Raw genomic sequence first — 230,686 nt, 5'->3', positions numbered from 1 at the left:
GGACCTCACCGGTGGCATCGAGGTGCTGTTCTTCCCGCAGACCTATTCGCTGTTCGGCGCCGAGATCGCCGACGATGTCGTGGTGCTGGTGAAGGCCAAGGTGGCCGCCCGGGACGACCGCATCGCGCTCATCGCTCATGAACTGGTGGTGCCGGACTTCTCCAGCGCCCAGGTCGACCGGCCGCTGGCGGTCAGCCTGCCCACCCGCCAGTGCACGGTCGACAAGGTCAGCGCGCTCAAACAGGTGCTGGCCAATCACCCGGGCACCTCGCAGGTCCATCTGCGGCTGATCAGCGGTGAGCGCATCACCACCCTGGAACTCGACCAGAAGCTGCGCGTCACACCGTCTTCGGCGCTGATGGGCGACCTCAAGGCCCTGCTCGGCCCCGGGTGTCTCGGTGGTTGAGCCGGCGGATCCCGTCGTCTCTCGCCACGTCAGCCTGTGGATCGACGCGGCCCCGGAGGTGGTCTACGACTTCGTCGCCGATCCGCAGACGTGGCCCCGCTGGGCGGCCGGTCTGGCGGCGGGGGAGCTGCGGCGTGGTGCAGAAGGCTGGGAGGCGGATTCGCCGATGGGCAGGGTGCTCGTCGAGTTCTCCCCGCCCAACGCATTCGGGGTGCTCGACCATCTGGTCCGGCTGCCGTCCGGGGAGGCGGTCTACAACCCGTTCCGCATCGTGCCGTCGGGTCCGGGGGAGCAGCGGTGTGAGGTGATGTTCACCGTGCGCCGTCGGCCCGGGATGACGGTCGAGGAGTTCGACGCCGATGCCGCGGCGGTGGCCGCGGATCTGGCGACGCTTCGCCGGCTGGTCGAGGACGGTTAGCGCCGCGCGGCGCAGTACACGGCGAATCCGAACCACGTGACGGTGGCCGCGGCGGCGCCGGACAGGACCGCGACCGACGCGCTCATCGTCAGGACGCCGGCGACGGCGACGACGAGGAACCCCACGAGTAGGGCGTAGAGCTTGTACGCCGGCCAGGGAACGCCGGCGACGCTGACGTCGCACGTCGCGCGGGCGACGTGGGAGCGGAAGTTGCCGGCGGTGGTCACGAGTTTCAGGGTACCTGTCGAGAAAGAGTTCGGCCAGCCGAACTCGCGGATCAGGCCGGAAAAAGGTCGAGCGCCGGTCGTACCCGCCTAAGCTGAATTCATGCCGCTGACCGGAGAATATGAACCGAGTACCTCGGATTGGGCCCGCGAGCAGGCCGAGAAATACATGGAATCGGGCGGGACGGAGGCCACCGAACTCGGCGGCCGCCCGGTCATCCTGCTCACCACCGTCGGCGCCAAGACGGGCAAATTGCGCAAGACGCCGTTGATGCGGGTCGAGCATCAGGGCGAGTACGCCGTGGTGGCATCTCTCGGCGGGGCACCCAAACATCCGGTCTGGTACTTCAACATCAAGCAGAATCCCCGCGTCGAGTTGCAGGACGGCCCCGCGACCGCCGAGTACGACGCGCGTGAGGTGTTCGGCGAGGAGAAAGCGCAGTGGTGGGAACGCGCCGTCGAGGCGTACCCCGACTACGCCGACTACCAGGACAAGACCGACCGCGAGATCCCGGTCTTCGTGCTGACGCCCGTCGGGAACTGATTTTCGCCGTCGCAGGTCGCAGTGGCACCATTGACCGGTGTCCGCCGACCTGAGCCAGCAACCTCGTACCTCGCCGTCGCTGTCCGCGACCGATATCGACGAGGCGGCTGCGCGGATTGCCGGCGTGGTGATCCGGACCCCGCTGCAATACTCCGAGCGGCTCTCCGAAGCCACGGACGCGTCGGTCTACCTCAAGCGCGAGGATCTTCAGGCGGTGCGCTCCTACAAGCTGCGCGGGGCGTTCAACCTGCTCTCGCAGCTCTCCGCCGACGAGCTGGCCGCCGGCGTGGTGTGCTCCTCGGCGGGTAACCATGCGCAGGGCTTCGCCCTGGCTTGCCGCACCATGGGCGTCAAAGGCCGGGTGTACGTGCCCGCCAAGACGCCCAAACAGAAGCGGGACCGCATCCGCTACCACGGCCGCGAGTTCATCGAGCTGATCGCTGTCGGCTCCACCTACGACCTGGCCGCGGCCGCCGCGCTCGACGACGTCGGCCGCACCGGGGCGACGCTGGTACCGCCCTACGACGATGTGCGCACGATGGCCGGTCAGGGCACGATCGCCCCGGAGATCCTCGACGACCTCGGCGCCGAACCCGATCTGGTGGTCGTCCCGGTGGGCGGCGGGGGCTGCATCTCCGGGCTCACCACCTACTTCGCCGAGCGGACGTCGGGCACCTCGATCCTCGGTGTCGAACCGGCCGGCGCGGCGTCCATGCTGGCGGCGCTGACCGCAGGCCGGCCGGTCACCCTCGACCACGTCGACCAGTTCGTCGACGGCGCGGCGGTGGCCCGGGCCGGAGCGAGGCCGTTCGAGGTGCTCAGCGCCGCGGGTGACATGGTGTCGCTGACCGCAGTCGACGAGGGCGCGGTCTGCACCGCGATGCTCGACCTCTACCAGAACGAGGGCATCATCGCCGAACCCGCGGGCGCATTGTCGGTGGCCGGGTTGCTCGAGTCGGCGGTGGCGCCGGGGTCGACGGTGGTCTGCCTGATCTCCGGCGGCAACAACGACGTCTCCCGCTACGGCGAGATTCTCGAACGTTCCCTGGTGCACCTCGGGCTCAAGCACTACTTCCTGGTGGACTTCCCGCAGGAACCGGGCGCGCTGCGCCGCTTCCTGGACGAGGTGCTCGGTCCCAGCGACGACATCACGCTGTTCGAATACGTCAAACGCAACAACCGGGAGACCGGTGAGGCGCTGGTCGGTATCGAGCTGGGCTCGGCCGCCGACTTCGACGGCCTGCTGGCCCGCATGCAGGCCCTCGACATGCACGTCGAGACCCTGGCGCCGGATTCACCGGCCTACCGGTACCTGCTCTAGCCGGTCCGCACCACGGCGAACGACTGTCCGTCGAGCCGCGTGCCGTCGCCCTCGGCGGCGGGCCCACCCCAGGCCAGCAGCACCTCACCGGACACCGGCACCACGACGGATTCGGCGCCGAGGTTGCAGGCCACGGCGATCCTGCCGCGGCGCATCACGATCCAGCGCCGGTCCTCGTCGAAGTCGACGGTCATGTGGTCCAGCCACGGGTCCGCGAGGTCCGGTTCGTTCCGGCGGAGCGCGATCAGGCCGCGGTAGATCTCCAGCAGCCGCCCGTGGTCTCCCTCGGTCACCTCGTCCCACGTGAGCTTGGACCGCAGGAACGTCTCGGGGTCCTGCGGGTCGGGGATCTCGTCGGCGTCCCAGCCGTGCTCGGCGAACTCCTTCTTGCGGCCCTCGGCGGTCGCCCGCGCGAGATCGGGTTCGGGGTGGCTGCTGAAGAATTGGAACGGCGACGACGAGGCCCACTCCTCACCCATGAACAGCATCGCGGTATAGGGCGATCCGAGCGCCAGGGCCGCTTTGACCGCGAGCTGTCCGGTGGTCAGATTCTGCGACGGCCGGTCGCCGACGGCCCGGTTGCCGACCTGATCGTGGGTCAGGGTGTAGGCGAGCAGGCGAGTGGCCGGAATGGTCGCGGTGTCCAGCGGCCTGCCGTGGCGGCGGTGCCGGAACGACGAATACGTGCCGGCGTGGAAGTAGCCGTGTCGCAACGTCTGGGCCAGGGTCTCGATCGAGCCGAAATCTCCGTAGTAACCCTGCCGTTCGCCGGACACCGCGGTGTGGATGGCGTGGTGGATGTCGTCGTCCCACTGCGCGGTCATTCCGTAGCCGCCCCGATCGCGCGGGGTGATGAGCCGCGGATCGTTCTTGTCACTCTCGGCGATCAGTGACAGCGGCCGGCCGAGTTCGGCTGCCAGCGCGTCGGTTTCGGCCGACAGCTCTTCGAGGATGTGGATCGCCGTGGTGTCCACCAGGGCGTGTACCGCATCGAGGCGCAATCCGTCGGCGTGGAAGTCGCGCATCCAGCGCAGCGCGCAGTCGATGATGTAGCGCCGCACCTCGTCGGCGTCGGCGTCGGCGATGTTGATCGACTCACCCCACGGGTTGCTGCCGGTCGACAGATACGGCCCGAACTTCGGCAGATAGTTGCCCGACGGGCCGAGGTGGTTGAACACCGCGTCGATGAGCACGCCGAGTCCGCGGCGGTGGCATGCGTCGATCAGCCGGACCAGCCCGTCGGGGCCGCCGTACGGTTCGTGCACCGCGAACCACAGCACGCCGTCGTAGCCCCAGCCGTGCGTTCCGCCGAAGGCGTTGACCGGCATCAACTCGACGAAGTCGACACCGAGGTCGACCAGGTGGTCGAGCTTGTCGATCGCCGCGTCGAAGGTCCCCTCGGGGGTGAAGGTTCCGGTGTGCAGCTCGTAGATGACTTGACCTCTGCTGGAGCCCTCTATGCCGCGCCCCGCCCAGTCCCCGTCGGACCAGGCGTCCGGGTCGGGCTTCCACAGCTGCGAACGTTCGTGCACCCCGTCGGGCTGGCGGGCCGACCGCGGATCGGGCAGCACCTTCGGGTCGTCGTCGAGCACGAAGCCGTAACGCGCCGTGGCGGGGGCGTCCACCTCGGTGCGCCACCACCCGTCCTCGGCACGGGTCATCGGGTGCAGCTCACCCTCGACGTCGAGCTGCACACGCTGCGGCCGGGGGGCCCAGACGGCGAATTCAGGCATGATCACGCTCCAGGAGCACCACGGGGAGTTCGGCGAACAGATCGGCGGCGGCGACGGATCCGCTCACCCGGCGGCCGGTGATCCGGTCGGTCCAGTCGCCGGTCGGCAGTGTCAATGTCGTGTCGCCCCAGCCGTTCTCGGCCAGTGCGACGGTGTGGCGGCTGGCCGCCGCGATGACGTCCGCGCCGCGCCGGAACGCGATCAGGTGCGCGGCCGCCGCGCCGGCGGCGGGCATCGGGGTATAGCCGCCGTCCAGGAACGTCGCGGGTCGGTCGCGGCGGGTGTGCAGCGCCGCGCGGACCACTCGGATCTTCGGGTGCTGGGAGGCGCGCAGAGCGCTGCGCCGTTCGGCGTAGTCCACGGCGCGCCGGTTGTCGGGGTCGACCAGGCTGTCGTCCCACAGTTCGGTGCCCTGGTAGACGTCGGGTACGCCGGGCGCGACCAGCGCCAGGAGCTTCTGGCCGAGGCTGTCGTTGCGGGCGTGCGGGTCGAGCTGTTCGACCAGGCGGGTCAACTCGACGCCGACCGGCCCGTCGATCACCGCGTCGATCCAGCTGTGTACGCCCGATTCGAACTGTTCGTCGGGGTCGTTCCAGGTGGTGTGCAGCGCGGCTTCACGGATCGCCTTCTCGGCGTAGGCGTGCAGCCGCCCGCGCAGCTCGTCGGAGACCTCGCCGTCGAGCGGCCACACCCCGAAGATGTTCTGCAGCAGGAACAGCGCCGTACCCCGATCGGGCGGCGAGGTGCGCGCGAGCCAGCCCTCGACGTATTGCGCCCACAGCGACGGCACCTGCGACAGCACGCCGATGCGGGCCCGCACGTCCTCGCCGCGTTTGGTGTCGTGGGTGGACAGGGTGGTCATGGCGTGCGACCACAGCTGTGCACGGGCGGCGGCGCGCTGATGGAATTCGGCGGGGCTGACGCCGAACCACTCGGGTTCGCCGCCGACCTCGTTGAGCGTGACCAGCCGCGCGTCGCGGTAGAACAGGCAGTCCTCCATGGCCTTCGCGGTCGCCGCCCCGCACAGCTGCTGGAAGCGCACCGCCGCCTCACCGCGGGCGGCGATCGCGGCCGACACGATGGCCAGCGGCTCCGCGAAATCGGGCTCCTCGGCCAGGGTCTCGGCGATCGCGACCGGCAGCACCGCGGCCAGGTTGAGGTAATCGGAGCGGTACACGCCGAGGTGGCTGATCACCGCGGCGATCGCGGCGGGCAACCGCTCGTGGTCCTGTCCGGTGGCCGCGACGACGGTGCGGCGCAGCCGGGCCAGTTCACTGCCCAGGGTGTCGGTGACGGCCGCGACCTTGAGCCGGCGTGCGGTCTGGCCCATCGTGGCGTAATCCACGCCGGTGGTCTCGTAGAGCGCGGTCAGCGCGTCGGCTCCGGCGGGGTCGACGAACAGCCCGCCGATCTCCCGCAGCGAGTCGTATCCGGTGGTGCCCGCCACCGGCAGCGTCGGATCCAGCGGTTCGTCGACGGCGAGGATCTTCTCGATCACGATCCAGGCCTGTTCCCCGACGAGTTCGCGCAGCCAGACCAGATAGCCGGCGGGGTCGGACAGGCCGTCGGGGTGGTCGATGCGGATGCCGTCGACGAGGTCCTCGGTGAACCATCGCTTGACCTCGGCGTGCGTCGCCTCGAAGACGTCGTGGTCTTCCTGGCGCAGTCCGGCCAGCGAGGTGATCGAGAAGAACCGCCGATATCCGCAGATCCCGTTGCGCCAGCCGATCAGCCGGTAGTGCTGGCGGTCGTGCACCTCCGGTCCGGTGCCGGTACCGGTTCCGGGGGCGACGGGGAAGACGAGGTCGCCGAGCCGCAGCATGTCCCGGTCGACGGTCAGATCGTTGGCGTCGTCGTCGGAGCCCAGCACCGGCAGCAGGATCCGCCCGTCGGGGTCGACGTTCCAGTCGACATCGAAGTACGTCGCGTACTGCGACTCTCGGCCGTGGGTCAGCAGGTCCCACCACCACCGGTTCTGCTGCGGATCGTCGACGCCGACGTGGTTGGGCACGATGTCGACCACGACGCCGAGTCCGCGTGCCCGCGCGGCCGCCGACAGCGACGCGAGCGCCTCGGCGCCGCCGAGTTCGGCGGACACCGTCGTCGGATCCGTCACGTCGTAGCCGTGGGTGGAGCCCGACGTCGCGGTGAGGATGGGGGAGAGATAGACGTGGGAGACACCCAGGTCGTCGAGGTAGTCCAGCAGGGCCTCGGCGTCGGACAGCGTGAACGCCTGTCCGCTCTCGGCTCCGCGCATCTGCAGTCGGTAGGTGGACAGCACGGGTAGAACGCTCATGTCACAACGTCTTTCGCAGGATCAGCAGGGACCGGGGGTGCAGCGACACCGTGTCGCCCGCAGCGACCACCAGGTCAGACCCGCCGGTGGGTTCGGCGGTGTCGACGTCGGCGATCCACTGCTCGGCGTAGTCCCCGTCGGGCAGGACGAAATCCTGCGCGGTGTCGCTGGCGTTGAAGCACAGCAGGAACGAATCGTCGATCACCCGCTCGCCGCGCGCATTGGGCGCGGGGATCGCGTCACCGTTGAGGAACACCGCGACGCACAGCCCGAGGCCGGTGCCCCAGTCCTGGGGCGTCATCTCGGTGCCGCCGGGCGTCAGCCAGGCGATGTCGCGCACCTGATCGCCGCTGCGGATCGGCTTACCCGCGAAGAACCGTCTGCGCCGGAAGACCGGGTGGTTCTTGCGGAACGACACCATCTTGCGGGTGAAGTCGAGGAGTTCGGCGTTGGTCTCGCACAGCGACCAGTCCATCCACGAGATCTCGGAGTCCTGGCAGTAGACGTTGTTGTTCCCGCGCTGGGTCCGACCGATCTCGTCGCCGTGCGCGATCATCGGGGTGCCCTGGCTGACCATCAGCGTGGCCATCATGTTGCGCATCTGCTTGGCGCGCAGTGCGGTGATGGCCGGGTCGTCGGTCGGACCCTCGACGCCGCAGTTCCACGACCGGTTGTGGCTCTCGCCGTCGCGGTTGTCCTCGCCGTTGGCCTGGTTGTGCTTCTCGTTGTAGGACACCAGGTCGTTCATCGTGAAGCCGTCGTGGCAGGTGACGAAGTTGATGCTGGCGCTGGGGCGCCGGCCGGTCGCCTCGTAGAGGTCTGATGATCCCGTCAGGCGGGAGGCGAATTCGCCCAGGGTCGCGGGTTCGCCCCGCCAGTAGTCACGCACAGTGTCGCGATATTGCCCGTTCCATTCGGTCCACAAACCTGGGAAGTTCCCGACCTGGTAGCCGCCCTCGCCGACGTCCCACGGTTCGGCGATCAGCTTCACCTGGCTGATCACCGGATCCTGCTGCACCAGGTCGAAGAACGCGCTCAGCCGGTCGACGTCGTAGAACTCCCGGGCCAGCGTGGACGCCAGATCGAAGCGGAATCCGTCGACGTGCATCTCGAGCACCCAGTACCGCAGCGAATCCATGATCAGCTGCAGGGTGTGTGGGTGGCGGGCGTTGAGACTGTTGCCGGTGCCGGTGAAGTCCTTGTAGTGGCGCAGGTCCCCGTCGAGCAGCCGGTAGTAGGCCGCGTTGTCGATTCCGCGGAAGTTGATGGTCGGCCCGAGGTGGTTGCCTTCGGCGGTGTGGTTGTAGACGACGTCGAGAATGACCTCGATACCGGCTTCGTGGAATGCCCGCACCATGGTCTTGAACTCGGCCACCGCACCGCCGGCGTGCTGGTTGGCGGCGTACTGGTAGTGCGGGGCGAAGAACCCGAAGGTGTTGTATCCCCAGTAGTTTCGTAATCCGAGGTCCAGGAGTCGGTGGTCGTGCATGAACTGGTGCACCGGCATCAGCTCGATCGCGGTGACGTTGAGCGACTTGAGGTGGTCGATGATCACCGGGTGGCTCAGCCCGGCGTAGGTGCCGCGCAGCTCCTCGGGGATCCCGGGATGCGTCTGGGTCATCCCCTTGACGTGGGCCTCGTAGATCACGGTGTCGTGGTAGGGCGTGCGCGGTGCCCGATCGGAACCCCACTGGAAGAACGGGTTGATCACGACGCTGGTCATCGTGTGGCCGAGGGAGTCGATGCGCGGCGGTGTGCCGCCGGACGCGAGGTCCTCGGCGTCGAGGTCGTAGGAGAACAGCGCCTGGCCGAAGTCGAAGTCGCCGTAGAACGATTTCCCGTACGGGTCGAGCAGCAGCTTGCTGGGATCACAGCGCTGCCCGGCCGCGGGGTTCCACGGGCCGTGCACCCGGAAGCCGTAGCGCTGACCGGGGGTGACCGTCGGCAGATAGGCGTGCCAGACGAAGCCGTCGACCTCGTCGAACTCGATGCGTTCCTCGACACCGCGTTTGGAGATCAGGCACAGCTCGACGCGTTCGGCGACCTCGGAGAACACCGAGAAGTTCGTACCCGCACCGTCGTACGTGGCGCCCAGCGGGTAGGCCTCACCGGGCCAGACGGTGTGCTGGGACACCGTCACCACCAGCCGGTGGCAGCGGCGATCTGACGTCCCAGTTCGTTGACCATGGTGCGCATATACGTCGCCGAGATGTGGTGAGCGTCGTGATACAGCAACACATTTCCCTCCACCACGCGGCAGTAGTCCTCGCGACACACCGCATCGCTCATGTCGAGCGGCTTCAGCATCGGAAACCGCCCGACGTAGGCCAGTGTCGGATTGTCGTCGGAGAGTACCTTGGACCGCTCGATGCCGCAGGAGATCGCGTCGCCACCGTCGGCCAGGCAGTCCGCCGGGATGTACGGTTCGCCGTCCCGCACCAGCCACGGCGTGTCGCGCATGGCCAGAACCGGAATGTGATTGCGCGACAATGTCTCCCAGATCCCCACATACGTCCCCGGCATGACGTCGCCGTCCTTGACGTTCCACGGCCGGGTGGAGGTGGTGAACACGAAGTCCGGGTGGTCGGCCAACAGCCGCGGCATGACGCGTTCGTTCCACCGGTGGCATTCGGGATAGGGCCGGTTGTTGCCCATCACCAGCGGCACCGCCTCGGTGGTCAGCGGACAACCCATCTTCAGATAGGTGACCACCTTGAAGTGGTGTGCCTTGCCCAGGACGTCCAGTGCGGTGATCCAGTGTTCGGCATGCGACCCGCCGGCCAGCGCGATGGTCCGGGTGGCGGTCTCGTCGCCGTAGGTGCAGTTGATCACCCCGACGTTGTCGAAGTCGCTGATACAGCCGTCGGTGGTGGTGACCGGAAGGTCCTTCTTGGCTTCGAGCACGGTCGGCCGCATGGGCAGCTTGGGCACCCGCACATGCTCGGTCAGGGCCCGCGCCCCCGGATATTCGGTGGGCGAGAGCGTCGGCAGATCCTTGCCGTTGGCGCGCGCCACGGTGACGTGCTCACGCCAGGTGAACGACGTCGCCGTCAACGCGACGCCCAGCAGTGCGACGGTCGAGCCGAGCACGATCGTCGGCCGGCGCAGCCGGTTGCCCGCCGGTGCGGCGGCCGACGGACGGCGGTAGCGCAGCGGTTCCTCGACGAATCGCATCGTCAACCACGCCAGCGCGGACGAGACGGCCAGCACGGCGGCGCCCTGCCAGAGGTTCACCCGGGTCTGCCCGGTGTAGGCCAGCAGGAAGATCAGCAGCGGCCAGTGCCACAGATACAGCGAATACGCCATCGCACCGAGCCGCACCAGCGGTGTGGTGGCCAGCAGCCGGTTGGGCAGCGGCAGCCGGTCGCCCGAGCCGGTCAGACACGGGTCGGCGCTGCGGTTGGCGGCCGACAGCACGAACAACACGGTCGCCCCGACCGGGACCAGGGTCCACGGGCCGGGGAACTCCTTGACGCCGTCGATGAACCAGCCGCACGACAGGATCGCGGCCAGGGCGACCGTCGCGACCGCGGTGCGCAGCCACATCGGTGCGCGCACGCGGCCGACCAGCGCACCGGCCAGGGCGCCGAGCAGCAGCTCCCACGCGCGGGCGAAGCTGTTGTAGTAGGCGAAAGTCTGGTCGGTGTTGTGCTCGAAGACCGCATAGACGAACGAGGCGATCGTCAGCGCGGTGAGCAACAACACCAGGCCGAAGCGCAGATGCCGACCGAGCGGCCGGCCGAAGGCGGCGGCGAAGCCGAGGATCAGGATCAGGAACGCGAGATAGAACTGCCCCTGCACCGACATCGACCAGATGTGCTGAAGCGGGCTGACCGTCTCGCTGGCCCGCAGATAGTCCGAGGCGGTGAACGCCAGCTCCCAGTTCTGGTAGTAGCCCAGGCTGGCCAGGCTCTGATCGGCGAAGGTCTCCCACCGGGTCTCGGGCTGGATCAGGATGGTGAGCACCGCCGAGGCGGCCAACACCACCACCAGCGCGGGCAGCAGCCGGCGGATCAGCCGGGTCACCTCGGTCACCGGCGACGTCCGGACCCCCGGGGTCAGCGCCGCCCGCAACAGCCGGCCGCCGAAGAAGAAGCCGGACAGGGCGAGGAACACGTCGACGCCGCCGGAGACCCGGCCGAACCAGATGTGGAACACCGCGACCATCAGGATCGCCACCCCGCGTAGACCGTCGAGGTCGTGGCGGTAGAAGCCGGAGTCCCTCGTTCCCATGGCGGCAGGCTGGGTGCCGCCCCGGTCCGTGGGGCGCACCGACCGGGCAGGGGCGAGGCTGATCATGGTTGACGGCTAATTTACCTAACCCGGGGCTACTCTCGTTCTCCGTGCCCGACCGAGCGCCCGCCCTGACACCCGCCCAGATCAGCGCCCTGGACGCCGCGCACGTGTGGCATCCCTACAGCACCATCGGCGCCGAGGCGGTGCCCCCGGTGGTGGCGATCGGGGCGAAGGGCGCCTGGATCACCGTCGTCGAGGACGATCGGCCCGTCGAGGTCCTCGACGCGATGGCGTCCTGGTGGACGGCCATCCACGGTCACGGGCACCCGGCGCTGGACGCGGCGATCCGCGCCCAGCTGGCGACCATGAACCACGTCATGTTCGGCGGGCTCACCCACGAACCGGCGGTGCGGCTGGCGCAACTGCTGGTCGAGATCACCCCGTCCGGCCTGGACACCGTCTTCTTCTCCGACTCCGGGTCGGTGTCGGTCGAGGTGGCGGTCAAGATGGCGTTGCAGTATTGGCGGGCCGCCGGGAACCCCGGCCGGACCCGGTTGATGACGTGGCGCGGCGGCTACCACGGCGACACCTTCACCCCGATGAGCGTGTGCGACCCCGACGGCGGGATGCATGAGCTGTGGAGCGACGTGCTCACCAGGCAGGTGTTCGCCCCGCCGGTGCCCGCGGACTACGACCCGGATTACGTCGCTGCTTTCGAGGCGCAGCTGGTCGAGCACCTCGATGAGCTGGCGGCCGTGATCGTCGAACCCGTCGTCCAGGGGGCCGGCGGTATGCGGTTCCACGATCCGCGGTATCTGACCGATCTGCGCGCGATCTGCGACCGCCACGGCGTGCTGCTGATCTTCGACGAGATCGCCACGGGCTTCGGCCGCACCGGCGAACTGTTCGCCGCCGACCACGTCGGGGTGCGGCCCGACATCATGTGCGTCGGCAAGGGCCTGACCGGCGGCTATCTCACGCTGGCGGCGACGCTGTGTACCGCCGAGATCGCCCAGGTGATCAGCACCGGCCAGGCCGGGGCGCTGATGCACGGGCCGACGTTCATGGCCAATGCGCTGGCCTGCGCGGTCGGCGTGGCGTCGGTGGAACTGCTGTTGGCCGGCGACTGGCGCGCCACGATCGCCGCCATCGAGGCGAGCCTGCGCGACGGGCTGGCGCCGGCGCGTTCGCTGCCGCAGGTGGCCGACGTCCGGGTGCTGGGGGCGATCGGGGTGGTCGAGATGCGCGAGCCGGTCGATATGCGCACCGCCACCGCCGCGGCGCTGCGCCACCGGGTGTGGCTGCGCCCGTTCCGCAATCTCGTCTACGTGATGCCGCCCTACATCTGCACGCCCGAGGAACTCGCGCAGATCACCTCCGCGGTCGTCGGCGTCGCCGATGCTCTAACCTGAACGGTGTTCAAGTTTCACCCAGAAGAGCTCGGAGTGCCGATGTGACGAGCGTTGATCTGTCCCCGTTGGCATGGCTCGACGAGGTCGAACAGCAGCGGCGGGCGGCCGGGTTGCGCCGATCGCTGCGGGTCCGCCCCGCCGCGGCCCACGGGCTGGATCTGGCGTCCAACGACTACCTGGGCCTGTCGGCCGACCCGCGGGTGATCGAGGGCGGTGTCGCCGCGCTGCGCACCTGGGGCGCCGGCTCCACCGGTTCGCGGCTGGTCACCGGCAACACCGAACTGCACGAGGGTTTCGAACGGGCGCTCGCGGCGTTCACCGGCACCGAGTCCGCGCTGGTCTTCTCGTCGGGCTACACCGCCAATCTCGGCGCCGTCGTCGCGCTGTCGGGTCCGGGTTCGCTGCTGGTGTCCGACGCGCGGACGCACGCCTCGCTGGTCGACGCCTGCCGGCTGTCCCGTGCCCGGGTGGCCGTCACCCCGCACAATGACGTCAGCGCCGTCGAGGCGGCGCTGGCCGCCCGTGCGGAGGACCGCGCCGTCGTCGTGACCGACTCGGTGTTCTCCGCCGACGGTGTGCTGGCCCCCCTGCGGGCACTGCACGAGGTATGCCGGCGCCACGGCGCGCTGCTCGTGGTCGACGAGGCCCACGGTCTGGGTGTGCGCGGTGCCGGGGGCCGCGGCCTGATCGACGAGGTGGGCCTGGCCGGCGCGCCGGATGTGGTGATGACGACGACGCTGTCCAAGGCGCTGGGCGCTCAGGGCGGTGTGGTGCTCGGGCCCGCCGCCGTCCGGGATCACCTGATCGACGCGGCGCGGCCGTTCATCTTCGACACCGGGCTGGCACCCGCCGCCGTCGGCGCGGCGTGGGCGGCGCTGGAGGTGCTGATCGCCGAACCCTGGCGGGCGCAGACCGTCCTCGACCACGCCGCCGCACTGGCGCGGATGTGCGGTGTCGCCGAGGCGCCGGACTCGGCCGTCGTCTCGGTCATCCTCGGTGCCCCCGAGGTCGCGCTGGCCGCGGCGGCGGGCTGCCTGGACCGTGGCGTACGCGTCGGGTGCTTCCGGCCGCCGACCGTGCCGGCCGGCACCTCCAGACTGCGGCTGACCGCCCGCGCGTCGCTGTCGGCCGACGATCTCGCCCTGGCCGAGCGGGTGCTCACCGACGTGCTCCCGGCGGCCCGCCGATGAGTGTCCTTCTCGTCACCGGCACCGACACCGGCGTCGGGAAGACCGTCGCCACCGCCGCGTTGGCCTGTGTGGCGCGGGTGGCCGGGGTCGACGTCGCGGTGTGCAAACCGGTGCAGACCGGGGTGGCCGACGGGGACGACGACCTGGTCGAGGTCGCCCGGCTGTCCGGGGTGCGCGAACTGTATCCGGGGTGGCGGTATCCCGAGCCGCTGGCGCCGGTCGCGGCCGCGGGTCGGGCCGGCGCCGCACTGCCGGCCCGCGACGACCTGCTGGGGCTGATCCGCGCCGCCGACGGGCCCGGACGGCTGGTGCTGGTCGAGGGCGCGGGCGGACTGCTGGTCGAGCTGGGGCAGGACGGCGTCACGCTGCGCGACCTCGCCGTCGATCTGGGTGCGCCGGTGCTGCTCGTCGTCGCACCGGGTCTGGGCACCCTCAACCACACCGCGCTGACGCTGGAAGCGCTGGGCGCACAACGTGTTCCGTGCGCCGGCCTGGTGATCGGCGCCTGGCCCGCCGCCCCAGGCGCGGCCGAGCAGGGCAACCGGGACGCACTGGCGGGCCTGGCGCCGCTGCGGGCCGCCCTGCCTGCCGGCTCGGCCGGCCTGTCGCCGGAGGCGTTCGAAGACCTCAGCGCCGCCGCCTTCGACCGCGAATGGATCGTGGGGCTGCGCTAGGTGGTGCATTCCGTCGAGCTGCTGTTCGATCCCGACACCGACGCCGCGGTCCGGCGGCTGTGGACCGAACTGCGTGCCGCCGGGGTCCGCAGTCAGGCCGACCACCGCTCACCGACAAACCGTCCCCACGTCACCGTCACGGTGGCCACCCAGATGGCCGACGCGGTCGACGACGCGCTGCGCCCGATCCTTGACCGGCTACCGCTCGACGGCCTGATCGGCGCCCCGATGCTGTTCGGCGGGCGCAGCCTGACCCTGGTGCGGTTGCTGGTGCCCTCGGCCGGTCTGCTGGCCCTGCACGCCGAGGTCGACCGGGTCTGCCGACCACACACTCCCGAGGGCCCGCTGCCGCACGCCGCACCGGGGCAGTGGACACCGCATGTGACCCTGGCCCGCCGGCTTCCACCGGAACAGCTCGCGGCCGCCATGGCGGTGCCGGGTATCGGCTCCGACATCGCCTGCCGAGTGACGGGTCTGCGGCACTGGGACGGCAACCAGCGCGTCGAACACCCGATCAGCTGAGCTGGAGGGCGAGTGTGCGTTGAGGACGCCGAGTGTGCGTCGTTGGCGAGAATCCGCGCCCCAGGCCGCCGTAGGTGCACCCTGGATGTCCTGCATGCACACTCGGTCGGCGCGATCGCGGAGGCGGTCTTACGTGCCGGCGCGAACCTGCACCGAGATGCCGTCGACCAGCAGACGCAACCCGAAGGCGAACCGCAGATCGGGATCGAGGCTGAGCATGGGCTGGCCGTCGGGCAGCGCACCCGCCGAATCCCATTGCCGCCGTGACTGTTCGTCGACGGTGAAGCCGAGAACGTAGTAGAGGATCGTGCGCGCGGCCGACCCGGCATGGCCGACCGGTATCCCCGCCTCGGCCGCCGCGTCGTCGAGCTGGGCGACGATCGCGTGCATCGCCACCGACTGGCCGGCTGCGAAGCTGGCCGACACCAGTTCGGCACCGTCGGTGTGCGACAGCAGCGCATCGCGCAACCGGATGCAGAGGCGTTCGATGCGGGCGCTCCAGTCCCCCTCCACGGGGCCGACGGGTTCGAGGATCCGATCGGCGACCGCCCCGAGGAGCTCCTGCTTGTTGGCGACATGCCAGTACAGCGCGCCGGGGGTGACGTTGAGCTCGCGCGCGAGCCGGCGCATCGTCAGATCGGCGATGCCGTAGTCATCGAGGATCGCGGTGGCCGCATCGATCACATCTCGTTTGTGCAGCTGCACTGGGCTACCTTAACCTGAACACCGTTCAAGTCGCGATGAGCGCTTGCGCGACGAGCAGACGGACTGGCGAGGAGATCGGGTGAGCGACATTCTGGCGGTGGCACGCGAGCAGGTGCTGGAGCGCGGGGAGGGTCTGAACCAGGAGCAGACGCTGCAGGTCCTGCAGTTGCCCGACGACCGGCTCGACGAGCTGCTGGCGCTGGCCCACGAGGTGCGGATGGCGCACTGCGGCCCCGACGTCGAGGTCGAGGGCATCATCAGCCTCAAGACCGGCGGATGCCCCGAGGACTGTCACTTCTGTTCCCAGTCCGGTCTGTTCGCCTCGCCGGTGCGCAGCGCCTGGCTCGACATCCCCAGCCTGGTGGAGGCCGCCAAGCAGACCGCCAAGAGCGGCGCCAGTGAATTCTGCATCGTCGCCGCGGTCCGCGGTCCGGACGAGCGGCTGCTCGCGCAGGTCGCCGCCGGCATCGAGGCGATCCGCAACGAGGTCGACATCCAGATCGCCTGTTCGCTGGGCATGCTCACCCAGGAACAGGTCGACCGGCTCAAGGACATGGGCGTCCACCGCTACAACCACAACCTGGAGACGGCGCGCTCGTTCTTCACCAATGTGGTGACCACCCACTCGTGGGAAGAGCGGTGGGAAACCCTGCAGATGGTGCGTGAGGCCGGTATGGAGGTCTGCTGCGGCGGCATCCTGGGCATGGGCGAAACCCTGGAACAGCGTGCCGAATTCGCCGCGAACCTGGCCGAACTCGATCCGCACGAGGTGCCCCTGAACTTCCTCAACCCGCGTCCGGGCACACCGTTCGGCGACCTGGAGGTGCTGCCGGCGGCCGAGGCGCTCAAGGCGGTGGCCGCTTTCCGTCTCGCCCTGCCCCGCACCATGTTGCGCTTCGCCGGCGGTCGGGAGATCACCCTCGGCGATCTCGGCGCCAAGAAGGGCATCCTCGGCGGTATCAACGCCGTCATCGTCGGCAATTACCTGACCACGCTGGGCCGCCCGGCCGAGGCCGATCTCGAGCTGCTCGACGACCTCCAGATGCCGATCAAGGCGCTCAACGCGACGCTGTAGGAAGCGAATATGGCGTTCAACGTCTACACCGGGGAAGCCGACGGCACACCGGTGCCGACCGCCGCGCAGCTGGGGCTCGAACCGCCACGGTTCTGCGCCGAGTGCGGCCGCCGTATGGTGGTGCAGGTCCGTCCCGACGGCTGGTGGGCGAAGTGTTCGCGCCACGGTGTGATCGATTCGAAGGATCTGGAGACTCAGCGGTGAAAGAATTTGCGGCGCCGGGCATCTCGCATCGCCGCGCGGCACTGGCGATCGTGGCGGCGCTGACCGTCGCCGGCGCCGCGGTCGGTGCGCTGTGGACGCTGCTGGCTCCGCCCATCCACGGGGTGGTGGCGCTGACCCGATCGGGGGATCGGGCGAAGGCGTATCTGGGTGCCGAGGCCGACCACTTCTTCACCGCCGCGTTCATGCTCACCGGGATGCTGCTGGTGCTGGCCGTGGTGGCCGCCGTCGCGGTCTGGCAGTGGCGTGCCCATCGCGGACCCGTGCTCGCGGCCGCCCTGGCGGCCGGATGTACAGCGGCCGCCGGCGCCGCGGCCGGTGTCGGGGCCGCGCTGGCACACCTGCGCTACGGAGCGATCGACGTGGCGGCCGCTCCGGTCAGCCCGGAGAACCGGGTGCACTACGTCGTGGAGGCACCCGCGGTCTTCTTCGGGCAGACGCCGCTGCAGATCGTGACGTTCATCCTGTTCCCGGCGGCGATCGCGGCGCTGATCTACGGGCTGTGCGCGGTCTCCACGCCGCGGGACGATCTTGGGGCGTGGCCGCCTGTCGAGACCGCCGGTCTCAGCGGTCGAACAGTGACAGCGGGCGGCGTTCCACCCGTCGTCCCGTCGCCACCTTCGCCGTGATCACCATGAGCCGGGCCATCCCGCGGTAGGTCGACGGGTTCAGCAGCGTCGGCCAGGTGGTGCGGGTGATGTGCTCGCGCAGCGGCCGACCGGCGAATCGATCGCGCAGCCACCGCAGCGTCATCGGGGCCGACATGGGGTGCAGCAGCATGTGTTCGCTGAACAGGTCTCGGTGGTAGGTGACGCTGGCCCCGCCGCTGGTGTAGGTCTCGGCCAGCGCGTCGATGTCGTCGACCGAGACGATGCGGTCGTGCACGGCCTGCACCAGCAGTACCGGCGGGGCCGGGATCGCGGTGCCGAGTTTGATCCGGTCGAAGACCGCCTGCACCTCGGGGGTCTGCAGGATTTCCTCGAGCGGACGGTCCACCAGTTTGCCCATGTCCATGCCGACCCAGCGCAGCACGGCGTGTGCGGTGGTCATCTTCTGGATGCGCAGCAACATGGCCTTGCCGGTGTCGGTCGCATGTTCCTGGATGACCCGGTCGAGGTCGGGATAGGTATGGGTCAGTGCGGCCACCACCATGGCCGGCAGACCGGAGCACACGCTGCCGTTGAGGCGGCGGAACGCGTGCCCCAGATCGGCGACTGGCGATCCGAGGACCGCGCCGACGATGTCGAGCTCGGGGGCATAGCTGCCGGCCATCTCGGCGGCCCACGCCGTGGCCAGGCCGCCACCCGAGTATCCCCACAGGCCGACGGGTGCTTGCTCGGACAGCGCCAGGCGCTCGCAGTTCATCGCCGCGCGGATGCCGTCGAGAATGTGGTAACCGGGTTCGAAGGGCGCACCCCACATGCCCTGCACACCCTCGTGGTCGGGTACCGACACCGCCCAGCCCTCGGCGAGCGCCGCGGCGATCAGCAGGAATTCGATCTGAGCGAGGGCGCCGACGGCCCGCGCACCCCGGCGCAGCGCATACGACGGGAAGCACCGCCCGGCCACCGCGTCGATCGCGCACTGATAGGACACGATCGGACACGGGCGGCGGGAATCCCGCTCGGTCGGCACGACGACTGTGGTGACGGTGGCGTGCGGATCGCCGTTGAAGTCGGTGGTCCGGTACAGCAGCTGGGTGGCGGTGAACTTCTGCCGGATCAGGCCCATGAACGCCAGCTCGACGTTGCGCGAGCGCAGGATCGTTCCCGGTCGGGCATGTTCGAATCCGGGGGGTGGCTCGTAGAACGGGTCCTTGGCCGGTACGGCGGGGCGGGCACCTGCGGGAACGTCCTCGTGAAGCGGCTGGCCGATCCACTCGGCGCCGGTTTCCCGCGCCACGTTGCCCAAGTCCATCCCGACATTGTTACTTAAGGGCTCCCTAAGAAGCCAGCCGACTCACCCGGGCGGACGCAACGCGGCGAATTCGTCGGTGACCCGGTAGCGCGATTCGATGAACCGGAACAGCGCCGGCGGCCGGCCCCCGCTGCGGCCCGATCGAGCGGTCGACCCGGTGCGGGTGATCACCTGGCGGCGTTCCAGCACGCGCTGCAGATTGGTGGCGTCGACCTGGTAGCCGAGTGCGGCTTCGTAGATGTCACGCAGCGAGGAGAGCGCGAATTCGTCGGGGCTGAGAGCGAATCCGATGTTGGTGTAGGACAGCTTGGCGGCCAGCCTGGTGTGCGCGTGCTCGACCATGGGGCGGTGGTCGAACGCCATGTCGGGCAGTTCGGCGACCGGGTGCCAGCGGGTGTCGGCGGGCAGAGCCGGGGTGGCGGGGGAGGGCACCAGCCCGAGGAAGGTCGACGCGATGGTGCGGGTGCCCGGCACGCGATGCGGGTCGGAGAACACCGCGAGTTGTTCGAGGTGGGCCACTTCGCGCAGGTCCACCTTCTCGGCGAGTTGCCGCCGGACCGACGCCGTCAGGTCCTCGTCGTCGCCGAGTCGCCCGCCTGGCAGTGACCACCTGCCACGCTCGGGGTCCAGCGCCCGTTGCCACAACAGCACGTGCAGCCCGGCCGTCCCGGTGTCGGCCGGACCGTCGAGTCCGCGGACCTGGAACACGACGGCGAGCACTTCGTGCGCGGTGTTAGGATGAGGCATGTTTTCGATTCTAAGTCGAAAACCGGATCGAGACCAAGGAGCCTCCCGTGACGGTGCTTGAGAACGCCTTCGCCCAGGTGGCGCCCACCGAGGAGTGGGCGGCCGAGGTTCGCCGGCTGGCCCGTCTGCGCGGGGCGACCGTGCTGGCCCACAACTACCAGCTGCCGGCCATTCAGGACGTCGCCGACCATGTCGGCGATTCGTTGGCGCTGTCACGTATCGCTGCCGAGGCGTCGGAGGACACCATCGTGTTCTGCGGGGTGCACTTCATGGCGGAGACGGCCAAGATCCTCTCGCCGGACAAGACCGTGCTGATCCCCGACGCCCGGGCGGGCTGTTCACTGGCCGACTCCATCACCGCCGAGGACCTGCGGGCCTGGAAGGACGAGTACCCGGACGCGGTGGTGGTGTCCTACGTCAACACCACCGCCGCGGTGAAGGCGTTGACCGACATCTGCTGCACATCGAGCAATGCCGTCGACGTGGTGGCGTCCATCCCGGCCGACCGGGAGGTGCTGTTCTGCCCCGACCAGTTCCTGGGTGCGCACGTGCGCCGGGTCACCGGGCGGACCAATATGCAGATCTGGGCCGGCGAATGCCATGTCCACGCCGGGATCAACGGCGACGAGCTCGCCGATCAGGCCCGTGCGCACCCGGACGCCGAGCTGTACGTGCATCCCGAGTGTGGATGCGCGACGTCGGCGCTGTACCTGGCCGGTGAGGGCGCGTTCCCGCAAGACCGGGTCAAGATCCTCTCGACCGGTGGCATGCTCGACGCCGCCCGGGAGACGCACGCGCGCCAGGTGCTGGTGGCCACCGAGGTCGGCATGCTGCACCAACTGCGCCGCGCCGCCCCCGAAGTGGACTTCCAGGCCGTCAACGACCGCGCCTCCTGCCGGTACATGAAGATGATCACGCCGGGTGCGCTGCTGCGCAGCCTCACCGACGGCACCGATGAAGTCGACGTCGACCCGGAGACCGCCCGCCTGGCGCGACGCAGCGTGCAGCGGATGATCGAGATCGGACAACCCGGAGGCGGCGAATGACCGCCGGCGTGGCCTGTGGCGGCGCCGGATTCTGGCAGCAACGCGCCGATGTCGTCGTCATCGGCACCGGCGTGGCCGGTCTGGTCGCGGCACTGGCCGCCCATCGGCGCGGCGCCCGCGTCGTCGTGCTGAGCAAGGCCGGTGAGACCGCAACCGGCTACGCTCAGGGCGGAATCGCCGTGGTGCTGCCCGACGGGGACGATTCGGTCGAGGCGCACGTCGCCGACACCCTGGCCGCCGGGGGCGGTCTCTGCGACGCCGATGCGGTGCGGTCGATCGTCGCCGACGGTCACCGTGCGGTGTGTGACCTCGTCGGGGCCGGCGCCCGCTTCGACCGGGCCGGTGCGGGGTGGGCGCTCACCCGCGAAGGCGGTCACACCCGCAGGCGTGTCATCCATGCCGGCGGTGACGCGACCGGCGCCGAGGTGCAGCGCGCGCTCGACGCAGCGGCGCAGCGGCTGGACATCCGTCGCCAGCACACCGCCGTGCAGGTGCTGCACGACGGCGCGGCGGCCACCGGCGTATTCGTCCTCACCGACGACGGTCCGGGGCTCGTGCACGCCCCGTCGGTCGTGCTGGCCACCGGCGGACTGGGACATCTGTTCGCCGCGACCACCAATCCGGAGGGTTCGACGGGGGACGGGATCGCGCTGGCACTCGACGCCGGGGTGGCGGTCAGCGACCTGGAGTTCATCCAGTTCCATCCGACGATGCTCTTCGACGGGTTCGGGGGCCGGCGGCCGTTGATCACCGAGGCACTGCGCGGCGAGGGCGCGACCCTGGTGGACCGGCAGGGGATTTCGGTGATGGACGGTGTGCACCCGATGGGCGATCTCGCCCCGCGCGACGTCGTCGCGGCCGCGATCGAGGCCCGGTTGCGGGCCACCGGCGACGCCTGCGTCCACCTCGACGCCCGGCACGTGCCCGATCTGGCGCGGCGGTTTCCGACGGTGACGGCGGCGTGTCTGCGGGCGGGCATCGATCCCACCCGCACGCCGATCCCGGTCCGGCCGGGTGCGCACTACAGCTGCGGTGGCGTGGTCACCGACACCGCCGGCCGCACCGAACTGCCCGGTCTGTTCGCCGCCGGCGAGGTGGCCCGCACCGGGATGCACGGCGCCAACCGGCTGGCGTCCAACAGCCTGCTCGAAGGGCTCGTCGTCGGTGAACGGGCCGGCCGGGCCGCGGCCGCACACGCGCAGGACGCCGGACCGTCGCGGGCGCGACCCGTCGACCCGTCGCGCCGTCCCACGCTGGCGCGCGCCGACCTGCAGAACGCCATGAGTCGCCACGCCTCGGTCGTGCGCGACGCGGCCGGCCTGCGCGCACTCACCGGTCTGCTCGAGGCCGCCCCGCGCCGCAACGTCGCAACCCGTCGCGACGTCGAGGACGCGGCACTGACCGTCACGGCACAGGCCGTCGCCGCCGCAGCCGCCCATCGCACCGAATCGCGCGGTGCTCACCACCGGGCCGACCATCCCGGGGCCGATCCGGCGCAGGCGGTCAGCACCGCGATCGTCCTGGATGACCGGCACACCGTACGGATGAGGGTGGACGCATGCTGCTGACGCGCCTGACCGATCTCGAACTCGCCGAGGCGCGGGCCACCGTCGCGCGTGCGCTCGACGAGGATCTGCGCTACGGACCCGATGTCACCACCGCGGCGACAGTGCCCGACGATGCGCACACCACCGCGTCGATGATCACCCGCGAGCCCGGCGTCATCGCCGGTGTCGAATTGGCCACCCTCGTCCTCGACGAGGTGATCGGCGCCGACGGCTACCGGGTGATCCACCGGGTCGACGACGGCGCGCGGCTCGATGCCGGCGACGCACTGCTGACGCTGGAGGGCCCGACCCGGGGTCTGTTGACCGCCGAACGGACCATGCTCAATCTGATCTGCCATCTGTCGGGTATCGCGACCGCGACCGCGGCGTGGGTGGCAGCCGTGTCCGGCACACCCACCGCGATCCGCGACACCCGCAAGACGCTGCCGGGGCTGCGGCTGCTGCAGAAATACGCCGTCCGGGTGGGCGGTGGACAGAACCACCGGATGGGGCTCGGGGACGCCGCCCTGATCAAGGACAACCACGTCGCCGCGGCGGGCGGGGTGGGTGCGGCACTGCGCGCGGTCCGCGCCGCCGCCCCCGGGCTGCCCTGCGAGGTCGAGGTCGATTCGCTCGAGCAGCTCGACGAGATCCTCGGCGAGGGGGTGGAACTGATTCTGCTGGACAACTTCCCGGTGTGGCAGACCCAGATCGCGGTGCAGCGCCGCGATACCCGCGCCCCCCAGGTGAAGCTGGAGTCCTCGGGCGGGCTGACGCTGGCGTCCGCTGCCGACTACGCCGGCACCGGCGTGGATTATCTGGCCGTGGGTGCGCTGACCCACTCGGTGCGGGTGCTCGACGTCGGCCTGGACGTCTAGTCCGGCCAGCGCGTGCGCAAAGACGGCGCGGTCCACAGCGGCCACCGGGGCGATCCGACGACGACTCCGCCGGTGAATCGCGCGACCACCCGCGGCCCGGCGTGCCCACTGTTGTCGTAGACCGTCGCGCTGTCGGCCACGACGATCGCGCGGGCCACGAGGTCCCAGAGCCGGCGGTGCCGCTCGCGGATCCTGTCCTCGGCGACGCGGTGCCCGCCGGCGCGCACCCGGTGGACGACGCGCTGGACGGCGAGGTCCTCGGGGATCGCCACCACGTGCAGGACCACGACGTAGCCCTGCGCGTGGGCCTCGTCGAGGAGGGCGAGCTTGGACGGGTGGGAGAACACCGTCTCGGCGATGAACGAGGTGCCCGAGGCGATCAGCGCCGACCGGGTCGCTGCGGCGACCCGGGCAGCCTCGTAAGAGAGGGCTTCCGCGTCGTCCGGCCAACGCTGGCGGGCGATCTCATCGGCGTTGACGAACGGGCTGCGGGGCAGCAACGGACCAAGGGTCAGCGCGACGAAGGTCGACTTTCCGGCGCCGTTGGGGCCGACGACCAGGTCAAGCCGTTTCACTCCTCGCCGAGGACGACCGTCGAGCCGTCGGGACGGTGTTCGACGATTCGGCCGGCGTCGTCCAGGGCGACCGTGGTGACGCCGCGGTCGGCGAGCATCCGTCCGTAGTGGGTCACCGCCAGCTGTTCGTCGATCGCCGCCGACAGTTCGGCGTCGAAGACGACGCCCTCTTCCGGCCCGAGTGTCGCCAGATCGGCTTCCCCGGCCAGAGCGGCCTCGACCCGGCGGCGGGCGGCGGTCTGGTGGCTCGACACCGCCCGCCCGACCCGCGCCCAGTGGTCGAGCTGTTGTTTGGCCGAGCGGCTCTGCCGGGCGCCCTCGGCCGCCGCGCTCTCGATCAGATCGGCCGCGACCCGGGTCACCCGGTCGGTCACACCGGTCATGGCCCCACCTCCGTAGCAGACTGCTACACGTGTAGCAGTCTGCAACCCATGCTACGCCGCAGCCGGGCCGCGGCGCACCAGCGACAGCACGATCGCGGCGGTGGCGAACAGGCCCGAGAACGTCCGGTTGAGCAGCGTCTGCTGACGCGGGGTGTTGAGCCAGCCCACCAGGCGCACCGACAGGCCGGTGTAGAGACCCATCACCACCAGGTCCACCGCGGTCATGGTCACCCCGATCGCCAGGTACTGCGGTAGCAGCGGTGCGGTCGGCACCACGAACTGGGGCAGGACCGCCAGGAAGAACACCAGACCCTTCGGATTGGTGGCGTTGACCAGGAACCCGCGGACCAGCAGGGCCACCCGGCCGCCGGGTACCGCGCGCCCGACCTGGGCCCGCAGATCCACCGGCGCGGCCCGCCACTGCCGCACCGCCAGATACCCCAGATACGCCACCCCGACCCACTTGATGACGTGGAACGCCAGGATGGAGTTCGCCACCGCCGCCCCGAGTCCCAGCGCCACCAGGGTCAACTGCAGCATCAGCCCGATCTCGAGGCCGGCGATGCTCCAATAGCCGCGCCGCACCCCGTGGCTCAGACCGGTGGCCATCGACTGCACCGCACCCGCACCGGGAGACACCGCGATCGCAACCGCGGCGCCGAGGAACGCCAGCCATACCTGCCACGCCATGGGAGGAAGTGTGTCAGTCGGCCGGGGTCAGGCGATGTCGGCGACGAACACCGCGATGCTGCGGGCCTGACGCTTGGCGAACGACGGCAGCGCGGTGACGTCGCGGCCGTTCGGGACGATCCGCGGATTCACGATGTGCACTTCGTCACCCGACATCGTCACGTCGGCCTGACCCGCGGCCAGCGCGTTGCGGGCCCAATCGGTCATCCCGTGGCCGAGCACGACGGCCAGCTGGCCGTTCCTGCGGTACGCGGTGACCGGCGTCTGATACTGCTTGCCGGAGCTCCTACCAGTGTGTTTGAACAGGGCAAGGCCGGGAATGCGGCCCGCCAGCGGCCTGATCAGCGGGTTGAAGTACCGGATCTGCAGCCGGTCCAGCCACTGCGGGAACATCGTCGGCAGCTCTGACTCCCGTGCGTTCACGTCGCCTCCAATTCGATTTGGCCTGCTCTGGGAGAATGGACAGCGTGAATGTATCGCCGGTGGCCGGCAAGGTCACCATGTCCCGCATCGACCTCCGCGGCACCACGCTGTCCGCGGCGCACTTGCGGTCGGTGCTGCCGCGCGGCGGGGTGGACGTCGACGCGGTGGTGCCCAAGGTCCGTCCCATCGTCGATGCGGTCGCCGAGCGGGGCGCCGAGGCGGCGCTGGAGTACGGCGCAGCGTTCGACGGGATCCGCCCGGACACCATCCGGGTCCCCGCGGATCGGTTGGCCGCCGCGCTGGCCGCCCTGGACCCCGAGGTCCGCACCGCGCTGGAGGTGGCCATCGAGCGGGCCCGCGCGGTCCACGCCGACCAGCGTCGCACCGACACCACCACGACGCTGGCGCCCGGGGCGACGGTCACCGAACGCTGGGTGCCGGTCGAGCGGGTCGGTCTCTATGTGCCGGGCGGTAACGCCGTCTATCCCTCGAGCGTGGTGATGAACGTGGTGCCGGCGCAGACCGCCGGTGTCGACTCGCTGGTGATCGCCAGCCCGCCCCAGGCCGACCACGGCGGCCTTCCCCATCCGACCATCCTGGCCGCCGCCGCCCTGCTCGGTGTGGCGGAGGTGTGGGCCGTCGGTGGCGCCCAGTCGGTCGCCCTGCTCGCCTATGGCGGTACGGATACCGATGGCGCCGAACTGGCACCGGTCGACATGATCACCGGACCGGGCAACATCTACGTCACCGCCGCCAAACGCATCTGCCGTTCGGCGGTCGGTATCGACGCCGAGGCCGGGCCGACCGAGATCGCGATCCTGGCCGACCACACCGCCGATCCGGTGCACGTCGCAGCCGATCTGATCAGCCAGGCCGAGCATGACGAGATGGCCGCCAGCGTGCTGGTCACCACCAGTGCGGAGCTGGCCGACGCCACCGACGCCGAACTGGCCGCGCAGCTGGCGACGACGGTGCACCAACAGCGCGTCGGGGTGGCCCTTTCGGGCAAGCAGTCGGCCATCGTGCTGGTCGACGATCTCGCGACCGGCATCCGCGTCGTGAACGCCTATGCCGCAGAGCATCTGGAAATTCAGACCGTCGACGCTGCCGCCGTCGCCGGCCGGATCCGGTCGGCCGGTGCGATCTTCGTCGGCGCCTATTCGCCGGTCAGTCTGGGCGACTACTGCGCGGGTTCCAATCACGTGTTGCCCACCGCAGGGTGTGCGCGCCACTCGAGCGGCCTGTCGGTGCAGACGTTCCTGCGCGGCATCCACGTCGTGGACTACACCGAGGCGGCGCTCAAAGAGGTGTCGGGCCACGTGATCACGCTGTCGAAGGCCGAGAATCTGCCCGCCCACGGCGAGGCGGTCCGGCGGAGGTTCGCCCGATGAGCGTGGGACAGCGCATCAGCCTTGCCGATCTGCCACTGCGGGACGATCTGCGTGGCAAGTCGCCCTACGGCGCCCCGCAGCTGACGGTGCCGGTCCGGTTGAACACCAACGAGAATCCGCACCCGCCGAGCCGGGCTCTCGTCGAGGACGTCGCCCGTTCGGTGGCCGAGGTGGCCGCCGAACTGCATCGCTATCCCGACCGGGATGCGGTGGCCCTGCGCAGCGATCTGGCCGACTATCTCAACCTGCAGACCGGCGTCGACATCGGTGTCGAGAATGTCTGGGCGGCGAACGGTTCCAACGAGATCCTGCAGCAGCTGCTACAGGCGTTCGGCGGTCCGGGACGCACCGCGATCGGCTTCGTGCCCTCGTATTCGATGCACCCGATCATCGCCGACGGCACCCGCACCGAATGGCTGCAGACCACCCGCTCGCAGGACTTCACCCTCGATATCGAGGCCTCGGTCCGGGCGATCGCCGAACGTCGGCCCGACATCGTGTTCGTCACCAGCCCCAACAACCCGACGGGGCAGAGCGTTTCGCGCGACGAGCTGCGCCGGCTGCTCGACGCCATGCAGACGGGCATCCTGATCCTCGACGAGGCCTACGGTGAATTCTCCGCGCAGCCCAGCGGCGTCGGGCTCATCGACGAGTATCCGGACCGGCTGGTGGTCAGCCGCACCATGAGCAAGGCGTTCGCCTTCGCCGGCGGACGGCTCGGTTATCTGGTGGCCGCCCCCGCGGTGATCGACGCGCTGCTGCTGGTCCGCCTGCCCTACCACCTGTCGGCGATCACCCAGGCCGCGGCCCGGGCCGCGCTGCGGCACGCCGACGACACGCTGGCCAGCGTGGCGACCCTGGCCGCGGAACGCGACCGGGTGGTGAACGGATTGTGCCAGTTCGGCTTTCGGGTCATCCCCAGCGACGCCAACTTCATCCTGTTCGGCGAATTCGCCGACGCAGCGGCGACCTGGCAGCACTACCTGGACCAGGGCATCCTCATCCGCGACGTCGGCATCGCGGGTTTCCTGCGCGCCACCATCGGGCTGGCCGAGGAGAACGATGCGCTGCTCGCCGCCTCCGCCCGCCTCGCCGAGACCGAACTCCAGACCCTAGGAGCCTCATGACCGACATGCTGACCGGCACCCGCCGAGCCCGCGTGGAACGCAAGACCAAGGAGTCCGACATCGTCGTCGAACTCGACCTCGACGGCACCGGTGTCGTCGACATCGCCACGGGCGTTCCGTTCTTCGATCACATGCTCACCTCGCTGGGCAGCCACGCCAGCTTCGACCTCACCGTGCACGCCGCGGGTGACGTGGAGATCGAGGGCCACCACACCGTTGAGGACACCGCGATCGTGTTGGGTCAGGCGCTCGGCGAGGCGCTGGGCGACAAGAAGGGGATCCGCCGCTTCGGCGATGCCTTCATCCCGATGGACGAGACGCTCGCGCACGCCGCCGTCGACGTCTCCGGCCGGCCCTACTTCGTGCACACCGGCGAGCCGGACTTCATGGTCGAGTTCACCATCGCCGGTTCCAGCGCTCCGTACCACACCGTGATCAACCGGCATGTGTTCGAATCGCTGGCGTTCAACGCACGGATCGCCCTGCACGTCCGCACGCTGTACGGCCGGGATCCGCACCACATCACCGAGGCGCAGTACAAGGCGGTGGCCCGCGCGCTGCGCCAGGCCGTCGAACTCGATCCGCGCGTCACCGGCATCCCCTCGACCAAGGGCAGCCTGTAGACGTGGGCAGGTCGAAGAAAGTCACGGTGCTCGACTACGGCTCGGGCAACCTCCGTTCGGCGCAGCGCGCGCTGATGCGCACCGGCGCCGACGTCGAGGTGACCGCGGACGCGGACGCCGCGCTGAACGCCGACGGGCTGGTGGTGCCGGGGGTCGGTGCGTTCGAGGCCTGTATGGCCGGGCTGCGCGAAGTCGGCGGGGACAAGATCGTTGCCGAGCGGGTGGCGGCCGGGCGGCCGGTGCTCGGAGTGTGTGTCGGGATGCAGATCCTGTTCGCCCGTGGGGTGGAGTTCGGCGTGGAGACCGCCGGCTGCGGGCAGTGGCCCGGCTCGGTGGTGCGTCTGGACGCCCCGGTGATCCCGCACATGGGCTGGAATCTCGTCGACGCGCCGGCGGGTAGCACGCTGTTCCGCGGTTTGGACGCCGATACCCGCTTCTATTTCGTGCACTCCTACGCTGCCCAGCAGTGGCAGGGTCCGGACGGTGCGTTGCTGACCTGGGCCACCCATTCGGTGCCCTTCCTGGCGGCGGTGGAGGACGGACCCCTTTCGGCCACTCAGTTCCACCCGGAGAAGAGCGGGGACGCCGGCGCCGCGTTGCTGTCCAACTGGGTGGAGGCACTAGGTTGAGCACCCATGAGCGCGTGCGCGAAGAGGAGACAGCAAACGATGAGCGCGTGCGCGAAGAGGAGATCACCACAGTGTCCGATATGACGTCTCTCGTCCTCCTCCCCGCGGTGGACGTCGTCGAGGGCCGCGCGGTGCGTCTCGTCCAGGGCAAGGCGGGCAGCGAAACCGAATACGGATCGGCGCTGGACGCCGCGCTCGGCTGGCAGCGCGACGGTGCCGAATGGATCCACCTCGTCGATCTCGACGCGGCGTTCGGCCGCGGCTCCAATCGGGAGCTGCTGGCCGATGTGGTCGGCCGGCTGGACGTGAAGGTCGAGCTGTCCGGCGGCATCCGCGACGACGATTCGCTCGCCGCCGCGCTGGCCACCGGTTGCGCGCGGGTCAACATCGGCACGGCTGCGCTCGAGAATCCCCAGTGGTGCGCCGAGATCGTCGCCGAACACGGCGACCGGGTGGCCGTCGGCCTGGATGTGAAGCTCGACGCGGCCGACCCGGCGGCCGGCTACCGGCTGCGCGGCCGCGGCTGGGAGACCGACGGCGGCGATCTCTGGGAGGTGCTGGATCGTCTGGACCAGCAGGGCTGCTCACGCTACGTCGTCACCGACGTCAGCAAGGACGGCACCCTCGGCGGCCCGAACCTCGAGCTACTCGGCAGCGTGGCCGATCGCACCGATGCGCCCGTGATCGCCTCCGGCGGCGTGTCGAGCCTGGACGATCTGCTGGCCATCGCCACGCTGACAGGTCGTGGCGTCGAGGGAGCCATCGTCGGGAAAGCGCTCTACGCCGGGCGTTTCACGCTGCCGCAGGCACTCGCGGCAGTCGGGCGGTAGGGCAACAGATGGCACGCCGCGAGGTGGACCTCGAGGGTCTGGTCACCGAGGCCGCCGCGATCCTCGACGATGCCTCCGAACCCTTCATTGCCGGGCATGGCGCCGAATCGGCGGTGCAGAAGAAGGGCAACGACTTCGCGACCGAGGTGGACCTGAGTATCGAACGTCAGGTCACCGAGGCACTCACCGAACGCACCGGGATCGGGGTGCACGGTGAGGAATTCGGCGGCGAGGACATCGACGCGCCACTGGTGTGGGTGCTCGATCCGATCGACGGGACCTTCAACTACGCCGCCGGCCTGCCCACCGCGGCGATTCTGCTCGGGCTGCTCCGTGACGGCGAGCCGGTGGCCGGCCTGACCTGGTTGCCGTTCACCGACCAGCGGTACACCGCGGTGATCGGAAAACCGTTGTATGCCAACGGTGTCGAGCAACCATCGTTGAACACCGGACCGCTGTCGGACTGTGTCGTGGGCAGCGGCACCTTCAACGTCGACTCGCGCGGCCGCTTCCCCGGCCGGTGGCGGGTCGCCGTGCTGGAGCATCTGAGCCGCAAGTGCAACCGGCTGCGGATGCACGGAGCGACCGGCGTCGATCTGGCCTACGTGGCGGCCGGTGTGCTGGGCGGCGCGCTCAGCTTCGGGCATCACATCTGGGACCATGCCGCCGGTGTGGCCTTGATCCGCGCGGCCGGCGGTGTCGTCACCGACCTGGCCGGTGAGCAGTGGACCCCGGCGTCGACGTCGGTGTTGGCCGCCTCGCCGCAGGTGCACGCCGACCTGTTGGAGATCGTGCTGGCCGCCGGCGCCCCGGAGGACTACTGACGTGGCCGCCGACAGAGGGCTCGCCGTGCGGATCATCCCGTGCCTGGACGTCGACGCTGGCCGGGTGGTCAAGGGTGTGAATTTCGAGAACCTCAGGGACGCCGGTGATCCCGTGGAACTGGCCGCCGTCTATGACGCCGAGGGCGCCGACGAACTGACCTTCCTCGATGTGACCGCATCGTCGTCGGGTCGGTCCACCATGCTCGAGGTGGTGCGCCGCACCGCCGAGCAGGTGTTCATCCCGCTGACCGTCGGTGGCGGGGTCCGCTCGATCGCCGACGTCGACACGCTGCTGCGGGCAGGTGCTGACAAGGTGTCGGTCAACACGGCGGCCATCGCGCGCCCCGACCTGCTGGCCGAGATGTCGCGTCAATTCGGCTCACAGTGCATCGTACTGTCGGTCGACGCACGCACGGTGCCCGAGGGTTCACCACCCACCCCGTCGGGCTGGGAGGTCACCACCCACGGTGGGCGCCGGGGGACCGGTATCGACGCCGTGGAGTGGGCCGTGCGCGGCGCGGAACTCGGGGTGGGCGAGATCCTGCTCAATTCGATGGATTTCGACGGCACCAAGGCCGGCTTCGATCTGCCGATGCTGCGCGCGGTGCGCGGCGCGGTCACGGTACCGGTGATCGCCAGCGGCGGCGCCGGAGCGGTCGAGCACTTCGCGCCCGCGGTGCAGGCGGGTGCGGATGCGGTGTTGGCGGCCAGCGTGTTCCACTTCAAACAGCTGACGATCGGTGAGGTGAAGGCGGCGATGGCAGCCGAAGGGATCACGGTGCGGCTGTGAGTCTCGATCCGGGTATCGCCGCCCGCCTCAAGCGCGACCCCAACGGCCTGTTCACCGCGGTGGCCCAGGAGCGTGGCACCGGCCAGGTGCTGATGGTGGCGTGGATGGACGACGTCGCGCTGGACCGTACGCTGCGCACCCGCCGGGCGACGTACTGGTCACGCTCGCGAAAGCAGCATTGGGTCAAGGGCGAGACGTCCGGGCACACCCAGTACGTGCATTCGGTACGTCTGGACTGCGACGGTGACACGGTGCTGTTGGAGGTCGACCAGACCGGGGCGGCCTGTCACACCGGCGCGCACACCTGTTTCGACGCCGACGAACTCCTCGCGCCGGAGCCTCAGGCCGACTGACGGCCGCGCAGCACGGACAGCGCCTTGTCGGCGTGGGTCTCCATGTTGAGTTCGCTGGAGATCACCTCGAGAACGGTGCGGTCGGTGTCGATGACGAATGTGGTGCGCTTGACCGGCATCAGCTTGCCGAGCAGTCCGCGCTTGACTCCGAACTGCCGGGCGACGGTGCCGTCCGCATCGGACAGCAAGGGATAGTCGAAGCGCTGGGTGTCGGCGAATTTCGCCTGTTTGTCGACCGCGTCGGTGCTGATGCCGACCGGCGACGCGCCGACCGCGGTGAATTCGGCGGCCAGATCGCGGAAGTGGCAGGCCTCTTTGGTGCAGCCGGGCGTCATTGCGGCTGGGTAGAAGAACAGCACCACCGGACCATCGGCGAGCAGTGCGCTCAACCTGCGCGGGGTACCCGTCTGGTCGGGGAGTTCGAAGTCGGCCACCCGATCGCCTCGGTTCATGATCGTCACGATACGTCTGGGAGAATCGCTGCGTGCAGACGACCTCGCGCGAGGACTTCCGGGCGCTGGCCGCCGACCATCGCGTCGTACCGGTGATCCGCAAGGTGCTCGCGGACAGTGAGACGCCGCTGTCGGCGTATCGCAAATTGGCCGCCAACCGGCCGAGCACCTTCCTGCTGGAATCGGCCGAGAACGGCCGGTCGTGGTCGCGGTGGTCGTTCATCGGGGCCGGTGCGCCGTCGGCGCTCACGGTGCGTGACGGTCAGGCGGCCTGGCTCGGGGTCACGCCGAAGGACGCACCCAACGGCGGTGACCCGCTCACCGCGCTGCGCGACACTCTGAGTCTGCTGGAGACCGCCGCGCTGCCGGGCCTGCCCCCGCTGTCCAGCGGCCTGATCGGCTTCTTCACCTACGACATGGTGCGCCGGCTCGAACGGCTCCCCGAACTGGCGACCGACGACCTCGGGCTCCCGGACATGCTGTTCCTGCTGGCCACCGACATCGCCGCCGTCGACCATCACGAGGGCACGATCACGTTGATCGCCAATGCGGTCAATTGGAACGGCACCGACGAACGGGTCGATTGGGCTTACGACGACGCGTTGGCGCGCCTGGACGTGATGACCACCGCGCTGGAGCAGCCGCTGGCCTCGACCGTGGCCACCTTCGAGCGTCCCCAGCCCCGGCACCGGTCGCAGCGCACGGTGCAGGAGTACACCGCGATCGTCGACAAACTGGTCGGTGACATCGAGGCTGGCGAGGCCTTCCAGGTGGTGCCCTCACAGCGCTTCGAGATGGACACCCCGGCAGATCCGCTGGACGTCTACCGGATGCTGCGGGTCACCAACCCCAGCCCGTACATGTATCTGCTCAACGTCCCCGATGCCGACGGCAATCTCGACTTCTCGATCGTCGGCTCCAGTCCGGAGGCGTTGGTGACGGTCAAGGACGGCCGGGCGCAGACCCACCCGATCGCCGGGACCCGGTGGCGCGGGGAGACCGAGGAAGAGGACGTGCTGCTCGAGAAGGAGCTGCTGGCCGACGAGAAGGAGCGCGCCGAGCACCTGATGCTCGTCGACCTGGGTCGCAACGATCTGGGCCGGGTGTGCGAGCCGGGGTCGGTACGGGTGGAGGACTACAGCCACATCGAGCGGTACAGCCACGTGATGCATCTGGTGTCGACGGTGACGGGCCGGCTCGCCGAGGGGCGGACGGCATTGGACGCCGTGACGGCCTGCTTCCCGGCCGGCACCCTCTCGGGTGCGCCGAAGGTGCGGGCCATGGAGCTCATCGAGGAGGTCGAGATGACGCGACGCGGACTCTACGGCGGTGTGCTGGGCTATCTGGACTTCGCGGGTAACGCCGATTTCGCCATCGCGATCCGCACCGCGCTGATGCGCGGCGGTGTCGCCTACGTCCAGGCCGGCGGCGGTGTCGTCGCCGACTCGAACGGTCCCTACGAATACACCGAGGCGTCGAACAAGGCGCGGGCCGTGCTCGGCGCGATCGCCGCCGCGGAGACGCTGGCGGGGCCGTGACCCGGGTAGCCCAACTCCTGCTGGTGCTGTCCGCGGCGGCACTGTGGCTCGCCTCGCGCTTCACCTGGGTGGACGTCAGCTCGTTCGACGGCCTCGGTCAACCCAAGACGTCCGGGCTCAGCGGCGCGGCCTGGTCGACGGCGCTCATCCCGTTGGCGCTGGTGGTGCTGGCCGCTGCGGTGGCCGTCCTCGCGGTGCGTGGCTGGCTCCTGCGGCTGCTGGCTGTGCTGGTGGCTGCGGCCAGTGCCGGGATGGCCTACCTGGCCATCAGCCTGTGGATCGTCAAGGACGTGGCCCCGCGGGCGGCGGACCTGGCCGAGGTGGCGGTGGCCGATCTGACGGGCACCCAGCGTTATTTCACCGGCGCGGTGATCACCCTGGCGGCCGCGGCATGCGCGTTGGGTGGTGCGGTGCTGCTGATGCGTAGCGCGCGCGGCGGGTCAGGACAGCGGGCGATGACGGCCAAGTACGCGGCGCCGGCCGCTCGGCGCGAGGCCGCGCAGCAGGAGGAACCGGGAGAGAACATGTCGGAACGGATGATCTGGGACGCCCTCGACGAGGGTCGCGATCCCACCAATCCCGAGAGCAAGGGGCGGTGACCGCGGATGCCTCAGTGGCGACTACCCTTTGGGGAGACCGAACAGCGTCACACACCGGCCGAGCGCGAGGAGGGGACCGACCGATGAGTTCGGGAACCGTACTCGATTCCATCATCGAGGGAGTTCGTGCCGACGTCGCCGCCCGCGAAGCCGTCGTGAGCCTCTCTGAGATCAAGGAGCGCGCCGCGCAGGCGCCCCCGCCGATCAACGTCCTCGCGGCGCTCCGCGAACCGGGCATCGGTGTCATCGCCGAGGTCAAGCGGGCCAGCCCGTCGCGCGGTGAGCTCGCCTCGATCGGCGATCCGGCCAAGCTCGCCCGCGCCTACGAGGACGGCGGTGCGCGGGTCATCAGCGTGCTCACCGAGCAGCGTCGTTTCCACGGCTCGCTCGACGATCTCGACGCGGTGCGGGCCGCGGTCTCGATCCCGGTTCTGCGCAAGGACTTCATCGTGCGGCCGTACCAGATCCACGAGGCCCGGGCGCACGGTGCGGACATGCTGCTGCTGATCGTCGCCGCCCTGGAGCAGCCGGCGCTCGAATCGCTGCTGGAGCGCACCGAATCGCTGGGTATGACCGCGCTGGTCGAGGTCCATACCGAGGAGGAGGCCGATCGGGCACTGCAGGCGGGCGCCTCGGTCATCGGTGTCAACGCCCGCGACCTGAAGACCCTCGACGTCGACCGCGACTGCTTTTCCCGAATCGCCCCGGGTCTGCCGTCCAACGTCATCCGGGTCGCCGAGTCCGGCGTTCGCGGTACCGCTGACCTGCTGGCGTATGCGGGTGCCGGCGCGGACGCCGTTCTGGTCGGCGAGGGCCTGGTCACCAGCCGTGATCCGCGCAGCGCCGTCGCCGATCTCGTTACCGCAGGTACCCACCCGTCCTGCCCGAAGCCGTCCCGATAGCGTGGCCGAATTCGCCGGGACCGACCTGCCGCGTTCGAGCGCGGCCGTCGCTGAGCCCACCAGTCACGATCCCGACGCCCGGGGGCATTTCGGCGCCTACGGGGGCCGGCTCGTACCCGAGGCGTTGATGGCGGTCATCGAAGAGGTCACCTCGGCCTACGAGAAGGCTCGTGGCGATCAGACCTTCCTCGATGAGCTCGATCGGCTGCAGCAGCACTACAGCGGTCGGCCGTCCCCGCTCTACGAGGCGTCGCGACTCAGCGACCACGCCGGTGGCGCGCGCATATTCCTCAAGCGAGAAGACCTCAATCACACCGGATCCCACAAGATCAACAACGTGTTGGGGCAGGCGCTGCTGGCACGGCAGATGGGCAAGACACGCGTCATCGCCGAGACCGGTGCGGGCCAGCACGGGGTGGCCACCGCCACCGCGTGCGCGCTGCTGGGGTTGCAGTGCGTCATCTACATGGGTGCGGTCGACACCGCGCGGCAGGCGCTGAACGTGGCGCGGATGCGGTTGCTCGGGGCCGAGGTGGTGTCCGTGGAGGCCGGGTCCAAGACGCTCAAGGACGCGATCAACGAGGCGTTCCGCGACTGGGTGACCAACGCCGACGAGACCTACTACTGCTTCGGTACCGCCGCGGGCCCGCACCCGTTCCCGCTGATGGTCCGCGATTTCCAGCGCATCATCGGCATGGAGGCGCGGGTGCAAATCCAGGAGCAGGCCGGCCGGTTACCGGACGCGGTCACCGCCTGTGTCGGCGGCGGGTCCAATGCCATCGGAATCTTCCACGCGTTCATCGACGATCCGGGAGTCCGGTTGCTCGGCTACGAGGCGGCCGGTGACGGCGTCGAAACCGGCAGGCATGCTGCGACATTCACCGGTGGGTCGCCCGGTGCGTTCCAGGGCTCGTTCTCGTATCTGTTGCAGGACGAAGACGGCCAGACCATCGAGTCGCACTCGATCTCGGCGGGCCTGGATTATCCCGGTGTCGGCCCGGAGCACGCGCTGCTCAAGGACATCGGTCGTGCCGAGTACCGCCCGATCACCGACACCGAGGCGATGGATGCGCTGTCGTTGCTGTCCAAGACCGAGGGCATCATCCCGGCGATCGAGTCCGCGCACGCCGTCGCGGGCGCTCTGAAACTCGGCGCCGAGTTGGGGCCGGACTCGGTGATCTTGGTCAACCTGTCCGGACGTGGTGACAAGGACGTCGAGACCGCCGCCAAGTGGTTCGGGTTGCTATGAGCCGGCTCGGTGGACTGTTCGAAGCCTGCCGCGCCGAGCAGCGGGCGGCCCTGATCGGGTATCTGCCGACCGGATTCCCGGACGTGCCGTCGTCGATCTCGGCGATGACCGCGCTGGTCGAATCCGGGTGCGACATCATCGAGGTCGGCGTGGCCTACTCGGATCCCGGAATGGACGGCCCGACGATCGCCGCGGCGACGGAGGCGGCCTTGAGCGGTGGTGTCCGGGTGCGCGACACGCTGGCGGCGGTCGAGGCGATCAGCGACGCCGGCGGCAGCGCGGTGGTGATGACGTACTGGAACCCGGTGCTGCGCTGGGGGATCGAGGCGTTCGCCCGGGATCTCGCGTCGGCCGGGGGGCTGGGGCTGATCACGCCGGATCTGATTCCCGAGGAGGCCGACGAATGGATGGCCGCCTCGGAAAGCAATGACCTGGACCGCATCTTCCTGGTCGCTCCCTCGTCGACGCCCGAGCGGTTGGCCAAGACCGTCGAGGCATCTCGAGGTTTCGTCTACGCCGCGTCCACCATGGGCGTGACCGGCGCGCGCGATGTGGTCTCGACCGCGGCGCCGGAGTTGGTCAGCCGGGTCAAGGCTGTCACCGACATCCCGGTCGGTGTGGGCCTCGGTGTGCGTTCCGGACAGCAGGCCGCTGAGATCGGTGCGTTCGCCGACGGGGTGATCGTCGGATCGGCGTTGGTGTCGGCACTCAACGAGGGGATTCCGGCGCTGCGCGCATTGACCGAGGAACTTGCCGACGGTGTCCGGCAGAAGGCGACGGCGTGACCAGCACGCTGGCCTATCTACCGAGTCCGCCACAGGGTGTCTGGTATCTGGGTCCGTTCCCGCTGCGGGCGTACGCGCTGTGCATCATCGTCGGCATCGTCGTCGCGCTAGTGCTGGGAGACCGTAGGTGGCAGGCCCGCGGTGGCGATCAGGGCGTCATCTACGACATCGCACTGTGGGCGGTGCCGTTCGGCCTGATCGGTGGCCGGCTCTATCACGTGATGACGGACTGGCGGACGTACTTCGGTGAGGACGGCGCGGGCCTGGCGGCTGCTTTCCGAATCTGGGAAGGCGGCCTGGGCATCTGGGGTGCGGTCGCGCTCGGCGGTGTCGGGGCGTGGATTGCATGCCGTCGCCGCGGAATCCCGTTGCCGGCCTTCGGCGATGCGATTGCGCCGGGGATCATCCTGGCGCAGGCGATCGGCCGGTTGGGGAACTATTTCAACCAGGAGTTGTACGGCGGTCCCACCACTGTCCCGTGGGGGCTGGAGATCTACGAGCGCGTCGACGCGAACGGGATGCGCAACGATCTGATCGGGGTGTCCACCGGCCAGGTCGTCGAGGTGGTGCACCCGACGTTCCTCTACGAACTGCTGTGGAACGTGCTGGTTTTCGCCGTTCTCATCTGGGCGGATCGCCGATTCAAGTTGGGTCACGGCCGACTGTTCGCGTTGTATGTCGCGGGCTACTGCCTAGGCCGGTTCTGGGTCGAGCTGTTGCGCAGCGATATGGCGACGCATATCGCCGGTATCAGGATCAATTCGTTCACATCGATGTTCGTGTTCATCGGTGCGGTGGTCTACATCATGGTGGCCCCGCGCGGCCGGGAGGATCCGGAGAGCCTTCGCGAAGCGGTCGACGAGGAGCATCCGGAGCACCATCTCGAGGACGTGGAAGAGGCGGTCAAGGACCTCGTCACCGGTGCGGTTGCGGCGTCGGGGATCGGGGCCGCGGTGAAGGTCGCCGACCGGGACGAACCCCATGACGCGGAGACGTTGTCCCCGGATGTCGATGACGATCTACGGGACGAGGATTTCGAGGCGGTCGCCGAGGCGGAGGATTTGACCGAGGCGGTGGAGTCGGCGCCGTCGGAGGAGATTGTCGAGGCGGCGGAGTTCGCGCAGGCCGGTGAGGATGCCGAGCTCGAGGAGGCTGCCGAGCGCGCCGATGAGGCTGAGTCTGTGGCCGAGGAGATCGCCGCGGAGGATGCCGATGCGGGTGGTCAGGTTGAGGCTGAGGCAGTGGCCGAGGCGGCGGATTTGACTGAGGCGGTGGAGTCGGCGTCGTCGGAGGAGATTGTCGAGGCGGCGGAGTTCGCGCAGGCCGGTGAGGATGCCGAGCTCGAGGAGGCTGCCGAGCGCGCCGATGAGGCTGAGTCTGTGGCCGAGGAGATCGCCGCGGAGGATGCCGATGCGGGTGGTCAGGTTGAGGCTGAGGCGGTGGCCGAGGCGGCGGATTTGACTGAGGCGGTGGAGTCGGCGTCGTCGGAGGAGATTGTCGAGGCGGCGGAGCTCGCGCAGGCCGGTGAGGATGCCGATGCGGCGACGGCGGTAGGCGCCGTCGACGGCGAGGACGCTGTCGCCGCTGAGGAATCGGCGGCTGAGGCGCATGAGGCTGCGGTGGGGCGGGCCGATGAGGCTGAGGCGGTGGCCGAGGTGGTCGCGGCGGAGCCGGTTGGTGATGTGCCGGAGGTCGAGTCCGGGGATGTGCCGGTGGTGGCGGAGCCGTCGACCGCGCCTGGTGATGTCGAGGGTGATGAGGCTCAAGCGGCCGAGGAGTCGGCGGCTGAGGCGCATGAGGCTGCGGTGGCGCGGGCCGATGAGGCTGAGGCGGTGGCCGAGGAGGTCGCGGCGGAGCCGGTTGGTGATGTGCCGGAGGTCGAGTCCGGGGATGTGCCGGGGGCGGTGGAGCCGTCGACCGCGCCTGGTGATGTCGAGGGTGATGAGGCTCAAGCGGCCGAGGAGTCGGCGGCTGAGGCGCATGAGGCTGCGGTGGGGCGGGCCGATGAGGCTGAGGCGGTGGCCGAGGTGGTCGCGGCGGAGCCGGTTGGTGATGTGCCGGAGGTCGAGTCCGCGGATGTGCCGGGGGCGGTGGAGCCGTCGACCGCGCCTGGTGATGTCGAGGGTGATGAGGCCGAAGCGGCCGAGGAGTCGGCGGCTGAGGCGCATGAGGCTGCGGTGGGGCGGGCCGATGAGGCTGAGGCGGTGGCCGAGGAGGTCGCGGCGGAGCCGGTTGGTGATGTGCCGGAGGTCGAGTCCGGGGATGTGCCGGGGGCGGTGGAGCCGTCGACCGCGCCTGGTGATGTCGAGGGTGATGAGGCCCAAGCGGCCGAGGAGACCGCCGAAGAGGCGCACGAGGCGGCTGTTCAGCGGGCTCAAGATGCCCAGGCCGCCGCTGACGACACGACCGCGCTGCCGCTCAACTTCCGCCGCCGTTGGTGGCGTCGCCGCAGGTAGGCGGCGTGTCATAGGCACGTGGCATAATCGAACACATGTTCGAAACAATCACCGCTGCCAGCCTCGCCAATGCTGACGACGCTGCAGTGGTGGCCGCCATCGAGGAGTTTCACCGCGTCGAGGCAGCGGCGGGCGGCGCGTTTGGCCGCGATCGCTGAGTTGATGAGCCGTCGCATCGTAGAGGGTGACGAGCGCGACAATTGGGCCTGCGACTGCTGGGATTCCGCGGCAGCGGAGGTTTCGGCCGCTATGGGCATCGGCCAGCGTTCGGCGTCGCGCGAAATGCGTATCGCTGCTTGCCTGCGGGAGCGCCTGCCGCGCGTGGCGGCCCTGTACGCCGACGGGCGGCTCAGCACCAAGATCGTCTCGACGATTACCTGGCGTACTCGATTGGTCATCGACGTGGACGCCATCGCGCTGATCGACGCGGCAGTCGCCGAGGCGGCAACCGGGTGGGGTGCGCTGTCGGGCACAAGGCTGGAGCGATCCGTCGACTTCTGGGTCAATCGCTTCGATCCCGGAGCTTTGGTTCGCAGCACGACGAACGCACGAGAGCGTGATTTCCGGATCGGCGCACGCGACGACGAGTTGGGGACCACCACGGTGTACGGCGTGTTGTCGTCCACCGCTGCGGAAGTGCTGCGTCGACGGCTGGCGCAGATGCTGCGGGGCGTGTGCGTCAACGATCCGCGAACCGCCGCTCAACGGCGCTCCGACGCAATCCCCGAGATGGCTTTGGGTGCAGAGCGATTGGCGTGCCGATGTGGGTCGGAGGACTGTCGGGCCGCCGCCGCCCGCGATGCCGCAGCCGAGGCTGTGACCATCTATGTCGTGGCTGACAAGGCCGCGGTGACGGCCCAGCCCGACGGCTCATTGCACGGCGACCAACCCGTCGCCCCCCGTACTCCGAGTTCGCCGGCCAGCGCCGTGATGACCGATGGCGCACTAGTCCCGGCTCCCATTGTCGCCGATCTGATCGCCCGCGGTGCCAAAGTCACTCCGGCTACTCAACCTCTCGATGAGCCAGAGAGCCGTTATCGGCCGTCAGCAGCCCTGGCGCGCTTCGTATGGACCCGCGATATGACATGCCGGTTCCCCGGCTGCTCGAGACCGGCGGAGTTCACCGATATCGACCACACCATCCCTTATCCGCATGGACTCACTCATGCCTCGAACACCAAGTGTCTCTGCCGAATTCACCATCTTTTGAAGACGTTCTGGACAGGAGCCGACGGCTGGGCCGATCAGCAACTGCCCGACGGGACGGTCGTATGGACGTCACCGGCTGGTCGCACATACACCACTGCACCGGGCAGTCGGGCGTTCTTCCCTCAGTGGGATACCGCTTCCGCGGCGCTGAAAATCCCGAATACGGGCGCGATACCGGATAAGTCGGGTGTGATGATGCCCAAACGCCGACGCACGCGCGCCCAGGACCGCGACCAGCGGATCAAAGCTCAGCGTGCGCTCAACAATCCACCGCCCTAGCCGCGGACGCGGTAGCGACGCTCAGGACGCCCCTGGCCGTACTGCAGGCGCAGTTCCAGTGCGCCGGTTTTGAGATAGTGCTCCAGGTAGCGGCGAGCACTCACCCGCGAAATACCCACGATCTCAGCGCATTCCGCTGCGGACACCTCGCCGGCATCCTGAACCGCATCGAGAACCAAACGCCCCGTCTCTGCACCGAGGCCTTTCGGTAGCGGCGTCGGTGTGCCGGAAGCGTTGCGTCCGAACAGTGAGTCGATCAGGGATTGGTCGGCACCGTGTGCAGACTCCAGAGCATCGGCGCGGGCCGCGAACGCCTCGAGTTTGCTTCGCAGCTGCGGGAATTCGAACGGCTTGATCAGGTAGTCCGCCGCCCCACCATCCAGCGCACCGCTGACCGTGTCGAGCTCGCGAGCGGCGGTGATCATGATGACGCCCACCCGGTCGCCCGACGAGCGCAGGCGTTGCAACACCTCTAACCCCGTCATGTCCGGGAGGTAGACATCGAGAAGTATCAAGTGCGGCTTCAAGTCCTGTGCCGCCGCCAGAGCGTCCGCGCCGGTTCGGGCGACTCCGACCGCCCGGAACCCGTCGACCCGGTCGACGAACCGCCGGTGAATGTCGGCGACCATGAAATCGTCATCCACCACCAGGACGTCACGCATGCGCTGCCACCCGGCTCTGCGGCAGCTGCACCATGAACACCGCCCCGCCGCCCGGTCGGTCGGACACCTCCACGGTTCCCCCGTGTTGCGCGGTCACCAGCCGAACCAGCGCCAGGCCGATACCCCGGCCACCGGGAACCGACGATTTCGATGTCACGCCTCGAGCGAAGATCGCCTCTCGCAGATGTGCCGGCACACCGGGTCCGGTGTCCGACACGCTGATCGATAGGCCGGATGCGTCGGAGATGCCAACCACCACCTGTGCGTCACCCCTGCCCACCGAGACGTCCACCGCGTTGTCGATCAGATTGCCGAGCAGGGTGATGACGTCGGTCGCCAGCGCGGGCTCCAGCGCCGCCAAATGCGACATCGGCGCCACCGAGAGCGTCACCCCGTTCTCGGCGGCCAGCGTCGTCTTCGCGATCAGTAACGCCGCCACCGCCGGATCAGCGATCCGCTGTGTCACCGCATCGCTGATCGCCGCCCGCCGTCGGGTCAGCTCACCGACCAGATCCCGCACGGCGTCGTATTCCTCCAGCTGCACCAGCCCCGAGATCGTGTGCAACTGGTTGGCGAATTCGTGGGCCTGCGCCCGCAGGGTGTCGGTGACGCTCTTGTGTGACGACAATTGCGCCTGCAGCGCCGCGACTTCCGTGCTGTCGCGCATCGTGGTCACCGTCCCGATGTGTTGTCCGCCGCTGGACGCCGCGCGACGGTTGAGCGCGAGCACGCGGGCCCTGGTCGCGATCACCACATCACGTCCGTCCTCACCCGAGAGCAGGAAATCGACGACCGCCGTGTCCAGCCCCACCGTATCGACCGGTCGTCCGACCGCATCTCCCGACAACCCGAGCAGCTCCTGCGCGCTGTCGTTGAGCACGGTGATCACACCGGCGGTGTTCACCGCCACCACACCTTCGCGGATGCTGTGCAACAACGCTTCCCGATGATCTGCCAACCCGGCGATCTCGGCGACCTCCAGCCCGCGGGTGTGCCGTTTGATCCGTCGCGACAACAGCCACGATGCCAGCATGCCCAACGCCGCGCCCAGACCGAGATAGACCAGCAGTCGCTCGCCGGCCCCGCTGAGCAACTCCCACACCGATGGGTAACCCTCGCTGACCGAGGCGATCGCCAGCACCTCGCCCCGCGGCGAGAGCACCGGCACCTGCCCGATCAGGCTGTGTACCCCGCCGATGTCGTCGTCGCCGAACCACGCCCTGCCCTCGTCGGCCCGCGACGCCAGCAGGTCCACCCGCTGACCCACCCGCGCCGGATCCGACGACACCCGCACGAGGCCCGACGGATCCAGGATTTCGGCGAGGTCGGCTCCGGAGAGCGCTACCGCGCGATCGACCTCCGGCGCCAGCACCTTCGAGGCGAACGGATCCGCGAACCGGTCTCGCACGATCGGGGTCGACGCCACGTTCTCGGCGACCGCGATCATGCGCTGGCCCCGCACATCTCGGAATTCACGGGTGGATTGCGTGACCGACACCGCTCCGACCGCCAGCAGCACGATGGCGACCACCAGCAGCTGGAAGACCAGGAACTGACCCGCCAGGCTGCGTCGGCTGAAGACCCGTGAACTCAACGACCAAAACCTTCTTTGCGTCCGAATGCGTGACTCAGGTCACTGTCGGTGTCCAGTATTGCTGAGGATCACACCACGCTGATTGGGGACACCGTGCAACGAACAACGGCCGGCCTGGCGAAGGCGCTCGCCCTCGCTCTGGCGGCGATTCTGCTGCTGAGCGCCTGCGGCGTCACCCGCGGCGACGACGCCCGTGGCCTACACCGCCTCCGCATGATGGTGCCCAACAGCCCCGGCGGCGGCTACGACCTCACCGCCCGCACCGCGGTGAAGATCATGGAGGACGACGACATCACCGGCCGCATCGAGGTGTTCAACGTGATCGGTGCCGGCGGCACGGTCGCCATGGCCCGGCTGATGAACGAGCGGGGCAACAACGACCTGATGATGACCATGGGGCTCGGTGTCGTCGGCGCCACCTACACCAACGGGTCCGACATCAAAGCCTCCGACGCCACTGCGCTGGCCAAGCTGATCGAGGATCCCGGGGCGATCTTCGTCCCCGCCGATTCCCCCTTCAAGACGGTCCAGGACTTCGTGGCCGCCTGGAAGGCCGATCCCGCCAGCGTGACGATCGGCGGCGGATCGTCCCCGGGCGGACCGGATCATCTGTTCCCCATGGAGATGGCCGAAACCGTCGGCGTCGACCCGCGTCAGGTCAACTTCGTCACCTATGACGGCGGCGGCGATCTGCTGACCGCCCTGCTCGGCAAGAAGATCACTGCGGGCACCTCGAGCCCGGGTGAGTTGATCGACCAGATCGACTCCGGCCAGTTGCGCGTGCTCGCCGTGTCGAGCGACCAGCGCGTCCCAGGTGTCGACGCCCCGACGCTCAAGGAATCCGGGATCGACCTGACGTTCGCCAACTGGCGCGGGGTGTTGGCCCCGCCCGGCATCTCCGACGACGCCAAACAAGCCATGGTCAAGGCGCTGGAAGAGCTGCACGCCACCCAGGGCTGGAAGGACGCGCTCGCGAAGAACGGGTGGACCGACGCATTCGTCACCGGCGCCGCCTTCGAGCAGTTCCTCACCGACCAGGACAACCGGGTCGCGTCGACCCTGACCGAATTGGGGCTCGTATGACCGCCACGCCCGAGACCGCCGCCGACCGCAAGCGGGTGGACAAAGCGCAGTATCTCGTCTGCGCCGTGCTGGTCGCCGTCGGCGCCTTCCTGATCGTCGATGCACTCCGCCTCACCGCGGGATTCGCGAAGGTGGACCCGGTCGGTCCGCGGATCTTCCCGCTGGTGATCGGCGTGGTGCTGATCCTGCTGGCAGTAGTGCTTGCCGTGGCCATCCCCCGGGGTTCGGTGGGGGAGGCCGACGCCGGCGAGGATGTCGACCCGGACGCGCCGAGCGACTGGCGGACCGTGGGCCTGCTCGTCGGATTGTTCGTCGCGGTGATCCTGCTGGTCGAACCGCTCGGCTGGGTGATCGTCGGAACCCTGCTGTTCGCCGGTGCCGCGACGATCCTCGGCAACCGCCACTACATCCGCAACATCGCCATCGCGCTGGTGCTTTCGCTGGCCAGCTTCTACGCCTTCTACTCAGGGCTCGGAATTCCGCTGCCCGCAGGAATTCTGGACGGGATCCTCTGACATGAACAACTTCGACTGGCTCCTGCAGGGCTTCGCCGAGGCCGCCACCCCGATGAACCTGCTGTACGCCGTCATCGGCGTGCTGCTCGGTACCGCCGTCGGCGTACTGCCGGGCATCGGTCCGGCGATGACGGTGGCGCTGCTGCTCCCGGTGACCTACAACGTCAGCCCCAGCGCCGCCTTCATCATGTTCGCCGGCATCTTCTACGGCGGTATGTACGGCGGGTCCACCACCTCGATCCTGTTGAACACCCCGGGTGAATCGTCCTCGGTGATCACCGCGATCGAGGGCAACAAGATGGCCAAGGCCGGGCGCGCGGCCCAGGCGCTGGCCACCGCCGCGATCGGCAGCTTCGTCGCCGGTGCGATCGGCACCGCACTGCTCGCGGCGTTCGCCCCGCCGATCTCCCGGTTCGCTGTCACCCTCGGTGCCCCGTCCTATCTGGCGATCATGGTGTTCGCCCTGGTGGCCGTCACCGCGGTGCTGGGCGCCTCCAAGCTGCGCGGCGCCATCTCGCTGTTCCTGGGCCTGGCCATCGGCGTCGTCGGCATCGACTTCCTGACCGGACAGCCGCGCGCGACGTTCGGCATCCCGCAGCTGTCCGACGGCATCGACATCGTCGTGGTCGCGGTCGCGATCTTCGCCCTGGGGGAGGCGCTGTGGGTGGCTGCGCACCTGCGCCGGCGGCCCGCCGAGGTGATCCCGGTCGGCCGGCCGTGGATGAGCCGCAGCGACTTCGCCCGGTCCTGGAAGCCGTGGCTGCGCGGTACCGCCTACGGATTCCCGTTCGGCGCGTTACCCGCCGGCGGCGCTGAACTGCCGACGTTCCTGAGCTACATCACCGAGAAGAAGCTGGCCAAACGCACTGGCCACGATGCGGAGTTCGGCCGGGGCGCCATCGAGGGTGTGGCTGGTCCGGAAGCGGCGAACAACGCCTCGGCGGCGGGCACCCTGGTGCCGATGCTGTCGCTGGGTCTGCCCACCAACGCGACGGCTGCGGTGATCCTGACCGCGTTCGTCTCCTACGGCATTCAGCCCGGGCCCACCCTGTTCGAGAAGGAGCCGCTGCTGATCTGGACGCTGATCGCCAGTCTGTTCATCGGCAATCTCCTGCTCCTGCTGCTCAACCTGCCGCTGGCGCCGCTGTGGGCGAAGCTGCTGCGCACCCCGCGGCCCTACCTCTACGCCGGCATCCTGTTCTTCGCCACTCTGGGTGCGCTGGCGGTCAACGTCCAGCCGCTCGATCTGGCTCTGCTCCTGGTCTTCGGGCTCCTGGGGTTGATGATGCGCCGCTTCGGGCTGCCGGTGCTGCCGTTGATCATCGGCGTGATCCTCGGGCCCCGCATCGAACGACAGTTGCGTCAGAGTCTGCAGCTCGGCGGCGGGGACTGGACGAGCTTGTTCACCGAACCGGTGGCGATCATCACCTACGTCCTCATGGCGGTGCTGTTGTTGGCCCCGCTGGTGCTGCGGCTGCTGCACCGTGAAGAGGAGACGCTGCTCGTCGTCGAAGACGACGTCGATCAACAGGAGAAGGCGGCACGCTCATGACGACCGACAAGCGCTTGCGCGAGGAGAAGAAATGATCGTGGTCGGATACACCGCGGACCGGTACGGCGCGGCGGCCGTCGAACACGCCATCGCCGAGGCCAAACGGCGCGACACCGCTCTGCTGGTGGTAAATTCGACGGCCGGAGACTCCTATGTCGACGCCGCCTTCGCCCAGCCGAAGAACATGACGAATCTCGAGGCGCAGCTTGCCGACTGCGGTGTCGCCTACGAGGTTCAGCAGCCGGTCGGGGTGTACGCCGCCGACGCGCTGCTCACCGCGATGGAACGGGCGGACGCCGAATTGCTGGTGATCGGTCTGCGGCATCGAAACCCGGTCGGAAAGCTGCTGTTGGGCAGTGTTTCTCAGCAGATCCTGCTGGAATGCCCGAAGCCGGTGCTCGCGGTCAAACCCGCCGACTGACGCTCACCACTGGGCATCGATCTTCTCGCCGATCTGAGCGGCGATACGCTCGGCGGTGTCGGCGGGGTTCGCCGTGCAGGTGTTGACGTCGACGATGAGGTTGTTGCGCAACGCGAGTGCTCGCCCACAGCCCCAGCCGGGGGCCTTGGCATCCTGCATGGTGGCCGTCGTGCTCAGCATGCCGTCGGCGTTGTGGATCTCGCCGACCGTCCACTTCGAACCGCTCTGCGTATGGCTGTAGGCGTGGCAGGCCGGCCATTGCTGGACCGACATCTCGAAGAACTCCGCTGCCTTCTCGATGTAGGGGAACCGCACCACCGACTGTTTGACGTAATGGGTGAAGTCATTGCCGTTGTTCATGCTCTCGTCGAGCTCGGCGGTGAAGCCGCTGTTCGCGTAGACCACCGCCTCGGCCGCGCCGTCGATGGCGAGGCATTCGGCGGGCTCCATGATCGCGCTGCTGTCACTCATCGTGGTCTGGGTCGAGGTGACGGTCATCGGCGTCGACCCCATCGCCGCCGCGACCTCCTCCGGGCTGAGCAGCAGGACCGGCAGCTCCCGCTCCATCAGCGGTCGCGGGGTCATCGTCGGGGCGGGGGTGCTCGAAGTGGCGTTACTGGTCGTGGCGCACCCGGCGACCAGCACGCAGATGCCGGCGATGACAGCGTAATGACGCATGCGTGCATGGTGCACCGCCGCGCACCGCCGGCACCCCCGCTGACCGGCGTGTCCAGGTCACGATCGACGGCTGATCCGATAACGCGATCGTGATCCTGTCGGCGGTGGCCGCATGCGCAGGCCTCACCGCGGGCCGGTGTCCGCGGTGAGGAGAGGTTTTCGCCGCGATAACCTCGTCGGAAGGCGATCGGAACAGGCTCGATCGACCATGGCCACATGGCGGTGACCCGGACTGCATGCTCATACTGCGGCGTCGGCTGCGGCATCGAGGTACAGACCGACGGCCCGCTGATCGCCCGGGTGTCCGGGGACAAGCTGCACCCCACCAACTCCGGACGGCTGTGCACCAAGGGCGCCACCCACGCCGAGATGATGCGCGCTGACGACGGCCGGTTGACGTCGGCACTGTTGCGGCCGGGCCGCGGCGACGAGCCGGTGCCGGTACCGGTCGACGATGCCGTCGCCGAAGCGGGCCGACGGCTGCGCGCGATCGTCGACGAGCACGGGCCCGATGCGGTGGCGCTGTACGTGTCCGGCCAGATGTCGCTCGAATCTCAATATCTGGCAACCAAACTCGCCAAGGGATTCCTGCGCACCAAGTATCTGGAGTCCAATTCGCGGCTGTGTATGGCCAGTGCGGGCACCGGGTACAAGCAATCGCTGGGCTCGGACGGCCCGCCCGGGTCCTACACCGACTTCGATGTGACCGATCTGTTCTTCGTCATCGGGTCGAATATGGCCGACTGCCACCCGATCCTGTTCCTGCGGATGGCCGACCGGCTCAAGGCCGGCGCCAAGCTCATCGTCGTCGATCCGCGGCGCACCGCCACCGCGGACCGGGCCGACCTGCATCTGCAGATCAAACCCGGCACCGATCTCGCACTGCTCAACGGAATCCTGCATCTGCTGGTGCAGCGCGGCGACATCGACGAACAGTTCATCGCCGACCACACCGAGGGCTGGGAGCGAATGCCCACGTTCCTGGCGGACTACCCGCCGGCGCGGGTGTCGCAGATCACCGGTCTCGCGGAGACCGACATCCGGCTGGCCGCGGCGATGATCGCCGACGCCGAGGACTGGATGACGTGCTGGGCGGTCGGGATGAACCAGAGCACCCACGGCACCTGGAACACCAACGCCATCTGCAACCTGCATCTGGCCACCGGAGCGATCTGCCGGCCCGGCAGCGGGCCGATGTCACTGACCGGTCAGCCCAACGCCATGGGTGGGCGGGAGATGGGCTATCTGGGACCGGGTCTGCCGGGACAGCGGGCGGTCACCTCGGCCGCGGACCGGGCGTTCGTCGAACAGCGGTGGGGGCTGGCTCCCGGCACGATCCGCGACGAGTTCGGGCCCGGGGCGGTGGACATGTTCGAACGGCTCGCGGCAGGGGAGATCAAAGCCTGCTGGATCATCTGCAGCAACCCGGTGGCCACCATGCCGAACCGACGCACCACGATCGCCGGGCTGGCGGCCGCCGAGCTGGTCATCACCCAGGACACCTACCGCGACACCGCGACCAATCGCTACGCCGACATCGTGCTGCCCGCCGCGCTGTGGGCCGAATCGGACATGGTGATGGTCAACTCCGAGCGCACCCTCACCTTGCTGCGACAATCCGTCCCGCCGGCCGGACAGGCCAGGCCCGACTGGCAGTTGATCTGTGCCGTCGCCACGCACCTCGGCTTCGGCGAGCAGTTCGCCTACCACAACAGCGCCGAGATCTTCGACGAGATCCGGGGATTCGCCAATCCGCGGACAGGCTGGGACCTGCGCGGCGCCTCGTATGACCGGCTGCGCGAAACGCCGCTGCAGTGGCCGGTGCCGCCCGATGACGAGCAGGACCGCCATCCGATCCGCTATCTCAACGACGGCATCAGCCAGCACCTGTTCGTCGACGAGGACGGCCATCGCCCCCGGCTGGCGTTCGCCACCCCGTCACGGCGGGCGGTGTTCCTGCCCCGACCGCATCGAGACGCCGACGAGCTGCCCGACGCCGACTACCCGATCGTGCTGAACACCGGGCGGCTGCAACACCAGTGGCACACCATGACCAAGACCGGCAGAGTGGACAAGCTCAACCGGCTCAACGGCCGGCCGTTCGTCGAGGTGCATCCCGCCGACGCCGTCGCACTGGAGATCGCCGAGGACGATCAGGTGGAGCTGACATCCCGGCGCGGCCGCGCCGTGCTGCCCGCGGTGATCAGCGACCGGGTGCGGCCTGGCAGCTGCTTCGTCCCGTTCCATTGGAACGACGAACACGGCGAGTACCTGACGATCAATGCGCTGACCAACGACGCCGTGGACCCCGAGTCGCTGCAGCCGGAGTTCAAGGTCTGCGCGGTCAACCTGCGGCCAGTGCGCGCGGTGCGCGTGGTCGAGCCGTCGACATCGCGTCAGACATCGCATCAGGCATCGGGGCACGGTCCGCTGGTGCTGTGGGCGTCGCAGACCGGCAACGCCGAGGACATCGCCGGCCGAGTGGCCGAAAACATCGGCGCCGCAACGGTTGTAGCAATGGATGAGGTAACCCCGGGCGATCTCGCCGGCGCCCGCGAGGTGCTGGTGGTGACCAGCACCTTCGGCGACGGCGGACCGCCCGACAACGGCGCCGATTTCTGGCGGCGCCTCGGAGCGCCGGACGCGCCCGTGCTCGACGGGATGCGCTACGCGGTTCTGGGCATCGGTGACCGCTCCTACGCCGACTTCTGCGGGTATGCCCGGGTTGTCGACGACCGTTTCGCCGGCCTCGGCGCCACCCGCCTGCGGGAGCGCGCCGAATGCGAGGCGCACGATGCCGAGCCGATGGCCCGGTGGACCGCCGAGGTCGCGGTACTGCTCGGGGCCGCACCCCGCTCACGGCCGGTGCCCGAGAACAGGGAGGCTGACCTCTTCACCCGGGCCAGGCCGGTGCTGGCGCCGCTGGTGCGCAATCACGTACTCAGTGCCCCAGCGTCGGCGAAGGAGGTGCGCCAGTTCGGATTCGACATCTCCGAGTACGGCGTCTCCTATTCGGTGGGGGATTCGCTGGGGGTCGTCGCCCGCAACGATCCGCAGGCGGTGGATGCCTGGCTGGCTGCCACCGGACTGCGCGGTGAGCAGGTGGTGACGGTCGACGGTGAGGAACGGTCGCTGTGCGACGCGCTGATGAGCTGCTACGACATTCAGCGCGTCACGCCCGACCTGGTGCGGTTCGTGGCCGAGCACAGTCGCGACGCCCGCAAGCTGCGCGCGCCCCGGAACAACCCTGACAAGCTCGATGCGTGGCTGAGCCGGCACGACGGAATCGACATCGTGCGGCAGTTCGCGGTGCACGCGGACCTGGAGCAGTGGCAGCAGGTGCTGGTCCGGCTGACGCCCCGCAGCTACTCGATCTCCTCCAGCCCGCTGGTGTCACCGCACGAGGTGCAGCTGACCGCGGCGGTCGTGCGGTACCGCGGAGCCGACGGGGAGCGTCGCGGCGGGGTCTGCTCGACCTATCTGGCCGACCGCGCGGCCGGTACGCCGGTGCCGGTCTTCCTGCAGCGCTCACCGCACTTCCGGCCGCCGCGGGACCCGGCCACGCCGATGATCATGATCGGCCCGGGTACCGGCATCGCGCCGTTCCGCGGATTCCTGCAGCAGCGCCGCGCGCTGGGCCACACCGGACGCAACTGGCTGTTCTTCGGCGACCGGCACCGCGGCGAGCATTTCTACTACCGCGACGACCTCGAGGACATGGTCGCCGACGGCTTCCTCAACCGGCTCGACGTGGCGTTCTCCCGGGACCAGGCTCAGCGGGTGTACGTCCAGCACAAGATGCGTGACCACGGGGCCGACATGTGGCGGTGGCTGGACGAGGGCGCGCATCTCTACGTCTGCGGTGACGCGAGCCGGATGGCCAAAGATGTCGACCTGGCGCTCACCGAGATCATCAAGGCCCACGGACGCATGAGCGACGAGTCGGCCCGCGACTACAAACGCACGCTGGTCGCGGAGAAGAGGTATGTGCGAGACGTCTACTGACATCTGCGGTGAGTGTCCGAGGGGGGACTTGAACCCCCACGCCCGTTAATAGGGCACTAGCACCTCAAGCTAGCGCGTCTGCCATTCCGCCACTCGGACTCGAGCCCACGTCGCCGCGGGCAGCTAAGGCTATCGGATCACACACTCCTAACCAAAACGCAGGCACCTGGTACGAATGGGACTTGTGACCGCACCGCTGGATCCCGTCGCCGAGGTCATCGATCTCGTCAGCGCCCTCATCCGGTTCGACACGTCGAACACCGGAGACCCCGCGACCACCAAGGGGGAAGGCGAGTGCGCCCGCTGGGTGCAGTCTCAGCTCGAAGAGGTCGGCTACGAATGCGAGTATCTCGAGGCGGGCGCGCCGAACCGGGGCAACGTCTTCGCGCGGCTGCCCGGAGCCGACCGCACCCGCGGGACGTTGATGGTCCACGGACATCTCGACGTGGTGCCTGCCGAGCCCGCCGACTGGAGTGTGCACCCGTTCTCCGGGGCGGTGCACGACGGCTACGTCTGGGGGCGCGGCGCGGTCGATATGAAGGACATGTGCGGCATGATGATCGCCGTCGCACGCCACTTCAAGCGGGCCGGCATCGTCCCGCCCCGTGACCTGCTGTTCGCGTTCGTGTCCGACGAGGAGCACGGCGGCACCTACGGCGCGCACTGGCTGGTCGACAACCGCCCCGATCTGTTCGACGGTGTCACCGAGGCGATTGGCGAGGTCGGCGGCTTTTCGTTGACCGTGCCCCGCCGCGACGGCGGTGAACGCCGCCTGTATCTGATCGAGACCGCCGAGAAGGGGTTGTCGTGGATGCGGCTGACCGCGCGCGGCCGGGCCGGGCACGGCTCGATGGTGCACGACGACAATGCGGTCACCGCGGTCGCCGAGGCCGTCGCGAAGCTGGGCCGTCACGAATTCCCGCTGGTCCTGACCGACCCCGTGCAGCAATTCCTCACCGCCGTCGCCGAGGAGACCGGGTATTCCTTCGACGTCGACTCCCCGGATCTGGACGGCACCATCGCCAAACTCGGTGGTATCGCCCGCATCATCGGCGCGACGCTGCGCGACACCGCCAACCCGACCATGCTCAAGGCCGGCTACAAGGCGAATGTGATTCCGCAGACCGCCGAGGCGATGATCGACTGCCGCGTGCTGCCGGGCCGCAAGGCGGCCTTCGAACGCGAGATCGACGCGCTCATCGGACCCGACGTGGTCCGGTCCTGGGAACGTGACCTGCCGTCCTACGAGACGACGTTCGACGGTGACCTGGTGGATCAGATGAACGCCTCGCTGCTCACGATCGACCCCGACGCGCGCACGGTGCCGTACATGCTCTCCGGCGGGACCGACGCGAAATCATTCCAGCGCTTGGGGATTCGGTGTTTCGGCTTCATTCCACTGCGGCTGCCGCCCGACCTGGATTTCTCCGCGTTGTTCCACGGCATCGACGAACGGGTACCCGTGGACGCACTCGAGTTCGGCGTGCAGGTTCTGCAACACTTCCTGGAGAACTGCTGACCGACATCCATTGACGCGAAAGGACACCATGGCCGCCGCACCGTTCCGGTACGACCCGTACGAATTCCTGCCCGAGCTGCCGTCGTTCACCGTGACCTCCGAGTCGTTCACCGACGGCCAGCCGTGGAGCAACGAGCAGGTCAGCGGACTGATGGGCGCGGGTGGCGAGGACGTGTCACCGCAGTTGTCGTGGTCCGGGTTCCCGGAGGAGACGCGCAGCTTCGCCGTCACCGTCTACGACCCCGACGCGCCGACCGGCTCGGGCTTCTGGCACTGGGCCGTGTTCAACCTGCCCGCCACGGTGACCGATCTACCCGCCGGTGTCGGTGACGGCAGCGCCAAGGGCTTTCCCGGCGACGCGGTCACGCTGGCCAACGACGCGGGCCAGAAGCGCTTCATCGGCGCGGCCCCGCCGCCCGGACACGGACCGCATCGCTACATCGTCGCCGTGCACGCGGTCGATGTGGAGAAGCTGGAGATCCCCGAGGACGCCACCCCCGCGTATCTCGGGTTCAACCTGTTCAGCCACGCCATCGCGCGGGCCCTGATCACCGGCACCTACGGGATCGAGGGCTAACGCACCTCGGAGCCGACTGCGTCGGACAACGAGGCGAACCCGCCGTCGTGCAGGCGGCGGGCCAGGCCGTCGTGGATGTCTTTGGCCCACAGCCCGCCGCCGTAGACGAATCCGGTGTACCCCTGCAGCAGTGACGCCCCCGCGGTGATGCGCTGCCAGGCATCCTCGGCGGTCTCGATCCCGCCGACGCTGATCAGCACCAGCCGGTCGCCGACGCGCCGATAGAGCCGGCGCAGCACCTCCAGTGACCGGTCGGCCACCGGCGCACCCGAGATGCCGCCGGGGCCCAGATCGTCGACGCCCGGGGTGCGCAGGCCATCGCGCGAGATCGTGGTGTTGGTCGCCACGATGCCGGCCAGCCCCGATTCGACTGCCAGATCGGCGATCTCGTCGATATCGGAATCCGAGAGGTCCGGTGCGATCTTCACCAGCACCGGTGCGGTGGTCTGCGCCCGCACCGCGGTCAGGATCGGCCGCAGGGATTCGACGGCCTGCAGATCGCGCAGCCCCGGCGTGTTGGGCGAGCTGACGTTCACCACGACGAACGCGGCGAGCGGGCCGAGCCGGCGGGCGCTCTCGGCGTAGTCGGCGACCGCATCCTCGGGTGCGGTGGTTTTCGTCTTGCCGATGTTCACTCCGACCACGCCGTCGCCTCGATGGCGGGTCAGCCGCTCGGCCAGCCGCGCGGAACCCTCGTTGTTGAACCCCATCCGGTTGAGCAGCGCGCGGTCTTCGGGCAGCCGGAACAGCCGCGGCTGCGGGTTGCCCGGCTGCGGGCGGGCGGTCACGGTGCCCACCTCGGCGTAGCCGAAGCCCAGCGCGGGCCAGGTATTCAACCCCTTGCCGTTCTTGTCGAACCCGGCGGCCAACCCGAGCGGACCGGGAAAGCGCACCCCGAACACCGTGGTGGCCAGGATCGGGTCGCGGGGCGCGAGCCACCGGGTCACGGCGCGGCGGGCAGCCGGCACCGCCGTGACGGCACGCAACAGGGCGAACACCCAGGTGTGGATGCGCTCGGGGGACACCAGGAACAGCACCCGCCGCAGCGCCGAATAGCCGGTCACTGGCCCGGTTGCTCCGCGGTTCTCGCCGATTTCCGGCGTCGCAACAGGACCCGCCGGCTGCCGTCGGTGTAGGCGCGCACCCGGGTCAGCTCCCACCCGCGGTACTCCGCCTCGATGGACAGCCGGATCGACGCGCTGATGCGGGTGACGTCCGGGGGCAGGCGCAGCGGCACGTACTCGTAGTCGTCGGATTCCTCGGCGACCTGCCGGTCCCAGGCGGCCGGCATCCGCCCGCGCATCGCGGTCATGTCGGTTTCCCCGCGCTCGGGATGACCTGAACCCCCGCACCCGAGCCCGACACCACGTAGAGCGTGTCGGAGGCCTCGTCGTAGGCCAGGCAGTTGGGTTGTCGCACGGTGTTGTGACGCACTTTCTCGACGGGGATCCCGGTGGCCAGATCGTAGCCAATGACGGTATTCGTCGCCGTCTGCGACACCCACGCCCAATGCCGGGATCCGGCCAGCCCGTAAGGCGCGCCGGGCACCGGATAGCGCTGTCGCATGATCAACGGGTCGGTGCCGAACACCAGGAGTTCATCGCCGCGGGTGTCAGCGACCAGCACCCGGCCCGCCGCGTCGGCGGCGATCGTGGTGGCGCCTTCACCGGCCCGCAGGGCCTGGGCGGCCTTGGTGCCGGCGGCGTCCACCGCGGTCACCGAGGTCTGGCCGCGGTCGAGCACGACCGTGGTGTCGCCCTGGGCCACCAACGCATCCACCCGCGCGAAGATCGATAAGGACGCGCCGACGGTGGTGGGGGAGTCGAGAGTCAGCACCGCACCGTCGGCGGTGCCGAGCACCAGGCGGCCGTCGGCACGCCGGGCGATCGCGGTGAAGTCGGTGTCGGACTGCCCGTCGACGTCCACCCGTCGTACCGCCCCGGCGGGCAGGTCGACCTCGAAGTAGCCGCCCCGGGTGGACAGATACAGCCGGCCCTGCGGATCGTCGGCCATCGCGGTCGCCTCGGCAGGCGTGAGCACCGTGCGCGGCGGCGCGGCCGGCGGATAGAGGGTGACCGCGGACTGGCCGGCCGGGCCGGGACCCAGCACGGCAAGCGCGCCGGTGGCCTGGGTGACGAGTGCGTTCAGGGCGCCCGTTGCCGCCGGCCAAATGGTTCCGGGCAGGTCTGCGGCGGCCGGTGGTGAGGCCGCGGCCTGGGCCGCGGGCACGGTCGGCGGGGGTGCGTCGACGGGGTTCGACGAGCATCCGGTCAGCGTCATTATTGCCATCGTTGTCAGTCCGGCGAGAAATGGCTGAAAAAGTATGTTTGAGATCCGGGGCAAGGGGTAGCTCTCGGTTCGTGCGTAGGTTTTCGGCAGGTTTCCGACAGGCGAACCACAAGTGTAGGCGGATTTGGATGTACCAATTAGCCGCGTTCGGTAGGGTGCTCGCATGACACTCGTCACCGACCACGATCTGGGGCGCCGCGTGTTCGAGTTCGAAGACATCTCCACCGGTGTACACGCCAGCGGATTCGGTCAGGTCGGCGACGGGCGGACGTTCTCCTTCCACGTCGAGCGTCAACTGCTGGTCATCGAGGTCTACCACCAACGGCTGACGCGTCCGGTGCCCGACGCCGACGACGTGGTCGCCGTCGCGACGCGCCGGCTCACCGATTTCGACGTCACCGACGAACGCAGCCTGGCCGCCGCGGTCCGTGACGCGGTCGCCGACGCCCAACCCGTGGCACGCCCCGGCCGCTGACGCCCGGTACGGTCGTCGTCGTGATCGACGCGCCGGCCATGTCCTGGGCACAGGTCGTCGTGCTGGCGATCGTGCAGGGGCTCACCGAATTCCTCCCGGTGTCCTCGTCGGGACATCTGGCGATCGTGTCGCGGGTGTTCTTCGCCGGTGATGCGGGCGCCTCGTTCACGGCGGTCACCCAACTGGGTACCGAGGTGGCGGTGCTGGTCTATTTCGCCCGCGACATCGTCCGCATCGTGCGGGCCTGGTTCGGCGGTCTGCGCACTCCCGCACGCCGTGACGCCGACTACCGGCTGGGGTGGTACGTCATCATCGGCACCATCCCCATCGGGGTGATCGGTCTGCTGCTCAAGGACGAGATCCGCACCGGGGCGCGCAACCTCTGGGCCATCGCGATCGCCCTGATCGTCTTCTCCGCCGTCATCGCCGCCGCCGAACAGTTCGGTCGTCAGACGCGCGACGTGGAGCAGCTCACCTGGCGCGACAGCGTCATCATCGGTGTCGCGCAGTGCCTGGCCCTGCTGCCCGGGGTCTCCCGGTCCGGGGCGACCATCAGCGCGGGCCTGTTCCTGGGTATGAACCGTGAACTCGCCGCACGGTTCGGCTTCCTGCTGGCCATCCCGGCGGTCTTCGCCTCCGGGCTGTTCTCCCTGCCCGATGCGTTCGCCCCATCCGGAGAGGGGATGAGCGCCACCGGTCCGCAACTGCTGGTCGCGACGATCGTCGCGTTCGTCATCGGCTTCGCCGCGGTCGCCTGGTTCCTTCGGTTCCTGGTCCGGCACAGCATGTACTGGTTCGTCGGGTACCGCGTCGCGCTCGGCGCGGTGGTGCTCATCCTGCTCTCTACCGGGGTGGTGGCGGCCCAGTGACCGTGATCCTGCTGCGCCACGGGCGTTCGACGTCCAACACGGCACACACGCTGGCCGGGCGCAGCCCGGGGGTCGACCTCGACGAGCGTGGCGTGGAACAGGCGCGTGAGCTGGTCGAGCGCATTGCCGATCTGCCGGTGCGGGCGATCGTGCGTTCCCCGCTGCTGCGCTGTGAGCGGACCGTCGAGCCGGTGGCCGCCGCTTTGGGCGTGGCTCCCGTGGTCGACGATCGGCTCGTCGAAGTGGACTACGGCGGCTGGACCGGTCGCAAGCTGTCGGAGCTGGTCAAGGAACCGCTGTGGGCGGTGGTGCAGCAGCAGCCTAGCGCCGCGGTGTTCCCCGACGGCGAAGGCCTGGCGCAGGTACAGGCCCGGGCGGTTGCCGCGGTCCGCGAGCACGACCGCCGGCTCGCCGCTGAACACGGCGGCGACGCGCTGTGGATCGCCTGCACACACGGCGACGTCATCAAGGCGGTGTTGTCCGACGCGCTGGGTGCACACCTCGATACCTTCCAGCGCATCACCGCCGACCCCGCTTCGATGAGCGTCATCCGCTACACCGACGTGCGGCCGTTCGTCCTGCACATCAACCACACGGGCGGCCGGCTGACCGCCGGTCTGGTCGCCAAGCCCGACGTGCCCGCCGGAGACGCGGTCGTCGGCGGGTCCGCCGGCTGACCCACCCGGTATTTTGGAAGGTGCCATGCCCCGCGCAATCCACGTCTTCCGCACGCCCGACCGCTTCGTGGCCGGGACCGTCGGGCAACCCGGTAACCGAACGTTCTATCTGCAGGCCGTGCACGACAAGCGCGTCGTCTCGGTGATCCTGGAGAAACAGCAGGTTGCCGTCCTGGCCGAACGTATCGCCGCCCTGCTGCTCGAGATCAACCGGCGGTTCGGCACCCCCATCCCGCCGGACACCGGCGAAGTGGACGACCTGAGCCCCCTGGTCACCCCCGTCGACGCCGAGTTCCGGGTCGGCACGATGGGCCTGGGCTGGGATTCCGAGGCGCAGACCATCGTCGTGGAGCTGCTCGCGGTCTCCGACACGGAATTCGACGCATCGGTGGTACTCGACGACGCGGAGGAGGGGCCCGATGCCGTGCGGGTCTTCCTCACCCCCGAATCGGCGCGCCAATTCGCGACGCGGTCGAACAAGGTGATTTCGGCCGGGCGCCCCCCGTGCCCGCTGTGTGAGGAGCCTCTCGATCCCGAGGGCCACATCTGCGTGCGCACCAACGGCTATCGGCGTGGCGAGCTGTCCGGATCCGACGATGACCCCGACAGCTGAGGAGTTGGGCGGCGACGGCCTGGACCAGGGGACTGTGATGCGATGCGGCGAGCTGACCGTCGTCGGCCGCATCCGCTCAGCGAGCAACGCCACGTTCCTCTGTGAAGCGCGCCTGGGCGAGGCGCAACTGCATTGTGTGTACAAGCCGGTCGCCGGCGAGGCACCGCTGTGGGATTTCCCGGACGGCACGTTGGCCGGCCGTGAAGTCGGCGCCTACCTGATCTCGGCCGCACTGGGCTGGGATGTGGTGCCGCACACGATCCTTCGCGAGGGCCCCGCCGGACCGGGCATGGTGCAGCGGTGGGTGGAACAACCCGAGGACGGCGATACCGAAAGCGCCACGGGGCCCGATCTGGTGGATCTGCTGCCGGCCGGCCGCATTCCGCCCGGCTACCTGCCGATCCTGCAGGCCTACGACTACGCCGGCGACGAGGTGACCCTCGTGCACGCCGATGACGCGCGGCTGCGGCGCATGGCGGTGTTCGATGTGCTGATCAACAACGCCGATCGCAAGGGCGGCCACATCCTGGCCGGTGTCGACGGCCGGGTGTACGGCGTCGACCACGGAGTGAGCCTGCACACCGACGACAAGCTGCGCACGGTGCTGTGGGGCTGGGCGGGTAAACCCGTCGACGACGAGGCGCTCGAGGCTGTGGCCCGACTCGGCGATACGCTGCGCGGCGAGCTCGGCCGACAGCTCGCGGCCCACATCACTCGCCGGGAGATCGCCGCTTTACGGGCGAGAATCGTTGCGCTGCTGGATCATCCGGTCATGCCCATGCCGGACCGCCACCGGCCCATCCCGTGGCCGGCGTTCTGATGGCCACCGATGCCCAGGTCGCCGCGGACGTGGCCGCGGAGGCGGGCGAGCTCCTGCTCGACCTGCGGGAGTCCTACGACTATCTCTACCCCTACGACCTCGGCGACGAGGGCGACCTGCGAGCCAACGCCCTGATCCTCGACCGGTTGCGGCAGCACCGGCCCCACGACGCCGTGTTGAGCGAGGAAGCTGTCGACGACCTGCGCCGGGTGGATGCCGACCGGGTCTGGATCGTCGACCCGGTCGACGGCACCCGCGAGTACTCCCTGCCGCCGCACCCGGACTGGGCCGTGCACATCGCGCTCTGGCAGCGCGACGGCGGCCCGGGCGGCGGACTCACCGACGCGGCCGTGGCCCTGCCGGCGCGCGGCGAGATATACCGCACCGACACCGTCACCACACCCGCTGCGCGGCGCGACGGTCCGATTCGGGTGACGGCCAGCGCGACCCGCCCGCCCGCGGTGTTGTGGAAGATCCGCGATCGACTCGACATGCAGCTGGTGCGCATCGGTTCGGCCGGGGCCAAGGCGATGGCCGTGGTGCGCGGCGACGTCGACGCCTACATCCATGCCGGGGGGCAGTGGGAGTGGGATTCGGCCGCGCCGGCGGCCGTGGTGCGGGCGGCGGGGCTGCACGCTTCCCGCCTGGACGGCTCACCCCTGGAGTACAACCAGCGCGACCCCTATCTGCCCGATCTGTTGATGTGCCGTCCCGAGCTGACCGATGTGCTGTTGTCGGCCATCCTCTCCTCGCACTGACGGCACACCGCGGGAGGTCGGTCCGATCGAACACCCTAGAGTCGACGTCATGCATTCGTGGCCGGCGCCGAACGTCCCGGCGCTCCCCGGGCGCGGGCCGCAGTTGCGCCTCTTCGACAGCGCGGACCGACAGGTGCGGCCCGTAGCGGCCGGGTCGACCGCCACCATGTACGTCTGCGGCATCACCCCCTACGACGCCACCCATCTGGGACACGCCGCCACCTACGTGGCGTTCGACCTCGTGCACCGGTTGTGGCTCGATGGCGGCCACGACGTTCACTACGTGCAGAACGTCACCGACGTCGACGACCCGCTCTTCGAGCGCGCGCACCGCGACGGCATCGACTGGCGCACCCTCGGCGACCGGGAGACCGACCTGTTCCGCGCGGACATGGCCGCGCTGCGGGTGCTGCCGCCACGCGACTACGTGGCCGCCACCGACGCGATCGCCGAGGTCGTCGAGCTGGTGGAGAAGATGCTGGCCTCCGGGGCCGCCTACATCGTCGACGACAGCGAACACCCGGACGTCTACTTCCGGGCCGACGCGACCACACAATTCGGCTACGAGTCCGGTTATGACCGCGAAACCATGCTGGCGCTGTTCGGCGAACGCGGCGGTGATCCCGACCGTCCCGGCAAGGCCGACCCGCTCGACGCGCTGCTGTGGCGGGCACAGCGACCCGGTGAGCCGAGTTGGCCGTCGCCGTTCGGGCCCGGCCGGCCCGGCTGGCACGTCGAATGCGCGGCGATCGCACTGAGCCGCATCGGCACCGGACTCGACATCCAGGGCGGCGGCAGCGATCTGACGTTCCCCCACCACGAGTTCTCCGCGGCCCACGCCGAATCGGTCACCGGGGAGCGCCGCTTCGCCCGGCACTACGTGCACGCCGGGATGATCGGCTGGGACGGCCACAAGATGAGCAAGAGCCGCGGCAACCTCGTCCTGGTGTCCCGGCTGCGGGCCGACGGTGTCGACCCGGCCGCGGTCCGGCTGGGCCTGCTGGCCGGACACTATCGCGACGACCGGTCGTGGAGCGATCAGCTGCTCGCCGACGCGCAGGCCCGGCTGGACCGCTGGCGGCGCGCCACCGCGCTCGATGCGGGGCCGGACGCCGCCGATGTCGTCGCGCGGCTGCGCACCTACCTGGCCGATGATCTGGACACCCCCAGGGCGCTGGTCGCGCTGGACGCCTGGGCGACCGAGGCGCTCGACTTCGGCGGCGCCGACCGCGCCGCGCCGCGCACCGTGGCCACCGCGATCGACGCTCTGCTGGGAGTGCAGCTCGCGGTGGAGTAACTTTCCCCGCATGGGATCGGTTCGCGGGAAAGTGGTGTTCATCACCGGCGGGGCGCGCGGCGTGGGCGAGGAACTGGCCCGCCGGCTGCACGCCAGGGGCGCCAAACTGGTGCTCACCGACGTCGACGAGACGCCGCTCAAGGAACTCGAGACCTCGCTGGGCGCCGACCGGGTGCTCACCAGCGTCGCCGACGTGTGCGACCTCGCCGATATGCAGGCCGTCGCCGACGAGGCCGTCCAGCGTTTCGGCGGCATCGACATCGTGATCGCCAACGCCGGCATCGCCAGCTACGGCTCGGTGCTGGTGGTCGACCCCGACGCGTTCCGCCGGGTGCTCGACGTGAACGTGGTCGGCGTCTTCAACACCGTGCGGGCGACGCTGCCGTCGCTGATCGGTCGCAAGGGCTACGTGCTGGTGGTGTCGTCGCTGGCGGCGTTCGCCGCCGCACCGGGGATGGCGCCCTACGACGCGTCGAAGGCGGGTGTCGAACACTTCGCCAATGCGCTGCGCCTGGAGGTCGCCCACCACGGCGTCACGGTCGGGGTGGCGCACATGTCCTGGATCGACACCCCGCTGGTGCGCGACACCAAGGCCGACCTCCCCAGCTTCCGCCGGATGCTCGACACACTGCCCGGCCCGCTCAGCAAGACCACCTCGGTCCAGGAATGCGGGGAGGTGTTCGTCAAGGGCATCGAACGACGGCGCGAACGGATCTACTGTCCCGGCTGGGTGGGTCTCATCCGCTGGTTCAAGCCGGTGCTGACCACCCGCCTGGGACAGGCTTCGGTGTTGCGCAACGCGCCGGCCATCCTGCCCCAGATGGACGCCGAGGTGACCGCGCTCAAGCGGTCACTGGGCGCCCGCACCGCCGGGCACCGCAAGAAGTTGCCCTAGCCCTTGAAGCCGGGGCCGCGGCGGCGCAGATAGCGCTCGAACTCCGCGGCCAGCGCGTCGCCGTCGATCTTGCCCAGCGCATCGGACATGTCGACCTCGGCGTCACCGCGTTGTTCCAGCGAGGCGACATACTCGGCGATCTCGTCGTCCTCGGCGGTCATCTCGCTGACCGCCTCCTCCCACTCCTCGGCCTGAGCGGGCAGATCCGCCAGCGGCACCTCGATGTCGAGGACGTCTTCCACCCGGCGCAGCAACGCCACCGTGGCCTTGGGGTTGGGCGGCTGCGACACGTAGTGCGGAACCGCGGCCCAGAACGTCACGGCCGGGATCCCGGCCTGTACACAGGCGTCCTGGAAGACGCCCGCGATCCCGGTCGGCCCTTCGTAGCGGGTCTCCTCCAGACCGAAGAACTTCGCCGACTCGGGGGAGTAGGCGGCCCCGGACACCGGTACCGGCCGGGTGTGCGGTGTGTCGGCCAGCAGGGCACCCAGGATCACCACGGTCTGGACGTCGAGCTTCTCGGCGATGGTGAGTAGCTCGGCGCAGAACGTGCGCCAGCGCATGTTCGGCTCGACCCCGTGCATCAGCACAATGTCGCGCTCGGCACCGGGCGGGCGGCAGTGCGAGATCCGCATCGAGGGCCACACCAATTCGCGGGTCACCCCGTCGATCTGCCGGATCTGGGGGCGATTGACCTGGTAGTCGTAGTAGCTCTCGTCGTCGATCTCGACGATCGGCTCGGCCTCCCAGATGGCGTCGAGATGTTCCAGCGCGTCGCTGGCCGCGTCACCGGCGTCGTTCCATCCTTCGAATGCGGCGACGATGATGGCGTCGCGCAGTCCGGGCAGGTCAGGTCCCTTCGGTCCCGGTGTATCCGATGGGGTCACCCGGCAAGCCTAAAGCCTGCGGGGGACGGGGGAGCCCCATCGGTCCATGCGGACGCCCAGGGTGTCGACGAAATAGGCTTGGCGGCAATCTCGTTAACCTTGTCCGCGAGGACGTTCAGGAAAGACGTCCAGAAAGACCTGGCCGGCAGGCGTCCAGACGTCGATCGGGTGACGACGTAGACTTTCGGGGGTCGAGAGGCGTTGCAACGGTCCCGGTTCTGCGGTGACCGCCACGCTCGGCAGAGTCAAGGACGCCTTCCGCTACGGAAGGAGTGCACGTGACCGCTGTCACCACGAACACTTTCACGCCGAACGTCCGCCCGGACTGCACCGAGGAACTGACCGCGGCGCTCCGTCAGCGAATCATGATCATCGACGGTGCGATGGGTACGGCGATCCAGCGGGACCGCCCGGACGAGGCCGGATACCGCGGTGACCGGTTCACCGAGTGGCCGACCGCGCTGCAGGGCAACAACGACCTGCTCAACCTGACGCAGCCGCAGATCATCGAGGCGATCCACCGCGAATATCTCGAGGCCGGCGCCGACATCCTCGAGACCAACACCTTCAACGCGAACGCGATCTCGCTGTCCGATTACGACATGGCCGATCTGGCCTACGAATTGAACTTCGCCGGCGCCGCCCTCGCGCGCGCGGCCGCCGACGAGTTCAGCACCCCGGACAAGCCCCGCTTCGTCGCGGGGGCGATCGGGCCGACGACGCGGACCGCGTCGATCTCGCCGGACGTCAACGATCCGGGCGCCCGCAACGTCTCCTATGACCAGTTGGTGGCCGCCTATCTGGAAGCCGCCAACGGTCTGGTCGACGGCGGCTCTGACCTGCTGATCATCGAGACGATCTTCGATTCGCTGAACGCCAAGGCGGCGGTGTTCGCCGTCGAGACCCTGTACGAACAGCGCGGCCGGCGGTGGCCGCTGATCATCTCGGGCACCATCACCGACGCCTCCGGGCGGACGTTGTCCGGGCAGGTCACCGAGGCGTTCTGGAACGCGATCCGGCACGCGAAGCCGCTCGCGGTGGGCCTCAACTGCGCGCTGGGTGCCCCGGAGATGCGCCCCTACATCGCCGAGGTGTCGCGGATCGCCGACACGTTCGTCTCCTGCTATCCGAACGCCGGGCTGCCCAACGCCTTCGGCGAGTACGACGAGACGCCCGAGGCCCAGGCCGGCTACATCGCCGACTTCGCCGACGCCGGCCTGGTCAACCTGGTCGGTGGCTGCTGCGGCACGGCGCCGCCGCACATCGCCGAGATCGCCAAGGTCGTCGAGGGCAAGCCGCCCCGCGAGCTGCCCGAGATCGCGGTGGCGACCCGACTGTCAGGTCTGGAACCGCTCAACATCACCGACGACTCGCTGTTCGTCAATATCGGTGAACGCACCAACATCACCGGATCGGCGCGGTTCCGCAATCTGATCAAAGCCGAGGACTACGACAGCGCGCTGTCGGTGGCTCTGCAGCAGGTCGAGGTCGGTGCGCAGGTCATCGACATCAACATGGACGAAGGCATGATCGACGGCGTCGCCGCGATGGACCGGTTCACCAAGCTGATCGCGGCCGAACCGGACATCAGCAAGGTGCCGGTGATGATCGATTCCTCGAAGTGGGAGGTCATCGAGGCGGGCCTGAAGAACGTCCAGGGCAAGCCGATCGTGAACTCGATCTCCCTGAAGGAGGGGGAGGAGAAGTTCATCCGGGAGGCGCGGCTGTGCCGCAAATACGGTGCCGCCGTGGTCGTGATGGCCTTCGACGAGCAGGGCCAGGCCGACAACCTCGAGCGCCGCAAGCAGATCTGCGGACGCGCCTACCGGATCCTCACCGAGGAGGTCGGCTTCCCCGCCGAGGACATCATCTTCGACCCGAACTGTTTCGCGCTGGCCACCGGCATCGAGGAGCACGCCACCTACGGCATCGACTTCATCGAGGCCTGCGCCTGGATCAAGGAGAACCTGCCCGGGGTGCACATCTCCGGCGGCATCTCCAACGTGTCCTTCTCGTTCCGCGGCAACAACCCGGTCCGCGAGGCGATCCACGCGGTCTTCCTGTTCCACGCCATCAAGGCCGGTCTGGACATGGGCATCGTCAACGCCGGTGCGCTGGTGCCCTACGACTCGATCGACCCCGAACTGCGGGACCGCATCGAGGACGTGGTCCTGAACCGTCGCGAGGACGCCGCCGAACGGCTGCTGGAGATCGCCGAGCGGTTCAACAAGTCCGAGAAATCCGAGGATCCCGCCGCGGCCGAGTGGCGGTCGCTGCCGGTCCGCGAGCGCATCACGCATGCGCTGGTGAAGGGCATCGACGCCAATGTCGACGCCGACACCGAGGAGCTGCGCGCCGAGATCGAGGCCGCCGGCGGGCGGCCGATCGAGGTGATCGAGGGTCCGCTGATGGACGGGATGAACGTCGTCGGCGATCTCTTCGGCTCGGGCAAGATGTTCCTGCCGCAGGTGGTGAAATCCGCCCGGGTGATGAAGAAGGCGGTGGCCTATCTGCTGCCGTTCATCGAGGCCGAGAAGGAGGCCTCGGCAACCAAGAGCAAGGACACCAACGGCACGATCATCATGGCGACGGTCAAGGGCGACGTCCATGACATCGGCAAGAACATCGTCGGGGTCGTTCTGCAGTGCAACAACTACGAGGTGATCGACCTCGGCGTGATGGTTCCGGCGCAGAAGATCCTGGACGCGGCCAAGGAGCACGACGCCGACATCATCGGGCTGTCCGGCCTGATCACCCCCTCGTTGGACGAGATGGTCAACTTCGCCGCCGAGATGGAGCGCGAGGGGTTGGAGATCCCGCTGCTGATCGGTGGTGCCACCACGTCGCGCGCGCACACGGCGGTGAAGGTGGCGCCGCGCCGCAGCGGCCCGGTGGTGTGGGTCAAGGATGCGTCGCGTTCGGTGCCCGTCGCGGCCGCGCTGCTCGACGACAAACAGCGCCCGGGCCTGCTGGAGGCCACCGAGAAGGACTACGCGTCGCTGCGGGAACGGCACGCCCAGAAGAACGAGCGTCCGATGCTGACCCTGGAGAAGGCCCGCGCGAACCGGACGCCGATCGACTGGGACGGCTACACGCCGCCGGCGCCCACCATCGGGGCGCAGGTGCGGGAATTCCCGGCCTACGACCTGTCGGAGTTGCGGGAGTACATCGACTGGCAGCCGTTCTTCAACGCCTGGGAGATGAAGGGCCGCTTCCCCGACATCCTCAACAACCCGGCGTCGGGTGAGGCCGCCCGCAAGCTCTACGAGGACGCCCAGGAGATGCTCGACACCGCGATCGAGGAGAAGTGGCTGACCGCCAACGGGGTGATTGGGTTCTTCCCGGCGAACGCGGTCGGTGACGACATCGAGGTCTACACCGATGAGACGCGCGCCGAGGTACTGACCACCCTGCGCAATCTGCGCCAGCAGGGGGAGCACCGCGACGGCATCCCGAATCGGTCGCTGGGCGATTTCATCGCACCCAGGCAGACCGGTCTGGCCGATTACGTCGGGGCCTTCGCCGTCACCGCCGGGCTCGGTAGCCAGGAGAAGATCGTCGAGTTCAAGGCGGCCAACGACGACTACAGCGCGATCCTGCTGGAGTCGATCGCCGACCGGCTGGCCGAGGCGTTCGCCGAACGGATGCACGAACGGGTCCGGAAGGAGTTCTGGGGCTACCAGCCCGACGAGCAGTTGGACAACGACGAGCTGATCGGCGAGAAGTACGTCGGGATCCGGCCCGCGCCCGGCTATCCGGCCTGCCCTGAGCACACCGAGAAGACGACCCTGTTCGCCATGCTCGATGTCACGGAGCGCACCGGGATCGAATTGACCGAGTCGATGGCGATGTGGCCCGGCGCGGCGGTCAGCGGCTGGTATTTCTCCCATCCCCAGTCGCAGTACTTCGTGGTCGGTCGGCTGGCCCAGGACCAGGTCGCCGATTACGCGCGACGCAAGGGCTGGACGCTGCAGGAGGCCGAGCGCTGGTTGGCGCCGAACCTGGGGTACAACCCGGAGGACTGAGGTACCAACGCAGTTGTGCCGCGGGGCGATTGGCCGTCGGCCGGTTGGCGTTTCGCGATCACCGGGCGACCCGTGACAGAATGGCCGTGTGCAAGCGGTGCTCTGGGACATGGACGGCACCCTCGTCGACTCCGAAAAGCTGTGGGACATCTCTCTTGCCGAGCTCTACCGGAAACTCGGCGGGGAGATCAGCGACGAGACGCGAGCGGCGTTGGTGGGCAGTTCTGCGGCGAACACCATCCGCACCGTCTACGCCGACCTGGGGCTGGAACCCGACCCTGCCGCGATGGCGGCGGCCGATCGGTGGTTGCACGACTACACCGGGGAATTGTTCTCGACCAGAGGGCTGCCCTGGTGCGACGGAGCCCGCGAACTCCTGGAAGATGTTGCGGCCGCGGGCGTTCCGATGGCGCTGGTCACCAACACCCAACGCGAGCTCACCGAGCAGGCGCTCGACAGCATCGGTCGGCACTTCTTCACCGCGACGGTGTGCGGCGACGAGGTCGCCCACGGTAAGCCGGCACCCGACCCCTACCGGCGCGCGGCGCAGATCCTCGGAATCGAGCCCGGCCACTGCCTGGCGGTGGAAGATTCGGCCACCGGATCGCAGGCGGCCGAATCCGCGGGCGCACCCGTGCTGGTGGTACCGAATGACGTACCCGTGCCGTCGAGCCCGCGCCGGCGCCAAGTCGGCTCGCTGCGCGGTTTCGGGGTGCGGGAATTGCGGGCCATCCATCGCGAACTCGTCGATGGTCGAGACGAATTGACGGCCTGACCGGTCTCCGGTTTCGCCTGACACAGTTGAGGGAACCCGCCTACGCGCACTCGGGGAAGTGCTTGAATGTGATTCCGATCACGCATCGCTGCGCGGGAAGGACGTTCCATGGCTGGTCAGGGTGGTGCCCCGGTAGGTGACGACCTACCCGTCAGCGACGAGGACTTCTCGTCGGGCAAGACGGCTGTTCGTATTGCTTCGGTGGCCGCCCTGGGCGGGTTGCTCTTCGGCTACGACAGCGCGGTGATCAACGGCGCGGTCGACTCCATCCAGGAAGACTTCGGTATCGGCAACGCCGAACTCGGATTCGCCGTCGCCTCGGCGCTGCTGGGGGCGGCGGCCGGCGCGATGACCGCGGGCCGCATCGCCGACAAGATCGGCCGTATCGCGGTGATGAAGATCGCGGCCGTGCTGTTCCTCATCAGCGCCTTCGGTACCGGTTTCGCCCACGAGGTCTGGGCGGTGGTGCTGTTCCGCATCGTCGGCGGCATCGGTGTCGGTGTGGCGTCGGTGATCGCTCCCGCCTACATCGCCGAAACGTCACCCCCGGGTATCCGCGGGCGCCTGGGCTCGCTGCAGCAGCTGGCGATCGTGTCGGGCATCTTCTTGTCCTTTGCGGTGAACTATCTGCTGCAGTGGCTGGCCGACGGCCCCAACCAGCCCCTGTGGTTCGGTTTGGACGCCTGGCGCTGGATGTTCCTGGCGATGGCCGTGCCGGCCGTGCTCTACGGCGCACTCGCCTTCACCATCCCCGAGTCGCCGCGTTATCTGGTTGCCAGCCACAAGATCCCGGAGGCACGCCGCGTCCTGAGCCGGCTGCTGGGGCGCAAGAACCTGGAAATCACCATCACGCGTATCCAGGAGACGCTCGAACGCGAGGACAAGCCGTCCTGGCGGGATCTGCGCAAACCGACGGGCGGCATCTACGGCATCGTCTGGGTGGGCCTCGGCCTGTCGATCTTCCAGCAGTTCGTCGGCATCAACGTGATCTTCTACTACAGCAACGTGCTGTGGCAGGCGGTCGGCTTCAGCGCTGACGAATCGGCGATCTACACGGTCATCACCTCGGTCATCAACGTGCTCACCACGCTGATCGCGATCGCCCTGATCGACAAGATCGGCCGCAAGCCGCTGCTGCTGATCGGGTCGACGGGGATGGCCGTCACGTTGATCACCATGGCCGTCATCTTCGCCAACGCCACGGTGAACCCCGACGGCACGCCGAGCCTGCCCGGAGCGTCCGGCTTGATCGCGCTCATCGCGGCCAACCTCTTCGTCGTCGCCTTCGGCATGTCGTGGGGTCCGGTCGTCTGGGTGCTCCTCGGCGAGATGTTCCCCAACCGCATCCGGGCCGCGGCTCTGGGTCTGGCCGCCGCCGGTCAGTGGGCGGCGAACTGGCTGATCACCGTGACCTTCCCCGGCCTGCGTGAGCATCTGGGGTTGGCGTACGGGTTCTACGGGCTGTGCGCGGTGCTGTCCGGGTTGTTCGTGTGGCGGTGGGTGATGGAAACCAAGGGCGTGTCCCTGGAGGACATGCACGGCGAGCTCCTCAAGTCCGACACCGCACCGTCGGGCGGCGCCAAGGAGGCCTGAGGTCGGGAGCGACCGCCCGGGCGTGGGAGAATGGCCGCCCGTGAAGACCTTCGACGCGCTCTTCGACGAGCTGACCGAGCGGGCGCGCACCCGGCCGGCGGGCAGTGGCACCGTGGCGGCCCTCGACGGTGGGGTGCACGGGCTGGGTAAGAAGATTCTCGAGGAGGCGGGCGAGGTGTGGCTCGCCGCCGAACACGAGAGCGACGACGCGCTGGCCGAAGAGGTGAGCCAGCTCCTGTACTGGACGCAGGTGCTGATGATCGCGCGCGGCCTGACCCTCGACGACGTCTACCGGAAGCTGTGAGCGTCATGTTGCGAGTGGCCGTCCCCAACAAGGGCGCGCTGAGCGAATCGGCGGCCGAGATCCTGGCCGAGGCCGGCTACCGCCGTCGCCGCGACGCCAAAGACCTCACCGTGGTCGACCCGGCGAACAACGTGGAGTTCTTCTTCCTGCGCCCCAAGGACATCGCGATCTATGTCGGATCCGGCCAACTGGACTTCGGCATCACCGGACGCGATCTGGCCGCCGAATCGGACGCGCCGGTTCGCGAGCGGCTGGCGCTGGGCTTCGGTGCCTCCACGTTCCGCTACGCCGCGCCGGCCGGCGCCGACTGGACGCCCGAGGATCTGGCGGGCAAGCGGATCGCGACCGCGTTCCCCAACCTGGTGCGCAAAGACCTCGCCGCCAGGGGGGTCGAGGCGACCGTGATCCGCTTGGACGGGGCCGTGGAGATCTCGGTGCAACTCGGGGTGGCCGACGCCATCGCCGATGTCGTCGGGTCCGGCCGTACGCTGAGCCTGCACAACCTGGTGGCGTTCGGGGATCCACTCTGCGATTCCGAAGCCGTGCTCATCGAACGTGACGGCGCGGACGACGCATCGGCGGCCGCCCGCGATCAGCTCGCCGCCCGGGTTCAGGGCGTCGTCTTCGGCCAGCAGTACCTGATGCTCGACTACGACTGTCCCCGAAGCCTTCTCGACCGCGCGACCGCGGTGACACCCGGACTGGAATCACCGACTATCGCGCCGTTGGCCGATCCGTCCTGGGCTGCGGTGCGAGCACTGGTGCCGCGCCGCGACGTCAACGCCATCATGGACGAGCTCGCCGCGATCGGCGCCAAAGCGATTCTGGCCTCCGACATCCGGTTCTGCCGCTTCTGATTCAGCGGGTGAGCCGCCGCGCGCCGTGTTAGCGTCCGTGGCGAGTTCACCGCCGGCCGGAGGTCCCGATGACGCACGCCCTTGTCCTGTTGCTGGCCCTGCTCATCGGCGTGATCGCCGGGCTGCGGGCGTTCACCGCTCCGGCGGTCGTGGCCTGGGCGGGCCTACTGGACTGGCTGGTTCTGGACGGGACCTGGGCGCAGTGGATGGCCCACCCCATCACCGTCACCGTGCTGACCGTCCTGCTGGTCGGTGAACTGGTCACCGACCAGCTCCCCAAGACCCCCAGCCGCAAGACGGCCATGCAATTCGTCGCCCGCCTCGCCTCCGGCGGCTTCGCCGGTGCGGTCCTCGGCACCGCCTTCGGCTACACGTTCGGCGGGCTCGGCGGCGGGGTCATCGGTGCGGTGCTCGGGACGCTCGGTGGCTACGAGGTGCGCAGTCGGCTGGTCGCGCGCAACGGCGGCCGTGACCTCCCGATCGCCCTGGCCGAGGACGCGGTCGCCGTCGTCGGCGGCTTAGTGATCGTGTGGCTGGCGTCGGTGATCTGACATGTCGGCAGAGGCAACGCATTTCGACGCGATCATCATCGGCGCCGGGCAGGCCGGACCACCGCTGGCGGGGCGGCTGACCGAAGCCGGTCAACGGGTCGCGGTGATCGAGCGCAAACTCGTCGGCGGCACCTGCGTCAACTACGGATGCATACCCACCAAGACGTTGGTCGCCAGCGCCCACGCCGCCCATCTCGCCCGGCGCGCCGCGGAGTACGGCGTCGGTACCGGCGAGGTGACCGTCGACATGGCCAAGGTCAAGGCCCGCAAGGACAAGGTCATGCTCGACGACCGCCACGGCGTCGAGTCCTGGCTCGAGGGTATGGACGGGTGCACGTTCATCCGCGGCCACGCCCGCTTCGAGGACCCGCACACCGTGCGCGTCGGTGACCGACTGCTGCGGGCCGACCGCATCTACCTCAACGTGGGCGGGCGGGCGGTGGTGCCCGACCTGCCCGGACTGCAGGACATCGACTATCTGACCAACGTCAGCATCCTCGAACTCGACGTCGTGCCCGAACATCTCGTGGTCATCGGGGGCAGCTACATCGCGCTGGAGTTCGCGCAGATGTACCGCCGATTCGGTGCGCGGGTCACCGTCATCGAGCACGGCCCACGGCTGACGTCCCGGGAGGACGAGGACGTCTCCGCCGCGATCGCAGACATTCTGCGCAATGAGGGCATCGACATCATCGTCGACGCCACCGACATCCGATTCACCAAGCGCGACAACGGTTTCGAGGTGGTCGCCAAGGACGGCGCCGAACCGGTCAGCGGCAGCCACCTGCTGCTGGCGGTCGGCCGGCGGCCCAACACCGACGACCTCGGCCTGGACGCGGCCGGGGTGCAGACCGATGAGCGGGGCAACGTGGTCGTCGACGACGAGCTGCGCACCAGCGTCGAGCACATCTGGGCGATGGGGGACTGCAACGGCAAGGGTGCCTTCACCCACACGTCGTACAACGACTTCGAGATCGTCGCGGCCAACCTCCTCGACAACGACCCCCGCCGGGTCAGTGACCGGATCACCACCTACGCGCTGTACATCGACCCGCCGCTGGGACGCGCCGGGCTGACCGCCGATCAGGTGCGCAAGTCCGGACGCGCGGCGTTGGTCGGCAAGCGCCCGATGACGCGGGTCGGCCGGGCTGTCGAGAAGGGGGAGACGCAAGGTTTCATGAAGGTCGTCGTCGACGCCGAAACCGAGGAGATCCTGGGGGCGGCGATTCTCGGTGTGGGCGGGGACGAGGTGGTGCAGGACATCCTCGACGTGATGACGGCGAAATTGCCCTACACCGCCATCTCGCGGACCATGCACATCCACCCGACGGTCAGCGAGCTGGTGCCGACGATGCTGCAGGACTTGAAGCCGCTGCAATAGTCTGCCGGCCCACCGTCACTTCCTGCGCGACCCGGGCCACCCGCGCGCCGAGGTGGCGGCACGTACGAATGTCGGCCTCCGGCAACCGATCCGGGGGTAGGTCGACGTCGGTCTGCGCCCCGGCGCCGAGGAAGAAGCCCAACCGGTTGAGGTCGTCGGCGCTGCCGGCGGCCGAGTTCCAGCCGGCGACCAGACCGAGATTCACCCAGTGCATGTGATGTTGTGCGGCGAACACCGCCAGTGACATCAGTGTGCTCAACTTGTCGCCGCTCATGGCTCCGGAGTTGGTGAAGCCGGCAGCCAGTTTGTCGCGCCAGGTGCCCTCCTGACACCGTCGGCCGGTGCGTTCGGCGAACGCCTGGAACGCTGCCGAGACGCCGCCCATATAGGTGGGGCTGCCGAACACGATGGCGTCGGCGCGATCGAGTACCGCCCACTGCGCATCGGTGATGGTGTCGACCGCGATCATCTCGATCAGGGCGCCGGTGTCACGGGCGCCCCGTGCGACGGCTTCTGCCAGCACCGCGGTGTGGCCGTAGCCGGAGTGATACGCGACGGCGACCGTGGCCACCACGTCATCGGCGGGCATGGTCCACCTCCTGCTTGCGCGCCAGCCAATCCGGGAGCCGCCGGCCGGCCAGATGCGCATCGAGACGGTCGAGGAAGGCGTGGGTGCCGCCCAGAAACCCGGATGCGTTGCGCACGCCGAGTCCGCGGTGGGTGAAGCGCAGCAGCGTGCCGCCCCCGTCGTCGGGCCGCAGCTCGTAGCGGACAACGCCGTCCTCGACGATCGGCTGGCGCCACTCGTGTTCGAACACATGCGGCGGATTCCAGACCAGGATGCGCCCGGTCATCCGCTTGACGTCGTCGGGCAGCGGCGGGCCGGTGGCGACCATGTCGATGGTGCCGCCCGCGCGAGGCTCGATCGTGGTGGCGCCGAACCACATCCCACGCTCCGCCGGATCGGTGATCGCGGCCCACACCACCTCGACCGGGAACGGCAGCCGGCGTTCGAAGGTGAGAACCGCCCGATCGCCATCGACGGTGAGGATCCCCTCGGCCGCGCTCATCGGCTCTCCTCGGCCCGCCGGTGCAGATGACGCTCGAGGTCGTCGAGATGACCGGACCAGAACCGCCGGTAGCGCTCGATCCATGTGCTGATCTCCACGAGCCCGTCGGCGCGCAGCGCGTAGATCCGCCGCTGCGCGTCGGGCCGGACTTCCACCAGGCCCACCTCCCGCAATACCCGGAGGTGACGCGACACCGTCGGCTGGGTCAGACCGGGCAGGGCATCGACCAATTCGCCGGCGGTGCGCTCGCCGCCGGCCAGGGTGTCGAGGAGGACGCGCCGGTTCGGTTCGGCGACTGCTTCGAAAACATCCACCCCAGTAGTATGCATTAGCGTCTATATAGACGCAATCGGATATTAGGTGCGGTGCTGGACCAGCAGCGTCTGCGCGGATGTCCCGATGAAGCCGTGACGGTCGAACAGCTCCGCGGTGGTCACGCCGACGCCGTCGGGGCCGATCGAGCCGCGGGCGCGTAGCCCGAAATCGTGCCCCTCGGGCAGCCGGTGCAGATGCACCACGGTGTCGGTGTTCATGAACATGTACTGCTGTGGGTCCAGTGCCGCCCCCAGCCCATTGGCCGAGTCGACGACCATCGCCAGCCGCTGCAGCGCGGTGGTGGGTTCGTCGTCGACCAGCGGCACCAACGGGGTGAGCCAGCCGACGGCGGCCGTGCCGTCGTCGACCTGTTTACGCCAGTCGACCGTTTCGAGATATCCCTGCGCCCCTTCCCAGGCGTGGCTCTGGGTCACCGCCGGACCCTCGTCGATCGGCGGATGGCGGTCCGTGGCGGCGTCACGGGTGTCGCTGGTGGCGATGAGCCACGCGCTGACGCGGCCCACCGGCCTGGCGCCTCCGACCGGCGTCATCTCCGCGGTCATCATCGCGATGCGGCTGCCGGGCCGTGACACCCAGGCGCGGGCCCGCATCGGCACTACCGGGATGGCGCCCAGCAGATCGAGTGTCAGCCGTCCGACGCGCATGCCCTCGGGCGCCTGCTCCTCGATCAGCTTCGTCAGCAAGGCCAACGGCGGTGAACCGTGCTGGATCTCGGGGCCCCAGTTGCTGCGGGTGTCCGGCGTCGACTCGAACACCTGGTGGTCGCCGTCGTCGGGCAGCCGGTGATACAGGTGACCGATCACGCCGCCGGATCCTGCGGCCACCCTGGGTACGGCGGCGGCACACCACCGAATTCCGGGCACAACGCCCGATGGGCACACCACCCGCACAACCGTGACGGCTTGGGCCGGAAGTCTCCGGTGACCCCGGCCGCCTGGATCGCGCGCCAGATCGCGGTGAGCAGCCGCTCGAAGCGAACGAGTTCGTCGAGGTCGGGGGAGTAGTCGAGCACTTGACCGTCGGCCAGGTAGAGCAGCCGCAGCCGGGCCGGCAACACCCCGCGTGAGCGCAGCAGCGCCACCGCATAGAACTTCATCTGGAACAGCGCTTTGGCCTCGGCCAGCGCCCAGACTTCCGACGGCGCCTTACCGGTCTTGTAATCGACCACCCGCAGCTCGCCGGTGGGCGCGACATCGATCCGGTCGACGAATCCCCGCAGCAGGGTGCCGTCGGCCAATTCGACCTCGATGTGCTGTTCACACCCCTGCGGATCGAAGCGGGTCGGATCCTCGAGGCGGTAGTAACCGGACAGCAGCGCGCGGGCCTCGCCGAGCAGAGCGTCCTGCACCACGGGGTCCACTTCGTCGGTCAGGGCCGGGTTCTCGGTGGCCAGCCGATCCCAGGCCGGCGCGATCAGCCCCAACGCGGTGTCGTGATCGCGCTCGGCCGCGGGCAGGGCGTAGAGCTGCTCCAGGGCGGCGTGCACCACCGAACCGCGCAGTTGCGCCGTCGAGTGTGGTTCGGGCAGGCGGTCGATGGCGCGGAAGCGGTAGAGCAGCGGACACTGCTTGAAATCGCTGGCCCGCGACGGTGACAACGCGGGCCGCCGCGGCGGCGCCAGCTGTTCACCCATGTCCGGAAGCCTAGATCGGGCCGCCGACAAATCTCGACAACCCCGCGCCCGGCCGGTCGCGTGTCAACTGGCAGGCTCATCGGCATGCGCAGAACCGGTCCGTTCGAAGTCGGTGATCGTGTGCAGCTCACCGACGCCAAGGGCCGGCACTACACGATGCTGTTGACGCCTGGGGGTGAATTCCACACCCACCGCGGGATGATCGCACTCGACGCAGTGATCGGGCTGCCCGAAGGCAGTGTGGTCAAGTCGACGAGCGGCGACCAGTTCCTGGTCTTGCGGCCGTTGCTGGTGGACTACGTGATGTCGATGCCGCGCGGCGCGCAGGTCATCTATCCCAAGGACGCCGCACAGATCGTGCACGAGGGTGACATCTTCCCGGGCGCGCGGGTGCTCGAGGCCGGCGCCGGCTCGGGGGCCCTGACGTGCTCGCTGCTGCGCGCGGTGGGGCCGCAGGGGCAGGTGACGTCCTATGACATCCGCGACGATCACGCCGTGCACGCCGAGCGCAATGTGGTGACCTTCTTCGGTGAACGCCCGGCCAACTGGGATCTGGTGATCGCCGATCTCAACGACTATCCGGGCGGCGAGGTCGACCGCGTGGTGCTCGACATGCTCGCCCCGTGGGAGGTGCTGGGCACCGTCGCGGACGCGCTCGTGCCGGGCGGGGTGCTGATGATCTACGTCGCGACGGTGACCCAGCTCTCGCGGGCGGTGGAGGCGCTGCGTGAACAGCAGTGCTGGACCGAGCCGCGGGCGTGGGAGAGCATGCAGCGCGGGTGGTACGTCGTCGGGCTGGCGGTGCGGCCCCAGCACACGATGCGCGGGCACACCGCGTTTCTGATCAGCGTCCGCAGGCTGGCGCCCGGCGCGGTGGCGCCGATCCCGCTGCGCCGCAAGCGTCAGCTCGTCCAGCCGGACCCGGACTGACCGTCACTCGTCGGTGCTGCGCCGCAGCGCGCGGTGCACGGAGAGCAGCTCGAGCTCGGGCCGGGCGGCGACCAGGCGTTCCGCGGCGTCGAGGACATCCACCACGTGCCCGCGGTCGCCCGCCACCACCGCCACGCCGATGCCGGCGCGCCGGTGTAGGTCCTGGGCGGAGGTCTCGGCCGCCGAGACGCCGAACCGGCGCTGTAATTCGGCGATCACCGGACGAATCGCCGACCGCTTCTGTTTCAGCGAGCGGACGTCGCCCAGGAGCACGTCGAACTCCAACCAGCCGATCCACATGGGTCAGGGGGGTGGGTCCTGGGCGGTGCCGAAGTCCAGGAGCAGATCCGCCGTGTCGCGGGTCAGCAACCAGCCCGGGTCTGCCGGGGTGAACTCCATGGGGAAGCTGAACTCGCCGGACTGCGGGTTGGCGGTGGTGACCACCACGGTCGCCGTCACGTCGCCCGTCCGGGTGGGCGACCACGTCAGATCCCGTGCTTGAAACGCCAGCGGGAGGAAACCGTTGTCGGCCAGTGCCTTGCCGAACCGGTCGAGGGCCGCGGCGTCACCGGGTCCGGAGTCCTGGACCAGGGCGGCTCGTTCGGGCGCGGGCACGTTCACATCGGCCAGGCGGCTGAGGACGTCGGTCAACGCCTCGGGGGCGGGCAGCGGTGCCGCCGGCGCGGTGGCGATCACCGGGCTGGACGTCGAGGTCGACGGGGGAGCCGCCGGCGGCGGGGAGTCGTGACCGCACCCGGTAAGCCCGAACGCCGCCACCGTGACGGTGGCGGCGCTCAGGTACCTGGTGATCGTGGTGCGTCGCACCGGTCGACGGCTCAGCCGACCGCCGAGAGCAGCGACAGGGCCGAGCCCTTCGAGACCTGCCAGCCGGTGGGGCTGGGGCCCGCGACGAAGACGATGTTCTGGGTGGCGGTACCGCCGGTCGCGGCCGTCGCGGTGACCGATGCGGTGGCGACGCCACCGTTCTGGTCCACGTCGACGACGTTGAAGGTGAGCGGGAACTTGCCCTGCGCGGCGGCGTTGTTGTACGCACGGTCGGCAGTCAGCGCCTCGAAGCGGCCGATGCCTCCCTGGATGTAGGGCGCCTTACCGCTGAACGAGCCGGGGCCGGCCAGCGCGGACAGCGTCTGGGTCAGCGGGGCTGCCAGATCGGGCGCGGGGACCTGCGGCGCCGGCGCGACGACCGGCGCGGCCGCGGCAATCGGGGCCGCTGCAATGGACGTCACACCTGCCGCGGCACCCGCTACGGCGACGGCTGCTGCAACGCCGGTTACGAGGGATTTCAGGGTCACGGCTTTCCTTTCGATCTGCCTAACTAGTCTTTGAGGTTAACAGTGGTGCGGGTGTGTCGAATTGCTAGACCGCACACAAAGTCTGAATCGCCGGTAGCGTTGAAGTTGTTACTGCACCAATATCCGGTGCGGGAGAGGGGCGCAACATGAGTGAGTCACAGCGTCACGAGGCCAGAGAAGATGGTCTCTCCAGTGAGGACGCCGCCGAGTTGGAGGAGCTCCGACGGGAGGCCGCGGTTCTGCGCGAACAGCTCGAGAGCGCGGTCGGGTCGCAGAGCGGCCTGCGCAGCGCACGCGACGTACATCAGCTCGAGGCGCGCATCGACTCGCTGGCGGCTCGCAACTCGAAGTTGATGGAAACCCTCAAAGAGGCCCGCCAGCAGCTGCTCGCCCTGCGCGAAGAGGTGGACCGGCTGGGTCAGCCGCCCAGCGGCTACGGTGTGCTGCTCTCCGCGCACGAGGACGACACCGTCGACGTTTTCACCTCCGGTCGCAAGATGCGGCTGACGTGCTCGCCGAACATCGACACCAGCCTGCTCAAGCAGGGTCAGACCGTTCGTCTGAACGAGGCGTTGACCGTCGTCGAGGCCGGCAACTACGAAGCCGTCGGTGAGATCAGCACCCTGCGCGAGATCCTCGCCGACGGGCACCGCGCACTGGTCGTCGGTCACGCCGACGAAGAGCGCATCGTGTGGCTCGCCGAACCGTTGGTGGCCGTGGAAGACCTCCCGTTGGAGGTCGAGGACGGCGTCGACGACGATCTGCGCCCGCGCAAGCTGCGCCCCGGTGACTCCCTGCTCGTCGACACGAAGGCCGGGTATGCCTTCGAGCGCATCCCCAAGGCCGAGGTCGAGGACCTGGTGCTCGAGGAGGTGCCCGACGTCAGCTACAACGACATCGGCGGCCTGGGCCGGCAGATCGAGCAGATCCGCGACGCCGTGGAGCTGCCGTTCCTGCACAAGGAGCTCTACCGCGAATACTCGCTGCGTCCCCCCAAGGGTGTGCTGCTCTACGGCCCGCCCGGCTGCGGTAAGACGCTGATCGCCAAGGCGGTGGCGAATTCGCTGGCCAAGAAGATGGCCGAGGTGCGGGGTGACGACGCCCGCGAGGCGAAGAGCTACTTCCTCAACATCAAGGGTCCCGAGCTGCTCAACAAGTTCGTCGGGGAGACCGAACGACACATCCGGCTGATCTTCCAGCGGGCCCGTGAGAAGGCCTCCGAGGGCACGCCGGTGATCGTGTTCTTCGACGAGATGGATTCGATCTTCCGCACCCGCGGTACCGGCGTCAGCTCGGACGTGGAGACCACGGTGGTCCCGCAGCTGCTCTCGGAGATCGACGGCGTCGAAGGGCTGGAGAACGTCATCGTGATCGGCGCCTCCAACCGCGAGGACATGATCGACCCGGCGATTCTGAGGCCCGGCCGTCTGGACGTCAAGATCAAGATCGAGCGACCGGATGCCGAAGCGGCGCAGGACATCTTCAGCAAGTACCTCACCGAGGAGCTGCCGGTTCACGAAGACGACCTGGCCGAATTCGGCGGCGACCGGTCGCAGACCATCAAGGCGATGATCGAGAAGGTCGTCGACCGGATGTACGCGGAGATCGACGACAACCGCTTTCTCGAGGTCACCTACGCCAACGGCGACAAAGAGGTCATGTACTTCAAGGACTTCAACTCCGGCGCGATGATCCAGAACGTCGTCGACCGGGCGAAGAAGTACGCGATCAAGTCGGTCCTCGAGACGGGCCAGCGGGGTCTGCGGATCCAGCACCTGCTCGACTCGATCGTCGACGAGTTCGCCGAGAACGAGGACCTGCCCAACACCACCAATCCCGACGATTGGGCACGGATCTCGGGCAAGAAGGGGGAACGGATCGTCTACATCCGCACCCTGGTCACCGGCAAGAGCTCGTCGGCCAGCCGGGCCATCGACACCGAGAGCAACCTGGGTCAGTACCTCTGACCCAGGTCGCCCGCGGTCGAACGGCTCAGGGGTAGACGTCAGGCCAGCAACGAGTAGCTGTTGGCCAGATCATCCTGGGTCACGCTGGCCTTGCGGGTGGAGGTGTCGATCCGCAACGGCGCATCGAGCACCCGGGTTTCGTAGCGCCAGCCGTCGGGCAGCGCGAGGCGGTCGGCCAGGCCCGGGAGATCGGACAGGCCGAGGGCGGGGTCGACGGTCTGACTCCACGTCTGCATGACCCATCGACGGCTCTGGGCGTCCACCAGCTCGAACACCGGCCTCCCGGCGTCGAAGATGAAGGTGGCCTTCCGGTCCACCTCGTTGACCGAATACGGCGACGGATTCATCGACGAGAGGGCCACAGTGGCCTGCAGGAGCATGTCGATGCCCCCGAACGTCTGCATCTCGGTCTCGGTGCCACCCGGCTTGTCGATACCGCTCATCAGCCAGTACCGCGGACCGTTGAGCAGTGCGGCGGCCGCACCGTGCTCCGCGGCGAGGGCCTGGGCGTCGAGCCGCTGCCACAGCTCAGCCGGACAATCGTTGAGCGGATAGGTGTTGTACACGCTGGCAGCGGGGCCCGATTCGGTCATCCGGACCAGCAGCACCTCCCCGTAGCGCTTACCGAACACGTCGTCCATTGGCCGGCTCCTCCTGTCATGTCCTCTCGAGATACGCATCACGTGCGTCCAGTGTGACGGCGAGATCGGCGAACAGCGGGTCGAGGAACTCGGCACGGTGGTCGGCGTCGCTGACCGCGCGGGCACTGAGATACATGAACGTCAGGCCGCCCTGGAACAGGGTGACGTGCGCCAGCGGCAGCGGCACGGGCAGCACGACGTCGAGCAACGACACCTGGCTGGTGTCCCCGCCGGTCCAGTGTGCCAGCACCGCGGGACTCAGGACGATGAACCCGAGCACGAAGAAGATCGCCATCGTCACCAGCGCGACGGTGACGATCTGGATGACCTGTGAACCGACCGCCACGAACAGCAGGTTGGCGCGCTCGGCGCGGCTCAGCGGTGCCGAGGCGCTGTCGAGATCGACTTCGGTGGTCACTGCGCGCACCCGATCGCGCATGCTGGCCGTGAGGAACGAGATCGCAATGACGGCCATGAACGCGGCCAGCAGCCAGAACCGATCGGTGCTCAAGTTGGCCGCCATCGACCACACCGGCGAGTTGAAGAACACCAGCACGGTCAGCAGCACGACCGGCAGCGCCCGGGCCGCCAGCCGGCCGGCAGCCGCCAGGTGGTTCAGGGTCGTACGCACGCCCCACGCCAGGATCGAACCGAGTCCGGTTGCGGTGCACAGCAATATCGCGCACAGCACGACGACGTCGAAGGAGATGTCGGCGAGCGCGTCGAGAAGTCCGTCCTGGTACAGATCCGACAGCGGCGCGACCACTATGGCGGTGATCGCGACGGCCCGGCGCAACGAGTTCCGGCGGATCCGCGAGACGGCCCAGCCCGCCGCCACCACCGCCGGGAGGATGCCGGCCAACAGCACCAGAACCGTCCAGTCCCGCAGCGACAGGTCGTCGTCGATGGTGATGTCCTGACCGCCCGTCAGCACCGCGATGGCCAGATAGGCGAGCATCCAGGTCAGATAGGCCGCCAGCCCCGGCGCGCTGCGGGCGAGGACGTCACGCCACCGGTCGCGGCGCCTGAGCACGGCGGGCACGCCGCGGGCCAGGAACCATCGGGCGGCGGTGCCGTCGCGTCCGGCGGTGTCTGGCGTCATCGCTACCTCTCAGTCGCCGCGACGAAACGCAGAGCAGCAGGATCGCGATCGCCGGTCATCGGCAACAGTCCACCAAGTGCGACCGGAGGCCGCAAGCGCCGGTCATCTGCGCCCGAGGCGCGTCACCTACGCTCTAAGCATGCAGCGGATCATCGGAACCGAGGTGGAATACGGCATCTCATCGCCGTCCGACCCGACCGCGAATCCGATCCTGACGTCCACCCAGGCAGTGCTGGCCTATGCCGCGGCGGCCGGTATCCAGCGCGCCAAACGCACCCGCTGGGACTACGAGGTCGAATCGCCCCTGCGCGACGCCCGTGGTTTCGACCTCAGCCGTGCCTCCGGACCTCCGCCGGTGGTGGACGCCGACGAGGTCGGTGCCGCCAACATGATCCTGACCAACGGCGCCCGGCTCTACGTCGATCACGCTCACCCCGAATACTCGGCCCCCGAGGTCACGGACCCGTTGGACGCGGTGATCTGGGACAAGGCTGGCGAGCGCGTCATGGAGGCCGCCGCACGCCACGTGGCCAGCGTGCCGGGTGCGGCGAAACTGCAGCTCTACAAGAACAACGTCGACGGCAAGGGCGCGTCGTACGGCACCCACGAGAACTATCTGATGAGCCGGCACACACCGTTCTCCGCGGTGATCTCCGGTCTGACCCCGTTCCTGGTGTCACGCCAGGTGGTGACCGGGTCCGGACGGGTCGGAATCGGCCCGTCGGGTGACGAACCCGGCTTTCAGCTGTCTCAGCGGGCCGACTACATCGAGGTGGAGGTCGGCCTCGAGACCACCCTCAAGCGGGGGATCATCAACACCCGCGACGAGCCGCACGCCGATGCGGACAAGTACCGCCGGCTGCACGTCATCATCGGCGATGCGAACCTGGCCGAGACCTCGACCTATCTCAAGGTGGGCACCACCTCGCTGGTGCTCGACCTGATCGAGGAGGGTCCGGCCCACGGGCTGGACGTCAGCGATCTGATGCTGGCCCGGCCGGTGCACGCCGTGCACGTCGTCAGCCGCGATCCGTCGCTGCGGGCGACCGTGGCCATGGCGGACGGGCGCGAGCTGACCGCGCTGGCGCTGCAGCGGATCTATCTGGACCGGGTGGCCAAGCTGGTCGATGCCCGCGACCCGGATCCGCGCGCCTCGCACGTGCTCGAGACCTGGGCGCACGTGCTGGATCTGCTCGAACGCGATCCGATGGAGTGCGCGGAGATCCTGGACTGGCCGGCCAAACTTCGGCTGCTCGAGGGGTTCCGCAACCGGGAGAATCTGGCCTGGTCCGCGCCCCGGCTGCACCTGGTCGACCTGCAATACTCCGACGTCCGTCTCGACAAGGGTCTGTACAACCGGCTGGTGGCCCGCGGATCGATGCAGCGGCTCGTCACCGAGCAGCAGGTGCTCGACGCGGTCGACAACCCGCCGACCGATACGCGCGCGTACTTCCGCGGTGAGTGTCTGCGTCGCTTCGGCGCCGACATCGCCGCGGCGAGTTGGGACTCGGTCATCTTCGATCTCGGCGGTGATTCGCTCGTGCGGATTCCCACCCTCGAGCCGCTGCGGGGTAGCAAGGCCCACGTCGGCGCCCTGCTGGACTCCGTCGACAGCGCCGCGCAGCTCGTCGAACAGCTGACGAACTGAGCCCTGTCACCCCCGGCATTCCGGGTGCCGACCGGTAGTGTGGAAGAACGACGGGCAGCGGTGAGCCCGTTGATGACAAGTGCAGGAGGCGGCGATGGCGCAGGAGCAGACCAAGCGTGGCGGTGGCGGCGGCGAGGACGACGACCTCACCGCAGGCGCGGCCGGCGGGCAGGAGCGTCGCGAGAAGCTGGCCGAGGAGACCGACGATCTGCTCGACGAGATCGACGACGTGCTCGAGGAGAACGCCGAGGACTTCGTGCGCGCATACGTCCAAAAGGGCGGACAGTGACCTGGCAGCAGTTCGAACCGCTCGCCGATCCCTTCACCCGACCGACTCCCGGAGCCCCCTCCGTGACGCCCTCGTTCCCCGGGAATCTGTCGTCGTTCTCCGACATGTTGCGCAGCCAGGCTCCCCATCTGCTGCCGTTCGGCGGTGCTGACGCCCGCGGTGGCGTCACCGATGCGGTGCCGCACGGCACGACGATCGTTGCGCTGAAGTATCCGGGTGGGGTGGTGATGGCCGGCGACCGGCGCGCCACCCAGGGACACATGATCGCCAGCCGCGACGTGCAGAAGGTGTACATCACCGACGACTACACGGCGACGGGTATCGCGGGCACCGCGGCCATCGCCGTCGAATTCGCCCGTCTCTACGCCGTCGAACTCGAGCACTACGAGAAGCTCGAGGGGGTCGCATTGACGTTCCCGGGCAAGGTGAACCGGCTGGCGACGATGGTGCGCGGCAACCTCGGCGCGGCATTGCAGGGCTTCGTGGCGCTTCCGCTGCTGGCCGGCTACGACCTGGACGACCCGAACCCGGAGTCGGCGGGGCGCATCGTGTCCTTCGACGCCGCCGGCGGCCACAACCTCGAAGAAGAGGGCTACCAGTCGGTCGGTTCGGGGTCGATCTTCGCCAAGTCGTCGATCAAGAAGCTCTACAGCCAGGTGGTCGATGCCGAATCGGCGCTGCGGGTGGCGATCGAGGCGCTCTATGACGCCGCCGACGACGACTCCGCCACCGGCGGACCGGATCTGGTGCGAGGCATCTATCCGACGGCGGTCGTCCTCAGCGCCGACGGCGCCGAAGAGGTCAGCGAGGAGCGGATCGCCGGACTGGCCCGCGAAATCATCCAAAGTCGTTCGCGCGCCGACACGTTCGGCCCCGACGCCGAATAGGCAGGCACTTCGTGAGCTTCCCGTACTTCATCTCGCCCGAGCAGGCGATGCGCGAGCGCTCCGAGCTCGCGCGCAAAGGCATCGCGCGCGGCCGCAGCGTCGTCGCGCTGGCCTACGCCGACGGTGTGGTGTTCGTGGCCGAGAACCCGTCGCGCTCACTGCAGAAGGTCAGCGAACTCTACGACCGGGTGGGCTTCGCGGCTGTCGGCCGGTTCAACGAGTTCAACAATCTGCGCAGCGGCGGTATCCGATTCGCCGACACCCAGGGCTATGCGTATTCGCGCCGCGACGTGACCGGCCGACAGCTGGCCAACGTGTACGCACAGACGCTGGGCACCATCTTCACCGAGCAGGCCAAACCCTACGAGGTCGAACTCTGCGTGGCCGAGGTTGCCCACTACGGCGAGACGAAAGCCCCTGAGCTGTACCGCATCACCTACGACGGGTCGATCGCGGACGAACCGCACTTCGTGGTCATGGGCGGTACCACCGAGCCGATCATCGCCAAACTCAACGATTCCTATTCGGAGAACGCCCAGCTCGCCGACGCGGTGGGCATTGCGGTCGAGGCGCTGGAGGCGGGCGGGGGCAACGGCGGCGAGACCAAGACGCTCGGTCCCGCGACGCTCGAGGTGGCGATCCTGGACGCCAACCGTCCGCGCCGGGCCTTCCGGCGCATCACCGGCTCGGCGTTGGAGCCGCTGCTTCCACAGCGCACCGAGTAGCCCGCTCTTCGAGTCGAACCTAGCCGCCGATCGGACCCCCGGTCGGCGGCTTTTTCGCGTGTCCGTCTTGCGCTCACCGACCATGGGGTGAATCATCACTGTTGCGTATAGAACATCACGTTGCATATCGCGCAACAACACAGCACAGCTAAGCGAAAGCGGTCGAGCCATGCCCAGAGTCGTCGTGATCGGTGCCGGCATTGTCGGCACGTCGCTGGCCGACGAGTTGACGGCCAGAGGGATCACCGATCTCACCGTCGTCGACCGCGGACCGCTGTTCGCCACCGGCGGATCGACCTCCCATGCGCCGGGCCTGGTGTTCCAGACCAACCCGTCGAAGACCATGACGACGTTCGCGCGCTACACCGTCGAGAAGTTCAGCGACCTCGAACATCCCGGCGGGTGGGTGTTCAATCCGGTGGGCGGCCTGGAGGTGGCGACCACGCCGGAGCGGTGGGCCGATCTGCACCGCAAGGCCGGGTGGGCGCAGGCCTGGGGGATCGACGGCCGGCTCGTCACCCCCGACGAATGCGCGTCGCTACATCCGCTGCTCGACCCCGCCTGCATCCTCGGTGGCTTCCACACCCCGCGTGACGGCCTGGCCAAAGCGGTCCGGGCCGCCGAGGCGCAGGCCCGCCGGGCGATGGCGCGAGGTGCGAAATTCCTCGCACACACCGAGGTGCTGGGCGTGACCGACGACGGCGCACGCGTCACCGGGGTACGCACCACCACCGGTGTCATCGACGCCGACATCGTGGTGTGCGCGGCCGGATTCTGGGGCGCCCAACTGGCCCGGCAGGTCGGCTTGGTGCTCCCGTTGGTGCCGATGGCTCACCAATACGCCCGTACCGGGCAGGTTCCGGGACTGGTCGGGCGCAATACCGAACTCTCCGAGGCGGGCCTTCCGATCCTGCGTCACCAGGACGCCGACCTGTACTTTCGCGAGCACGTCGACCGCATCGGTATCGGCTCCTACAGCCACCGCCCGATGCCGGTCGACATGTCGACACTCATGGCCGACACCGCCGACGAAGCGATGCCTTCGATGCTGCCGTTCACCGACGAGGATTTTGCGCCGGCATGGCGCAACGCCGTGAATCTGCTTCCCACCCTTGCTGACTCGAAGGTCGAAGAGGCGTTCAACGGCATCTTCTCGTTCACTCCGGACGGGTTTTCCATCATGGGAGAACACCGGGATCTCGCCGGATTCTGGGTGGCCGAGGCGGTCTGGGTCACCCATTCGGCCGGGGTGGCGAAGGCGACGGCGGAGTGGATCGTCGACGGGACGCCGTCGGTCGACGTCAGCGAATGCGACCTGTACCGCTTCGAAGACGTCGCGCGCAGTCCCGAGTTCATCTTGCAGACCAGTTCGCAGGCCTTCGCCGAGGTCTACGACATCGTGCATCCCCATCAGTTCCGCGAGAAGCTGCGGGGGCTGCGCACCAGCCCCTTCCATGCCCGCCACCGGGAACTCGGCGCCTACTTCTACGAGGGTGGCGGTTGGGAGCGCCCGGCCTGGTTCGAGGCCAACGCCGGACTGCTCGACGGCGTCGATGTCCCGGGCCGTGACGACTGGGCGGCTCGGTTCTGGTCGCCGATCGCGGTCGCCGAGGCCGCGGCCACCCGAGAACGCGTCGCGATGTACGACATGACCCCGCTGACCCGCTACGAGATCGCCGGCCCCGGCGCCGCCGCGTTCCTGCAGCGGATGACCACGAACAACGTCGACAAGAGCGTCGGATCGGTCACCTACACGCTGATGCTCGACCAGGCCGGCGGGATCCGTAGCGACCTCACCGTCGCGCGGCTGGGGGAGCACACCTTCCAGGTGGGGGCGAATTCACCGCGCGACTTCGACTGGCTCGAGCGTCACCGGCCCGATGATGTCGTACTGCGCGACGTCACCGGCGGCACCTGCTGCGTGGGGGTCTGGGGTCCGCGGGCGCGGGATATGGTGCAGCCCCTGTGCCCGGACGACTTGTCGCATCATGCATTTCGATACTTCCGGGCCTTGCGGACGCATCTCGGCGCCATCCCCGTCACGATGATGCGGGTCTCGTATGTCGGCGAATTGGGTTGGGAGATCTACGCCGGTGCCGAATACGGTGCTGCGCTGTGGGATCTGCTGTACGACGCCGGTCACCAGCACGGCGTCGTGGCCGCGGGCCGCATCGCCTTCAACAGCCTGCGGCTCGAGAAGGGCTACCGCAGCTGGGGCGCCGACATGACCACCGAACACCGGCCCGATGCCGCAGGCCTGGGCTTCGCTGTGCGGATGGACAAGGGGGACTTCGTCGGCCGAGCCGCCCTCGAACACGCGTCCGCACCGGCAAAGACCCTGCGCAGCATCGTCTTCGACGAGCCGGCGGCGGTCGCGCTCGGCAAAGAACCGGTGTTCTGCGCCGGTGACTGCGCCGGCTACGTCACGAGCGCCGGATACTCGGCGACCGTCGGCCGGACCATCGCCTACGCCTGGCTGCCCACCGACACGGCCGTGGGCACACCCGTCACCGTGGACCACCGCGGTCGATGCTTCGCCGCCACCGTCCACGACGAACCCGTGGTGGACCCCGAGATGCTGCGGATCCGGAGATAGCCATGTCGCACTCGACACACGCAGACGTCATCGTCGTCGGTCTCGGCGGGATGGGTAGCGCCGCTGCCTATCATCTGGCCACACGCGGTCAGCGCGTGCTCGGTTTGGAGAGGTTCACCCCGGCCCACGACCGTGGGTCCAGCCACGGCGGCTCGCGCATCATCCGGCAGTCCTACTTCGAGGACCCGGCCTATGTCCCGCTGCTGCTGCGGGCCTATGAGCTGTGGGACAAGCTGGCCGCCGATTCGGGCCGGGAGGTCTACCGGATGACCGGCGGCTTGTTCCTGGGCGACCCTGGCTGTTTGACGGTGGCCGGCAGCCAGCGGGCGAGCCGCGAGTGGGGCCTACCGCACGAGATGCTGGATGCGGCCGAGATCCGTTCGAGGTTCCCCCAGTTCACCCCGCGTCCTGGCGACGTCGCGCTCTACGAGGCGAAGGCCGGATTCGCCCGGCCCGAGACCACGGTGCAGGCGCACATCGATCTCGCCGAGACCGCCGGCGCCACCCTGCGCTTCGGCGAGGAGGTGACCGGATGGTCGGAGACGGCGCAGGGTGTCGAGGTGAGGACGGCCGACGCCCGCTACACCGCGGGTCAGCTGGTGATCTGTCCCGGCGCGTGGGCGCCCACGCTGCTCGCGCAGTTCGGGATCCCGATCACCGTCGAGCGTCAGGTCCTGTATTGGTTCGATCCGCTCGGCGGCACGGCGGCCTTCGAGGACCTTCCGATCTTCATCTCCGAGGATGCCTCTGGCGCGCAGATCTACGGATTCCCCGCGATCGACGGTCCCGCCGGAGGTGTGAAGGTCGCCTTCTTCCGCAACGGCGTCGAGTGCACACCGGAGACCATCGACCGCACCGTGCACGATGCCGAGATCAGCGAGATGCGCACGGAGGCAAGCAGGTTGTTACCCGCCCTCGACGGACCACTGGTGCATTCGGCGACCTGCATGTACTCGAACACCCCGGATCAGCACTTCGTGATCGCGCGACATCCGGATTGTTCGAACGTGACGGTGGCGTGCGGATTCTCCGGACACGGCTTCAAGTTCGTACCCGTGATCGGCGAGATCCTGGCCGACCTGGCCACCACCGGATCCACCGCACATCCCATCGGTCTCTTCGATCCCCGTCGGTTGGTGACAGCATGACTGAACTCGCGGCCGAGCCCACCTCGGCACTGCTCGCCACGCTCGCGGGCGACTATTACACCAGCCCGGCTGTTTTCGCTGCCGAGCAGGAACGCATCTTCGAGAGCATGTGGTTCTGCGCGGCCCGCTCCGCGGACCTTGCCCTGCCGGGCAAGTTCAAGAAGGTCCAGGTGGGCCGCGAGAGCGTCCTGGTGGTGCGGGGGCGGGACGGTCTGCTGCGGGCCTTCCTCAACGTGTGCAGGCACCGCGGAGCCCAGCTGTGCACGGAGTCCGAGGGACAGGTCAAGCGCAGCATCCGCTGTCCGTATCACTCGTGGAACTACGCGCTCGACGGGAAGCTGATGGCTGCGCCGAACATCGGGTCCCTCACCGACGAGACCGGAGCGGGAATCGACCGCTACAAATACGGCATGGTTCCGGTGGCGCTCACCGAATGGCTCGGGTACGCCTGGGTGTGCCTGGCGGACGTCCCGCCGCCCTTCGAGGACGTCGTCGCCGACACGACGAGGACACTGGGCGATTCCGATGCCATCAACCGGTACGGCATCGGCGGCCTCGATGTGGGCCGGCGCGTCGTCTACGACGTCGCCGCCAACTGGAAGCTCATCGTCGAGAACTTCATGGAGTGCTACCACTGCAGCTCCATCCATCCCGAACTGGTCGACGTACTCCCGGAATTCGCCCGTGGCGTCGCCGCACAGGCCAACGTCGGCCAGGGCGCGCAATTCGGTGCGCAGATAGACGGTTTCACCATCGACGGTTCGGAGGGCTTCGAGCGGCTGCCCGGTGTCACCGCAGAACAGGACCGCCGCTACTACGCCATCACCGTCCGCCCGTCGGTCTTCGTCAACCTGGTACCCGACCACATCATCTTCCACCGCATGTATCCGCTGGCACCTGATCGCACCGTCGTCGAGTGCGATTGGCTCTACGCGCCGGACGTGGTGGCCGCCGGCCACGATGTGTCGCATTCGGTCGAGCTGTTCCACCGGGTCAACGAGCAGGACTTCGCCGCGTGCGAGCGCACCCAGCCGGCCATGTCGTCACGGGCCTACCGGCATGGCGGTGTCCTCGTACCTGCCGAACATCACCTCGCGGAGTTCCATCAATGGGTAGTGTCCCGTCTCGGCATGTCGGACGGGTGCGCAAGGGGTTAGACCCATGGACGGTGAACCGGACCTCCTGATCGGAGGGTCCTGGCGGGCTGCGTCCGACGGCGGCCGCCGCGACATCGTCAACCCGGCCGACGGCAGCGTCGTGGCCACGGTCGACGAGGCGCATCCCGATGACGTCTGCGCCGCTGTCGCGGCGGCCCGCACGGCATTCGACGAAGGAACATGGCGCGCCACCCCGGCCGCTGAACGCGCGGCCCTGCTGCACCGTGTCGCAGACCTGCTGCTGCGCGACAAGGAGAGCCTGTCGCTGCTGGAGACGCGCGACACCGGAAAAACGCTGGCCGAGAGCCGCATCGACATCGACGACGTGGTCTCGGTGTTTCGCTACTACGCCGCGCTGGTGGCCGTGCAGGCCGACCGGGTCGTCGACGTCGGTGACCCGGCGGTGGTCAGCCGCGTCGTGCGGGAGCCGATCGGGGTCTGCGTGCTCATCGCGCCGTGGAACTATCCGCTGCTGCAGATGTCCTGGAAAGTGGCTCCCGCCCTGGCGGCGGGGTGCACGATGGTGCTGAAGCCCAGTGAGGTGACGCCGCTGACGACGATCGCCTTCACCCATCTGCTCCAGGAAGCCGGCGCGCCGGCGGGAGTGGTGAACCTGGTGCAGGGCAGCGGCGCACGTCTGGGGGCCGCGCTCACCGACACCGACGCCGTCGACTTCATCTCGTTCACCGGGGGTGTGGCCACCGGCCGCATCATCGCCGAGACGGCGGCCAAACACGTCACCAAGGTCGCCTTGGAACTCGGCGGCAAGAACCCGCACATCGTGTTCGCCGATATCGCCGGTGCTGCCGACGGTTTCGATCTCGCGGTCGACCATGTGCTCACCGGAGTGTTCCTGCATTCCGGCCAGGTGTGTTCGGCGGGCACCCGGCTGATCGTCGAACAGTCGATCGCCGACGACTTCGTCGCCGCACTCGCCGATCGGGCCGGCCGCATCCGGATCGGCGACGGGCTCGACCCCGCCAGCGAGACCGGACCGCTGGTCTCCGAGCAGCACCGCGCCAAGGTCGAGGACTACGTGGCCCTCGGCCTGTCCGAAGGCGCCATGCTGGTGTGCGGCGGCGAGCGCCCCGACGACCCCGCCCTGAGCGCCGGCTACTTCTACCGGCCCACAATCTTCGACCGGTGCGACCGCTCGATGCGGATCGTCACCGAGGAGACCTTCGGGCCCATCCTCACCGTCGAACGATTCACCGACGAAGCCGAGGCCATCGCGCTCGGCAACGATACGCACTACGGTCTCGCGGCGGGGATTCGGACCTCCGACGCCGCGCGGGGCGAACGGGTGGCCCGCGCACTGCGGCACGGCACCGTGTGGCTCAACGACTTCGGCTACTACACCGCGGCGGCGGAGTGGGGTGGCTTCGGAAAGTCGGGCAACGGACGCGAGCTCGGACCCACCGGCCTCGCCGAATATCAAGAGCTCAAGCACATCTGGCACAACACCGCACCGCAGGCCGCCGGCTGGTTCAAGGGGTAGGAGACCCTCACCATGGTCATCAGGGAACCGCAGGCTGACAGTGGTCTGGACGACTTCGGATACCGGGAGTCGTTGGACCGCAGCATCGGCAAATTCGCCAGCTTCGCCGCCGGGGTCAGTTACATCTCGATCCTGACCGGCACTTTCCAACTGTTCTACTTCGGATTCGGCACCGCCGGACCGGCCTATCTGTGGTCGTGGCCCATCGTGTTCGTCGGGCAGATGGCCGTGGCGCTGTGCTTCATGGAACTCGCCGCCAAGTATCCGGTGGCCGGGTCGGTCTACAACTGGAGCAAGAAGCTGGCCAGCCGGCTCGTCGGGTGGACGTCGGGGTGGCTGATGCTCACCGCATCCATCGTCACGATCTCAGCGGTCGCACTGGCCTACCAACTCAACCTGCCCCGGCTGTGGAGCGGATTCCAGATCATCGGCGACGGCAGTGACAATGCGTCCTACGCGGCCAACGCGGTTCTGCTCGGCGCGATCCTGATCGCCTTCACCACGCTGGTGAACGCGCTCGGGGTGAAGCTGATGGCACTGATCAACAGCGCCGGGGTGTTCATCGAGCTGATCGCCGCGGTGCTGATCGTGGTGCTACTGGCGGTCAATGTGCAGAACAGCCCCGACATCTTCTTTTCTTCCAACGGATACGGCGCCGGCGAGAGCATGGGCTATCTGGGTGTCTTCCTGATCGCCTCACTGGCGTCGGGCTACGTCATGTACGGCTTCGACACCGCCAGCTCACTCGGCGAGGAGACCGTCGAGCCGCGCCGCACCGCACCGAAGGCCATCGCCCGGGCCATCCTCGCCTCGTTCGTGATCGGTGGCGGCATTCTGGTCTTCGCGGTCCTGGCTGCGCCGAACCTCGAAGACCCTCAGCTGGGGGAGAGCTCCGGTGGCCTGCAGTACATCGTCGAGCAGGTCATGTGGGGTCCGCTCGGAAAGATCTTCCTGATCTGCATCGTGATCGCGGTGACGGTGTGCACGCTGGCGGTCCACACCGCTGCCATCCGACTGACCTTCGCGATGGCCCGCGACAACGCGCTGCCCTTCGGCGAGCGACTGGCGACGGTCCACCCGAAGACGCAGACGCCGATCGTCCCCGCCGTCACCATCGGCGTCATCTCGGTGATCATCCTGGTGATCAACATCGGCCAGCCCAAGATCTTCACGGTGCTGACCTCGATCGCGATCATCATGATCTACCTGGCCTATCTGATGGTCACCGCGCCGCTGCTCAAGAAGCGGCTGCAGGGCCAATGGCCGCCCAAGGACCTCAAGGAGGGCGGCTACTTCACGATGGGGCGCTGGGGGCTACCGGTCAACATCGTGGCCGTGGTGTGGGGAATCGGCATGTCGTTGAACCTGGCCTGGCCGCGCGCCGTGGTGTACGGCGAGCAGTGGTATTACGCCTGGGGCGCGTTCATCTACATCGGCGTCATCCTCGGGGCCGGCCTGCTCTGGTACGCCCTCAAGGGCCGCAACCACATCGGCTGCCTGAAGTCCCACGCCGCCGAGGCCAAAGATGGCTGACGCCTTCGACTACGTCATCGCCGGCGGCGGCACTGCGGGATGCGTCCTGGCCGCCCGCCTGTCGGAGGACCCCGACGTCACCGTGTGCCTCATCGAGGCCGGGCCATCGGACGTCGGCGACGACAGGATCCTGGTCCTCGCGGATTGGATGCATCTGCTCGACTCCGGCTACGACTGGGATTACCCGGTGGAGCCGCAGGAACGGGGCAATTCGTTCATGCGGCACGCCCGGGCTCGCGTCCTGGGGGGCTGTTCTTCACACAACTCGTGCATCGCCTTCCATCCGCCGGCCGAGGCGCTCGACGAGTGGGTGCAGATGGGTGCACAGGGGTGGAGCGCGGCGGAGATCCTGCCGCTCACCCGACGCCTCACCGAGACGGTGCTCCTACGCGACGTTCCTCCCGCGGATCCTTGCGGCACAGCGGTTCTGGAAGCTGCCGCGCTGGTCGGGATACCGACGGTCGCCTTCAATCGAGGTGAGACGATCCGCAACGGCGCCGGGTGGTTCCAGATCAACGGGGGCGAGGACGGCATCAGGAACTCGACATCGAAGTCGTTCCTGCACCCGATCCTCGGCACCCGTCGCAATCTCGACGTGCGTACCGACTGCTGGATCGCCGAGATCCTGTTCGACGATGCCACCGACCATCCGACCGCCGTCGGCGTGCGCTACCAGCGGCCCGATCTGACCGGATACGACAGCGTGTCCGCGCGCCGCGAGGTCATCGTCTGCGCCGGTGCGATCGACACCCCGAAGTTGTTGATGCTCTCCGGAATCGGGCCCACGGCGCATCTGCGCGAAATGGGCGTCCCGGTGCGGGTCGACTCACCGGGCGTCGGCGCGAACCTCGACGATCACGTCGAAGGCCTGGTGTTCTGGGAGGCATCGCGTCCGATGGTCACCGAGTCCACACAGTGGTGGGAGATCGGGCTGTTCGCCACCCTCGACGAGGGCGTCACCCAACCCGATCTGATGATGCATTACGGGAGCGTGCCGTTCGACATGAACACGCTGCGGCGCGGCTATCCCACCACCGACAACGGATTCTGCCTGACCCCCAACGTGACTCAGGGACGCAGCCGCGGCACCGTCCGATTGCGCAGCCGCGACTTCCGGGACCGGGCCCGCGTTGATCCGCGCTATTTCACCGATCCGGACGGCTATGACGAACGGATCATGCTCGCCGGCGTCCGGCTGGCCCGCCGGATCGCCGAGCAGACACCGCTGGCGCCCTGGGTGGCGCGGGAACTCGCGCCCGGCCCGGACGCCACCAGCGACGACGAACTGCTCGACTACATCCACCAGTGCCACAACACGGTGTATCACCCGGCGGCCACCGCCCGGATGGGCGCACCGAACGATCCGATGGCCGTGCTGGATCCGCAGCTGCGGGTCAAAGGAGTGTCGGGGTTGCGGGTGGTCGATGCCTCGGCAATGCCGAAACTGCCTGCGGTCAACCCCAACATCACGGTCATGACGATGGCCGAGAAGTGTTCTGATCTGATCCGGGCGGGCTGACGCGCGGTGGACCTGCGCGGCTTCCTGGCCCAGCACATCCCGTTCCAGTCGATGCCGGACGACGAACTCGACCGGCTCACCGCGGATGCGACGGCCGAAGAGTTCGCGGCAGGTCAGTTGGTGGCCGACTACGCCCACCACGTCCCCGACGCGATCTGGATGGTGCTCGACGGGCAGGTGATCCTGCAGGCCAGTGGCGACGGCGCGCCCCTCGACACCGTCGGCGTGGGCGGGATCTTCGGTTACACCCCGATGCTCACCGGGGGTGGACTGCCGTTCACCGCCTATGCCGCGCTGCCCAGCACCCTGGCGCGCCTGCCGGGCCGGCAGGTCCAGGCCCAGTTCGCGCGCCCCGCGGGCCTGGCCTTCCTGGCCTTCGTCGGCGTGGAATGCGGCACCGGCGAACCGCTCGGCGCGGGCCTCCGTCGATACCGACGGACGGGTCGTCGGCGATCTGGTGCACGGCGAGCCCCTCATCGTGGATCCAGCCACCACGGTGCGTGACGTCGTGGTGGCCATGACCCGGAGACGCGTGTCGTGCGCCCTGATCCGGCTCAGTGACGGAAGTCTCGGCATCTTCACCGACCGGGACCTGCGCACCCGGGTGGTGGCGGCCGGTCTACCCGTCGACGTACCGGTGGCGGCTGTGATGAGCGCACCGGCCCGCACGGTCACCACCGATCTCACCAGCGAGACGGTCCTCATGGAGATGCTCGACACCGGGCTGCGGCACATGCCCGTGGTCACCGGACACGGCGCGGTGGTCGGCGTGCTCGAGGACGGTGACCTGCTCACCGCGTCCGCACGACAGAGCTTTCTCTTACGTCGCGCCATCGGAAACGCCTCGGACGCAGCCGAATTGCAGCGGGTGGGCGGGGGCGTCCCGGCGATCGCCGGCGAACTGTTCCGCAACGGCACCAAGGCCTCCGCCACCAGCGCCCTGTTGTCCGTCGTCACAGACAGCCTGGTGCGGCGCGCCCTGCAGGTGGCACTCGCCGAAGCCGACCATCCTCCACAGGACGGGGTGGCATGGCTGACGCTGGGCAGCGTGGCCCGCCGGGAGGCCATGCCGTCCTCAGACGTCGACAGTGCCCTGTCATGGCGAGCCGACCTGTGCCGCGATGCGGGAACCCTGCGCTCGATTGCCCGACGAGTCCACCAGATCCTGGACGGGTGCGGACTGCCGTCGGACCGCAACGGCGCGGTCGCCTGGAAACCGGCGTTATCCCGGCCGGCGCCGGAATGGCTCGCGGCCGCCCGCGGGTGGCTCGACGATCCGCTGCGCGACCGCGGCCTGATCATGTCGTCGCTGATGATCGACGCCAGAGTGGTCTGGGGTGAGGCGACGCTGCACACGGTGCCCACCGCCTACCGACGCATGCGCGACGACCACCCGAACGCGCTGCGGTTGCAGCTGCTCGACGCGTTGTCGGGGCGAGTCCGCACCCGCTCGCTGCGCGACGTGCTCGCCCGCCGCGGCGGCACCTTCGATCTGAAGAGTCACGCCGTCACCCCGATCGTGAACCTGGCGCGGTGGGGCGGCCTGGCCGCCGGCATGGCGTCGGCCACCACACCCGCGCGATTGGCCGCCGCCGCCGATGCGAAGGCGATCAGTGCACCGGACGCCACCACGCTGTGCGACGTCTTCCTGATGCTGCAGCGGCTGCGCATGACCCATCAGGTGGAGCAGCTGGCCGCCGGCCACCCGCCGGGCGACGTCATCACCATGTCGGAGTTGTCGCCGCTGAACCGCAGTCTGCTCAACCAGGGGCTGCGCGAAATCGTGGCGGTGCAGCGCCGGGTGCGTCAATTCGGGATCCCGCCGGTCTAGGGTTGCGCGGATGGCACGCGACGACGACAGACCGGCAGCGGCGGTGCAATCGGTCGACCGCGCGCTCCTGGTGCTCGAAATCCTGGCCAGGGCGGGTCAGGCCGGAGTGACCGAGATCGCCGCCGAACTGGACGTGCACAAGTCGACGGCATCGCGGCTGATCGCAGCGCTGGAGAGCCGCGGATTCGTGGAGCAGATCTCCGGGCGGGGCAAGTACCGGCTCGGCTTCGCGATCGCCCGCCTGGCCCGGGCCAGTAGCGCCCATCTCGATCTCGCCCGGCTCAGCCAGGACATCTGCGACGGATTGACCGACGCCCTCGGCGAGACGACGAACGTGGCGATCCTCGACGAGAACCGCATCGTCAACGTCGTCGAATCCATCGGCCCCGGGGAGATCACCCTGCGCACCTGGGTGGGGCAGAACTGCCCGGCACATGCGACGTCCAGCGGCAAGGTACTGCTCGCCGCACTCGACACCGCGGAGGTCCGGGCGCGGCTGGACGAGACGTTGCCGGCGTTCACGCCGTCCACCATCGGGACGCTCGACGATCTGCTGGCCGGGCTGGCCGACGTGCGGGAGCGCGGGTGGGCCACCGTCACCGAGGAACTCGAGGTCGGGCTCAACGCCGTCGCCGCGCCGGTGCGCGACGCGAACGACCAGGTGATCGCGGCGCTGAGCGTGTCGGGGCCGTCCTACCGGATGGGTGAGGACAGCTTCGCCGAGGTCGCCAAACAGACCGTGGCCGCCGCCGAGGCGATCAGCCGCCGGCTGGGATGGATCGACCCACCGCGCTGACGTGACATTCGGTGGCCACGGTGTCAACACACGTACGGTGTGAACAGGGGTCATGGCGACCAATCGGCAGGACAACCCCGTAAGCTCGTTGACGTGCAGCGACGAATCATGGGCATCGAAACCGAATTCGGCGTGACCTGCACCTTTCATGGCCATCGCCGGTTGAGTCCGGATGAGGTCGCCCGCTATCTTTTCCGCAGGGTGGTGTCGTGGGGCCGCAGCTCCAACGTCTTCCTGCGCAACGGCGCGCGGCTGTATCTCGACGTGGGCTCGCACCCGGAGTACGCCACGGCCGAGTGTGACAACCTGCAGCAGCTCGTCACCCATGACCGGGCGGGTGAGCGCGTGCTCGAGGACCTGCTGGTCGATGCCGAACAGCGGCTTGCCGACGAGGGCATCGGCGGGGACATCTATCTGTTCAAGAACAACACCGACTCCGCGGGCAACTCCTACGGCTGCCACGAGAACTACCTGATCGTGCGGGCGGGGGAGTTCTCCCGAATCTCTGATGTATTGCTGCCATTCCTGGTCACCCGCCAGCTGATCTGCGGCGCGGGCAAGGTACTGCAGACGCCGAAGGCGGCGACGTTCTGCTTGAGCCAGCGCGCCGAGCACATCTGGGAAGGGGTGTCGAGCGCAACGACCCGCTCACGTCCCATCATCAATACCCGCGACGAGCCGCATGCCGATGCGGAGAAGTACCGTCGCCTGCACGTCATCGTCGGCGACTCCAACATGTGCGAAGCCACCACCATGCTGAAGGTCGGAACGGCCTCGCTGGTGTTGGAGATGATCGAGGCCGGGGTGCCGTTCCGCGATTTCTCGCTGGACAACCCCATCCGGGCGATCCGCGAGGTGAGCCACGATCTGACGGGCCGGCGCCCGGTGCGGCTGGCCGGCGGGCGGCAGGCCAGTGCGCTCGACATCCAGCGGGAGTACTACTCGCGCGCGGTCGACTATCTGCAGACCCGGGAGCCGAACTCGCAGATCGAGCAGGTGGTGGATCTGTGGGGCCGCCAGCTCGACGCGGTGGAGAGCCAGGATTTCGCAAAGGTCGACACCGAGATCGACTGGGTGATCAAGCGCAAGCTGTTCCAGCGTTACCAGGACCGCTACGACATGGAGCTGTCCGACCCGAAGATCAGCCAGCTCGACCTGGCGTATCACGACATCAAGCGGGGGCGCGGTGTGTTCGACCTACTGCAGCGCAAGGGGCTCGCGACGCGGATCACCACCGACGAGGAGATCGAGGCGGCGGTGAACACGCCGCCGCAGACGACGCGGGCCAAACTGCGCGGAGAGTTCATCAGCGCCGCCCAGGAAGCCGGCCGGGACTTCACCGTCGACTGGGTGCATCTCAAGCTCAACGATCAGGCGCAGCGCACGGTGCTCTGCAAAGACCCGTTCCGGTCGGTCGACGAGCGGGTGAAGCGGCTCATCGCCAGCATGTAGTGCGCACCCCACTTTGGTGCGGTGACGCCTGGTGATGCTCGGGTAACATTTGCTGCACGGTTACAGGTGGGGCTGCCGGTGCGTGTTTCCCGGCAGTCGACGCCGCGCGCTGGGTGTGATTGGGGGCATCGATGGAAGAGTTGAGAGTCAACACCGGAGAGCTGGCCAGCGGCGGTAACGGGCTGGTCGACGGGGCGAACGCGATCCCGGAGCCGCTGCCGCCGCTCGTGCTCGAAGGCACTGATGCGCTGTCGTTGGCGATTCAGAATCGGACCCAGCAGATCGAGCAGCCGCTGATCGACGGGTTGCCGCGCACCAAAGAAGAGGCACTCGAGACGGCGCGCAACATCATCAAGGCCGCCGGGATGTACGAGCAGACCGATCAACAAGTCGCCGACCAGGTGGCCAAAGCGCTCGAGGCACGGGGGGTCGGGGGCGCAGGTGCGGCGGGCGCCGGAGGCGTCGATCAACAGGCGGGCCAGATGGGTCAGATGGCGGGTATGCCCATGCAGATGGCTCAGCAGGCTGCGCAGATCCCGATGCAGCTGGCGAGTATGGCGGCGCAGATTCCGCAGGGGATCATGCAGGGCATCCAGAGCGGGATGCAGCAGATGAGCCAGTTGTCCGGCCAGATCGGCGAAATCGGCGGGGCGAGCAAGGACGAGAAGTCCACGCTGGCTGAAGAGCTGCGTGAGCGCGAAGGTGACGACGAGACGGATCGGCGCGAGGACGAGCACGGCGAGGCCGGGCCGGAGAACGGGACCGGCGAGCGGGCGCCCGACGTGGGCCCGAGTCGGCCTGAGCCTGCCGCTCCACAGGCCGAACCGGTGCCCGAGGCGCCGCCTGTTCCGAAGCCGGCGCCGACGCGGCCGGCTCAATCAGAATCGGTGGTGTTGTGACCGTGGGTTGTTCTGACGACGCGAAGGTGTGTATATGACTTTGCCTCCTCCTCCTTCTACTCCGTACGGCGGACCGCACGGCGGGGGTATTGGTGGTTCGCCGCAGTGGGGGAGTCAGCAGCCGGATTCGGCTGGGGGGCAGTTCGGTGGTCCGCCGCCGTGGGGTCCGCCGCCGGGGCAGCCGCAGTGGGGTGGCCCGCCTGCGGGTCCGCCGCCCAAGGGCGGCAAGGGAAAGTGGATTCTGGGCGGGATCATCGTTGCGCTGGTGGTTGCTTTGGCGGTGACGATCACGGTGCTGGTGGTGCGTCCAGAGTCTGGTGGCCCGTCGGCGACGCCGACCGATGGGGCTGATTCGGAGTTTGCGAGTGCGGACGATACGGGGCCGGTGAACATCATCACCGAGGATCCGACGTGCAAGGCGTGGAACACAATCGCGCGCGAGTATGCGCGGACGAGCGAATCAGTTAATTGGGCAGATCGTGATCAGTCCATTCCCTCCACTGCGTGGACGCCTGTTCAGCGAACCATGTACGAAACGGTGAAGGCGGCACTCGACAAGGCTGCCGACCAGACGGTGAGCCTGATACCTCTAACGCCGCATCGCGTGATGCGTGAGCTTTATGAGCAGTTCGTGGCGTACGCACGAGCTTTCAGCGACCGGATCCCGGGTTACGTGGGTGATGACCGATTTCTAGCTAGTACCGCCGATGGGCTCACGTCGTCGGCTGCGGCGATCTGCTCGTCTATCGACTACGAGAGTGCTCAGAGACTGGCACCGCTAGTGAGCGATGTCGAACCGCCGACAAGGTTGTCGTCGGCTGCGGACGGCGAGAACCCGCAACCGTCGTTGCGGGCCGCGGACGCTGTGTGTACCCGCTGGGCGGACGTCCTCGCGCAGTCAGACGATGACACTAAAACTTGGAGAGAATTGGATCCCTCCATTCCAGCCACCGCATGGACTCCCGAGCAGCGCTCCATCAATGAGAAAGTGGCTACGACAATGGGTGGCTATGCAGACCAATATGAGGAAGTAGCGCGATCAAGCGAAAACCCACTGTTCGAAGACTTCGGCGTCTTGGCTGCGCAGTATCAGCGAGCATTCGTGCTAGCGATTCCGACATACACATCGTCGGACAACTTCCTCACCAACGCGGCCACTTTCTTAGCAGCCACCTTGAAGTCTGGCTGCAAGGTGAATAAATCGTGATGCTGCCATCGCCTGCGTTGTATCTCCCGTCACTGAAATACGCCGATGGTCGCGTCGATCGTTGCGTGGCGGTTTTTTAGATGGCCACCTCGACTGAACGGCCGAGCGGTGATTACGCCGCAGAAATGACCGGTCCCGGCGCGTGGCCGGAAGTCGACGAAACAGTGTTGTCTTCAAGGGCGACGACTCTTGGTGCGACGAAGACATCGCTCGAAACTGCCCGCGGCAAATGGGATTCTAAAGGCGCTCATATCTTTAATGGACCCGATGTGTGGATTGGCTCTGCCGCTGGGAGCGCTGGCGCGCGGGTCAGTGCGCATAGTTCCGAGATGAGTTCACATGCTGAACGGCTCAGCACGGCTATCGGATTCGCGCAGGATGCTGCATTGGACGTAGCCAGCGCGAAGGAGGCCATTCGGGGGAATGTTAGATCAGCTCAGGAAAGAATCAATACGTACCGTAAGTCCGCGGCAGCCAATAACATAGACCCAACGAACGACATCAAGGCTTACGTTAATGACGAGTACCTCAAGAATTTCAACCTAGTTGGCGACGTAGCAAAGCAATGGGGTGGAGATTCGGGAGAGCCTCAGAGGCCATTCGACGAACCTGACCTACCACCTCCTGGGGCATCGCGCGTGCACGGCGATGCGAAACCGCCACTTGTTAGGTTCAGCTCTGAACAGACGTCCAACACGCGAGCATTACAGGAAGACGCTATTCCTGCGGGCGGCAATGCACGACCTCCCGCAACACTGAGGACAGCTGCAGACGACCAACACGCTCCCTATGTGTCGGCTGAGCCAACTGCAGGTCCGGCTACTACGTCCCCCCCCGTTCGTACAACGAACGCCGAACCTAATGCTCCTGTTGTGGCCCCGCCACCTATGCGGCCCCCGCCAAATGCGCCCTCTGCCACCGTATCGTCCGCGCCAACTCCGGTCGGTGTTACTAGTGGCCCCAGTCCCGCAGTGCAGATGCCCGGAGGCGGCAGCCTCGGTGGTGTCAGCGCCGGCTCCGGGGGCGGTTCCGGTGTCTCGAGCGGGTCCAGTGGCGCCGACGCGATGGGCGGCCTTTTCGGTAACCAGTCCGGCGGCGAACAGACAGGATTCGACGCCGGTAAGGGGGCCGCCGCTGGAGGGCACCCGGGTGGTGCGGGCGGGCCGCAGCAGCCCCTGCCGATGGCGCCGGTTGCTGACGCGCTGTCGAATATTGGGCCTGCGGTTCAGGCGGCGTCGACTCCGATGGCACCGCCGTCGGTACCGATGGATGTCGACACGAGTGCGGCCACGTCGGCGGCGACTCAGCATGCGAGTACACCGGTCGCGCCCCCGGCGCCTCCTTCAGCGCCGGTCGCACCGCCGTCGGGCGCCGGCTCCTTCTCCGCGGGGGGCGCAGCACCGATGCCTCCGCCGATGCCGCTCGGCCCGCCACCGACCCCTTCACCGGCCGCTCCGGTGGTCTCGGCAGCGGCGGGACCACCCGCTCCGGTGGCGCCCACCTCGAATGCCGCCAGTGTGGTCGGCGCGCCTGCGCCGGTGCCGGTTTCGACTGCACGGGCGCACCGCGACCTCATCGCCGGTGCAACACGTCGCGGTGCGGGTGGCGATCCGGTGCAGGTGGCTCGTCGAATCGGCGCAGCGCTCAACGCGAGTCGAACGGGTGACTTCGGCTTCTTCTGGGTGGTCGCAGTGACGCAGGACGGCACCATTCTCGTGGCGAACAGCTACGGCGTCGGGTACATCCCCGAAGGCGTCAGGCTGCCTGAGCCGGTGCGAATGGTCAGCGCCGACGAGTGCATCCCGTTGGACGAGCGCGCCAGATGGGCGACGTATCCGATGCTCGCGCTGCACGGGTGGGCGCAGTATCACGATGTCGCACTGCGAGCCGTCGTCGCGACGGCCGAACAGTTCGACGGCTTCGACCCCGGCGCACCTCGAGTCGTCTTGCAGCCAGACGACATTCCCGAAAGAGGGGATATGGCGGGTCGGTCGCGGCTCGATATCGTTGCCCCGGCCGCCGCGAAGCAGCTAGCGTCCATGCCCGACAACGCGCTGGCCGAACTGCTGCCGCCGGCGCCTGCGGATACCACTCCGCCGGTAGACGATTCGGCGATGCTGTGGTTCGACGTGATGAAGCCGCTGATGAGTGCTGCGCCGGACCGAGGCGTCCCGCACCTGCAAGCGATGGCGATCTACGCCGAGCACGCGCAGGTGCTTGCGTTGCACGCCGCCCACGTCGCCACCGATGCCACGGCTCTGCGTGCGGCCATTTCCGACTGGATCTACTGGCAACACGTGGGTGTCTTGAGTGCCGACGCGGTTTCGGTCAGTCGGTAACGGTTTCGGGAGCTAAGGGGGTGTGTGCGCGGTGAGTGTTCTGGATGGCTTCTACGCAACCTGGACCGACGCGCGTCAGACCTTCGGAGAAGGCGCTCCGCAGAAAGGTGCCGACTTCGATGACAGTTCGCAGCTGCGCACGTTAGGTACCGGCCTCGACGAGGCGAAGCCGGGTGACAAGTGGTCCGGCGCAGCCGCATCGGGCTACGACAAGGCCAACTCGGAGCACCAGAAGGTGTTCACCAAGCTCGCCGAGTTGGACCAGAAGTTGGCTCAACAGGTGGATCGGTCGGCTCAGGTGGTCGACACCGGGCGGCTCAACCTGGATTCGCTGAGGCAGTGGGTGACCGACGCGGCTAACAGCGTCCCGCCCGGCAGGCAGCGCGACCTGATGTTGATGCAGATCGCCAAACGGGGCCTCGGTCAGCTCGCCGACGTGGTGAAGACGTCCAACGACGAGCTCAATGGCGTCGGTCGTGACATCCGTCGCCTTCAAGGCGAGTACGACGACGCGGGGATCCAAAAGTTCAGTAACGACAAGCGCGAAGGCCCAGCGATAGGCGCCGAACCGGATTACCAAGAACGGTCGCCCGGTGAACTCACCGCCGAAGAGGGACGTCTCGACGGTGAAAGCCTCGGAGACGGGATGCTCTCGCCCCAACAGCGCGCCCGTCTACTGGAGGCCGGAACACTGTCTCAAGAGCAGCTGCATGCTCTGGCGTCCGGCCAGCGCGTCGTCGTCGGTGAAGAGAGGATGGGCTACCTCTACCAACTTTCACAGGCAATGAACGGGTTGGCGCCCGAACAGATTAAGAACATCTCTGAATCTCTGCCGCCCGACGAGCAAGCGGCGCTGGCTCAGAGCTTGGCCATCGTGTCGAATCCAAATGCGCTATCTGGCAATGAGAACACCGTTGGGGTGACCGACCAGACGCGGGACTCCTTCGTACCGGGGGCTGGCAGCCTCGTCAATCTTCCCGACGGCATCCACGACGAATTGTCCAGGGACGACAGAGTGGTCGTCAATCCCGAGCACACCGTCGGAACGGGCACGATGATGCCCGCTGTTATCCCTGAGTCCGTCGACCTGAACGGTGTCGGCGCAATGCAGGACGTTGCGGCCATCATGGAACCGGCTGGGCGTGACTATCTGAACGGCAGCGAAACTACGCGAGCGATGCTCGACGCGTCGTCGCAGTATGCCGCGGCCGATGCACAGTATGACGATCAGAACGTCAATTCGGATCACCATGGGCCGAGTGTGTCCAGTTCGTTGGCTGACGTTGTCCAGGTCGCGGCTGCCGATCACATCAGCATTCACGACCTCAGTACCGTTCCGGCTACCCGCGAGGACTTCCTTCATGGCATGACCGCCGAGAACTGGGGTGTCGACTCGACGCGGGTCGGTGACGCATTCCGTTGGACTGGGACTGATCCACAGAATCCGATCGCTTCCGAGACCGCCAATTCCATTGCCCACTATCTGTCGGAACATAAGGTCGACCTCCAGCACATGGAGGGCGGGGGCACCTTCGGGTCGGTGAACGGGGGTCTGCTGCAAGCAATGGCCGATGGCACAGCGCCGTACCTCGCGCAACTCGCCGGCGCCCACGAAGCGTCCGGGTTCACCGCGTCAGGGATTGACCACTTCAAGAGCGAGGAGCAGATGCGGGATCTGTTCTCCGTGTTCGATCAAGACCACGCGGCCGGGACCACCGCGAACAACGCGGCCTTGCAGCAGCAGCAGTACCTCGAACTGAACGCCGCCGAACACGGGATCAAGGGCAATCAGATCGAGGTCGCTGCGCGGCTCGGTGAGGCGATGTCGACAGGTGCCCAAGACGCGAAAGACTTCGGTCAGGCGGCACATCAGTGGCAAGTAGCTCAGGACAATCAAAAGGCCGGAGTAGCGTTCGACACTGGTTACGGAGCGCTCACGGCCATCGGCGAACTGATTCCGGGTGGCCAGATACCTGCGGCGGTTGCGACAGTGCTCGGGCCCGTATTCAAGGATGAGCTACTTCCCGACGTTGATCCCACAACGATTCAGGGTGACAACTTCTTTACGGATCAACTCAGCCAGGGTCGGTTCAACAACACCACCGACAACTATGCGACCGCTCTGCAGGGCTTGATCAATGCGCATCCGGAGATTGCTGACGATCCCGCCCTAGCGGAACTGGTATCCGACGGCGCAGTCAATCCGGCGGCCGCGCGAGTAAATCCCGACGCCGATCAAACGCTCAGCAACTGGTTCAGGGCCAACGCCGAGTTTTACGGCTACGATCCTGAAATCTGGATGACGCAACGACTGGACGGCCGCGACAACAACAACTGGGATCACTGACTGAGATGATCCCTGTCTTTCGTTCAGCCGTCGGGGCCGTCGCCCTATCGATCACGCTTGTCGCCGGTTGTTCCGATCCATCGACCCAACCCACGCCGCCGTCGATGACACCCTCGGCCACGGGGGTAGACGGTGTTGCCCAGTACACCTACAGGTGGATAAGCAATCCGAACCTCGACCTCATGACGCCTGAGGGAACCTTCGTTCGTGCAGTTCGAGAGTCCATCGATCGCGCCAGCTTTGGAGAAGGGCTCGGCATCAGCGCTATCGAGGATGCGGCTTATCCGGGCTTCATGCGAGCCTTCAACAACGTGATCGATCCCGAGGTGGTAGGCGGCAATGCACGAAAGGATCTTCCCAGGCTCGGAACGCTCTACTACGAGGTAGTTCGCTTTCAGCGCGATGGAGAGCAATACACGGTGGGATTGTGTACTTACGGCTCTAGGCTGGCAACTCGTACATGGGACGGATACACGACTCCTGGAGCACGTTCTCCGTCGAATTCTGCCTTGATCTTTAGTTTCGGCCCCAACGCATCCTTGGCGCCGGACCAGCAGATCGCTCCGCTGGAGATGCAGCGGGGACCTGAGAACGCGCCAGTCGACGATGTGTTCGGAACTTGGATCATGACGAGCATCAAGATTCTCGGCGCAAACGTCGACCTGCCGGAGTGCGCAGGCAAGCTTGCTCCGGGCACCCCGCAAGGTCTGCCGGACGACTACTTCGTCAGCCCTGAGCCGCCTCCGGTGCTTCCTCCCGTGCCCGGCTGGCCGGACGCGGATAACGGGTGAGGACTAGTTCGGCCTCGCGTGGAGACAACCCCGTTGGCAAGTCGCTTTCGACTGCATCTCCCTTGACTAAGAGCCGCAGTTGATGACGATTTCGGTCAACCCCGACGCCATTCGATCGACGAGTGTTGGTAAGACGACGTATACCTACGCCGACCGCACGCTCGTCCTACGCATCAACCGACTGAGACCACCAACACGCGTGCAGTCCGGGCCGTAGAGTACGTCTCGCCGCCCCTCGCCAGGTCGAAGGAGACCCGTGAGCACCAAAGCTGCACTGCGTAAACGGTTCGCGGCGACGGTGGCGGCAGTCATCGCCCTGTCGGTCGCCCTGGCGGGCTGCACCAGCTCGAGTCAACCGACAGCCGAATCCGCCGAAGACACCTTCCGGCAGCTCTCCTCGGAGATCCTCGACTTCGTCTACCAGTCCGATCCGTCGACGGCCACCTACCTCGGCATCCACGACTACGACGACAAGATCGCCGATCGCTCCGCGGCCGCAGTGAAAGCCGACTCCGAGGCCGCCCGCACTTTCCGTTCCCGACTCGACGACATTGCGCAGCAGGACCTTTCACCCGAAGCCCAGCTCGATCTCGAACAGACCAAGCGCACGCTCGACGGCTGGCTGCTGCAGAACGACGTCATCCGCTCCTGGGTCAAAGATCCCGACCTCTACAGCAGCGGCATCACCAATGACGCCTACGTTCTGATCTCGCGTCCCTTCGCCCCGGCCGAACAACGCCTCACGTCTCTGACCAGCCGGCTCAAAGCGATGCCGGCGGTGCTGGCCGAGGCCCGGAAGAACATCGACAATCCGGCCCGCATCTACACCGACATCGCGATCGAACAGATCGACGGCAACCGCGACTTCTTCGCCCTCGACGTACCGGCGGCCTTCAGCGACGTCACCGACACCGCGCTGCTCGCCGACTTCAAGAAGGCCAACGACGCAGTGATCGCCGAACTCGAGGCGTACAAGGGCTGGCTGACCGACGACCTGGTGAACCGATCCAACGGCACCTTCGCCTATGGCCCCGACACGTACCGGAAGGTCCTCGCCGCCGACGAGATGATCACCACCGACCTCGACGACCTCCTCGCCACGGCCCACGCCGACCTGCAGAGGAATCAGCAGGCCTTCGCCGAGACCGCCAGGGAAATCGATCCGACGAAACCCGCACCGGAGGTCCTCGCCGACGTCGCCGAGAGCCATCCACCCGCGTCGAAGCTGCTGTCGGTCACTCAGGACAACCTCGACGGCCTCGCCCAGTTCATCCGCGAGCACGACATCATCGACCTGCCGCCGGCACCGCCGGCCAAGGTGATCGAAACGCCGCCCTATCTGCGCGCGACCACCTCGGCCACCATGGACACCCCTGGCCCCTTCGAGAAGAGCTCGACCGAGGGCTTCTTCACGATGACGCTGCCCGACCCGACCTGGCCCCAGGCGGAGCAGGACGACTTCATGACGCGGTGGTACCAGGCGGCGATCAGCAACGTCTCGGTCCACGAAGTGTGGCCCGGCCACTACGTCCAGTTCCTCAATGCGAAGAACTATCCCTCCGACATCCGCAAGGTCTTCGGCGCCCGATCCAACAGCGAGGGCTGGGCCCACTACTGCGAACAGATGATGCTCGACGAAGGCCTGCACGCCGAGGACCCCCGCTATCGGCTCGCCCAGATCCAGGACGCCCTCCTGCGCGACGTCCGCTTCATCGCCGGCATCGAGATGCACACCCGCGGCATGACCGTGGATCAGGCCACCGACCTGTTCGTCGCCGAGGCCTTTCAGCCCAGATCGGTCGCGGAGTCCGAGGCGAAGCGGGGAACCTCCGACGCCACCTACGGCTACTACACCATGGGCAAACTCATGATCCTCAGATTGCGCGACGATTACCGCCAGAAGATGGGCGACGACTTCTCGTTGAAGACCTTCCACGACGAGTTCGTGAAACTGGGTCCGCTGCCGGTGCCGCTGATCCGCAAGGCCATGCTCGGCGAGATCGGCACCCTGTTCTGAACCGAGCGCGTCGCCGCCACTGACCCACCACCGCACGCCTTAAGCTCGTAGGAGTGGCGACCTCCAAAGTCGAACGGCTGATGAACCTGGTCATCGCGCTGTTGTCGACCCGCACATTCATCACCGCCGAGCGGATCCGTCAGGTCGTCGCCGGCTACTCCGACAGCCCCAGCGACGAAGCTTTCTCCCGCATGTTCGAACGCGACAAGAACGAACTGCGCGACCTCGGCATCCCGCTCGAGACCGGTCGCGTATCCCAGTTCGACCCCACCGAGGGCTACCGCATCAACCGCGACGCCTACGCGCTGCCCGCCGTCGAACTCACCGCCGACGAAGCCGCCGCGGTCGCGGTCGCCACCCAGCTCTGGGAATCACCCGAGCTGATCACCGCCACCCAGGGTGCCCTGCTCAAACTCCGCGCCGCCGGTGTGGACGTCGACGCGGCCGACAGCGTCGCCATCTCCACCGCCACCCTGCCGGGCGTCCGCGGCAACGAGGAAACGCTGCGCACCCTGCTCGATGCGATCGACAACGGCCAGGCGGTCCAGTTCGGCCACCGCAGGGACCGCACCGAGCCCTACACCGCGCGCACCGTCGAACCATGGGGTGTCGTCACCCACCGGGGCCGCTGGTATCTCGTCGGCCACGACCGCACTCGCGACGACGTCCGGACCTTCCGCATCTCCCGCATCGGCGGCGACGTGACGCCCGTCGGACAGCCCGGCACCGTGAGCAAGCCCGACGGCCTCGACCTGCGGGACATCGTGCGCCGCGCCGTCGCCGAGTGGCCGACCGGTGCGGAGGCCCGCGTCTGGGTCGCCGACGGCCGGGCCACCGCGCTGCGACGCCAGGGCACCGTCGAGAGACGGATGGCTCGCGGCGGACGCGACGGCGACGTCCTGCGCGTCGATATCGGCATGTTCGACCGGCTCGCACGTGAGATCGCCAGCTACGGCGCGGACGCCGTGGCGTTGGAACCGGAATCGCTGCGCGCCGACGTCATCGACCGGCTACAGGCCCAGTCGGCGGGAGCGCGGACATGAGCGCGGTGTCCCACCGCCTGGTGCGGCTGCTCAACATGGTCCCGTATTTCCAGGCCAATCCGCGGATCACCTATGTCGAAGCCGCCTCCGATCTCGGCGTCAGCGTCAAGCAGCTGCGCGAAGATCTCGACCAGCTCTGGATGTGCGGTCTGCCCGGCTACGGTCCGGGCGACCTCATCGACTTCGAATTCTCCGAAGACACCATCGAGGTGACCTTCTCCGCGGGTATCGACCGCCCGCTACGCCTCACCTCGCCCGAGGCCACCGGCATCCTGGTCGCCCTGCGAGCGCTGGTGGACGTACCCGGCATGGTCGACCCCGAGGCCGCTCGCAGCGCGATCGCCAAGATCGAACAGGCAGCGGGCACCGCCGGCCACGACGCCGTCGACGCGGTGACCGCCGTCGAAGAGCCCGCCCCGGCCGAGAGCGAGGCCGCCGCCGCCGTGCGCACCGCTGTCCGCAGCGGCCGCGCCCTGGCCATCGAGTACTACTCCGCCTCCCACGACGCCCTGACCAGCCGAATCGTCGACCCCATCCGCGTCGTACTGGTCGGCGACCACAGCTACCTGGAAGCCTGGTGCCGATCCGCCGAAGGCGTACGCCTGTTCCGCTTCGACCGCATCGTCGACGCCCGCGCCCTCGACGAACGTGCCGCACCGCCGCCGCCCGCGGTCCAGGCCGGCCCGGACACCTCGCTGTTCGACGCCGACCCGGCGCTGCCGTCAGCCACGCTGCTGATCGGCAAGTCCGCCTCGTGGATGTTCGACTACTACCCCCTGCGGGTGGTCCGCGAACTCGGCGACGGCACCTGTGAAGCGGCGATGACCTACGGCTCGGACGACTGGATGGCCCGCTTCGTGCTGGGCTTCGGTTCGGCGGTGCAGGTGCTGGATCCGCCCGAGCTGGCCGACCGGGTCCGCGAGTCGGCCGCCCGCGCGTTGCGCGCCTACGCTGAGGACACCACCGGCGGGTAGACTCGTCGGCGACTTGGAGGAGGTGCACATGGGCGGTCTACAACCCTGGCATTGGGTGATCGTGATCGCGGTGTTCGTGCTGCTGTTCGGCGCCAAGAAGTTGCCGGATGCCGCGCGGTCGCTGGGCAAGTCGATGCGGATCTTCAAGTCGGAGATCAAGGAGATGCAGGCGGACGGCAAGTCGGACACCCATCCGGCCACCCCGATCGCCTCCGAGCGCGTCGACGCGGCCGATCCGGCCGCCACTGCCGACCAGCGCTCCGACAAGCGCTCGGCCTGACCCGACACCCCCCGTTCCGCGCGGCTGCGGCCGCGCCGTCAGGCTGCGTTCCCACGCGGCGCTAGGCAGCACACGTGCAAACCCCCGGCATCTTCAAGAAACTCAACCCGCGTAACCGCCGAGCCCGGGCCAATCCCGACGGCACCATGTCGCTGGTCGAGCATCTGCACGAACTGCGCAACCGTCTGCTGATCGCCGCGGCGGCCGTCGTGCTCACCACGATCCTCGGCTTCGTCTGGTACACGCACGGGTTCTTCGGCCTACCCAGCCTCGGGGAGTGGCTGCGCGGGCCCTACTGCGCCCTGCCGGACTACGCGCGCGCCGACATCACGGCGGGTGGCGGCTGCCGCCTGCTGGCCACCGCCCCCTTCGACCAGTTCATGTTGCGCCTCAAGGTCGCGCTGATGGCCGGCATCGTGATGGCCTGCCCGATCTGGCTGTATCAGATCTGGGCGTTCATCACCCCCGGCCTCTACCGCCACGAGAAGCGCTTCGCCACGGCGTTCGTCGCCGTCGGGGCACTGCTGTTCGTCAGCGGCGCCGTCCTGGCCTACATCGTGCTGGCCAAGGCGCTGGGCTTCCTGCTGACCGTCGGCAGCGACGTGCAGGTCACCGCGCTGTCGGGCGATCAGTATTTCGGCTTCCTGATCAACCTGCTGCTGGTGTTCGGCTTCAGCTTCGAGTTCCCGCTGTTGATCGTGATGCTCAACCTGGTCGGCATCCTGCCCTACGCGAAGCTCAAAGCGTGGCGGCGCGGGCTGATCTTCGCGCTGTTCGTCTTCGCCGCGTTCTTCACGCCCGGTTCCGATCCGTTCTCGATGCTCGCGCTGGCGTGCGCGCTGACGGTACTGCTCGAATTCGCCATCCAGATCGCCCGCATCCACGACAAGCGCAAGGCCAGGCGGGAAGCGGCCGAGTCGGTTCCCGACGACGAGGCGTCATCCATCGGCGCCGCCGAGCCGGTCGGTCCCTCCGAATCCATCGACCCGCCCAGCGCGGTGACCACCTCTTCGCACGTCCATCTGCATGACGAATCCACCTGACAGCCAGCTGGCCGCCTTCGCCGCTGAGCTGTCCTTTGCGCTCGACGACTTCCAGGTCCGGGCCTGTCAGGCGCTCGAGACCGGTCACGGCGTGCTGGTGTGCGCCCCGACCGGCGCCGGCAAGACCGTCGTCGGCGAATTCGCGGTGCACCTGGCATTGGCGGCGGGCACGAAATGCTTCTACACCACGCCGATCAAGGCCCTGAGCAACCAGAAGCACGGCGATTTGGTCCGCCGGTACGGGGCCGAGCGGATCGGCCTGCTCACCGGCGACCAGAACATCAACGGTGACGCCGACATCGTCGTGATGACCACCGAAGTTCTGCGGAACATGCTGTACGCGAACTCGCCTGCGCTGCAGGGACTCTCGCACGTCGTCATGGACGAGGTCCACTTCCTGGCCGACCGGATGCGCGGCGCGGTGTGGGAGGAGGTGATCCTGCACCTGCCCGACGAAGTGCGCCTGGTCAGCCTGTCGGCCACCGTCAGCAATGCCGAGGAGTTCGGCGGCTGGATCAAGACCGTGCGCGGAGACACCTCGGTGGTGGTCGACGAACACCGGCCGGTCCCGCTGTGGCAGCACGTGATGGTCGGCAAACGGCTGTTCGATCTGTTCGACTACCGGTCCGGCTCGGCGGCGCGCGGCGGACGCGACCTCGTGGTGGATCCTGAGCTGTTACGCCACATCTCGCATCGCCGCGAGGCCGACCGACTGGCCGATTGGCAGCCGCGGGGCCGTGGTCGGGGCCCGAATCGCGGCCGACCCACCATGTACCGGCCACCGGCACGGCCCGACGTGATCGGTCTGCTGCACAACGAGGGTCTGCTGCCCGCCATCACCTTCGTGTTCTCCCGCGCCGGCTGCGACGCCGCGGTCAAACAATGCCTGCGGTCCTCGCTGCGGCTGACCAGCGAGTCGGAGCGCAAGCGCATCGCCGAGGTGATCGACCGGCGCTGCGCCGATCTGGCCGACGAAGACCTCGTCATCCTCGACTACCACCAGTGGCGGGAGGGTCTGCTGCGCGGGCTGGCCGCGCACCACGCCGGAATGCTGCCGGTGTTCCGGCACACCGTCGAAGAGCTGTTCGCCGCAGGCCTGGTCAAGGCCGTGTTCGCCACGGAGACATTGGCCCTGGGGATCAACATGCCGGCCCGCACCGTGGTGCTCGAGCGGCTCGTCAAGTTCAACGGTGAGCAGCACATGCCGCTGACACCGGGGGAGTACACGCAGCTCACCGGCCGGGCCGGACGCCGCGGCATCGACGTCGAGGGGCACGCCGTGGTGCTGTGGGGCCCGGAGGTCGAACCCCTCGAGGTGGCCGGACTCGCCTCGACGCGGACCTTCCCGCTGCGCAGTTCGTTCGCCCCGTCCTACAACATGACCATCAACCTGGTGCAGCAGATGGGCCCCGCGCAGGCGCGCCAGCTGCTGGAGCAGTCGTTCGCCCAGTACCAGGCGGACCGCTCCGTGGTCGGGCTGCGTCGCGGCATCGAACGCGGTGAACGCGTGCTCGACGAGATCGCCGCCGAGCTGGGTGAGCACGAGGCATCCGTGCTGGACTATGTGCGGCTGCGGGCCAAGATCTCCGAACGGGAACGTGCCCAGTCGCGCGCCTCACGCGTGCAGCGGCGTGCGGCCACCAACGATGCGCTCGCCGCACTGCGCCGCGGCGACATCATCACCATCACCCAGGGCCGCCGGGGCGGCCTGGCCGTCGTGCTCGAACCGGCACGCGACACCGACGATCCGCGCCCCCTCGTGCTCACCGAACACCGTTGGGCAGGCCGGATCTCGTCGGCCGACTACTCGGGTGCGACACCCCGGGTGGGGACCATGGCGCTGCCCAAACGCGTCGAGCACCGCAACCCGCGGGCGCGACGGGACCTGGCCAACGCGCTGTTGTCGGCGGCCGAGGGGCTCGCGCTGCCCTCGGCGCGGCCCCGTCGCGGTCAGCCCGGACCCGATCACGACATCGATCCCGAACTCGTCGCGCTTCGGGAGAAGATGCGCCGTCACCCAGCACACCAGCTGCCCGACCGTGATGAGCTGGCCCGTATCGGTGAGCGCTATCTGCGCATCGAACGCGACAATGCCCAGATCCGGCAGAAGGTGTCCGCCGCCACCAATTCTCTGTCCCGCACCTTCGACCGCATCGTGGTGCTGCTCGGCGAGCGCGGCTTCATCGACACCAGCGGCGACGTTCCCACCGTCACCGACGACGGCCGATTGCTGGCCCGCATCTACAGCGAGAGCGATCTGTTGGTGGCCGAATGCTTGCGGGCGCAGGCCTGGGACGGGCTCGCGCCGGCCGAGCTGGCCGCTGTGCTCTCGTCGGTGCTGTTCGAGTCGCGTGGCGACACGCCCGGCGTTGCACCGGGATCTGAGGCGCCGTCGGCCGCCGTGCGCCGCGCGCTGGTGCAGACCCGTCGACTGTCGGCCCAGTTGCGCGCCGACGAACAGCGCCACCGCATCGCACCGAGCCGGGAGACCGACGAGGGGTTCGTCGCCGCGATCTACCGCTGGGCCACCACAGGTGATCTGACCACGGCGCTGGCCGCATCCGATGCGACGGGCAGCGGGTCGCCGCTGTCGGCGGGTGACTTCGTGCGATGGTGCCGGCAGGTGCTCGACCTGCTCGACCAGGTGCGTAACGCGGCACCGACACCCGCGCTGCGCACCTCCGCGAAACGCGCCATCACCGACATTCGACGTGGCGTCGTCGCAGTTGATGCGGGGTAGTGTGTGGCCCAGCGAGCCGACCGAGGATCAAGGGAGTGACGATGAGCGGACCGCAGGGATCTGATCCGAACCAGCCGTGGACCGGTCAGCAGCCGGAAGCCGGTCAGGGTCAGCCGGGCGGTGACCCGTCACATTGGCAGCCGCCCACCTCCGGCGGAGAGCAGCCGACCGAGACGTCATGGCAGCAGCAGCCGCCCGCGTACACCCCGCAGCAGTACGGGCAGTATCAGCAGCCGACCCAGCAGCCCCCGGCGTACCAGCCCTATCCGCCGACCGAACAGTACGGCCAGCCGTACGCGCAGCCCCAGTACGGTCAGCCGCAGTATGGCCAACCCCAGTACGGCCAACCGCAATACGGCCAACCCCAGTACGGACAGCCCGGTCAGCCCGGGCAGTTCGGCCAGCCGCAGCAGTACGGCGGGTACCCCCAGCCGGGCGCCGACGACAGCTCGAAGCGTTCGATGAAGGTGATCGGCGGTGTCGTCGCCGTGCTCGCCGTTCTCATCATCGCTGTGATCGGTGTCCTCGGTTTCTGGACGCCCGGTTTCTTCGTCACCACCAAACTCGACGTCAACGCCGCGCAGTCCGGCGTCCAGCAGATCCTCACCGACGAGGCGAACGGCTACGGCGCCAAGAATGTTCGGGACGTCACCTGCAACGGCGGCACCAGCCCGGTGGTCAAGAAGGGCGACACCTTCGACTGCGAGGTGAGCATCGACGGCACCAAGCGCGAGGTCACCGTCACGTTCCAGGACGACGACGGGACCTACGAGGTCGGCAGGCCGCGCTAGTCCAATCCGTCGAGCGCCTTCTGGAGGCGCCCGAGTGACGAGGTGACCCCGAAGTCGCCGGCAAGTTCGGCGACTTTGCGGGGATGCGCTGCGGCCAAGGGCAATTCGTCGGTGGTGGTCGACATCGACACGGGCGCGTCGGTGGCCACCCGTACCACCGGCTCGGCGGCGGCGATGTACTCCCCGGCCGCCAACAGCTTCTTGCGGTACGCCTTGGCCATCGTGGACCGGGGATCCTGCGCAGCGGCCACGATCGCCTCCAGCGAGCCGTACTGGGCCAGCAGGGTGGCCGCGGTCTTCTCACCCACGCCCGCCACCCCCGGCAATCCGTCCGACGGATCACCGCGCAGCAGTGCCAGTTCGGCGTAGGCGGCGCCGGCGCGCTGTTCGGGCACCGCATACTGTTCGGCCACTTCGGCGGGACCGAACAGGGTCGCCTTGCTCATCCCACGGCCCAGGTAGAGCACCCGCACGGGCACCGGGTCGTCGGTGACGACCTGCAACATGTCCCGGTCGCCGCTGACCACGATGACGGGGTCACGCGTCTCCGCGGCGGCCAGCGTGCCGAGCACATCATCTGCCTCGTAGCCCGGCGCACCCGCGTGGGCGATGCCGAAAGCGTCGAGCATCGCCATGATCATGTCGACCTGGGGCGTCAGCTCGTCGGGCACCTCTTCGACATCGGTGCCCTCGGGGTGTGGCTCGGCGACGCGGTGCGCCTTGTAGGAGGGGATCAGGTCGACCCGCCACTGTGGCCGCCAATCGTCGTCGCGGCATACCACCAGCCGGCCAGGGCGCTCCCGGGTGATCAGCATCGCGACCGTGTCGAGGAATCCGCGCAGGGCGTTGACCGGCCTGCCGTCGGGTGCGGTGATCGACGACGGCAGCGCGAAGTAGGAGCGGAACCACATGCTGGCGCCGTCGAGGAGCAACAGCGGTGCGTTCATCGCCGCCTCATGGGACACGAGGACCTTGCGGACATCAGACGACAGTAGCCTGGTTGCCATGACCGGCAGCCGCTTCGACACCGACGTGTACGCCCGACGCCTGCGCACCGCCGCCGCCTCGGCGGCCGACGCGGGTCTGGCCGGGCTGGTCATCACACCGGGATACGACCTGCGCTACCTGACAGGGTCGCGGGCGCAGACCTTCGAGCGGCTCACCGCGCTGGTGCTCCCGGCAGACGGTGAGCCCACCGTGATCGTGCCGCGCCTGGAACTGGCCGCGCTTGGTCAGTCCGCCGTCACCGAACTCGGTCTGGCGGTGCGTGATTGGGTCGACGGGGAGAACCCGTACGAGCTGGTGGCCGAGGCGCTCGGGGGAGCGCCGGCGCGCGTGGCGGTCACCGATTCAATGCCGGCATTACACCTGCTGCCGCTGGCGAACGTACTCGGCGAGGTGCCGATCCTGGCGACCGACGTGCTGCGCCGGCTGCGGATGCGCAAGGACGCCGCCGAGATCGACGCACTGCGCAAGGCGGGCGCCGCGATCGACCGGGTGCACGAGCGGGTGCCCGGATTCCTCGTCGCCGGCCGGACCGAGGCCGACGTCGCCGCGGACATCGCCGAAGCCATTGTCGCCGAGGGCCATTCTGAGGTCGCCTTCATCATCGTCGGTTCGGGGCCGCATGGCGCCGACCCGCACCACGAGTGCTCGGACCGCGAACTGCGCGCCGGTGACGTGGTGGTCGTCGACATCGGCGGACCGTACGAGCCGGGCTACAACTCCGACTCCACCCGCACCTACGTGCTCGGCGAGCCGGATCCCGAGGTCCTTCGCCGCTACACGGTGCTCCAGCGCGCCCAGCAGGCAGCCGTCGCCGCGGTCCGACCGGGGGCGACCGCCGAACAGATCGATGCGGCGGCGCGTGACGTGCTGGCCGAAGCCGGCCTGGCCGAAGCGTTCGTGCACCGCACCGGCCACGGCATCGGGCTGTCCGTGCACGAGGAGCCCTACATCGTCGCGGGCAACGACCTGCCGCTGGAGGCCGGGATGGCGTTCAGCGTGGAACCCGGGATCTACTTCCCCGGCCAGTGGGGCGCCCGCATCGAGGACATCGTCATCGTGACCGAAGACGGCGCCGAATCGGTCAACAACCGACCGCACGATCTGGTGGTGGTTCCTGCGGGTCCGCCCGCAACGGTCTGAGCCGATCAGTCGGGATCGCGGTCGAGCAGCGACGAGGCGCCGAGCACCCGCTCGATGCGCACCTCGATCACGACCCGGCGGGGGTTCGGCCGCGGTGTGCGGTAGCGCTGCGCGTAGCGCAGTTCGGCGTCGCGGACCGCGTCGGCGTCGGGGTTGACCGTCGACTTGCCCTCCAGTGACAGCCATCGGGCGCCGTCGACCTGGCTGAGCACGGCGATCCCGCGCTGGTCGGCGTTGACGGCCTTCTGCGAGCCACCGGTGGTGATGACCCGCGCGATGTGGGTCTTGGGGTCGAAGGTGAAGCCCACGGCGACCACGTGCGGTGAATTGTCCGCGCGCAGCGTGGTCAGCATCGCCAGGTGGCGTTCGGTCAGAAACGCCAGCGCGTCACTGGTGAGCCGAGTGGTTGACTTCCCCATCGGAGCCCACGCTAGCGCAGGACATAATCTTGGGCCGTGAAGGACACGGGCGGCGATCTGGTGGTGATCTTCGGCGGCCGCAGCGAGATCGGCATCGAGGTGGCGACACGGTTGGCGCGCGGTGCCACCGTGGTGTTGGCGGCCCGCGGCGCAGATCGGCTCGACGACCAGGTACAGGCGGTGCGCGACGCCGGCGCCGTGGCTGTGCACACGGTCGCCTTCGACGCCGATGACCTGGCCTCGCATGCGCCGCTGGTGGCGCGGCTGACCGCCGAACACGGCGCCATCGATGTCGCGGTGCTGGCGTTCGGGATCCTCGGCGACCAGGCCCGCGCCGAACGCGACCCCGGGCACGCCGCGGCGGTCGTGCACACCGATTACGTCGCCCAGGTCAGCCTGCTCACCGTGCTCGCCACGACGATGCGCGCGGCCGCCGGCGGTTCGATCGTGGTGTTCTCCTCCGTGGCCGGGGCCCGGGTGCGCCGGGCCAACTACGTCTACGGCTCGGCCAAGGCCGGACTCGACGGCTTCGCCAACGGATTGTCCGACGCCCTGTACGGGACCGGTGTGCATCTGCTGATCGTGCGCCCCGGTTTCGTCGTCGGCCGGATGACCGAGGGCATGGAACCCGCGCCGCTGTCGAGCACTCCCGGGCAGGTCGCCGACGCGACGGTGCGGGCGCTGGCCCGTCGCCGGCGAACGGTCTGGGTGCCCGCTGCGTTGGGTGCATTGGTGGTCGTGATGCGACTGCTGCCGGCCACGCTGTGGCGCAGGATGCCCCGATGAGCCGCGTGGTGGTCGTCGGTATGGGCGCAGACGGTATGGCGGGTCTGGTTCCCGCATCCCGGGCCGAGTTGCAGCGTGCCTCGGTGATCTACGGATCGGCCCGCCAGCTCGCGCTGCTCGACGGCACCGTGCGAGCGCAGCGCCGGGAGTGGCCGAGTCCCTTGATGGAGGCGTTGGGCGCCCTGGGCGAGGAGACCGGTGACGTCCACATCGTCGCCAGCGGTGACCCGATGCTGCACGGTATCGGCGCCTCGGCCGTCCGGATCCTCGGCGCCGATCGCGTCACCGTGCTGCCGCACACCTCGTCGGTGGCCCTGGCATGTGCCCGGCTGGGCTGGTCAATCCAGGACATCGAGGTGATCAGTCTGGTGACCGGCCCCGAGCACACCGCCGTCCGCCGGGGTGGACGCGCGGTCGTGCTCTCGCGTGACGCGTCGACCCCCGCGACGCTGGCGCGAATGCTCACCCACCACGGCCGCGGGGATTCGCAGCTCACGGTGCTCGAGCAGCTCGGCGGGCCCGCCGAACGCCGCCGCGACGCCACCGCTCGGCAGTGGGCCGCCGACCCGCCCGGCGATGTCGACGCCCTCAACGTGATCGCCGTGCGCTACCTGCCGGACGACGCGCGGTTGCACACGCTGCCCGACGACGCCTTCACCCACGACGGTCAGCTCACCAAGCAGTCGATGCGGGCGGTGACGCTCGCCGCCCTCGGACCGCGGCCGGGGGAGCTGCTCTGGGACGTCGGCGCCGGATCAGGCAGCGTGGCGATCGAGTGGTGCCGCAGCGGCCGGGGATGCCGAGCGGTGGCCTTCGAACGCGACGAGGTGCGCCGGCTGCGCATCGGCGAGAACGTCGCCGCCCACGGTGTGCGGGTCGATGTGCGGGGGGCGGCGCCCGAGGCGTTCGGCGGCGATACGCCCGCCGCGGTCTTCGTCGGCGGCGGCCTGACCCACGAGGGCCTACTCGAAGCCTGTGTCGAACGGCTGCCCGCCGGAGGCCGGCTGGTGGCCAACGTCGTCACCGCCGAATCCGAAGCGGTTCTGGTGCAATGGTATTCGCGAATGGGCGGTGAATTGCGGCGGTTCCAGCACTATCGGGGCGAACCCGTCGGCCGGTTCACCGGCTGGCGCCCGGCGATGCCGGTGACGCAATGGGCGGTGGTCAAACCGTGACGGTGTACTTCATCGGCGCCGGGCCGGGTGCGGCGGATCTGATCACCGTACGGGGCCAGCGGCTGCTGCAGCGATGCCCGGTCTGCCTGTACGCCGGATCGATCATGCCCGACGACCTGCTGGCGCTGTGCCCTCCCGATGCCCGAGTGATCGACACCGGGCCGCTGACCCTCGACCAGATCGTCGACGAACTGGCGAGCGCACACGCCGCGGGTCGTGACGTGGCGCGGCTGCACTCCGGCGACCCGGCGATCTACAGCGCCCTGGCCGAGCAGTGTCGCCGACTCGACGCGCTGGGCATCGACTACCAGGTGGTGCCCGGCGTGCCGGCCTTCGCCGCGGCCGCTGCCGCGCTGGGCCGGGAACTGACCGTACCCGGCGTCGCGCAGACCGTGACGCTGTCGCGGGTGGCCACGCTGTCGACCGCGATGCCTGCCGGTGAAGACCTTGCCACCCTGTCCGCGTCCGGCGCGACCCTGGTCCTGCACCTGGCAGCCGCACAGATCGACGCCATCGTGCCGCAGCTGCTCGACGGTGGATACGAGCCGGAAACCCCCTGTGCGGTCGTGGCGTTCGCCAGCTGGCCGCAGGAGGTGGTGCTGCGGGGCACGCTGGCCGAGATCGCCGGGCAGATGCACGCGGCCGACGTCACCCGCACCGCGGTCATCATCGTCGGTGACGTACTGGCCGCCGACGGCTTCACCGACAGCTACCTGTATTCGTCCGGACGGGTGCGCCGGGGGCGGCACTGATGCGGATCCTGTTGCTCGGCGGCACCGCGGAGGCCCGGGAACTGGCGGGCTGCCTGCATCCGCAGGTGTCGGTGATCAGCTCGCTGGCCGGCCGGGTCCCCGACCCGGCACTGCCGGTGGGGCAGGTGCGTGTCGGCGGCTTCGGCGGGGTCGACGGCTTGTGCCGATGGCTCGAGGACTCACCGGTCGACGCGGTCGTGGATGCGACGCATCCGTTCGCGGCGACGATCACCGCGCACGCCGTCGAAGCGTGCAACCGGCTGGGGGTGCCGCAGCTGGTGCTGGTTCGGCCGGCCTGGCCCACCGGGGGCGCGTTTGTTGTGCGAACCGATGTCGAGGCGGCCGAAGTCGTGGCGCAGGAAGGCTTCTCGCGAGTGTTCCTGACGACGGGTCGCAGTGGCACGGCGGCGTTCCGCGGCTCCGAGGCCTGGTTTCTCATCCGGGCCGTCACCGCGCCGGAGGCGGGCACCCTGCCGGCGCGGCACGAACTGCTTCTCTCGCGGGGGCCCTACCACTACGGCGGCGAGCGCGAACTCATGGCCGGCAGGCACATCGATGCGTTGGTGACGAAGAACAGTGGCGGAGCCATGACCCGCGCGAAGCTCGATGCCGCGACGGCGCTCGGGGTGGCCGTGGTGATGGTGGACCGGCCACCGCTGCCCGACGGTGTGCGCACCGTCGGCACCGTGGGCGAGGCGGTGCAGTGGGTCAGGTCGCTGCGTCGATGAGCTCGAGGGTATCCAGCTCGCGGATCGCGCGGCAGCCCCGGCTCAGCATGGTCAGGACCATCTCGTCGCCGCGCTCGGTCGAGGAGGCGAAGGCGAAACCCAGCGCCGTGAGCAGCGGTGCCTGTACGACCGCGAGACGGTAGTCGCTCCAGCACTGTTCGACGTCGTAACCGTCGACGCCGTTCTCCGTCAGGGCGCGGTGGTAGAGCTCCACCAGCTGCCGCTCGGCGGCCGCCCGGTCCTGCGGCAGCAGGCTGGTGGCGGTGAAGTAGGCCAGATCGCGGGCCGGCAGCCCCACCCCGAGGGTTTGCCAGTCGACCACCGAGACGTGGGTGCGCTCCGGGTCGAAGAGCAGGTTGTCGAGGCGGTAGTCGCCGTGCAGCAACGCGAAGCGGGACCGGGCGGCCAGCAGCCAGGGCGTGACCCGACTCATGGTCGCCGCCAGCGTTTCCCGGTCCTGCTCGCTCATTCGGCTGCCGAGTTCGTCGATGGTGATATCGGCCGCCATCGTGGCGATGTCACCGAAACCTCTGGCGCCGCCGATGTCTGGGCGGGGCATCACCACGCCGGGCATCTCGTCGAGCGTGGGATCGCACCACGTCGGGCCGTGCAGACCGGCCAACGCCGCAACGGCCAACCGAGCCTCCGCGTCGGTGCATCCGGCCAGTTGGTCGCCCTGTTCGGCCGGACTCATGTCCGACAGCAGCAACACGAAATCAGCGCCCTCCGAACCGATCCGGCAGTGGTAGCACCGGGGCATCGGTACGGTGACGCGATCGGCCATCGTGGTGTAGAAGGCATGCTCGGAGCGATAGCCCAGTGCCACGCGCTCCCGGACGGCTTCGTCCTGGGACGGTAGTTTGACCACGAACGTCGGCGGTAGATCAGGCTGGGGATCGGCGTAGGTGACCGACACGCGATAGGTCGCCCCGGTCTGGCCCGTGCCGATCGCGGCGATGTCCACCGCGGTGATCTCGACGGGTGTGCCGCCATCCGAGAGCGCCGCGCCGAGCCACTCCGGTGTGACGTCGGACGGTCGGCACGGAATCACGTCTTGCACGGCAGCACCTTTCGACACGGTGGTGACGCCGGACACTATCACCCGGGATAGTAGCGAGGCGTGAACACCCGGTCGCCGGCATCGCCGGTGTACCACTGGGTCTGAGACGAGCCGACGATGAGCAGGCACCGCATGTCCACTGCGGCGGGATCGAGGTCAGCCAGCCGCACCACGGTGATCTGCTCCCGCGGACCCGACACGTCGCGCCCGACGATCACCGGCGTGCCGGGGTCGCGGTGCTCGAGCAGCAGGTCGCGCATCGCGCCGACCTGCCAGGTCCGGGTCCGCGAGGCCGGGTTGTAGATCGCCAGCACCAGATCGGCGGCCGCGGCCGCCCGCAACCGGGTGACGATGACGTCCCACGGTTTCAACCGGTCCGACAGCGAGATCACCGCATAGTCGTGGCCGAGCGGCGCGCCGACGCGGCTGGCGACGGCCTGAGCGGCCGTCATCCCCGGGATCACGCGCACCTCGACACCAGGCCACTGCTTGGCCTCCTCGAGCACCGCGGTCGCCATCGCGAAGACGCCGGGATCACCGGAGGAGACCACCGCGACGGACCGCCCCTGCTCGGCGAGCACGCACGCCAGCCGTGCACGGGCGGGTTCGTCGGTGTTGTCGCTGGGATGGCGACGCTGACCGTCGCGGATGCCGACCCGGTCGAGGTAGGGGCCATAACCGATCAGATCGGTCGCGGCGGCGAGTTCACGGCGGCTCTGCGGCGTCATCCATTCGACCGCACCGGGGCCCAGCCCGACGACGGTGACGCTGCCGGGCGAGGCGGCCCGCTCGCTTCCACCCGGGATCATCGCCAAGGAGAAGTAGGGGACCTTGTCGTCACCGTCGACGTCCGCGGCGCTCAGCACCCGCTGATCGGGTGTGCTGGCCCGCTCGACGTAGTACGTCGCATCCAGCCGTCCGGTCGCCTGCAGCGCGGCGCGCACGGCAGGGTAGGAGCGGCCCAGCTTGAGCACGACCGCGGCGTCGGTGTCGGCGAGCCGGCGCTGCAGCTCGTCGGGCGCCAGCGTGCCGGGCAGGATCGTCAGCACCTCGTCGCCCTGCACCAGCGGCGTGGAGATCGCCGCGGAGGCGGCGCTGACGGAGGTGACACCCGGCACGATCTCGGCGGTGAACCGCTCGGTCAACCGGGTGTGCATGTGCATGTAGGAGCTGTAGAACAGCGGGTCGCCTTCGGCCAGCAGGGCGACGTCGCGTCCGGCCTGCAGGTGCGCGGCGATGCGCTCGGCGGCCTCACGGTAGAAATCCTCGATGGCTCCGGCATATCCGCCGGGATGCTCGGTGGCCTCGGTCGTCACCGGATAGACCAGGTGTTCCTCGAGCTGACCCGCCCGCAGATACGGTTCGGCGATCCGCCGGGCGATGCTGTGGCCGTGGCGCGCGCTGTGGTAGGCCACGACGTCGGCCTGGCCGATGACCCGGGCGGCCTTGACGGTGACGAGCTCCGGGTCGCCCGGCCCCAGGCCGACGCCGTAGAGCGTGCCGCGCCCGGTCATTCGCGCTCGCTCGCGATCGCGTTGACCGCTGCAGCGGACATCGCGCTGCCTCCGCGCCGGCCGGTCACCACGAGATAGGCCATGCCGCGCGGGCGGTCGATGAGCTCCTGTTTGGACTGCGCAGACCCGACGAAGCCGACGGGGCCACCGAGCACCGCCGCGGGTGCGGGGACACCGTCGTCGAGTAGTTCGAGCAGCCGGAACAGCGCGGTGGGCGCGTTGCCGATGGCCAACACCGCACCCTCGAGACGGTCGGCCCACAGATCGACCGCGGCGGCGGAACGGGTGAAGCCCAGCCGCTGCGCGAGTTCCGGCGCCCGGGGGTCGGCGACCAGCGACACCACCTCGTTGTCGGCGGGCAGCCGCGAGCGGGTGATGCCCGCCGCGACCATCGACGAGTCACACAGCACCGGTGCCCCCGCGGCCAGCGCGGCGTGCGCGCGGGCCACCACATCGCCGGAGTAGGCGACGTGGTCGGCGACGTCGACCTGACCGCAGGTGTGGATCAGCCGCACCACCACCCGCGCCACGTCCTCGGGAAACCGGGCGAGATCCGCCTCGTCGCGGATCGTCGCGAACGACTGCCGGTAGATCTCGGTGGCGTCGCGGATGTAGTCCAGCACGCCGCTCACCCTACGACGGTCGCTGCCGCAGCCGATAACCCTGCGGACCGGCCACCAGCACGTCACCGACCGGAGGACTTCCGCAGGCCCGTTCACATCCGACGAAGTGCCGACGCCCCTCGGTCGGAACCCGGACCGCGTCGGCGGCGTCGCTGCGCACGTCGGCGGCCGACCGGTCGCAGCCCGGACTGCCGGTGCAGGCACTGACGTCCAGCCACGGCGAGTTCTCGTCGAAGACCAACCCCATCGGAGCCAGCACGCGCAGCGCCACGTCGGCGACACCTTCGTCGAGATCGCAGATCAGCAGCGAGCGCCACGGGGTGATGACGACCGGGGCCTCGATCGCGCCGACGAATTCGGCGGTGCGCGCCGGCAGCACACCCAGTGGCAGGGCGGCGCCGAGGCTCACACGGCCGTCGTCCTGCGCGATCCACCCGACCGGAGGTCGCTGCACCGGAGGCCACGTGGCACCCGGCGGGGCCACCGGCGTCAGACCGTCCAGCAGATCCGCTGATTCGACCAATTCATCGACGCGCCAGGCATTTCCACGCACCTCGACGAATCGGGAAGCGATGCCGGTCAAGGTCGCGACGACGTCGTCGGCGGCCACCCGGACTCCGGTGTCACGCCCGGCGAGCAGCAGCGCGGCCGTGGTGTCGTCGAGCAGGTGAACGCCGGTGTCCGCACCGAGGCCGGACACGTCACCTCGCCCGTCGTCGAGGCTGAACCAGAATCGGCCCGACAGCCCCGCGAGCCCCGGATCACGCTGGATCGCGGTGTCCAGATCCCGCACCAGGCCCCGGACGTCACCGGCCCCGCCCGCGCGACCGGACAGCGGTGAGGCGACGATGTTGCGGACCCGCTCGTGGGTCGGTGAGGGCAGCAGTCCCGCGCCGGCCACCGCCTCGGCGACGGTCGCCGGATCGGCGACCCCGCGGATCTGGAGGTTGCCGCGCGAGGTCAGCTCCATATCGGGCGTCGCGAACTCCGCGGCGGTGCGGGCCAGCGCGGTGAGCTGGGCGGCCGAGATCATGCCGCCGGGCAGCCGAATGCGAGCCAGGGGGCCGTCGGCCGCCTGGTGGAGAGACAGGGCGCCGGGACAGGCGTCCTGATCGCGGGATCGAGTGTTCACCACCGGCCATTCTAGGAACCGGCGGCAGACCTCAACTCGCGAGCGCTGCGGACTGCGGCCCGGGCGCGACCACCGCGGAGTAGTGCGAGGCGTCGCCAGCGACGACCCGGCTGCGCCGGCCGTACACGTCGACCGGGACGTCCCCGGCCAGCGTCACCCGGCTGAGCCGTCGGTATTGGTCGTCGTAGTCGGCGACCGCGTAATGCTGGGTGGCACGGTTGTCCCAGACGGCGAGGTCGCCGAGCTGCCAGTTCCACCGCACAGTGTGCTCCAATCTGGTGACCCGGCTCTGCAGCAGCGCCAACAGCGTTTGGGACTCCGCCGGGCCCAATCCGACGAACTGCTTGATGAAGTGGCCCAGCACCAGCACCCTGCGACCGGTCTCCGGATGCACGCGCACCACGGGGTGTTCGGTCTCGAAGTACTCCGAGACGAATTCCTCGCGGTACTCGCGCTCGGTGGCCGCCAGCGCCTCATGGCGCCCGTCGAAGTCGGCCGCGTAGTCGAACTGGTTGGTGTGCACCCCCCACAGGTTCTCGACCAGGGCACGCAGTGGGTCCGGGAGCCGGTCGTAGGCCGCCTCGGTGCACGCCCAGGTCGTGGTGCCGCCGTACTCGGGCAGCGTCACCGCGCGCAGCAGCGAGGCCTTCGGGATGCGGTCGACGAATGTCACATCGGTGTGCCAGCTGTTGGCTTTGTCGTAACGCGAGTCGATGGGCAGGATGCGGTGCCCCCGTGAGCTGACGGTGGGGTGCGCGGTGGTCGGCGTCCCCAGCAATCGGGCGAAGGCGAGTTGACCGTCGTCGTCGAGACGATGCTGCCCACGGAAGAAGACGACCTTGTGCTCGAGCAACGCCTCGTTGATCTGGACGACGATGGCGGGGTCCAGATCTCCGCTCACCTCGACGCCGTCGATCCGTGCGCCGATGTGGGCGCCGAGCTTCACCACCTGCAGCGACATGCCGATCAGGATGGTCATCCGGGCGGTCGCGCGACAGGGTTCAAATCATCGCGAACCCAACGACAGGGTGGGTCGGATCGTTTCGGTGCTGCTCACTTCGGGTAACAGCAAATTCGGCGGGTGACAGCGACGACACACGGAGGTTGCGTGCGCGAACTGTGGGAGTACGTCACAGCGCATCAGTCGCAGCTGCTGTTCGACTCCTACCAGCACGTCAGCGCGGTGGTGCAGAGCGTCCTGATCGCGACCGCGGTCGGCGTGGCGATCGGGGTGGCGACCTACCGTTCGCCGCTGGCGGCCAATCTCGCAACATCGACGTCCAGTGTGATCCTGACGATTCCGGCCTTCGCCCTGCTGGGCCTGTTCATCCCGCTGTTCGGGCTCGGCGTCATCCCCAGCGTTGCCGCGCTCGTGCTCTACTCCCTGCTGCCGATCGTGCGTAACACCATCGTCGGGCTCGACGCGGTCGATCCGGCGCTCACCGATGCCGCCCGCGGGATCGGAATGAGTCGGCTGGCCACCCTGAGCCGCGTGGAGTTGCGGTTGGTGTGGCCGTCGATTCTGTCGGCCATGCGGATCAGCACCCAGATGTCGATGGGTGTGCTGGCGATCGCCGCCTACGTCAAAGGGCCCGGGCTGGGGAACCTGATCTTCGCCGGGCTGGCCCGCGTCGGCAGCCCCACCGCGATCCCGATGGCCGTCACCGGCACGCTGCTGATCGTGCTGCTGGCCCTGGCCCTGGACGGGCTGCTCGTGCTGCTGGGCCGCCTCACCACTTCGAAAGGCATTCGATGACGACCTCGACGCAGCCCGACACCGAAACCCAGGCCGTGTCCGGTGTGCGCATAGAGCTCGACCACGTGTCGAAGGTGTATCCCGGTGCGTCCGAACCCGCGGTCGACGATGCATCGCTGGACATCCCGGCGGGTGAGATCGTCGTGTTCGTCGGCCCGTCCGGCTGCGGTAAGACGACCATGATGCGGATGATCAACCGGCTGTCGGAGCCGACGTCGGGCAGCATCCGCATCGGTGATCAGGACGCCCTGTCGATCAAGCCGACCGACCTGCGCCGCAAGATCGGCTACTCCATCCAGCAGGCGGGCCTGTTTCCGCACATGACGATCCGGCAGAACGTCGGGTTGGTGCCCGGTCTGCTGCGGTGGGACCGCAAACGCATCCACGACCGGGTCGACGAACTGCTCGACCTGGTGGGCCTGGAACCCGGGCAGTACGCCGAGCGCTACCCGCGCCAACTCTCCGGCGGACAGCAGCAGCGGGTGGGGGTGGCACGCGCCTTGGCCGCCGATCCGCCCGTGCTGCTGATGGACGAGCCGTTCGGCGCGGTCGACCCGATCACCCGCAGCGCACTGCAGGACGAACTGCTGCGCCTGCAGACCGAACTGCGTAAGACTATCGTGTTCGTCACCCACGATTTCGGAGAGGCGGTCAAACTCGGCGACCGGATCGCCGTGCTGGGCCCGCGGTCGAAACTGCTGCAGTACGACTCGCCGCAGAACATCCTCGCCAACCCGGCTGACGACACGGTCGCCGGGTTCGTCGGCTCCGGAGCGTCGCTGCAGCAGCTGGGGCTCATGCGGGTCAAGGACGTCGACCTGCGCCGTGCGGCGACCGTGCATGCCGACGATTCGATCGAGGAGGTCCGAAACCGTCTGGCGGGCAGCGAGTTCGATTGGGCGGTGGTACTCGACCAGCGCGAGCGCCCGGTCAGCTGGGTGCGCGAGTCGCGGCTGGCCCACCCCGGCAAGCTCGCCGATGTCGTCGAACACCTCGACGTGATCAGCACCCAGTCCACGCTGGAGGACGCACTCGAGGCGATCCTCGCCGAGCAGCACGCCTCGGCGGTCGTGACCGGTGCGGGCGGCCGCTACGCGGGCGTGGTCACGCTGGACACCTTGATCGACACCATCACCGCGCTACGTGCCGACGCGAACGCGAAGACCCCCCGATCGTGAGCACCGTCGCCGATCGGGCCCGGCCCAAAGATGGGAAGGCCTCCGCCACCACCACCGCCGAACGGCTGCGTCTGCTCATTCAGCCGGCGCTGGTCCTGGTGGTCGCCGCGGCGGTGCTGTTCTGGGCGTTCGACCGCGACCTGACCGCCACTCAGCAGGAGAACATCAACGCCGGCAACGTCGCAACGCTGATCTGGCAGCACCTCCTGATCACCGGTGCGGTGACCGCCATCGTGCTCGCGGTGGGTGTGCCGCTGGGGATTCTGGTCACCCGACCCGGTGCAAAGGCGTTGCGTCCGTTGTTCATCGGCGTGGCCAACATCGGACAGGCGGCGCCGGCGATCGGCCTGCTGGTGCTGTTGTTCCTGTGGACGGCGAAGACCGGTTTCTGGATCGGCGTGCTGCCGATAGCGTTGTACTCCCTGCTGCCGGTGCTGGCCAGCACGATCCTTGGCATCGACCAGGTGGACCAATCCCTGATCGACGCCGGTCTGGGGCAGGGTATGTCGCGCGGCGGCCTGCTGGTGCGGGTCGAACTGCCGCTGGCCGTGCCCTACATCCTGGCCGGCCTGCGCACGTCGCTGGTGCTCGCCGTCGGTACCGCCACGCTGTCCTTCCTGGTCAACGCCGGCGGGTTGGGGATCCTCATCGACACCGGCTACAAGCTGCAGGACAACGTCACGCTGATCCTGGGCAGTGTGCTGGCCGTGTGCCTGGCACTGCTGGTCGACTGGCTCGGCGGCCTGGCCGAGTTCTTCCTCAACCCCAGGGGCCTCCGGTGACCGGCGATTTCGGCGTGAACACGCGCGGTGAGCGCGCCACATCACGCCGATTTCGCGGGTTGGTCGGGGTGGTCGCACTGGTTCTGGCGCTCACGTCGTGCGGACTGGGTTCGGGTAGCACGGTGCCGCTGAAGGTCGGGCCCGGTTCGATCGAGCCCACCCCCGGGCTCGAGGGCGTGGAGATCACCGTCGGCTCGAAGGAGTACACCGAACAGGTCATCCTCGGCTACATCCTCGAGTTCACCCTGGCTGCCGCGGGCGCCGAGGTGCGCGATCTCACCGGCATCGTCGGCTCCCGCAGCACCCGGGAGGCGCAGCTGTCCGGTCAGGTCGATGTGGCCTACGAGTTCACCGGTAACGCGTGGATCAACTATCTGGGCCGCGAGAAGCCGATCCCCGACACCGCCGCACAGTTCGAGGCGGTTCGGGCCGAAGACCTCGAGCGCAACGACATGGTGTGGCTCCCGCCCGGCCCCATGGACGACACCTACGCGCTGGCGGCGAGCAAACGGGTGGTCGACGCGACCGGGGTGCGGAACCTGTCGCAGTACGCGGAGCTGGTGCGGACCAATCCGGCGGCAGCCAAGACATGCGTCGACACCGAGTTCCGAGCCCGCCAGGACGGCTTCCCGGGTATGGCCGCGGCCTACGGCTTCGACCCGGCGCGGGCGCAGACACCCATCCTGCAGGTCGGCATCATCTACCAGGCGACGGCCGACGGGAACCAGTGTGACTTCGGCGAAGTCTTCACCACCGACGGGCGCATCGCCGCCCTCGATCTGGTCGTGCTGGCCGACGACAAACAATTCTTCGCGCACTACAACCCCTCGGTGACCATGAAGCGCGAGTTCTTCGACGCCCATCCCGAGATCGCCGACGTGACCGCGCCGGTGACCGCCGCGCTGACCAACGAGGTGATCATCGACCTCAACAAGCAGGTGGACGTCGAGGGCCGCGATCCGAGCGTCGTCGCGCGGGACTGGATGGTGTCGAAGGGTTTCGTGACCATCCCTTAGCTGCGCGTTCGCCGCGGACAGTGACATCGGTCACAGTTCGCGCAGCTGTGTTCCGTCCCACACGAAAGACGTTTTCGGGGCGGATTCCGTCGTACCTTCTCGTTGACCTGATACCGCCGGTATCGGCTATAGACGGAAGGGAGGACGACCATGATCGCCGTGCTCGTCATCGCCATCGCGCTGCTCGTGCTCATCGGTTCGCTCGGCATGCCGTACTCGCAGTCCTGGTACGCGCGCTGGGGAAACTACGACCGCTGAGGCCGGTGCGGTACGAATGACGGGTGACCGACCCGCATTCGCCGACCGTCCTGCTGCTGTCGACCTCGGATACCGATCTCATCACCGCGCGGGCCAGCCAGGCGCGTTATCGCTGGGCGAACCCGTCGCGCCTGGTCGCCGGTGAACTCGAGGAGCTGGTCGCGGCCGCCGATGCAGTGATCATCCGCATCCTCGGCGGGTACCGCGCCTGGCAGGACGGTATCGACACCGTCCGCGCCAGCGGAGTGCCCACCGTGGTCGTCAGCGGTGAACAGTCACCGGATGCGGAACTGATGGGCCACTCGACCACTCCGCAGGGTGTCGCCCTGCAAACCCACGTGTATCTGGCCCAGGGCGGCACCGACAACCTGTCGAATCTGCACCGCTTCCTGTCCGACACCCTGCTGATGACCGGCTTCGGCTTCGAGCCACCGGTCACCACACCCAACTGGGGTGTGCTCCAGCGCGACCCGCACCACGGCGACGGACCCACCGTCGCGGTCCTCTACTACCGCGCCCAGCAACTGGCAGGTAATACCGCCTACATCGAATCCCTGTGCGAAGCCATCGAACTCGGCGGCGGCCGGGCGCTTCCGGTGTACTGCGCATCGCTGCGCAATGCCGAACCCGAACTGCTCGAACTACTCGGACAGGCCGATGCGCTGATCACGACCGTGCTCGCCGCGGGCGCGGCCACCCCGGCCGCCGTCGGTGCCGGCGGCAACGACGACAGCTGGAACGTGGCACATCTGGCGGCGCTGGACGTGCCGATCCTGCAGGGTCTGTGCCTGACGTCGTCGCGCGCCGACTGGAGCGTCAACGACGACGGGCTCTCACCGCTGGATGTCGCCACCCAGGTGGCGGTGCCCGAATTCGACGGCCGGATCATCACCGTGCCGTTCTCCTTCAAGGAGATCGACGAAGAGGGACTGGTCGCCTATGTCGCCGACCCGGAACGGTGCGCCCGGGTGGCCGGAGTGGCGCTGCGCCACGCCCGGTTGCGACACATCCCCGCCCCGGAAAAGCGGGTGGCCGTGGTGTTCTCGGCCTACCCGACCAAACACGCCCGGATCGGCAACGCCGTCGGCCTGGACACGCCGGCCAGTGCCGTCGCGCTACTGCGCGCCCTGCGCGACGCCGGGTACCACATCGGGGAGATCCCCGGCGTCGAGTCAGGCGACGGTGACGCCCTGATCCACGCCTTGATCGAACGCGGCGGCCAGGACCCGGCATGGCTCACCGACGGCCAGTTGACCGGCAACCCGATCCGCTTGTCCGCCAAGGACTACCGCGCATGGTTCGCCACCCTTCCGGCCGAACTCACCGATGCCGTCGTCGAACACTGGGGTCCGCCGCCAGGGGACCTGTTCGTCGACCGCAGCTCCGATCCCGAAGGCGAGATCGTCATCGCCGCACTGCGATCGGGCAATGTCGTGCTGATCGTGCAGCCGCCGCGCGGATTCGGTGAGAACCCCGTGGCCATCTATCACGACCCCGATCTGCCGCCCAGCCACCACTATCTGGCCGCCTATCACTGGATCAGCGCGGAATGCCCGACCGGTTTCGCGGCCGATGCGATCGTGCACCTCGGCAAGCACGGCAACCTGGAGTGGCTGCCCGGCAAGACGCTGGGCATGTCGGCGGCCTGCGGAACCGACGCCGCCCTGGGCGACCTGCCGCTGATCTACCCGTTCCTGGTCAATGATCCGGGGGAGGGGACCCAGGCCAAACGTCGGGCGCACGCCACCCTCGTCGACCACCTCATCCCGCCGATGGCGCGTGCCGAGACCTACGGCGACATCGCCCGCCTCGAACAACTCCTCGACGAACACGCCAACGTCTCGGCACTCGATCCCGGGAAACTGCCCGCCATCCGCCAGCAGATCTGGACGCTGATGCGCGCCGCCAAGATGGACCACGACCTCGGGTTGGCCGAACGCCCGGACGAGGACTCCTTCGACGACATGCTGCTGCACGTCGACGGCTGGCTGTGCGAGATCAAGGACGTCCAGATCCGGGACGGGCTGCACATCCTCGGTGCGACGCCGGCCGGTGACGCACAACTGGACCTGGTGCTGGCCATCCTGCGAGCCCGACAGCTCTTCGGCGGCGAACAGACGCTGCCCGGGCTGCGCCAGGCGCTCGGGCTCGCCGAGGACGGCCAGGACGAGCGTGCCACCGTCGACACCGTGGAAGCCCAGGCTCGCGGTCTGGTCGCCCAATTGCAGTCGGCTGACTGGGATCCCGCGACTGTCGACGGCATCACCGACAATGCCGACGTGGCGGCCATCCTGCGGTTCGCCGCCACGGAGGTGGTGCCGCGACTGGCCGGCACCGCCACCGAGATCGACCAGGTGTTGCGCGCCCTCGAGGGCCGGTTCATCGAGGCGGGACCGTCGGGATCGCCGTTGCGTGGATTGGTCAACGTCCTGCCCACCGGTCGCAACTTCTACTCGGTGGACCCCAAGGCGGTGCCGTCGCGGCTGGCCTGGGAAACCGGTGTGGCCATGGCGGATTCGCTGTTGGCGCGATACCGCGACGACCACGGCGGTTGGCCCCGCTCGGTCGGCCTCTCGGTGTGGGGCACCTCGGCGATGCGCACCTCCGGCGACGACATCGCCGAAGTGCTGGCCCTGCTCGGGGTGCGGCCGGTCTGGGACGACGCCTCGCGCCGGGTCGTCGACCTGACCCCGATGTCCCTGGACGAACTCGGCCGGCCACGCATCGACGTCACCGTGCGGATTTCCGGTTTCTTCCGCGATGCGTTCCCCCACGTCGTGACGATGCTCGACGATGCGGTGACGCTGGTCGCCGAACTCGACGAAAGCGACGAGGACAATTACGTCCGCGCCCACACCCGGGCCGATCTCGCCGATCACGGCGACCGGCGACGCGCCACCACGAGGATCTTCGGCTCCAAACCCGGCACCTACGGAGCGGGACTGCTGCAGCTGATCGACAGCCGCAACTGGCGCGACGATGCCGACCTCGCCGAGGTGTACACGGCGTGGGGTGGCTTCGCGTACGGCCGGGGACTCGACGGCCGACCCGCCGCCGAAGACATGCACAACAGCTACCGGCGGATCGCGGTGGCGGCCAAGAACACCGACACCCGTGAACACGACATCGCCGACTCCGACGACTACTTCCAGTACCACGGCGGCATGGTCGCCACCGTGCGGGCGCTGACCGGCTCGTCGCCGGCCGCCTATATCGGGGACAACACCCGTCCGGATGCGGTGCGCACCCGCACGCTGTCCGAGGAGACCAACCGGGTGTTCCGCGCCCGCGTGGTGAATCCGCGCTGGATGACCGCCATGCGCAGGCACGGCTACAAGGGCGCCTTCGAGATGGCCGCCACCGTCGACTATCTGTTCGGCTACGACGCGACCGCCCACGTGATGGCCGACTGGATGTATGACCGGCTGTCCCAGGAGTACGTTCTGGACGCGGAGAACCGCAAGTTCATGTCCGAATCCAATCCCTGGGCACTGCACGGCATGGCCGAACGACTGCTCGAGGCGGCCGGTCGCGGGATGTGGGCCGAACCCGACCCGGCGACGCTCGACGGGCTGCGCCAGGTGCTGCTGGAGACCGAGGGCGATCTGGAGGGCTGACGCCGCCCCGCCGGTACCGTGATCACCATGGCCGCCACCTTCGCCGACGTCGCGAAATCCGAGTACATCCTGCTGACCACCTTCACCAAGGACGGCCGGCCCAAGCCGACGGCGATCTGGGCGGTCCCCCACGGCGACGGACTGATCGCGATCACCCAGGAGAAGTCCTGGAAGGTCAAACGGATCCGCAACACCTCCCGGGTCACCATCGCGCCCTGCGACCGCGGCGGAAAACCCAAGGGGGAGGCCGTGGAAGCCGTCGCATCCATCCTGGACAAGTCCGCCAACGGGGCGACCTACGATGCGCTGGGCCGCCGCTACGGCCTGCTGGGCAAGACGTTCAACGTTTTCTCGAAGCTGCGTGGGGGCATGAAGAACAACGTGACCATCGAGATCAAACCGGCGGCCTGACCGTGGCGCCCACATTCAAGGACGTCTACGGCGAGAAGTATCTGCTGCTGACGACCTTCACCAAGGACGGCAGACCCAAGCCCACACCGGTGTGGGGCGTGCCCGACGGTGACAAACTGCTCATCAGCACCGACGACGGATCGTGGAAGACCAAGCGCATCAACAACACTGCGCGGGTCACGATCCAGAAATGCGGCGTACTGGGCAAACCCAAGGGCGAGCCCGTCGAGGCCGTCGCCCGGAACCTGCCGAAGTCCGAGACCCGGCGGGTGTTCGACATGGTCACCCGGCGCTACTGGTGGCACGCGTGGTGGTGGATCCCGCAGGCCCTCATCCGAGGTGGCGTCGACAAGGTGCACGCCGCGATCGAAGTGACCGCTGCACCGCCGGACCCGTCCTAACCGGGTAGGTGTTCGGCGAAGAAGGCGAACACCCGCTGCCACGCGTCGTCGGTGGCCGCGTCGTCATACCCGAACCCGGTGACCCGCAGCAGTGGCTGGGCCGGCAGGAGGTTGGCGAAGCTGTGCCCGGCCTGCGGGTAGACCTTGATGTCGGCGGGCACACCCTTGGCCTCGACGACCGCCGACAGCTGTTCGGGGGCCTTGCGCCCCATCGGATCGCGGGCCCCGAAGCTGGCCACGATCGGGCAGGACGCATTCAGTGAGCGGTCCAGGTTCTTCGGTAGCGGGGTGCCGTAGAACGGGGCGGCGGCAGCGAAGTTGCCCGCCCCGAGCAGCAGTGCGAACTGACCGCCCATGCAGAACCCGGCGATCGCGACGGCCCCGGAACACTCGGGCATCCCGATGAGGTGGTCGCGCGCGGCGATCAGGTCGTCGAATGAACGGCCATGCTGGGCGAGTGCCTCGCGGAACACTCGGGTCATGCACTTCAGCCGGTTGCCCCGCGAGTACAGATTGGGCGCCACGGCCACGTAGCCCGCCGCGGCGATACGACCCACGATCGCCTCGTTGTCATGGCTGAACCCGATCGCGTCGTGCACCACGACCACGCCGGGTTGCGGCCCGTCGCCGGCAGGCAGACCGAGCAGAGCGTCGATGCGTCCGTCAGAGGTCTCGATGCGCACCGTGGTCACCGTTTCCGTCACGGATCCGAATGTACGTCCCAGACCGGAACCACGGCTGCGCGCCGCGCGTTGCACAGACATGGCAATGCGGCTGTTTCTGGTGTACGCGGTCGTCGAGATCGCCGTCGTCGTGGCGCTCGTCTCGACGATCGGTCTGGGTTGGACCCTGCTCGCCTCGCTCGCGGCGTTCGTCCTGGGCCTGGCCCTGGCCGGATCGCAGCTCAAGCGGCACGTCCAGCGACTGCGCACCGGTCTGACCGGGCGCAACGCCCAGGGTGCGGTCACCGACAGTGCCCTGGTCGCGCTCGGGACGGTGCTCGTCGTCGTGCCCGGCGTGGCCAGCACGGTTGTCGGGGCGCTGTTGCTCCTCCCGCCCACCCGCGCCGCCGCGCGGCCCGTCGTCACCGCGCTGGCTGCCCGCGGCATCGGCCGGCGGGTTCCACTCATCGTCGTCGACACCCCGGCGGGGCCGCGCCGGCGTGACTACATCGACGGTGAGGTCATCGACGTGGTCGACGTCGACCAGACGGCGGTGCAACGCCGGCCGGACGGAGCCCGGTAGCCTGTCGGCGCCGTGACGACACTGCTCATCAACGGGCGGGTGCACAGCCCCGCCCAACCCGACGCGACCGCGATGGCGGTCCGGGACGGCGTCGTGGCCTGGCTGGGCAGCGACGACGTCGGACGTGCCCAGTTCCCGGATGCACAGGTCACCGATCTCGACGGCGGATTCGTCGCACCGGCGTTCGTGGACAGCCACGTCCACCTGACCGCGACCGGCCTCACCCTTGTCGGGCTCGATCTGCGCGACGCGGTATCGCTGCGCGACTGCCTCGGCCGCCTCGCCGACCACGCCCGCCGTCACCCCGACGGCCTGCTGTGGGGCCACGGGTGGGACGAGACGCGCTGGCCGGAGGCGAACGCGCCGAGCACCGCGGACATCGACGCCGCGGTCAGCGGTCGCGCGACCTACCTGTCCCGGGTCGACGTGCACTCCGCGGCGGCGTCGACGGCGTTGCGGGTCCGGGTGCCCGGACTCACCGGGGCCCGCGGCCATCACCCTCAGCGACCACTGACCGCCGACGCCCACCATCTGGTGCGGGCCGCCGCGCGGGCCGGACTCACGCCCGCACAGCGCAACGACGCGCGCCGCGCAGCCCTCGACGCGGCGGCCGGCCACGGCATCGTCGCCGTCCACGAATGCGCCGGCCCCCAGATCGGCGGGCTCGAGGACTGGTTGGAACTGCGCGACGTCGACCACGGGGTCGAGATCACCGGGTACTGGGGCGAAGCCGCCACCGACGCCGCCCACGCCGCGGAACTCCTCGAGCGCACGGGGGCGCGCGGGCTGGCCGGCGACCTGTTCGTCGACGGGGCGCTGGGTTCGCGCACCGCATGGCTGCACGAACCCTATGCCGACGCCCCCGGGCAGTGCGGCAACTGCTACCTCGACGCCGAAGCGGTCACCGCGCACCTGCGCGCCTGCACCGAGGCGGGAATCACCGCCGGATTCCACGTCATCGGCGACGCCGCGGTGACGACTGTCGTATCGGCGTTGGCCCGGGTCGTCGACGAGGTCGGCGGACCGGCGGTCGCCCGCTGCGGCCATCGGCTCGAGCATCTGGAGATGGTCACCGCAGAGCAGGCTGCGCAACTCGGCGCGTGGGGCGTGATCGCCAGCATGCAGCCCCACTTCGACGCGCTGTGGGGCGGGCCGGACGGTATGTACGCCCAGCGGCTCGGGCCGGTCCGAGCCGCCGGGCTGAACCCGTTCGCGCTGTTAGCATCCCAAGGCGTGCCCCTCGCGTTCGGCTCGGACACGCCCGTCACCAGCATGGACCCGTGGTCCAGCGTGCGGGCGGCCGGTCGGCACCGCACTGCGGGCAGCGCGCTTTCGCTGCGCGCCGCGTTCGCCGCTGCCACCAGGGGAGCCTGGCGCGCCGGCGGGATCCGCGACGGGGTGACCGGCACTCTGGTGCCCGGCGCGCCAGCCTCCTACGCCGTGTGGGAGGCGGAGGAATTCGACGTCACGGCGCCCGCCGATGCGGTGCAGCGCTGGTCGACCGATCCTCGATCCCGGGTGCCCGCACTGCCCCGCCTCGATCCCGACGCGGCCACACCCCGCTGCCTCCAGACCGTCCACCGGGGCGTCGTGATCCATGGCTGAGGTGGATCAGACCGTCGACCGCACGGCGTCCACACGGTGGGTGCAGCGGGTTCGGCGCCTCGGCCGTGGCATCGCCGACCGCGCGGTCCAGCTGGGCGTCACCGTCGCCGCCGGGTTGCTGCTGTGTGTCAGCTTCCCGCCGTTCGGCTGGTGGTTCTGCGCATTCCTCGCCCTGGCGCTGCTGGCCTGGGTGCTGACCCGCGACACCACCACCACCGCAGGCGGATTCGGCTACGGCTACCTGTTCGGTCTGGCGTTCTACATCCCGCTGCTGCCCTGGATCAGCGGACTGGTCGGGTCGGCGCCGTGGTTGGGCCTGTCGGCGGTCGAAGCGCTGTTTCCCGCGCTGTTCGCCGCGCTGGCCGTGCTCGTCCGGCGGCTCAGAGGCTGGCCGGTGTGGTTCGCCGCCCTGTGGGTCGGCCAGGAATGGCTCAAGTCGATCATGCCGTTCGGCGGCTTCCCCTGGGGGGTGGTCGGCTTCAGTCAGACCACCAGCCCGCTGCTGGCGTTGGCGCAGCTCGGCGGAGCGCCGCTGATCTCGTTGGCGGTCGCGCTGGCCGGCTTCAGCCTGACCGCGCTGACCGCCGAGATCGTGACGTGGCTGCGTCGCGGCACCACCCACAGCGCGGCGCCGCCGGCCGTGGTGCTGCCCGGTCTGGCGATTGCCGCAGTGCTGCTGGGCACCGCGGTCATCTGGCCGCAGGTCCGGCATGCGGCCACCGGCGCGGTCGACGACCAACCCGTCACCGTCGCCGCGGTCCAGGGCAACGTGCCGCGCCTGGGCCTGGAATTCAACGCCCAGCGTCGGGCGGTGCTGGACAACCACGTCGAGGAGACGCTGCGGCTGGCCCAGGACGTCAGGGCGGGCCGGGCCCAGCAGCCGATGTTCGTGGTCTGGCCGGAGAACTCCTCGGACATCGACCCACTGGCCAACGCCGACGCGGGCGCGCAGATCTCGGCGGCCGCCCAGGCGATCAACGCACCGATCCTCGTGGGCGGCGTGGTCCGGGCGCCCGATTACACCCCGGACAATCCCGTCTCGACCAACACGGTCATCGTGTGGAATCCGGGAAGCGGACCCGCCGACCGCCACGACAAGAAGATCGTCCAGCCGTTCGGGGAGTACCTGCCGTGGCGCAGTTTCTTCTCCAAGCTCTCCCCGTACGCCGAGCGGGCGGGCTATTTCGTGCCCGGCGAGGGCAACGGCGTGGTCACCGCGGCCGGTGTGCCGATCGGCGTCACCACCTGCTGGGAGGTCATCTTCGACCGGGCCGCGCGGGAATCGGTGCTCGGTGGCGCCCAGGTGCTGGCGGTACCGGCGAACAACGCGACGTTCACCGAGGCCATGAGCGAACAGCAGCTGGCGTTCAGCCGGCTGCGTGCCGTCGAACACGATCGATTCGTCGTGACCGCGGGCACCACCGGGATCAGCGCGATCATCGCGCCCGACGGCCGGGAACTGGCCCGCACCCAGTTCTTCGAACCGGCCTACCTGGACCGCCAGATCCGGCTGAAGACCGATCTGACCCCGGCCACCCGCTGGGGACCGGCGGTGCAGCTGGCGGTGGTCGGCGTCGGGTTCGTCGCTGTGATCGTCGCCATACTGCACAATGGAGAGTTCGTGTCCGTGATCCGGCGACGCCGCAAGGTCGCCGGGAGTTCGACTGAGCAGCCCCATCCGGGCAGCGACGATGGAGGAAATGCATGACCAGTCCCATGGCCGGGTCCGCCCGGCCGAGTGAGCGCACGCTGGTCATCATCCCGACCTACAACGAGCGGGAGAACCTGCCGCTGATCGTGCGCCGGGTGCACGACGCGTGCCCGGGGGTCCACGTCCTGGTGGTTGACGACGGCAGTCCCGACGGAACCGGTGAACTGGCCGACGAGCTGGCGCTGAACGACCCCGACCGGATCCACGTCATGCACCGCACCTCGAAGGACGGGCTGGGCGCGGCGTACCTGGCCGGCTTTGCCTGGGGCCTGGGGCGGCAGTACTCGGTGCTGGTGGAGATGGACGCCGACGGCAGCCATGCCCCCGAGCAGCTGCATCGCCTGCTCGACGCCGTCGACCAGGGCGCCGACCTCGCGATCGGATCACGGTACGTGCCGGGCGGAACCATCAGGAACTGGCCGCGGCGCCGCTATGCCCTGTCCAAGACCGCCAACACCTACGCGCGGGTGCTGCTCGGGGTGGACATCCACGACATCACCGCCGGCTATCGGGCCTACCGGCGCGAGGTACTGGAGAAGGTCGACCTCTCCGCGGTCGACTCCAAGGGCTACTGCTTCCAGATCGACCTGACCTGGCGCACCATCAACAACGGTTTCGTGGTCACCGAGGTGCCCATCACATTCTCCGAACGCGAGCTGGGCCAATCGAAGATGAGCGGGTCGAACATCCGTGAGGCGCTGTTCAAGGTCGCAGACTGGGGAATCCGCGGGCGCTACGACCGCGCCCGCGGACTCGAATACCGGCGCTGAGGCCGCTCAGCTGCCCCGGCGCTTGGACTTGATCAGGTCGAGCCGCTCCTTGAGGAGCTCCTCCAGCTCGTCGACCGAACGGCGCTCGAGCAGCATGTCCCAGTGGGTACGCGGCGGCTTCACCTTCTTGGGCTCCGGTACGTCACCCTCGATGAGGGTGCCCTCCATACCGTTGCGGCACAGCCACGTGCCGGGGATCTCCGCATCGTCGGCGAACGGGACGTCGAATTCCTCGCCGTTGTCGGTGCGGTAGCGGGCGACCTGACGCGGCGCCAGGTCGTGGTTGCGGTCGGTCTCGTAGCTCACGGCTCCGAGACGACTGCCTCGCAGGACACGATCAGCCATCGTCATCACTCCTTGTTCAACTGCAGACTTGCCGGATCAACAACGCGGCAAACGCGCGCACAGTTCCCGACTCGACCGACGATGATACCGGGATCGGTCGGGCACCCGGTCTACAGTCAGGATCCGTGGCACCGTCGCAGGCAGCACCCCCCACTACGTCCCCGATCGCCCTGGGCCGACGTCGTGACCGCCCCCAACCGTGTCGCTGGTGCGGACGGGAGGTGGCCGACGCCGGAATGGGCCGGCGGCGGCAGTACTGCCGGCAGTCGTGCCGGCAGCGCGCCTACGAACAGCGCGCCATGGTCAAGGGCACCGCACTCGCCGACGATGCGGTGGTGCTGACCGCCGACGAAGCGGCACAGCTGTCCGATCGAGTGTTCCAGGTGCGCTGTGCCGCAGAAGACGTCGCCACCGCGGTGGACGAGGGAGCGGATTCCGAAGAGCTGCGCCAGCTGTGCGATGCACTGATGCGCGCAGCGAAGGCCGCCGACGGCTGGCGGTAGGTTTTCCCGCCGACGGCCCGGGTAACAGGTCGCGGTGGTTGCACGAGACGCGTGTGTCGAACAGCTCTGCCGGACCGCGCGCGAGGTATTCGGCTGGCAACAGCTGCATCCCGAGCAGCTGGCGGCGATGCGGGCGATCATGGCCGGCCGCGACGTGCTGGCGGTCCTGCCGACCGGTTCCGGAAAGTCCGCGATCTATCAGGTCCCCGACATCCTGCTCGACGGTCCAACGCTGGTCGTCTCACCCTTGATCGCCCTCCAGCAGGATCAGATCGCCGGCCTGGCCGATGCCGGCGCCCCCGAAGCGGTGGCGATCAACTCCCAGCTGCGGCCGGCCGAAGCCGAGGCCAACTGGGCGGCCCTGCGCAGGCACGACGCCGACTACGTGTTCGTCTCGGCCGAACAGCTCGCCAACGACGAGGTCGTCGCCCGCCTGGCCGAGACCGGCGTGTCGCTGATCGTCGTCGACGAAGCGCACTGCGTCTCGGCGTGGGGTCACGATTTCCGGCCGGACTATCTGCGTCTGGCCGACGCCTTCGAGCGGATCGCCGCCGAGGCGCCGGTGGCCGCATTGACCGCCACAGCCTCGGTGGTGGTCCGCCGGGAGATCTCCGAGCGGCTGCGTCAGCGCGATCCGCTGATCGTGGTCGGCGACTTCGACCGACCGAATCTGCGACTGGCGGTCGAGCAGTTCGCCGACGACGACGCCAAGCGGGCCGCCGTCCTGGAGACGGTTGCCGGTCTCAGCGGCCCCGGGCTGCTCTACACCGCCACCCGCAGAGACGCCGAACAGTACGCCGAGGCGCTCAACGCACGCGGCCGACGAGCCGCGGTCTACCACGCCGGGCTGTCGGTAGCGCAGCGTCATGCGGTGCACGACGGCTTTCGCAAAGACGCTGGAAACGGGGACTTCGACGTGGTGGTCGCGACGTCGGCATTCGGGATGGGTATCGACAAGCCGAACGTCCGCTTCGTCGTGCATGCGTCGATCCCCGAGTCCCTCGATTCCTACTACCAACAGATCGGACGGGCCGGTCGCGACGGCGAAGACGCCCTGGCCCTGCTGTTCTACCGCGCCGAGGATCTGGGTCTGGCCCGGTTCTTCACCACCCACCGGCCCGACGAGGACCTGATCAGGGCCGCATACAAAGCCCTCGACGAGCGCAAGCCCAAGCGGATCAAGCAGCTGCGCGGAGAACTCGGGGTCACAGGACGCACCCTGACCAATGCGATCAATCTCCTCGAACAGGCCGAGGCCATCACCGCCACCGGTAAGGGATTCCGCTCGAGCGGCCGAAAGACCCGCGACGCGGTACGGGCCGCCCTCGAGATCGTCGACATGCGCGAACGCATCGACCGCAGCCGGGTCGAGATGATGCGCGGCTACGCCGAGACGCGCGACTGCCGCAGACAGTTCCTGCTCGGCTACTTCGGTCAGGGGCTGCCCGAACCGTGCGGCAACTGCGACCGCTGTAGCGCCGCCGACATCGCCGCCGACACGTCCGATGACCAGCCGGCGATCCCGCGCGAGACCGAGGTCGAGCACAAAGAGTGGGGGAGCGGCGTAGTGATCGGCGGCGACGCCGAGCGGGTCACGGTGCTCTTCGACGACTACGGCTACCGGACCCTGGCGATGTCGGCGGTGCGGCGGAATGATCTGCTGACCATGCGGTGACCGACTGATCATGATGCTCGCCGCGGCGTCAGGCCTTACGATGGAGCGACCGTCCGCCGAAACGGGTAGCCCATGTCGCTGTCGCCACCTGAGTCCACCCCGGGCGCTTCCGCCGTCCCGGGGCAGCGCGAGGTGTGGCGCTTCGATGACTTCGTCCTCGACCTGCAGCGTTACGAATTGCGGTGCGGCCCCGCCTTGATCAAGGTCGAACCGCAGGTGTTCGATGTCCTCACGCTGCTGGTGCGCCACCACGATCGGTGCGTCAGCAAGGAGGAGCTGTTCGACTCGGTGTGGGGCGGGCGCTTCGTCGGGGAGGCCGCGTTGACGAGTCGGATCAAGGCGGCCCGGCGCGCGCTGGGTGACGACGGGGAATCGCAGCGCTACATCCGCACCGTGCGTGGCCGCGGTTACCAGTTCATCGGCGTCGTCTCCGACGGCATACCCAAACCGGCGCGGTCACCCGACCCGCCCGAAACACCGCTGCGCCAGCACATCGCGTTCTGCCGCGCCACCGATGGCGCGCGACTGGCCTACGCGGTGGTGGGCAACGGGCCACCGCTGGTGCGCGCCGCCAATTGGATGACCCACCTCGGCTACGACATCGAGAGCCCCGTCTGGCGGCACTGGGTCCGCGATCTGTCGCAGCACCACTGCTTCATCCGCTACGACGAGCGTGGCTGCGGGCTGTCGGACTGGGAGACAAGCGATTTCTCGTTCGACGCCTGGGTCAGCGACCTCGAGTCGGTGGTCGAGGCGTTGCACCTCGACCGCTTCCCGCTGCTGGGGGTGTCGCAGGGCGGCGCGGTCGCCGTCGCCTATGCCGCCCGCCATCCCGAACGGGTGAGCCGGCTGGTGCTCTGCGGCGCCTATGCCAGAGGCCGGGCGGTGCGGGCCGTCGATGACAACGAAAGGCAAGCTGCCGCACTCGATCTCGACTTGGCTCGGGTCGGGTGGGGAAGGGATGATCCGGCGTTCCGTCAAGTGTTCGCGGCGCAGTTCCTCCCGGACGGGACCCGCGCCGACTGGGCGGCCTTCGACCAGTTGCAGCGGCGCACCACATCCGGAGAGAACGCGGTGCGCTTTCTCACCGAATTCGGGCGCATCGACGTGCGTGACGAGGCCCAGCAGGTGCAGTGCCCGACGCTGATGCTGCACTCCCGCGATGACCGCCGGGTGCCGATACGCTACGGCGAGGAACTCGCCGCGCTGATCCCGCAGTCGCGGCTGATCGCCTTGGACAGCAACAACCATCTGCTCACGGCCGCCGAACCGGCCTGGCAGGTGTTCGGTGCGCAGATCCGCGCATTCCTGTCCGAGACCGGCTGATCTCCACGCAATCTCCATACAAAATTCATGTAACGCCGCGGACGGCGATTCATGCTTGCAGCCATGAGAAAACACACCCGCACCCTGATCATCGGTGCCGGCGCGCTGATCGCCCTCGGCGCCCTGCCCGCATGCGGCAGCGAGACCTCGCCGGCCCCCAACGCCAGCGAAAGTCCCACTGCCGCTGCCACTCCCTTCCCGGAATCCGCCAAGTACATCGCCGATGTCCAAAAAGACGGCATCACGATGACCATCGGCATCGCCGTCGACGGTGACAGCGTCACCGCCTACGCATGCGACGGCAGCCGGGAGGAGGCCTGGTTCTTCGGCGACGAGCAGGACGGATCGCTCTCGCTTACCGGGGGATTCGACGACACCCTCAGCGGCAGCTACAACGGGAAGACCGTCGATGGTGATCTCACCGTCGACGACGTGACCTACACGTTCACCGCCGCTGCGGTGCCGGCACCGGCCGGCATGTACACCGCGACCGCCGGGGACACCCGCGCGTCCTGGATCGTGCGGCCCGACGGGTCGATCACCGGAGTGCAGAACGGCAGCGCGCGCAGCGACCGCGAGTCGATCGGCGAGCTCAACAAGCGCCAGGACGCCGACGCCAAACAGCGGCTGGCGGACCTGCGCAAGAACCGCAAGCTCTCATCGGCGCCGCCGTTGCGCTTCGGCACGTGGACCAGCACCATCAACGGCACACCGGTGACCGCCAAGATCGTGGACGGCAATACCCGGTTCAACTGAGCTGCGGAGCTCGCGGGCCTTCGGCGTCGACATCCCGGCGCCGAGGGCTCAACAGCTGAATCGCACCCCGACGTCCGGTTCGGGTGCCTGCTCGCGCAGGCACCCGAACACCTGCACACCGGCGTCACTGAACCTGGCCGCCGACTGGTGGGCGTAGTTCACGCAGAACAGCCCGTCCTGGTCGGCGCGGCATCGGTAGTCGCCGAAATTCAGGGCCTTGCCGTAGCCGAGTTCGGCCCCGAAGCCGTCAGTGAACGGGCCGGCGTCGGCGTGCGCGGAACCGACGGTCAGCGTCGCGCCGGGATAGTCGACCCAGCCGCCTTTCCACTCGCCGTACACCTGCGCCGGGCGCGGCGGGGGGTCACCGAGGTCCACCAGGCAGGTCAGCGCCCCTTGCGCGCGGCCATCGGTCACACACTTCGACGTGCCCGACGGGGTGACGAAGGCGACCTCGTTGCCCAGATCGGTCGCGGCACCGTCCCGGGTCACGGTGTGGAACTCCTCGACGGCCGCGGGTGTCCCGGCTTCGATCCAGTCGATCACGTCGGCGACCGGGGCCGAAGCGCGCGGCGGCGGTGCCGGGGCGGGCGCCGCGGGACTGCCGGTCACGGTCGGTGTCCGGGCGGCCGCCGAGGACGTCGGCGACTGCGGTTGCGGCGTTCCATCGACACCCTGGGTACACCCTGCTGCCAGCGCAGCGGCTGCGACCAGGATGGCGATCCGCATCCCGACAGCCTATCGGCCGGTCCCGGCGCGTACGGTCAGGCGCGGCGGAGTGAACCGGCGTTCGCTACCGTCGGAAGATGCACGAACGTACCGTCCGCACCACCATCACCACGGGCACGCTCGAGGGATTCACCCGCGACGGCGTGCACCGCTGGCGGTCGATCCCGTATGCGCAGCCCCCGGTGGGTCCGCTGCGGTTCCGCGCGCCGCTGCCCGCCGAACCCTGGCGGGGGGTGCGCCACTGCCACGGCTTCGGCAACTGCGCCCCGCAGCCCCGGCGTTACACGCTGCTCGGTGTCGGTAAGTACCAGTCGATGGGCGAGGACTGCCTGACCCTCAACGTCGTGGCGCCGGAGACGCCCCAGGATGGCCCCCTGCCGGTGATGTTCTTCGTGCACGGCGGCGGATACTTCATGGGCAGCTCGGCCACGCCGATCTACGACGGGGCGGCGCTGGCCCGGCGCGGCTGTGTCTACGTATCCGCCAACTACCGGCTCGGGGCGCTCGGCTGCATGGACTTGTCATCGCTGTCCACGCCGGAGCATCCCATCGACGGCAATCTGATGCTGCGCGACCTGGTGATGGCGCTGCGCTGGGTGCGCGACAACATCGCCGCCTTCGGCGGCGACCCCGCCAACGTGACGATCTTCGGCGAGAGCGCCGGAGCCCATGCCGTGGCGACATTGCTCGCTGTTCCCCAGGCCGAGGGACTTTTCGCGCGAGTGATCTCGGAGAGCCCGGCCAGCGGCATGGTCCGGTCCGCCGAGTCGGCTGCGCGCTTCGCGCACCGATTCGCCGAAGTGCTCGGTGCCCGCCCCGGTGAAGGCGCGGCGGCCCTGATGTCGGCACGCCCGGCGGAGCTGGGCAGGACACTGGAGGCCCTGGTCGGCAGCGGGCAGGAAGACCTGCCCGGGTCGTTCCCCGTCGGTCCGACCTACGACACCGACTACCTACCCGACGATCCGGTGGTCGCGATGCGCGAGGGCACCGCGCACCGGGTTCCGCTCATCGTGGGCAACAACGCCGACGAAGGCCGACTGTTCACCCGCTTCCTGCCGCTGTTGCCGATGGACGAATCGATGATCGAGCTGCTGCTGGCCGACTCCGACGCCGAACAGCGCGACCGGATCACCGCGGCCTATCCCGGCTACCCGAGTTCGTCGGCGTGCGTGCGGCTCGGCGGCGATTTCGCCTTCGGCACGGCCACCTGGCAGATCGCCGAAGCCCACACCCGGCATGCACCCACCTACGTCTATCGCTACGACTACGCGCCGCGCACCCTGCAGTGGTCCGGGCTGGGGGCCACCCACGCCACCGAACTGTTCGCGGTCTTCGACACCTACCGCACCCGCTTCGGGTCGCTGCTGACCGCGGCCGCCGATCAGCGTTCCGCGCGACGCGTCAGCCGCGACGTGCAGCGGCGCTGGCGCTCGTTCAGCCGTACCGGCGTCCCAGGTGACGGCTGGCCGCTCTACCGCGAAGACACCCGCGCGGTGCTGGTGTTCGACCGCAGACCGCGCGTCGAATACGACCCGCACGCCGACCGCAGGCGCGCCTGGGAGGGTTTCACGCTCGCCGCCCGGTGACGGGTGCCGCCGGATCGCCTGCGCGGCGCGCCGGCATGTGGTTGCGTAACGGCGTGACTCACCCTCTCGACCCGCTGTCCGCCGACGAGTTCACCGCCGTCGCGGCCATGCTGCACCGCGAACACAGCGTCGGCGAGGGCTGGCGCATCGCCTCCATCGAACTGATCGAGCCGGACAAGGCGGCGTTGGCCGGGTTCGAACGCACCGGTGAGCGCCCCTCGCGCCGGGCGGTCGCCATCTGCTTGAACCGCTCGGCGAACGCCACCTACCGGGCCACGATCAGCTTGACCGACGACCGGGTCGAGATGTTCGACCACGTCCCCGGCGCTCAGGCGAACTTCACCGTCGACGAGTTCACCGAATGCGATGCGATGCTGCGCGCCCACCCCGACGTCGTGGCCGCACTGGCGGGTCGCGGCATCACCGATATCGACAACGTGTTCATCGACACGTGGACCTACGGGGAGGCGGTCGCGCCGCCGCAGTACCGTGACCGCAGGATCGGCTGGGCCGACATCTGGTACAAGGACGCGCCGGGAGCCAATCCGTACGCCCATCTGGTCAGCGGTCTGCACTGCGTGGTCGACCTCAACGAGATGGCGTTGCTCGACATCGAGGACAGCGGCCCGTTCGCCGGCGGCGCGGTCGAGATGCCTGCGGTGATGGGCGAATACGCGCCCAAGCACATTCCGGATCGGGTGCGCGCTGCCTCGCGGCGCGATCCGCTCAAACCGCTGCACATCGTGCAGCCCGAGGGTCCGTCCTTCGAACTCGACGGCAACCTGCTGCGGTGGCAGAACTGGTCGGTGCGTATCGGCTTCAACCACCGCGAGGGTATGACGCTGCACCAGCTGCGCTACCGCGACGGGGAACGCGAGCGATCGGTCGCACACCGGTTGTCGTTCGCCGAGATGATCGTGCCGTACCGGGATTCGTCGGAAGATCACTACCGCCGCACCGCCTTCGACATCGGCGAATGGGGGCTGGGTTTCATGACCACCTCCCTGGAACTCGGCTGCGACTGCCTCGGCGAGATCCGATATCTCGACGCGGTGCTGCACAACAGCCGGGGCGAGCCGTACACCGTCACCAACGCCATCTGCATTCACGAGGAAGACGATGCGGTGCTGTGGAAGCACGTCGACCACCATGCGGGCGCCGAGGTGCGGCGGATGCGCCGGTTGACCGTGTCGTTCCACGTCACCGTCGCGAACTATGAATACCTGGTCTATTGGCGGCTGTACCAGGACGGCAACATCGAATGCGAGGTGCGGGCGACCGGCATCATGGTCACCACCCCGCTGCCGCCGGGCCGCCCACACCCCAACGGCACCCTGGTCGACGAGCGCACCTACGCCCCGTTCCACCAGCACTTCCTGGTGGCCAGGCTGGATCTCGACATCGACGGCACGGACAACACCGTCGTCATGTCGGAATCGTTCGCCGAACCGGTGGGCCCCGACAATCCCTACGGACTGTCGCTGGTGCAGCGCAACGTCGCGCTGCGCACCGAGGCCGAGGGCATGCAGGACGTCGACTTCGCCACCCAGCGCGGGTGGAAGGTGGTCAACACCAACGTGGTCAACGGTCTGGGCACCCACCCGTCCTACAAGCTGGTGCCCACGGGCGCGTTACCGCCGATGTTCGACCCGTCCTCTCCGGTGTTGCAGCGCGCGAATGTCATCGGCCACACCCTGTGGGTCACCCCCAACCATCCCGACGAGCGCTGGCCCGCGGGTGAATTCGTGAACCAGTCGGCGCGCGACACCGGGCTGGGCGAGTGGACGAAAGCCAACCGGTCGATCGACAACACCGACGTGGTGCTCTGGTATGTCTTCGGTATCCACCACATCACCCGCCCGGAGGACTGGCCGGTGATGCCGGTGGACGTGGTGTCGTTCTGGCTCAAGCCGTTCGGGTTCTTCGACCGCAACCCGGCCCTGGATGTCATGGCCTCGACGGCCGACGGCTGTCACACCCCGTCGACCAGCGCCCCGCACTGACCGCCGCGACGACCGGTTGACACCCGTCAACAGTGTGACCCAGCCCACTGCTAGGTTCATATCGTGTCCGACGTCGAAGACTCCGTGATCGAACGACCCACCGACCTGACCGCGGCATTGCTCACGGCGGCGATCGGCCAGGGTGAGGTGACCGGCTTCGACACCGAACGCATCGGCACCGGACAGATGAGCGAGTGCTACCGGGTGCGGCTGTCTTATGCCGAGGGAGCCAGCGGGCCCGCATCGGTGGTGCTGAAAGTGGCCGCCACCGACGAGAGCAGTCGCCAGACCGGCCACGCGCTCGGCCTCTACGAGCGTGAGGTCCGGTTCTACACCGACATCGCGCCCCGGCTGTCCGGACCCGTCGCGCCGTGTTACCACGCCGCTCACGACCCGCAGACCGGCGTGTTCGCGCTCCTGCTCGGCGATGCGGCGCCCGCGGTGGTCGGTGACGAGATCCGCGGGGCCACCGTCGATCAGGCCCGTTTGGCGCTGTCCGAACTCGGGCGTATCCATGGGCCGCTGATCGGCAACCGCACGCTGGCCGATGCGGACTGGCTCAACCGACCGTCGCCGATGAACCAGACGCTGATCGGCCAGCTGTGGGCGGGATTCGCCGAACGGTACGGCGGCTCGATCGCGTCGGAGCACCGCAGCGTGTGCGAGCGGCTGGTGGCGGCGTTCGACGCCCATCTCGAGGCGGAGTCGGCCGCCGGGCGTGCCGACGGTCTGGTCCATGGGGACTACCGGCTGGACAACATGCTCTTCGGTGAACCCGGCGCCGACCGCGCACTCACCGTCGTCGACTGGCAGACCGTGACCTGGGGCCCCGCGTTCACCGACGTCGCCTATTTCCTCGGCTGTGCGCTGCCGAGCGCCGACCGGCGTGCGCACTACGACGAACTGCTGCGCGTCTACCACGACGCACTGGGCCCCTCGGCGTCCGTCGATCTCGACACCGTGCGTGACGGGGTGCGCCGGCAGAGCTTCTTCGGGGTGATGATGGCGATCGTGTCGTCCATGCTGGTCGAACGGACCGACCGGGGCGACGAGATGTTCATGACCATGCTCGCCCGACACTGCGACCACGCGCTCGATACCGACGCCTTGGCTGTTCTTCCCGAACCTGTTGCCCCTCAACCACTTTCACCGCAAGCCTCTGATGAGGCGAAGCACGTCCCCACGGACGACGAGTTGTGGAACGAGAGTTGGTACTTCGACTTCGCCGACGATGCGCAGGGGATCGGCGGCTGGATCCGGCTGGGATTGGTTCCCAACCAAGGCAAGGCCTGGGTGAACGCGCTGCTGTGCGGGCCCGACCTGCCCACGATCGCCCTGGTCGACTTCGAGGCGCCGCTGCCGGCCGACATCGGCGACGTCCAGGCGTCAGGGTCGCACCTCACTCTCACCGCGGTCGAGCCTCTGCAGACCTACCGGGTCACCGTACGAGCGGACGGCCAGGCCCACGATGACCCCGCGGCGCTGCTGCGCGGCGAAAAGGGCCGGCCGGCGGAGCTGTCGCTCGATCTGACGTTCAGCACGGCGGGAACGCCTTACCAATACCGGGTCACCCCGCGCTATGAGATCGCCTGCACCGTGTCGGGCGTGGTCACCGGAGACGGGCGACGGTACGCCCTCGACAGCGTCGCCGGGCAGCGGGACCACTCGTGGGGCGTTCGGGACTGGTGGTCGATGGAATGGGTGTGGAGTGCGCTGCACCTCGACGACGGCACCCACCTGCACGCTCTGGACCTCAGGATCCCCGGTGCGCCGCCCTTCGGCGTGGGTTACGTGCAGCCCGCCGGCGGGGCCCTGAGTGAGCTGGCCGGCGTCACCGCGCAGGCCAGCTTCGCCGACACGGGCCTTCCGGTCACCACCTCGCTGGAATTGCGTCCCGCCGGGCTCACGCTCGACGTCGACATCCGCGGCTACGCCCCGGTTCTGCTGACCGCCGAAGACGGTCGGGTCAGCAAATTCCCGCGCGCCTGGGCCCGGGTCAGCACCGGCGACGGACGTACCGGAGTCGGCTGGCTGGAGTGGAATCGGCAGGTCGACTGAATGGCCGCAAAGTCGGTCGCACTGTTCGCCCTCGCCGCACTGCTCGAGATCGGCGGCGCCTGGCTGGTGTGGCAGGGCGTCCGCGAGCACCGCGGCTGGCTGTGGGTCGGCGCCGGTGTTCTCGCCCTCGGTACCTATGGCGTCGTGGCGGCATTCCAGCCCGACGCCAACTTCGGTCGGGTGCTGGCCGCCTACGGCGGAGTGTTCATCGCCGGGTCGCTGACCTGGGGCATGATCGCCGACGGCTTTCGGCCCGACCGCTGGGATGTGACCGGCGCTCTCGTCTGCCTGGCCGGGGTCGGCCTGATCATGTACGGCCCGCGCTGAGTCAAATGTGACGGATCCGGGACCGATGCGGTGACCCGGCGCGGCGAAGGGTACCCGCGAACCCATGAGCGACGACGAATTCAAGAAGGGCGACAAGGTCACCTGGAAGAGTCACGGCAGCACCGCCGAGGGGAAGGTGGCCGAGAAGATCACCTCCGAGAAGGAGGCGGCGGGCCGAAAGGTCAAGGCGTCCAAGGACGAACCACAGTACCGCGTGGTCAGCGACAAGAGCGGTGGGGACGCGGTTCACAAACCGAGCGCGCTGAAGAAGAAGTAGCCGTGGCGGATAGCGATCGGGGCGGTGACGACCACGAGCAGATCTGGTCGGAGTTCAACGACGTCGTCAACATGACGGCCAGGAACTCTCGACCTGGCTGGACACCGACGAATCGAAATCGGTGGGGCAGAAATCCGATGGCGGCGAGGCCACCGGGCATGCCAGCGGCCGGCATATCGTGAAGATCCTGCAGGCCAAGAAGGCCGACCTCGGTGACGACGACTACGCGCACATGCGCAAGGTCGTCGGATACGCCAAACGTCATCTGGCGCAACGACCGTCCAGCGACGTGGAAGACTCCAACTGGCGGTATTCACTGATGAACTGGGGTCACGACCCGCTGTAGAAGTGAGGGCTGCCCTCACCCGAGATGGGCGCTGTCATCCGCCAGATCGTCGCGGCTGAGGCCCATCGGGGTGGCGTCGGGCAGGTCGCCGGCCGCGACGACCGTGCGGGTGATCGGCGTCAGGGTCCGGAACACCGTCTCCACCTCCGCGTTGTCGAGCGCGTCGAGGGCGCTCAGGGCCAGCGCGTCGGTCGCGGTCTCGATGTGCTGTTTGAGCGCGCTGCCCGCGTCGGTCAGTTCACCGTTGTCGTCGAGTAGACCGCGCCCGGCCAGCCGCTGAACATAGTGGTCCCACTGCGCCTCGTCGTAGTCGCGGCTGCGCATGATCATCTCCCGCGGTACCCGCCCGGCGGCTGCGTGCAGGACATTGCACTCGCGGCCGCTCAGCCCGGCCGTGGTCAGTACGGCCACATGCCCGTCACCGCGGTGTTCGCGCAGCAGGGTGGCGGCGTGCCACAGCTTGGCGACCGGTTCGTCGGGCCACGGGAGGGTCCGGTTGGCGGCGAACAGCGCCCGCCCGTCGACGGCGAGTTCCCGCACCGCCTTTTCGAGCAGTCCGGCGGCAGTGCGAACGTCGTCGCCGGCAGTGACTCCGTAGCGGTTGAGCGCGTCGACTGCCGACCGTTGCCGAACCTGAAGGGCGGTGTCCGGCGGGGCGGCGTCCCAGGCGGCCGGCAGCGCCCGGGCCACCCGCTCCGGGGCGAAGTTGTAGAACAGGGCGGTCACGACGTCGGCGGGCACCCGCCCCAGCGGCGCCGACCGGGCGGCGAAATAACCCATCCAGAAGCCGCGGTAGCCCAGCCCGTCGAGCGCGGCGCGGACCTCCGGGGCGAAATAGGTGACCGCATGGACGGGCTCGAATCGGTCGAAGAAGCGGCGCGCTACCCGTGGGTCTCTGTTCACCGTCGCAGTCAATCATGCCGATACGCACGTGTGGCGACGAGCACAACTGGGTAGGCCCTCATCGTGCCGTCGCCAGTGGTCGTCATGGGTGTGTCGGGTTCGGGGAAGTCGACAGTAGGAGCAGCACTGGGTCAACGGCTGCGGGTGCCCTTCGCCGACGCCGACGACTTCCACCCCCCGGCCAACATCGCTAAGATGACCGAGGGCCACGCGCTCGACGACGAGGACCGCAAGCCCTGGCTGGACAGTATCGGCCAGTGGCTGGCCGAGCATCCCGACGGCGGTGTGATGAGCTGTTCGGCGCTCAAGCTGCGTTACCGCGACCAGCTGCGGCGCCACTGCCCGGAGGTGGGCTTCCTGCATCTGCACGGCTCGCCGGAGGTGATCGCTCGCCGCCAGTCCAGCCGACCCGGCCATTTCATGCCGGCCTCCCTGCTGGAATCCCAGTTCGCCACACTCGAACCGCTGGCACCCGACGAGAAGGGGTTCACGATCGACGTCAACCGGTCGATCGACGCGATCATCGATGCCTATATGGAGCTGGCCTCCACGGGGGAGGACGGTCACCCAACACCGCCGTGAGCTGGTGTCCGTGCCGATCCTCGACGTCATGATCTGACGTCGGAGACGCCGAATCCCCGGCAGCCGCGCGGCTGGCCGGGGATTCGCGCCGGTCGAATCAGGCCTTGAGGACCTGTGTGCCACCGGCCAGCTGGTCGTGCTTGCCCTGCTTGGTCGGACTTCCGTTGATGGTCACGGCAATCACCACGATCGCCACGACGCCCAGCAGCCCGCCGATGATCGGGATGATCGGCAGCACAGTGAAGGCGTTGCGGATTGCGGATTGGGCGAATGTCGGCTTGGGTGCGCCCGCGGGACCATGCACGCTCAGACCCAACACCTTCTTGCCGGGCGTCCAGCCCTGCGTGACCTCGAACGCCACGTAGTACAGGAAGGTCAACAGACCGGTGAACAGGCCGGTGACCCAGTAGTCGTCCCAGGTGTCGGTGAGCAGGAAGAACAGGCTGCTCACGATGCTGAGGAGAATGCCGTCGATCAGGCGCGCCAGGAACCGGACACCGAGACCACCGGGCTGCCCTCCGCCGACCGGCGGGGGATACCCGCCCGGCTGACCGTACTGGGACTGACCGTACTGGGGCTGACCGTACGTCGGTTGACCGTACTGGGGCTGGTCCGGCGGTGGTTGCTGCCCGTACTGAGGCTGACCGCCGTAGGGTGGCTGACCACCGTACTGAGGCTGGCCACCGTACTGAGGTTGGCCGCCGTACTGAGGTTGCCCGCCGTATTGAGGTTGGCCGCCGTATTGCGGCTGGCCACCGTACGGCGGTTGCTCGCCGTATTGCGGCTGACCGCCGTACTGAGGTTGGCCGCCCTGTTGAGGTTGGCCGCCGGACGGCGGTCCGCCGTACTCGGGTTGCCCCGGCTGGGGCGGATAGTCACCAGTTGACATCGCATTCGCTCCTGACCGCGTAGTGGGTGGAACGAATGTACCGCCGCCGAGCGGCGATCCGGGCGCTTCGACGCGCCCGGATCGCGACTTCAGCGCAGTCGGCGTTCGGCCTGCTTCTTCGACTTCTTGGCCTGCTTCTTGGCCTCTTTACGGGTGTTCTCGGCGAAGTCGCCGGCCCGCGCCCGCGCGATCTCGGCCAGTTCGGCACTGCGCCGCGTCGCGGTGTCGGCGAATTCCGGTGCCCGCTTCTGTGCGGTTTCGGCCCATTCGTAACCGCGTTCCCGCGCCAGATCCGCCCATACCGCGCTGCGCTTGCCTGCGACGTCGGCGAACTCGGCGCCGCGTTTGCTCGCCACCTCGGCCAGTTCGGCACTGCGCTTGCTCGCCACGTCGGCGAGTTCGGCGCCTCGCTTGCTCGCCACATCGGCGAACTCGGCGCCGCGCACGCGGGCGATCTTGGCCAGTTCGGCGCCGCGCTTGCCGGCGACATTGGCCAGCTCCTGACCGCGTTCGGCACCGACGTGTAGTCCGTGGCCCAGCTTTTCGGCGATCTCACTGTCGGCGAGCGAGCCGCCCGCGGCCGCACCGACGGGAAGCGCCGCGGCGACCTTGCGGGCCGCGCGACGACCGCGCCAGCCCAGCGACGGCTTGCCCTCGGTGTCGAGCGCCGCGATGATCAGGCCGCCGATGAGGCTGACGTCGGTGAGGAAGGCTCGCCGCTCCTCGGCCTTACGGGCGGGGTCGGTCTCGGACCAGAAGGTATGTCCGCCAAGACTTCCCGGGACGACGCTGAGCGCCAGGGCGGCAGAGGCCACCCTCGGCAGCTTTCCGGTGGCGAGCAGCAGCCCGCCGCCGACCTGGACGGCCGCGGTGATCTTGGCGACGGTCTCGGCGTCCGTGGGCACGTTGGTCCCGACCGGTTCGGGCAGTTTGCTCAGCCCGTCGAGGGTGGGACGAGCGGCGTCAGCAGCCGGTTTGGGGCTGCGAAGCGCCTCAACACCTCGCCCGATGAACACTGCAGACAACATGGGTCGCGCGACACGTCGGATCAACATGGTGAGCATGTTCCCCCGCCGATCCGCTCACAAACGCGCCACCGGCGCTATCTGCCCGAGCGCCGAGTCAGCCGTTTGCGTACGGGCAGTGCGAACCAGAACACGGTCAGCGCCAGCAGGGTCAGGCCGCCGGCCACCACCGCGGCCGTCCCGTTGGCCACGGCGTCGAAGATGATCACCGCCACCCCGGTCAGCGCCAGCCCGAGCAACAGCAGCCCGACGATCGCATAGTTGTGCGTCGCGGACACCACCGTGCCGAGTCGGTGGCGACGGAACAGCACCCGATGCATGGACACCGGGGCCACCAGCAGAACCGTCGAGCCGATCGAACAACCGACGGTGAACAGATAGACCAGGCGCGCGCCCACGTCGAGCTGGGTGAACCGCTGCTGGAACGGCAGGGTGAGCAGGAATCCGGTCAACACCTGCACGCCGGTCTGGGCGACTCGCAGCTCCTGCAGCAAGCTCGCCCAGTTGCGGTCCAGGCGTTCGGTTTCGGTCTCGTCGCGATCGGGATCCCAACGTGTGTCATCCGGGGCGGGACCACTGTCCATCCCTCGATTCTGCGCGTGGTCCGCCACGACCCGCTGGTTAGGCTGGTTGTTTCAGCGTTGGGCATCAAGACCGGAGGAGGTCACGTGGCGCTGGTTGCCGGGATCGATTCGTCGACCCAGTCGTGCAAGGTGATGGTGTGCGATGCCGACAGCGGCGAGGTCGTACGGTCGGCGACCGCGCCGCACCCCGACGGCACCGAGGTCGACCCAGGACAGTGGTGGGCCGCCCTACAGTCCGCCGTCAGCGCCGCCGGTGGTCTGGACGACGTGGCCGCGGTGTCGGTCGGCGCCCAACAGCACGGCATGGTCTGCCTCGACGACCGCGGCGACGTGGTCCGTGACGCCCTGCTGTGGAACGACACCCGCTCGGGACCGGCCGCCGCGGACCTCGTCACCGAACTGGGCGGGCCGCAAGCCTGGGCCGACCGCATCGGCGTCGTCCCCGTGGCATCGATCACCGCGTCGAAACTGCGCTGGCTGGCCGACGCCGAACCCGACCACGCCGACACGACGGCCGCGGTGTGCCTACCACACGACTGGCTGACCTGGCGGCTGTCGGGGAGCGGGGACATCGCTGATCTGCGCACCGACCGCAGCGACGCGAGCGGTACCGGATACTTCTCGGCTCAGTCCGGCAGCTACGACGCCGAACTGCTGGAACTGGCCACGCGTGGACGCAGGCCCGCACTCCCGGCCGTGCTCGGACCGCGCGACGGTGCCGGCCACACCGCCTCGGGTGCGGTGTTGGGCCCCGGCGCCGGCGACAATGCCGCGGCCGCGCTCGGACTCGGTGCCGGCCCCGGCGACTGTGTGGTGTCCCTGGGCACTTCGGGGGTGGTCAGCGCGGTCGGTACCACCGCGCCGCACGACCCCGAGGGCCTGGTGGCCGGCTTCGCCGACGCAACGGGGCGGCAGTTGCCATTGGTGTGCACCCTCAACGGCGCACCGGTACTGGCGGCCACAGCCGCCATGCTGCGAGTGGACTTCGACGAACTCGACCGGCTGGCATTGCGGGCGCCGGTCGGCGCCGAGGGGCTCACGCTCGTGCCGTACTTCGATGGGGAGCGATCACCGAACCTGCCCGAGGCCGCAGGCGCGCTGCACGGCCTCACCACGCGCAATTTCACCCATGCCAACGTGGCCCGTGCCGCGGTCGAGGGGTTGCTGGCGTCGATGGCGTACTGCATCGACAAGATCGCCGCACAGGGCATCGCCGTCGAACGCATCATCCTGGTGGGCGGCGGCGCCCGTTCGGAAGCGGTACGCCGCATCGCTCCCGCGGTGTGGGGGCGCCCGGTACATGTGCCGACGCCGGCCGAGTACGTGGCGCTGGGGGCGGCCCGCCAGGCGGCGTGGGTACACGCCGGCCAGGACACTCCGCCGGCCTGGTCCTACGGGGTCACGGCGTCCTATGAGGCCGATCCGACGCCGGAGGTCCTCGACCGGTACCTGGTCGCGCAGACGCTCACCCTCGGGCAGTGACCGGCGGCATGACACGATGACCGCATGACCACGTTCTCCCTCGAAGTGCCCGACGACGTCGCATCCGTCCGCGACTGGGTCCACGAATTCGCCGCCGACGTCGTGCGGCCCGCGGCGGCGGAGTGGGACGAGCGTGAGGAGACGCCCTGGCCGATCATCGAGGAAGCGGCCAAGGTCGGGCTGTACACCCCGGAGCTGTTCGCCCAGATGGCCGGGGAGGAAAGCGGTCTGGGGCTGCTCACGGTGTTCGAGGAGCTGTTCTGGGGCGACGCGGGCATCGCGCTGTCCATCCTGGCCACCGGGCTGGCCGCGGCGGCGCTCGCCTCCAACGGCACCCCGCAACAGATCGGCGACTGGCTGCCTGCGATGTTCGGCACGCCCGGTGACACGAAGGTGGCCGCATTCTGTTCCTCCGAGCCCAACGCCGGGTCCGACGTCGGTGCGGTGCGCGCCCGCGCCGTCTATGACGAGGCGGCCGACGAATGGGTCCTCAACGGCACGAAGACCTGGGCGACCAACGGCGGCATCGCGAACGTCCACGTCATCGTCGCCTCGGTCTACCCGGATCTGGGCACCCGCGGCCAGGCGAGCTTCATCATCCCGCCGGACACCCGCGGTCTGTCGCAGGGGCAGAAGTTCAAGAAGCACGGCATCCGGGCCTCCCACACCGCGGAGGTGGTGCTCGACAACGTCCGCATTCCCGGCGACCTGATCCTCGGTGGCCGCGAGAAGTTCGAACAGCGGGTCGCGCGCGCCAAAGAGGGTCAACGCACCTCCAGCCAGGCGGCCATGGCGACCTTCGAGCGAACCCGTCCGTTCGTCGGCGCGATGGCGCTCGGGGTGGCGCGGGCGGCCTACGAGTACGCGCTCGACTACGCCTGCCAGCGCGAACAGTTCGGTCGCAAGATCGGGGAATTCCAGGCCGTGGCCTTCAAACTCGCCGATATGAAGGCGCGGGTGGACGCCTCGCGGATGCTGGTGTGGCGGGCCGGGTGGATGCACCGCAACAACAAGCCGTTCAGCTCCGCCGAGGGGTCGATGGCCAAGCTGTACGCCAGTGAGACCGCGGTGTACGTCACCGACGAAGCCATCCAGATTCTCGGCGGGAACGGCTACACCCGCGATTACCCCGTCGAGCGGATGCACCGCGACGCGAAGATCTTCACCATCTTCGAGGGCACCAGCGAGATCCAGCGGCTGGTGATCGGTCGCGCGCTGACCGGACTGTCGATCCGCTAGGCCTCTTCGAGAGCCTCGCCGATCTCCTGCGCCACCCGGCTGTGCTCGTTCTGCATCAGTGCGTGACCGGTGACCAGAACCAGCGCGACCGGCCATTCGATGATCTCGACGGCGGCCAGCGCCCCCACGGCGGCATAGAAGGCGAGTTGTTCGGGACGCGGAATCCGCACGCGCCCGACGATCGGCAGATCCACGGCGAGCGTGCGCGCCTCACGAACCCGCTCGACGGTGTCGGCGTGACTGCTCATGTGGTGGTCTTCCGTCGGGAAGCGGTCGACTTGCGCGGTGCGGCCGCTTTTTTGGCCGATTTCGCCGGGGGGCTCGAGGTCTGGACCGAGCGCAGCGGGGGAGCTGTCGCTGCGCTGTTCGATCGCTGGTTCAGTTGGTGCACCACCAGCGCGCCGCCGCCGACGGCGAGAAGCACGGGCCACTCGATCAGGCCGGCCGCGCCGATCGCTCCCAGCGTGATGGCGGCCGCCACCGGTGACTTACTGCCCTCGCCCAGCCCGTTGCGAACGCCTGCCACAGCGCCCTGCACGCCACCGACGACTCCGTTCACCGCGGCTCCGCCGATCGCACCGGCCGCCGCCGTGGTCGCGTCGGCGGTGCGGGTGACCAGCCGAACCGCCCCGTTGACGATGCTCATCGTCCACCCCCTCAGGGTTGTTCACCGTCTATACACCGCTTATACACCGCCAAGGTGAACGTGTGGCCGACGGTCAGGAATACGGCGGATACGGGTGCTCGCGCAGCAGCCCGGCGAGGTGCACCGCATTACGGGCCGCATTCTGGGTGGTGCTGGCAACCGCGTCGGGCGTTTCGTCGAGGTCCTTGAAGTCCCGTCCGCCCATCGCCTCGTCGTTCCAGTAGGTGCAGCCCTGAGCGGCGATCGTGAAGCCGATGTCGTTGAGCGCCTGGAACAGGTCGGCCTCGATCTTGTGGGCGCCGTCCTCGTTGCCGACCACAGCCGCCAGGGCCACCTTTCCGACCTGACGGGGACGACCCTGCTCGTCGGTCTCGGACAATTCGGCGTCGAGCCGCTCGAGGACGCGCTGCGCGACGCTGGACATGTGGCCCACCCACGTCGGGGTGGAGACGACGAGGATGTCTGCGGCAACGATCTTCTCGAGGATGGCCGGCCACTCGTCACCCTCGCCCATGTCGGCGTCGGTGCCGGGTGCCACCGTGTGGTCGACAACGCGCAGTGACTCGCACTGCACGCCCTGACTGCGCATCGGTTCGAAGATCTGCTCGAGAATCACGGCGCTGCTGGACGGGGCCGGGCTCGGCTTGAGAGTGCAGACCAGACCCAGGGCGCGCAGCGGCGCCACGTCGGATGTCGAAGAAGTCATGGTCGGGCGCGTACCCCCACACCACGGGCCGAACCATTCCCGCGGCGTCCGTCACGAGGCCGCGAGACCGGCTGTGCGACGATGCCCGGATGAGCGAGCGTCCGTTCCACTTCGCCCGTGACGACCAAGGCGGCTTCCTGCCCACGCAGTACGCGCAGAGCCACTGGGGCGAGGACCACCTCAACGGTCCGGCCGTCGTCGGGTTGGCCGCGCGGGTGCTCGAGTACGAGTACGGTCATGCCGATTTTCTGCCCACCCGCCTCACCGTGGACCTGTTTCGCGCGGCTCGCGGCGTGGCGACCACCGTCAAGAGCAATCTGATCCGTGACGGACGCCGGGTCCGGAATTCCGAATGCGAACTCATCCAGGACGGGGTGACGGTCGCCCGCGCGACCATGGTGCAGTACCGCCGCGCCGAAGCGCCGCGCGGCCGGGAATGGGTCCGCACCGACGACCACGAGTTCCCGACCGACTGGGACCCGGCGCAGCACATCCATCTCGGCAGCGACGGCAACGGCTGGACGACGCGGATCGTCGACCATCAGAACGACGCCCGCAAGCGCACCTTGAGCCGCATGGTCGACGTCGTCGGGGGCACGGACAACTCCCCGTTCGTCCGGGCGGTGATGGCCGCCGAGGGAACCAGCCTGGTCACCAACCTCGGCACCGCAGGAGTCGGCTACATCAACGGCGATCTCACCGTCGCGCTGTCCCGCCTGCCGGTCGACGAATGGATCGGCGTCGAAGCCGACTCCCACTGGGTGTCCGACGGCATCTCGGTGGGCACGGCCACGCTGTTCGACCGGGCCGGCGCATTCGGTTCGGGCCTGGTGACCGCCGTCAGCAACCCGGCGGCCCAGATCGACTTCGCCGACGACCCGTTTCCGTCCAGGACCCGCTGACGCACCGCCGCGAGCACGTAGGGTTCAGCCCGTGGATCTGCTGCTCGGCATCGACATCGGCACGGGAAGCACCAAGGGCGTGCTCGTGGACGTGACGGGCAATGTGCTGGCCTCGCAGACCCTGGCCCACGCGATGAGCCTGCCCCGGCCCGGTTGGGCCGAGGCCGACGCGGAGACGCTGTGGTGGCGCGAAGTGTGCGACATCAGCTCGGCGTTGATGGCTCGGATGCCCGCCGGAGGCAGCGTGGCGGGAATGTGCGTCAGCGGGGTGGGGCCGTGTCTGGTGCTGTGCGACGCGTCGCTGCGGCCACTGCGCCCGGCCATCCTCTATGGCATAGATACCCGTGCGACCGCCGAGATCGATTCGTTGACAGCCGAATTCGGCGAGCAGAAGATCCTCGAGCGATCCGGGACCCGGCTGTCGACTCAGGCGGTCGGCCCCAAACTGGAGTGGGTGCGCCGCCACGAGCCCGGGGTGTTCGAGAAGGCGACCGGATGGTACGGCTCGAATTCGTTCATCGCCGCGAAGCTGACCGGCGAATACATCCTCGACCACCACACCGCCAGCCAGTGCGACCCGTTGTACGCCACCCGCGCGTTCGACTGGAATCACGAGTGGGCGCAACGCATCTGCGGTCACCTCCCGCTGCCCAGGCTGGTGTGGCCGAGCGAGGTGGTGGGTACCGTGACGCGCCGGGCGGCCGAGCAGACCGGGGTCCCGCAGGGCACGCCGGTGTCCGCCGGAACAATCGACGCCTACTCCGAGGCGTTCTCGGTCGGTGTGCGCAGACCCGGCGATCAAATGCTGATGTACGGCTCGACGATGTTCCTCGTGCAGATCATCGACGAGTACTACAGCGATCCCACGCTGTGGACCACGACCGGCGTGGAGCGCAACACGCTGGCATTGGCTGCCGGCACGTCGACGGCGGGAAGCCTGATCGGCTGGCTGCAACAGACGACGGGTGGGGCGTCGTTCGAGGTGCTGATGGCCGAGGCCGCGCAGGTGCCGCCGGGGAGCGAAGGGCTGCTGATGCTGCCGTATCTCGCGGGGGAGCGCACCCCGGTGTTCGACCCGCAGGCCCGCGGCGTGGTGGCCGGGCTGACGCTGCGTCACACCAGAGGCCACCTTTTCCGGGCGGCCTACGAAGGCATCTCGTTCGGTATCCGGGAGATTCTCGAACGGTTCGACGATGCGCATTCGGGTGAGCGAACAGTCGCCGTCGGCGGCGGTCTGCGCAGCCCGGTGTGGACTCAGACGCTCAGCGACATCACCGGCCGCCCGCAGCAGGTACCCGAACAGGGGATCGGTGCCAGCTACGGCAACGCGCTCCTCGCCGCCATCGGCACGGGCCTGGTCGACCCCGGCACGGACTGGGCGAAGGTGGCGCGGGAGATCGAACCGGATCCAACCCACCGTTCGCTCTACGACGATCTGTACGCGACGTGGCGGGAGCTATATCCGGCGACGCGAGCGCAGGTGCACCGGCTTGCAGCGGTGGACCCGGACTAGTGCTCGACGGCCTCGAGAATCGCCGTAGCCGTGGACGGATCGGTGATCAGCTGGTTGAAGTATCCGCCCCGCGCGCCCGCGACGATCGAGGGCACCTTGTCCCGCCCCACCGCTACGGCGATCGTCACGGGGACGTGGCGTAGCGCCTCGAGGCCCACCGCGATCAGTCGGTCGCTGCCCTCGAAGTCGACTTCGTCGCCGTCGGCGTCGTAAAACCGCGAGCACACATCGCCGACGGCCGAGCGCAGCGAGGACGACCTGGTCGGCACGAACTGCGGGATGTCGGACCGCAACAGCGGTGGTGCACCCACACCCATCAGAGCGCACCGCGCGTGCGGCCACAGGTGCAGCACCCGCTGGATGCTCGGGTCGTTGAGCAGCGACGGATACAGCTCCGGGCCCGGCAGCGCAGGCGCAAAGAGATAGTTGGGTCTGCCGTTGACCCGGTTGGCGACGCGCCGGGTGATCTCGTTGGTCTGGTACCACTCCTCGGGCTGGTCGTTGCCTCCGACGGTCGGTACGACGAGCACTCCGGGCAGCGGCACCAGTTCGTGCTGGGCCACCTCGTAGACGGTGCGCCCCGACGACACCAGCAAAACATCACCGGGTAGCAGGCCGGCCGCGGACAGTGCGCGGCCGACCGCCGGTGCCAGCGCGGCGCCCATCACGTCGACGATGCCGCGGCCCGGCCCGGGATTGGGCATCGGGTGACTGAGGAAGACGGTGGTCAGCGACAGGGCCCGGGCCAGTCGATCCGCCAGGTCACCGGTTCCCACGTCGGTGGGCGGCACGACCTCGATCCGGACTATTCCGCGTCGCTTGGCCTCGGCGAGCAGCCGGCTGACCGTGGCGCGGCTGGTGCCGAGTTGGCCGGCGACCTCGGCTTGCGTCGCCTCTTCGGTGTAGTAGAGCTTTGCCGCGGCATACAGCAGCGACGCCGAGAAATGGCCGGCTGCGACGTCGGAGCCGTCGGAGACGGGGCCGTCGACACCGGTCGGGGGCGCGGGCTGTGCAGACCGTGGCACGCAATCGAGTATGGCACTGAACACTTGTTCATGCGTCGATTCTCCCTGAACAGATGTTCTGGACATATGTGCATACGTTGGTTAATGTGAGCCCAGCCACATTCCGAGGAGCCGCCCGATGACCGATCAGATTCCGGAAAAGATGCAGGCAGTCGTCTGCCACGGACCCCACGACTACCGGCTGGAGGAGATCGCGGTTCCGCAGCGCGGGCCAGGCGAAGCGCTCATCCGGGTCGAGGCCGTCGGCATCTGCGCCAGCGATCTGAAGTGCTACCACGGCGCCGCGAAATTCTGGGGCGACGAGAACCGACCGGCCTGGGCGGAGACCGAGGTCATCCCGGGACACGAATTCGCCGGCACCGTCGTCGAACTCGACGATGAGGCGGCGCAGCGGTGGGGAATCGCGGTCGGCGACCGGGTCGTCTCCGAACAGATCGTCCCGTGTTGGGAATGCCGCTTCTGCAAGCGCGGCCAGTACCACATGTGCCAGCCGCACGATCTCTACGGCTTCAAGCGGCGCACTCCCGGCGCCATGGCCAGCTACATGGTTTATCCGGCAGAAGCGCTGGTGCACAAGGTGTCCAAGGACATCGCCCCGCAGCATGCCGCGTTCGCCGAACCGCTGTCCTGCTCATTGCACGCCGTCGAACGTGCGCAGATCACCTTCGAGGACACCGTGGTGGTGGCCGGCTGCGGACCGATCGGCCTCGGCATGATCGCCGGCGCGCGGGCCAAGAACCCGATGCGTGTCATCGCGCTCGACATGGCGCCGGAAAAGCTCGAGCTCGCCGAAAAGTGCGGGGCCGACCTGACCATCAACATCGCCGAACAGAACGCCGAGCAGATCGTCAAAGACCTCACCGACGGCTACGGCGCCGACGTCTATCTGGAAGGCACCGGTCACACCTCGGCGGTTCCCCAGGGCCTCAACCTGCTTCGCAAACTCGGCCGCTACGTCGAATACGGCGTCTTCGGCAGTGACGTCACCGTCGACTGGAGCATCATCAGCGACGACAAGGAACTCGACGTCCTCGGCGCCCATCTGGGTCCGTACTGCTGGCCCGCGGCGATCAAGATGATCGAATCCGGCGTCCTGCCGATGGACGCCATCTGCACTCACCAGTTGCCGTTGACCGAATTCCAGCAAGGGCTCGACCTGGTCGCGAGCGGCAAGGAATCGGTCAAGGTCTCGCTCATCCCGGCTTGAGAGGCATCGACGATATGAATCGCTTCTTCAACGATGACCGACGGCCGTCCGGTGGTCCGCAGCTCTCACGGCGGAACATGTTGGCCGCCATGGGTGCTGCCGCAGCTGCGGTGCCCATGCTGTCGGCTTGCGGCGTCGGTGGCACCGCCAGCGCACCCAATGGCGCCGGCGAGGTGTCGGGCGGCTTCGACTGGCGCAAGGCCGCCGGATCCACCATCACCATCCTGCAGACCCCGCACCCCTACCAGCTGTCGTATCAGCCGCTGCTCAAGGAGTTCACCGAACTCACCGGTATCAACGTCAACGTCGATCTGGTGCCAGAGGCCGACTACTTCACCAAGCTCAACACCGAGCTGGCGGGAGGATCGGGGAAACACGACGCCTTCATGCTCGGCGCATACTTCATCTGGCAGTACGGCCCGCCCGGGTGGATCGAAGACCTGACGCCGTGGCTGCAGAACAGCTCGGCCACCAACGCGGAGTACGACTTCGAAGACATCTTCGACGGTCTGCGCACCTCCACCCGCTGGGATTTCACTCTGGGAAATCCGCTGGGAACCGGCGGACAGTGGGCGATCCCATGGGGTTTCGAGAACAACGTGGTCGCCTACAACAAGCGCGTCTTCGACGAGAAGGGCATCACCAGGCTGCCCGACAACCTCGATGACTTCATCCAGTTGGCCATCGACCTGACCGACCGCGCGAACAACCAATACGGTCTGTCGACCCGCGGCTCGAAGTCCTGGGCCACCATCCATCCGGGCTTCATGACCCAATACACCCGCGAAGGTGCGGTGGACTACAGCTGGAACGGGCGCGAGCTGGTCGCCGAGATGGACAGTGACCAAGCCGTCGACTTCACCAGCAAATGGATCGAACTTCAGCACAAGGCCGGTCCGACCTCGTGGACGACCTACGACTATCCCAACGCCACCGGCGATCTCGGTGACGGCAAGGCGATGATGGTGTTCGACGCCGACAGCGCCACCTACCCCAAGAACAAGCCGGGTGCGAGCCGGGAGGCCGGCAACATCGCCTGGTACGCCGGTCCGGCCGGGCCCGACGGCAACTACAAGACCAACCTGTGGACGTGGAGCTGGGCGATGAGCGCCAATTCCAAGAACAAGCTGCCGGCCTGGTTGTTCATCCAGTGGGCCACCGGCAAGGAGTCCATGAACAAGGCCGTCGAGGGCGGCACCTACGCCGACCCGGTGCGCAAATCGGTGTTCGACACCACCTTCAAACGAGTGGCCGCCGACCAGTTCGGCTATCTGGAGGCGTTCGAGACCGTGATCGGCCAGTCGAAAATCCAGTTCACCCCGCAGAAGGCCTTCTTCGACACCACCCAGAACTGGGCGGTCGCGCTGCAGGACATCTACGGCGGTGACGACGCGCGATCGCGGCTGAGCAGCCTCGCCAAGACGAACACCTCCAAGGTCAACCTCTAGGAGCCCTGGCCATGACAACCCAGACGTCCAAGGCGCCGGCCACCTCGCCGGAGCCCCCTGCTGCGCAGCGTGCCGGCGCGCTGCCCGAGGTCCCGACCTGGCGGCGCAGAATGCGCCCGTATCTACTGTCGGTCCCCGCCGTCGTCATCGTGATCGGCATTCTCTACCCCTTCGCGGTCGGCGCCTACTACGCCTTCCTCAACTACGCCGCGGTGAACCCCGACCCGCATTTCGTCTGGTTCGAGAATTTCGCCTCGGTGCTCGGCGACCAGGTCTTCTGGAAGAGCGTCCAGGTCACCGCGACGTTCGCGGTGCTGGCCACCCTGATCGAAACCGTGTTGGGCGTGGGCCTCGCGCTGTTGCTCAACCGCTCCTCGATCATCGGCAAAATCTTCGAGAAGGTGCTGATCCTGCCGCTGATGATCGCCCCCGTGATCGCCGGTGTCATCTGGAAGCTGATGTTCAATCCGCAGTTCGGAATCCTGAATCACGTTCTCGGACTGGGTAACACGTTCGACTGGCTGTCCGCGGGCAACGCCCTGTTCTCGGTGATCCTGGTCGACGTCTGGATCTTCACCCCGTTCGTCGCCATCCTGGTGCTCGCCGGTATCCGGTCGCTGCCCCGAGAGCCGTTCGAGGCGTCCGAGGTCGACGGTGCTGGATGGTTTTATATGTTCCGCAAGTTGATGCTGCCGATGCTGTGGCCCTACATCCTGGTCGCGGTGATCTTCCGCTTCATGGACAACCTCAAGGTGTTCGACCACATCTACGTGCTCACCGCCGGCGGCCCGGGAGTCGCCACCCGCACACTGCAGATCGGTGCCTTCGAGGACTCGATCATCAACCTCAACTACTCCCGCGGCAGCACCTACATGCTGCTGCTGTGGATCATCGTGTTCATCACCGCGCGCTACCTGGTGAGCGTGCTCGGTAAAGCGCAGCGCCGTGCTGCCGGAGCGGAGTCCTAGACATGGCCTTCACGCGCAACGAACTGCTACCCGGTCAGAAGCGACTGTCGTTCGGTTCGGTGGCCGCCGACGTCGGCCTGGTGTTCTGGTTCGTGTTCTCGCTGTTCCCGATCTTCTGGATGCTGATGCTGGCCCTCAAGAACGCCGAACAGCAGACCACCACCTACTTCTCGTTCAGCCCCACCTGGTCGAATTTCGCCACGGTGCTCTCCGACAAGGGCACCCAGATGACCAGCGTGGACTTCAAGGCCAGCTTGCTGACCAGCCTGCTCAACTGCGGTGGGGCGGTGATCGTCTCGCTGGTCATCGGCATCCCCGCCGCCTACGCGGCCGGGCGCTGGCAGTACCGGGGCTCCAACGACCTGATGTTCCAGATGCTCTCGTTCCGCTTCGCGCCAGAACTGATGGTCATCGTGCCGCTGTTCGTCATCTACAACCAGATCGGGCTGTTCGACACCAAGGTCGGGATGATCTGGGTGCTGCAGCTGGTCACCATGCCGCTGGTGGTGTGGATCCTGCGGTCCTATTTCCAGGACCTCCCCGAGGACCTCGAGCAGGCGGCGTTACTGGACGGCTACACCCGTCGACGAGCGTTCATCATGGTGGCGCTGCCCATCGTGCGACCCGGCATCGCAGCCGCGGCATTGCTGGCGTTCATCTTCGCCTGGAACAACTACGTGTTCCCGCTGATACTGGCCGACACCAACGCCGGCACCGTGACCGTGGCGATCACCAAGTTCCTCGGTGGCGGCGGTCAGGCCTATTACAACCTCACAGCCGCCGCGGCGATCATCGCGGCACTCCCGCCGCTGGTCCTGGCACTGACCATTCAGCGCTATCTGGTCCGCGGCCTGTCGTTCGGGGCGGTGAAAGCCTGATGGCCACGGTATCGATCTCCGGTCTGCACAAGCACTTCGGGAAGTCGGACAGAAAAGTCCGAGCGGTCGACGGGATCAGCGTCGACATCGCCGACGGCGAGTTCTTCGTGATCCTCGGCCCCAGCGGTGCGGGGAAGACCACGACGCTCAAATCGATCGCCGGACTGGTCGACATCGACGCCGGCTCGGTGCACATCGACGGCCGGGACGTCACCCGGGTGGAGCCCTACCACCGTAACGTCGCGATGGCGTTCGAAAGCTACGCGCTCTACCCGCAGAAGACGGTCAGTGACAACCTGGCGTCCCCACTGAAGTCGGGCCGCACCGGTCGCTACAGCGAAGCTGAACGTACCGAACGCATCAAACAGGTCACCACCACGCTGGGGATCAACCATCTGCTCAGTCGCCTTCCCCGGGAGTTGTCCAACGGACAGCGTCAGCGGGTGGCGCTGGGACGGGTATTGGTCCGCCCGGCCGACGTCTACCTGCTCGACGAGCCGCTGTCCCACCTGGACGCGAAGCTGCGCGCGCAGATGCGCGCCGAACTCAAGCAGCTGGGCGCGATGTCGAACACCACCACCATCTACGTCACCCACGACTACCAGGAGGCGTTGGCCCTGGGCGACCGGATCGCGGTCATGCGGGCCGGCCGGCTCGTGCAGATCGGCACCCCCGAGGAGGTCTGGCACCGGCCGGCTGACACCTTCGTCGCGCGATCACTCGGTCAGCCCGAGATCAACCTGCTCGACGGCGTGGTCGACGACGGCCGGATCCGGTTCGGTGACGGATCCCTCGACGTCGCAATCCCCGCCGGGGCGGCGGTGGATCGCGGGGACCGGGTACGAATCGGTCTGCGGCCCAGCGATATCCATGTCACCGACGGGCCTGAGGGTTCGCTGCATGGACGGGTGCTGCTGGCCGAACGGCTCGGCCGCAACATCGAGTTGACCGTCGACTGCGCCGGGACCCAGCTGATCGTGTTGACCTCGGGCCGGCACGGCGTCGACGAGGGCGACACCGTCACGATGACGGTCGCCGACACGAATGTCCACGTGTTCGAGGTGGGCGACGACGACACGGCGCGGCTCGGTGCCGACAAGACCCTGGAGGCGGCACAGTGATTGATTCTCCGGGTCGCTCCGCTCCTGCCCGCCGGACGAGTGTGGCGACAGAGGCGGCGAAGACCACGACGGCACAGAGCCTCACCCTCGACAAGCTGGTGAAGACCTACGCCTCCCGGGGCCGGGAGAGCGTCACCGCCGTCAAAGGCATCGACCTGGCGATCGCACCCGGAGAACTGGTCGCGCTGCTGGGTCCGTCGGGCTGCGGTAAGACGACCACGCTGCGGATGATCGCCGGATTGGAGACCGTCACCAGCGGGTCCATCAAGATCGGCGAGCGCGAGATCTCCCAGTTGCCCGCTGCCAAGCGGGGAATCGGCGTCGGCTTCGAGAGTTATGCGCTCTATCCACCGATGTCGATCCGGGAGAATCTGCTCTACGGCCTGAAGGCTCGCAAGGTTTCCGGCGCCGAGCAGATGGTCGACGCGATCAGCCGCCGGCTCGAGATGGACGACCTGATGGGTTTGCGACCGGCCGGCCTGTCCAGCGGCCAGAAGCAACGGGTGGCCCTGGCGCGGGCGTTGGTGCGCAACCCACCGGTGCTCCTGCTCGACGAACCGCTCAGCCACCTCGACGCGTCGGCCCGCCAGCGGGTGCGCCGTGAATTGAAGGTCCTGCAGCGCGAATTCGGCTACACCACCATCGTCGTCACCCACGATCAGGTCGAGGCGCTGTCGCTGGCCGACCGCCTCGCGGTGATGGACGCCGGAGTCGTGCAGCAGTTCGGCACCCCGGACGAGGTGTTCGACGACCCGGCGAATCTGTTCGTCGCACAGTTCGTCGGAGAACCGCAGATCAACGTCCTCCAGGGGGTTGTTCAGCTTCACGACGGTCGGACACGCGTCCAGATCGGCTCGGGCGCAGGTGCTCTGGAGACCACTGTCGGGGGCATCGCCGAGGGCACCCGGGTCTCGGTGGGCGTCCGGCCACAGGATTGTGCGATCACCGGCACGGGGGAGGCCACCGGCGGCCTCTCGGCGACGATCGCGTACTTCGAACATCTCCTCGAATTCGGTCTGGCCACCAGCACAGTGGCTGGTATGGAGGAGGGCATCGTGGTGCAGACCCCCGCCGCCGACTCCTACCGACCCGAACAGAACGTGACCGTCACCGCACCGCCCGAGCGCGTCTACCTGTTCGACATCGACACCGGTGAACGGCTCCGATGACCAAGCTGTTCAATGACCCCGCTCGTTTCACCGAGGACATGCTCGTCGGCTTCCTCGATGCACACGCCCGGTACGTGGTCGGGGTACCTGGTGGCGTGGTGCGGGCGCACGCGACGCGACCGGGCAAGGTGGCCGTGGTGATCGGCGGCGGCTCCGGGCACTATCCGGCGTTCTGTGGCACCGTCGGCGCCGGCTTCGCCGACGGCGCGGTGGTCGGCAACATCTTCACCTCACCTTCCGCAGAAGAGGCGGCTTCGGTTGCGCGGGCGGCCCACGGCGACGCCGGTGTCCTGCTCACCACCGGTAACTACGCCGGTGACGTGATGAACTTCGGGCTGGCCGTGACGCAGCTACGCGCCGACGGCATCGATGCGCACTATCTCGCGGTGACCGACGACATCGCCAGCGCCCCGAAGGGAGACGAAGCCAGCAGGCGCGGTATCGCCGGCGACTTCACCGTCTTCAAATGCGCCAGTGCCGCCGCCGAGGAGGGTCTCGATCTCGCCGGTGTGATCAGGGTGGCCGAGGCATCCAACACCGCGACCCGCACCCTCGGTGTCGCATTCGACGGCTGCACGTTGCCCGGCGCCGACCACCCGCTGTTCACCGTGCCGGAGGGTCAGATGGGCGTCGGACTGGGGATCCACGGAGAGCCCGGCGTCGCCGAGGAGGCGATGCCGACCGCCGCCGGGCTCGCCGCCACCCTGGTCGACGGGGTGCTCGAGGACGTCCCCGCCGACACGACATCACAGCGGATCGCGGTGATCCTCAACGGGCTGGGCCGCACCAAGTACGAGGAGCTGTTCGTGGTGTGGGGGGAGGTCGCGCGCCTGCTGCGCGACCGCGGCTACGAGATCGTCGAACCCGAGGTGGGTGAACTCGTCACCAGTCTGGACATGGCCGGCTGTTCGCTGACCGTGATGTGGCTCGACGAGGAACTCGAAAGATATTGGCGCGCACCGGCCGACACTCCCGCCTATCGCAAGGGCGCCGTCCAGGCATCGGGCGCCGAGCGCGACGGTTCCCTGACCCAGGCCGACGCGTCGGCCCCGCCGGTAGGGGATCTGTCCGACGACGCCGGCCGTGACGGCGGCCGGCTCGTGGCCGGCCTCCTCGACGCCATGGCGGCGATGCTGGCCGAGGCTGAAGACGAGCTCGGACGGATCGACGCGGTCGCCGGCGACGGCGACCACGGACGCGGGATGGTCAAGGGCTCGTCCGCCGCCCGCGCCGCCGCCGCCCGCGCGGTGGCGGACGGTGCCGGACAGGGTTCGGTATTGAGCGCGGCAGGGCGGCAATGGGCGGCCAGAGCCGGTGGCACATCGGGTGTGCTGTGGGGGGCGATGCTCGCCGCGGTGGGCGACCGTCTGGGTGACACCGGCCGGCCCGACCCGGCCACCATCGCCTCGGGAATGCGCGACGGCTACCAGGCGCTGGTCGCGTTGGGGGGTGCGGCACCGGGCGATAAGACCATGCTCGACGCGTTGCTGCCCTTCGTCGAGGAGTTCGAGCGTCAGGTCAGCGACGGCCAGCGGTGGCAGGATGCCTGGGCGGCGGCGGCAGAGACGGCCACCGCAGCCGCGCGGGCGACCGCGGATCTGCGGCCGAAGGTCGGCCGCGCCCGCCCGCTCGCCGAACGCAGCATCGGCACCCCGGACGCCGGCGCGACGTCACTGGCGATGTGCGCCCGCTGCGTCGCCGAACACCTGTCGTGACCGCGATCTGCGGTGACGGATCGGCGGACGATCAGGCGCTCTCGCAGTCCCGGTTCGGCGGGCGGTACTCGGCCAGATAACTGGTCTTGGACCGCAGAAAGGCCGGACGCGCCGGCAGCCTCATGTCCGGGCGCAGTGCCGCAGGGCCGATCGACGTCCACAGCGTGGACGCCGGGCCCTTGGTCGACCGGATCCCGAAGTCGCGGGCAAGCCGCCGGTGGTAGGGCATACCCGGCCCGAGAAGCACGTTGCCGGAATGGTTCTCACCGGTGTCCACCTGGTAGACCGTCCCGCGGAACGGCAGCGGCCGAAGATTCACGCCGCGGTCGCGCCACCATTCCAGCGCATAGCGGTGTTCGCCGAGCACGTTCTCGAACAGGTCGCCCACGGCGTCGACGATCTCCTGCTGGGTGGCGCGCACCGTGAGGTGCCCGGGAATCGCGTATGCCTGGAGCGGGACGATGTACGTCGACCCGCAGATGCGAAACAGTTTCCACTTGGGCGCGTAGGCGTTGCGGGTCTGCGAGTACATCCAGCCGCGTTTGACCACCCAGCCGTCCCGTCCGGGATGGTCGCGGCAGAACCCCGCGAGGTCGCGGTGCACGAAGTCGTCGGCGTCGACGAACATCACGTAGTCGGGCCCGTGGTCGCGGGCCGCGATCAGCCCGACCGTCGCCTTGGTGCCCTTGTCCCAGATGATGGGCGGCATCCCGGTCTGCGGCCCGCCGCGCGGTGACGGCGCCGGGAAGTCGACCTCGACGAAGTGCGTCCGTGGGGGCAGCGGGAAGGAGGGCCGCCGGTTCCCCACGACGATCACCACGTAGTCGTCGCACGCCTGCCGGGTGACCGATCGGAGAGTGTCCCGCAGCAGCGTCTCCACCCGCGCGTAATCCGCGGAATTGCGCGGATGGCGCAGCGTGGTGATGAACGCCAGCATGGGCGATCCCTTCCCTCATCGGTGTGGGCCTCGTGCGGACACCCCAGGTTCGGGTTAGGGTAGCCTCCGCTAAGCCCCACTGGTCGAGTACATCGGAGTCCGCCATGTCGACAGCCGCATCCCGGCGCACTGACGTGCGGTGACCGCGTCGACCTCTCGACGCGCGGCGCACCCGCCGGTCCGGCCGCTCGACTTCCTGTCGGTGCCGGCGGCATTTGAGGCCGTCGCGCGGACGCGGCTCGATCAGGTCGCCGTGCGCACCGCGACGGCCACCGCCAGCTACGGGGCGCTGCTGGCAGCGGCACACGTCGTGGCGAATGACGGCCTCCGGGATTCCAAGACCGCGGTGCTGGTGCCCGCCGTGCTACGCCCGGCGACGGTGTCGACGATCCTGGGCCTGTTCGCATCCGGCGCCGTTTCGGTGCTGATCGACCCCGCCCTTCCCCAGAACCGGTTGGACGCCATCCGTCAGATCCTCGTCGAGCACGGCTACGACGTCGTGACCGTCGAAGTGACCGCAGATCTGCCTGCCCCGACGCACGTTCCCGACGTTCCGCTGAGGGTCGGGGGGCGCCGCGACGCGGTGACCAGCATCCAGTTCACCTCCGGGTCGACGGGTGCGCCGAAGGCGGTCATGCACCCACACGGCATGTGGCTCTGCGACGCCGAACTGTTCGCCGGTCGGTTCGGCATAACCGCGGGACAGCGCATCGCCCTGGGCATGCCGGTCAGCTTCGGGGCGGGCTTGAACGTGCTCATCGGCTCACTGCTGTGCGGTGCGGAGGTCGTGGCCGTCGAGCCACGCGACGCCACCGCCGCGGAGGCGCTCGAGCGCCTTCGGGAGTCGAACTCTCGCGTCCTGGTCTGCACCCCGGCATTCCTCGTCGCGCTGCACGCTGCGGCGCCGCCTGCCGCACTGGCGAGCCTCGAACGCATCGTGACCACCGGTGAACCCGCCCATCCCCGGCATGTTCAGCTCGCCCGTGAGCTGGCGCCGGCTGCGGTATTCACCAACTGGGTCGGCTCCTCGGAGGCCAGCGCCATCTCCACCTTCGACGTCGCACCGGCGGCCCCGCTGCCGACCGGGATTCTTCCGGCCGGAAAACCGGCGCCCCACAAGCGAATCGAGCTCGACGACGATGGCGCGGTCGCCATCACCTCCGCCCACCTGGCGCTCGGGTACCTCGATCCGTCGACAGCCTCCAGCCGCTTCGTCGGCAATGCGGACGGTAGCCGGACCTTCCTCGGTGGGGATGTGGGCCGATTCGACGACTCGGGCAACCTGATCCTGCTCGGTCGTACCGATTCCGCGGTGAAAGTCCGCGGGTACCTCGTCGAGCCGGCCGAGATCGAATCGACGCTGCTGCGATACGACGACGTTCGTGAGGTGGTGGTGACCGCCACCGCCGGTGAGAGCGCGGCCATGACCGCTTACGTGGCACCGAGCACCACCTCCCGCACGCCCGCGGTCGCCGAGTTGCGCAGCCGACTGCACCGCGACCTGCCGCCGTGGATGGTCCCGGCGCACGTGGTGGTCGTATCCGCGCTACCCCGCACCGAACGGGGCAAGGTCGACCGAATGGCGTTGCCCCGGCCGCGGACCCATGGTGGGGAACCGCCGCGCGGAGACCTCGAGGCCACCATCGCCGGGCTGTGGGGCGAGATACTCGGCGTCAACGGTGTGGGCCGCAGCGACGGCTTCTATGCGCTGGGCGGCGATTCGTTGACCGCCACCAGAATGCTGCGGGAAGTCGCGGCGACGTTCGGCGTCGACCTCGACCAATCGGATCTGGCGGCAGCGTCCTGCGTGGCCGAATTCGCCTGCAGGCTCAGTGCCGCGGGTCAGGGGCGGCCGCGCCGGCTCGGCGGTATGACGCTGAGACCCTCGACCGTGGCACTGCGGCCCCGGTCGCCGGCCAGTGCAGGTCCGGCACTGCACTGCTTCACTGGGGCGGGCGCGTCGTCGCTGTGCTTCGTCCCACTGACCGGGCACGTCGACCCCGGCACCGCCGTGTACGCCTATGAGCCCAAAGGTCTTGAGCGCCGCGCGATACCCGATCTGTCGGTGGCGCGCGCGGCCCGCCGGCACCTGACCGACCTGCGCACCGTGCAACCGCACGGCCCGTACGTGCTGGTGGGTCATTCGTTGGGAGCGCACGTCGCGCTGGAGGCCGCTCGCATGCTGGAGGCGGCCGGCGAACGCGTCGAGCTGCTGGTGATGCTCGATCCTTGGCTGCCGCCGCGGGTCGCGCGGGAGGCGCGCAGAGAGCTGCCGGACGTCACGGTGACTCTCGAGGAGACGGTACCCACCGACCTCCGATCATGGTGGGAACACCAGAGATCGGTGCCGCTGGCGGGATTGCTCTTCGGTGGCCGGCGGCGCCGGTCGATAGCCGTCGAGGAGGTGGGTCTCATCACCGGTATGCGGTACCGACCCAAGCCGTGGCCGGGTCGCGCACTGCTGGTGCTCAGCCATCTCAACCGCGACGATCCGAGGATGTGGCCGCGCATCGTGACCGGTGACCTCCGCGTGCACATCGTGGACTGTGATCACCATTCGATCGTCCGAGAACCCCACATCGGCCGTGTCGTCGAATTGATCGCCGCAGCGCGCGCGACCTCGGGCTGATCCGCGCCGATCAACGGAAGGTCACCGGATCGGCCACGGCGAAACACCGCGCGGTGGTCGTCATGATCAACACTTCGCGGACGACGTCGAATCCGACGTCGGGGAACTCGAACAGCCGCAGATCGTCACCGTCGACCACGGCGCGCTCGGCCACGTCGGCCCCGCTCTGCGTGCGCACCAGCACAGTCACCGACGCCGGCCGCAGCGCTTGGACACTGACCAGCACGCCGGGGCCCTGCGGCTGTCGGCCCCAGGCCACCGGCGACGCGCACGCCGGATCTCCCTGGGCGTTGGGCACCACAGCCCGATCCACGTCGATGGACGCCACGCCCGCCTGCGGTTCGCGCACGTCAGCTCCGGTGCGCACGGACGCCGCGGCGGTGGCCGTCACCGAGGCCACCGCGGAAACCCCGTCGGCCGGGACAGCGCCCATGCGGTATCCGCAGCCGCCGGCCGTCATGGCGATCACGGCGATCGCTGAGGTCGCCGCGACGGTGATCCCCCTGCTGTTCACGGCACCCCCTCCGCAGCCGGTAACGACGCCTGATTACCCCATCTTCGGCACCTGAACCATGTCGCGGGCGACTTGCGCACAAACTCTGCGACAAAACGAAGTGGACGTGGCGGGCGGCCTTCCCGTTCAATGCAGCGGTGGTCACGCATTCGGCTCGCTCCGGCACGGTGATGGCCGTGACGGCCATGCTCTCAGTGCAATTGGGCGTCGCCGTCGCGGTCGGGTTGATGGATCGGATCGGGGCCGACGGCGCCGCATGGTTGCGCCTGGCGTGGGCGGGTCTGCTGTTCCTGGTGTTTCTGCGTCCGCGCACGGCGGGTTTCACTCGCCGCAGCCTCGCGACCTGTGTGGCACTGGGTGTGGTCACCGCCATGATCACCCTGTTGTTCATGGCGGCGCTGGCGCGGATCCCGATGGGGACCGCGAGTGCCCTGGAGTTCCTCGGACCACTCGGCGTGGCGGTCGTGAACGGACGAGGCGCCCGGCGGGTGGTGTGGCCAGGTCTGGCTGCGGTCGGGGTGGTATTGATGACGCAGCCCTGGGCAGGCGTCGTCGATCCGATCGGCGTGGCCTATGCGCTGACCGCCGGAGTGTGCTGGGCCGGTTACATTCTGCTCACCCAGCGGGTGGGTGACACCGTGTCAGGCATCAACGGGTTGGCTGTCTCCATGCCCGTTGCCGGTCTGGTCGGCACCATCGCGGTCGGCCCGGCCGTCTTCGAGCGGTTGACCCCCGAGTTGCTGCTGATCGGACTCGGCCTGGCGATCCTGTTGCCGATGTTTCCGTTCGCCCTGGAGTTCCTGGCGCTGCGGCGGCTGACGACCGCGGCGTTCGGCACCCTGATGAGCCTGGAACCGGCGTTCGCGCTCACGATCGGATTCGTCGTCCTGCACCAGGTACCCGCACCCGCCGGGGTGGCCGGCATCGTGTTCGTCGTCGGAGCAGGAATCGGTGCCGCCCGCAGTGGCGCCCGGCCCGCACCGGTACCGGCCGAGGTGGGCTGAGCGGGCGGAGTCAGACGTCGATGCGCTTGCGCCGGTATAGCGTTCCGACGGCAAGCAGCACCAGGCTGATCAGCAGGATGGCAGTTGCCAACACGTTGATCTGAGGGGGCACCGCCGCCTTGACCGCAGCGTTGACATACAGCGGATAGGTCGTCGTCGAACCGCTCACGAAATAGGTGATGATGAAGTCGTCGAGCGACAGCGCGAAGGAAAGCATCGCCGCGGCAACGATTCCCGGGACGATCAGGGGCAACGTCACCCGGAAGAACGTGCGGGCCGGACTGGCACCCAGATCCATCGACGCGTCTTCGAGCGTCCAGTCGAATCCACGGACTCGGGCGCGCACCGTCATCGCGATGAAGCTGACCTCGAAGGCGACGTGAGCGATCAGAATGGTGGTGTACCCCGCGGCCCAGTTCAGGTCGAGGAACAGCGTCAACAGCGAAGCGCCCATCACGACCTCGGGTGCGGTCAGCGGCAGCACCAGGAACGTGTCGACCGCCTTGGACCCCCGGAACCGCTGCCGCACCAGCGCGATGGCGACCAGGGTGCCCAGAACCAGGGCGATCAGGGTGGACACCGCAGCGATGTTCAGGCTCAGTTTCAGGGCGTCGGTCAGCGCTGGGTACTTGAACGGATCCGCCCAGTTCTCGAGCGTGAACCCCCGCCAGGTGTAGTTGAACTTCCCGGTCGGCTTGTTGAACGAGAACAGGATGATCACGAAGATGGGCAGGAAGAGATACAGCAGGACCAGGCCCGCCACCACCCGTAACGCGTTGTCCCCCAGGTTGAGCCGCGCGGCGAGCGACCGCTTGGGAGTGACGTCGCCGATGCCCTCGTTCGCCGCGGAGACGCGGTCCGCAATGGTCATACGAGATCCTCGGTTCCCAGGGCCCGGGTGTAGAGCAGGACGCCGGCCAGGATCAGCGCCATCAACAGGAAGCTGAGCGCCGCTGCCGCCGGATAGTCCTTGACCACCAGGAACTGCTTCTGGATGACGTTGCCGATCATCGTCGTCTGCGTGCTTCCGAGGTAGTCGGCGTTGATGAAGTCACCGACGGCCGGAATGAAGACCAGCATGCTGCCGGCCAGGACCCCTGGCATCGACAAGGGCAGGATCACCTTGCCGAAGCTGCGCGGCGCCGACGAGTAGAGGTCCTTGGACGCTTCGAGCAGCCGCGGATCGATCTTCTCGAGGCTGACGTAGAGCGGCAGGATCATGAAGATGATCCAGTTGTAGATGAGTCCGCCGATGACCGCCCACCCGGTGGACAGCAGGCGGCCCTCCGCTGGGAGCAACCCGACCGTGCCGAGCGCCTGGACCACCCAGCCTTCGTCGGCCAGGATCGTCTTCCAGGCGATGGTTCGGATCAGGAACGTGACGAAGAACGGCAGGATCACCAGGCCCAGAATCAGATTCTTGTACCGCCCCGCCTTGAACGCGATGACGTAGGCCAGGGGATAGGCCAGCAGCACGCACACCACGGTGGCGACCGCCGCGTAGCTGAACGACCGGATGATCTGGTCCTCGTACTGGCGGAACGCCTCGACGTAATTGCCGAAGTTCCAGTCGAAGGTGAGTGTCGGCAGATACACCGACCCGCCCGAACTCGACAGCGACGTCCGCCCGAGCGTCACCAACGGCACCACGAAGAAGATGCCGAGATAGACCATGGCGGGCAGGATCATCAGGTACGGCGCGATCTTGCTGCGCTGCCTGCTGCTGGCTGCGACTCCCGCCATGTGTCAGCCGCCGGTGACCGCGGCGTACATGCTGCTGAACTCCTGGGTCTGCTCGTCGGTGAGGGCCGCCCACGACTTCAGGTTGGAGTTCATGCTCTCCGGCGGGTTGATCAACGGGTTGTTGGCGACGCCGGGATCGATCTTGTTCAACTCATCGGTCATGTCGGAGAGCACCGGCACGTACTGGACGAACGACACCAGCTTCGCGTAGTTCGCGCGGTCGTAGACGTAGTTGATCCACTGCTCGGCGCCCTTCTGGTTCTGCGTGGTGTAGGGCACGACCATGGTGTCGATGAACCACACACCACCGGACTCGGGGACGACGAACTGCAGATCGGGATTGTCGGCCTGCAGTTGCACGATGTCGCCGGAGTACGCCTGGGCGATGGCGATGTTGCCCGCAGCCAGGTCGTCGGCGTAGTCGTTGCCGGTGAAGCGGCGGATCTGTCCTCTGTCCTTCTGTTCGCGCACCAGGTCGACAGCCTTGGCCACTGCCTCGGTGGTGGGATCCTCGACCGAATTGCCCTGTGAGGACATGATCATCCCCAGGCCGTCCTGCAGGTCGGAGAACAGGCTGACCCGGCCCTTGAACGCGGGATCCCACAGGTCGTCGATGGTCCGGATGTCGCGCCCGGTCGCGGCGCGGTTGTAGGCCAGCCCCACCATGCCGGTCATGTAAGGCGCGGTGTACTTGCGGCCCGGATCGATCTTCGAGTCCAGCAGATCCTGCCGCAGATTCTTGCGGTTGGGCACGCCGGCGTCGCTGATCTCGTTGAGCCAGTTCAGACCCTTGACTCTGGCGGCCATGAATTCGGTGGGCACCACGAGATCGGCGCCGATGTCCTGCCTGCGCGACAGCGGTTCCTTGACCTTGGCGAACCACTGCTCGTTGTCGTTGTAATCCTCTTTGTAGTCGACCGTCAGGCCCGACGCGGTCTGGAAGGCCGCGACGAACCCGTCGGCCATGTACAGCGGCCAGTTCGACACGCGCAGCGTGTTGCTCGAGGTACCGGTGGTGTCGCTGTCGCCCGATCCGGACGACGAGCTGTCCGAACCGCATGCGGCGAGGAATGAGGGGCCGAGGATCGCGGCCGCTGCGGCAGCGGCACCGCCGCCGATGAAGCGCCTGCGGTTGGTGCGGGTGGCGGTCAGCCGGGATACGAGGCGAGGGTCGAAATTGTCGGGGTTTCCAGCGGCCATGGCGGCAGTGCCTTTCGTCGTCGAGTTCGGCAAAGGGGCAGGGGCGGTACGAACGCGCAGGGGCTAGTCGTCGAGCATGTCCTCGAGGTCCTCGGTGGTGGGGATGTCCGCCGCGGGTAGCACCAGTGCCGCGTCCGGATCCCATCCGGCGTAGACCTGGTCTCCGGGCCGCACGGCCGGCAGCTTCTGCTCGGGACCGACGTGCGCGACGATCACCGAGCCGTCCGGCGCGGCGACGGAGACCCGTACCACCGGACCCTGGAACGTCAGGTCTTGCACCGTTCCGGCGACCGCGACCGTGTCACCGCCGAGCGGTTCGACCGAGACGCGGACGCGCTCGGGACGGACCATCACCGTGGCGTGGCCTCCCGATTCGATCGTGGTCTCGCCGGGGCGCGCACGCAGCGTGGTGCCCAGGGCGGCCACCTCCACGAGGCCGCCGCTGCGGCCGGTCTGGCGCCCTGACCACAGATTGGCCTGGCCGATGAAGTTCGCGACGAACACGGTCGCCGGGGCGTCGTAGATCTCGGTGGGGGAGCCGATCTGCTCGACGTTGCCGGCGTTCATGACCGCGATGCGGTCACTCATCGTCAACGCCTCCTCCTGGTCGTGGGTCACGTAGATGAACGTGATGCCGACATCGCGCTGGATGCGCTTGAGTTCGAATTGCATCGCGTGACGAAGCTTCAGGTCGAGGGCACCCAGGGGTTCGTCGAGCAGCAGGGCGCTGGGGTAGTTGACCAGGGCCCGAGCCAGGGCGACCCGCTGCTGCTGGCCGCCGGACAACTGACTGGGCTTGCGCTTGGCGAAATCACCGAGGCGCACGATCTCCAGGATCTCGTCGACGCGGCGCTTGACCTCGGCCTTGTCCTTCTTCATCGACCGGGGCCCATAGGCCACGTTGTCCCACACCGACATGTGGGGGAACAGCGCATAGTGCTGAAACACCGTATTGACGTTGCGCTTGTGCGGGGGCACCTTCGACACGTCGGCGCCCTCGAGCCGAATGGCGCCGGAGGTGGGCGTCTCGAAGCCGGCGATCATCCGCAGGGTGGTGGTCTTCCCACAGCCGGACGGACCGAGCATGGAGAAGAACTCACCGGAGGCGATGGAGAAATCGGCGTCGGCGACGGCCACATAGTCGGCGAAGCGTTTGGTCACGTGGTCGATCTCGATGACCGGGCCGCCCTTGGCTTTAGAGGACGCTCCGACGCCGTGATCGACCGCGGTGGTATGTGTGCCGGTCAGAAGGCGACCTCCTCGAAGAACTGCCAGCGGACTGTGCGTTAACAATCGCCCATTGGGGGGTCCTTCGCAAGCGATTCCGCAACGATTTAACAATCCGACAATGGAATCCTTCGTTCAGACCGGGTCTGGGCAGAAGAATCCGCGTAATGCGCCGTCGCGGGCGCCCGCTGTGCCCGGCGGCCGGGTGCGCGGGCGGTGTGAGCAGGACCGCTCGGGCGATCACCGCAGGTCGTTTACCTCGACCGCTGCGAAGGGTAGTGAGGATCCATGGCTTCCGTCGACGTCACGGTCTCTTCCGATCTCACCCCGGAGCGGGCATGGGAGCTCGCCTCCAATCTGCGCCGCTTCGACGAGTGGCTGACGATCTTCGGCGGATGGCGCAGCGAGGTGCCTGCGGAGATCGAGGTCGGCACGTGCGTGTCCTCGTCGATCAAGGTCAAGGCATTCCGCAACACGATCCACTGGCGGGTGACCCGGTACGACGAACCCAAGGACATCGAACTCGTCGGCACCGGGTTCCCTTCCGTCTGCATCGCGCTCTCGCTGCATGTCGAGGAGCGCAAACCGGAGGGAACGAAGTTCCGCGTGGTCGCAGATCTCTCCGGTGGGCTGCTCAACACCCGTGTCGGCACATTGGTGGCCAAGGTCATCGAATCCGACGTGCGCAAGTCGGTCAACAATCTGGCGGCGTTGCGCTGACCGTCGGCTACGGCGAGCGCCGCCGCCGGCCCGACAGTACGAAGAATCCGACCGCGCCGACGGCGAGCGCACCGGCGCCGGCCGCGACGATCACAAGCGGTCTGACCCACTTCTTCTCCGTCGCGGCCGGCGCCGCCTGCTCGGCGGCCAGCTGGACCTGATAGCCGGGTAGCGGTCCCTGCGCCGGTTTGGTGATGCCCGGCAGCTGCTGGGTGCTGGTCACCTCGAACAGCCGCTCGCCACCGCCGGTCTTGGCCCAGGTGCCCCACGCGGGGGTCTCGTCGTCGAGCAGCACGCGGTGGCCGCCCACCGACGGGTCGTCCCCGAGGTCGGACAGCGTCTTGACCCGGAACGGCTTGGACATTCCGTCCTTGTATTTCAATTGCACGAGCACATTGCGGAACGTGGTCGGCGCCGCGGGTTTGGCCGGTGGGGGCTGCCCGGGGGCCGGCCGATACCCGCCGCCGGAGAAGCTGCCGGTCGAGACCGTCGTCGGCTTCCCCGAGGCATCCCGGTTGACCGCTGTGAAGGAGTACACCCCGGGCGCGGGTGCGGTGAGCACCGCCCGCTGCAGGGGCGGGACCTCGAAGACGCGGGTGGCGTTGTCATAGAAATAGATGAGCTGCAGCGGCGTGCTGTACGGATTGGTGAACACCGGGCGGTACCAGGTGTCGTATCCGACCCACGACGAATTCCACTGCGTGACCTGGCTGCTCCACGTCGAAGACGAGGACCAGGTGGAGGTTTCGCTGACGACCGATTCGAGCGATTCGGTGAGCTCGGTGACCTCGGTCTCCGCCGCGGCGGGAGGGTCCACGATGTCCAGCGCGTCGGCGCGCTGCGCCTCGTCGACGACCTGCTGGGGCATCTCGGCGACGTCGGGTTCGGGGGTGTCGGCCGCGACGGCAGGGTCGGGCGCACTCGATCCCGGGTCGTCGGTGTCACCCGGCACGGCAGGTCCTCCGGGGTCATCGGCGTCGGCCGGGGAACCGGCGCCGGGGGAGTCGTCGGCGCCGGGCACACCGGGGTCGTTCGCGGGGGCCTCGTCGGCGGGGGGATCCACCGGCGGACCGGGTTCATCTGCGCCCGGGTTCTCGGCCGGCGCCGCGGGTTCCTCGGCGGGTGCGGGTTCCTCGGCGGGCTCTTCGGCAGGGGCGGCGGGCTCTTCGGCAGGAGCGGCGGGCTGCTCGTACGAGCCCGAGTCGTCGACGACTTCCGATGAGTCGCCGTCGTCATACGGGTCGGCCAAGGCCGCCGGCGCAGCCCCGAGGCACAGCGCCGTGGTGACGGCGATCGACGACACAGCCAATGTCGCGCGCCGATAGACGGCGCTGCGATCTTCGTTCATGCGAACCTCCTGTCAGGTGCCGCCGGCGCGGCGCGAAGCGAGCGTCGAACAGCAACCTTGTCGGATCCTTGGCGGATTCTTGTCCACCCACCGGTCGGGATCGTATGTGGGCACGGATGTGCGCGTGTGCGATTCGAGGGCCCGGTTGTGACCCCTCGATGACGCGACGGTTCGCCACGACGGCGCGCGGGTAAGCGATCATGAACGACGGAAAGGACTTCGATGCGTGCCTCAACTCTCGCCAAAACCGCCGGCGGCGTCCTCGTCACCGGAGCCCTCGGCGGTCTCGCCACCAGCCGCCCGGCGCAGTCCCTCTGGTACAAGCGGCTTAAGAAGCCGACCTTCCAGCCGCCGGCACAGGTGTTCCCGATCGTGTGGCCGATCCTGTACACCGACATTGCGGTGGTGTCCGCCTCGGCCATCGACCGGTATGAGGACACCGGCCGGCACGATAAGGCCCGGGCCTACACCGCCGCCCTCGCCGCCAACCTCGCCCTCAACGCCAGTTGGTCGTGGCTGTTCTTCAATCAGCGCCGGCTCGGTGTCGCCGCCGTCGCCGCCGGAGCGCTCACCCTCAGCAGCGCGGACCTGACCCGGCGCGCGGCCGACGCCACCGGAGTACAGGCCGCACCGCTGGCGCTCTATCCGCTTTGGTGCGGTTTCGCCACGCTGCTCTCCTCGCGCATCTGGTTCCTGAACCGCTGACGCCGGCGGAGGCGGGGTCCGCGCGAATTCAGCCGGCGTCGAGGACTGCCAGCACGTGCTCGGTGAAACCGGTGGTCGTGCTCGTCCCACCGAGGTCGGCGGTGTGCACGCCGTCGTCGAGGGTTCTGGTGACCGCGTGGCGAACCTGATCCGCGGCCTCGGCCAGCGAGCGCCGGCCGTGACGCTCGGCCAACCAGTCGAGCAGCATCGCGGCCGACATCATCATCGCCACCGGGTTGGCGATGTTGCGGCCGGCGATGCCGGGCGCGGATCCGTGCGCGGCCTGCGCCATCGCCTTGTCGGCCGACGAGTTCACCGACGGCGCCATGCCCAGTGATCCGGCGAGCTGACCGGTGAGATCCGAGAGGATGTCACCGAACATGTTCTCGGCCACGATGACGTCGAACTCCGTCGGCCGTGCGACGAGCAGCGCTGCCAGGGCGTCGATGTGTTCGAGGCGCACCTCGACGTCCGGATATTGCTCGGCCACGTATCGGCAGCTGTCCCGGAACAGGCCCGTGGTCTTGGACAGCACGTTGGCCTTGTGCGCGACGGTAACCGACCGGCGTCGCCTCTGCGCCAACCGGAACGCCTCGTGCGCGATGCGCTCGCAGGCCTCACGGGTGAACACCGCAACTGCCATCGCGACATCGGGGGTGGGCATGAATTCGCCGGCGCCGTCATACATGTTGCGGTCGGCGTAGAACCCCTGCGTGTTCTCTCGTACGACGACCACGTCGAGGTCGCGACACACCGCGGGGACGGTTCCGCTGAGCCGGTGCGCGGGCCGGATGTTGGCGAACAGGCCGTACCGCTTGCGTATCGTCCCGCCCGGGGACAGACCCTCGCGGAACGCCGCCGGGTAGCCGGCGTTGTCGTGGGGCCCCAGCAGCCACGCGTCGAGACGGTCGAGCTCGTCGAGCGTCCGCTGCGGCAGCGGCGTACCGTCGCGGGTTATCGCCTCGTAGCCCATGGGTAGTCGGTGCCATTCGACCGGCGTGGAGACGGCAGCCAGTGCCCGTTCGGTGACTTGCATTGTGGCCGAGACGACTTCGGGTCCGATACCGTCACCGGTCAGCGCTCCCAGCGACAGGGGATCCATCGCGACGATCAGGAAGCGCTGCGGACGGCGCGGTCGCCGACCGGGGCGTCGAGGGTGATGTCGGTGGCGCCCAGCACGGCGTTGGCGGTGCAGCGGCGGCCCGATGCCTCGGGTAGCGCACCCTCCTGGAGTCGCACGGTCACCGTGTCGGCGGTCTCGGTGGCCGTCGCATGGACGCCGTAGCAACTGGGCGTTCCGGACACGAAGTACACCCGCACCCCGTTGTCGAGACGGCTCCACGTGTCGAAGCCCAGCGGCGTCGCACCGGCGATGTCGGCCCGGTCGCCGAACAGGACTTCGCTCGAACTCAACGGCCGCTCAACAGGTTCGGTGGTGGTCGGGGCGGCGGAGGCGACCACGGGGACACCGAGGTGTAGACAGAGGCCCGCGACGACGGCGGACAGAGCAACCCGCATGCCGCGACGGTAGGCGTCGACGCCGTCAGCTCGTGTGCGCCCGGCCCGCGCGTCACGTCACGGTTGGGCCTCGGTTCGGCAACGGCGCGAGCGCGACCGGCCGAGTGTCGCGACCCATGGTTTCCCGCCACCGTGGAACCCACCGATGTGCAAGGTCAGGCTAACTTGTCTCCCGAAGGGGCTCTTTCCCCGACGAGGCGGTATCACGGTCCGGACCGGTTCCGCCAGGTGGCGAAACGGAGGCACGCGATGTCGAGACGATTCAACCGCCCGAGTGTGCGCAACATCGGGGCGCTGACCGGTGTCCTTATGGTCGCCGCGGCGCTGATCGGGTGCGGCTCCGGCGAACGCCCGACGCGCACTGAGGGGTCGGTGTCGATCACGCACAAGTTCGGGGAGACGACCGTTCCCGCGGATCCGAAGCGGGTGGTGACGGTGGGCTGGACCGACCAGGATTTCGTTCTGCCGTTGGGCGTCGTGCCGGTGAGCACCAGGGAGTTCTCCGAGAACTACGACACGCTTCCCTGGGTGCGGGCGGCCACGGACGGGAAGGGCCTGAGCACGTGGGGAAGTGACGACATCGACTTCGAGGCGATCGCCGCCGCGCAGCCGGATCTCATCTTCGCCATCTACGAGACCATCGACCGGCAGACTTACGACCGTCTTTCTCAGATTGCGCCGACGGTGATCCAGTCCTCGGAGTACCCGGATGAGGAGACGCCGTGGAACGTCCAACTGCTGACCACCGGTAAAGCACTCGGGAAAGAGGCACGGGCCCAGGAACTCGTCGAGGAGGTCAACGGTCGTATCGACGCGGCGCGCCGTGGCAATCCAGAGTTCGACGACAAGACCGTCGTCGTCGATTTCGGTCCATCGCAGGGCGGGCACTATCTCTTGGGCGAGAACGACCCTCGGCGTTCACTGTTCACCGCGCTGGGCTTCGCCACGCAGGACGTGGTGGGCGATGTCAGCGAGGAGAAACTCGGACTGCTCGACCGGGACATCCTGTTCGTCAACGGCGGCAGCGCACAGGAGTTGTTGGCGTCACCGGCCTTTGCGCGGCTGAACGTCGTGCGCGACGGGCGCACGCTCTACACCGGCTTCGATTCGAAGCTCAGCGATGCCCTCACCTACAGCGGGCCGGCCTCGCTCGAATATGCACTCGAGGTCTTGGTACCGCAACTCGCCAACGCGCTGAACGGTCGCCCGGTGGCGGACCTGGCGAACGCCTGAGCGGTTACCTCACCGGCCCTGCGCGGTCAGGTGCGGGGAGGCGCGGGGCACGACCAGCGGTGTCCCGGTCTGCGGGTCGTCGATGATCTGGCACTTCAGACCGTAGACCGATTCGACCAGCTGTTCGGTGATGACGTCGCTCGGAGCTCCCTGCGCGACAACCGCTCCCGACTTCATGGCGATGATCTGGTCGGCGTAGCGGCAGGCGTGGTTCAGATCGTGCAGCACGGCCACCACGGTGCGGTCCTGTTCCCGGTTCAGGAGGGAGAACAGGTCCAGGAGCTCCACCCGATGGGCGATGTCCAGATATGTCGTCGGCTCGTCGAGCAGGATCAGGGACGTCTGCTGCGCGAGCACCATGGCCACCCAGACCCGTTGGCGCTGACCACCGGAGAGTTCGTCGACCAGCCGGCCCGCCAGATCGGCCACCCCGGTGTACCTCAAGGCCTCCGCCACCGCCGCTTCGTCGCCACGTGACCACTGCCGGAACGCGCTCTGGTGGGGGAATCGTCCGCGGGAGACGAGGTCGGCCACCGTGATGCCCTCGGGCGCGATCGAGGTCTGGGGGAGGAGCCCGAGGCGGCGCGCCACCTCCTTGGTGTGCAGCGTGGTGATGTCCTGACCGTCGAGGATCACCTGACCGCCGGCCGGTTTCAGGAGCCGGGCCAGACCCCTCAGCAGAGTCGACTTACCGCAGGCGTTGGGTCCGACGATTGCGGTGAGGGCACCGTCGCGGATGTCGACCGACAGCTGGTCGATCACGGACACGTCCTGGTATCCGATGGTCAGGCCGTCAGCCTGTAGACGACTCGACATCCACTGTTCTCCTATCGGTTTCGCGCTTGCGAGACGAGTAGGTACACCAGGTAGGCACCGCCCAGCGACACGGTGACGGCCCCCACGGGCAGCTCCGTGCCCTCGAGCAGGTGTTGGGCGAGCACGTCGCTGGCAAGGAGCAGTACGGCGCCCATCGCGGCGGAGGGAACCAGCGCGACACCCGGACTCGCCGTGAGCCGCCGCACGAGTTGCGGCGCAGCCAGCGCGACGAAGGTGATCGGCCCCGCGGCGGCGCAGGACAGCGCCACCATGCCGACGGCGATCACGAGGTAGATCAGCCGGGCCCGGTCGGGGTGTAGCCCGAGGGCCCCGGCGGCGTCGTCGCCCAACTGCAGGATCTGCAACCGGTGCCCCAAGGCGACCAGTGGCACCACCAACAGCAGCAGACAGGCCGTCACCGGCAGCACCTGCTCCCAGCCCAGTCCGTTGAGACTGCCCTGCTGCCAGATCGAGGCGGTCATGGCCGTGTGGAGATCGATCTTGATGATCACCCACTGGTTGACGGAGTTCAGCACCGCGCCGATCGCGATGCCGACCACGATGAGCCGGAATCCCGCGATGCCGTTGCGGTAGGACAGCGCGTAGACCGCGGCTGCGGTGACGAGGCCGCCGATCAGGGCACCCGCCGCGACGGCGTAGTAGCCACCGCCCGCTCCGGCGATGACGACCAGCGCCCCGGTGTACGCCCCGGCGTTGATCCCGATGATGTCCGGGCTGCCCAGAGCGTTGCGGGTGAGCGCCTGAAATATCGCACCCGACACGCCCAGGGCAGCACCAATGATGAGCGCCAACAACATTCGCGGCATTCGCCAATCGAGCACGACGACCCGGTCGAAGGAGGTGTTGGCACCCATTAGCACCCCGACGACGTCGGCGGGCGCCACCGTGTACCTGCCGATGCCGATCGCGAGCACGGCGACGACGACCGCGCCCGTGAGCAGACCGCCGACCACCAGCGTCGTCCGCCACGAGGCCCGCAGCGACACGGCGCCGATGCGCACCACGTAGTGGCGGCGCACGGCGGGGGTGCCGTGTTCCCGGGCGCGATTCACGATCGGGAGGTTCCGTGCCGTCGGATCAACCAGATCAGCACCGGCGCGCCGAGGAACGCGGTGACGATGCCCGCCGGCAGTTCGGCCGGACGGATCACCACCCGGCCGACGATGTCGGCGGCGAGCAGCAGGGCGGGTCCGAGGACCGTTCCGTATGCCAGGATCCACCGCCAGTCCGGGCCGGTGATCCATCGGACCGCGTGCGGCACCATCAGTCCGACGAAGCCGATGGGCCCGGCCCCCGCGGTGGCGGCGCCGGCGAGCAGCGTGACGGCGACCAGGCTCAGCGCGCGGGTGCGGGCGACGTTGCCACCCATGCTCGTGGCGAGGTCATCGCCCAGGGCTGCGACGTTCAGGGACCGCGCCACCACCACGCACAGCACGGCGCCGATGGCGATGAACGGCGCGATGGCGGCGGACACCTCGAGTGATCGGCCGTCGAGCGCTCCCGCATCCCAGAAACGCATGTTGTCGAATGCCCGGGGCTTGTGCAGCCGGATCACATAGCCGACGCCGTCCAACACCGCCCCGACCGCCACGCCGGCGAGCAGCACCCGGACCGGGGTCACCGCACCGCGGCCGGTCATGCCGACCAGGGAGACCAGGGCCATCGCGCAAAGCGCGCCGGCAAAGGCGAACCAGATGTAGGTCCACACCCCGGTCATGCCCAGGAATGCGATGGCGACGACGACGAACAGCGCCGCGCCCGAATTCACGCCGAGGATCTCCGAATCGGCCAGCGGGTTGCGGCCGACGGCTTGAATGAGCGTGCCGGACAGGGCGAGTGCAAGACCGGCGAGCAGCGCCAGAACGGTCCGGGGAATGCGGAGGTCGTGCACGATCCACTGGTCCCCGACATCGCGGTAGTCGGTGAGCGCCTGCCATACGGTTGGCACCGAGACGTTCTCGGTGCCGATGGCCAGGCTCGCGAGACCGGTGATGACGAGAACCGCGGCGGCGATCGCCAGGCCGGCGGTCCGCGCGGTACGCGACAGCTGGTGCGCAGCCGGGGCCGGAGCCGTAGCCGGCGGAGCGCTCGTCGTCACGGCGATTACAGGCCGACTCGCTCGAGTGCCTCGTCGAACTCCTCGAAAGCGATCTTGTCGCCCTTACCGGCGGCGAGGGCGCGCGTGTAGACGGCGACGACGTCCGCTTCGACGAGCGCGAAACGCCGGTCCCAGAGCTGGCTGTCGGCACGCCAGTATCCAGTGATGTCGTACTGCTCGATCGACCAATCGAGCTGACGCACATGCTTGCGCACGGCCCGCGATTCGGCCGCCTCACCGGCGAACCAGCAGTAACCCCGTGTCGCCGGCATCGGGAGGTCGCGCACCAGTTCGGTCAGCCGACTGCGGGTGGCACCGTTTCCGGTGCCGACGGTCGCTACGACCTCGATGTCGGGGTGGCTGGGCAGGTAGTCGAGGTCAGCACGATCAGCCACCTCCACGACGGCCGTCGCGGGGGTTCCCGCGGGGTGGCCGGACATGATCCGGGCCAGTGCCGGCAGACCGGACAGGTCGCTGATCAGTAGGTGCCACTCACTTTGCGGGTCGGGACGGTGCCACGACCGTGCGTGATCGAGCCCCACCCGGGCACCCGGTTTCACGGTGCGGGCCCAGGTGGTCCCCGGACCAGATGCGTGCAAGACGACGTCGATGTCGATGTGGTCGGCGTCGTGATGACGCACTGAGTAATTGCGGCCGGCAAAGTCCGGCGCCGCATCGAAGTAGACGCCGACCGCTGCATCGGCGGCAGGCGGAATTCCCAAGCCGGCAGGATCGTCGATGTGCAGCGTGATGCGGCGCAACCGCCGCGTCAGTTCCACGCTGCGTACCACCGAAGCATAGGTAAAGCTCACCTAAGTGAAGCTACCTCGTCAGGCCGCGCGGTTGTGCGCCCCGGTTAGCACCGGGACGGGGGGACGCTTCGTCAGTCGCGCGACCACACGGCAACGTAGCCGAGCGGGATACCGGTGTGGCGAGCGATGAGCTCACGCGCGGCGATCTCGACCTCGGCCCGGTCGTGCCGCCGGGTCACGGCGTCCAGTTCGGGAATGGTGATGGTCCAGCCGGTGGTGTCCGGTGCCACGACGATCTCGAAGGCCTGTCCGGCCATCGGCGGAAGGGCGCGTCGCGAGGCGCTACGGGGAACGATCCGCGACCGGCATCCGTGTGAACTCCGAAGCGTGGCAGACATGTCGGTGTGCTTTCTGCAGCGGTGATCTGGGCCGCGGGACAATGTACGTCTCGGCGCGTGGCTTCACCAAATCACCGCCGCCCGGACACCTCAGAAGGGGCTGCTGTTGGCCTGCCAGCGCGCTTCTTCCGGCCGCGGACCGTAGCGCCGGGCGTAGTCCTCGTGGATGTGGGCGTCCTTCTTGCGCTTGATCGCATCGACGAGATTGGGATCGAGGCCATGCTGGGCGAGGCGGTGCCGGCGCCAGATCTTGTTCAGCGCGAGCGCCATCAGGATCGCCCAGGCGTAGATGGGCACGGTCATCTCGAGGTGTACGTACAGCGACGCCGGCAGCAGCCAGAACGGCGCCAGGATCAGCAGCGGGGGGATGGCCATGCGGATCATGTGGCGGCGGACTGCTCCGGGGCCGGCGAGATCGCGTGCCACCCACTCCCGCATCGACGCCGGCAACTGTCGTCCATAGGAATAGGTGACGTACTGCAAGGCGTTGGGTCGCTGCGCGGCCATCAGGGCTCCTGTTCGGTTCGGTGTGTCAGGCGTCGAGGGTTCCGGCCGCCAGGGCGGCGGCGTTGATGCGGGTCAGCACTCGGTGCAGCTCCTCGAGTTCGGTGAGGTCCACTCCCAGGCGGGCGACCACCGCGGGCGGGATCTGCAGAGCGCGATTGCGCAGGGCCACTCCCTCGGCGGTGAGTTCGACATCGGTCGAGCGTTCGTCGACGGTACTGCGGGTGCGGGTGACCAGACCGAGCGCTTCCAGACGCTTGAGCATGGGGGAGAGCGTGGCGGGTTCGAGTTGGAGTGCCGTGGCTATCTGTTTGACCGACAGCGCCGACGCACCCGGCAGGGACGATCGGCGGTGATCCCAGAGAGCCAGCATCACCAGATACTGCGGGTGGGTGAGTCCGAGTGGTTCCAGCAGCGGCCGGTACACGGCGAGTACGGCGCGGTTGGTCACGGCAAGCGCGAAGCACACCTGGCGCTCGAGCGCGAGGGGATCGACGTCCGGAGCGAGCTGGGCGGTCACATCTAGACCGTAGCTAATAGTTAGTGCCCTATCTATGTCACCTCGGTCACTTGGCATACTTCCGCCTGTGCGCAGCGATCAGGAGATCCGTCGACGCACCGAGCGCGCCGTCGCGGCCGCCGTCGAGGCCGGTCGCGGCCGCGGACTCGCAGTGGGTGAAGCTCGAGTGCTCTACGACGTGTTCTCGGTCGTGGTCCATCTCGCACCCGCGCCGGTCGTGGCGCGCGGCGCGGGGCTTCCCCGTCGTCGCACCGAGTCCACTGCTGAAGGCGGAACCCGTTCGCAGCGACGGATTTTCGATCACGTTCTGGGAGTACCTCGAAGAGGTCGCCAATGCGGACTCCGACCCGGCGTTCCGCTTCGAGATGACCGCGCGGCTACATGCCGCCCTGTATGAACACGGCGGCGACGGTCTCGGCTTCGGGACGTCCTACAGCGAGTTCATCCCGGCCGGGCTCCCCGACCTCGCCGACCGGCCGGACCTACTGAGCGCCGTGGATCTTGCTCGCGCACAACGTGAATGGATGAAGATCAGCTCGGTGCTGACGTCCCGGCAGAGCCTCATGGCGGCGTTTCCGGGCGTCGAGTTCCAGACCATCCACGGCGACGCTCCGTTCTACAACCAGATCCCGACCGCCGACGATATCCGGTGTTCGGACTTCGAACTGGTGGCCGTCGGCGTCCGCGAATCCGATCTGGCCATGGCCGGACCGGAGGGCGTGGCCGCCGATCAGGTGATGCTGACGACCGCGCGCTGTCCCAGGGGTGACTGCAACGGCACGTCGAGGCTGCCGACCACGCCGATCGCGATACACGCCCGCTGCGCAGCCTCCGGAAGCGTGCCCGAGCGCAGCTTCACCGCAACGATGTCGGCGGTCTCCTGGACCTCCGCGTGCACGCCGTAGCACTCCGGTGTACCGGTGGTGAATTCGACGGCAACAGAGCGGTCGTCGGGCAGGCGGCTCCACGCCTGGATCAGCTGAGGACGCGTGTCGATGATCGCGGGATTGTCGACGAACGCGGTGACGCGGCCGAGGGGCTGCTCGGGCACCACCGTGATCGTCGGCCCCGGAGCCGGCACCAGTTGGGCGGGGGCGACGGGGGCACTGACGACGAGGAGCGCCGCCGCGATCGCGGTGGCGGCGATGACGGGGTATGTGGCGCGGCGCATGTGTTCAGGCTACGCGTGGCCGGTCATGCCGAGTCGTCTCGCTCATCGGACCAGAAGCCGGTTTTCAGCGGCACGTATACACGTGAGGTGGTATGACCGATGGGCAGCCGGCCACAGGAGAGACCATGTCGCACCGCCACCACGTCATCGGGCCAGTCATCGTGACGGCCGTCGGAACATGGGCGCTGGCCGCCGCGATGCCGGTCGCGCTGGCGCAGCCGTCGCCCAACGTCCCGCTGCCAACCCAAGACAGCGCAGAAAAGACAATCGTCGACGGCTATATCGCCAAGCAGATCGGCTGCACTCCGGACTCCCCGCCGCAATTCGAGTCGATCACGTGGTATCCACCGGGCTTCGTCGACGCGGTCGGCGGTACCGGCATGATTCACGACGCGAACCCAGCCCTGGGCGGAGAGTTCACCGCCACCTGGACCGGGGGCGAGTGGGACGTCGAATACCTGTATTGCTAGCGCCTCTCACTGCTGGGGTCGGCCCGCCGCGCGTTCTGCCGCATGGTCCTCGATGGCTTTACCGATGGCGTGGGCGGCCCGGTCGACGAATTCGGTGCCGCTGCCAGTGACCCAGTCACGAGAGGCGATCGGCGCCGCGAGCTGACCGGTGAAGTGCGGCATGACGTATTCGGCGAACAGTTCGTAGCTGCGCAGCTTGGCCGCGGGTGGGGCCCAGTCGTGGTCGAAAAGCAGGAAGGCACCGAATCCGCCGTCGCTGGCCTCGATGAGTTCCTCGATCTTGGCGATCGCATCCTCGGGCGTGCCGATCACGGCGAAGCCGGATTCGCGGTTGTTGGCGATGATCTCCGCGGCGGTGTCGCCTTGCACGGGTCCCGCGGGCAGGATGTGGCTGAAGTAGCGGGAGAATGCGGCGATACCGTATTCGACGTCACGCTCGGCCTGCTCTCGGGTGTCGGCGAGGTGCATCGGTCCGACGAGCCGCCACTTCGACCGGTCGGCGACGTGGCCGTGGTCGAGCGCGACCTCCTCCCAGGTGGACCAGTGCTGGGCGAGCAGGTCCATTCCCTGGCGGGCGGTCGCGGCGATCGACAGCATGCCGATCCCGTGCCGGCCCGCCCCGCGCGGTCCGGTGGGGGAGAACGACGCGGCGACGGCGACGTCGAAACACGGGTCGCTGTAGGGCGCGAGTTGCAGCCGGGCGTCCTGCAGCGTGAATCCGTCGGTGTGCATGGTGACGGTCTCGCCGCGCAGCAGTCGCATGATGGCTTCCAGGCACTGCTCCATGCGGGGGCGCTGTTCGTCGGCCGGTATACCGAGCATGTGCGCATCGGAGGTGAGTTGACCGGGTCCGCAGCCCAACATGACCCGGCCCCGCGTCAGGTGGTCGAGCAGCACCATGCGGTCGGCCAGCATCAGCGGATGGTGGTAGGGCAGTGAGCTGACGCCGGTGCCGAGTTTGATGTGCTTGGTGCGCTCGGCGGCAACGCCGATGAAGACCTCGGGCGAGGCGATGATCTCGAACCCGGCGGAGTGATGCTCGCCCACCCACGCCTCGTCGAAGCCGAGGCGGTCCATGGCCACGATGAGGTCGAGATCCCGTTCCATGGCCAGCGTCGGATTCTGACCGGTGGGATGAAACGGTGCCATGAAGTTGCCGAAACGCATGGGGGAGTTCCTTTCTCAGCGGCTCAGCGGCTCAGCGGCGCCAGCAGCGCCTCGAGTCCGTATTCGAAAACGGCGTCGTAGTCGGTGGGTGCCTGCAGCGCTTCGACGAGAGCCCGATCGGGCCACGCGTCGGTCCACAGCGACGGGTCCTCCTCATCGTGTTTGGCGCCGCGCACCGCCGAGAATTGCATGACGGCCGAGGAGATGACGTGTACCTGCACGGCTCGCAGGACGAGTGCGGCATGCCTGCCGGTGACTTCGAGTTCGGCCAGCTGCGCTGCCAGCGCCCGCTGCACGGGTAGGAACAGCTGCGGGGTGCGGTCGCGTTCATGCGCCACCCCGAGCAGCTGTTGGCGTTCGATGAGGACCCGCCGTTGCGAACGTGCAAGTGCGGCAATGCGTTCCACCGGAGAATCGCCGTCGGCGGGCAGATTGGCCAATTGCCCGAGCAGGCGCTCGACCAAACTGTCCAGTAGTTTGTCCCGGCCGCCGATGTGCCAGTAGATGGCGGTCACCGCGACACCGAGCCGCTCGGCGAGACGGCGCATGGTCAGGGCCTCGACCCCGTCGGCTTCGATCATCCGGGCGGCGGCCACCAAGATGGTTTCGGCACTGACGCCGGAACCACCGGCGCCGTCGCGACGCGCGGCGCGTTTCTGCGTCACGATCCGCCCCCTCGAAACCGGCTCCCAAAACTCTGTAACGGTGTTACATTCGCCACCATAACGGCTGGCACGACATTCCTGGGAGAAACGCGTGTTCGACCTGAAGATCATCGGCGGAACCGTGGTGGACGGCACGGGGGCCGACCGCTTCACCGCCGACGTGGGAATCAGCGACGGCAGGATCGTCGAGGTGCGCCGCCGAGGTCCTGGTGACATCGCGCTGGAGGGCGAGGCGGCCGAAACGATCGACGCCACCGGCAAGATCGTCGCTCCAGGATTCGTCGACATCCACACCCACTACGACGGCCAGGTCAGCTGGGACGGCGTGCTCGAACCGTCGAGCAATCACGGCGTGACCACCGTGGTGGCGGGCAACTGCGGCGTCGGGTTCGCTCCGGTCCGGCCCGGCAGCGAGGAGTGGTTGATCTCGCTGATGGAGGGCGTCGAGGATATCCCCGGAACCGCCCTGACCGAGGGGATCACCTGGGGCTGGGAAAGCTACGCGGAGTACCTCGATGTCATCGAGTCGCGGAAGCTCGCCGTGGATTTCGGGAGTCAGATCGCACACGGGACGGTTCGCGCCTACGCGATGGGTGAGCGGGGCGCCCGGAACGAGCCGGCCACACCGGAAGACATCGCCGCGATGAGCCGGCTGGTCCAAGAGGCCGTCGAGGCCGGGGCGCTCGGCTTCTCGTCGTCGCGCACGATCGCCCACCGCGCGATGGACGGCGAACCCGTCCCGGGGACATATGCCGCCGAAGACGAGTTGTTCGCCCTCGGTCGCGCCATGGCCGCCGGCGGCGCCGCCGTCTTCGAACTGGCCCCGCAGGGTGCGGCAGGGGAGGACATCGTCGCACCGAAGAAAGAGCTGGAGTGGATGCAGCGGCTCGGCGCCACGATCGACTGCGCACTGAGTTTCGCCCTCATCCAGGTGGACGCCGATCCCGATCTGTGGCGGGAGCAACTGGATATCTCGGCCGCGGCACACGAGGCCGGTAGCCGTCTGCATCCGCAGATCGCCGCGCGGCCGTTCGGGATGCTGCTCGGATTTCCGGGCCATCACGCCTTCACGCACCGGCCCACCTATCGACGGCTGAAGGCCCAGTGCACCCGGGAGGAACTCGCGGCCCGGCTGGCCGAGCCGGCGGTGCGCGCCGCCATTCTGGCCGAGGACGACCTCCCGATCGATCCGACCAAATTGTTCGACGGGATGTTCGCGTTGGCGCAGAACGTGACCGAACGGCTGTACTACCTCGGTGAGCCGCCCAACTACGAGCCGACCGAGCAGGACACCGTCGCGGCGATCGCGCGCGAGCGGGGGCAGGATCCCCTGGCGACCATGTACGACCTGATGCTCGAAGCCGATGCCGGAAACATGCTGATGTATCCGATGTTCAACTACTCCCAGGGCAATCACGACGCGATCCGGGAGATGATCACCCACCCGGCCGGGGTCATGGGCCTCTCGGATGGAGGTGCGCACTGCAGCATGATCTGTGACGCGTCGTATCCGACATTCCTGCTCACGCACTGGGCGCGGGATCGCCACCGTGGCGCCACGCTGCCGCTGGAGTACGTCATCCGCAAACAGGCGCACGACACCGCGCAGTTGTTCGGACTCACCGACCGCGGCGTCGTCGCCGTCGGGAAGAAAGCCGACATTAACGTCATCGACATGGACGCGCTCACGCTGCACGCACCGCGGATGGCCTACGACCTGCCTGCCGGTGGACACCGGCTGGTGCAGGGGGCATCGGGCTATGTCGCCACCATCGTCAGCGGCGTGGTGACACGCCGCGACGGCCTCGATACCGGCGCTCGGCCGGGCCGGCTGGTGCGCGGGGCGCGCTGAGCGCTCAACCCCACTCGTGGTTCATCGCCTGAGAGTCGACAGTGGTCGCCGTCGCCCGGCGCGGGCGGGTCAGCGCGATGAGCACCAACGCCAGTGCGGCGGTGACCGCGCCCGCGACGAAGATCACCAGAAACGATCGCTCCGGTGGCAGGCCGGTGACCGCAGACGGATGGCTCAGTAGCACGGCGACCACCGCAGCAGCGATCGCGCTGCCCACCGTTCGGGCGATGGCGTTGACGCCGGTCGCGACGCCGGTCTCCCGGCTGTCCACCTCGCTGACCACCAGCGCCGGCAGGGCGCCGTAGGCGAGGCTGATGTAGGCATTGACCAGGATTCCGGCTCCGACGACCTGCCACACCAGGTCGTGGGCGGCGGCGAGCGCGACGAAACCGACGACGCCGGTCAGCGCGCCGGCCAGCAGAACCGGCCGCGCACCGAAGCGATCGATGAAGCGGCCACTGAGGGTGGCGGTGACGAAGCCCGCCAACGCGCCGGGCAACAGGAAGACCAGGCTGGCGTAGAGCACCGATGCGGAGAAGCCGTAGCCCGCGGCGGCGCGGTCCATCTCGACGAACTGGGTCAACCCGAGGAATCCGAAATACAGCCCGGTGCCGACGAAGATGGTGGCGAGATTGGTCAACATGACCGACGGCCGGGTGAGCATCTCGATCGACACCAGCGGATGGGTGAGGCGACGTTCCCAGAACCACCACGCGGCGAGGATGACGACACCCGCCACCGCGACTGCAATCGTCGCCGGGGCCGTCCACCCCCAGGTGTTGCCCTGGGTGATCGCCAGCAAGACGCCGGACAGGCCCGCGGCCAGGCCAGCCGCACCCAGCCAGTCGACGGTGCCCTCCGCCTCGGCGTCGCGTGACGGGACGATCACCGCGGCGAGCACGATGACCACGGCGGTGAACACCGCGGTCAGCCAGAAGACGCGGTGATAGCCCGCGTCGCCATTCATCAGCAGCCCGGTGACGACCAGCCCCGCGCCGCCGCCGAAGCCGAGCGTTCCGGAGAGCACCGCCAGCGCACCGCCCACGGCCTCCTCCGGGATCTCCTCGCGCAGGATCGCCACACAGATGGGATACAGCGCGAACGAGACACCCTGTAGGACGCGGGCCGCGATCAGCAGCGACAGAGTCGACGTTGTCGCCGCGAGTAGGGATCCGGCCAACACCACGGCCAGCACCACCAGCAGAACACGCTTCTTGTTGTACAGATCGGCCAACCGGCCGAGCAGTGGTGTGGACGCAGCGGCAGCGAGCAGGTTGCCGGTCACCGCCCAGCTGACCGCGACGGGGCTGGCGTCGAGCTGACGGGCCATCACCCCGAGCACCGGGACGACGGCGGTCTGGAGGACCGCGACGGTCAGCGCCACGAAGCCGAGGCCGACGATCAACAGACGTGGGCGGGTGGACGTGCTCACGACGTGCGACACGGGCCTCCTTCGGCGATTAGCTATTTAGCCTATGCAAAGGAGTGCGCGGCGGTCGCGCCGGGTCTCGGTGTCAGCGACCCTCATTGGCGTCACCGGGATGGGGCGTGTTGTCTTCGTCGACATACGCCTCACGATCGGTGTCGACACCCTCGGCCTGGCGGGGACCCTCGTTCGTTCCCTGACTCTCGACCGCATCCGCAGCGTCGCTGGGCATCGTCACAATCGGTCCTTACTGTCGTTGTCCGGCCCATCCGATCGGAGGGTCGTTCACCGTCAATGTGCCCGATCCGAGACCAGTTGAACCGCGGTCACCTCCGCGGGCACACCCATCCACGGATCCAGCGTGACCGCCTCAAGCTGCGATGAGCCGTACGGGAAGCCGCTCGTGACGATGAATGATGTTGTTGACGGCCCAGATCGGCTCACCGGCGATCTCGATGCGGTCGACGCGGTCGAGAAGCGCCTTGAGCATCGCGGTCGTTTCGATGCGGGCGAGCCCCTGGCCGGCGCAAGCGTGTGCGCCGCTGCCGAATCCGACATGGCGTCCGGCGTCGTTACGGATGTCAAAGACGTCGGGCGCTTCCCAGGCGAGTTCGTCGCGATTGGCGGACGCGTACAGCACCAGCACCCGCGCACCGGCCGGAAGCGTGACGTCGGACACCGAGCTGGGCCGTACCGATTTGCGTGTGAACGCCCGCAGCGGTGACGCGAAGCGCACGACTTCGTTGATGGCATTGGGAATGAGCGAAGGGTCGTCCTTGAGTAAAGCCCACTGCTCTGGATGGGTGGCGAACAGATGGATGGCACTGGAGATGGCGCTGATCGTCGTATCGAGCGACGGGGCGATGTAGTCGACGAGCAGTGGCGGCACGTCCTGCTCGCGCAGCGTTCCGTCGTCGACGGCGGTGAGCAGTTCATCAGCCAGGCTTCCCGGTAACACGCTGCGTTCTCGGACTACGCGTCTGGCGAAGCGCAGCATGTGCACGCTGCGGGGCACGGCTCGCAGTGCCTGCCGGTTCAAGGGGCCCAGGATGTCGAACGTGGCCGCCGCCCAGTCGAGCAGGTGCTCCCGTTGATCTCGCGGCCACCCCACCAGATCGGGTACGACGGCCAAGGGCAGTGCGGTGGCCAGCTCGGCCACCGCGTCGACACGCTGCCTGCGGACGGCGCGTTCGACGATGGCGGCGGCCTGCGCGTCGACTTCGTCGCTCAAGGTGCGCAGCGTTCGCGGCATCAAGCGGTGGGCGACGAGTTTGCGGCGACGTTCATGCTCGACGCCGTCGCTGTTGAGGGTGGTGCCACAGGACAGTCGGTTGGTGAACGAGTTGGCCGCGACTCCATGCCCCGACAGGTATGTGCCGTCGTCGCGCAGCGTGGCTTTGCACTCCGCGAAGCGCGGTAGTGCGACCAGTCGGTGGCGCGCCAACCAGACCACCGGCCCCAGCCGGCGAATCGCTCGATAGTGCGGGTACGGATCGAGAATGGCTGAGCGGCTGTAGATGTCGGGTCGGTACACCGGGAGGTGCGGGGGTCGACGAAGCACGGAGTTCCTATCGGTCGGGACGAGCGTTGTTGTCCGGTGAAGCAATCACCTGGTGGTCGCGAAATGACGGAATGGTCCGGCACATCGCTGTGAGGTTCTTTCCGGCGGCCAGCACCGTGCGGTCGGGTCTGACCACCGCCGCGGTGACGTGATGGCGTTTGAGCCAGCGGGCCAGTTCGGATCCCGCTGCGGCGTGCACCGTACGCGCCCCGCGAGCAGCGGCGATAGCCTGCTGAGCCGGTGTCAGCGGGGCGGCCGTGATCAGGCCGAATCCGAGGCCCAGCTCGTCGTCCACCCGAACACCTTCGTCCAGCACGGCATTCGGGCACAGCGCTCCGACGATGCGGCGCGTGCGGAAGGTGCGTCGAATCAAAGGTGACGGCCGCAGAGACGGAGTTCGTGAATCGGTGACCTTGGCGCGGAGCCCCGGTACGAGGTGCAGGCGCGGCACCATCAGTGTCCGCGCGGCGGTGCCGAGACGGCCGCCGGAGGTCATGGCGTGCCCGACGTTGAGCGCCAGCACGATCATGTGCCGGGCGTGGGGACGACGCTCGGTCTGGTAACTGTCGAGTGCGCTGCGCGACAGATCGCCGTGGTGCACGCCGGCGATCTTCCAGGCCACATTCATCGCATCGCGCAGTCCGGCCCCCATGCCCTGCCCGATGAACGGCGGTGTGAGATGGGCGGCATCACCGAGCAGGAAGACGTTACCGCGACGCCAGTGGTCGGCGAGCTGCGCGCGGAACGTGTACTCAGCAACGCGAATGAGCCGCATATCGTCGTCGGCGACGTCCTGCGTCCACGGGGCGATGAGTGGGCGCAGCGCCGATAGGGTGGGGTAGTCGTCCACTGACTCCTCGTCGAGGAGCCGAAATTCCCATCGATAGCGGGTCGGTCCGATTCGCATGTATGTCCCGGCGCGGTGGCTGTCGCAGAGTTGGTGCACACCGTCCCACTGGTGCAGGTCGGCCTCGGTTGCGATGTCGACCACCAACCAGCGTTGATCGAATTTCAGACTGCGCATCCGTGCACCGATGGCGTGCCGCACCACGCTGTTGGCGCCGTCGCAACCGAGTACGAAATCGGCTGTGATCGTTGACTCCCGATCGGTGCGGCGGTCGCGTACGCGCAGCTGCAGTGGTTGAGCATCGGTGGGGGAGTTGACTCCGAGCACCTCCGTGTCACCCCGAAACCGAACGTGCGGTTGCCGAGCGAGGTTGGCGCGCAACAGCTCTTCCAACTCGGGTTGGTCGAACATGCTGGCGGCCGGAAATCCGTTGCGGGTCAGACCGGTGGCGCGGTCGAATTGTGCCAGCACCGTCATGTCGCGATCGACGAGCCGCAGACCGCCGGCGGGGCGCGAGACGGCGGCAAACTCGTCGGCGATCCCGACCCGGGCCAGGATGCGATACACCTCGTCGTCGAGATGAACCGCACGTGGCTGCGGATACACCTGCGGCCACCGGTCCAGCACCAGAGTGTCGACGCCGTACTGGGACAGCAGGGTGGCGGCGGTGACCCCGGTGGGCCCGCCGCCGACGACCGCCACCGAAACGTGTTGCGGCTCAGACGCGTCGCGAGGGGTCATCGTGGGTGGAATTCGGGCTCGACTAATGACGTCCCCGCCACCGGCACCACGGCGGCGCGGCGATCGCCGCTCATGCGTACCGCACTGCCCAGCGCTGCGCACCCAGATCGAGTGCGCCGTCATCGGTGGCGACCGAAGCTTCGACGATGTCGCCGTGCTGCAGGTACTTCGGGTTGTTCGCCTGCCGGGAGAAGAATGCTTTCCACTTCAGCGCGGGGGGCAGCAGATTGCCGATCATCTCGATCGGTTTGGCCGGGGCGGTCAGCGCGGTGCCCGCCGGGGTTCCGGTGAGGACGAGATCGCCAGCGGTGAGGGCTTGGAAGCGTGTCAGCGACTGCAGGGCTTGCAGCGGGCGGTACAGCATGTCGCCGTCGACGACGGCGTTCTGACGCTCCTCGCCGCTCACGCTCAGTCGCAGCCGCAGGTCTCCGAACCGTGCGAGCTCGGCGGCATCGAGCAGCACCAGCGCGGGGCCCACCGGGGTGAATGTCGGATAGGATTTGGCCTCGTAGAACTGGGTTTGGGGCAGTTGGATGTCGCGCGCGGACACGTCGTTGGTGATGGTCAGACCGGCGATGTAGTCGGCGAGGTTGGCGTCGGAGAGCGCGGTGCCCACCGGAACGTCCTTGCCGATCACCAACCCGACCTCGATCTCGTAGTCCAGCAGCGTCACGTGCGCGGGACGAACGACGTCGTCGTGCGGACCGCTGATCGAGGCGGACGATTTCCGAAAGAAGGTCATTGGCACCGTCTTCGGATCCATCCCGGAATCCCGGACGTGTGATTCGAAATTGGTCATCTGCGCGATCACCCGGCACGGAGCAGTGACGGGCGACAGCAGGGTCAGTTCGTCGACTGCGACGGAACCACCCGAGGCCGCCGCGGCTTCGATGGCCGCACGGTCGGCGAGGAGTTCGCCGGTGCTGGAGGCGGTCGTCGCGATCTTGGCTGCGCCGGTACGGGTGTGCACCCACCAGCCGTCGACGGTACGCAGAACGGAAATCGTCATCGTGTGGCAACTTTCAGTAGACCGACGAGGCGGTTGAGGTCGAATTCGTTGTCGCCGCGCAGCGCGGTGAGCATCGAAGCCACCTGGTGCCGTGCGGCGCGCGGGCTGGCGTCGAGGAAATCCTTGGTCGCCGGGGGACCCCACTGCGCCAAGCCCGACGCGGTGAACGGCGCCCAGCCGGGTTCGAGCGTGTTGTCGAACATGTCGCCGTCGGCGAAGTGCTCGACCAGAAAGCCATCCGGATCGCGCCAGTAGTCGAACAGCTGACTGCCCTGGATGTGGCGGCCGATGCCCCAGGAGCGGTAATAACCTCGCTCACGCAGGTATTCACCACCGGCGGCGAGCGCATCGAGATCGCTGACCTCGTACGCCGAGTGGACGTACCGATTGGCCGGCCCCAGCGCCAGCGCCAGGGTGTGGTGATCTGCCGGGACGGTACCTCGGTCGCAGCGGATGAAGCTCATCGCAGGTCCCCGGTCCTGCTGCCCGGGAAAGAACAGGAAATCACTGACGATCATCCCGAACGTTTCGAGATACCAATTCAGAGTTCGCAAGTACGTGGTGGACTGCAACACGACGTGGCCCAGCCGCTGCACGCGGGCGGGCACTCGCGGCGGACGCACCGTGGTGTTGATCCGTGCGGTGTCGAGCCCGATGTTGAACACCTGCGGCGCCTGCGTCGGGTGAGCCGGCAATTCATGCATCCCGGCGACGACCTTGACCTGCATACCGCTGGGGTCGGTGAGTTGAACCGATACCCCACCGAGCGATTCAGGGAGTGGCCGCAACGGAGCTCCGGTCTTGTCGGCCAGGCGCAGTACATCGACTTCGTCGGCGGCCCGTAGGGCGAGACCGGCGAAGCGAGTGTTCGGACCGCGCCGCAAGATCACGCAGGGCACGCCAGCCGTGGTGCCCCGCAACTGCAATTCCTGCGGTGTACGAAGGGCGATGCCGAAACCGAAGGCTCGGGCGAACGCCTCCGCACGCATGAGATCGGGTTTGTCGAACTCGAGCCACGCAATGTCCTGGACCCGGACGATCGGGTCTTTGGCCCGGCCAGGGTGTTCACCGCGCAACGCACCGCGTTCACTGTGCAGGTCTTGATGCCCGTCGCGACGCGGCGTAGCTGTCTGTGCCACGTGGCACCTCCTCCTCCAATGTCTGAGGAAATCGTCACATGCGATCGAATAGTCAGTCAAGGTCAGTTGACGAAATCCTCAGAATTGACTCGACTTGGTACCATCTCGGCATGGATCTGCCCGAGCGCAGTGCTGGTGGGCCGGCGAACATGCCGGTGAGTCGGCTGGAGCGACGCAAGCTGCGCACGCGTCAGGCTCTGGTGCGTGCAGCCCAAAGCTTCATCGCGCAAGGCAAACTGAATGTCCCGATCTTGGAGATCACCCAGGCCGCCGATGTGGGAATGGGATCTTTCTACAATCACTTCTCCACCAAGGAGGAGTTGTTCGAGGCCGCCCTGACCGATGCGCTCGATGACCTCGGCGCCATCCTCGACGGCCTCACCGGCGATATCTCAGACCCCGCCGAGGCCTTCGCCGCCAACTATCGCTTGAGCGGGCGGTTGTTCCGCTACCGCCCGCAAGAGGCGGCGTTGCTGCTCAGCCGCGGTGGCTCGCTCATTCTGTCCGACCGCGGGTTGTCACCACGAGCGCTTCGCGACATCAGTGCCGCGATCGACCATGGCCGGTTCACGATCACCGATCCCGAACTGGCCCTTGCCATTGCCGGCGGCATGTTCGTCGGCCTGGCGACGTTGCTGCGGGATCGGCCCGAACGGGAGGCCGAGGTGACCGTCGACTCGGTGACCGAGCACCTCTTGCGGACGTTCGGTATGACAACCAAACAGGCCAGGGCGCTGTCTCAAAAGCCGCTGCCAGATATCTCCGCCTTACGCGACTCGCCTGAGCTGTGGCCTGTTCCGCTGACGCGTTAATCGCCAGATCGGCAGTCCACCTGAGGCTGCTACTGGCAGCTCAGCGCACGGCGGTCCGCAGTCCCTCGCCGGTGAAAGCGGCCCCGAGGCCACCCATGATGATCCCCGCGCAGCGGTCCAGCGTCTTTGCGGCGCGGGAGTATGCGCGCCGAGGCCCGGGCCGCGACATCACGGTCGCTATCAACAGGTACCACGTGGCCTCGACGAAGGTGACGGTCAGCGGGAGAGCGAACAGCAGCCAGAGCGCCGGGTGCACCGGAAGGGCTGTGGCGAACACACTGCCATAGACAATGATCGCCTTGGGATTGCTCAGCTGGGTAAGCATCGCGGTGACGAATGTCCGACGGGACGGAGGAGCCGTGTGATCCGCGTCGGATCGCCCGCCGCCACTCGAGCGCCAGAGCTGGACACCGAGGTATGCCAAGTTGAGACCACCCGCGATCTTGGCGCTCAGGAACACTGGGCCGGCATACGCGATGACAGCGCCCAGGCCCACAGTCGCGGCGACCGCGAACACCAGACCACCGGCGCCGATGCCGAGGGCGGCAAGGCGACCGTTGCGCGGCGTGGTCGACAGCGACGTCTGGGCCACGGCTGGCCGAGCAAGATCTGCGCACGCCATTCGTGACTGTTACGAAATGGCGGCGGCTTGGTTAGCCGAGTGTGCGCGGGCTCGATGGGGCACGCTCGAGCCTATGCCGGCTGGGAACCGCCGCATGACGGCGCAGCTGGAAGATCCGGGCACGACCACGCCATCGGGAATGCGCTTACCTGGGCACTCTCTGAACCACCCCGGCATGTCCGGAGACTCCACTTCTTGGGAAGGATGGGGTCATGTCAGGTGGTTCGTCGAGGAGGTATCCGCCGGAGCTGCGTGAGCGGGCGGTGCGCATGGTCGCCGAGATCAGCGATCAGCACGAGTCGGAGTGGGCAGCGATGGGTGAAGTCGCCCGGCTGTTGGGGGTCGGTACGGCTGAGACGGTGCGTAAGTGGGTGCGCCAGGCCCAGGTCGATGCCGGCGCCCGGCCGGGAACCACGACCGAGGAATCCGCTGAGCTCAAGAAGCTGCGCCGGGAGAACGCCGAACTCAAGCGAGCCAACGCTATCTTGAAGACGGCATCGGCTTTCTTCGCGGCCGAACTGGACCGGCCACACCACTAGTCTGTCGATTCATCGCTGAGCATCAGGGCCGCCGCGATGGCCCTGATGGTCTGCGCTGGGGTGTCCAGTCGATCTGCGCCGAGCTCGTCGGGCTCGGTGTGCAGATCGCCCCCTCGACCTATTACGAGCATCTCGAGCGGGAGCCCACTCGCCGCGAGGTGCGCGACGAGGAACTCAAAGCCCACGTCAACCGTGTTCACGCCGCCAACTACGGCGTCTATGGGGCGCGCAAGGTGTGGTTGGCGCTCAACCGCGAGGGCATCGAGGTGGCCCGCTGCACGGTGGAGCGGCTGATGGCCGACCTCGGGTTGACCGGTGCGGTGCGGGGCAAGGCCACCGCCACGACCATCACTGATCCGGGTGCTGTGCGGCCAGCTGATCTGGTCGGGCGCCGCTTCGGCCCGGTCGCCCCGAATCGGCTCTGGGTGGCTGATCTGACCTATGTGTCGACCTGGTCGGGGTTCGCCTACGTCGCGTTTGTCACCGATGCCTATGCCCGCCGGATCCTGGGCTGGCGGGTGGCATCGACGATGGCGACCACGATGGTGCTCGACTCGATCGAGCAGGCCATCTGGGCACGACAGCGAGACGGTGTTATCGATTTGAAAGATGTTGTCCACCATACGGATAGAGGCTCACAGTATACGTCCATCCGGTTCACCGAACGCCTCGCCGAGGCGGGTATTCAGCCGTCGGTCGGTGCGGTCGGAAGCTCCTATGACAACGCGCTCGCCGAGACCATCAACGGCCTCTACAAGACCGAACTGATCAAACCGGGCAAGCCTTGGCGCACCATCGAGGACGTCGAGCTAGCGACCGCCCGCTGGGTCGACTGGTTCAACCACCGCCGGCTCTACGGGTACTGCGGCGACATCCCACCGGCCGAGCTTGAGGCTGCCTACTACGCTCAACGAACGAGGCCAGCCGCCAGCTGAGTCCTCAAATCAGAAAGTCTCCGGACTCCCCGGGGCGGTTCACTCACGTAGTTCTGGACGGATTCGTGGCCGTCTGTCCAGAACCAACAGAGAGAGTCGGACAGAATCCAGAACGACGCGATAGTGCCGGACAAAAGGATAGTTTTAATGAATCAGAATTCTGCCCCGGTTCGAACCGACATGTACGCGGCTCTGCCAAGGGCGATGGAACTGGCGACGGAATACCTGGCGGGTCTCCCGCACCGGCCGGTCGCGGCGAGTACCAGCTACGACGAAGTAGTTGATGCCCTGAGCGGGTCGCTGCCCGACCAAGGCACGAATGCGGTCTCGGTAGTCGAGAAGTTAGCCGCCACTCTCGGTCCGGCAACGATTGCGTGCGCCGGTCCCCGCTACTTTGGCCTCGTCGTCGGGGGAACGCTACCCGCGGCGTTGGCTGCCGACTGGCTGGTATCGACCTGGGATCAGACGGCGTACAGCCGGATGTCGTCGCCGGCGGGTGCTGCGATCGACGCCGTAGCCGAGCGCTGGGTTCTTGACGCTCTTGGGCTGCCCACGGACGCATCCGTGGGTTTCGTGACCGGAGCCACGGCGGGAAACGTCGTCGGGTTGCTTTCCGCACGGCACGTGCTGTTAGCACGGCGAGGTTGGGACGTCGAGGCCGATGGGCTCGCGCAGGCACCCCGTATTCGCGTGCTGGTAGGCGATGAGGTCCATCCCTCGGTGCTGCAGGCGTTGCAGATGATCGGTTTGGGAGCGCGCCGCGTCGAGCGCGTGGCAGTCGACGCACAAGGAGCCATGAGAGCGGACGCGCTCGCCGACGCGCTCGCCGCTGACTCTGACCCCGCCATCGTGTGCGCACAAGTCGGCAACGTGAACTCCGGAGCGTGCGATCCGATGTCAGAGGTCGTCGCGGCAACCCACGAGCACGGCGGATGGGTTCACGTTGACGGCGCGTTCGGACTATGGGCTTGCGCATCGCCGCGACTGTCGGCACTGGTTCAAGGTGTCGAGTTGGCCGATTCGTGGTCGACAGACGCGCACAAGTGGCTCAACGTTCCCTACGACTGCGGCCTCGCCATCGTTGCCGATCCTCAAGCTGCCCGCTCGGCACTGGGAGCCAACACCAGCTATCTGCCCACGAGTAGCGAGCGCGAACCCGCTGTCCCGGTGCCCGAGATGTCCCGGCGCGCACGGGCGGTACCCGTCTACGCAGCGCTCGCCTCGCTAGGCAGGGAGGGGCTGCGACAACTGATCGAACGCTGCTGCGACCATGCCGACCGTCTGGCCCAGATGATCCAGGGCACGCACGGCTTTGTGGTGTGCAACGACGTCGTGCTCAACCAGGTCCTGATCCGTGCTGACGACAGCGACGAGCGCACTTGGCTTGTAGCAGAACTCGTGCGACGCAGCGGAGAGGCGTGGGTCGCGGGAACCGAATGGCACGGTCGAGCGGCGATACGCGTGTCCTTCTCCAACTGGACGACAGCGGATAACGACGTCGACCGCCTAACTGAAGCGCTGCGGCAATCGCTGGCGGCGGCGCGAAAGGCTCAACAGGAGTAAAACGTAAACTCACACGTGGCGGGCTGCATCACCGGCAAAACGTCACAGTGACAAATTGAATGATTCGATGCTAGACCTAGAGGGCGCGGAGCGTCCGCCGCTGCCACAGTTCTGGACTGTCGATCGTCCCATCCGGGACGCTGCATCACCTAGATAAGGTCACAGTGACGAATTGAGGGGTTTGTACTGGACCTCGAAGGCGCGGAGTGTCCGCCGCTGTCAGGTATTTCCGGACTGCCGATCGTCCTGTCCGCGCAGTCACATAGTCATGGATTCAAGGCCAGCGCCATGGTTACGCCGGCCGAAGATCCGCAGGTGCACGGGCGGGACCTGGGCGGGTGTCCGGATCGGACGGGCGTCCGCGCCGCTAGTACACCCTCGCCACGCCACCACACGTTTTGTACCGATAAGCCACATTATGTCAATTAGGCTGCTTCATAGTGCACCTGCTCAATTACCGCATGGCCGCTGGCCGCTTGCCGGCCACCACTCCTCCCGTCGTTCTCGGCTGCGCTGCCGAAGAACTCGGCGACCAGGGCGACGGTCCAGGTCCATGGGAACGTGTTCGAGTGCTCGATAAAGCGTGCTAAGCCAGCGCAGAGCTCGCACCGTGCAGTTTGTCTCCGGTATGTGTTGTCTTGTTCGCCTTGATGAACAGCGGAGAGATGGCGCACAGCGCCACGGTCGCGATGGTCAGTGCGATGAACCCGTTGACGAAGCTGCCCGTTGCATCCTTGACGACTCCGAGGACGTACGGGTAGGCGAACCCGCTGACGATCCACGGGACGCCGAGGATGACGCCGGTCACGATGCCGGCATGCTTGGCACTGACCGATTCGACCGCCTCGGCCAGAGTCAACGGCTCGCCACCATAGATGCCCAGACCCATGACCGGTATGCAGATCGCCACCCACACGTAGTTGTCGGTCGCCAGAAACGCCGTCAACGCGGCAATCGCGGCGGCGCTCAGCACACCCGCTCCGAGTATGACGGGCTTCTTGTTGCCCAGCCTCTCGGCGATCAGCGGCACCCCGAAAGCGGCCGCCATACCGGCAATCGAGAACAGCGACGTGAGGAAGCCGGCGAGCGACTCGGACATCCCGGCGTCCTCGACGAGGATTGCCGGCATCCAGCTTGCGACGACTGAGAACAGGCCGACACCACCGATCCAGAAGATTACGGCCGAGAGCACGTTTCGGTTCGCAATGGCGCGAACCGTTCCATCGGTGGTGGATGCCTTGAGAGTGCTCTCGAATGCGTCGTTAGGTTGCGCCGAGTCTTTACCGGCGGAAGGGGCGTTCCTCGATACGACGGCGACCAGAATCAAAACCACCACCAAGAACACCGCTTGCACGACCAGCCCGAGACGCCAGCCGAAGGCAGTCAGTACCGCGGCGAAGGCGAACAGACTGAGCAGGGCGCCCACACCGTCGCCGGACATCATGACCCCGAGCGCGCGGCCAGTCTGCCGGTCGTTCCGGAACCAATCCGCGGCCATCGTGTAGGTGGCCACCCAGAGGAACCCCACCGACAGTCCTGCGAACACCCTGCCGACCATCAGCAGTTCGATGCTCTCGGCCGCCGCGAAGACCAACTGCCCCACCACGCCGGCTGCCAGACCCGCCAAGATGACCCGCTTGGGCCCCAACCGGGAGGCGATCACTCCGCCGATCACGATCATCACACCAGCGACCAGGCCAGTGACTGAGGAGATGCTGCCGGCCTGCGAGTAGCTGAGTGACAGGCCCTCACTGATCTCAGAAAGGCTGGGGCTCCACCCAATGTAAGGAAGGAAAGCACCCACCAACGCGATATAGGCCATCGACAAGTTGGCCCACCTGTTCTTCGACATAACGCTCCTCTGCACTTCGGATCCAGCCTCGGGGTCTGCATTCGCGCACGGTCCCCGCCGGTCGGCAAGCCGATCCGCATGCTTCGGTCCGTACCGCCCAAGCGTGCATCGCGCCCGGCTCTGGCCATATCGGCGAAGTGTCACATTCGTGCCGGCCGCAGAGGACACAACGTAAAGTGACGGGCTCTCCGGACGCGGCCCCGCAGATCTCGGCGCTAGACTTTGCCGCCCAATCACCAGAGGTTTGTCGTAGACACCCGGCCCGCACCACCTGACGCCGCCTGTCACTGCTGTCCCCGCAGCTCCGTCGGTGCCGACGCGCGTGGCGCTCCGCGCGCGACAGCCGCCAGCACGCTGCGCAACTCCACAAGCACTGGACGAGTCTCGGCCCCCGTGCGTACGGCGGTGTAGACCTGACGGCTGGGCCGACCCGGTAGATCGACGAGTTCAGTTCGGGGCTGGCGTGTCTCCCAGACAAGATCAGGCAGGACGGCAACCGCGTGTCCAGTCTCTGCAAGTCGTGCGTGGACCAGTAAGTCCGCAGACTCGTATCTGACAGCTGGTTCGAACCCAGCTGCCCGGCAAGCGGATTCCACCCAAGCACGCGCGGGTTTCCCTCTGGGCTCGAGCACCCACGGCAGGTCCGCGAAGTCTGGCAACTCCGGTCGCGCTACACCTCCTTGCAGCCGCGGGCTGACATACAAACGCAACGCATCACTCAGCAGCCAGCTTCGGTCGATACCGACGGGCGGCGGCGACTCGTACCCCGGATACTGCTCACCGAGCACCAGGTCGAACTCGCGGGCCAACAGTGCCGCGCTCCCGGAGTCCGGCTGGATCTCGGACAGGTAGACCGTCAACTTCGGATGGCGTTCTCCCATGACGTGCAACACGTCTGGGATCAGTGAGATAGCCGCCGTCTGGAAGGTCGCCACCTTGACCACACCGACGATCTCAGAGTGTGTTGCCGCGAGCGCAGCTTCGGCGCGGTCGACCTGTTGGAGGATTCGCTCGGCATGTTCGACCAGGATGTGGCCGGCCGCGGTCAATCGCACGCCTCGACCCACCGGTTCGATGAGTCGAACACCCGCCTCGGTTTCCAGTTGACCGAGTTGCTGACTGACCGTCGATGTGCTGAACGAGAGTGCCTGTGCCACCCGCGCCAGGGTGCCGCGCCTGTTGAGTTCGACGAGCAACCGCATGCGGTGCAGATTGAGCATCGGCACCTCCAATCAATCGGATATTTCGAACACTATAAGGCGAAATCTATCGCTAGACCGATCATTGACCGGATGCGAAGGTTGATTCACTCGAGCTCGCCAGATGCGCTTGGCTCGAAAACCGCTGTCAATCGGCTTGATTGAGTTCCCGGCCGCATATCGCAGGAGTCTCCATGGGTGCGCGCACCGAATTTCTGTTCCTCTCCGAACCGGACTGTATCGACGCCGGAGTTCTCGACGTCGCCCGCTGCGTCGATGTATGCGAAGAGGTGTTCGGGCTTCTCGCCCGAGGCGACTATCTGATGGGCGGACCCAACCACAACAGCCACGGAATGGGCGTCGTGTTCCCGCAGTCCAGCCCATTCCCGAACATGCCGCTGGCCGGGCCGGACCGGCGTTTCGTGGCCATGCCGGGCTACCTCGGAGGCCGCTTCGATATCTGCGGCAACAAGTGGTATGGCTCCAATCACGCCAACACCGAGAAGGGGCTGCCCAGATCGGTCCTGACGCTGATGCTCAACGACAAGCAGACAGGCGAGCCGCTATGCCTCATGTCGGCCAACCTGCTGAGCTCCGCGCGAACCGGTGCGGTCCCCGGCGTCGCAACACGGCATCTCGCAAGCACCACAGCACGTTCGGCGGCAGTACTGGGTTGCGGACCGATCAACCGCGCCTGCCTGAAGGCGATCGCCAGTCAACTGCCCAACCTCGAGCGCGTGTACTGCTACGACCTTGTCGTGGCAGCCGCTGAGAAGCTGGCCGACTGGGCGCGGCAGAACCTGGGCGTCGAGGCCGTGGTCGAAAATGACCTGCAGACAGCACTCGACGGCACCGAAGTCATCACCGTCGCTGCCTCACGTGTGAAACCTCTCGTCATCCACAACGACTGGCTCGCAACGGGCGCAACGGTTCTGATTTCCGGACCCATCTGCGCCGATGATGCGTTCTGGTTGGACAACCGGATCGTGCTTGATCACGTGGCGCTGCACGAGGCCTACGTCGAAGAAGCTGTCGCCTCCCCCGACAAACACGCCGCCTATGACGGTGTCATCGGCGGCCCGCTCTACCGCCTCATCGACGACGGAAAGCTACCGGCGCTGGAGGATTTCACAGACCTCGGCACGTTGCTGCAAGCACCTGCCGCGCAACGTGAAATCGACGGTCAACGCACCGTGTTCGTCGCCTGCGGGATGTCGGTATTCGACCTCGGCTGGGGCTTCGAAACCTACCAGACGGCTCTGGCCAAGGGCGTCGGGACAGCGCTTGCGCTGTGGGACGAACCGTACGCGGAATGACCATCACCGGACGCCCGGAGACCACCGGCGCGAACAAGATCAAGAACTTCGACGCACTCGTTCAGTTGGGAGACAACGAATCGCGATCCATCGTCCTGACCATCGCTGACCGGGTTCTGACCCGGTTGGACGCCTACCACCGAATCAAGGAAATCACGCGCCTCGACGGCGACGTTCTCACCATCGGCACCCGCAGCTGGGACCTTTCGACCAAGAAAAACGTCTACCTGATAGGCGCAGGCAAGGCCTGCAACCACATGGCAATGGCGATCGACGAGATCCTCGGCGACCGTCTCACCCGCGGCATCGCAATTGTCAAGATCGCCGAGGACAGCGATCGATTTCAACGCACCGATGTTCACGTCGGCGGCCATCCGATTCCCGACGACAGCGGCCACAAAGCCGCCCTGGAGATCCTCGCGCTCGCTGATCAGGCCGGCCCTGAGGACCTGTTCATCGCCGTCATCTCCGGTGGATCGTCGGCGCTGATGAGCTGTCCGATCAGAGGAATCACGCTGCAAGACGAGATGTGTGCCACCGACGTCCTACTCAAGAGCGGCGCAGGGATCTACGAGATCAACGCCATCCGCCGACACATCTCACAGACCAACGGCGGCCGTCTCGCTCAACGTATCGCCCAGACCGGAGCTGAGCTGATCGGTTTCGGCATCTCCGACGCAGTGGGCAATCCACCGTCAGGCGACATAGCCGAACCCTATGCCGACTACGCGTCCACACCGATCGGCCCAGACAAGACGACGCTCGCTGATGCCAGAGCTGTCATCGAAAATTATGACCTCGCGGATCGGTTACCCCGCTCGATCGTCGACTATCTCCAGTCTGCAGGCGAAGAAGAAGAGACACCGAAGGCGTTTCCGGACAACACCTATTTCCTCCTGAACACGCTTCCTGACTCGTGCCTGTACGCCAAGGAAATCGCCGAGCAGATGGGTCTGCCGGCAATGATCGTGAGCTCGTTCCTCGAAGGCGAGAGCAGCGATGCCGGAACCTTCTTCGCCTCCATCGCCCGCGAAGCGCAAGCCAGCGGAAACCCCATTGCACCGCCCTGCGTCCTGATCGCAGCCGGTGAGACCACCACCCACATTCCGGACAACAGCGTCATCAGTGGGCACGGCGGGCCGGGTCATGAACTGGTGGCCGGCTTCGCACTCGCCGCCACGGAAACTACCGGTGCAGCAATGATCTCGCTCGATTCCGAGGGCACCGACGGAACCACCGCAGCAGCCGGCGGCTTGTGCGACTCGACGAGCTTGGCACGCGCCGAACAATGCGGAGTGAATCTCCGTGAAGCACTACGCACCCACGCCACCCATGAGGCTCTGGCGGCGATCGGCGACGCAGTCTTCACCGGTAACACCGGGACGAATCTGTGCGATCTGAACATCCTCTACATCCCCGCGCGACCGGCCTGACGTGCCCCGGATTCGAAAGACACCATGAAGATCACCTCAGTGACCGCCCGCCAGCTTCTCGACTGCAAGACACGCCCGTTGGTCGAGGTGGAAATAGTCACCGATGGCGGACATGTCGGCCGCGGCGCGTCACCGACCGGCAGCTCCGTCGGCGCACATGAAGCGTTCATCCTGCGCGACGGAGACCCCGCCGAGTACAACGGGCTCAGCGTCCACCGCGCTGTAGATGCCGTGAACCAGGAGATCGCCCCAGCCCTGATCGGCAAGGAACTCGACGTCGAAGCCAACGACCGGCTCATGATCGAACTCGACGGCACGCCCAACAAAAGCCGTCTCGGCGGCAACGCCATCTACTCGACCTCCATCGCCCTGTTGCGCGCCACCGCCGCCGCCGCGAGCCTCCCCACGTACGCATGGATCGCCAAGCACTACGGCCCCGGGCCGGTGGCCCAAGTCCCGGTGCCCAGCTTCAACATGATCAACGGAGGGCGGTACGGCACCGTCGTACAGCCGTTCAACGAGTTCATCGTCATGCCGTATAAGGCGGTCTCGATTCAGGATGCCGTCGAAAAGAGCGTGAAGCTGTTCGGCGTGCTCGAAGCGGTCCTGGCCGAGTATTTGGGCCGCAAACCGCAGGTGGCGTCGTCCTACGGTTTCGCGAGCCCGTCTTCGGACCCGCGGGAAGTGTTGCGGTTGCTGATGACCGCGGTGGAGCGCGCCGGTGTGGCCGACACCATGGCTTTCGCCTTGGACTGCGCCTCCAGCGAGATGTACGACGATGCCACCGGCACCTACGAACTCAACGGCGAACGCGTCACCTCCGACGATCTGATCGACTACACCCGCAGGCTCAGCAACGAGTTCCCCTTCGTCTTCATCGAAGATCTCCTCGACGAGGATGATTGGGCCGGATACACCAAGGCTGTGGCCACCATCGACAAGTCGATCATCCTGGGCGATGACCTGGTGGTCACCAACCGCGATCGTTTGCATCACGCGGTCGAGTCCTCGGCCGTCGGCGGCTTCGTCCTCAAACCCAACCAGGTCGGCACCATCACCGAAGCGCTCGACTGCTACTGCTACGCGCTCGACAACCAGCTTCTGGCGATTCCGTCTGGCCGCTCCGGCGGCGTCATCGACGACGTCGTCATGGACCTGTCGGTCGGGCTGTCGGTGCCGTTCCAGAAGAACGGCGCACCGCGCTCAGGCGAGCGCATCGAAAAGCTCAATTTCCTGCTACGGGTCGCAGACACCACACCAGGGTGTGTTCTCGCCGACGTGCCCGCCATCGTCAGGTTCTAGCCACCACCACCATTGCCTGCCGAGCGGCAAGACAGTCCGCCGCTGACCGTGCCAACCTCGGTGGCGATGCGCGGACGCACAGCCTTCGACTGATGTCCACCTGCTCGGTGTCCAACCGAGCCTTGGCGCTGACATCACGACACCTGGCGGCGTCCGTGTGCGCGCCTCAGCCGTAGGTGATGACGATCGATTTCGATGAAGGCTTGGCCTGGCAGGCAAGTCGGTATCCGTCGGCGAGTTCTTCGGGGTCCAGAACATCGTTCTGCTCCATCTCGACGGCACCCTCGATCAGCTGAAAGCAGCAGGCGCCGCATTCGCCGCTACGGCAAGAGAACGGGGCAGCTATCCCCTTGGACAGCAGGTGCTGCAGCAGAGGCACGTCAGACGGCCAATCATCGAAGTCGAAGTCAACTCCATCACAGGAGCCCTCGACTCGGGCCAGGTCGGCACCCGCCTTCGAGGCTGTTTCCTCGACTTCGAACGGGTTGCCGGCCAAAGATCGAAACACTTCACGCTTCAGGCGGTCACCGTGGAACCCCAGAGGCTTCAGCGCATCGGTGACCGCATCCATGAAGGGCGCCGGCCCACAGGTGTACGCGGAGTGTCGCGGATAAGCTGCCGCGAACCGCTGCAGGTCAACTTTTCGGGGAAGCGATTGCAGCTCCTCCAGCCAGTGCACGACATGGAGCCGCTCCACATGCTCTTTCGACATTGCACGCAACTGGTCGGCGAAGATGACCGAGGACTGGTCCCGGTTGGCGTAGAACAGCGCCACCTGCCTATTTGTCTGCTCGAGAACGTACTTCGCGATCGACATGACGGGGGTGACCCCGCTGCCGGCAGCGTAAAGCAGCACATCAGCATCGTGCATCGGCGGGACGAAGTTGCCGGATGGCGGCAGTGCGATGAGGGTATCCCCGGGGACCACGTGATCGCACATCCAATTCGAGGCGTAACCCTGCGGTGTGCGCTTGACGGTGATCGTGACGTCGTCCTCATGGGGTGCGCTGGACATCGAATAGCACCGAGCCACCGTTCCGCGGTCCGACGGAATTCCGACGGTGAGGAACTGGCCTGGCTTGTAGGAAAGCGGCCCGGACGCCTGCAGTCGAAAGGACTTGGCGTCGTCGGTTTCCGCGATGACCGAGACGACTCGGAGCTGGATCAACTGGCTCACGACAGGACGCTCCGACGATCAGTAGGTCTTGGCCAGGAGCCCATCGTCAACCACGAGCGAGGTTCCGTTGACGCCCAGGGCTTCGTCAGATGCCAGGAAGACGGCAGCGTTGGCCACATCGACGGGCTTGAGTATTCGCTTGGTCGGGTACAGGGCCTCGAAGTCCTTCCGCACTGTGTCAGGGTCGGTCTGACTTGCCAGGAAGGCGTCGAACATCGGCGACTCGAAATCACCTGGACACAGCGCATTACAGCGGATTCCTTCTGAGGCGTACGCGAGAGCAACGGACCGGGTGAGGCCCATGACACCGGATTTCGTTGCGACGTAGGCCGCCGTGTCGGCTGTCGCGGTGAACGCGGCCACTGAAGCGGTATTGATGATCGAGCCTCCGCGACCCTGTTCTCGCATGGCAAGCACTGCGTGCTTACAGCCCCAGAACACCGAACTCAGATTGGTCCGCAGTGCGCGATCCCAATCTTCGTTCGTGGTCTGATGCAACTCTGCGGACACGAAGAACGCCGCGTTGTTGTGCACGATGTCCACCGAACCGAACTCGCAGCGGCAGAACTCGATTGCCCTGACGATATCTTCCTCCACCGCCACGTCCGCACGCACGAACACCGCACTATGGCCAGCCGCCGCAATCGATTCGACCATTTCGTATCCGCGGTCGGCATTGCGCCCAACCGCCACCACCTTGGCGCCCTCGGCGGCCATGGCCTGCGCCACTGCGAAACCGAGCCCGCTGGTGGCACCGGTGACCACAGCAGCCTTACCGGTCAGGCGCCCCTGACGTGAACTCTGCGCGGTCAGCTCGGTTCTCCCATCATCTCCAGATACTTGCGCAGTGCGGCGCGAATACCGGGTTCCTGAGACGGCGAATTGGGTCCCGGGACGTAGCGCTGCGAGGTCAGTCCCACTTGTTGGCGCTCCTGGATCTGCAGATCCTGATGATTGGTGACGTCCCAGAGCTTGATGAGTGCGTCGAGGTCGTAATCAACGCCTTCGTCGGCGTCTTCGTGCACGAACCACCAACACACCATCTTGGTTCGTGTAGCTGAGATCGGCAGGGTGCTGGCAACCATCCCATAATCCGGGTGGAATCCGCCCCACGCGTATCCAGGTTGGGTCATGAATCCCGCGCCGAAATCGTCGGGCACCGCGGCGCCCCGACCGAACTCACCGAGCAACTTCTTCGACACGTAACTGCCGTCCATCGAGAGCGACTCCAACTCCCGCTTCACCGGGATGACCAGGCCTTGGACCAGATCGCCGACGTAGTCTTCTTCGTAGTAGTCCGACATCTCCTGAGAGTCGAGCGACACGCAGAACTCCGGATGCACCGACGGGCAGTGGTAGCACTCGACGCCGTTTTCGAGCAACAGCTTCCAGTTGGCGTCGGCGTAATAGGTGATCTCGTGCGCCACCTTGAGCCGCGTGGGATCGAGGATCGCCATATCGGCATCGGCCTTCTCGTCGATCATGGATGACACCGGAGCAGGGGCCACTTCCGCGAGGCTGATGAAGATGAATCCGTGCCACACCGACACGTGAATTGGAAACAGATTGAAGTCCTTGTAACCGAAGAACTCGCCGTCGGCCTGGCGAGTTGCCTTGAGCAACCTCCCGTCGAGGCCGTAGCTCCATGAGTGGTAAGGGCAGACAATTCTCCGACCGACCCGGCCGGTGGGTTCATTGCACAGTTGCAGCCCGCGATGCCGGCAGACGTTGTGAACGGCATGGACGTCGTCGCCGTTGCGGACCACCAGGACGTTCTCGGTTCCGACCGCGAAACTGAAGTAGTCGCCGCTCTTCGGAATCTGGGAGATGTGACCGGCGTAGATCCACTGCTGACCCCAGACTTTAGCCAATTCATCGGTGTACCGACCGTCATCGAGGTAGTAATCGCGGGGCAAGCTGGTGAAGTAGTTGTCGTGATCAATTACAGACATGAGCAGGCTCCTTGGGAAGACCCGGGCTGGCAGAGGGAACGGGCTCTCTCTGGGAAAAATTGTCGTCCCCCGTGTGACAGCGGACACCCCTCGGACTGTCAGGCGGTGATTGCGAGGAGTTCACACTTCGTCAAGGGTTCGCCAGGTTGTCACCGATCGGTCCGACGGGCACGCACACCACCGACATGGTTCACGGCCATTCGGGCGATAGACGGGACTCAAGCCTTCCAGACCGTCTTGAGGTTGCAGAATTCACGGATCCCCGACGCCGCGAGTTCGCGGCCATAACCGGATGCTTTGATCCCACCGAAGGGCAGCTCAGGATAGGACACCGTCATCCCGTTGACGAAAACCGCTCCGGCGTCGAGCCGGTCGACAAACCAAGCCTGTTCAGCAGCATCGGTGGTCCACACCGCGGAACTGAGCCCAAAGGTGGTCTGGTTGGCGATCCTGACGGCCTCGTCGCGGTCGACGACTTCGTACAGCGACGCGACGGGACCGAAGGTTTCTTCCAAGACGACGCGCATGTCGTCGGTCAGGTCAGCCAGGACGGTCGGCGGGTAGTACCAACCCACACGCTCCGGTACTGAGCCGCCGACGAGCACTCGTGCGCCCTTGGCCACCGCGTCGTCCACCAACTCGGCCACCTCGTCGCGACCCGACTCGGTGGCCAGCGGACCGACATCGACCGCCTCGTCCATCGGGTCACCGACGGTCAGTGCGGCCATCTTCGCGGCGAACAATTCCGCAAACGCACCATACACATCGGCGTGTACGATGAAACGCTTTGCAGCAACGCATGATTGACCGTTATTCGAGATGCGCGCCTTGACAGCGGTGGCGGCTGCGGCCTCCAGATCGGCGCTGGGCATCACAATGAACGGATCGGACCCCCCCAGCTCCAGGACGGCCTTCTTGATTTGCTGCCCGGCCGCGGCAGCCACCGAGCGGCCCGCCGGCTCGGAACCGGTCAACGTCACGGCCTTGACGCGGGTGTCCTCGAGTACCGCCGCGACCTCAGCTGACCCGATGAGCAGGGTCCGGAAGGAGCCCACCGGAAACCCACCTCTCTCGAAGAGGGCGTCGAGGTACATGGCCGACTGCGGCACGTTCGACGCATGTTTGAGCAGGCCGGTGTTACCTGCCATCAGAGCGGGCGCAGCGAACCGCAGGACCTGCCACAGTGGGTAGTTCCAAGGCATCACAGCCAGCACCACGCCTAACGGCTGCCACATCGCGCCTGCCTCGGACGCACCAACTGCAGAGGGATCCGCCAAAGAGTCGGTGGCGAGGAACGATTCAGCGTGCTCGGCATAGAAGCGCATGCTTTTCGCGCACTTGAGAACTTCGCCGCGCGACTGGGCGATGGGCTTACCCATCTCGCGGGTGATCATCTCGGCAACCGGCTCGATATCGGCTTCCAGTAGGCCGGCCGACGCCTTCATCAACTCGGCGCGTTGGGCGTACGTCGTTTCACGCAGCGCCTGTGCAGCGTCGGCGGCTTCGGCAATACGTCGCTGCACCTCGGCGTCGCCATGCGCATCGAAAGTTTCGATGATCTCACCGGTTGCCGGGTTGACGCTGGCGATGGGCATGTGGGAATTCCTCCGTCGTGAGTTGGTTCGGGCGCGATCCTCGACGCGAGTGGGAGACCGGTGCGGCATGCCCTTGACGCGTCGCTATCCGCCACGGCCGCTCTGCGCAGCCATCTGCTTGCGTGGTCGAAGTTCGAGGTGCGGGTTCAGATCTCGTCTGCGACGAATGCTTCCAGCACATTGCGGGTGATGCGGGAGACGTTGTTGTCATATCCGTTGTACGACAGGCAACCGGCCCACGCGATGGAGCTGACTGAGAACACCGCTCCCCCGGCGGGATATTTCAGGAACGTCATATCAGCGCGAACCAGGGGACTCTGGGTGCCGCCTTGACTGGAATCGGACAGCAAGACATCGTCAATGGCTCCTTGAGCGCCGTCGTCGAACCCGTCGGCCGTGGCCAGGATCACGGTCTCGGCTGGGGTGCCGAGCGCCAGATCGGCACGGTCGAACTCGAATCCTGCTGCGCCATAGGAATTGACAAGACATGGGAAGTCACCGATCAGCTCTCCCCCGACACCGTCGAAGATGAACGCGACGTCCTCATCGTGGCTTCGGTCCGTGCGCCGGAAGGGACGACCGATCCCCGCCGTCTCGGCGGTGTAGCCCGCACCGATCCACGATTGCGGACCGCGACCGCGGAAGCGCCAGGTGCCACCCAGCTCGCCGGTGCTACTCAAATGCGCCTCGCCGGGTTCGGGCTCCCACATTCGCGTCGCTGGGCCGCGCCGGCGGATCTCGACACTGGTACCGGTCTCCGGATCGAGTTGGGTGACCCAGTACATCCCGTTGCCGCACAACGACAGCAAGCGGCCTCCGCCCTGCAGATACCGCTGCGCAGCGTCGAGCATCTCGCCCGACCAGTACTCGTGATGCGAGCCGGTCAGAACCGCCTTGTAGGGCGCCAGCAGCGCATGACCCTCGCGGTGCAAGTCCTCATCGGTGAAAACGTCTACTTCGTAAGCGTTTTCCTCCAGCCAATCAACGATGTGCAGGTCGGCGTTGAACTGGTGCGGCGAACCCTTTCCGCCGTCGAGCCAGGCCATGTTGCATTTCGGGCGCATATTGACCACCGGCCGCAACCGCGATGAGTAGCAGACGCCCGACCCGTCGCTGTGCTTGTCGTAGAGGCTCAGCAAGCGGTTCTCGACGATGTAGCGGTCCTGAATTTGTGCCGGGTAGTCACCTTTGTCGAGGAGGGGGCTGTTGAGGAGCTGTTCATTGGCATATGCCAGGTAGCTGAACGTGGGGATGAGGAGCGCGATCTTGGCCGTCGGGTGGCCGGCACGTGGCCGGACGAAGATCGGTAGATAGTCTTCCGCATCACCGGCGGTCACGTGTGCCGCGTAGACGCCACTCGAGAGATCGTCGGGAACCGTCCACTGGAACGTTGTCTCCCAGCCCGCATCGGCAAGGTCGTCGTCGTGGAAGTGGATTGCGCCGTACTGCTCAGGCGCATGCGCCCACGATGTCTCGCTTCCGTCCCAGTTGTGCCCGGTGGCACCGCGCATCGGTTTGTTGACCGTATGCCCATGGAAGCTGCCGCACGCGTCGTTCACTGTCCAATTGCTGATGTCGCTGGCGAAGTCCCACGCGGCGAGCGCTGAACCCGCGGCGCGCTCCGGAGTGTCCTGCCTGGTGACCTCCATCGCAGCCTCGGTCAGCGCAGCCGGGTAGATGCGGGGCGAGTCGATCTTGCCGTTGTAGAAGTTTCCGGTCAGACCGTCGCTGAGCTGTTCAGCAGCGATGAGGACGTCGGCCGGGCCGGGTTGCGGCATGGTTATTGCACCGACCGCGCGATGGTGTTGCGGACCCTGGTTGATCGCCCTGGGCACTACGTCGAGTCGCACCTCGCCCGCAGCGGCATCGAACACCGCCGCGACCGAGTACCAGCGACGGGGCAGAATCGGGCTGGACACGGTGACCACCTGATCGCCGATCCCCGCCGCGATCCGACCGTCCTCAAGGCGTAAGGCGTAGCCGCCGGCGTCGACCACCCCTTGAGACAGCAGGGTCTGTCGGCCATCGGTGGACGAATTGATCCACATCCACAGGTGAATGGAGAAGCTGGCAGCAGGTGTCAGCCCGACGCGGTGCGGTATGCGGACGTAGGACCCTGGGCGCAGCGGCTGGTGATTGCCAGGATGTACACCTTCGATCGTCGACGGCACGTGTCGCGACTTGAATCCCGGGCCTGCCGGATTGGTGTCACCGTGGATCAGGCGTACCAGCGAAGCGCTGAAGTCCGTCTCGACACAGCTGATCTTGAATTCCACCGTCTCCCCCGGCTCGACCGTGAGGCGATCCGTGTAACCGACGATCGGCATACTCATCGACAAGCTCCCAACGCAGTTCGGCGATCCTGAGCAAAATATTGCGCCACGTTGGTGGGCCACCCCAGCAGCGCCGTGTCAAGCGTCTTCTGCGTAAGCACGACGGAATGTCAGAACCTTGATCCGTTCACCTGCGATGAGCGACGAGTCAGCCACAATCGGTGGGTGTCTGAAACCTTGACGGTCCGCCGGGCCCTGCAGCTGCCCGCTCTCCGCGGGGGTGCGCCCGAAGTCGTCGCCGGGAGGGAGAGCTTGGACCGCGCCATCCGTTGGGTGCATGTGGTGGAGGTCCGCGACATTGCGTCGGTTCTGCGAGGCGGAGAGCTGGTCCTGACTGAGGGTCGGATGTTTCAGGGCCCGGAAGCGTCCGACCGGCGACTCATAGTGGAGTTGGCCGAACGCGGAATCGCCGCCATGGTCCTCGAGCTCGGCGCGAACTTCCACAGCGTGCCACGACACCTCATCGACGAGTGCCACAAGCGCAACCTGACCCTGGTGGCGCTGCATCTACCGGTCGCGTTCATCGAGGTCACCGAGGCGATTCACACCCAGATCGTCAACCAGAAGATCACCCTGCTGGACCATGCGCAGGAGTTTCAGCACCAGCTGACGCAACTGGTGCTCGAAGGTGGCGGGATCGCCGAGGTGCTTGACGCCTTGGCCGCAACTCTCGGCGAGCCCGTCCTCTATGAGCGGGCCGGTGGTGGATTCGTGTATCGAGCGCTGAACGGGCTCACCGAGCGCGACGTCACCGCCGGCTGGGAATTGATCACTCGGTCGGTCGACGGTGCCGCACCGTTCATCGAGAAGCATCTGACCATGGACGGCGCGCGGGACGGCCGCCTCGTCGCGCTCGGTCTCGGCATCGCCGATGGTGGTTGTTTCGACGAGGCGGCCCTCGTGGCGTTGGAACGAGCCGCCCAGGTGGTGAGCTTGCTGGTGATCGGCAATCGTCGCCGCGATGCGGTGTTCGCCAGTAACGGCCGGCACGGCGGTTTCCTGGCCTCCCTGCTGGCCGGCTCGACGGAACCGTACGCGGCCGAGGCCCGCGCCGTGGCGTTCGGGTTCACCCCGCCGGTGATGATTCCGGTCGGCATCCGGCGGGCACGCCATCATCGGGCGACGACGGTCGCTTCAGAAGATCATCAGTGGCGGCTTGTGTGGCGCGATGTCCACTCCGAACTGGACAACGTCGGTATAGCCGCACTGATCGACGAGGCCGCTACGGCGGACCCAACCCTCATGATGATCGGCGTCGAGGATGTTGCCCACCGCGGCCGCATCGTCGACAGGGTCGCACAGGTGGTTCAAGACGCGGCCAAGCGCCATCTCGTGGAGCCGCGGGCAGCGGTGCTGTCGGTCGGTCCTGCGGTGCACACGTGGCAGGCAGCGATCGAAGGTCTGGCCGTCTCGGTAGATGCCTTGGACGGCGCTTTGCACAGTCCGCCCCGCAGCTGGCATGACGCCACCGATCTCGATCTGGACAGGCTGATCTGGAGTCTGCGCGACAATCCCGATCTCGAGCGCTTTGCCCGGTTGCGACTGGAACGTTTGGTCACGTACGACGCTCAGCGACACACGCAGCTGGTCAAGACCCTGGAGGTCTTGCTAGACCAGCGCGGTCAGAAGACCGAGACCGCCCGTGCTCTGCACCTGGAGCGGCAGTCGCTGTACAACCGGGTGGAGCGCATTCAATCGTTGCTCGGCGTCGACCTCGACGACTCGGACGTTCGGCTTGGGCTGCACCTCGCGCTGCGCGTGCTCAAGCACATCCCCACCGGGCAACTCTGACCACCGAGCAGGCTCATCTCGGCACCGAACGACAGCTGCCGCCGCGGAGCAATGCCCGCGGCGGCAGCTGTCGTTCGCGAGGTCACTGCAGATTGATGAAAGTCGTCTTCAGTTGCGTCCAGTTGTCGAAGGCATGGTGTGAGTAGTCGCGGCCGATACCGGAGAGCTTGAAGCCGCCGTGCGGCAGCGTGACGTCGAAGAGTTCGTCACCGTTGACCAGGACAGCGCCGGAGCGCAGCTCACGGGAAAGACGGTGGGCTTTCGTCAAGTCGCCGGTCCACAGCTTGGCCGCCAACCCGTAGGTGGTGTCGTTGGCGATACGCAGACCCTCTTGGTCGTCGGAGAACGTGATGACCGAGAGCACCGGACCGAAGATCTCCCTGCGCGCGATGTCCATGTCATTGGTGACACCACGGACGACTGTCGGCTCCACGTAAAAGCCGCCCGTTTCCTGGCGAACGCGATTGCCGCCGTGCGCGATCGATGCACCGCCGGGTGCGACACCGTCGATGAAGCCCATGATCCGGTCCAGCTGACGGGAATCCACGATGGCACCCATCGCGGTGGCATCGTCGAACGGGTCCCCTGGCTGCCATTCGGCTGCGACGGCGCCCATCCGGTCGATCAATTCATCGGCAAGCGATTCGTGAACGATCAGGCGCGAACTCGAATCACACATCTGACCGGCATTGCCGAAGATCGACATCGCAGTCTTGACCGCGATCAGGTCCAGCATGTGTTTCGCATCTTCGAGAACGAGTGCGGGCGACTTGCCGCCGAGCTCGAGGGAGATCTTCTTGAGGTTCGATTCTGCGGCCGCTTTTAGAATGATTCGGCCGACCGTCGTCGAACCGGTGAATCCGAGCGCCTCGACATCGGAGTGCTCGGACAGTGCCTTGCCGGCGGTTTCACCAAGTCCGGGCACGACGTTGAGCACACCGGCGGGAACGCCGGCTTCCAGCGCTAGTTCGGCGATTCGCAAGGCGATCGCCGGTGACTGCTCGGCAGGCTTGAGAACCATCGAGTTACCAGCGGCCAGTGCCGGTGCGATCTTGACCGCGGGCATCAGCAGCGGGTTGTTCCACGGCGTGATGGCGGCGACGACGCCCATGGGTACGCGGGTGATGGTCGCGTGGCCGACCTCTCCGATGGGTGCAACCTCGTCGTAGAGATGGTCGACGGCTTCGCCGAACCACTCCAGAACTGTCGCGCTGTAGTCGACCTCCCACCGGCCGTCCTTGATCGGTTTGCCCATCTCGACGGTCTGCAGGGCAGCGAGCTCCTCGGTGTTGTCCCGGAGATTGCGGGCGAACTGCTGTAGAACGACTTTGCGCTCGCGCGGCGAGCGACGCCGCCAGTCACCGGCATCAAAGCTGTCGCGGGCCGAGGCCACCGCGGCATCGATGTCGGCGGCATTGCCGGAGGCGAGATCGGGTAGGCGGTCACCGTTGACGGGACTGATGTTCTCGAACGTCTCAGCGGACTGCGCGTCGACGTAGGCACCATTGATGAACGGCCGGGTCAGCCTCTCGAGACTCGGAACTCGTTCGGTGAGCGTACTTTTCATGGTCTGCGTCATGGGTCTTCCTCTTCGTTGCGGGAAAATTGTGCTCGGTCGGGTGCGTCAGTTGCCGGAGCGGACCGACGGTCGGGTGACGTCCAGCGCTGCCGCCATCCGCCCGGTAATGGCGTCGATGTCCTCGGTGGTCAGGGTCAGCGAGGGCAATAGACCGATGGTCTGATTGGCGCGGTATGTCCGTACGAAGACGCGCTGCTTGAGGAACTCGGCATGCAGGGCTGCCCCGTAGTCAGGGTCGACGGCCTCCGGGTCGAGATCCACCGCATGCATCATCCCGATTCCGCGGACGCTGCTCTTGTCCAGGACCGGGTAGCTGTCGGCGAGTGCATGCAGCTTCGTCGACAGGTACCGTCCGGCGGTGACGCTGTTCGCCAGGACGTTCTCCCGCTCGTAGATGTCCAAGGTGGCCAGGGCGGCGGCGCAGGCTGCCGGGTGTCCACCAGCGGTCACGCCGTGAACGAAGGCGTCGCTGCTGGCCGACAGCTTCTCCCGGAGCTCACCACTGATCGCGACGACCGCGAGCGGGAAGAACCCTGCGGTGATGGCTTTCGACATGGTCAGGATGTCGGGGCGCAGATCCCAGTTCTCCACCGCGAACATCGTTCCGCTGCGCCCGAATCCGGTGAGCACCTCATCGCTGATCAGCAGGATGTCGTAGCGATGGCAGATTTCTCGAATCTGGGCCCAGTAGTCCGCCGGCGGCACGACGATACCGTTCGGAGTCGAGATGGGCTCGGCCATGAACGCGGCAACCTTGTCGGCGCCGATGCGCAAGATCTCGTCCTCCAACAGACGCGCGGCGCCGACGGAGTCGGTCTCCGGCTGGTCGATGTGGGAGAACCCTTCCAGCCTCGGGCCAATATTGCGCCACATCGCCGGATCGCCGGTCATGCTGGACCCGGCGTAGGTGACGCCGTGGTAACTGTTCCACCGGCCGATGATGTGCATCTTCTCCGGGCGCCCTATGGCGGCGTTGGAAAACCGGGCTATCTTGATTGCCGTCTCCACGGCATCGGATCCCCCGAGCATGTACACGAACTGGTCGAGTCCGGCCGGAGTGATTCGAGCCAGGCGTTCGGCCAGGCGGGACGCGCCCACGTGGCTGCGACGCTGGTAGAAGTGTGTGCCGAAGGTCAGCTCGCGTAGCGCATCGGCAACTGCATCGGCGATGTCGGTCCGGCCATACCCGAGGGCGACGTTCGCCTGGCCGGCGCAGGCGTCGAGCCAATCCTGGCCTTCTACGTCGGTCAGCGTGATTCCGCGTCCCGACTTGAAGATCGGTCCGGGCGTTCGGTCACCGAATGGACTGAAGCCGTGGATGACGTGCCGCGAGTCTGCGGCAGCAAGGTCCGCAGCATCCGGCATGCTCGCGAGTGCGGAAGTGGCATCTCTCAGTGACGAACTCATGACCTAAGTGTGGTCAAACAGTACAGCGGAGTCGAAAGGCGAAACGTCGGCAATGCCGCCTCGGGGGGCGACACAGTGTCCACAACTTCGAGTGGACGGAGCAACTGGGGGCAGCAGTGCGCCCGTCGGTGTCGCGGTTGCCCGTGAAACCGACCGACCGACCGACCAGTCCGGACGGTGGCGACCACACGGCTATTGCGAGCGGCGACCGGGACCCGGGGTCGGGCAGCGTCCCGCTGGAGGGAAGTCCGGCGAAGACCGAGATCAATCCCACGCGAAAGCTGGATCGGCCCTGATCCGTACAGTGCGGTAGCGGCGACACCCCGATACGGACTGGCGGTGTACCGCCCGCCCGCGACGCCATTCTGGGCAACAGTCGTTATCCGTCGATCCGCGGCAGGCGAAACCAATCACTGCCGCACCCTTCACCGCAGAGAAGGCACCCGGCCAGATGTGCTAGGAGATCGGTAGAGCTGCGGAGTCATGGTGCGCGGTCGTGACACCGGACTGTTGCTGTCCGGTGAACGCGAAGCCGGCGTATCCCTGATCGGCGATGCGGTTGGCAATGTCGACATAGGTCGACCAACCTCCGGCGTACGGTATGAAGACCCGCGAGCCGTCATCGTTGACGTGCACCATGTAATTCTTCACCTGTTTGCGCAGCAGACCCTCGGCGGCATCCTGGGTCTGGATGTGCCAGAGATCTTGGGCCTCACGAGTCGCCTCGACTGCGACGTAACCGTGCTTGTCCATGAAGGAGATGAGGTCTGCCACGTAGTCAACGTGAAAGACATTGTGCACGTTGAAGTTCACCAGTACCGAAGGAGACCCGGGTCCGGTGAGGACATAAAGGTTCGGAAATCCATGCACCATCAAGCCGAGGTAGGCGTGCGGACCGCGCTCCCATCCATCAGTCGGCTTCTGACCGTCCGCATTACGGATGTCGATGGCATCTAGAGCACCGGTGAAGGCATCGAAGCCAAGGGCTGAGACGATCACGTCGACTTCGACGAATCCGGAACTTGTTTGGATTCCCGTTGCGGTCACTCGACTGATGGACTCGGTCCGCAGGTCCACCAAGTGGACGTTGTCCTGGTTGAATGCCTCATAATAACCGTTGCATACCACCAGACGTCGAGTCCCGATCGGATAGTCACGGGGTTCGAGCTTGTCAGCCAGAGCCGGATCGGCAATCGCCGCCCGGATTTTGCCGCGCACGAAATCGGAGACCAGGTCGTTGGTCCGCAGATCCGACTTCTGATCGGGAAATGCGAATGTCATCGACAGTCCGCCGAAAGACCACTGGTCCTCGAGGCGCTTTTCCTGCTGTTGCGCGGTCATCGCCGATGCGGGCACGTCGGTGGTGGGGCCAACGTAGGCCACCGCGGTGCGCATCACCTGGTTCCACAGATCGTCGAGATTTTCGCTGTAGTGACGGTATCGCTGCTGGTCCATCGGGGCGTTCTGGGACGGAACCACGTAATTGGGAGTGCGTTGGAATACGTGCAGGCTGTCAACTTGTCCGGCGATCGCCGCGATCACCTGAGCGCCTGACGATCCCGTTCCTATGACGGCGACCCGTTTGCCTTTGAGGTCCACGGGTTCGGCGGGCCAGTGTGACGTCTCGAGCCATTGGCCGGCGAAATCGGCTACGCCGGGGAACGGGAGCTCACGAGATTTCGAAAGCTGGCCCGTCGCCATCACGATATGGCGCGCATACACCGTCGCACCGGTATCCGTGGATACCCGCCAACGATCGATCTGAGGCTGCCAGTGCAACTTCTCCACCCGGGTGGAGAAGTGGAAGTACCGCCGCAGTCCATAGTGGTCTGCGTAGTGCTGCAAGTACGCCAACAATTCCGCTTGAGGTGGGTAACGCTGCGACCACTGCCACTGACCGTAGATGTCGGGATCGAAATAACTGTAGTAATACGCCTCGATGTCGACCCGGGCCCCCGGGTAACCATTGTGTCGCCACACCCCGCCGACGTCGGTGGCGCTGTCGAAACCGATGACACTCAGCCCGTCGGCAGCGAGCCGGCGTACGGCATATAGGCCACCAATGCCGGCGCCGATGACGACAGCGTCGACCTCGGTCGTCCCGTCGCCTGACACCTGCCCCAGGGAGGTCGGTTTCATTGCGCATACCCTTTCTATGGTTGAACGCCGGAAGCGGCTTACACGGCAATCCTGTGATCGCAGGGTGCCCTACCGTCAGACCATTCCTGTCAGGTGTTCTGTTCCATCCCATGGCGTTTCGTCAAGCCCGCTGAACAGTCAGCAGCGGCAGGTCACGCGCAATGGGCCGCTCGCGCAGGTAGGGCAGTGGCGTCGACGGATCTGCCGAGTCAATCTCGCGCGCCAGTCGGTGCCCGTCAAAAATCGACTCCGCCACGATCCGTGGCGCCACACAGTCTCCGATCCTGTACACCCCCGTAATGCCTTCCTCGGCCAGTTTTTCCGCACCGAAGCCGTCGAGGATGGCGCGGTAGAGGGCGGTGTCGGAAACCCGTTGTGTCACCAGGACAACCGCATCTGCGGCGAAGAGTTTGGCGTCATCGGCATCGGCGTAGGCGTAGTGCGCCCACACCCCCTCCGCGGTGATGCGGGTGGGCACCATGGAGGCCGCGATACTGACTCCTTGCGCGTAGAGCTTTTTGCGGAGGTGGGTCGCTTCCAAGGTGTAGTGCGTGTAGGGCGCGAGCTCGCCGAGATGCGTCAGCACCGTGACCGACTTGCCCGCTGCCGAGAGCCGGTCGGCCAACGCGGCCCCAACGTGGTACCCCTCTGCTTCGATGATCACCACCCGCTCACCGGGGACCGGTTTGTTCTCCGCCATGATCTGCTCGGGGGTGAGGACGTGAGGCATCCGGGTGTCCGCACCTGGAATACC

216 protein-coding genes, 1 tRNA gene and 1 pseudogene (2 of these 218 cut by a window edge) are annotated in these 230,686 nt (G+C 67.9%); 132 read left to right on the top strand and 86 right to left on the bottom strand.

All coding sequences use genetic code 11. The features are described from left to right. Window positions 1-406 carry the 3' end of a DNA polymerase III subunit alpha gene (dnaE, locus tag ACN27E_RS06135; RefSeq protein ID WP_422747431.1) on the top strand. Its footprint begins 3,158 nt before the window's first position, so 406 of the gene's 3,564 nt are visible here — the last part of the coding sequence; its start codon lies beyond the left edge, outside the window; it ends in the stop codon at window positions 404-406. Further along, the gene (locus tag ACN27E_RS06130; protein ID WP_422747429.1) at window positions 399-824 is read left to right on the top strand and encodes an SRPBCC family protein; all 426 of its coding nucleotides are present in this window, start codon (window positions 399-401) and stop codon (window positions 822-824) included. The genes dnaE and ACN27E_RS06130 overlap by 8 nt, the downstream gene beginning before the upstream one ends. On the opposite strand, the gene ACN27E_RS06125 is transcribed toward ACN27E_RS06130, so the two are convergent. After that, complete coding sequence (locus ACN27E_RS06125) at window positions 821-1,051, bottom strand: hypothetical protein (RefSeq protein ID WP_422747427.1); 231 nt, start codon at window positions 1,049-1,051, stop codon at window positions 821-823. The genes ACN27E_RS06130 and ACN27E_RS06125 overlap by 4 nt on opposite strands. 100 nt (window positions 1,052-1,151) lie before the next feature. Between ACN27E_RS06125 and ACN27E_RS06120 the strand changes: the two genes are divergently transcribed. After that, on the top strand, window positions 1,152-1,592 hold the full coding sequence (locus ACN27E_RS06120; protein WP_422747426.1) for a nitroreductase family deazaflavin-dependent oxidoreductase: 441 nt from the start codon (window positions 1,152-1,154) through the stop codon (window positions 1,590-1,592). 37 nt (window positions 1,593-1,629) lie between these two features. After that, entirely contained in the window at window positions 1,630-2,913 is a 1,284-nt protein-coding gene (gene ilvA / locus ACN27E_RS06115; protein WP_422747425.1) for a threonine ammonia-lyase IlvA, read from the top strand. Here the strand turns inward: ilvA and treZ are convergent. Genes treZ through ACN27E_RS06095 form a run of 4 tightly spaced genes read right to left on the bottom strand, consistent with a single transcriptional unit; the run spans window position 2,910 to window position 11,241 of the window. Further along, window positions 2,910-4,646, bottom strand: a complete 1,737-nt coding sequence (gene treZ, locus ACN27E_RS06110; RefSeq protein WP_422747423.1) for a malto-oligosyltrehalose trehalohydrolase — start codon at window positions 4,644-4,646, stop codon at window positions 2,910-2,912. The two genes, ilvA and treZ, sit on opposite strands and share 4 nt — an antisense overlap. Further along, on the bottom strand, window positions 4,639-6,942 hold the full coding sequence (treY, locus tag ACN27E_RS06105) for a malto-oligosyltrehalose synthase (protein WP_422747421.1): 2,304 nt from the start codon (window positions 6,940-6,942) through the stop codon (window positions 4,639-4,641). Before treY ends, treZ begins: the two co-directional genes overlap by 8 nt. Before the next feature lies 1 nt (window position 6,943). Beyond that, window positions 6,944-9,076 (bottom strand): glycogen debranching protein GlgX, encoded by a 2,133-nt coding sequence (glgX, locus tag ACN27E_RS06100; protein WP_422747419.1) that lies wholly within the window; start codon window positions 9,074-9,076, stop codon window positions 6,944-6,946. Between the two features lie 2 nt (window positions 9,077-9,078). Continuing rightward, window positions 9,079-11,241: an acyltransferase family protein gene (locus tag ACN27E_RS06095; RefSeq protein WP_422747417.1), complete on the bottom strand. Its 2,163-nt coding sequence runs from the start codon at window positions 11,239-11,241 to the stop codon at window positions 9,079-9,081. A gap of 44 nt (window positions 11,242-11,285) precedes the next feature. Here ACN27E_RS06095 and ACN27E_RS06090 point away from each other — a divergent pair, with 44 nt between their 5' ends. From ACN27E_RS06090 to ACN27E_RS06075, 4 genes are read left to right on the top strand one after another with little or no spacing between them, the layout of a single operon-like run. Then, on the top strand, window positions 11,286-12,590 hold the full coding sequence (locus ACN27E_RS06090; RefSeq protein ID WP_422747415.1) for an adenosylmethionine--8-amino-7-oxononanoate transaminase: 1,305 nt from the start codon (window positions 11,286-11,288) through the stop codon (window positions 12,588-12,590). A gap of 41 nt (window positions 12,591-12,631) precedes the next feature. After that, the gene (locus tag ACN27E_RS06085; RefSeq protein WP_422747414.1) at window positions 12,632-13,780 is read left to right on the top strand and encodes an 8-amino-7-oxononanoate synthase; all 1,149 of its coding nucleotides are present in this window, start codon (window positions 12,632-12,634) and stop codon (window positions 13,778-13,780) included. Beyond that, window positions 13,777-14,454, top strand: coding sequence for a dethiobiotin synthase (gene bioD / locus ACN27E_RS06080; RefSeq protein ID WP_422747412.1), 678 nt, complete (start codon window positions 13,777-13,779; stop codon window positions 14,452-14,454). Before ACN27E_RS06085 ends, bioD begins: the two co-directional genes overlap by 4 nt. Continuing rightward, window positions 14,455-14,976 carry a 2'-5' RNA ligase family protein gene (locus ACN27E_RS06075; RefSeq protein ID WP_422747410.1) on the top strand — a complete coding sequence of 174 codons (522 nt, stop codon included), beginning with the start codon at window positions 14,455-14,457 and terminating at the stop codon, window positions 14,974-14,976. Window positions 14,977-15,105: 129 nt separating this feature from the next. On the opposite strand, the gene ACN27E_RS06070 is transcribed toward ACN27E_RS06075, so the two are convergent. After that, window positions 15,106-15,681: a TetR/AcrR family transcriptional regulator C-terminal domain-containing protein gene (locus ACN27E_RS06070; protein ID WP_422747408.1), complete on the bottom strand. Its 576-nt coding sequence runs from the start codon at window positions 15,679-15,681 to the stop codon at window positions 15,106-15,108. Window positions 15,682-15,760: 79 nt separating this feature from the next. Between ACN27E_RS06070 and bioB the strand changes: the two genes are divergently transcribed. Genes bioB through ACN27E_RS06055 form a run of 3 tightly spaced genes read left to right on the top strand, consistent with a single transcriptional unit; the run spans window position 15,761 to window position 17,607 of the window. Then, window positions 15,761-16,756: a biotin synthase BioB gene (gene bioB / locus ACN27E_RS06065; RefSeq protein ID WP_422747407.1), complete on the top strand. Its 996-nt coding sequence runs from the start codon at window positions 15,761-15,763 to the stop codon at window positions 16,754-16,756. Between the two features lie 9 nt (window positions 16,757-16,765). Beyond that, window positions 16,766-16,960 carry a hypothetical protein gene (locus ACN27E_RS06060; protein ID WP_422747406.1) on the top strand — a complete coding sequence of 65 codons (195 nt, stop codon included), beginning with the start codon at window positions 16,766-16,768 and terminating at the stop codon, window positions 16,958-16,960. Beyond that, window positions 16,957-17,607, top strand: a complete 651-nt coding sequence (locus ACN27E_RS06055; RefSeq protein WP_422747404.1) for a DUF2567 domain-containing protein — start codon at window positions 16,957-16,959, stop codon at window positions 17,605-17,607. Before ACN27E_RS06060 ends, ACN27E_RS06055 begins: the two co-directional genes overlap by 4 nt. Here ACN27E_RS06055 and ACN27E_RS06050 read toward each other — a convergent pair. Both ACN27E_RS06050 and ACN27E_RS06045 read right to left on the bottom strand, forming a co-directional pair. Then, on the bottom strand, window positions 17,543-18,895 hold the full coding sequence (locus ACN27E_RS06050; RefSeq protein ID WP_422747402.1) for a lipase family protein: 1,353 nt from the start codon (window positions 18,893-18,895) through the stop codon (window positions 17,543-17,545). The two genes, ACN27E_RS06055 and ACN27E_RS06050, sit on opposite strands and share 65 nt — an antisense overlap. 42 nt (window positions 18,896-18,937) lie before the next feature. Further along, complete coding sequence (locus ACN27E_RS06045) at window positions 18,938-19,642, bottom strand: NUDIX hydrolase (RefSeq protein WP_422747400.1); 705 nt, start codon at window positions 19,640-19,642, stop codon at window positions 18,938-18,940. A gap of 47 nt (window positions 19,643-19,689) precedes the next feature. On the opposite strand from ACN27E_RS06045, the gene nadA reads away from it, so the two are divergent. Genes nadA through nadC form a run of 3 tightly spaced genes read left to right on the top strand, consistent with a single transcriptional unit; the run spans window position 19,690 to window position 23,113 of the window. Further along, on the top strand, window positions 19,690-20,688 hold the full coding sequence (gene nadA / locus ACN27E_RS06040; RefSeq protein ID WP_422747398.1) for a quinolinate synthase NadA: 999 nt from the start codon (window positions 19,690-19,692) through the stop codon (window positions 20,686-20,688). Further along, a complete protein-coding gene (locus tag ACN27E_RS06035; protein ID WP_422747396.1) occupies window positions 20,685-22,256 on the top strand; it encodes an L-aspartate oxidase in 1,572 nt (523 codons plus the stop codon). The genes nadA and ACN27E_RS06035 overlap by 4 nt, the downstream gene beginning before the upstream one ends. Continuing rightward, window positions 22,247-23,113 (top strand): carboxylating nicotinate-nucleotide diphosphorylase, encoded by an 867-nt coding sequence (nadC, locus tag ACN27E_RS06030; RefSeq protein ID WP_422747395.1) that lies wholly within the window; start codon window positions 22,247-22,249, stop codon window positions 23,111-23,113. The genes ACN27E_RS06035 and nadC overlap by 10 nt, the downstream gene beginning before the upstream one ends. Here the strand turns inward: nadC and ACN27E_RS06025 are convergent. Genes ACN27E_RS06025 through ACN27E_RS06010 form a run of 4 tightly spaced genes read right to left on the bottom strand, consistent with a single transcriptional unit; the run spans window position 23,110 to window position 25,154 of the window. Then, window positions 23,110-23,688, bottom strand: coding sequence for a zeta toxin family protein (locus ACN27E_RS06025; protein ID WP_422747393.1), 579 nt, complete (start codon window positions 23,686-23,688; stop codon window positions 23,110-23,112). The genes nadC and ACN27E_RS06025 overlap by 4 nt on opposite strands. Next, window positions 23,685-24,071 carry a TA system antitoxin ParD family protein gene (locus tag ACN27E_RS06020; RefSeq protein ID WP_422747392.1) on the bottom strand — a complete coding sequence of 129 codons (387 nt, stop codon included), beginning with the start codon at window positions 24,069-24,071 and terminating at the stop codon, window positions 23,685-23,687. The genes ACN27E_RS06025 and ACN27E_RS06020 overlap by 4 nt, the downstream gene beginning before the upstream one ends. 51 nt (window positions 24,072-24,122) lie before the next feature. Beyond that, window positions 24,123-24,761, bottom strand: a complete 639-nt coding sequence (locus ACN27E_RS06015) for a LysE family transporter (protein ID WP_422747390.1) — start codon at window positions 24,759-24,761, stop codon at window positions 24,123-24,125. Between the two features lie 27 nt (window positions 24,762-24,788). After that, window positions 24,789-25,154 (bottom strand): nitroreductase family deazaflavin-dependent oxidoreductase, encoded by a 366-nt coding sequence (locus ACN27E_RS06010; RefSeq protein ID WP_422749658.1) that lies wholly within the window; start codon window positions 25,152-25,154, stop codon window positions 24,789-24,791. A gap of 107 nt (window positions 25,155-25,261) precedes the next feature. Here ACN27E_RS06010 and hisD point away from each other — a divergent pair, with 107 nt between their 5' ends. The 8 genes from hisD to hisI all read left to right on the top strand — a co-directional run bounded on the left by hisD (window position 25,262) and on the right by hisI (window position 31,751). Further along, window positions 25,262-26,575, top strand: a complete 1,314-nt coding sequence (hisD, locus tag ACN27E_RS06005; RefSeq protein ID WP_422749656.1) for a histidinol dehydrogenase — start codon at window positions 25,262-25,264, stop codon at window positions 26,573-26,575. Beyond that, a complete protein-coding gene (locus ACN27E_RS06000) occupies window positions 26,572-27,702 on the top strand; it encodes a histidinol-phosphate transaminase (RefSeq protein ID WP_422747388.1) in 1,131 nt (376 codons plus the stop codon). The genes hisD and ACN27E_RS06000 overlap by 4 nt, the downstream gene beginning before the upstream one ends. Further along, window positions 27,699-28,325, top strand: coding sequence for an imidazoleglycerol-phosphate dehydratase HisB (hisB, locus tag ACN27E_RS05995; RefSeq protein WP_422747387.1), 627 nt, complete (start codon window positions 27,699-27,701; stop codon window positions 28,323-28,325). Before ACN27E_RS06000 ends, hisB begins: the two co-directional genes overlap by 4 nt. Before the next feature lie 2 nt (window positions 28,326-28,327). Continuing rightward, window positions 28,328-28,954 carry an imidazole glycerol phosphate synthase subunit HisH gene (hisH, locus tag ACN27E_RS05990; protein WP_422747385.1) on the top strand — a complete coding sequence of 209 codons (627 nt, stop codon included), beginning with the start codon at window positions 28,328-28,330 and terminating at the stop codon, window positions 28,952-28,954. A gap of 80 nt (window positions 28,955-29,034) precedes the next feature. Further along, window positions 29,035-29,784 carry a bifunctional 1-(5-phosphoribosyl)-5-((5-phosphoribosylamino)methylideneamino)imidazole-4-carboxamide isomerase/phosphoribosylanthranilate isomerase PriA gene (gene priA, locus ACN27E_RS05985; protein WP_422747383.1) on the top strand — a complete coding sequence of 250 codons (750 nt, stop codon included), beginning with the start codon at window positions 29,035-29,037 and terminating at the stop codon, window positions 29,782-29,784. Window positions 29,785-29,792: 8 nt separating this feature from the next. Continuing rightward, a complete protein-coding gene (locus ACN27E_RS05980; protein WP_422747381.1) occupies window positions 29,793-30,608 on the top strand; it encodes an inositol monophosphatase family protein in 816 nt (271 codons plus the stop codon). A gap of 1 nt (window position 30,609) precedes the next feature. Then, window positions 30,610-31,398, top strand: a complete 789-nt coding sequence (gene hisF, locus ACN27E_RS05975) for an imidazole glycerol phosphate synthase subunit HisF (RefSeq protein ID WP_422747379.1) — start codon at window positions 30,610-30,612, stop codon at window positions 31,396-31,398. Then, window positions 31,395-31,751, top strand: coding sequence for a phosphoribosyl-AMP cyclohydrolase (gene hisI, locus ACN27E_RS05970; RefSeq protein ID WP_422747377.1), 357 nt, complete (start codon window positions 31,395-31,397; stop codon window positions 31,749-31,751). Before hisF ends, hisI begins: the two co-directional genes overlap by 4 nt. Here hisI and ACN27E_RS05965 read toward each other — a convergent pair. Next, window positions 31,739-32,203: a peroxiredoxin gene (locus tag ACN27E_RS05965; protein WP_422747375.1), complete on the bottom strand. Its 465-nt coding sequence runs from the start codon at window positions 32,201-32,203 to the stop codon at window positions 31,739-31,741. The two genes, hisI and ACN27E_RS05965, sit on opposite strands and share 13 nt — an antisense overlap. Window positions 32,204-32,235: 32 nt before the next feature. Between ACN27E_RS05965 and ACN27E_RS05960 the strand changes: the two genes are divergently transcribed. The 8 genes from ACN27E_RS05960 (at window position 32,236) to ACN27E_RS05925 (ending at window position 41,220) form a co-directional block, all read left to right on the top strand. Continuing rightward, window positions 32,236-33,741, top strand: coding sequence for an anthranilate synthase component I (locus ACN27E_RS05960; RefSeq protein ID WP_422747374.1), 1,506 nt, complete (start codon window positions 32,236-32,238; stop codon window positions 33,739-33,741). Beyond that, the gene (locus tag ACN27E_RS05955) at window positions 33,738-34,340 is read left to right on the top strand and encodes a TIGR02234 family membrane protein (protein WP_422747372.1); all 603 of its coding nucleotides are present in this window, start codon (window positions 33,738-33,740) and stop codon (window positions 34,338-34,340) included. The genes ACN27E_RS05960 and ACN27E_RS05955 overlap by 4 nt, the downstream gene beginning before the upstream one ends. An 83-nt stretch (window positions 34,341-34,423) precedes the next feature. Beyond that, on the top strand, window positions 34,424-35,242 hold the full coding sequence (gene trpC, locus ACN27E_RS05950) for an indole-3-glycerol phosphate synthase TrpC (protein ID WP_422747370.1): 819 nt from the start codon (window positions 34,424-34,426) through the stop codon (window positions 35,240-35,242). A gap of 1 nt (window position 35,243) precedes the next feature. Then, entirely contained in the window at window positions 35,244-36,491 is a 1,248-nt protein-coding gene (gene trpB, locus ACN27E_RS05945; RefSeq protein WP_422747369.1) for a tryptophan synthase subunit beta, read from the top strand. Further along, on the top strand, window positions 36,488-37,276 hold the full coding sequence (gene trpA / locus ACN27E_RS05940; RefSeq protein ID WP_422747367.1) for a tryptophan synthase subunit alpha: 789 nt from the start codon (window positions 36,488-36,490) through the stop codon (window positions 37,274-37,276). Before trpB ends, trpA begins: the two co-directional genes overlap by 4 nt. Continuing rightward, window positions 37,273-39,732 carry a prolipoprotein diacylglyceryl transferase gene (gene lgt, locus ACN27E_RS05935; protein WP_422747365.1) on the top strand — a complete coding sequence of 820 codons (2,460 nt, stop codon included), beginning with the start codon at window positions 37,273-37,275 and terminating at the stop codon, window positions 39,730-39,732. Before trpA ends, lgt begins: the two co-directional genes overlap by 4 nt. A 35-nt stretch (window positions 39,733-39,767) precedes the next feature. After that, window positions 39,768-39,890 carry a hypothetical protein gene (locus ACN27E_RS05930; protein WP_422747364.1) on the top strand — a complete coding sequence of 41 codons (123 nt, stop codon included), beginning with the start codon at window positions 39,768-39,770 and terminating at the stop codon, window positions 39,888-39,890. 4 nt (window positions 39,891-39,894) lie between these two features. After that, window positions 39,895-41,220 carry a DUF222 domain-containing protein gene (locus ACN27E_RS05925; protein WP_422747362.1) on the top strand — a complete coding sequence of 442 codons (1,326 nt, stop codon included), beginning with the start codon at window positions 39,895-39,897 and terminating at the stop codon, window positions 41,218-41,220. Here the strand turns inward: ACN27E_RS05925 and ACN27E_RS05920 are convergent. Together ACN27E_RS05920 and ACN27E_RS05915 are read right to left on the bottom strand one after the other, a co-directional pair. Next, on the bottom strand, window positions 41,217-41,882 hold the full coding sequence (locus tag ACN27E_RS05920; protein WP_422747361.1) for a response regulator: 666 nt from the start codon (window positions 41,880-41,882) through the stop codon (window positions 41,217-41,219). The genes ACN27E_RS05925 and ACN27E_RS05920 overlap by 4 nt on opposite strands. Continuing rightward, a complete protein-coding gene (locus ACN27E_RS05915) occupies window positions 41,875-43,503 on the bottom strand; it encodes an ATP-binding protein (RefSeq protein WP_422749654.1) in 1,629 nt (542 codons plus the stop codon). Before ACN27E_RS05915 ends, ACN27E_RS05920 begins: the two co-directional genes overlap by 8 nt. Window positions 43,504-43,590: 87 nt before the next feature. Between ACN27E_RS05915 and ACN27E_RS05910 the strand changes: the two genes are divergently transcribed. The 4 genes from ACN27E_RS05910 to ACN27E_RS05895 are packed head-to-tail and all read left to right on the top strand — an operon-like array spanning window position 43,591 to window position 47,047. Next, a complete protein-coding gene (locus ACN27E_RS05910; protein WP_422749652.1) occupies window positions 43,591-44,559 on the top strand; it encodes a Bug family tripartite tricarboxylate transporter substrate binding protein in 969 nt (322 codons plus the stop codon). Next, a complete protein-coding gene (locus tag ACN27E_RS05905; RefSeq protein WP_422747359.1) occupies window positions 44,556-45,074 on the top strand; it encodes a tripartite tricarboxylate transporter TctB family protein in 519 nt (172 codons plus the stop codon). The genes ACN27E_RS05910 and ACN27E_RS05905 overlap by 4 nt, the downstream gene beginning before the upstream one ends. 1 nt (window position 45,075) lies before the next feature. After that, on the top strand, window positions 45,076-46,626 hold the full coding sequence (locus ACN27E_RS05900; protein WP_422747357.1) for a tripartite tricarboxylate transporter permease: 1,551 nt from the start codon (window positions 45,076-45,078) through the stop codon (window positions 46,624-46,626). Between the two features lie 31 nt (window positions 46,627-46,657). Further along, on the top strand, window positions 46,658-47,047 hold the full coding sequence (locus ACN27E_RS05895) for a universal stress protein (RefSeq protein ID WP_422747355.1): 390 nt from the start codon (window positions 46,658-46,660) through the stop codon (window positions 47,045-47,047). 3 nt (window positions 47,048-47,050) lie between these two features. Here the strand turns inward: ACN27E_RS05895 and ACN27E_RS05890 are convergent, their stop codons facing one another. Beyond that, window positions 47,051-47,725 (bottom strand): sensor domain-containing protein, encoded by a 675-nt coding sequence (locus ACN27E_RS05890; RefSeq protein WP_422747354.1) that lies wholly within the window; start codon window positions 47,723-47,725, stop codon window positions 47,051-47,053. 216 nt (window positions 47,726-47,941) lie between these two features. On the opposite strand from ACN27E_RS05890, the gene ACN27E_RS05885 reads away from it, so the two are divergent. Further along, entirely contained in the window at window positions 47,942-51,730 is a 3,789-nt protein-coding gene (locus ACN27E_RS05885) for a molybdopterin-dependent oxidoreductase (RefSeq protein ID WP_422747352.1), read from the top strand. 13 nt (window positions 51,731-51,743) lie between these two features. Here ACN27E_RS05885 and ACN27E_RS05880 read toward each other — a convergent pair. After that, window positions 51,744-51,829 (bottom strand) — tRNA-Leu (locus ACN27E_RS05880). Between the two features lie 76 nt (window positions 51,830-51,905). On the opposite strand from ACN27E_RS05880, the gene ACN27E_RS05875 reads away from it, so the two are divergent. Together ACN27E_RS05875 and ACN27E_RS05870 are read left to right on the top strand one after the other, a co-directional pair. After that, complete coding sequence (locus ACN27E_RS05875) at window positions 51,906-53,249, top strand: M20/M25/M40 family metallo-hydrolase (protein ID WP_422747351.1); 1,344 nt, start codon at window positions 51,906-51,908, stop codon at window positions 53,247-53,249. Between the two features lie 28 nt (window positions 53,250-53,277). Continuing rightward, window positions 53,278-53,826: a YbhB/YbcL family Raf kinase inhibitor-like protein gene (locus ACN27E_RS05870; protein WP_422749651.1), complete on the top strand. Its 549-nt coding sequence runs from the start codon at window positions 53,278-53,280 to the stop codon at window positions 53,824-53,826. On the opposite strand, the gene ACN27E_RS05865 is transcribed toward ACN27E_RS05870, so the two are convergent. From ACN27E_RS05865 to ACN27E_RS05855, 3 genes are read right to left on the bottom strand one after another with little or no spacing between them, the layout of a single operon-like run. After that, window positions 53,823-54,890 (bottom strand): quinone-dependent dihydroorotate dehydrogenase, encoded by a 1,068-nt coding sequence (locus ACN27E_RS05865; RefSeq protein WP_422747349.1) that lies wholly within the window; start codon window positions 54,888-54,890, stop codon window positions 53,823-53,825. The two genes, ACN27E_RS05870 and ACN27E_RS05865, sit on opposite strands and share 4 nt — an antisense overlap. Beyond that, on the bottom strand, window positions 54,887-55,138 hold the full coding sequence (locus tag ACN27E_RS05860) for a DUF5703 family protein (protein ID WP_422747348.1): 252 nt from the start codon (window positions 55,136-55,138) through the stop codon (window positions 54,887-54,889). The genes ACN27E_RS05865 and ACN27E_RS05860 overlap by 4 nt, the downstream gene beginning before the upstream one ends. Further along, window positions 55,135-56,115: a YncE family protein gene (locus ACN27E_RS05855; RefSeq protein WP_422747346.1), complete on the bottom strand. Its 981-nt coding sequence runs from the start codon at window positions 56,113-56,115 to the stop codon at window positions 55,135-55,137. The genes ACN27E_RS05860 and ACN27E_RS05855 overlap by 4 nt, the downstream gene beginning before the upstream one ends. Window positions 56,116-56,278: 163 nt before the next feature. Here ACN27E_RS05855 and ACN27E_RS05850 point away from each other — a divergent pair, with 163 nt between their 5' ends. The 8 genes from ACN27E_RS05850 to ACN27E_RS05815 are packed head-to-tail and all read left to right on the top strand — an operon-like array spanning window position 56,279 to window position 62,519. Continuing rightward, entirely contained in the window at window positions 56,279-56,590 is a 312-nt protein-coding gene (locus ACN27E_RS05850; protein ID WP_422747344.1) for a hypothetical protein, read from the top strand. 38 nt (window positions 56,591-56,628) lie between these two features. Next, complete coding sequence (locus tag ACN27E_RS05845; protein WP_422749649.1) at window positions 56,629-57,459, top strand: undecaprenyl-diphosphate phosphatase; 831 nt, start codon at window positions 56,629-56,631, stop codon at window positions 57,457-57,459. Then, window positions 57,456-58,136, top strand: a complete 681-nt coding sequence (locus ACN27E_RS05840) for a histidine phosphatase family protein (RefSeq protein ID WP_422747342.1) — start codon at window positions 57,456-57,458, stop codon at window positions 58,134-58,136. The genes ACN27E_RS05845 and ACN27E_RS05840 overlap by 4 nt, the downstream gene beginning before the upstream one ends. A gap of 25 nt (window positions 58,137-58,161) precedes the next feature. Next, window positions 58,162-58,749 carry a DUF3090 domain-containing protein gene (locus ACN27E_RS05835; protein WP_422747341.1) on the top strand — a complete coding sequence of 196 codons (588 nt, stop codon included), beginning with the start codon at window positions 58,162-58,164 and terminating at the stop codon, window positions 58,747-58,749. Next, entirely contained in the window at window positions 58,733-59,569 is an 837-nt protein-coding gene (locus ACN27E_RS05830; protein WP_422747339.1) for an SCO1664 family protein, read from the top strand. The genes ACN27E_RS05835 and ACN27E_RS05830 overlap by 17 nt, the downstream gene beginning before the upstream one ends. Then, on the top strand, window positions 59,569-60,327 hold the full coding sequence (locus ACN27E_RS05825) for a 3'(2'),5'-bisphosphate nucleotidase CysQ (RefSeq protein ID WP_422749647.1): 759 nt from the start codon (window positions 59,569-59,571) through the stop codon (window positions 60,325-60,327). Before ACN27E_RS05830 ends, ACN27E_RS05825 begins: the two co-directional genes overlap by 1 nt. Before the next feature lie 49 nt (window positions 60,328-60,376). Then, window positions 60,377-61,624 carry a cysteine--1-D-myo-inosityl 2-amino-2-deoxy-alpha-D-glucopyranoside ligase gene (gene mshC / locus ACN27E_RS05820; protein WP_422747337.1) on the top strand — a complete coding sequence of 416 codons (1,248 nt, stop codon included), beginning with the start codon at window positions 60,377-60,379 and terminating at the stop codon, window positions 61,622-61,624. 10 nt (window positions 61,625-61,634) lie between these two features. Then, window positions 61,635-62,519, top strand: coding sequence for an SDR family oxidoreductase (locus ACN27E_RS05815; RefSeq protein WP_422747334.1), 885 nt, complete (start codon window positions 61,635-61,637; stop codon window positions 62,517-62,519). Here the strand turns inward: ACN27E_RS05815 and ACN27E_RS05810 are convergent. Then, window positions 62,516-63,367 (bottom strand): PAC2 family protein, encoded by an 852-nt coding sequence (locus ACN27E_RS05810; protein ID WP_422749646.1) that lies wholly within the window; start codon window positions 63,365-63,367, stop codon window positions 62,516-62,518. The genes ACN27E_RS05815 and ACN27E_RS05810 overlap by 4 nt on opposite strands. Window positions 63,368-63,678: 311 nt before the next feature. Here ACN27E_RS05810 and metH point away from each other — a divergent pair, with 311 nt between their 5' ends. The 7 genes from metH to ACN27E_RS05775 all read left to right on the top strand — a co-directional run bounded on the left by metH (window position 63,679) and on the right by ACN27E_RS05775 (window position 72,892). After that, entirely contained in the window at window positions 63,679-67,431 is a 3,753-nt protein-coding gene (gene metH / locus ACN27E_RS05805) for a methionine synthase (protein WP_422747332.1), read from the top strand. Between the two features lie 88 nt (window positions 67,432-67,519). Next, complete coding sequence (locus ACN27E_RS05800) at window positions 67,520-68,206, top strand: HAD family hydrolase (RefSeq protein ID WP_422747329.1); 687 nt, start codon at window positions 67,520-67,522, stop codon at window positions 68,204-68,206. A 108-nt stretch (window positions 68,207-68,314) separates the two neighbouring features. Then, entirely contained in the window at window positions 68,315-69,799 is a 1,485-nt protein-coding gene (locus ACN27E_RS05795; RefSeq protein WP_422747327.1) for a sugar porter family MFS transporter, read from the top strand. Between the two features lie 22 nt (window positions 69,800-69,821). Continuing rightward, window positions 69,822-70,103, top strand: a complete 282-nt coding sequence (locus tag ACN27E_RS05790) for a phosphoribosyl-ATP diphosphatase (RefSeq protein ID WP_422747325.1) — start codon at window positions 69,822-69,824, stop codon at window positions 70,101-70,103. 5 nt (window positions 70,104-70,108) lie between these two features. Further along, a complete protein-coding gene (gene hisG, locus ACN27E_RS05785; RefSeq protein WP_422747323.1) occupies window positions 70,109-70,960 on the top strand; it encodes an ATP phosphoribosyltransferase in 852 nt (283 codons plus the stop codon). Between the two features lie 68 nt (window positions 70,961-71,028). Continuing rightward, complete coding sequence (locus tag ACN27E_RS05780) at window positions 71,029-71,511, top strand: DUF4126 domain-containing protein (protein ID WP_422747321.1); 483 nt, start codon at window positions 71,029-71,031, stop codon at window positions 71,509-71,511. A 1-nt stretch (window position 71,512) separates the two neighbouring features. Then, window positions 71,513-72,892 (top strand): FAD-containing oxidoreductase, encoded by a 1,380-nt coding sequence (locus ACN27E_RS05775; RefSeq protein ID WP_422747320.1) that lies wholly within the window; start codon window positions 71,513-71,515, stop codon window positions 72,890-72,892. Here the strand turns inward: ACN27E_RS05775 and ACN27E_RS05770 are convergent. The 5 genes from ACN27E_RS05770 to ACN27E_RS05750 are packed head-to-tail and all read right to left on the bottom strand — an operon-like array spanning window position 72,843 to window position 75,931. Beyond that, window positions 72,843-73,481 (bottom strand): flavodoxin family protein, encoded by a 639-nt coding sequence (locus ACN27E_RS05770; RefSeq protein ID WP_422747318.1) that lies wholly within the window; start codon window positions 73,479-73,481, stop codon window positions 72,843-72,845. The genes ACN27E_RS05775 and ACN27E_RS05770 overlap by 50 nt on opposite strands. Further along, a complete protein-coding gene (locus ACN27E_RS05765; protein ID WP_422747316.1) occupies window positions 73,468-73,962 on the bottom strand; it encodes an SRPBCC family protein in 495 nt (164 codons plus the stop codon). The genes ACN27E_RS05770 and ACN27E_RS05765 overlap by 14 nt, the downstream gene beginning before the upstream one ends. After that, window positions 73,959-74,276, bottom strand: a complete 318-nt coding sequence (locus ACN27E_RS05760; RefSeq protein ID WP_422747314.1) for an ArsR/SmtB family transcription factor — start codon at window positions 74,274-74,276, stop codon at window positions 73,959-73,961. The genes ACN27E_RS05765 and ACN27E_RS05760 overlap by 4 nt, the downstream gene beginning before the upstream one ends. 42 nt (window positions 74,277-74,318) lie before the next feature. Then, on the bottom strand, window positions 74,319-75,101 hold the full coding sequence (locus ACN27E_RS05755) for a thioesterase family protein (protein WP_422749644.1): 783 nt from the start codon (window positions 75,099-75,101) through the stop codon (window positions 74,319-74,321). After that, window positions 75,098-75,931 (bottom strand): RecB family exonuclease, encoded by an 834-nt coding sequence (locus ACN27E_RS05750; RefSeq protein ID WP_422747312.1) that lies wholly within the window; start codon window positions 75,929-75,931, stop codon window positions 75,098-75,100. The genes ACN27E_RS05755 and ACN27E_RS05750 overlap by 4 nt, the downstream gene beginning before the upstream one ends. An 84-nt stretch (window positions 75,932-76,015) precedes the next feature. On the opposite strand from ACN27E_RS05750, the gene ACN27E_RS05745 reads away from it, so the two are divergent. Further along, window positions 76,016-76,861 (top strand): tRNA (adenine-N1)-methyltransferase, encoded by an 846-nt coding sequence (locus ACN27E_RS05745; protein WP_422747310.1) that lies wholly within the window; start codon window positions 76,016-76,018, stop codon window positions 76,859-76,861. Window positions 76,862-76,864: 3 nt separating this feature from the next. Here ACN27E_RS05745 and ACN27E_RS05740 read toward each other — a convergent pair whose 3' ends face one another. The 3 genes from ACN27E_RS05740 to ACN27E_RS05730 are packed head-to-tail and all read right to left on the bottom strand — an operon-like array spanning window position 76,865 to window position 78,174. Next, window positions 76,865-77,161: a DUF503 domain-containing protein gene (locus tag ACN27E_RS05740; RefSeq protein WP_422747308.1), complete on the bottom strand. Its 297-nt coding sequence runs from the start codon at window positions 77,159-77,161 to the stop codon at window positions 76,865-76,867. Between the two features lie 3 nt (window positions 77,162-77,164). Next, window positions 77,165-77,686 carry a hypothetical protein gene (locus ACN27E_RS05735; protein WP_422747306.1) on the bottom strand — a complete coding sequence of 174 codons (522 nt, stop codon included), beginning with the start codon at window positions 77,684-77,686 and terminating at the stop codon, window positions 77,165-77,167. Between the two features lie 11 nt (window positions 77,687-77,697). Then, window positions 77,698-78,174: a hypothetical protein gene (locus ACN27E_RS05730; RefSeq protein ID WP_422747304.1), complete on the bottom strand. Its 477-nt coding sequence runs from the start codon at window positions 78,172-78,174 to the stop codon at window positions 77,698-77,700. A 146-nt stretch (window positions 78,175-78,320) separates the two neighbouring features. On the opposite strand from ACN27E_RS05730, the gene arc reads away from it, so the two are divergent. After that, a complete protein-coding gene (gene arc, locus ACN27E_RS05725) occupies window positions 78,321-80,141 on the top strand; it encodes a proteasome ATPase (protein WP_422747302.1) in 1,821 nt (606 codons plus the stop codon). A gap of 38 nt (window positions 80,142-80,179) precedes the next feature. Here the strand turns inward: arc and ACN27E_RS05720 are convergent, their stop codons facing one another. Then, a complete protein-coding gene (locus tag ACN27E_RS05720) occupies window positions 80,180-80,782 on the bottom strand; it encodes a hypothetical protein (RefSeq protein WP_422747300.1) in 603 nt (200 codons plus the stop codon). 16 nt (window positions 80,783-80,798) lie between these two features. Next, on the bottom strand, window positions 80,799-81,884 hold the full coding sequence (locus tag ACN27E_RS05715) for a hypothetical protein (RefSeq protein WP_422747298.1): 1,086 nt from the start codon (window positions 81,882-81,884) through the stop codon (window positions 80,799-80,801). A gap of 139 nt (window positions 81,885-82,023) precedes the next feature. On the opposite strand from ACN27E_RS05715, the gene dop reads away from it, so the two are divergent. The 25 genes and pseudogenes from dop (at window position 82,024) to ACN27E_RS05590 (ending at window position 115,434) form a co-directional block, all read left to right on the top strand. Then, on the top strand, window positions 82,024-83,532 hold the full coding sequence (dop, locus tag ACN27E_RS05710) for a depupylase/deamidase Dop (RefSeq protein WP_422747297.1): 1,509 nt from the start codon (window positions 82,024-82,026) through the stop codon (window positions 83,530-83,532). Between the two features lie 94 nt (window positions 83,533-83,626). Then, window positions 83,627-83,821: a ubiquitin-like protein Pup gene (locus ACN27E_RS05705; RefSeq protein ID WP_422747295.1), complete on the top strand. Its 195-nt coding sequence runs from the start codon at window positions 83,627-83,629 to the stop codon at window positions 83,819-83,821. Continuing rightward, window positions 83,818-84,708 carry a proteasome subunit beta gene (gene prcB / locus ACN27E_RS05700; protein ID WP_422747294.1) on the top strand — a complete coding sequence of 297 codons (891 nt, stop codon included), beginning with the start codon at window positions 83,818-83,820 and terminating at the stop codon, window positions 84,706-84,708. The genes ACN27E_RS05705 and prcB overlap by 4 nt, the downstream gene beginning before the upstream one ends. 11 nt (window positions 84,709-84,719) lie before the next feature. Continuing rightward, window positions 84,720-85,433, top strand: coding sequence for a proteasome subunit alpha (gene prcA, locus ACN27E_RS05695; protein WP_422747292.1), 714 nt, complete (start codon window positions 84,720-84,722; stop codon window positions 85,431-85,433). 169 nt (window positions 85,434-85,602) lie between these two features. Then, complete coding sequence (locus tag ACN27E_RS05690) at window positions 85,603-88,029, top strand: GcvT family protein (RefSeq protein ID WP_422747290.1); 2,427 nt, start codon at window positions 85,603-85,605, stop codon at window positions 88,027-88,029. Window positions 88,030-88,031: 2 nt separating this feature from the next. Continuing rightward, a complete protein-coding gene (gene solA / locus ACN27E_RS05685) occupies window positions 88,032-89,177 on the top strand; it encodes an N-methyl-L-tryptophan oxidase (RefSeq protein ID WP_422747288.1) in 1,146 nt (381 codons plus the stop codon). Next, window positions 89,174-90,334 (top strand): aromatic ring-hydroxylating oxygenase subunit alpha, encoded by a 1,161-nt coding sequence (locus ACN27E_RS05680; protein WP_422747286.1) that lies wholly within the window; start codon window positions 89,174-89,176, stop codon window positions 90,332-90,334. Before solA ends, ACN27E_RS05680 begins: the two co-directional genes overlap by 4 nt. Before the next feature lie 4 nt (window positions 90,335-90,338). Next, window positions 90,339-91,832, top strand: coding sequence for an aldehyde dehydrogenase family protein (locus ACN27E_RS05675; protein WP_422747284.1), 1,494 nt, complete (start codon window positions 90,339-90,341; stop codon window positions 91,830-91,832). 12 nt (window positions 91,833-91,844) lie between these two features. Then, entirely contained in the window at window positions 91,845-93,365 is a 1,521-nt protein-coding gene (locus ACN27E_RS05670) for an APC family permease (RefSeq protein WP_422747282.1), read from the top strand. After that, window positions 93,358-94,884 (top strand): GMC family oxidoreductase, encoded by a 1,527-nt coding sequence (locus ACN27E_RS05665; protein WP_422747280.1) that lies wholly within the window; start codon window positions 93,358-93,360, stop codon window positions 94,882-94,884. Before ACN27E_RS05670 ends, ACN27E_RS05665 begins: the two co-directional genes overlap by 8 nt. Window positions 94,885-94,935: 51 nt before the next feature. After that, window positions 94,936-96,715 (top strand): annotated as a pseudogene (locus tag ACN27E_RS05660) (putative nucleotidyltransferase substrate binding domain-containing protein). A gap of 10 nt (window positions 96,716-96,725) precedes the next feature. Continuing rightward, window positions 96,726-97,511, top strand: a complete 786-nt coding sequence (locus tag ACN27E_RS05655) for an IclR family transcriptional regulator (RefSeq protein WP_422747278.1) — start codon at window positions 96,726-96,728, stop codon at window positions 97,509-97,511. Between the two features lie 93 nt (window positions 97,512-97,604). Beyond that, a complete protein-coding gene (gene pafA / locus ACN27E_RS05650; RefSeq protein WP_422747276.1) occupies window positions 97,605-98,963 on the top strand; it encodes a Pup--protein ligase in 1,359 nt (452 codons plus the stop codon). 131 nt (window positions 98,964-99,094) lie between these two features. Then, window positions 99,095-99,862, top strand: coding sequence for a hypothetical protein (locus tag ACN27E_RS05645; protein WP_422747274.1), 768 nt, complete (start codon window positions 99,095-99,097; stop codon window positions 99,860-99,862). A gap of 34 nt (window positions 99,863-99,896) precedes the next feature. Next, a complete protein-coding gene (locus tag ACN27E_RS05640) occupies window positions 99,897-101,069 on the top strand; it encodes a hypothetical protein (protein WP_422747272.1) in 1,173 nt (390 codons plus the stop codon). A gap of 1,691 nt (window positions 101,070-102,760) precedes the next feature. Further along, window positions 102,761-103,408, top strand: a complete 648-nt coding sequence (locus ACN27E_RS05635) for a secretion protein EccK (protein WP_422747270.1) — start codon at window positions 102,761-102,763, stop codon at window positions 103,406-103,408. Window positions 103,409-103,439: 31 nt separating this feature from the next. Next, a complete protein-coding gene (locus tag ACN27E_RS05630; RefSeq protein WP_422747269.1) occupies window positions 103,440-105,755 on the top strand; it encodes an EspA/EspE family type VII secretion system effector in 2,316 nt (771 codons plus the stop codon). 104 nt (window positions 105,756-105,859) lie between these two features. Further along, a complete protein-coding gene (locus ACN27E_RS05625; RefSeq protein ID WP_422747267.1) occupies window positions 105,860-106,546 on the top strand; it encodes a hypothetical protein in 687 nt (228 codons plus the stop codon). Window positions 106,547-106,802: 256 nt separating this feature from the next. Continuing rightward, window positions 106,803-108,563 carry a DUF885 domain-containing protein gene (locus tag ACN27E_RS05620; RefSeq protein ID WP_422747265.1) on the top strand — a complete coding sequence of 587 codons (1,761 nt, stop codon included), beginning with the start codon at window positions 106,803-106,805 and terminating at the stop codon, window positions 108,561-108,563. Window positions 108,564-108,616: 53 nt separating this feature from the next. Beyond that, window positions 108,617-109,606: a helix-turn-helix transcriptional regulator gene (locus tag ACN27E_RS05615; RefSeq protein ID WP_422747264.1), complete on the top strand. Its 990-nt coding sequence runs from the start codon at window positions 108,617-108,619 to the stop codon at window positions 109,604-109,606. Continuing rightward, window positions 109,603-110,580, top strand: coding sequence for a helix-turn-helix transcriptional regulator (locus ACN27E_RS05610; protein WP_422747262.1), 978 nt, complete (start codon window positions 109,603-109,605; stop codon window positions 110,578-110,580). Before ACN27E_RS05615 ends, ACN27E_RS05610 begins: the two co-directional genes overlap by 4 nt. Before the next feature lie 28 nt (window positions 110,581-110,608). Then, window positions 110,609-110,860, top strand: a complete 252-nt coding sequence (gene tatA, locus ACN27E_RS05605; protein WP_422747260.1) for a Sec-independent protein translocase subunit TatA — start codon at window positions 110,609-110,611, stop codon at window positions 110,858-110,860. A 74-nt stretch (window positions 110,861-110,934) separates the two neighbouring features. Further along, complete coding sequence (tatC, locus tag ACN27E_RS05600; protein ID WP_422747259.1) at window positions 110,935-111,903, top strand: twin-arginine translocase subunit TatC; 969 nt, start codon at window positions 110,935-110,937, stop codon at window positions 111,901-111,903. Continuing rightward, the gene (locus ACN27E_RS05595; protein ID WP_422747257.1) at window positions 111,887-114,643 is read left to right on the top strand and encodes a DEAD/DEAH box helicase; all 2,757 of its coding nucleotides are present in this window, start codon (window positions 111,887-111,889) and stop codon (window positions 114,641-114,643) included. Before tatC ends, ACN27E_RS05595 begins: the two co-directional genes overlap by 17 nt. 41 nt (window positions 114,644-114,684) lie before the next feature. Beyond that, the gene (locus tag ACN27E_RS05590; RefSeq protein WP_422747255.1) at window positions 114,685-115,434 is read left to right on the top strand and encodes a DUF4333 domain-containing protein; all 750 of its coding nucleotides are present in this window, start codon (window positions 114,685-114,687) and stop codon (window positions 115,432-115,434) included. Here the strand turns inward: ACN27E_RS05590 and ACN27E_RS05585 are convergent. Continuing rightward, window positions 115,431-116,381: a 5'-3' exonuclease gene (locus tag ACN27E_RS05585; RefSeq protein ID WP_422749643.1), complete on the bottom strand. Its 951-nt coding sequence runs from the start codon at window positions 116,379-116,381 to the stop codon at window positions 115,431-115,433. The two genes, ACN27E_RS05590 and ACN27E_RS05585, sit on opposite strands and share 4 nt — an antisense overlap. Before the next feature lie 58 nt (window positions 116,382-116,439). Between ACN27E_RS05585 and ACN27E_RS05580 the strand changes: the two genes are divergently transcribed. Beyond that, complete coding sequence (locus tag ACN27E_RS05580) at window positions 116,440-117,582, top strand: M24 family metallopeptidase (protein ID WP_422747253.1); 1,143 nt, start codon at window positions 116,440-116,442, stop codon at window positions 117,580-117,582. 5 nt (window positions 117,583-117,587) lie between these two features. On the opposite strand, the gene ACN27E_RS05575 is transcribed toward ACN27E_RS05580, so the two are convergent. Beyond that, window positions 117,588-118,001, bottom strand: a complete 414-nt coding sequence (locus tag ACN27E_RS05575; RefSeq protein ID WP_422747250.1) for a F420-dependent biliverdin reductase — start codon at window positions 117,999-118,001, stop codon at window positions 117,588-117,590. A 36-nt stretch (window positions 118,002-118,037) separates the two neighbouring features. On the opposite strand from ACN27E_RS05575, the gene ACN27E_RS05570 reads away from it, so the two are divergent. Genes ACN27E_RS05570 through ACN27E_RS05555 form a run of 4 tightly spaced genes read left to right on the top strand, consistent with a single transcriptional unit; the run spans window position 118,038 to window position 121,442 of the window. Next, the gene (locus ACN27E_RS05570; protein ID WP_422747247.1) at window positions 118,038-118,787 is read left to right on the top strand and encodes an SDR family NAD(P)-dependent oxidoreductase; all 750 of its coding nucleotides are present in this window, start codon (window positions 118,038-118,040) and stop codon (window positions 118,785-118,787) included. After that, window positions 118,784-119,962, top strand: a complete 1,179-nt coding sequence (cbiE, locus tag ACN27E_RS05565) for a precorrin-6y C5,15-methyltransferase (decarboxylating) subunit CbiE (RefSeq protein WP_422747245.1) — start codon at window positions 118,784-118,786, stop codon at window positions 119,960-119,962. The genes ACN27E_RS05570 and cbiE overlap by 4 nt, the downstream gene beginning before the upstream one ends. Then, on the top strand, window positions 119,959-120,714 hold the full coding sequence (gene cobM, locus ACN27E_RS05560) for a precorrin-4 C(11)-methyltransferase (protein WP_422747243.1): 756 nt from the start codon (window positions 119,959-119,961) through the stop codon (window positions 120,712-120,714). The genes cbiE and cobM overlap by 4 nt, the downstream gene beginning before the upstream one ends. Then, window positions 120,714-121,442 carry a cobalt-precorrin-6A reductase gene (locus ACN27E_RS05555; protein WP_422747241.1) on the top strand — a complete coding sequence of 243 codons (729 nt, stop codon included), beginning with the start codon at window positions 120,714-120,716 and terminating at the stop codon, window positions 121,440-121,442. Before cobM ends, ACN27E_RS05555 begins: the two co-directional genes overlap by 1 nt. On the opposite strand, the gene ACN27E_RS05550 is transcribed toward ACN27E_RS05555, so the two are convergent. Genes ACN27E_RS05550 through ACN27E_RS05530 form a run of 5 tightly spaced genes read right to left on the bottom strand, consistent with a single transcriptional unit; the run spans window position 121,423 to window position 126,732 of the window. Then, window positions 121,423-122,502, bottom strand: coding sequence for a phosphotransferase family protein (locus ACN27E_RS05550; protein WP_422747239.1), 1,080 nt, complete (start codon window positions 122,500-122,502; stop codon window positions 121,423-121,425). The two genes, ACN27E_RS05555 and ACN27E_RS05550, sit on opposite strands and share 20 nt — an antisense overlap. Window positions 122,503-122,540: 38 nt before the next feature. Further along, window positions 122,541-124,016, bottom strand: a complete 1,476-nt coding sequence (locus tag ACN27E_RS05545; protein WP_422747238.1) for a precorrin-2 C(20)-methyltransferase — start codon at window positions 124,014-124,016, stop codon at window positions 122,541-122,543. Beyond that, complete coding sequence (locus ACN27E_RS05540; protein ID WP_422749641.1) at window positions 124,013-124,639, bottom strand: precorrin-8X methylmutase; 627 nt, start codon at window positions 124,637-124,639, stop codon at window positions 124,013-124,015. Before ACN27E_RS05540 ends, ACN27E_RS05545 begins: the two co-directional genes overlap by 4 nt. A 10-nt stretch (window positions 124,640-124,649) precedes the next feature. Next, on the bottom strand, window positions 124,650-125,771 hold the full coding sequence (cobG, locus tag ACN27E_RS05535; protein WP_422747236.1) for a precorrin-3B synthase: 1,122 nt from the start codon (window positions 125,769-125,771) through the stop codon (window positions 124,650-124,652). 31 nt (window positions 125,772-125,802) lie between these two features. Further along, window positions 125,803-126,732: a TauD/TfdA dioxygenase family protein gene (locus ACN27E_RS05530; RefSeq protein ID WP_422749639.1), complete on the bottom strand. Its 930-nt coding sequence runs from the start codon at window positions 126,730-126,732 to the stop codon at window positions 125,803-125,805. 147 nt (window positions 126,733-126,879) lie between these two features. On the opposite strand from ACN27E_RS05530, the gene ACN27E_RS05525 reads away from it, so the two are divergent. The 8 genes from ACN27E_RS05525 (at window position 126,880) to ACN27E_RS05490 (ending at window position 135,190) form a co-directional block, all read left to right on the top strand. Next, on the top strand, window positions 126,880-127,527 hold the full coding sequence (locus ACN27E_RS05525) for an ABC transporter permease (protein WP_422747234.1): 648 nt from the start codon (window positions 126,880-126,882) through the stop codon (window positions 127,525-127,527). Continuing rightward, window positions 127,524-128,705, top strand: coding sequence for an ATP-binding cassette domain-containing protein (locus ACN27E_RS05520; protein WP_422747232.1), 1,182 nt, complete (start codon window positions 127,524-127,526; stop codon window positions 128,703-128,705). The genes ACN27E_RS05525 and ACN27E_RS05520 overlap by 4 nt, the downstream gene beginning before the upstream one ends. Beyond that, on the top strand, window positions 128,702-129,487 hold the full coding sequence (locus tag ACN27E_RS05515; protein ID WP_422747230.1) for an ABC transporter permease: 786 nt from the start codon (window positions 128,702-128,704) through the stop codon (window positions 129,485-129,487). The genes ACN27E_RS05520 and ACN27E_RS05515 overlap by 4 nt, the downstream gene beginning before the upstream one ends. A 59-nt stretch (window positions 129,488-129,546) precedes the next feature. Further along, window positions 129,547-130,503, top strand: a complete 957-nt coding sequence (locus ACN27E_RS05510; RefSeq protein WP_422749637.1) for a glycine betaine ABC transporter substrate-binding protein — start codon at window positions 129,547-129,549, stop codon at window positions 130,501-130,503. A 150-nt stretch (window positions 130,504-130,653) separates the two neighbouring features. Then, complete coding sequence (locus ACN27E_RS05505; RefSeq protein ID WP_422747228.1) at window positions 130,654-130,761, top strand: DUF948 domain-containing protein; 108 nt, start codon at window positions 130,654-130,656, stop codon at window positions 130,759-130,761. Window positions 130,762-130,784: 23 nt separating this feature from the next. Beyond that, window positions 130,785-134,378 carry a cobaltochelatase subunit CobN gene (cobN, locus tag ACN27E_RS05500; RefSeq protein ID WP_422747226.1) on the top strand — a complete coding sequence of 1,198 codons (3,594 nt, stop codon included), beginning with the start codon at window positions 130,785-130,787 and terminating at the stop codon, window positions 134,376-134,378. Window positions 134,379-134,405: 27 nt separating this feature from the next. Continuing rightward, window positions 134,406-134,789, top strand: a complete 384-nt coding sequence (locus ACN27E_RS05495; protein ID WP_422747224.1) for a PPOX class F420-dependent oxidoreductase — start codon at window positions 134,406-134,408, stop codon at window positions 134,787-134,789. A 2-nt stretch (window positions 134,790-134,791) separates the two neighbouring features. Continuing rightward, on the top strand, window positions 134,792-135,190 hold the full coding sequence (locus tag ACN27E_RS05490) for a PPOX class F420-dependent oxidoreductase (protein WP_422747222.1): 399 nt from the start codon (window positions 134,792-134,794) through the stop codon (window positions 135,188-135,190). On the opposite strand, the gene ACN27E_RS05485 is transcribed toward ACN27E_RS05490, so the two are convergent. Next, window positions 135,187-135,882, bottom strand: coding sequence for a dienelactone hydrolase family protein (locus ACN27E_RS05485; RefSeq protein ID WP_422749635.1), 696 nt, complete (start codon window positions 135,880-135,882; stop codon window positions 135,187-135,189). The genes ACN27E_RS05490 and ACN27E_RS05485 overlap by 4 nt on opposite strands. 70 nt (window positions 135,883-135,952) lie before the next feature. Between ACN27E_RS05485 and ACN27E_RS05480 the strand changes: the two genes are divergently transcribed. From ACN27E_RS05480 to ACN27E_RS05465, 4 genes are read left to right on the top strand one after another with little or no spacing between them, the layout of a single operon-like run. Continuing rightward, a complete protein-coding gene (locus ACN27E_RS05480) occupies window positions 135,953-136,435 on the top strand; it encodes an FxsA family protein (protein WP_422747220.1) in 483 nt (160 codons plus the stop codon). A 12-nt stretch (window positions 136,436-136,447) separates the two neighbouring features. Next, window positions 136,448-138,040 carry an amidohydrolase gene (locus ACN27E_RS05475; RefSeq protein WP_422747218.1) on the top strand — a complete coding sequence of 531 codons (1,593 nt, stop codon included), beginning with the start codon at window positions 136,448-136,450 and terminating at the stop codon, window positions 138,038-138,040. Next, window positions 138,033-139,748, top strand: a complete 1,716-nt coding sequence (gene lnt, locus ACN27E_RS05470; protein ID WP_422747215.1) for an apolipoprotein N-acyltransferase — start codon at window positions 138,033-138,035, stop codon at window positions 139,746-139,748. The genes ACN27E_RS05475 and lnt overlap by 8 nt, the downstream gene beginning before the upstream one ends. Beyond that, entirely contained in the window at window positions 139,745-140,521 is a 777-nt protein-coding gene (locus ACN27E_RS05465; protein ID WP_422747213.1) for a polyprenol monophosphomannose synthase, read from the top strand. Before lnt ends, ACN27E_RS05465 begins: the two co-directional genes overlap by 4 nt. Window positions 140,522-140,527: 6 nt before the next feature. Here ACN27E_RS05465 and rbpA read toward each other — a convergent pair whose 3' ends face one another. Then, on the bottom strand, window positions 140,528-140,866 hold the full coding sequence (gene rbpA / locus ACN27E_RS05460) for an RNA polymerase-binding protein RbpA (RefSeq protein ID WP_264015750.1): 339 nt from the start codon (window positions 140,864-140,866) through the stop codon (window positions 140,528-140,530). Between the two features lie 164 nt (window positions 140,867-141,030). Between rbpA and ACN27E_RS05455 the strand changes: the two genes are divergently transcribed. From ACN27E_RS05455 to ACN27E_RS05440, 4 genes are all read left to right on the top strand, one after another. Next, window positions 141,031-141,369, top strand: a complete 339-nt coding sequence (locus ACN27E_RS05455) for a hypothetical protein (RefSeq protein ID WP_422749633.1) — start codon at window positions 141,031-141,033, stop codon at window positions 141,367-141,369. 34 nt (window positions 141,370-141,403) lie between these two features. Next, complete coding sequence (locus tag ACN27E_RS05450; RefSeq protein WP_422747210.1) at window positions 141,404-143,044, top strand: RecQ family ATP-dependent DNA helicase; 1,641 nt, start codon at window positions 141,404-141,406, stop codon at window positions 143,042-143,044. A gap of 72 nt (window positions 143,045-143,116) precedes the next feature. Further along, the gene (locus tag ACN27E_RS05445; protein ID WP_422747208.1) at window positions 143,117-144,370 is read left to right on the top strand and encodes an alpha/beta fold hydrolase; all 1,254 of its coding nucleotides are present in this window, start codon (window positions 143,117-143,119) and stop codon (window positions 144,368-144,370) included. A gap of 63 nt (window positions 144,371-144,433) precedes the next feature. Then, entirely contained in the window at window positions 144,434-145,126 is a 693-nt protein-coding gene (locus ACN27E_RS05440) for a hypothetical protein (RefSeq protein ID WP_422747206.1), read from the top strand. 48 nt (window positions 145,127-145,174) lie between these two features. Here ACN27E_RS05440 and ACN27E_RS05435 read toward each other — a convergent pair whose 3' ends face one another. Next, on the bottom strand, window positions 145,175-145,852 hold the full coding sequence (locus ACN27E_RS05435) for a hypothetical protein (RefSeq protein ID WP_422747204.1): 678 nt from the start codon (window positions 145,850-145,852) through the stop codon (window positions 145,175-145,177). A 77-nt stretch (window positions 145,853-145,929) separates the two neighbouring features. Between ACN27E_RS05435 and ACN27E_RS05430 the strand changes: the two genes are divergently transcribed. The 6 genes from ACN27E_RS05430 (at window position 145,930) to ACN27E_RS05405 (ending at window position 152,449) form a co-directional block, all read left to right on the top strand. After that, on the top strand, window positions 145,930-147,438 hold the full coding sequence (locus ACN27E_RS05430) for a carboxylesterase/lipase family protein (protein WP_422747202.1): 1,509 nt from the start codon (window positions 145,930-145,932) through the stop codon (window positions 147,436-147,438). Between the two features lie 35 nt (window positions 147,439-147,473). Then, window positions 147,474-149,441, top strand: a complete 1,968-nt coding sequence (locus ACN27E_RS05425) for a primary-amine oxidase (protein WP_422749631.1) — start codon at window positions 147,474-147,476, stop codon at window positions 149,439-149,441. Window positions 149,442-149,504: 63 nt separating this feature from the next. Then, on the top strand, window positions 149,505-151,499 hold the full coding sequence (locus ACN27E_RS05420) for a phosphotransferase (RefSeq protein ID WP_422747200.1): 1,995 nt from the start codon (window positions 149,505-149,507) through the stop codon (window positions 151,497-151,499). Continuing rightward, window positions 151,500-151,826 carry a YnfA family protein gene (locus tag ACN27E_RS05415; RefSeq protein WP_422747198.1) on the top strand — a complete coding sequence of 109 codons (327 nt, stop codon included), beginning with the start codon at window positions 151,500-151,502 and terminating at the stop codon, window positions 151,824-151,826. Between the two features lie 64 nt (window positions 151,827-151,890). Then, window positions 151,891-152,103, top strand: coding sequence for a DUF2945 domain-containing protein (locus ACN27E_RS05410; RefSeq protein WP_422747196.1), 213 nt, complete (start codon window positions 151,891-151,893; stop codon window positions 152,101-152,103). Window positions 152,104-152,224: 121 nt separating this feature from the next. Further along, window positions 152,225-152,449 carry a DUF3140 domain-containing protein gene (locus tag ACN27E_RS05405; protein ID WP_422747194.1) on the top strand — a complete coding sequence of 75 codons (225 nt, stop codon included), beginning with the start codon at window positions 152,225-152,227 and terminating at the stop codon, window positions 152,447-152,449. Between the two features lie 15 nt (window positions 152,450-152,464). On the opposite strand, the gene ACN27E_RS05400 is transcribed toward ACN27E_RS05405, so the two are convergent. Next, a complete protein-coding gene (locus ACN27E_RS05400; RefSeq protein ID WP_422747192.1) occupies window positions 152,465-153,352 on the bottom strand; it encodes an SCO6745 family protein in 888 nt (295 codons plus the stop codon). Window positions 153,353-153,415: 63 nt separating this feature from the next. Between ACN27E_RS05400 and ACN27E_RS05395 the strand changes: the two genes are divergently transcribed. Next, complete coding sequence (locus ACN27E_RS05395; protein WP_422747190.1) at window positions 153,416-153,934, top strand: gluconokinase; 519 nt, start codon at window positions 153,416-153,418, stop codon at window positions 153,932-153,934. 97 nt (window positions 153,935-154,031) lie between these two features. On the opposite strand, the gene ACN27E_RS05390 is transcribed toward ACN27E_RS05395, so the two are convergent. From ACN27E_RS05390 to ACN27E_RS05380, 3 genes are all read right to left on the bottom strand, one after another. Further along, window positions 154,032-154,823: an RDD family protein gene (locus ACN27E_RS05390; protein ID WP_422747187.1), complete on the bottom strand. Its 792-nt coding sequence runs from the start codon at window positions 154,821-154,823 to the stop codon at window positions 154,032-154,034. A gap of 89 nt (window positions 154,824-154,912) precedes the next feature. Then, the gene (locus ACN27E_RS05385; RefSeq protein ID WP_422747185.1) at window positions 154,913-155,878 is read right to left on the bottom strand and encodes a DoxX family protein; all 966 of its coding nucleotides are present in this window, start codon (window positions 155,876-155,878) and stop codon (window positions 154,913-154,915) included. Between the two features lie 47 nt (window positions 155,879-155,925). Next, window positions 155,926-156,432: a DUF6328 family protein gene (locus ACN27E_RS05380; RefSeq protein WP_422747183.1), complete on the bottom strand. Its 507-nt coding sequence runs from the start codon at window positions 156,430-156,432 to the stop codon at window positions 155,926-155,928. 84 nt (window positions 156,433-156,516) lie between these two features. Between ACN27E_RS05380 and ACN27E_RS05375 the strand changes: the two genes are divergently transcribed. Together ACN27E_RS05375 and ACN27E_RS05370 are read left to right on the top strand one after the other, a co-directional pair. After that, window positions 156,517-157,914: a xylulokinase gene (locus tag ACN27E_RS05375; RefSeq protein WP_422747181.1), complete on the top strand. Its 1,398-nt coding sequence runs from the start codon at window positions 156,517-156,519 to the stop codon at window positions 157,912-157,914. Window positions 157,915-157,938: 24 nt separating this feature from the next. After that, on the top strand, window positions 157,939-159,153 hold the full coding sequence (locus ACN27E_RS05370) for an acyl-CoA dehydrogenase family protein (RefSeq protein ID WP_422747179.1): 1,215 nt from the start codon (window positions 157,939-157,941) through the stop codon (window positions 159,151-159,153). Here ACN27E_RS05370 and ACN27E_RS05365 read toward each other — a convergent pair. The 3 genes from ACN27E_RS05365 to ACN27E_RS05355 all read right to left on the bottom strand — a co-directional run bounded on the left by ACN27E_RS05365 (window position 159,150) and on the right by ACN27E_RS05355 (window position 160,505). Continuing rightward, window positions 159,150-159,401 (bottom strand): hypothetical protein, encoded by a 252-nt coding sequence (locus tag ACN27E_RS05365; protein WP_422747177.1) that lies wholly within the window; start codon window positions 159,399-159,401, stop codon window positions 159,150-159,152. The two genes, ACN27E_RS05370 and ACN27E_RS05365, sit on opposite strands and share 4 nt — an antisense overlap. After that, complete coding sequence (locus ACN27E_RS05360; RefSeq protein WP_422747174.1) at window positions 159,398-159,799, bottom strand: hypothetical protein; 402 nt, start codon at window positions 159,797-159,799, stop codon at window positions 159,398-159,400. The genes ACN27E_RS05365 and ACN27E_RS05360 overlap by 4 nt, the downstream gene beginning before the upstream one ends. A gap of 73 nt (window positions 159,800-159,872) precedes the next feature. After that, window positions 159,873-160,505, bottom strand: coding sequence for a flavodoxin family protein (locus ACN27E_RS05355; protein ID WP_422747172.1), 633 nt, complete (start codon window positions 160,503-160,505; stop codon window positions 159,873-159,875). Between the two features lie 89 nt (window positions 160,506-160,594). Here ACN27E_RS05355 and ACN27E_RS05350 point away from each other — a divergent pair, with 89 nt between their 5' ends. Continuing rightward, complete coding sequence (locus ACN27E_RS05350; RefSeq protein WP_422747171.1) at window positions 160,595-161,407, top strand: acyl-CoA thioesterase domain-containing protein; 813 nt, start codon at window positions 160,595-160,597, stop codon at window positions 161,405-161,407. A 31-nt stretch (window positions 161,408-161,438) separates the two neighbouring features. Further along, complete coding sequence (locus tag ACN27E_RS05345; RefSeq protein ID WP_422747169.1) at window positions 161,439-162,920, top strand: FGGY-family carbohydrate kinase; 1,482 nt, start codon at window positions 161,439-161,441, stop codon at window positions 162,918-162,920. Here ACN27E_RS05345 and ACN27E_RS05340 read toward each other — a convergent pair. After that, entirely contained in the window at window positions 162,917-163,945 is a 1,029-nt protein-coding gene (locus ACN27E_RS05340; RefSeq protein ID WP_422747167.1) for a sugar-binding transcriptional regulator, read from the bottom strand. The two genes, ACN27E_RS05345 and ACN27E_RS05340, sit on opposite strands and share 4 nt — an antisense overlap. Window positions 163,946-164,063: 118 nt before the next feature. Between ACN27E_RS05340 and eltD the strand changes: the two genes are divergently transcribed. From eltD to derK, 7 genes are all read left to right on the top strand, one after another. Beyond that, window positions 164,064-165,152 carry an erythritol/L-threitol dehyrogenase gene (gene eltD / locus ACN27E_RS05335; protein ID WP_422747165.1) on the top strand — a complete coding sequence of 363 codons (1,089 nt, stop codon included), beginning with the start codon at window positions 164,064-164,066 and terminating at the stop codon, window positions 165,150-165,152. Between the two features lie 77 nt (window positions 165,153-165,229). Continuing rightward, window positions 165,230-166,600 (top strand): extracellular solute-binding protein, encoded by a 1,371-nt coding sequence (locus ACN27E_RS05330; protein WP_422749630.1) that lies wholly within the window; start codon window positions 165,230-165,232, stop codon window positions 166,598-166,600. A gap of 11 nt (window positions 166,601-166,611) precedes the next feature. Beyond that, complete coding sequence (locus ACN27E_RS05325) at window positions 166,612-167,568, top strand: carbohydrate ABC transporter permease (protein ID WP_422747164.1); 957 nt, start codon at window positions 166,612-166,614, stop codon at window positions 167,566-167,568. A gap of 2 nt (window positions 167,569-167,570) precedes the next feature. Beyond that, window positions 167,571-168,446, top strand: a complete 876-nt coding sequence (locus ACN27E_RS05320; RefSeq protein ID WP_422747162.1) for a carbohydrate ABC transporter permease — start codon at window positions 167,571-167,573, stop codon at window positions 168,444-168,446. Continuing rightward, the gene (locus ACN27E_RS05315; protein WP_422747160.1) at window positions 168,446-169,567 is read left to right on the top strand and encodes an ABC transporter ATP-binding protein; all 1,122 of its coding nucleotides are present in this window, start codon (window positions 168,446-168,448) and stop codon (window positions 169,565-169,567) included. Before ACN27E_RS05320 ends, ACN27E_RS05315 begins: the two co-directional genes overlap by 1 nt. Before the next feature lie 41 nt (window positions 169,568-169,608). Continuing rightward, on the top strand, window positions 169,609-170,736 hold the full coding sequence (locus ACN27E_RS05310) for an ABC transporter ATP-binding protein (protein ID WP_422747158.1): 1,128 nt from the start codon (window positions 169,609-169,611) through the stop codon (window positions 170,734-170,736). Continuing rightward, the gene (gene derK / locus ACN27E_RS05305; RefSeq protein WP_422747156.1) at window positions 170,733-172,451 is read left to right on the top strand and encodes a D-erythrulose 4-kinase; all 1,719 of its coding nucleotides are present in this window, start codon (window positions 170,733-170,735) and stop codon (window positions 172,449-172,451) included. Before ACN27E_RS05310 ends, derK begins: the two co-directional genes overlap by 4 nt. 31 nt (window positions 172,452-172,482) lie before the next feature. Here derK and ACN27E_RS05300 read toward each other — a convergent pair whose 3' ends face one another. Further along, entirely contained in the window at window positions 172,483-173,388 is a 906-nt protein-coding gene (locus tag ACN27E_RS05300) for a glycosyltransferase family 2 protein (protein WP_422747155.1), read from the bottom strand. A 139-nt stretch (window positions 173,389-173,527) separates the two neighbouring features. Here ACN27E_RS05300 and ACN27E_RS05295 point away from each other — a divergent pair, with 139 nt between their 5' ends. Next, the gene (locus tag ACN27E_RS05295) at window positions 173,528-176,017 is read left to right on the top strand and encodes an alpha/beta fold hydrolase (protein ID WP_422747154.1); all 2,490 of its coding nucleotides are present in this window, start codon (window positions 173,528-173,530) and stop codon (window positions 176,015-176,017) included. Window positions 176,018-176,027: 10 nt separating this feature from the next. Here ACN27E_RS05295 and ACN27E_RS05290 read toward each other — a convergent pair whose 3' ends face one another. Then, the gene (locus ACN27E_RS05290) at window positions 176,028-176,531 is read right to left on the bottom strand and encodes a hypothetical protein (RefSeq protein ID WP_422747152.1); all 504 of its coding nucleotides are present in this window, start codon (window positions 176,529-176,531) and stop codon (window positions 176,028-176,030) included. A 170-nt stretch (window positions 176,532-176,701) separates the two neighbouring features. Between ACN27E_RS05290 and ACN27E_RS05285 the strand changes: the two genes are divergently transcribed. Continuing rightward, window positions 176,702-177,535 (top strand): EamA family transporter, encoded by an 834-nt coding sequence (locus ACN27E_RS05285; RefSeq protein ID WP_422749628.1) that lies wholly within the window; start codon window positions 176,702-176,704, stop codon window positions 177,533-177,535. A 10-nt stretch (window positions 177,536-177,545) separates the two neighbouring features. On the opposite strand, the gene ACN27E_RS05280 is transcribed toward ACN27E_RS05285, so the two are convergent. The 4 genes from ACN27E_RS05280 to ACN27E_RS05265 all read right to left on the bottom strand — a co-directional run bounded on the left by ACN27E_RS05280 (window position 177,546) and on the right by ACN27E_RS05265 (window position 181,639). Continuing rightward, window positions 177,546-178,406, bottom strand: coding sequence for an ABC transporter permease (locus tag ACN27E_RS05280; protein WP_422747150.1), 861 nt, complete (start codon window positions 178,404-178,406; stop codon window positions 177,546-177,548). After that, entirely contained in the window at window positions 178,403-179,278 is an 876-nt protein-coding gene (locus tag ACN27E_RS05275; RefSeq protein WP_422747148.1) for an ABC transporter permease, read from the bottom strand. The genes ACN27E_RS05280 and ACN27E_RS05275 overlap by 4 nt, the downstream gene beginning before the upstream one ends. Before the next feature lie 3 nt (window positions 179,279-179,281). Next, the gene (locus ACN27E_RS05270) at window positions 179,282-180,478 is read right to left on the bottom strand and encodes a polyamine ABC transporter substrate-binding protein (RefSeq protein WP_422747147.1); all 1,197 of its coding nucleotides are present in this window, start codon (window positions 180,476-180,478) and stop codon (window positions 179,282-179,284) included. Between the two features lie 63 nt (window positions 180,479-180,541). Then, window positions 180,542-181,639 (bottom strand): ABC transporter ATP-binding protein, encoded by a 1,098-nt coding sequence (locus tag ACN27E_RS05265; protein WP_422747145.1) that lies wholly within the window; start codon window positions 181,637-181,639, stop codon window positions 180,542-180,544. Window positions 181,640-181,993: 354 nt separating this feature from the next. Between ACN27E_RS05265 and ACN27E_RS05260 the strand changes: the two genes are divergently transcribed. Continuing rightward, a complete protein-coding gene (locus ACN27E_RS05260) occupies window positions 181,994-182,425 on the top strand; it encodes a type II toxin-antitoxin system Rv0910 family toxin (protein WP_422747143.1) in 432 nt (143 codons plus the stop codon). A 7-nt stretch (window positions 182,426-182,432) separates the two neighbouring features. Here ACN27E_RS05260 and ACN27E_RS05255 read toward each other — a convergent pair whose 3' ends face one another. Further along, on the bottom strand, window positions 182,433-183,773 hold the full coding sequence (locus ACN27E_RS05255) for a hypothetical protein (RefSeq protein ID WP_422747141.1): 1,341 nt from the start codon (window positions 183,771-183,773) through the stop codon (window positions 182,433-182,435). A gap of 222 nt (window positions 183,774-183,995) precedes the next feature. Here ACN27E_RS05255 and ACN27E_RS05250 point away from each other — a divergent pair, with 222 nt between their 5' ends. Continuing rightward, on the top strand, window positions 183,996-184,478 hold the full coding sequence (locus ACN27E_RS05250; RefSeq protein WP_422747140.1) for a TspO/MBR family protein: 483 nt from the start codon (window positions 183,996-183,998) through the stop codon (window positions 184,476-184,478). A 28-nt stretch (window positions 184,479-184,506) separates the two neighbouring features. Here ACN27E_RS05250 and ACN27E_RS05245 read toward each other — a convergent pair whose 3' ends face one another. Next, the gene (locus tag ACN27E_RS05245; RefSeq protein ID WP_422747138.1) at window positions 184,507-185,580 is read right to left on the bottom strand and encodes an isocitrate/isopropylmalate dehydrogenase family protein; all 1,074 of its coding nucleotides are present in this window, start codon (window positions 185,578-185,580) and stop codon (window positions 184,507-184,509) included. Window positions 185,581-185,588: 8 nt separating this feature from the next. After that, window positions 185,589-185,996, bottom strand: a complete 408-nt coding sequence (locus ACN27E_RS05240; protein WP_422747136.1) for a hypothetical protein — start codon at window positions 185,994-185,996, stop codon at window positions 185,589-185,591. Between the two features lie 309 nt (window positions 185,997-186,305). Between ACN27E_RS05240 and ACN27E_RS05235 the strand changes: the two genes are divergently transcribed. Next, window positions 186,306-187,229: an ABC transporter substrate-binding protein gene (locus ACN27E_RS05235; protein WP_422749626.1), complete on the top strand. Its 924-nt coding sequence runs from the start codon at window positions 186,306-186,308 to the stop codon at window positions 187,227-187,229. Window positions 187,230-187,238: 9 nt separating this feature from the next. Here the strand turns inward: ACN27E_RS05235 and ACN27E_RS05230 are convergent, their stop codons facing one another. The 8 genes from ACN27E_RS05230 to ACN27E_RS05195 form a co-directional block, all read right to left on the bottom strand. Beyond that, window positions 187,239-188,045: an ABC transporter ATP-binding protein gene (locus ACN27E_RS05230; protein WP_422747134.1), complete on the bottom strand. Its 807-nt coding sequence runs from the start codon at window positions 188,043-188,045 to the stop codon at window positions 187,239-187,241. 11 nt (window positions 188,046-188,056) lie between these two features. After that, entirely contained in the window at window positions 188,057-189,118 is a 1,062-nt protein-coding gene (locus ACN27E_RS05225) for a FecCD family ABC transporter permease (protein ID WP_422747132.1), read from the bottom strand. Continuing rightward, a complete protein-coding gene (locus tag ACN27E_RS05220; RefSeq protein ID WP_422747130.1) occupies window positions 189,115-190,164 on the bottom strand; it encodes a FecCD family ABC transporter permease in 1,050 nt (349 codons plus the stop codon). Before ACN27E_RS05220 ends, ACN27E_RS05225 begins: the two co-directional genes overlap by 4 nt. Window positions 190,165-190,169: 5 nt before the next feature. Continuing rightward, window positions 190,170-190,976: a siderophore-interacting protein gene (locus ACN27E_RS05215; RefSeq protein ID WP_422747128.1), complete on the bottom strand. Its 807-nt coding sequence runs from the start codon at window positions 190,974-190,976 to the stop codon at window positions 190,170-190,172. 71 nt (window positions 190,977-191,047) lie between these two features. Next, the gene (locus tag ACN27E_RS05210; RefSeq protein ID WP_422747125.1) at window positions 191,048-191,233 is read right to left on the bottom strand and encodes a long chain fatty acid-CoA synthetase Faa4p; all 186 of its coding nucleotides are present in this window, start codon (window positions 191,231-191,233) and stop codon (window positions 191,048-191,050) included. Window positions 191,234-191,404: 171 nt separating this feature from the next. Further along, window positions 191,405-191,821, bottom strand: coding sequence for a DUF5313 domain-containing protein (locus ACN27E_RS05205; RefSeq protein ID WP_422747124.1), 417 nt, complete (start codon window positions 191,819-191,821; stop codon window positions 191,405-191,407). A gap of 25 nt (window positions 191,822-191,846) precedes the next feature. Then, window positions 191,847-192,338, bottom strand: a complete 492-nt coding sequence (locus ACN27E_RS05200) for a MarR family winged helix-turn-helix transcriptional regulator (protein ID WP_422747122.1) — start codon at window positions 192,336-192,338, stop codon at window positions 191,847-191,849. A 730-nt stretch (window positions 192,339-193,068) separates the two neighbouring features. Next, window positions 193,069-193,509, bottom strand: coding sequence for a hypothetical protein (locus ACN27E_RS05195; protein ID WP_422747120.1), 441 nt, complete (start codon window positions 193,507-193,509; stop codon window positions 193,069-193,071). Window positions 193,510-193,601: 92 nt separating this feature from the next. Between ACN27E_RS05195 and ACN27E_RS05190 the strand changes: the two genes are divergently transcribed. Further along, a complete protein-coding gene (locus ACN27E_RS05190; RefSeq protein ID WP_422747119.1) occupies window positions 193,602-193,979 on the top strand; it encodes a hypothetical protein in 378 nt (125 codons plus the stop codon). A gap of 6 nt (window positions 193,980-193,985) precedes the next feature. On the opposite strand, the gene ACN27E_RS05185 is transcribed toward ACN27E_RS05190, so the two are convergent. Further along, window positions 193,986-195,146 carry an LLM class flavin-dependent oxidoreductase gene (locus ACN27E_RS05185; RefSeq protein ID WP_422747117.1) on the bottom strand — a complete coding sequence of 387 codons (1,161 nt, stop codon included), beginning with the start codon at window positions 195,144-195,146 and terminating at the stop codon, window positions 193,986-193,988. A 23-nt stretch (window positions 195,147-195,169) separates the two neighbouring features. Next, window positions 195,170-195,811, bottom strand: coding sequence for a TetR/AcrR family transcriptional regulator (locus ACN27E_RS05180; protein WP_422747115.1), 642 nt, complete (start codon window positions 195,809-195,811; stop codon window positions 195,170-195,172). A 91-nt stretch (window positions 195,812-195,902) separates the two neighbouring features. On the opposite strand from ACN27E_RS05180, the gene ACN27E_RS05175 reads away from it, so the two are divergent. Next, complete coding sequence (locus ACN27E_RS05175; protein ID WP_422747112.1) at window positions 195,903-197,663, top strand: N-acyl-D-amino-acid deacylase family protein; 1,761 nt, start codon at window positions 195,903-195,905, stop codon at window positions 197,661-197,663. 4 nt (window positions 197,664-197,667) lie between these two features. On the opposite strand, the gene ACN27E_RS05170 is transcribed toward ACN27E_RS05175, so the two are convergent. The 6 genes from ACN27E_RS05170 to ACN27E_RS05145 all read right to left on the bottom strand — a co-directional run bounded on the left by ACN27E_RS05170 (window position 197,668) and on the right by ACN27E_RS05145 (window position 204,386). Then, window positions 197,668-199,107 carry an MFS transporter gene (locus tag ACN27E_RS05170; RefSeq protein ID WP_422747110.1) on the bottom strand — a complete coding sequence of 480 codons (1,440 nt, stop codon included), beginning with the start codon at window positions 199,105-199,107 and terminating at the stop codon, window positions 197,668-197,670. A gap of 70 nt (window positions 199,108-199,177) precedes the next feature. Further along, complete coding sequence (locus ACN27E_RS05165) at window positions 199,178-199,321, bottom strand: hypothetical protein (RefSeq protein WP_422747109.1); 144 nt, start codon at window positions 199,319-199,321, stop codon at window positions 199,178-199,180. Between the two features lie 138 nt (window positions 199,322-199,459). Continuing rightward, a complete protein-coding gene (locus ACN27E_RS05160; protein WP_422747108.1) occupies window positions 199,460-200,650 on the bottom strand; it encodes a cytochrome P450 in 1,191 nt (396 codons plus the stop codon). 7 nt (window positions 200,651-200,657) lie between these two features. Next, entirely contained in the window at window positions 200,658-202,238 is a 1,581-nt protein-coding gene (locus tag ACN27E_RS05155) for a bifunctional 3-(3-hydroxy-phenyl)propionate/3-hydroxycinnamic acid hydroxylase (RefSeq protein WP_422749624.1), read from the bottom strand. A 70-nt stretch (window positions 202,239-202,308) separates the two neighbouring features. Continuing rightward, window positions 202,309-203,247, bottom strand: coding sequence for a fumarylacetoacetate hydrolase family protein (locus ACN27E_RS05150; RefSeq protein ID WP_422747107.1), 939 nt, complete (start codon window positions 203,245-203,247; stop codon window positions 202,309-202,311). Beyond that, the gene (locus ACN27E_RS05145; protein WP_422747105.1) at window positions 203,244-204,386 is read right to left on the bottom strand and encodes a VOC family protein; all 1,143 of its coding nucleotides are present in this window, start codon (window positions 204,384-204,386) and stop codon (window positions 203,244-203,246) included. The genes ACN27E_RS05150 and ACN27E_RS05145 overlap by 4 nt, the downstream gene beginning before the upstream one ends. Window positions 204,387-204,496: 110 nt before the next feature. Here ACN27E_RS05145 and ACN27E_RS05140 point away from each other — a divergent pair, with 110 nt between their 5' ends. Next, window positions 204,497-205,198 (top strand): TetR/AcrR family transcriptional regulator, encoded by a 702-nt coding sequence (locus ACN27E_RS05140; RefSeq protein WP_422747103.1) that lies wholly within the window; start codon window positions 204,497-204,499, stop codon window positions 205,196-205,198. Window positions 205,199-205,238: 40 nt separating this feature from the next. On the opposite strand, the gene ACN27E_RS05135 is transcribed toward ACN27E_RS05140, so the two are convergent. Next, window positions 205,239-205,790 carry a LysE family transporter gene (locus ACN27E_RS05135; protein ID WP_422747102.1) on the bottom strand — a complete coding sequence of 184 codons (552 nt, stop codon included), beginning with the start codon at window positions 205,788-205,790 and terminating at the stop codon, window positions 205,239-205,241. A 242-nt stretch (window positions 205,791-206,032) separates the two neighbouring features. Here ACN27E_RS05135 and ACN27E_RS05130 point away from each other — a divergent pair. Further along, a protein-coding gene (locus ACN27E_RS05130) for an IS3 family transposase (RefSeq protein WP_422747100.1) occupies window positions 206,033-207,294 on the top strand; the annotation gives its coding sequence in 2 pieces (ribosomal slippage) (window positions 206,033-206,321 and window positions 206,321-207,294; 1,263 coding nt in all). 147 nt (window positions 207,295-207,441) lie between these two features. After that, window positions 207,442-208,857, top strand: a complete 1,416-nt coding sequence (locus ACN27E_RS05125) for a pyridoxal phosphate-dependent decarboxylase family protein (RefSeq protein ID WP_422747098.1) — start codon at window positions 207,442-207,444, stop codon at window positions 208,855-208,857. 586 nt (window positions 208,858-209,443) lie between these two features. Here the strand turns inward: ACN27E_RS05125 and ACN27E_RS05120 are convergent. Further along, entirely contained in the window at window positions 209,444-210,709 is a 1,266-nt protein-coding gene (locus ACN27E_RS05120; RefSeq protein WP_422747096.1) for an MFS transporter, read from the bottom strand. A 284-nt stretch (window positions 210,710-210,993) separates the two neighbouring features. Further along, entirely contained in the window at window positions 210,994-211,929 is a 936-nt protein-coding gene (locus ACN27E_RS05115) for a LysR family transcriptional regulator (RefSeq protein ID WP_422747094.1), read from the bottom strand. A 173-nt stretch (window positions 211,930-212,102) separates the two neighbouring features. On the opposite strand from ACN27E_RS05115, the gene ACN27E_RS05110 reads away from it, so the two are divergent. From ACN27E_RS05110 to eno, 3 genes are read left to right on the top strand one after another with little or no spacing between them, the layout of a single operon-like run. Further along, window positions 212,103-213,224 (top strand): tyramine oxidase subunit B, encoded by a 1,122-nt coding sequence (locus ACN27E_RS05110; RefSeq protein ID WP_422747093.1) that lies wholly within the window; start codon window positions 212,103-212,105, stop codon window positions 213,222-213,224. After that, window positions 213,221-214,657 carry a glycerate kinase type-2 family protein gene (locus tag ACN27E_RS05105; protein ID WP_422747091.1) on the top strand — a complete coding sequence of 479 codons (1,437 nt, stop codon included), beginning with the start codon at window positions 213,221-213,223 and terminating at the stop codon, window positions 214,655-214,657. Before ACN27E_RS05110 ends, ACN27E_RS05105 begins: the two co-directional genes overlap by 4 nt. A gap of 24 nt (window positions 214,658-214,681) precedes the next feature. Further along, window positions 214,682-215,959 (top strand): phosphopyruvate hydratase, encoded by a 1,278-nt coding sequence (gene eno / locus ACN27E_RS05100; RefSeq protein ID WP_422747088.1) that lies wholly within the window; start codon window positions 214,682-214,684, stop codon window positions 215,957-215,959. 166 nt (window positions 215,960-216,125) lie between these two features. Here eno and ACN27E_RS05095 read toward each other — a convergent pair whose 3' ends face one another. From ACN27E_RS05095 to ACN27E_RS05075, 5 genes are all read right to left on the bottom strand, one after another. Continuing rightward, window positions 216,126-217,136, bottom strand: coding sequence for a 2Fe-2S iron-sulfur cluster-binding protein (locus tag ACN27E_RS05095; protein ID WP_422747086.1), 1,011 nt, complete (start codon window positions 217,134-217,136; stop codon window positions 216,126-216,128). Window positions 217,137-217,154: 18 nt separating this feature from the next. Continuing rightward, the gene (locus ACN27E_RS05090) at window positions 217,155-217,919 is read right to left on the bottom strand and encodes an SDR family NAD(P)-dependent oxidoreductase (protein ID WP_422749622.1); all 765 of its coding nucleotides are present in this window, start codon (window positions 217,917-217,919) and stop codon (window positions 217,155-217,157) included. Between the two features lie 26 nt (window positions 217,920-217,945). Further along, window positions 217,946-219,175 carry an aromatic ring-hydroxylating oxygenase subunit alpha gene (locus tag ACN27E_RS05085; RefSeq protein ID WP_422747084.1) on the bottom strand — a complete coding sequence of 410 codons (1,230 nt, stop codon included), beginning with the start codon at window positions 219,173-219,175 and terminating at the stop codon, window positions 217,946-217,948. Window positions 219,176-219,306: 131 nt separating this feature from the next. Beyond that, on the bottom strand, window positions 219,307-220,683 hold the full coding sequence (locus ACN27E_RS05080) for an NADP-dependent succinic semialdehyde dehydrogenase (protein ID WP_422747082.1): 1,377 nt from the start codon (window positions 220,681-220,683) through the stop codon (window positions 219,307-219,309). Between the two features lie 146 nt (window positions 220,684-220,829). Continuing rightward, a complete protein-coding gene (locus ACN27E_RS05075) occupies window positions 220,830-223,016 on the bottom strand; it encodes a N,N-dimethylformamidase beta subunit family domain-containing protein (protein WP_422747081.1) in 2,187 nt (728 codons plus the stop codon). Between the two features lie 165 nt (window positions 223,017-223,181). Here ACN27E_RS05075 and ACN27E_RS05070 point away from each other — a divergent pair, with 165 nt between their 5' ends. Further along, on the top strand, window positions 223,182-224,807 hold the full coding sequence (locus ACN27E_RS05070) for a PucR family transcriptional regulator (RefSeq protein ID WP_422747079.1): 1,626 nt from the start codon (window positions 223,182-223,184) through the stop codon (window positions 224,805-224,807). Window positions 224,808-224,889: 82 nt separating this feature from the next. Here the strand turns inward: ACN27E_RS05070 and ACN27E_RS05065 are convergent, their stop codons facing one another. The 4 genes from ACN27E_RS05065 to ACN27E_RS05050 all read right to left on the bottom strand — a co-directional run. Continuing rightward, the gene (locus tag ACN27E_RS05065) at window positions 224,890-226,386 is read right to left on the bottom strand and encodes an aldehyde dehydrogenase family protein (protein WP_422747078.1); all 1,497 of its coding nucleotides are present in this window, start codon (window positions 226,384-226,386) and stop codon (window positions 224,890-224,892) included. A gap of 45 nt (window positions 226,387-226,431) precedes the next feature. Further along, entirely contained in the window at window positions 226,432-227,793 is a 1,362-nt protein-coding gene (locus tag ACN27E_RS05060; RefSeq protein ID WP_422747076.1) for an aspartate aminotransferase family protein, read from the bottom strand. 456 nt (window positions 227,794-228,249) lie between these two features. Next, window positions 228,250-229,932: a flavin-containing monooxygenase gene (locus tag ACN27E_RS05055; protein ID WP_422747075.1), complete on the bottom strand. Its 1,683-nt coding sequence runs from the start codon at window positions 229,930-229,932 to the stop codon at window positions 228,250-228,252. 121 nt (window positions 229,933-230,053) lie between these two features. Beyond that, window positions 230,054-230,686, bottom strand: partial view of an FAD-dependent oxidoreductase gene (locus ACN27E_RS05050; RefSeq protein WP_422747074.1) — the final stretch only. Its footprint extends 1,503 nt past the window's final position; the window shows 633 of its 2,136 coding nt (coding positions 1,504-2,136); its start codon lies beyond the right edge, outside the window — the gene reads right to left on this strand; its stop codon occupies window positions 230,054-230,056.

Origin of the sequence: Mycobacterium sp. WMMD1722 (genome assembly GCF_049315205.1) — a bacterium.
Classification (GTDB): domain Bacteria; phylum Actinomycetota; class Actinomycetes; order Mycobacteriales; family Mycobacteriaceae; genus Mycobacterium.
The sequence above is the reverse complement of the archived record's forward strand: the minus strand, read 5'-3'. Positions and strand labels throughout refer to the sequence as shown.

Coding starts and splice junctions, on each gene's coding strand:
- ACN27E_RS06120 (WP_422747426.1), top strand. CDS start 1,152: ATGCCGCTGACCGGAGAATATGAACCGAGTACCTCGGATTGGGCCCGC.
- treZ (WP_422747423.1), bottom strand. CDS start 4,646: ATGCCTGAATTCGCCGTCTGGGCCCCCCGGCCGCAGCGTGTGCAGCTC.
- treY (WP_422747421.1), bottom strand. CDS start 6,942: ATGAGCGTTCTACCCGTGCTGTCCACCTACCGACTGCAGATGCGCGGA.
- ACN27E_RS06095 (WP_422747417.1), bottom strand. CDS start 11,241: ATGATCAGCCTCGCCCCTGCCCGGTCGGTGCGCCCCACGGACCGGGGC.
- bioD (WP_422747412.1), top strand. CDS start 13,777: ATGAGTGTCCTTCTCGTCACCGGCACCGACACCGGCGTCGGGAAGACC.
- ACN27E_RS06060 (WP_422747406.1), top strand. CDS start 16,766: ATGGCGTTCAACGTCTACACCGGGGAAGCCGACGGCACACCGGTGCCG.
- ACN27E_RS06050 (WP_422747402.1), bottom strand. CDS start 18,895: ATGGACTTGGGCAACGTGGCGCGGGAAACCGGCGCCGAGTGGATCGGC.
- ACN27E_RS06045 (WP_422747400.1), bottom strand. CDS start 19,642: ATGCCTCATCCTAACACCGCGCACGAAGTGCTCGCCGTCGTGTTCCAG.
- ACN27E_RS06035 (WP_422747396.1), top strand. CDS start 20,685: ATGACCGCCGGCGTGGCCTGTGGCGGCGCCGGATTCTGGCAGCAACGC.
- nadC (WP_422747395.1), top strand. CDS start 22,247: ATGCTGCTGACGCGCCTGACCGATCTCGAACTCGCCGAGGCGCGGGCC.
- ACN27E_RS06020 (WP_422747392.1), bottom strand. CDS start 24,071: ATGACCGGTGTGACCGACCGGGTGACCCGGGTCGCGGCCGATCTGATC.
- ACN27E_RS06015 (WP_422747390.1), bottom strand. CDS start 24,761: ATGGCGTGGCAGGTATGGCTGGCGTTCCTCGGCGCCGCGGTTGCGATC.
- ACN27E_RS06010 (WP_422749658.1), bottom strand. CDS start 25,154: ATGTTCCCGCAGTGGCTGGACCGGCTGCAGATCCGGTACTTCAACCCG.
- hisD (WP_422749656.1), top strand. CDS start 25,262: ATGTCCCGCATCGACCTCCGCGGCACCACGCTGTCCGCGGCGCACTTG.
- ACN27E_RS06000 (WP_422747388.1), top strand. CDS start 26,572: ATGAGCGTGGGACAGCGCATCAGCCTTGCCGATCTGCCACTGCGGGAC.
- hisB (WP_422747387.1), top strand. CDS start 27,699: ATGACCGACATGCTGACCGGCACCCGCCGAGCCCGCGTGGAACGCAAG.
- priA (WP_422747383.1), top strand. CDS start 29,035: ATGACGTCTCTCGTCCTCCTCCCCGCGGTGGACGTCGTCGAGGGCCGC.
- ACN27E_RS05980 (WP_422747381.1), top strand. CDS start 29,793: ATGGCACGCCGCGAGGTGGACCTCGAGGGTCTGGTCACCGAGGCCGCC.
- ACN27E_RS05965 (WP_422747375.1), bottom strand. CDS start 32,203: ATGAACCGAGGCGATCGGGTGGCCGACTTCGAACTCCCCGACCAGACG.
- trpC (WP_422747370.1), top strand. CDS start 34,424: ATGAGTTCGGGAACCGTACTCGATTCCATCATCGAGGGAGTTCGTGCC.
- trpA (WP_422747367.1), top strand. CDS start 36,488: ATGAGCCGGCTCGGTGGACTGTTCGAAGCCTGCCGCGCCGAGCAGCGG.
- ACN27E_RS05930 (WP_422747364.1), top strand. CDS start 39,768: ATGTTCGAAACAATCACCGCTGCCAGCCTCGCCAATGCTGACGACGCT.
- ACN27E_RS05925 (WP_422747362.1), top strand. CDS start 39,895: ATGAGCCGTCGCATCGTAGAGGGTGACGAGCGCGACAATTGGGCCTGC.
- ACN27E_RS05920 (WP_422747361.1), bottom strand. CDS start 41,882: ATGCGTGACGTCCTGGTGGTGGATGACGATTTCATGGTCGCCGACATT.
- ACN27E_RS05905 (WP_422747359.1), top strand. CDS start 44,556: ATGACCGCCACGCCCGAGACCGCCGCCGACCGCAAGCGGGTGGACAAA.
- ACN27E_RS05900 (WP_422747357.1), top strand. CDS start 45,076: ATGAACAACTTCGACTGGCTCCTGCAGGGCTTCGCCGAGGCCGCCACC.
- ACN27E_RS05895 (WP_422747355.1), top strand. CDS start 46,658: ATGATCGTGGTCGGATACACCGCGGACCGGTACGGCGCGGCGGCCGTC.
- ACN27E_RS05890 (WP_422747354.1), bottom strand. CDS start 47,725: ATGCGTCATTACGCTGTCATCGCCGGCATCTGCGTGCTGGTCGCCGGG.
- ACN27E_RS05885 (WP_422747352.1), top strand. CDS start 47,942: ATGGCGGTGACCCGGACTGCATGCTCATACTGCGGCGTCGGCTGCGGC.
- ACN27E_RS05875 (WP_422747351.1), top strand. CDS start 51,906: ATGGGACTTGTGACCGCACCGCTGGATCCCGTCGCCGAGGTCATCGAT.
- ACN27E_RS05870 (WP_422749651.1), top strand. CDS start 53,278: ATGGCCGCCGCACCGTTCCGGTACGACCCGTACGAATTCCTGCCCGAG.
- ACN27E_RS05860 (WP_422747348.1), bottom strand. CDS start 55,138: ATGACCGCGATGCGCGGGCGGATGCCGGCCGCCTGGGACCGGCAGGTC.
- ACN27E_RS05855 (WP_422747346.1), bottom strand. CDS start 56,115: ATGGCAATAATGACGCTGACCGGATGCTCGTCGAACCCCGTCGACGCA.
- ACN27E_RS05850 (WP_422747344.1), top strand. CDS start 56,279: ATGACACTCGTCACCGACCACGATCTGGGGCGCCGCGTGTTCGAGTTC.
- ACN27E_RS05845 (WP_422749649.1), top strand. CDS start 56,629: ATGTCCTGGGCACAGGTCGTCGTGCTGGCGATCGTGCAGGGGCTCACC.
- ACN27E_RS05835 (WP_422747341.1), top strand. CDS start 58,162: ATGCCCCGCGCAATCCACGTCTTCCGCACGCCCGACCGCTTCGTGGCC.
- ACN27E_RS05830 (WP_422747339.1), top strand. CDS start 58,733: ATGACCCCGACAGCTGAGGAGTTGGGCGGCGACGGCCTGGACCAGGGG.
- ACN27E_RS05825 (WP_422749647.1), top strand. CDS start 59,569: ATGGCCACCGATGCCCAGGTCGCCGCGGACGTGGCCGCGGAGGCGGGC.
- mshC (WP_422747337.1), top strand. CDS start 60,377: ATGCATTCGTGGCCGGCGCCGAACGTCCCGGCGCTCCCCGGGCGCGGG.
- ACN27E_RS05815 (WP_422747334.1), top strand. CDS start 61,635: ATGGGATCGGTTCGCGGGAAAGTGGTGTTCATCACCGGCGGGGCGCGC.
- ACN27E_RS05795 (WP_422747327.1), top strand. CDS start 68,315: ATGGCTGGTCAGGGTGGTGCCCCGGTAGGTGACGACCTACCCGTCAGC.
- hisG (WP_422747323.1), top strand. CDS start 70,109: ATGTTGCGAGTGGCCGTCCCCAACAAGGGCGCGCTGAGCGAATCGGCG.
- ACN27E_RS05780 (WP_422747321.1), top strand. CDS start 71,029: ATGACGCACGCCCTTGTCCTGTTGCTGGCCCTGCTCATCGGCGTGATC.
- ACN27E_RS05775 (WP_422747320.1), top strand. CDS start 71,513: ATGTCGGCAGAGGCAACGCATTTCGACGCGATCATCATCGGCGCCGGG.
- ACN27E_RS05770 (WP_422747318.1), bottom strand. CDS start 73,481: ATGCCCGCCGATGACGTGGTGGCCACGGTCGCCGTCGCGTATCACTCC.
- ACN27E_RS05765 (WP_422747316.1), bottom strand. CDS start 73,962: ATGAGCGCGGCCGAGGGGATCCTCACCGTCGATGGCGATCGGGCGGTT.
- ACN27E_RS05750 (WP_422747312.1), bottom strand. CDS start 75,931: ATGGGTGAACAGCTGGCGCCGCCGCGGCGGCCCGCGTTGTCACCGTCG.
- ACN27E_RS05745 (WP_422747310.1), top strand. CDS start 76,016: ATGCGCAGAACCGGTCCGTTCGAAGTCGGTGATCGTGTGCAGCTCACC.
- ACN27E_RS05740 (WP_422747308.1), bottom strand. CDS start 77,161: ATGTGGATCGGCTGGTTGGAGTTCGACGTGCTCCTGGGCGACGTCCGC.
- arc (WP_422747302.1), top strand. CDS start 78,321: ATGAGTGAGTCACAGCGTCACGAGGCCAGAGAAGATGGTCTCTCCAGT.
- ACN27E_RS05720 (WP_422747300.1), bottom strand. CDS start 80,782: ATGGACGACGTGTTCGGTAAGCGCTACGGGGAGGTGCTGCTGGTCCGG.
- ACN27E_RS05715 (WP_422747298.1), bottom strand. CDS start 81,884: ATGACGCCAGACACCGCCGGACGCGACGGCACCGCCGCCCGATGGTTC.
- dop (WP_422747297.1), top strand. CDS start 82,024: ATGCAGCGGATCATCGGAACCGAGGTGGAATACGGCATCTCATCGCCG.
- ACN27E_RS05705 (WP_422747295.1), top strand. CDS start 83,627: ATGGCGCAGGAGCAGACCAAGCGTGGCGGTGGCGGCGGCGAGGACGAC.
- ACN27E_RS05690 (WP_422747290.1), top strand. CDS start 85,603: ATGCCCAGAGTCGTCGTGATCGGTGCCGGCATTGTCGGCACGTCGCTG.
- solA (WP_422747288.1), top strand. CDS start 88,032: ATGTCGCACTCGACACACGCAGACGTCATCGTCGTCGGTCTCGGCGGG.
- ACN27E_RS05680 (WP_422747286.1), top strand. CDS start 89,174: ATGACTGAACTCGCGGCCGAGCCCACCTCGGCACTGCTCGCCACGCTC.
- ACN27E_RS05675 (WP_422747284.1), top strand. CDS start 90,339: ATGGACGGTGAACCGGACCTCCTGATCGGAGGGTCCTGGCGGGCTGCG.
- ACN27E_RS05670 (WP_422747282.1), top strand. CDS start 91,845: ATGGTCATCAGGGAACCGCAGGCTGACAGTGGTCTGGACGACTTCGGA.
- ACN27E_RS05665 (WP_422747280.1), top strand. CDS start 93,358: ATGGCTGACGCCTTCGACTACGTCATCGCCGGCGGCGGCACTGCGGGA.
- ACN27E_RS05655 (WP_422747278.1), top strand. CDS start 96,726: ATGGCACGCGACGACGACAGACCGGCAGCGGCGGTGCAATCGGTCGAC.
- ACN27E_RS05645 (WP_422747274.1), top strand. CDS start 99,095: ATGGAAGAGTTGAGAGTCAACACCGGAGAGCTGGCCAGCGGCGGTAAC.
- ACN27E_RS05640 (WP_422747272.1), top strand. CDS start 99,897: ATGACTTTGCCTCCTCCTCCTTCTACTCCGTACGGCGGACCGCACGGC.
- ACN27E_RS05625 (WP_422747267.1), top strand. CDS start 105,860: ATGACACCCTCGGCCACGGGGGTAGACGGTGTTGCCCAGTACACCTAC.
- ACN27E_RS05610 (WP_422747262.1), top strand. CDS start 109,603: ATGAGCGCGGTGTCCCACCGCCTGGTGCGGCTGCTCAACATGGTCCCG.
- tatA (WP_422747260.1), top strand. CDS start 110,609: ATGGGCGGTCTACAACCCTGGCATTGGGTGATCGTGATCGCGGTGTTC.
- ACN27E_RS05595 (WP_422747257.1), top strand. CDS start 111,887: ATGACGAATCCACCTGACAGCCAGCTGGCCGCCTTCGCCGCTGAGCTG.
- ACN27E_RS05590 (WP_422747255.1), top strand. CDS start 114,685: ATGAGCGGACCGCAGGGATCTGATCCGAACCAGCCGTGGACCGGTCAG.
- ACN27E_RS05585 (WP_422749643.1), bottom strand. CDS start 116,381: ATGAACGCACCGCTGTTGCTCCTCGACGGCGCCAGCATGTGGTTCCGC.
- ACN27E_RS05580 (WP_422747253.1), top strand. CDS start 116,440: ATGACCGGCAGCCGCTTCGACACCGACGTGTACGCCCGACGCCTGCGC.
- ACN27E_RS05575 (WP_422747250.1), bottom strand. CDS start 118,001: ATGGGGAAGTCAACCACTCGGCTCACCAGTGACGCGCTGGCGTTTCTG.
- cbiE (WP_422747245.1), top strand. CDS start 118,784: ATGAGCCGCGTGGTGGTCGTCGGTATGGGCGCAGACGGTATGGCGGGT.
- ACN27E_RS05555 (WP_422747241.1), top strand. CDS start 120,714: ATGCGGATCCTGTTGCTCGGCGGCACCGCGGAGGCCCGGGAACTGGCG.
- ACN27E_RS05545 (WP_422747238.1), bottom strand. CDS start 124,016: ATGACCGGGCGCGGCACGCTCTACGGCGTCGGCCTGGGGCCGGGCGAC.
- ACN27E_RS05530 (WP_422749639.1), bottom strand. CDS start 126,732: ATGTCGCTGCAGGTGGTGAAGCTCGGCGCCCACATCGGCGCACGGATC.
- ACN27E_RS05520 (WP_422747232.1), top strand. CDS start 127,524: ATGACGACCTCGACGCAGCCCGACACCGAAACCCAGGCCGTGTCCGGT.
- ACN27E_RS05505 (WP_422747228.1), top strand. CDS start 130,654: ATGATCGCCGTGCTCGTCATCGCCATCGCGCTGCTCGTGCTCATCGGT.
- ACN27E_RS05495 (WP_422747224.1), top strand. CDS start 134,406: ATGGCCGCCACCTTCGCCGACGTCGCGAAATCCGAGTACATCCTGCTG.
- ACN27E_RS05480 (WP_422747220.1), top strand. CDS start 135,953: ATGGCAATGCGGCTGTTTCTGGTGTACGCGGTCGTCGAGATCGCCGTC.
- lnt (WP_422747215.1), top strand. CDS start 138,033: ATGGCTGAGGTGGATCAGACCGTCGACCGCACGGCGTCCACACGGTGG.
- ACN27E_RS05465 (WP_422747213.1), top strand. CDS start 139,745: ATGACCAGTCCCATGGCCGGGTCCGCCCGGCCGAGTGAGCGCACGCTG.
- rbpA (WP_264015750.1), bottom strand. CDS start 140,866: ATGGCTGATCGTGTCCTGCGAGGCAGTCGTCTCGGAGCCGTGAGCTAC.
- ACN27E_RS05445 (WP_422747208.1), top strand. CDS start 143,117: ATGTCGCTGTCGCCACCTGAGTCCACCCCGGGCGCTTCCGCCGTCCCG.
- ACN27E_RS05440 (WP_422747206.1), top strand. CDS start 144,434: ATGAGAAAACACACCCGCACCCTGATCATCGGTGCCGGCGCGCTGATC.
- ACN27E_RS05435 (WP_422747204.1), bottom strand. CDS start 145,852: ATGCGGATCGCCATCCTGGTCGCAGCCGCTGCGCTGGCAGCAGGGTGT.
- ACN27E_RS05430 (WP_422747202.1), top strand. CDS start 145,930: ATGCACGAACGTACCGTCCGCACCACCATCACCACGGGCACGCTCGAG.
- ACN27E_RS05425 (WP_422749631.1), top strand. CDS start 147,474: ATGTGGTTGCGTAACGGCGTGACTCACCCTCTCGACCCGCTGTCCGCC.
- ACN27E_RS05415 (WP_422747198.1), top strand. CDS start 151,500: ATGGCCGCAAAGTCGGTCGCACTGTTCGCCCTCGCCGCACTGCTCGAG.
- ACN27E_RS05410 (WP_422747196.1), top strand. CDS start 151,891: ATGAGCGACGACGAATTCAAGAAGGGCGACAAGGTCACCTGGAAGAGT.
- ACN27E_RS05390 (WP_422747187.1), bottom strand. CDS start 154,823: ATGTCAACTGGTGACTATCCGCCCCAGCCGGGGCAACCCGAGTACGGC.
- ACN27E_RS05385 (WP_422747185.1), bottom strand. CDS start 155,878: ATGTTGATCCGACGTGTCGCGCGACCCATGTTGTCTGCAGTGTTCATC.
- ACN27E_RS05380 (WP_422747183.1), bottom strand. CDS start 156,432: ATGGACAGTGGTCCCGCCCCGGATGACACACGTTGGGATCCCGATCGC.
- ACN27E_RS05370 (WP_422747179.1), top strand. CDS start 157,939: ATGACCACGTTCTCCCTCGAAGTGCCCGACGACGTCGCATCCGTCCGC.
- ACN27E_RS05365 (WP_422747177.1), bottom strand. CDS start 159,401: ATGAGCAGTCACGCCGACACCGTCGAGCGGGTTCGTGAGGCGCGCACG.
- ACN27E_RS05360 (WP_422747174.1), bottom strand. CDS start 159,799: ATGAGCATCGTCAACGGGGCGGTTCGGCTGGTCACCCGCACCGCCGAC.
- ACN27E_RS05355 (WP_422747172.1), bottom strand. CDS start 160,505: ATGACTTCTTCGACATCCGACGTGGCGCCGCTGCGCGCCCTGGGTCTG.
- ACN27E_RS05350 (WP_422747171.1), top strand. CDS start 160,595: ATGAGCGAGCGTCCGTTCCACTTCGCCCGTGACGACCAAGGCGGCTTC.
- eltD (WP_422747165.1), top strand. CDS start 164,064: ATGACCGATCAGATTCCGGAAAAGATGCAGGCAGTCGTCTGCCACGGA.
- ACN27E_RS05330 (WP_422749630.1), top strand. CDS start 165,230: ATGTTGGCCGCCATGGGTGCTGCCGCAGCTGCGGTGCCCATGCTGTCG.
- ACN27E_RS05325 (WP_422747164.1), top strand. CDS start 166,612: ATGACAACCCAGACGTCCAAGGCGCCGGCCACCTCGCCGGAGCCCCCT.
- ACN27E_RS05320 (WP_422747162.1), top strand. CDS start 167,571: ATGGCCTTCACGCGCAACGAACTGCTACCCGGTCAGAAGCGACTGTCG.
- ACN27E_RS05315 (WP_422747160.1), top strand. CDS start 168,446: ATGGCCACGGTATCGATCTCCGGTCTGCACAAGCACTTCGGGAAGTCG.
- derK (WP_422747156.1), top strand. CDS start 170,733: ATGACCAAGCTGTTCAATGACCCCGCTCGTTTCACCGAGGACATGCTC.
- ACN27E_RS05300 (WP_422747155.1), bottom strand. CDS start 173,388: ATGCTGGCGTTCATCACCACGCTGCGCCATCCGCGCAATTCCGCGGAT.
- ACN27E_RS05285 (WP_422749628.1), top strand. CDS start 176,702: ATGGCCGTGACGGCCATGCTCTCAGTGCAATTGGGCGTCGCCGTCGCG.
- ACN27E_RS05280 (WP_422747150.1), bottom strand. CDS start 178,406: ATGACCATTGCGGACCGCGTCTCCGCGGCGAACGAGGGCATCGGCGAC.
- ACN27E_RS05275 (WP_422747148.1), bottom strand. CDS start 179,278: ATGGCGGGAGTCGCAGCCAGCAGCAGGCAGCGCAGCAAGATCGCGCCG.
- ACN27E_RS05270 (WP_422747147.1), bottom strand. CDS start 180,478: ATGGCCGCTGGAAACCCCGACAATTTCGACCCTCGCCTCGTATCCCGG.
- ACN27E_RS05260 (WP_422747143.1), top strand. CDS start 181,994: ATGGCTTCCGTCGACGTCACGGTCTCTTCCGATCTCACCCCGGAGCGG.
- ACN27E_RS05255 (WP_422747141.1), bottom strand. CDS start 183,773: ATGAACGAAGATCGCAGCGCCGTCTATCGGCGCGCGACATTGGCTGTG.
- ACN27E_RS05250 (WP_422747140.1), top strand. CDS start 183,996: ATGCGTGCCTCAACTCTCGCCAAAACCGCCGGCGGCGTCCTCGTCACC.
- ACN27E_RS05245 (WP_422747138.1), bottom strand. CDS start 185,580: ATGGATCCCCTGTCGCTGGGAGCGCTGACCGGTGACGGTATCGGACCC.
- ACN27E_RS05240 (WP_422747136.1), bottom strand. CDS start 185,996: ATGCGGGTTGCTCTGTCCGCCGTCGTCGCGGGCCTCTGTCTACACCTC.
- ACN27E_RS05235 (WP_422749626.1), top strand. CDS start 186,306: ATGGTCGCCGCGGCGCTGATCGGGTGCGGCTCCGGCGAACGCCCGACG.
- ACN27E_RS05230 (WP_422747134.1), bottom strand. CDS start 188,045: ATGTCGAGTCGTCTACAGGCTGACGGCCTGACCATCGGATACCAGGAC.
- ACN27E_RS05210 (WP_422747125.1), bottom strand. CDS start 191,233: ATGGCCGGACAGGCCTTCGAGATCGTCGTGGCACCGGACACCACCGGC.
- ACN27E_RS05205 (WP_422747124.1), bottom strand. CDS start 191,821: ATGGCCGCGCAGCGACCCAACGCCTTGCAGTACGTCACCTATTCCTAT.
- ACN27E_RS05195 (WP_422747120.1), bottom strand. CDS start 193,509: ATGCGCCGCGCCACATACCCCGTCATCGCCGCCACCGCGATCGCGGCG.
- ACN27E_RS05190 (WP_422747119.1), top strand. CDS start 193,602: ATGACCGATGGGCAGCCGGCCACAGGAGAGACCATGTCGCACCGCCAC.
- ACN27E_RS05185 (WP_422747117.1), bottom strand. CDS start 195,146: ATGCGTTTCGGCAACTTCATGGCACCGTTTCATCCCACCGGTCAGAAT.
- ACN27E_RS05165 (WP_422747109.1), bottom strand. CDS start 199,321: ATGCCCAGCGACGCTGCGGATGCGGTCGAGAGTCAGGGAACGAACGAG.
- ACN27E_RS05155 (WP_422749624.1), bottom strand. CDS start 202,238: ATGACCCCTCGCGACGCGTCTGAGCCGCAACACGTTTCGGTGGCGGTC.
- ACN27E_RS05150 (WP_422747107.1), bottom strand. CDS start 203,247: ATGACGATTTCCGTTCTGCGTACCGTCGACGGCTGGTGGGTGCACACC.
- ACN27E_RS05140 (WP_422747103.1), top strand. CDS start 204,497: ATGGATCTGCCCGAGCGCAGTGCTGGTGGGCCGGCGAACATGCCGGTG.
- ACN27E_RS05125 (WP_422747098.1), top strand. CDS start 207,442: ATGAATCAGAATTCTGCCCCGGTTCGAACCGACATGTACGCGGCTCTG.
- ACN27E_RS05120 (WP_422747096.1), bottom strand. CDS start 210,709: ATGTCGAAGAACAGGTGGGCCAACTTGTCGATGGCCTATATCGCGTTG.
- ACN27E_RS05115 (WP_422747094.1), bottom strand. CDS start 211,929: ATGCTCAATCTGCACCGCATGCGGTTGCTCGTCGAACTCAACAGGCGC.
- ACN27E_RS05110 (WP_422747093.1), top strand. CDS start 212,103: ATGGGTGCGCGCACCGAATTTCTGTTCCTCTCCGAACCGGACTGTATC.
- ACN27E_RS05105 (WP_422747091.1), top strand. CDS start 213,221: ATGACCATCACCGGACGCCCGGAGACCACCGGCGCGAACAAGATCAAG.
- eno (WP_422747088.1), top strand. CDS start 214,682: ATGAAGATCACCTCAGTGACCGCCCGCCAGCTTCTCGACTGCAAGACA.
- ACN27E_RS05080 (WP_422747082.1), bottom strand. CDS start 220,683: ATGCCCATCGCCAGCGTCAACCCGGCAACCGGTGAGATCATCGAAACT.
- ACN27E_RS05075 (WP_422747081.1), bottom strand. CDS start 223,016: ATGAGTATGCCGATCGTCGGTTACACGGATCGCCTCACGGTCGAGCCG.
- ACN27E_RS05065 (WP_422747078.1), bottom strand. CDS start 226,386: ATGACGCAGACCATGAAAAGTACGCTCACCGAACGAGTTCCGAGTCTC.
- ACN27E_RS05060 (WP_422747076.1), bottom strand. CDS start 227,793: ATGAGTTCGTCACTGAGAGATGCCACTTCCGCACTCGCGAGCATGCCG.
- ACN27E_RS05055 (WP_422747075.1), bottom strand. CDS start 229,932: ATGAAACCGACCTCCCTGGGGCAGGTGTCAGGCGACGGGACGACCGAG.